Source organism: Streptomyces caniscabiei (genome assembly GCF_014930365.1).
In the GTDB taxonomy this organism is placed as follows: domain Bacteria; phylum Actinomycetota; class Actinomycetes; order Streptomycetales; family Streptomycetaceae; genus Streptomyces; species Streptomyces caniscabiei.
In genome coordinates, this window is the sequence record NZ_JABXWI010000005.1 from 342,232 (window position 1) to 555,290 (window position 213,059).

A 213,059-nucleotide genomic window follows, 5' to 3' on the forward strand; every position below is an offset into this window, starting at 1 on the left:
CGAGTGCGATCTCGTAGCGGTGGACGTCGAGGAGCCGAGCACGGGCATGCGCTTCGTCGCGCGTCAGTACGGACATGAGGGACATGCTGCCTGATGCCCTTGACGCAGGACAGGGGCGGGCCTGGTACGCGACCTATGTCCGGTCGTACGCGCCGTGTGCCCCGGCCGTATGCGGGCCTATGCCCGGTCCTTCGCGCCGTCGGCCTGCGCGGGGACGCGCCCCTTGTCGCGCCGGCCGTCGTCGCCGCGGCGCTTGATCTCGTCGTGGTCCTTGAGGCGGGCGCGCAGGTCGCGGACCTCGCGTTCCAGGGCGTGGGAGCGTTCGTGGGCGTCGTAGAGGTAGCGGACCTTGGTGCGCAGGGCCCAGGGGTCGATGGGTTTCATGACGAGGTCGGCGACGCCGAGGCGGTAGGCGGTGGCGGTGAGTTCGGCGTCGGGGCCGAAGCCGGTGAGGAGGATGACGGGGATGTGCTGGGTCTGTTCGACGCCGCGCATGTAGCGGACGACGTCGAGGCCGCTGACGCCGGGCATGCGGACGTCGAGGAGGAGCAGGCCGACCTGGCCGCGCAGGACTTCCTTGAGTGCCGCGTCGCCGCTGGTGGCGCGCGTCAGCAGGTAGCCCAGCGGGGCCAGGGCGCTCTCCAGGGCGTACAGCGTGTCCTCATGGTCGTCGACGATGAGGATCTTGGCTTCCGACGGCATGGCTACTCACGTTGTGTGGTCGATTCCTGACGAGGAGTGCCCACGCAGGATGCCCTCTGGAGGAGCCGATGTCACTCCCCCGCGTCCGCCGCCGTGCCGTTCTGGGCGTCGTCCGCGATGCGTTCGTGGTGCCGGATGACCTCGGCGATGATGAAGTTCAGCAGCTTCTCCGCGAACGCCGGGTCGAGTTTGGCGCTTTCGGCCAGTGTGCGCAGGCGGTCGATCTGCTGGGCCTCGCGGCCCGGGTCGGCGGCGGGCAGTTGGTGCGCGGCCTTGAGGTGGCCGACCCGCTGGGTGCACTTGAAGCGTTCGGCGAGCATGTGGACGACGGCGGCGTCGATGTTGTCGATGCTGTCGCGCAGTCGGGTGAGTTCGGCCCGTACGTCCGCGTCGACGTCGCCGGCCGGGGCGCTGCCGCTGTTCGCCTGGTTGGTGTTGCTGGTGGTCATGGTCGTCACCCTACGACGCCGTGGTTGGCGGCCCGCACCGGCTTAGAGTGGAACGTATCGGGGCGTCTTCTGGGGGTGCGGACGTGGCGAACGGCGGACCTGTCGAACACGGCTACCCGCACCTGGACCTGGTGCGGGCGTCGATCACCGCCCTGTACAAGCGGCTCTCGTACGACACGATCCAGACCTTCGCCACCAGTGTGGCCCCGGTCGACGTGGCGTTCTGCGACACCGACGATCTGCATCTGGGGGCGCAGCGGGTGGCGCGGGAGCTGGTGCGGCACTACCGGCTGCCGGACGCCCGGATGATCGTCGGGTTCCGGGAGATGACGCACGCGGCGCATGTCGAGCTGGCGGCGGGGCCGGAGTACTTCGTCGAGCTGAACGACCGGTTCCGCAGGCATCGGCGGGACATCGGGGCGGCGCTCGCGCACGAGGTGATGCATGTCTATCTGCACCGGCTCGGGCTGTCCTTCCCCGGCGTCCGCGAGAACGAGATCCTGACGGACACGGCGACGACGTATCTGGGGGCGGGGTGGCTGCTGCTGGACGCGTACCGGGAGGACGCCGCGTCGTCGCAGAAGCTGGGGTATCTGACGCCGGAGGAGTTCGGGTACGTGCTGGCCAAGCGGGCGCAGTTGTTCGACGAGGATCCGTCGGTGTGGTTCACCAGCGCGCAGGCGTATTCCGCGTACGCGCAGGGCCGGGAGCGGGCGCGGAGCGACGAGCGGCAGCCGCCGCTGACTGCGGCGGGGTGGGCGGGGCGGCGGCGGTATGCGCGGGACCGGCGTCATGCGCGGGACGACCTGCGGTCGGCTCGGCCGGGGGGTGCGGGGGTCTCGTACGCGTTCACGCCGGAGGAGCGGGGGGTGTTGCGGGTGTCGTTTCCCTGTCCGACGTGTCATCAGCGGATTCGGGTGCCGGTGCGGGGGCGGGTGCGGGCCCGGTGTGGGTTGTGTCGGACGGTGTTGGAGTGTGACACGTAGGTTTTTGGGCGGGGGGAGCGGGAGGGGTGGGGTGGTTCGGTGCGTCGGCGGGTGCGGGTTCGTCGTGGCTTCTCGCGCGGTTCCCCGCGCCCCTTGAAGGGTCCGGCCCCGGTCATGAGGCGCCGTAGGCCGGGCGTGGCCTTTCGGCTTCCGCCAGGAGCTTTCGTACGGTCTCCCCGGCGCCCTCCGGGGTCCAGCGGGCTCCGTTGTCCCTGGTCGGGCCGGGACGCCAGCCTTCCATGACGGTGATGCGGCCGCCCTCCGTCTCGAAGACGCGGCCGGTGACGCCGTCGCTCGCGGCGGAACCCAGCCAGACCACCAGGGGCGAGACGTTCTCGGGGGCCATGGCGTCGAAGCCGGTGCCGGGGGCGGTCATCGTCTCGGCGAAGACCGTCTCGGTCATCCTGGTGCGGGCCGCGGGGGCGATGGCGTTGACCTGGACGCCGTAGCGGGCGAGTTCGGCGGCGGCGACGAGGGTGAGGCCGACGATGCCGGCCTTGGCGGCGCTGTAGTTGCCCTGGCCGAGTGAGCCCAGCAGGCCCGCACCGCTGCTGGTGTTGACGATGCGCGCGGTCGGTGTCCGGCCCGCCTTGGTCTCCGCGCGCCAGTGGACGGCCGCGTGCCTCAGGGGCAGGAAGTGGCCCTTGAGGTGGACGCGGAGGACGGCGTCCCAGTCGTCCTCGTCCAGGTTGACGAGCATGCGGTCGCGCAGGAAGCCGGCGTTGTTGACGAGGGTGTCGAGCCGGCCGTAGGTGTCCAGGGCGGTCCGCACGAGGGAGGCGGCGCCGTCGGTCGTGGCGACGTCCCCGCCGTGCGCGACCGCGTCCCCTCCCCCGGCGCGGATCTCCTCGACGACCCGGGCGGCGGGGCTGTCGGGGTCCGGTGAGCCGTCGAGTCCCACGCCGAGGTCGTTGACGACCACGCGGGCGCCCTCGGCGGCGTACGCCAGCGCGTGCGCGCGCCCGAGGCCGCGGCCCGCGCCGGTCACGACGACCACGCGCCCTTCGCAGAGCCGCCCCGCGCGGTACCGGTCCGTGCCGCTCATCGTGGTTCTCCTTCGTCGGTGTGGGCCGTCGCCGCGTCCAGGAAGGCGGGGCGTTCGCCGCCGCCGTGGACGAGGAGGGAGGCGCCGGTGATGTAGGCCGCCGCGTCGGAGGCGAGGAAGACCGCCGCGTCGCCGATGTCGGAGGGGGTCGCGAGGCGGCCCAGCGGGACGGTGCGGGCGACGGCGGCGACGCCGGCCTCGTCGCCGTAGTGGAGGTGGGACAGCTCGGTGCGGACCATGCCGAGGACGAGGGTGTTGACCCGGATCTCGGGGGCCCACTCCACGGCCATGGAGCGCGCGAGGTGTTCCAGACCGGCCTTGGCGGCGCCGTAGGCCGCCGAGCCGGGTGAGGGGCGGCTGCCGCTGACGCTGCCGATCATCACGATCGCGCCCCGGGTCCGCCGCAGCTGTGCGTGGGCGGCGAGGGAGACGGTCAGCGGGGCGGTGAGGTTGAGTTCGATCACGCGCGCGTGGCGGCGGGCGTCGGCCTCGGTGAGGGGGCGGTGGGGGGTGCCGCCGGCGTTGTTCACGAGGACGTCCACGCGGGGCAGGCCCGCGAAGAAGCCGTGCACGGCGTCGGGGTCCCGGACGTCCAGCGGTACGAACTCGGTTCCCTCGATGGGCACTTCGGGCGGTCTGCGCGCACAGGTCACCACCTCGGCGCCGGCCTCGGCGAAGGCACGGGCGAGGCCTGCGCCGACGCCGCGCGTGCCGCCGGTGACGACGGCGACCTTCCCGTTGAGCCGCATCCGCTGCTACCTTCCGCAGGAGAGACGCACCAAACAAACGTTAGGTGGAAGGTAGCTGATGCTCCGATGAGTGTCTCCACCTCGTCCCCGGAAAAGGGGATTTCCGTCGTCATGATCGATTTCCCGCCGGTGAACGCGCTGCCGGTGCGTGGGTGGTTCGAGCTGGCCGACGCCGTGCGCGACGCGGGGCGCGATCCCGAGGTGCGGTGCGTGGTGCTGGGTGCGGAGGGGCGCGGGTTCAACGCCGGGGTGGACATCAAGGAGATCCAGGCGGCGGGGCACAGCGCGTTGATCGGCGCCAACCAGGGCTGCGCGGAGGCGTTCGCCGCCGTGTACGAGTGCGAGGTGCCGGTGGTCGCCGCCGTGCAGGGGTTCTGTCTGGGCGGCGGGATCGGGCTGGTGGGGAACGCGGACGCGATCGTGGCGAGCCAGGACGCGACCTTCGGGCTGCCGGAGCTGGACCGGGGCGCGTTGGGTGCGGCGACGCATCTGGCCCGGCTGGTGCCGCAGCATCTGATGCGCGCGCTGTACTACACGTCGCGGACGGCGACCGCCGCCGAGCTGCGGACGCACGGTTCGGTGTGGCGGGTCGTACCGCGTGCCGAACTGCGTGCTGCGGCACTGGAGTTGGCGCGGGAGATCGCCGCGAAGGACGGCCGGCTGCTGCGGCTGGCCAAGGCCGCCATCAACGGTATCGACCCGGTGGACGTCCGCCGCAGCTACCGCTTCGAGCAGGGCTTCACCTTCGAGGCGAACCTCAGCGGGCTGGCCGACGAGATCCGCGACCGGTTCGGGGCGGCGGGCGGGGCCGGGACGGCGGGTAAGGCCGGGACGGCGGGTGGGGCTGGGACGGCGGGGAGGGTCGGGACGGCCGTCGCGGGTAAGGCCGGTGCGGGTAAGGCCGGGACGGCCGGTGCGGGTAAGGCCGGGACGGCCGGTGCGGGTAAGGCCGGGACGGCCGGTGCGGGTAAGGCCGGGACGGCCGGTGCGGCCAAGGACCGCCCGCCGGCCGAGCGGCGGGGCGCGGCAGAGGGAAGCGGCGCGGTGGACGGAAGCGGCGCGGTGGAGGGGGACGCGGGTGAGTGACAAGACCATGACCGCCGACGAGGCCGTCTCGCGGCTGGTGAGCGGGATGACGGTCGGGATCGGCGGCTGGGGCTCGCGCCGCAAGCCGATGGCCCTGGTCAGAGCGGTGCTCCGGTCCGGTCTCACCGATCTCACGGTCGTCTCGTACGGCGGCCCGGACGTCGGCATGCTCGCCGCCGCCGGACGGATCCGCACACTGGTCGCCCCGTTCGCCACCCTGGACTCCATCCCCCTCGAACCCCATTTCCGCGCGGCGCGCGAGCGGGGCGCGTTCGAGCTGATGGAGATCGACGAGGCGATGTTCCTGTGCGGTCTGCGGGCGGCCGCGCACCGGCTGCCCTTCCTCCCGGTGCGGGCGGGTATCGGCTCGGACGTGATGCGGGTCAACCCCGGCCTGCGGACGGTCACTTCGCCCTACGACGACGGGGAGACCTTCGTCGCCATGCCCGCCCTGCGCCTCGACGCCGCGTTGGTGCACGTCAACCGGGCCGATCGGCGGGGCAACGGCCAGTATCTGGGCCCGGACCCGTACTTCGACGACCTGTTCTGCGAGGCGGCCGACACCGCGTACGTCTCGTGCGAACGGATCGTGGACACGGCGGAGCTGACGAAGGAGGCGCCGCCGCAGACGCTGCTGGTCGGCCGCCATGTGGTGACGGGGGTGATCGAGGCCCCGAACGGCGCGCACTTCACCTCCTGCGCCCCTGATCACGACCGGGACGAGGCCTTCCAGAAGATGTACGCGGCCACGCCCTGGGAGGACTTCGCCGAGCGCTTCCTCTCGGGCGACGAGCCCGCCTACCAGTCGGCCGTACGGGCCTGGCAGAAGGAGGGCACGTGAACGGGACACCGACGACGGGCGGGACGACGGGCACGGCGACGAGCACAGCCACGGGCGCGGCCACGAGCGCGGCGGCGGGCGCGGCGGCGGGCGCGGCGACCCGTGCCGAGTACTGCGTGATCGCCTGTGCCGAGGCCTGGCGCGGGGCCGGGGAGATCCTCGCCAGTCCGATGGGGCTGATCCCGTCCCTGGGCGCGCGTCTGGCCAGGCGGACCTTCTCGCCGGACCTGCTGCTGACCGACGGCGAGGCGCTGCTCGTCGACCTCGACGGCACCGTGGAGGGGTGGCTGCCCTACCGCCGGCATCTGGACCTGGTCACCGGCGGCCGACGGCACGTGATGATGGGCGCGAGCCAGATCGACCGGTACGGCAACCAGAACATCTCCTGCGTCGGCGACTGGGCGAGGCCGAGGCGACAGTTGCTCGGGGTGCGGGGAGCGCCGGTCAACACCCTGAACAATCCGACCAGTTACTGGGTGCCGAAGCACTCCAAGCGGGTCTTCGTCGAGCAGGTCGACATGGTGTGCGGGGTGGGTCACGACCGGGTGGCCGCGCATCCGGCCGCCGCCCGCTTCCACCGTCTGCCGCGGGTCGTGTCCGACCTCGGGGTGTTCGACTTCGCGACGCCCGACCGCACGATGCGGCTGGCCTCGCTGCATCCCGGCGTCACGGTCGAGCAGGTCGCGGAGGCGACCGGCTTCACGCTCGCCGTCGCGGACGAGGTGCCGTACACACGGGACCCCACGGCGGAGGAGCTGCGGTTGATCCGCGAGGTGATCGACCCGGCGGGTGCCCGCGCCCGTGAGGTGCGGGACTGATGGAGACGGCGCTCACCCGGCTCGTCGGCGTCCGCCATCCGGTCGTGCAGACCGGTATGGGCTGGGTGGCCGGTCCGCGGCTGGTCTCCGCCGCGGCGAACGCCGGGGCGCTCGGAGTCCTGGCCTCCGCGACGATGACACCGGCGCGGCTCCGGGAGGCCGTACGGGAGGTGCGGTCCCGTACGGACGCGCCGTTCGGGGTGAATCTGCGGGCCGACGCGGCGGACGCGCGGGAGCGGGTGCGGATCGTCGTGGAGGAGGGCGTCCGGGTGGCCTCGTTCGCGCTCGCGCCGTCCAGGGAGCTGATCGCCGAGCTCAAGGACGCGGGCGTGGTGGTGATCCCGTCCGTGGGTGCCCGGCGGCACGCCGAGAAGGTGGCGGCGTGGGGCGCGGACGCGGTGGTGGTGCAGGGCGGCGAGGGCGGCGGCCACACCGGGGAGGTGGCGACGACCGTGCTGCTGCCGCAGGTCGTGGACGCCGTCGACATCCCCGTCGTCGCCGCCGGCGGCTTCCACGACGGGCGGGGGCTGGTGGCCGCGCTGGCGTTCGGGGCGGCCGGGGTGGCGATGGGCACCCGGTTCCTGCTCACCTCGGACTCGACGGTGCCGGAGGCGGTGAAGGCCCGCTATCTGGCGGCGACCGTCAAGGACGTCACCGTCACGCGGGCCGTGGACGGGTTGCCGCACCGCATGCTCCGCACGGAGTTCGTGAGCGCGCTGGAGGCGTCCGGACGGGCACGCGCCCTGGTGCGCGCCCTCCGGCACGCGGCGGGCTTCCGGCGGCTCTCCGGGCTCACCTGGCGCGCGATGGTCCGCGACGGCGTCGCGCTGCGGCACGGCAAGGACCTCGCCTGGAGCCAGGTCCTGCTCGCCGCGAACACGCCCATGCTGCTCAGGTCCGCGATGGTGGACGGCCGTACGGACCTGGGGGTGATGGCGTCCGGGCAGGTCGCCGGGGTGATCGACGACCTGCCGTCGTGCGCGGAGCTGGTGGAGCGGATCATGCGGGAGGCGGAGGAGACCCGCCGACGCCTCACCGACACCTGACGCCCCACCGGGCACGAGAGGCCGACCGCGACGTGGTGGAGGCCTGCGGGCAGCCGGGTAGTCGGGCAGCCGGGCAGGGGGGCGGGCCAGCGGCTCCCGGGCCCGGCTCCCTGCCCCTGCTCCCGGAGGCCCGTCGACCGATACGGCAGGTCGGCCGAGCGAGCCAGCGACCGGCCGTCGGACGCCAAGCACGCTGGCAGCGGGCCAGGCACACGGCAGCCAGACAGCCGGCAGGCTGTCGGTCGGCCGAGCAAGCGGCCGAGCCAGTGGCTGGCCGGGACAGGCAGCTCGTCCGTCGGCCGCCGGGCGATCGGTTGAGCAGCCGGCCGACCGAGCGGGCGCACAGGCAGCCCAGCACCTTACGGGCATGCAGGCGGGCCTGCGGTCGGCCGGGACAGGCGGCCGTCCGTCGGCCGCCGGGCGATCGGTTGAGCAGCCGACCGACCGAGCAGGCGGACGTTCGGCCACGCAGCCACGCAGCCACGCAGCCACGCAGCCCAGCGCCTCGCGCCCGTCACGCGGAGCCCGAGCCCGCCCCACGCCCGCCCAGCGCGGCGCCCGCGTCCCTCAGATCCTCTCGATGATCGTCACGTTCGCCTGGCCGCCCCCCTCGCACATGGTCTGCAGCCCGTACCGGCCGCCCGTGCGCTCCAGTTCGTGCAGGAGGGTCGTCATCAGCTTCGCGCCGGTCGCGCCGAGGGGGTGTCCGAGGGCGATCGCGCCGCCGTTGACGTTGACCTTCTCCGGGTCGGCGCCCGTCTCCTTCAGCCATGCGAGGACGACCGGCGCGAAGGCCTCGTTGATCTCCACGAGGTCGATCGCGTCGAGGGTGAGGCCGGACTTCTTCAGGGCGTACGCGGTCGCCGGTATCGGCGCGGTGAGCATCCGTATGGGGTCCTCGCCGCGCACGGAGAGGTGGTGCACGCGGGCGCGCGGGGTCAGCCCGTGCTCCCGTACGGCGCGTTCGGAGGCGAGCAGGAGCGCGGCGGCGCCGTCGGAGACCTGGGAGGAGCAGGCGGCGGTGACGGTGCCGCCGTCGATGACCGGCTTCAGCGCGGCCATCTTCTCCAGCGAGGTGTCACGGCGCGGCCCCTCGTCGACGGTCACGTCCCCGTACGGCTCGGTCTCGCGCGCGAAGCGGCCCTCGTCGAGGGCCCGTACCGCCCGCCGGTGCGAGCGCAGCGCGTACTCCTCCTGGTCGCGGCGGCCGATGCCCCACTTCGCGGCGATCATCTCCGCGCCGGCGAACTGGTTCACCGGCCGGTCGCCGTAGCGGGCCCGCCAGCCCTCGCTGCCCGCGAAGGGCCCGTCCGTGAGGCCGAGGGGGACGGCGGCCTGGCGGGAGGCGAAGGCGATGGGGATCATCGTCATGTTCTGGACGCCGCCCGCGACCACCAGGTCCTGGGTGCCGGAGAGCACGGCCTGCGCGGCGAAGTGCACGGCCTGCTGCGAGGAGCCGCACTGCCGGTCGACGGTCGTGCCCGGCACCTCCTCGGGCAGCCCGGCGGCCAGCCAGCTGGTCCGGGCGATGTCACCGGCCTGCGGGCCCACGGTGTCCAGGCAGCCGAAGACGACGTCCTCGACGGCGGCCGGGTCCACGCCGGCGCGTGCGACGAGCGCCCCCAGAACATGGGCGCCGAGGTCGGCCGGATGGACCTGGCCGAGCCCTCCTCCGCGCCGCCCCACGGGCGTGCGGACCGCTTCGACGATATAGGCCTCGGCCATGGCAACTCCCTTGTTGTCAAAGGTTGTTCACCGAATGTGCGTCAGGGCTGGGGCTCGGTGCGTACGGCGATCCCGTCCAGGACCATCGACAGGTACTGCCGGGCGATCTCCTCCGGGCCGAGCGGCCCGCCGGGCCGGTACCAGGAGGCGGCGACCCAGACCGTGTCGCGCACGAACCGGTAGGTGAGCCGGGTGTCCAGGTCGGCACGGAACTCCTCGGCGGCCACCCCGCGTTCCAGCGTGGCGAGCCACGCCTTCTCGAACTTGCGCTGCGACGCGTCGAGGAACCGGAACCGCTCCCGCGCGATGAGCTTCTTGGCCTCGTTCTGGTAGATCGCGACGGCGGCGCGGTGCCGGTCGATGGCGCGGAACGACTCGACGACCAGGGCCTCGAAGGTCTCCCGGGGGCGCAGTTCGGCGTCCAGGACGGCGTCGTAGCCCTCCCAGAGTTCGTCGAGGAAGGTCCGCAGGATCTCCTCCAGCATCGCGTCCTTGGACTCGAAGTAGTAGTAGAGGCTGCCCGCGAGCATGCCGGCGTCGTCCGCGATCCTGCGGACGGTGGTGGCGTTGTAGCCCAGGTCGGCGAAGACCGTCGCGGCCCGGTCGAGGAGTTCCCGACGGCGGGCGGGCGCGGCGGGGGGCTTGGCGCCGGCGGTCGTCGTGGGCTTCTTCTTGGTCGGCACGCTGTTCCTCGTCCTCACGGGTGCTGGTTGCTGACGGAGACGATCTCACCCGTCAGGTATGAGGAGTAGCCGGACGCGAGGAACACGATCACGTTGGCCACCTCCCAGGGTTCGGCGTACCGTCCGAGGGCCTCGCGCGCGGTCAGTTCCTCCAGCAGTTCCGGGGTGGTGACCTTCACCAGGTGCGGGTGCATGGCGAGGCTCGGCGAGACGGCGTTCACCCGGACCCCGTAGGCGGCCGCCTCGATCGCGGCGCATCTGGTCAGGGCCATGACGCCGGCCTTCGCGGCGGCGTAGTGCGCCTGGCCGGCCTGGGCGCGCCAGCCGACGACGGAGGCGTTGTTGACGATCACGCCGCCTCCGGCTGCCCGCATCAGCCGCAGGGCCGCCCGGGTGCAGCGGAAGGTGCCGTTCAGCGTCACGTCCAGCACCCTGGACCACTGTTCGTCGGTCATGTCGACGAGGTCCGAGGTGCCGCCCAGGCCGGCGTTGTTGACGACGATGTCGAGTCGTCCGTGCAGCCGGTCCGCCGCCTCGAACAGCGCCCGTACCTGGTCGTCGTCGGTGACGTCGCACGGCACCGCGCGGACGGAGTCCGCCCCGAACTCGGCGGCCAGTTCGGTCCTGCACTCCTTGAGTCTGCGCGTGTGGGCGTCGCTGATCAGTACCCGCGCGCCCTCCTCCAGGAAGCGCCGCGCGGTGGCCCCGCCGATGCCCGCGCCCGCGGCCGCGGTGATCACGGCGGTGCGTCCGGCGAGCAGACCATGGCCGGGGACGTACGTCGGAGGGTCGACGTTCCTCATGCGGGCACGCTAACCTACCAAACACTTGTTAGGGAAGGAGCCGTGCGCCATGGACCTCGCCCGTTCCCCCGCCGACGAGGCCTTCCGCGCCGAGGCGCGCGCCTGGCTGCGCGCCCATGTCCCCGCGGAGCCGCTGCCGTCCCTGGAGACCGAGGGGGGCTTCGCCGCCCATCGCGCCTGGGAGGCCGAACTGGCCGCCGACCGCTGGTCGGTGGTGAACTGGCCGGCCGAGTACGGCGGCCGCGACGCTGGCCTCTCGCGCTGGCTGGTCTTCGAGGAGGAGTACTACGCGGCGGGCGCCCCGGGCCGGGTCGGCCAGAACGGCGTCAACCTCCTCGCCCCGACCCTCTTCGACCACGGCACGCGGGAGCAACGGGCGCGGGTGCTGCCGCCGATGGCCTGCGGCGAGGTGGTGTGGGCCCAGGCCTGGTCGGAGCCGGAGGCCGGGTCGGACCTGGCCTCGCTGACCTCCCGCGCCGTGCGCACGGAGGGGGGCTGGCTGCTGACCGGGCAGAAGACCTGGTCGTCCCGGGCGGCGTTCGCGGACCGGGCGTTCGGCCTGTTCCGCAGCGAGCCCGGCACCGCCAGGCCACACCAGGGGCTGACGTACCTCATGTTCGACCTGCGCGCCCCCGGTGTGACGGTCCGCCCGATCGGCCGCCTCGACGGCCGGCCCGCGTTCGCCGAACTCTTCCTCGACGACGTGTTCGTGCCGGACGAGGACGTCATCGGCGAGCCCGGCCAGGGCTGGCGCGTCGCGATGTCCACCGCGGGCAACGAACGCGGTCTGACGCTCCGTTCCCCGGGCCGCTTCCTCGCCTCCGCGCACCGGCTGCTCGGCCTCTGGCACGACCGGGGAAGCCCGGCGTCCGCGCGCGACGCGGTGGCCGACGCGCTGATCGGCGCCCGCGCCTACGAGCTGTTCACGCATGCGGCCGCCTCCCGCTTCCTGGAGGGCACGCCGATCGGACCCGAGGCCAGTCTGAACAAGGTCTTCTGGTCCGAGTACGACATCGCCCTGCACGAGACGGCGCTCGACCTGCTCGGCGAGGAGGGCGAGCCGGCGGACACCGACTGGTGCGAGGGGTACGTCTTCTCCCTCGCCGGCCCGATCTACGCCGGCACCAACGAGATCCAGCGCGACATCATCGCCGAGCGCCTCCTCGGCCTGCCGAAGGGCCGCCGCTGACGCGTGGCCTCCGTCCGCACGGCCGCCACCGGACGCGCGGCCACCAGCTCAAAGCCGCCTGCGCGCGGCCGCCGCCTCAAGGGCCGCCGCTCACGTGCGGCCTCCGCCTCAGTCGCCTCAGGGGTCGCCGCTCATGCGTGGCCCCCTCCCGAACCGAAGGGGCCGCCGCCGATGCGCTTCCTCCTGGACACCGAGCAGCGGGCGTTCGCCGAGTCGCTGGACGCCCTGCTGACGGCCGCCGGCACACCCGCCGTCGCACGGGCCTGGGGGCGCGGGGAGCACGATGCAGGGCGTGCGCTGTGGGAGCGTCTCGCGCACGCGGGCGTGTTCGCGCTGGCGGCGCCGGAGGCGTACGAGGGGGTCGGCCCGCTCCCCGTCGAACTGGCCGTCGTCTTCGTGGAGTTGGGGCGGCACGCGGTTCCCGGCCCGTTCGTGGAGACGGTGGTGGCGGCGGGCCTCCTGGCCGGTCTGGACGACCCGGGCCCGGCCGAGCGTCTGCTCCCGGCGCTGGTGTCGGGGAAGGCGATGGCCACGGTGGCGCCGGCTCCGGGGGCGTACGCGCTGGACGGGGACGCGGCGGAGACCCGGCTGACCCTCGACCCGGCGACGGGCGGACTGCGCCTGGCCCCCGGCCACGGTCCCGTGCGCCTCTCGCTGGACCCGGCCCGCCGCCTGACCCGCCTCTCCCCCGGCGGCGAACTCCTCGCCCCTCACGCGCCCCTCGCCCACGCCCTCACCTGGGCCCGTCTCGCGGTGGCCGCCCAAGCGCTGGGCGTCGGGCTGTCCCTCCTGGACAGGACGGTGGCGTACGTCAAGCAGCGCACCCAGTTCGGTGTGCCCGTGGGCTCGTTCCAGGCGGTGAAGCACCGGCTGGCCGACGCCAAGGTGGCCCTGGAGTTCGCGCGCCCGATGGTCTTCGGGGCGGCGGTCACCCTGGACCCGGTGGACGCGGCGGCGGCCAAGGTGGCGGCGTGCGAGGCGGCGTACACGACCGCGCGCACGGCGCTGCAACTGCACGGCGCGATCGGTTACACGGCGGAGTACGACCTGTCGCTCTGGCTGACCAAGGCACGCGCACTGCGGAGCGCGTGGGGCGCCCCGGCCGAGTGCCGCGACGCGGTCCTCAGGGGCGGTGGTCGCCGCCGGTGACCTCCCGTCGCCGCGCGACCGTCGGCCCGGGATCGGCCCTCCCCCCTCACCACCCCTCCCCCTCGTTCGCTATTTTGTTCGCCGCCGTCCTCACCGGCTCGTCATCAGCCCCGCACCCTCAAGGAGCCGGCCGTGGAACCCGAGTCCCCGTCGTCGTCCGACCCCGCCGTCACCACCTGCTACCGCCACCCGAAGGTGGAGTCGTACGTCCGCTGCACCCGCTGCGAGCGGTACATCTGCCCGGACTGCATGCGCGACGCGGCCGTGGGCCACCAGTGCCCGGAGTGCGTCAAGGAGGGCGCGAGAACGGTCCGCCAGGCCCGCACGGCCTTCGGCGGCCGGATCTCGGCGGTCCCGCTGGTGACGTACGTCCTGATCGGCCTGAACGTCGTGGCGTACGTCGCCGAACTGCTCCGCCCGTCGATCGTCGACGACTTCGCGATGCTGGGCCGGGGCCTCGCCGGCCCGGACGGTCTGCACTACGTGTGGCAGAGCGCCTACCCGGCCGACTTCCACCTCGAAGGCGTGATCGACGGCGAGTGGTACCGCCTCCTCACCGGGGCCTTCCTCCACATCCCGCCCACCGAGGGCACGTTCGGCATCCTGCACATCGTGATGAACATGGTCACGCTGTGGAACGTGGGCCGCGTGGTGGAGGCCCAGCTGGGCCGGGCCCGCTATCTCAGCCTGTACCTCCTCTCCGCCCTCGGCGGCTCCGCCCTGGTCCTCCTCCTCGCCCCCGACGCCAGCACGGTCGGCGCGTCCGGCGCGATCTTCGGTGTCTGCACGGCGTACTACGTCCTGGCCCGCCGCCTCGGCGCGGACCCGGCGGGCATCAACCGCTTCATGGCGGGCCTGCTGATCTGGCTCGTCATCTCGGCGGTCGTGACGTCCTGGCAGGGCCACCTCGGCGGCCTCCTCACGGGCGGCCTCGTGGCCCTCGCCTTCGCGTACGCGCCCCGGGACCGACGGCGGGTGCTGGTGCAGGCGGGGGCTTGCGCGGGGGTGCTGGCGCTGCTGGTGGTACTGGCGCTCGCGAAGGCGGCGGCGATGACGGGCTGAGGCCGCTCGGCAGGCCGAGGCCGCCGCCCCGCGGGGCCGAGGCCCCACCCGCCCGCTCGCCCGCACCCCACCGCACATCAACCCACCCGCCCCGCCTGCCACTTCTGGGATGATGTGCTCCGCAGCGTTCGGCGGGAGGGGCGATACGTGGGTGCGGAACGAGCCGTGGCGGTCGCGGGCAGGCGCCGCGCGCTGCTGATCGGGGTCACGGAGACGCCGTCCCTGGCGAAGCACCCCGAACTGGCCGAGGCGTTTCCGCCGCTGGACTTCGCCAAACGGGACGTCGACCTGATCGCCCAGGCTCTGGACCAGTCCGACTACGACGTCGTCAAGGCGTGCGACGACACCTCGTTCACCTCCGTCCTCGCGGCGATCACCAACTTCCTGACGGACTGCGAGCCGGGCGACACCGCCTTCCTCTACTTCTCCTGTCACGGAGCGACGATCGACGGCCGGGACCATCTGGTCCTGCGCGACAGCCAGCCAGGAGCCGCCGACGCCGACGGCAACCGGGGCCTGCTCCAGCCCACCCTGCTGCGGGCCGACCCCGCCCATCTGCTGAGCGTCCTGCCACCGGGCGTCACGGCGATCGTGTGCCTCGACGTCTGCCGGGCCGAGCAGCCGGGCCCGGTCTCCGGCACGACCGACCCCAGCTGGGCCGGGCGGGAGGAGGCCTACTGGCTCTACAGCTGTGGCCCGGGGCAGCGCGCCTACGCCGATCCCGTGGAGGGCAGCTGGTTCGCGCGGGCCCTCGCCGCCGCCCTGTCCCGGGTCAATCCGCCCACCACGTTTCGCCAGGTGGCCGACTTCGCGGAGGACGAGCTGGGGCAGCTCGCGTCCCGCAGCCCGCAGGTGGCGCCGCCCTCGGTCGGGCTGCGGCGACCGGAACCCGCGCAGGGCGGCGAGTACCGTGATCCGGTCGTCTGCGAGGGCACCGAACAGACCCTCGACTGGACCCGGATCATCCATGATTCCGGGCTCTGGCAGCACACCTCCGGCAGACCCGAGATCCACCAGCGGGTCAAGGAGAAACTCGCGGAGCTGGTGCGCTGGGTCGTCGACAGCAGCGAGCAGACCCGCGCGTACCGGGACGACCCGTGGCACGACTCGCTCTACCCCGAGCGGCTGGACGCCCGGCTCACCGACCTGGTGGCCGGGGCCGGCCTGCGGCGGGACGACGAGCGTCTCTCCCCCGCCGAGACGGCGTGCCTGCTGTCGGCGGCCATCGTCCAGGAGGGCGTCGTCGCCATCACCCTGGCCCAGCTGGCCAGGCTGCTGCCCGACCGGTTCGACCCCGGTCCGCGCGGGAGTGAGGAGGAGACCGGCGCGACCGGACAGCGGGACGGGGAGCAGCGGCAGCGGCTCGTCCGGGACGCCGCCCGCGACGTGTGCCGCGCCCACTCCCTCGTCGTACGCACCGCCGAGACCCTGCGCAGCCGCGGACTCGACCAGGCGTTCATCGCCGCGGACCACTGGCTGCGGCACCGTTTCATCAACGAGTGGGACGGGGCGTGGGAGCGCGACGAGAGGCACCGCACCGATGTCGACGACCTGATCGACAAGGTGGTGGAGGCCGTCGAGGCCGCGGCCGACGTCGCGACCCCCACCCGCAGGCCTCCCGAGGAACGGCAGGAGATCGACACCCTCGTGCGGCAGGTGCTGGGGCATCTGACGGTGAAGCCCGGGCTCAGCCCCAGGGTCAACGACGCGCTGCACGACGACCAGTGGAAGAAGGAGGCCAGGCCCGTCCGCGGCAACCACTGGCGCGGGCTCCAGCTGGCCCGTCTGCTGTGGACCGCCGGTCTGCTCGCGGCGAGCCCGCGCAGGCTCTCCAGTGTCCTGGTCGACCACCTCGGGGCGCACGAACCCCTGCGCGCCGAGGAAGTGGCGGGTGCGCTCGCCGGCCTCGACTACGACGACACGGACGGCCGCACCGTCGGTGGCCGGGGCCTCGCCGTACGGCTTCGCTGTCCGCATCCGGCGTTGCACGCGGCCATCGAGGAGCTGACCTCGGCAGCGGACGCGACGGTCCAGGCCCTGAGCGAGGACGCGGCGGCGCAGCCCCTGCTGCGCGGGCTCCCGGACCGGGTGACGACGGACGAACTGCGCGCCCTGCCCGGCCGCTACCAGGAACCGCTGGAGCGCTTCCGTCTCGCCGAGGACGAGATCCGCCCCCTGCTCATGGGCACACAGCTGTACGGCGACCGGATGCTCGCCATACGCGAGCTGTACCAGAACGCGCTGGACGCCTGCCGCTACCGGGAGATGCGCCGCCGCTACGGCAACATCCGTTCTGGTTGGGACGGGGAGATCCTGTTCACCCAGGACTGGGACGGGGTCCGGCCCTACATCGAGTGCCTGGACAACGGGTCCGGGATGAGCCGTTCCCGGCTGACCTCGATGTTCGCGAGGGCGGGCAAACGCTATGAGCAGGATCCCGAGTTCGTACAGGAGCGTCGTAACTGGCGTCGCGCCGGGATCGTGGACAAATCACTCAACTCCCGCTTCGGCATCGGCGTGTTCAGCTACTTCATGCTGGCCGACGAGGTCGTGGTCTGGACGCGCGCCGTCGACGCCACCGGCCTGCGCAGCTCGGAACCGGCGCTGCGGGTCGACATCCGCTCCGGCTCTGGTCTCCTGCAGATCAACACCTCTGACGATCCCGAGGTCCCGGAGGACGGCGGCACCCGCGTACGGCTGTACCTGGCCGAGCCGAGCGAGGGCGAGCAGGTGCCCTCTCTGCTGGAGACGCTGCGGACTCACCTGTGGGTGACCGAGTACGACGTCCATGCGAAGGAGAGAACCACACAGGACAGCACCGTCCACGACCACGACTGGGACGCGGGGCAGCTTGCCGTCCAGGAGGGGTGGCGGGTACCGCCCGTCGCGCTGCACGGCGAGCAGGGCGGAGCGACGAAGGACGGTGCGACGCAGGCATGGATCGTCCAGGGAGATGGCCAGCTTCTGCTGGACGGTGTCCTCATCTCGCAGGCGCCCCAAGCGTACGGATATGTGGTCAATTTGCGGGAACGGCATGCCCCGGTACCCAGCGTCGACCGGAACCAGCTCCTTTCCTACGACGAGGAGTTGGTGATGAAAGACGTGCTGGACGGCATTCCGGCCGCGGCTTCGCAGCTCACGGACCTGTCGGTGTCGTGGCTGTGGGCACTGGCACGCCGCAGTCCGCGGGTGGCGGTCCGAATCTTGGGTTCATTGCCGGCGGAGACACAGGTGATCCTCGATGTGGAGAGCGAGCGGCAGCTGGCCCGGGACAAGGCCCCCCTGGGCACCCTGGGCTGTCTGCCCTCCGACGAGAGGGCTGCCTTCGGACTCCACAGCGAACAGGAGTACCTGCCGGGTAGAAGACATGAGGACGCACTGGTCAGGCAGTGGCGATGCACCGCGCTGGGCGTGAAACAGGCGCGGGAACCCTTCGCACCCGAGGGCTATCCGCGCCCCCGGAAACTCGATGCCCTGCTCTTCCAGGATCTGAAGCTCAGAGGCTGGCAGACCGTCCTGCACTCAGCAGCACTCTCGCGTCGCCCCGTCCGCGAGGTGCTGAGATCCCTGCGCCGCTACGCCGTGACCGGGATCGAGGTACCCGAGGCCGTGGACATCAGGGCCCTCGGCGATCACTTCGTCACCCAGGAGGAGGCGGACCTCTACCTCGGCTACACCGCGATTGAGAGGTACTTCTCCTTCCCGCCGGCCTTTGACGAAACGATCGTACTGTTCGCACGCAGAACCACTCGAAAGCGGCATCAGCCCCCTGCCAGGCACGCCCCCCTGCTCGTCGCCTCGGCATTGCACACCCTCTCGCTCGGGGAGACGGCTGCCCTGCTGCCCCGGCTGCGTGAGGTGGACCCGACGCTTCCCAGCTTGCCCCCGCTGCCCGAGGAAGTCGCCAGACTACGGCTGACCAGGGCCGAGGTACTCCGGCTGACAGGCAGACAGAACGAATTGCCCAGCGCTGCCTGGACACAGAACTTCGACTGGCTGCCCGGCTCTCTCGGGCCGGTGGATCTCCTGTCACGCAGCACTGCCTCGTTCCCAGTGAATGAACTGGCGCAGCAGGTGGAACAATTCAGCTGTCTCGGATACTCCCTGGCTGCGCCCCCGACTCCCGAGGCGATCGAAGCGGGCATCCTGCCCCCCGCACTGGCGCACCTGCTCTCGCAGGATTTCGACCGGCAGAAACCATGGCACGAAGGAGAGATCTCGACCTACCACCTCATCGAGATCGCGTACCGCTCCGGAGCATCACCCGGGGACACCGCGCGCCGCATCAACTCCGCCACCGGGATCACCGGCGTGCACACACCGGCGGTACCCGAGGAAGCCGCCGACTGGAACGTGCCCGAGTGGATCTACGGGCTCCTCCACGAGCGGTCCAGAAACGCCGAGATCGACACCTCTCCCGTCTCCGGATGGGAGTTGGTGGGCGCCCTCCACGCGGCCTCGTCTCCCCTCGACGAACTGCGCACCGCCGTCCGTGCTCTGGACGCCTGCGGCCTACTCGACCTGCGGGGAGCCGACCTGACTGCGCTGGAGCGTCAGGCGACCGCGCCCCAGGCCCGCCTGTTGCGCCCCTACCCCATACCGAACAGCATCGCCAGCTGCCGCTTCGACCAGGATGGCGTCACCGTCGCCTACCTGATGGCTCTCGCCGCCCACTTCGAACTGAAACTGGGCGCCGTGGCCCACGAGTTGCGAGGCCTGGACACCGCGCTGCCGTTGCGCATCCCGGACCTGCCGGCGGAGTTCCACGATCTACGGCTGAACGAGGCGGACTTCGATTTCCTCTCCGATACCGAGCGCACATTCTTCGGTCTTCCCTCCGGTCCCTCCCGACTGAAGGACCACCTGACCGTCGTAGATGTCCTGCGGTTCACCATCGAGCGCCGTCGGGACGGCTTCCGCACCCTGGACAAGGCGTTCCACCATGTGGCCCGGCTGTGTGCCGCGGGAAGCGTCGAACTGCCCGGCGATTTCCAGGGTCCCGGCGCCGACCGCCTCGTCGGCTTCGAGCCGACCGACTTCGACCTCGCCGCCTTCGACATGGGCCTGCTGGGCCCCGGCACCCTCGGCGCCCTCGAACTCGTCCTGGTCGCCGGGCGCTTCGAGTGGACTCTGGCCGAGGCCTACGACCGCTACGCACCCTTCTCCTGCCTCGGTCTCGACGTCACGGTCGACCCGCCCGAGGGTGCCGAGCGGGAGATCGTCCCGGACTGGGCCGACGTCATCATCCTGACCACCCGGCTCACCGGCCGCGCCCCCGCCCTCACCGGCGCCGTCTCAGAGGACCACATCGCGCTGTGTGCCGAGGAGACCGAACTCGACGAGACCGACGTACGCGACCGCCTGGGACGTTTCGCCAGGCTCTTCGCGCTCACGCTGCCCGAGCCCGCCGAAGCGCCCGAGCTTCCTCAGCAGACCGCACCGACCGCCCCGGCCACCGGAAAGGCCTCCGCCTGATGACCGAACCGAAGCCGTACCACCGGCACGCGTACCCCGGTGTCCACACCTTCCAGTGGAGCGCCCGGGCGGGCGATGCCGACCGGGAGTTGACGGTCTCCGGGACCTGCCCGGCGTGCGAGTGCGCCATGACCCATTCCTTCGGCCCCATCCAGCCCCTGATCGCCAAGGGCGCGGGCTTCCTGGGCCGCCGCAGGAAGCCCGACGAGCCGGACGTCTGGAACATGTCCTGCGCCTGTGAGAGCTACCACCAGCCCCGTCCGGCCCAGCGCCGGGGCTGCGGCGCCCTGCTGACGCTCGCTCCGCCGCCGGCCCACCTCACCGCAGAGAACTGAGGCAGCACATGCCGACACCGACGCCGCCACCGGCGCCCCGCTTCACCTTCGAGCAGCTCTGCGACGCCGAGGACCGGGCCCAGCAGATGCGCGACCCGCACCAGCAACTCCGCCTCGCCGTTCAACAGGCGGAGGGCTACCGCACCTACCTGTCCTCGCTCACCGGACTCCTGGCGGCGGTCTTCGTCCTGAAGGGTCAGGAAGATCTGAGCAAGATGTCCGGCTGCCCGCGCTGGGCCGTGATCTCCCTGCTGATCGGCGGCTTCGCCGGACTGATCGTCGCCACCTGGCTCAGCGTCCTGGCGACCGACAGCAGACCGGGGGTCGAGGTCTACAGCGAGCCCAACCGGCTCCTGACGTACGAGAAGAAGCGCACCCGGACGGTGTGGCGGCTGGTCGAGGCGGCCCGCTGGCTCGGCCTGGCGAGCGTCGTCGCGATCGCGGCCGCCGTCGTCATCACCTGGCTGGCCCCCACCAAGTGACCCCCGGCGGGCGCACATGCGACGGCGCCCGCCCAGGCGTCCGGTCGGGGACTGGTGGGCAGGCGCCGTCTGTGTTCCGTACGCCGTTGTACGGGACGTGTGGGGAGGACGGTGACCCGGCGGGGGTCACCGTCCCGTGTCGATCCGGTGGATCAGACCATCAGCGAGCGGTCCGTCGGGCGGATCGGGGCCGGCAGGTCGCTCGCGCCCGTGAGGAAGCGGTCGCAGCCACGGGCCGCCGAGCGGCCCTCCGCGATCGCCCACACGATGAGGGACTGGCCGCGGCCCGCGTCACCGGCCACGAACACACCCGGCACGTTGGTCTGGAAGTCGGCGTCGCGCGCGATGTTGCCGCGCTCGTCGAGGTCCAGGCCGAACTGCTCGACCAGGCCGTTCTCACGGTCGGTGCCGGTGAAGCCCATCGCCAGGGTGACCAGCTGGGCGGGGATCTTCCGCTCCGTGCCGGCCTTCTGCGTCAGCTTGCCGTCGACGAACTCGACCTCGATGAGGTGCAGCCACTGGACGTTGCCGTCCTCGTCGCCCTCGAAGTGGGTGGTGGAGACGGAGTAGACCCGCTCGCCGCCCTCCTCGTGCGCGGAGGTGACCTTGTAGAGCATCGGGAAGGTCGGCCACGGCTGGTTCGGCGCGCGGTCCTCGCCCGGCTTCGGCATGATCTCCAGCTGGGTGACGGAGGCCGCGCCCTGGCGGTGGGCGGTGCCCACGCAGTCCGCGCCGGTGTCGCCGCCGCCGATGACCACGACGTGCTTGCCCTCGGCCGTGATGGGGGGCGCCACGAAGTCGCCCTCCTGCACCTTGTTGGCCAGCGGCAGGTACTCCATCGCCTGGTGGATGCCGGCCAGCTCGCGGCCGGGGACCGGCAGGTCACGCGCGGTGGTGGCACCCGCGGCGATCACGACGGCGTCGTACCGCTTCTTCAGGTCCGTCGCCTTGAGGTCGCGGCCGATCTCGATGCCCGTGCGGAAGCGGGTGCCCTCCGCGCGCATCTGCTCGATACGGCGGTTGATGTGCCGCTTCTCCATCTTGAACTCGGGGATGCCGTAGCGGAGGAGGCCTCCGACACGGTCCGCGCGCTCGTAGACGGCGACGGTGTGACCGGCCCGCGTCAGCTGCTGGGCGGCGGCGAGACCCGCCGGGCCCGAGCCGATGACCGCGACCGTCTTGCCGGAGAGGCGCTCCGGGGCCTGGGGCGCGACGTCGCCGCTGTCCCACGCCTTGTCGATGATCGAGACCTCGACGTTCTTGATGGTGACGGCCGGCTGGTTGATGCCGAGGACACACGCCGACTCACAGGGAGCGGGGCACAGACGGCCCGTGAACTCCGGGAAGTTGTTCGTGGCGTGCAGGCGCTCCGAGGCGGCGCCCCAGTCCTCGCGGTAGGCGTAGTCGTTCCACTCGGGGATGAGGTTCCCGAGGGGACAGCCGTTGTGGCAGAACGGGATGCCGCAGTCCATGCAGCGGGACGCCTGCTTCGAGATGATCGGGAGCAGCGAGCCCGGAACGTAGACCTCGTTCCAGTCCTTCAGCCGTACGTCGACGGGGCGGGACTTGGCGACCTCGCGCCCGTGGTTCAGGAAGCCCTTCGGGTCAGCCATTGATCGCCGCCTCCATCATCTTCTCGGTGATCTCGGTCTCGGAGAGACCGGCCTGCTCGGCGGCGGCCTTGGCGGCGAGCACTGCCTTGTACGTGCTGGGGATGATCTTGCTGAAGCGGCCCACGGACACGTCCCAGTCGGCGAGCAGCTTCTCGGCGACCGTGGAGCCGGTCTCCTCGGCGTGGCGGCGCACCACGTCGTGCAGCCACTGCTTGTCGGTGTCGTCGAGGGCCTCGACGGCGCCCGCGTTGCCGACGTTGACGTTGTCGCGGTTCAGGTCGATGACGTACGCGATGCCGCCGGACATACCGGCCGCGAAGTTGCGGCCCGTCTCGCCGAGGACGACCGCGTGGCCGCCGGTCATGTACTCGCAGCCGTGGTCGCCCACGCCCTCGGACACCACCAGGGCGCCGGAGTTGCGGACACAGAAGCGCTCGCCCGTACGACCGCGGAGGAACAGCTCGCCGCCGGTCGCGCCGTAGGCGATGGTGTTGCCCGCGATGGTCGAGTACTCGGCGAGGTGGTCGGCGCCCCGGTCGGGACGGACGATCACCCGGCCGCCGGAGAGGCCCTTGCCGACGTAGTCGTTGGCGTCGCCCTCCAGGCGCAGCGTGACACCGCGGGGGAGGAAGGCACCGAAGGACTGGCCGGCCGAGCCGGTGAAGGTGATGTCGATGGTGTCGTCGGGCAGACCGGCGCCGCCGAACTTCTTCGTCACCTCGTGGCCGAGCATGGTGCCGACCGTGCGGTTGATGTTGCGGACCTTGACCTGGGCGCGCACCGGCTGGGCGTCGGTGGCGTCCGAGGCGGCGAGCGCGTCGGCGGCGAGCTTGATCAGCTCGTTGTCGAGCGCCTTCTCCAGGCCGTGGTCCTGCTCGATCAGCTGGTGGCGGACGGCGCCCTCGGGCAGCTCGGGCACGTGGAACAGCGGCTCCAGGTCCAGGCCCTGCGCCTTCCAGTGGTCGACCGCGCGGGTCACGTCGAGCGCCTCGGCGTGGCCGACGGCCTCCTCGATGGAGCGGAAGCCCAGCTCGGCGAGGATCTCGCGGACCTCCTCGGCGATGAACTCGAAGAAGTTCACGACGTACTCGGCCTTGCCGGAGAACCGGTCGCGCAGCGTCGGGTTCTGCGTGGCGATGCCGACCGGGCAGGTGTCCAGGTGGCAGACGCGCATCATGACGCAGCCGGAGACGACGAGCGGGGCGGTCGCGAAACCGAACTCCTCGGCGCCGAGCAGCGCGGCGATGACGACGTCACGGCCGGTCTTCAGCTGGCCGTCGGTCTGCACGACGATGCGGTCGCGCAGGCCGTTGAGCAGCAGGGTCTGCTGGGTCTCGGCGAGGCCGAGCTCCCAGGGGCCGCCCGCGTGCTTCAGCGAGGTGAGCGGCGAGGCGCCCGTTCCGCCGTCGTGGCCGGAGATGAGGACGACGTCCGCGTGCGCCTTGGACACACCGGCCGCGACCGTGCCGACGCCGACCTCGGAGACCAGCTTGACGTGAATCCGCGCCTGCGGGTTCGCGTTCTTCAGGTCGTGGATCAGCTGGGCCAGGTCCTCGATGGAGTAGATGTCGTGGTGCGGCGGCGGGGAGATCAGGCCCACGCCCGGCGTCGAGTGACGCGTCTTGGCGACCCACGGGTAGACCTTGTGGCCGGGCAGCTGACCGCCCTCACCGGGCTTGGCGCCCTGGGCCATCTTGATCTGGATGTCGTCCGCGTTGACCAGGTACTCGGAGGTCACGCCGAAGCGGCCGGAGGCGACCTGCTTGATCGACGAGCGCCGCGCCGGGTCGTAGAGACGGTCCGGGTCCTCGCCGCCCTCACCGGTGTTGGACTTGCCGCCCAGCTGGTTCATGGCGATGGCGAGCGTCTCGTGCGCCTCGCGCGAGATCGAGCCGTACGACATGGCGCCGGTCGAGAAGCGCTTGACGATCTCGGAGACCGGCTCGACCTCGTCGATCGAGATCGGCGCACGGCCCTCGCCGGCCTTGAAGCCGAACAGGCCGCGCAGCGTCATCAGCCGCTCGGACTGCTCGTTCACGCGGTCCGTGTACTGCTTGAAGATGTCGTAGCGACGCGTCCGGGTGGAGTGCTGGAGGCGGAAGACCGTGTCCGGGTCGAACAGGTGCGGCTCGCCCTCGCGGCGCCACTGGTACTCGCCGCCTATCTCCAGGGCGCGGTGGGCCGGCGCGATGCCGCTGGCCGGGTACGCCTTGGCGTGGCGGGCGGCGACCTCCTTGGCGATGACGTCGATGCCGACGCCGCCGATCTTGGTGGCCGTGCCGTTGAAGTACTTCTCGACGAACTCGTCCGCGAGACCGACGGCCTCGAAGACCTGGGCGCCGCGGTAGGAGGCGACCGTGGAGATGCCCATCTTGGACATGACCTTCAGGACGCCCTTGCCGAGGGCGTAGATCAGGTTGCGGATGGCCTGCTCGGCCTCGATACCGGAGAGGAACGTTCCGGCGCGGACGAGGTCCTCGACGGACTCCATCGCCAGGTACGGGTTGACTGCCGCGGCGCCGAAGCCGACGAGCAGGGCGACGTGGTGGACCTCGCGGACGTCACCGGCCTCGACCAGCAGGCCCACCTGGGTGCGCTGCTTGGTGCGGATGAGGTGGTGGTGGACGGCCGCGGTGAGCAGCAGCGACGGGATCGGCGCGTGCTCGGCGTCCGAGTGGCGGTCGCTGAGGACGATCAGCCGGGCGCCGTTGTCGATGGCGGCGTCGGCCTCGGCGCAGATCTCCTCGATGCGCGCGGCGAGGGCGTCACCGCCGCCGGAGACCCGGTAGAGACCGGAGAGCGTGGCGGCCTTCATGCCGGGCATGTCGCCGTCGGCGTTGATGTGGATGAGCTTGGCCAGCTCGTCGTTGTCGATCACCGGGAAGGGCAGGGTGACGCTGCGGCACGACGCGGCGGTCGGCTCCAGGAGGTTGCCCTGCGGGCCCAGCGAGGAGCGCAGCGAGGTGACGAGCTCCTCGCGGATGGCGTCCAGCGGCGGGTTGGTGACCTGCGCGAAGAGCTGGGTGAAGTAGTCGAACAGCAGACGCGGCCGGGAGGACAGCGCGGCGATCGGCGAGTCGGTGCCCATGGAACCGATGGGCTCGGCGCCGGCCTTGGCCATCGGCGCGAGGATGACGCGCAGCTCCTCCTCGGTGTAACCGAAGGTCTGCTGGCGGCGGGTGACCGAGGCGTGGGTGTGCACGATGTGCTCACGCTCGGGCAGGTCGGAGAGCTCGATCTCCCCGGCCTCCAGCCACTCGGCGTACGGCTGCTCGGCGGCGAGACCGGCCTTGATCTCGTCGTCCTCGATGATGCGGTGCTCGACGGTGTCGACGAGGAACATACGGCCCGGTTGCAGACGGCCCTTGCGGACGACCTTGGCGGGGTCGATGTCGAGGACGCCGACCTCGGAGCCGAGGACGACGAGGCCGTCGTCGGTGACCCAGTAGCGGCCGGGGCGAAGGCCGTTGCGGTCGAGGACCGCGCCGACCTGACGGCCGTCGGTGAAGGTGACACAGGCCGGGCCGTCCCAGGGCTCCATCATCGTGGAGTGGAACTGGTAGAAGGCGCGGCGGGCCGGCTCCATGGAGTCGTGGTTCTCCCACGCCTCCGGGATCATCATCAGCACGGAGTGCGGCAGGGAGCGGCCACCGAGGTGGAGGAGCTCCAGCACCTCGTCGAAGGACGCCGAGTCGGAGGCGTCGGGCGTACAGATGGGGAAGATCCGGTCCAGCGTCTCCTGCGAGCCGAAGAGGTTCGAGGCGAGCTGGGACTCGCGGGCGACCATCCAGTTGCGGTTGCCCTTGACCGTGTTGATCTCGCCGTTGTGCGCGACGAAGCGGTACGGGTGGGCGAGCGGCCACGACGGGAACGTGTTGGTGGAGAACCGGGAGTGCACGAGCGCGATCGCGGAGGCGAAGCGGCGGTCGGACAGGTCCGGGAAGAAGGGCTCCAGCTGGCCGGTGGTCAGCATGCCCTTGTAGACGATGGTCCGCGCGGAGAGCGAGGGGAAGTAGACGTCGACCTCGCGCTCGGCGCGCTTGCGCAGCACGAACGTCCTGCGGTCGAGGTCGATGTCCTTCGAGGTGCCGTCGGAGACGAAGATCTGACGGAAGGCGGGCATCGTCGAGCGGGCCGTGGCGCCGAGCAGCTCGGGGGCGACGGGCACCTCGCGCCAGCCGAGGACGGTCAGGCCCTCCTCGGCGGCGATGGCCTCGATGCGGGCGACGGCGTCCTCGGTGCCCTCCTCGGGCAGGAAGCCGATACCGACGGCGTACGAGCCGGCCTCGGGCAGCTCGAATCCGGCCACCTCACGGAAGAACGCGTCGGGCACCTGCGACAGGATGCCGGCGCCGTCACCCGAGTCGGGCTCCGAACCGGTCGCCCCGCGGTGCTCCAGGTTGCGCAGAACCGTGAGCGCCTGCTCGACCAGCGCATGGCTCGCCTCGCCGGTGAGGGTGGCCACGAAGCCGACGCCACAGGCGTCGCGCTCGTTGCGGGGGTCGTACATACCCTGCGCAGCAGGGCGAGCATCCATGAACGACCACTTCTGGCCATTCGTGGAGTGCTGGGACGGCTGGCGCGGCGTACGCATCGGCTCTCCCGTCGTCGTCATCTGGCATATGCGATTGCCGAGGGACGACGCTGGCCCTCTGCGTAAGGTGCAAAATTTCGTGCAGGTTACATGATGGAACGATTCTCGGGAAGCGGATACTTCGTCCCAACATGCGGACGCCACGGCGCGGAGGGGGTGGCCGCACACGGTGGCGTGATCGAACGCGATCAAGGGGGAGCCGACCGTACAGATCGTTGTCGGTCGACCGGGCGCAGGAGGCGTCGCCGCCCACTGCTTCAGGTGCTTCAGGGTGCTTCAGGTGCTTGACGGGCGTCATTGCCCGCGGCGCTTACGGCTCATGCCCAGCGGTTAAGCATTCGAAACCGCCTGGTAACGACTACTTATGCGGTCCCATGCATACGTAGCCATCCGATCCATCATACGGCCGCTCCGAACAGACTGCCCAGGGCGTACGTCACACCCGCCGCGGCACCCCCGAGGGCCAGCTGCCGCAGCCCGCTGAACCACCAGGTTCTGGCCGTCACACGGGCCACCACCGCACCGCACCCGAAGAGCCCGACGAGCGCCACCAGCACGGCGGGCCACAGCGCGCCGGCGCCGAGCAGATACGGCAGCACGGGCAGCAGGGCGCCCAGCGCGAAGGAGCCGAAGCTCGACACGGCGGCGACCAGGGGCGAGGGCAGGTCGCCGGGGTCGATGCCCAGCTCCTCGCGCGCATGGATCTCCAGGGCCTGTTCGGGGTCGTGCGAGAGCTGCCGCGCGACCTCCCGGGCGAGCTCCGGCTCGACCCCGCGGCTCTCGTAGAGCGCGGCGAGCTCCTTCTCCTCGTCCTTGGGATACTTGCGCAACTCCCGCCGCTCGACGTCGAGTTCGGCCTGCACCAGCTCACGCTGCGAGGCCACGGAGGTGTATTCGCCGGCGGCCATGGAGAAGGCCCCGGCGGCGAGTCCCGCGAGCCCGGCGACGACGACCGCCTCCCGCCCCGCGGTTCCGCCGGCGACACCGGTCATCAGCGCCAGGTTGGACACGAGCCCGTCCATCGCCCCGAACACGGCGGGCCGCAGCCAGCCGCCGTTCACGTCCCGATGGGTGTGGTTGTCCCGGTGCGCCTCGTGCAACGCGGCTTCGGTGTCGATGATCGCCACGATCAAGCCCCTTTCCTCACGTCGAACGTACGCTCGGAAAATCGCTTCTGCCAGCAAGGAAGGCCGTACTTACCTGACTCGACGCCTGTTCGAGAAACGGCTGCCGCTCATTCGTACAGGGCTCTGCACAGATGTCGACCGGGTGATACAGGGGCGTTCCGCGCGCCGCCGAGGCGGCCGATGTGGGAGAGATCTTCCCAGCGATAGCTGACAAATCTTGAGAGCGGATCAACTGCCCACCGGGCCGGACCTGCCCACGGGCCAGAGAGGCGACCGTATGCCTTCCATCGCCTGCATTCCCTCGGTCCCGGCTCCCGGGGACGCCGCCGACCTCCGCGAACGGGCGCGGGGGGCCATGCTCGGGCTCGCCGTCGGGGACGCGCTGGGGGCGCCCGCCGAGAACATGAAACCCTCCGAGATCCGCGCACGCTGGGGGCGCATCACCGGGTATGTGGCCGAGCGCCCCTCGGGCACGGACGACACCGAGTACGCGATCTTCTCCGGGCTGCTGCTGGCCCGGCACGGCTCGGCGCTCACCGTCACCCATGTGGAGACGGCCTGGCACCAGTGGATCGCGGACTTGGACGAGGGCCCGTTCCGGGGCGCCGGCTTCAGCGAGCGCGGCACCCTGGAGAACCTCCGCCGGGGCCTCGCCGCGCCGATCTCCGCCCAGCACCGACACGCCTGGAGCGACGGCCTCGCCATGCGCGCCGCCCCCTTCGGCGTCTTCGCGGCGGGCCGCCCGGCCGAGGCCGCCCGGCTGGTCGCCGTCGACGGCTCGGTCAGCCACGACGGCGAGGGCATCTACGGCGGCCAGGCGGTCGCGGCGGGCGTGGCGGCGGCGATGGCGGGAGCGCCGACGATCTCGGTCGTGGCCTCCGCGCTCGCCGTCATCCCCGACGACTCCTGGACGGCACGCTCCCTGCGCCGGGCCGTCGCCGTCGCCCACCGGGGCGAACGCGCGGTCCGCTCCGCCGTCGTCATCGGCGGCTACCCCTGGACCGACCTCGCCCCCGAAGCCGTCGCCCTCGCCTTCGGCGCCTATGCGGCGGCGGACGGCGACTTCACCGAGTCGGTACTGACCGCGGTGAACATGGGGCGCGACGCCGACACGACCGCCGCGGTCGCCGGCGCGCTGGCCGGCGCGACCCGGGGGGCGTCGTCGATCCCGTCCGAGTGGACCGCCGCGATCGGCCCGGCGCGGGGCAGCTGCCTGCCCTCCATGGCCGGCCATCACGTCCTGGACGTGGCCGAACTCCTGGTCCCGACCGAGGGCGGCAAGTGGACCACGGGCACGGCCCTCTTCCCCCACGGCGCCCCTCCCCCGCCGACCCCGACCACCTTCACCCTCGCCCCGCCCGACCCGACGGAGACCCCCGCATGACCCCACCGACCCCGTGGGACGACACGACCCCCACGTCCCCGTCCTCGCCGTACGAGGAGCCACCGGCCAGGCCGCCGTCCCCGCCGCGCGACGCTCCGGCCGAGCCGACGGACCCACCTGCCCTCGGCGAGCGGCAGCTCCTGACGGAGCCGATCGAGCCCACCCTCCCGAACCCCCCGAAGCCGACCACGACCGAGCCCTATGCGCCCACACCCACCACCGAACCGCTCACCCCCACGCCCACACCCACCACCGAACCGCTCACCCCCACGCCCATGCCCGACACCGACCGTGTCGCCCTCGCGTCCATGCCCCACGCCGAACCTGTCGCCCCCACGCCCACGCCCGGCACCGAACCCGTCCTCCTCGCCCACCCGACCGGGTTGCTCGCCCCCGCGCGCCCGACCGAACCTCTCGCCCCCGCGCGCTGCGCACCCACTCGCCCCGTCCCGGCGAAGCCGCTCACCCACGGAGCCGCGGCCGCCGGCGGTGGGGGCGCCCCACTGGGGCCACCCGCACTCGACGACGAAAGTCGCACGGGCGGTGCGGGTGGGAAAACGAAGGCCGAAGGCGGAGCCGAGGCCACAGCCCGCGCCCCCCGCACCCCCCGCACCCCCCGCCGCATCGAGGGCCTCCTCCTCGGCCTCGCCGCAGGCGACGCCGCCGGCTGGCCCGCCGCCCGCCACCGCGCCGCCCGCATGCCGGAGTGGACCCGCCGCCTCACCCGCGAGCTGGACACCTTCGCCGAGCAGAACGCCACCACCACCCTCCCCGTCCCCATCGCCCTCAACCAACCCCCCGAGCCCCTCCGCCTCGGCCCCTCCGACGACGCGGAGTGGGCGGCCTTCGCCGCCGAGGCCCTCCTCCGCGCGGGCGACGCCGCCGCCCTCGGCGACCTCAGCCTGGAACGCCGTACCCGCGCCTCCATCGACCTCTCCTGGAACGCCGTCGCCAGCGAGATCGCCGCGGCAGCGGAACGCGCCCCCGAGGTCGAGTCCGCCGTGCTCCCTCTGCGCGCCCGTATCTCCGTACGCGCCGGCCTCGGCAACCTCGCCACCGGCCTGCGACCGCCCGCCACCGGCCACGACAACCCGCACTACTTCGACGACGCGGCCTGCGTCCGCGCCTGCGTCCTGGCGGTGGCCCACCCGGGCGACCCCCGCCGCGCCGCCGACCTCGCCGAGTTCGACGCCCGCTACACCCAGGACGGCGACGGCGTGCACGGCGCCCGCGCGATGGCCGCGGCGCTCGCGCTGGCGCTCAGCGGCGCGGATGTCGACGACTGCGCCGCCGCGGCCCTGGCCGAACTCCCGGCCGAGACGGAGATCGGCCGCAACGCACGCCACGCCCTCGACCTCGCCCACCGCCACAAAAAGGAAGGAACATTCGCTCTGGTCCCGCTCCTCGAACACCAGATCGTCGACCACGTGTACAGCTACGGCATCGCCGCCGCCGAGACCGTCCCCGTGGCCCTCGCCCTGGCCACCGCCGCCCGCGGCCGTATCGCCGAGGCCGTCCCCGCCGCCGCCTGCCTCTCCCGGGTCGCCGACTCCGCCCCGGCCCTCGCCGGCGCCCTGACCGGGGCACTCGGCGGCGGCGCCGCCATCCCCGACACCTGGCGGGACGCCTGCCGCACCCTCTCCGGCTGCGCCCTCCCCCGCCTCACCGGCACCGACCTCGTCCACCTCGCCGAACTTCTCGGTACAGCGCAACTCCCCACCACCCCCGGCGTTAGCCGGGCATGACGCCCGCATCCCATCCCGCACCCGTCCCGGCACCCGCCCCCGTGGCCGGGCCGGACGCCACGCTCGACGAACGCATCGCCGGCGCCCTCGTCGGCGCCGCCGTGGGCGACGCCCTCGGCGGCCCGGTGGAGGGCTACACCCCGGAGCAGATCCTCGAACGCCACGGCGGCCGTGTGCACGGTGTCGTCGGCCCGTGGAACGGCGACGAGTGGCGCACCGCCCGCCCCATCGCCCCGTACCACAAGGGCGACGGCCACGTCACCGACGACACCTTGATGACCCATGCGCTCGTCCGGGTGTACGACCGCGTGCGCGACCACCTCGACGCGTACGCCGTCGCCGAGCACCTGGTGCCGGACATGATGACGACACCGCGCTGGATCCCCGAGCTGGAGGCCGAGGCCCTCCCCCTCCAACGGGTCTTCCTCGCCGAGAAGTGGCTGGTGGCCCGGATCCACTACGGCCACATCGACCCCCGCGAGGCCGGTACCGGAAACATCGTCAACTGCGGCGCCGCGATGTACATGGCCCCCGTCGGCCTGGTCAACGCGGCCGACCCGCGCGGCGCGTACGCCGAGGCCCTCGACGTCGCGGGCGCCCACCAGTCGTCGTACGGCAGGGAGGCGGCGGGCGTCTTCGCGGCGGCGGTCGCCGCGGCGTGCGCGCCGGGCGCGACGGCGGAGTCGGTGGTCGAGGCCTGCCTCGCCCTGGCGAAGGACGGCACCCGCGCGGCGATCGAGGCCGTGTGCGAAGTGGCCCGCCGACACTCGGACTTCGAGTCGGCGCTGCGGCCGCTGCGCGAGGCGGTCACCCCGTTCGACACGGTCGGCCCCGACTACCGCGCCCCCTCCCTCGGCGCCCGCCGCCCCTCCCGCCTGCACGCGATCGAGGAACTCCCCGTCGCGCTCGGCATGTTGCTCGTGGCCCGCGGCGACTACCGCCACGCGGTGCTGGGTTCGGTGAACTACGGCCGCGACTGCGACTCCATCGCCACCATGTCCGGTGCCCTCGCCGGCGCGCTGGGCTCCGAGGTCCCGCCGGACTGGGCCAAGACGGTGGCGGAGGCGAGCCGCCTGGACCTGCACGCGCCCGCCAGGACGTTGACCGACGTCGCGCTCCAGATCCACACCCAGGACGTCCGCCGACGCCGCGCCCACGAGTCGGCCTTCACCGCCCTGGTCCCCGTCCGGTGACCCCGCTGCGTCTGACCTGGGTGCAGCCCGAGGACCTCCTCGGCCACGAACTCCACCAGGCCCGCCAGGACGGCCGCGAGCCGTCGGCCGTCGCCGCCCGCTGGCGGACGGCGGGCGGCCCCCCGGCCCCCCTCCGCGCCGGCGCCTCCCCCACCCCGGCCTCCCCCTACCTCCGGCAACTGGCCGAAGACCTCCTGGACGAACTGGCCGACCTGCCCAGTGGCTTGGCTGACGACGAGCCGACGGCCCTGCCCCGAATCAAGGCCCTCTGCCCGAACTGGCCCGCGCGCCCGACACGGCCCGCTGAAGCTGCGGGCAGTCGTGCCGCTGGGGCGATGGGGGTCCCCCCGCTCGAGCGAAGCCGAGAGTGGGGGAGGGTGGGCGCAGGCTGCACCTCGCAACCGCCGAGCGGCGGAACCCTCCCCGCCCCAGCCACCTACGCACCCCGCCTGGAAGCCGCCTGGCTCGGCCGCGCCGCCGGCTGCCTCCTCGGCAAACCCGTCGAGAAGCTCCCCCTCCCCGCCATCCGCCGACTCGCCGCCGTCACCGGCAACTGGCCCCTCACCACCTGGTTCACCGCCCGAGGCGTCCCCGAGGACCTCCTCACCGCCCACCCCTGGAACCGCCGCTCCGCCCCCACCTCCCTCGCCGAGAACATCGACGGCATGCCCGAGGACGACGACCTCAACTACCCCCTCCTCAACCTCCTCCTCCTGGCCCGTCACGGCCGGGAGTTCACCACCGCCGACGTGGCCGCCCTCTGGCTCGACGAACTCCCCGCGGGCCGCACCTTCACCGCCGAGCGCGTCGCCTACCGCAACCTCCTCACCGGCATCGAGCCACCCCGCACCGCCCGCCACCGCAACCCGTTCCGCGAATGGATCGGCGCCCTGATCCGCGCCGACGTCCACGGCTGGACCAACCCCGGCGACCCGGCCGCAGCGGCCGAACAGGCCCACCGGGACGCCACCCTCACCCACACCGCCAACGGGGTCTACGCGGCGATGTTCATCGCGGCCGCCATCGCCGAGGCGGCCACCGGCATCCACGACGTCCACCAGTGCCTGCGCACCGGCCTGACGGTCGTCCCCCCGAACTCCCGCCTCGCGCGAGCGATCACCCACTCCCTCCGACTCACCGCCGAGATCAGGGACTTCGACACGGTCGTCGACGAACTCCACGCCACCTACGCCGACCACCACTGGGTCCACGCCGTCCCCAACACCGCCCTGCTCACCGCCGCCCTCACCCATGCGGACGGCGACTACACGGCCTCCATCTGCCGTGCGGTGTCCGGCGGTTGGGACACCGACTCCAACGGTGCGACAGCCGGCAGCATCGCGGGCCTGCTGGCCGGCTCCCCGGACGCGCTCCCCGACCGCTGGACCGCCCCCCTCAAGAACCGCCTGGCCACCTCGATCGCCGACTTCAACGGCATCGGCTTCGACACCCTGGCCCACCTCACCCTCCGGGAGACCCACCGCCCATGACCCAGGCGCCACCCCCGCCCCAGGCGTACGCCCCTCCGCTCGGCCACCTCCGCGTCCTCGACCTCGCCACCCTCTTCGCGGGCCCCCTCGCCGCCACCATGCTCGGCGACTTCGGCGCGGAGGTCATCAAGGTCGAGCACCCCACGAAACCGGACCCGTCCCGGGGCCACGGCCCCTCGAAGGACGGCGTGGGCCTGTGGTGGAAGCTGCTGGGCCGCAACAAGCGCACCCTGACGCTGAACCTCTCCACCCCCGGCGGCCGGGACACGCTCCTGCGTCTCGCCGCCACCGCCGATGTGATCATCGAGAACTTTCGCCCCGGCACCCTGGAGAAATGGGGTCTGGGCTGGGAGGAGCTGTCGGCGGCGAACCCCGGTCTGGTCCTCGCCCGGGTCACCGGCTTCGGCCAGTTCGGCCCGTACGCACACCGCCCCGGCTTCGGCACGCTCGCCGAGGCCATGAGCGGGTTCGCCGCGATCACCGGCGAGCCGGACGCCCCACCGGTCCTGCCGCCCTTCGGCCTCGCCGACTCGATCGCGGGTCTGGCGACGGCGTACGCGGTGATGACGGCGCTCACCGCGCGTGACCACACCGGGCAGGGGCAGACGGTCGACATGGCGATCATCGAGCCGATCCTCACCGTCCTCGGCCCCCAGCCCCTCTGGTACGACCAGCTGGGCCACGTCCAGCCCCGTACGGGCAACCGGTCCGCGAACAACGCGCCCCGCAACACGTATCGCACGGCGGACGGCTCCTGGGTGGCGGTCTCCACCTCTGCCCAGTCGATCGCCGAACGCGTGATGCGCCTGGTCGGACGGCCCGAGCTGATCGACGAGCCCTGGTTCGGGTCGGGCGCGGAGCGAGCCCGGCACACGGACGTCCTGGACGAGGCGGTCGGCGCGTGGATCGCCCGTCACACCCGGGAGGAGGTGATCGAGGCGTTCGAGAAGGCGGAGGCGGCGGTGGCCCCCATCCAGGACGTACGGGAGGTGATGACCGACCCCCAGTACCGCGCCCTGGACACCATCACCACCGTCGACGACCCCGAACTCGGCCCCCTGCGTATGCAGAACGTCCTCTTCCGGCTCTCCACCACCCCCGGCGCGATCCGCTGGGCGGGCCGTCCGCACGGCGCCGACACGGACGCCGTCCTGACCGAACTGGGCCTGTCGGAGCCGGAGATCGAGACCCTTCGCCGGGAGGGCGCCCTGTGACCCCGCCGTCGCCGAGGCCTTTCCCCCTGACCTGGCTGTACGCCCCCGGCGACCGCCCGGAGGTGGTCACCAAGGCCCTGGCCTCCGGCGCGGAGGTGGTGATCGTGGACCTGGAGGACGCGGTGGCTCCCGACCGCAAGGCCTACGCCCGCGCGGCCACCGCCGAACTCCTCTCGACCGTGCCGCCCGTGCCGGTCCATGTACGCGTCAACGCGCTGAACACCCCGGACGCCGAGAAGGATCTCGAAACCCTCGCCCCGCTCCCCGGCCTCTCCGCCCTCCGCCTCCCCAAGATCACGTCCCCCGACGAGGTGGCGGAGGTCGCCGAACGCACCGCGCCGGCGGACGGAGGAGCGATCCCCCTCTACGCCCTCCTCGAATCGGCCCTGGGCGTGGAACGGGCGTACGACATCGCCACCGCGCACCCCGCCCTGCGGGGCATCACCCTCGGTGAGGCGGACCTCCGCGCCGACCTGGCCGTCAGCGACGACCGGGCCCTCGACTGGCCGCGCTCCCGGGTGATCCTCGCCGCGCGTGCCGCCGGGCTGCCGTCGCCCGCGCAGTCGATCTACCCGAACACGAGGGACCTGGAGGGCCTGGCGGCCACGTCCGCGCACGGCCGCGCGCTCGGGTTTCTGGGGCGTGCCGCCATCCACCCGCGCCAGCTGCCGGTGATCGAACGCGCCTACACCCCGACTCCCCAGGAGGTGGAGTCGGCCGAGCGGACGCTCAGGGCGGCGACCACCACGGCCGGGGCCCAGGCCCTCCCCGACGGCCACTTCATCGATCCGGCCGTCGTCGCCGCGGCCCGCAGAACCCTTGCCCTTGCGGCCCGCCCCAGCAGGCTTTGATCGCCCCCGCCGCGCCCCTTCGACCCCCACACGTCCGCCCGGTGGGGGCTGGTCGCGCAGTTCCCCGCGCCCCTGAAAAAGCAGGGGCTGCGCCCCGTGCTTTTCAGGCCCGCAGGGCCGTGGTCTTTCAGGCCCGCAGGGGCCTGATGCTTTTAGGGGCGCGGGGAACTGCGCGAGAAGCCCCACTCACCCGCACCCGACGACGCACCCCAGTCCCCCCGAACCAAAAACCCACCCGCCCCCGAAGGGACAGGTGGGCAGGCACCACGGCAACCGACCGACAACCGCGGTCAGCTCTTCTCCGCCGACTCGGGCTCCTTCTTCTCCTCGGCATCAGCCATGGCCGAAGACTCCTCCGACTTCGACTTCGACTCCGGCTCCCGCTCCGGCTCCGCGTCCTCGACCGCGGCCGCACCCTCGTCCCAGTCCCCGTCGGAGGCCCCCGGCTCGACGATCTCCTCCCGCCCAGGCCGCTTGCGGGCCGACAGGACGATGTAGATCACGGCGAGGACGAAGACGAACAGCGCGGTCCAGTTGTTGAGGCGCAGCCCGAGGATGTGGTGGGCCTCGTCGACCCGCATGTACTCGATCCAGAACCGCCCCGCGCAGTACGCGGCGACGTACAGCGCGAACGCCCGCCCGTGCCCGAGCTTGAACCGGCGGTCCGCCCAGATGACGAGCAGCGCGACGCCGATGCACCACAGCGACTCGTAGAGGAAGGTCGGGTGGTACGTGCCCGGCAGCCGCCCGTCCGTGGAGGACGTGATCTCCACGGCCCACGGAAGATCCGTCGGCTTGCCGTACAGCTCCTGGTTGAACCAGTTGCCCCAGCGTCCGATCGCCTGGGCGAGGGCGATCCCGGGCGCGACGGCGTCGGCGTACGCGGGCAGCGGGATGCCCCGCCGGCGGCAGCCGATCCACGCCCCCACCGCGCCGAGGGCGATCGCGCCCCAGATGCCGAGCCCGCCTTCCCAGACCTTGAAGGCGTCCACCCAGTCACGGCCCTCGCTGAAGTACAGCTCGTAGTCCGTGATCACGTGGTAGAGCCGTCCGCCGACCAGGCCGAAGGGCACGGCCCAGACGGCGATGTCGGCGACCGTTCCGGCCCGTCCGCCCCGCGCGACCCAGCGTTTGTTGCCGAGCCAGACGGCTACGAAGACACCGATGATGATGCAGAAGGCGTAGCCGCGCAGCGGGACGGGACCGAGGTACAGCACCCCGCGCGACGGGCTGGGAATGTAGGCAAGTTCCATGGCAGGGTCGACGCTACCCTGCCGGGCCCGGCCGACGGCAGGCGGCCCGGCAACGGGTCCATAACGCCGTACCGTCGCCGCCTTGACACCCCACGGCCTCCGCCGGGCACCCCCGGCCTCACCCGGCGGCTCGCGCCTCCACCATCTGCTTCAGCTTGGCTGGGGTCATGGACTGGTCCGCGTAGATGTTGGTGCCGTTGAGGAAGACGCTCGGTGTGCCGGAGAAGCCGCCCTTCTGGAAGGCTTCGTTCGACTTGGCGACCCAGCTGTTGTGCTTGCCGTCCTCGACGCAGGCGCGGAAGGTGGCGGTGTCCAGCCCGTCCACCTTCTTCGCCAGGTCCAGCAGCTTGGTCTCGCTCGCGAAGGCGTCGTCCGTCTCGGGTGGCTGGTTCTGGTAGAGCACGTCGTGGTAGGCGGGGAACTTGCCCTCGTTCTGCGCACACGCTGCTGCGTTGGCGGCCTTGCGGGAGCCGCTGCCGCCCATGTTGCCGTCGATCAGGGTGGCGAGGTGGTACTCGACCTTCAGCTTCCCCGCCGCGGTCAGCTCGTGGATCGTCGAGCGATAGGCGTCCTCGAAGGACTTGCAGGCCGGGCAGCGGAAGTCCTCCCACACGGAGAGGGTCGACTTGGCGCCGGCGTCACCGACGGGGATCGCGAGGCTGTCCTCGCCGTTCGCCCCCGAGGGTGCGACGACCGGGCCCGAGGCGTCGGACTCGTCGTCCTTGCCCGCGTTCGCCGCCACGACGCCGATCACGGCTGCCAGCCCCAGCACGCACACCACGGAGGCGCCCACGATCAGCACCCGACGGCGCTTCTCGGCAGCCTTCTGCTTCTCGCGCTCCTCCGCCAGCCGTTCCCGGGCGGTGCGCTTTCCCTCACGGTTCTTCTCGCTCACATCCCGCAGAACGAACCGGGGAGGCGCTCAGCGCCTCCCCGATCCCACTTCCACCCGTTCGAGTGAGCGGATTGCCCGTTACGTCCAGCGATCCCCGTACGACAAACGGGTGAACGTCACGAGCTGCCTCACGCGCCCCGGCGTACGCCCTTCGCGAGGTCGCCCGCCAGTTCCCGGACGGCGTCCAGGCCGGCCGCCTCGTCGGGCGCGTCCAGCATCCGCTTCACGAACGCGGAGCCGACGATCACACCGTCGGCGAACCCGGCGACCTCGGCGGCCTGCTCGGCGTTGGAGACGCCGAGGCCGACGCAGACCGGCAGGCCCGACCCCGTGGCCCGGGTGCGTTCCACCAGGTCCTGGGCCTGCGCGCCCACCGACTCCCGGGTGCCCGTGACCCCCATCAGCGAGGCCGCGTAGACGAAGCCGCTGCCGGCCGCGGTGATCTCCGCGAGCCGGGCGTCCTTGCTGCTGGGCGCGACCACGAAGACCGTGCCGAGGCCGTGCTTCTCCGCGTGCTCCCTCCACAGCGCCGACTCCTGGACGGGCAGGTCGGGCAGGATGCAGCCCGCGCCGCCCGCCTCCGCCAGCTCGGCCGTGAAGCGCTCGACGCCGTAGCGGTCGATCGGGTTCCAGTAGGTCATGACGAGCACCGGCTTCCCGGTGGCCTCGTACGCCTCCCGCACCGTGCGCATCACGTCCGCGATCTTGACGCCGCCGCGCAGGGCGATGTCGTCGGCGGTCTGGATGACGGGTCCGTCGAGGACCGGGTCGCTGTGCGGCAGCCCGACCTCGACGACGTCGGCGCCGCCCTCGAAGACCGCCTTGATCGCGGCGATACCGCCGTCGACGGTCGGGAACCCGGCCGGCAGATAGGCGATCAGCGCGGACCGGCCCTCCGCCTTGGCCGCGGCGAGGGTGTCACTCAACAGCTGGATGTTGCCGCTCACTTGGCGTCCCCCTCGATCTCCGCGAGATCGGCCGCGTCGGCGGCGACCTCGGCGTCGGCGCCCTCGTCGTACAGGCCGAAGTAGCGCGCGGCCGTGTCCATGTCCTTGTCACCGCGCCCGGACAGGTTGACGACGATCAGCCCGTCCCGGCCGAGTTCCCTGCCGACCTCCAGGGCTCCGGCGAGCGCGTGGGCGCTCTCGATGGCCGGGATGATGCCCTCGGTGCGCGACAGCAGACGCAGTGCCTGCATGGCCGCGTCGTCGGTGACGGCGCGGTACTCGCCGCGGCCGCTGTCCTTGAGGTAGGCGTGCTCGGGGCCGATGCCCGGGTAGTCGAGGCCGGCCGAGATCGAGTAGGGCTCGGTGATCTGGCCCTCCTCGTCCTGGAGGACGTAGGAGCGCGAGCCGTGCAGGATGCCCGGCTCCCCGGCGGTCAGGGTCGCCGCGTGCTCACCGGTCTCGATGCCGTGCCCGGCCGGTTCGCAGCCGACGAGGCGGACGCCGGTGTCCGGGATGAAGGCGTGGAAGAGCCCGATGGCGTTCGATCCGCCGCCCACGCAGGCGACGGCCGCGTCGGGCAGCCGTCCGGCGCGTTCGAGGATCTGCCGTCTCGCCTCGACGCCGATGACGCGGTGGAAGTCGCGGACCATGGCGGGGAAGGGGTGGGGGCCGGCCACGGTCCCGAAGAGGTAGTGGGTGCGGTCGACGTTGGCGACCCAGTCCCGGAACGCCTCGTTGATGGCGTCCTTGAGGGTGCGGGAGCCGGACTTCACGGCGACGACCTCGGCGCCGAGCATGCGCATCCGGGCGACGTTCAGGGCTTGGCGCTGGGTGTCGATCTCGCCCATGTAGATGGTGCAGTCGAGGCCGAAGAGCGCGCAGGCGGTGGCGGTGGCGACGCCGTGCTGGCCCGCTCCCGTCTCGGCGATCACCCGGGTCTTGCCCATGCGCCTGGTGAGCAGGGCCTGCCCGAGCACGTTGTTGATCTTGTGGGACCCGGTGTGGTTCAGGTCCTCGCGCTTGAGGAAGACCCGCGCTCCGCCGGCGTGCTCGGCGAACCGGGGCACCTCGGTGAGCGAGCTGGGCCGCCCGGTGTAGTGGACGAGCAGATCGTCGAGCTCGCGCGCGAACTCGGGGTCGTGCTTCGCCTTGTCGTACTCCACGGCGACCTCGTCCACGGCGGCGACCAGCGCCTCCGGGATGAACTTGCCGCCGAACGCGCCGAAGTACCCCTCGGCGCTGGGGACTTGACCCTCGGGGTCGGGAATGAAGAACTCACTGGACATGCGACTACCTCGCAGGGGCGGAGCCCCGTCGTCGGTCGGACTATGACTCACAGCGATCACGTACGCGCACCACCGGACGGATCCGCCGACCCCGCCCCGACCCACCCGCCGCCGGGGACGGGACACCCGGCGTTCAGGAGGAAAGGCGGCGGCTCAGCTGCCCGCAGGGCATCCGCGCGTACGTGTCCTGGGCCATCGCATGCCGTTCACCTGACCCGGCTCGTCACCGATGACATAGCGGACCCGGCGCCCGTGGACCCGACGGGCGGGCGCCCGGCAGCCACGGGGACGGCACCCGCGCGCGAGGCGGGCGTAGGGGTCCCTGGGGGTCATGGTGATCGAGAACATCGGGGCACAGCCTACCGGTACCGCCTCACCCGTGTGGGCGACACCGAGCGCGGCGGACGGCACTCGATCCGCCGCCCCGCACACCCTCCCGTACCCCATCGCACCGCGCACCGCCACGTCGGCCGGGGCGGACCCCGGCCGGTCGGCGGTGCGGGTGCGGGCGGTCATGTCCGGGTCAGCTCCGGCCGTGCCGCAGCGCGGGGTGCTCGCCCGCGGCCACGAGGTCGGCGACGGCGGTCCTGGGGTCCTTGCCGGTGACGAGGGACTCGCCCACGAGGACCGCGTCGGCGCCGGCGTTGGCGTAGGCGATGAGGTCGTGCGGGCCCCGGACGCCGGATTCGGCGATCTTGACGATGGAGTCGGGGATCTCGGGGGCGACCCGCTCGAACGTGGAGCGGTCGACCTCCAGGGTCTTGAGGTTGCGGGCGTTGACGCCGATCACCCGGGCGCCGGCGTCGACCGCGCGCTCGACCTCGTCCTCGTCGTGGACCTCGACGAGCGGGGTGAGCCCGATGGACTCGGCACGCTCGATCAGCGACTCCAGCGCCGGCTGGTCGAGGGCCGCGACGATCAGCAGCACCACGTCGGCGCCGTACGCCCGCGCCTCCCACAGCTGGTACGAGGTGACGATGAAGTCCTTGCGCAGGACGGGGATGTCCACGCGGGCGCGGACGGCCTCCAGGTCGGCCAGCGAGCCGCCGAAGCGGCGCTGTTCGGTGAGGACGGAGATGACGGCCGCGCCGCCCGCCTCGTAGTCGGCCGCGAGCCCGGCCGGGTCGGCGATCGCGGCGAGCGCGCCCTTGGAGGGGCTGGAGCGCTTGACCTCGCAGATCACCTTGACGCCGTCGCCGCGCAGCGCGGCCGCGCCGTCCTTGGCCGCCGGAGCCTTCGCCGCGCGCTCCTTGAGCTCGTCGAGGCTGACGCGCGCCTGCCGCTCCGCGAGGTCGGCACGGACTCCGTCGATGATCTCGTCGAGCACACTCACGCGAGCGGCCCCCTTTCAGACGGTGAAAATCGGTGACAACGTTTGACGGTCATGTATTGACAGTCGAGCGGTTCTCAGGGTTCAGGCAGTTCACTGCGATGGTATCCGGAGGAGGGCGTAGGCCTCGCATCCGGTTGACGGCGGTCCCACTACCTGGACGTTCGCCGTTCGATCAAGGATGGAGCCAGCCACCGAACGGCAGGTTCCGGACAACCGTGAAGACCAGCGCCAATGCGCCGAGCGACCACATCTGAACGGTCCCGAACCGAAGCCGCAGGGGTCGTCCGCGCACCACCTGGACCACCCAAACGGCCCACAGCACCGCGAACCCCAGGTAGCCCGCGACGGCGAGCGCGTTGTCGGCGAGGGCGGTGGCGAGGTCGCCGTGCGCGAAGGCGTGCGCGCTGCGCAGGCCGCCGCACCCTGGGCAGTAGAGGCCCGTGAAGCGCCACAGCGGGCAGACCGGGTAGTGGCCGGGCTCGTTGGGGTCGACGGCCGCGACGTACGCGAAGGCGCTGCCGACGACGGTGAGCGCCGCGGCGGGCACCCAGAGGCCGCGGAGCGCGCGGCCCCGCTGCGGCGCGGGCGGGGCGGTGGGAGCGGTCTCGGCGTTCACACACCGCATTCTGCCCCGCGCGGGCCGTACACGCGCACGAGGGGCGGCCCGGCGGTTCGATCCCGCCGCCGGGCCGCCCCTCCCGCGGACGTCAGCTCTGGGCGGCGGCCGGCTCGGTGGTCGACGTGGTCGTGCCGCCGGAGCGCACCGCCGCCGTCTCGTACACGGCGTGCGCGTCCTTCGGCTGGCCCATGCCCATGGCGCGCATGGCCATGCCGACGACGCCGCCGAGGACGACGATGACCATGCCGGCCCAGAATCCCAGCGGCTGGGCCATCACCATGTAGGCGCCCGAGACGCAGAAACCGATGAAGGCGATGGTGACGCCGGTCCAGGCGGCCGGGGTGTGACCGTGGCTGCTGCCCGCCATGACTTGCTCCTCGTTGTTCATTGCGTCGTGCTCGATGCGTGACGCTCGATGCCTGTGCTGAGTCGGACGCTCGTCGTCCATTGTTCCGTACGGGTACGGGTGCCATGAGCGGGGGTGTCCACTCTCACGTTCCCGACTCCGTCCGTGGGGGACCCTCAGGCCGGGTCGGGTCCCGTCGGGTCCTCGCCCCGGTCCAGGGCCTTCCACATGTCCTCGGGCCGGTCGGGGTCGACCGGCCGGGTCTTGCGGGGCCGGGGCGTGCCGTCGCGCTCGTAGCGGCCGGACATCGTGGGCCACAGCCGTCCGTAGCGCAGGGCGAGCAGCCCGGCGAGCAGGATGAGCGCGCCGCCGACGGCCGCGACGTACGGCCAGCCGGTGTGGCTGAGCGTGTCGACGGTCGCGCCGCTGTCGCCGGAGGCCTCGGCCGCCTTGTCGTCGAGCGCCGCGCTGTCGTACGCGCCGAGCAGCGCCGCGGCGACGGTGCCCGCGCCGGAGAGGGCGAGCAGGCCGGCGACCAGGACGCGCCCGGACCGGCGTACGGCGAAGACGGCGACGAGCGCGGCGAGGCCCACCACGGCGAGGGACGCCGGGACGCCCGTGACGTCGCTGCCCCTGGCGGTCAGCGGGAAGGGGCCGCCGGCCACCGTGATGGTGCCCTCCGACCAGCGCTGCCGGGTGGCGAGCAGCGCGACGGCCGCGCCGAGCGCACCGCTGAGCAGTGCCAGGGCGAGGCTGCGCCGACCGGAGCGGGCGGAGGCGGGTTCGGAACGGGGGTGAGGTACGGCGGTCACGTACCCCACTATCGCCTGCCCCCCGGGTGGGTTGTCACCCGGGGGCAGGTGAGAAGCGCCCTATTGTCCGAGTCGGTTGGCCGTGTGCACCGCCCTCAGGACCGCCGCCGCCTTGTTGCGGCACTCGGTGTCCTCGGCGACGGGGTCGGAGTCGGCGACGATGCCGGCGCCGGCCTGGACGTAGGCCGTGCCGTCCCGGAGGAGGGCCGTGCGGATGGCGATGGCGGTGTCGGAGTCCCCGGCGAAGTCGAGGTAGCCGACGCAGCCGCCGTACAGGCCGCGGCGGGAGGGCTCCAGTTCGTCGATGATCTGCATGGCCCGCGGCTTGGGGGCGCCGGAGAGGGTGCCGGCGGGGAAGCAGGCGGTGAGGACGTCGAAGGCGGTGCGGCCCGGCGCGACCCGGCCGGTGACGGTGGACACGATGTGCATCACGTGCGAGTACCGCTCGACGGACATGAAGTCGACGACCTCGACCGAGCCCGGTTCGCAGACCCGGCCCAGGTCGTTGCGCCCCAGGTCGACGAGCATCAGGTGCTCGGCGCGCTCCTTGGGGTCGGCGAGCAGTTCGTCGGCGAGGGCCTGGTCCTCCTGCGGGGTGGCGCCCCGGTGCCGGGTGCCGGCGATGGGGTGGACCATGGCCTGTCCGTCCTCGACCTTGACCAGGGCCTCGGGGGAGGAGCCGACGACGTCGAAGCCGTCGAAGCGGAACAGGTACATGTACGGGGAGGGGTTGGTCGCCCTCAGGACGCGGTAGACGTCCAGCGCGCTTGCGGTGCACGGGGTTTCGAAGCGCTGGGAGGGGACGACCTGGAAGGCCTCGCCGGCCCGGATGCGCTCCTTGATGTCCTCGACGGCCTCCCGGAAGTCGGGGCCGCCCCACAGCGCGGTGTACTCGGGCAGCTCGGACGGCGGGAGGGCCGCCGGGGGCTGGGCCACGGGCCGGGCGAGGTCGGCCTCCATGGCGTCGAGGCGGGCGACGGCGTCGGCGTGGGCCTCGTCGACGCCGGTGTCCAGGTCGTTGTGGTTGATGGCGTTGGCGATCAGCAGGACCGAGCCCTCCCAGTGGTCCATGACCGCCAGGTCGCTGGTCAGCAGCATGGTCAGCTCGGGCAGCTTCAGGTCGTCCCGCTCGCCGGGGCCGATCTTCTCCAGACGGCGCACGATGTCGTAGCCGAGGTAGCCGACCATGCCGCCGGTGAAGGGCGGCATGCCCTCCTGGTGCGGGGTGTGGAGGGCCTCGATGGTGGCGCGCAGGGCGGCGAGGGGGTCGCCGTCGACGGGGACGCCGACGGGTGGGGTGCCGAGCCAGTGGGCCTGTCCGTCGCGGGCGGTGAGGGTGGCGTGGCTGCGGACGCCCACGAAGGAGTAGCGGGACCACGAGCGGCCGTTCTCCGCGGACTCCAACAGGAAGGTGCCGGGGCGCTCGGCGGCGAGCTTGCGGTAGAGCCCGACGGGGGTGTCGCCGTCGGCGAGGAGCTTGCGGCTGACGGGGATGACCCGGCGGTCGGTGGCCAGCTTGCGGAACGTCTCGAGGTCCATGGCGGCTGACCTTACTGATCCAGTGACGGCACGTCGGAATCGGCGGCGCCCGGGGCGCCCTCCACTGCTTTGAGGACGTCCTCGTCGAAGCAGGTGCGGTCGCCGGTGTGGCAGGCGGCGCCGATCTGGTCGACCTTGACGAGGAGGGTGTCGGCGTCGCAGTCCAGGGCGACGGACTTCACCCACTGGAAGTGGCCGGAGGTGTCGCCCTTGACCCAGTACTCGCGGCGGCTGCGCGACCAGTAGGTGCAGCGTCCGGTGGTGAGGGTGCGATGCAGGGCCTCGTCGTCCATCCAGCCGAGCATGAGCACCTCACCGGTGTCGTACTGCTGGGCGATGGCGGGCAGGAGTCCGTCGGCGCCGCGCTTGAGGCGGGCGGTGATCTCGGGGTCCAGCGCGCTGGGGGTACCGGGGCCGACGGGGGCTCCGGGACTGTGGGGGCTGCTGGAGGACGACATGCTGGTCATGCGTGCCATTGTGCCGCGCCGCGCCGACCGGCCTCGTGGGTTGTCCACAGGCCGGACCTGCTTGTCGTACGAATGCCGTCTCGGCCGGGTGTCCGTCGCCTCCCCGGCACCAGGGGGCTCGTGCCGCAGTCGTCCCCCGCCGCCGGGAGGCTCGTGCCGCCTCGGCCGGACCTGCGCTGTGCGCCGCGGTGGCGCGGTCGTAGGCTGGCTGGCATGTCGACCCATGCCAAGCGTGAACGGCTTCTCTTCGCCGACCTGTTGGAGACCGCGGGCCCCGATGCCCCCACCCTGTGCGAGGGCTGGACGACCCGTGATCTGGCCGCGCACGTGGTGGTGCGCGAGCGCCGCCCCGACGCCGCCGGGGGCATCCTCATCAAGCAGCTCGCCTCGCGCCTGGACCGGGTGATGGAGGAGTTCGCCGCGAAGCCGTACGAGGAGCTGATCCAGCTCGTGCGGACCGGTCCGCCGCGTTTCTCGCCCTTCTCCCTCAAGCAGATCGACGAGGCCTCGAACACGATCGAGTTCTACGTCCACGCCGAGGACATCCGCCGGGCGCAGCCCGAGTGGTCCCCGCGCGAGCTCGACCATGTCTTCCAGGACGCCCTGTGGTCCCGTCTGGAGCGCACCTCGCGCCTCATGGGCCGTGGCTCCCCCACCGGTCTGGTCCTGCGCCGTCCCGACGGCCGGACGGCGGTGGCCCATCGCGGCACCCCGGTGGTCACCGTCACCGGTGAGCCCTCCGAGCTGCTGCTGTTCCTGTACGGCCGCCAGCAGGTGGCCGATGTGGAGCTGGACGGCGAGAAGGAGGCGATCACCAAGCTGCACGAGACGAAGCAGCTGGGGATCTGAGCAGAGTCGAGGTAAGCCCCGGTCACCAGGTGGCCGGGGCTTACATCGCGGGAGGCGGCGTCACCGGACGGGGTGCCCGGCCCCCCGCAGCGCGTCCTTGACCTCGCCGATGCGCAGGTCGCCGAAGTGGAAGACGGAGGCGGCGAGGACGGCGTCGGCGCCCGCCTCGATGGCCGGGGAGAAGTCGGCGAGCTTGCCGGCGCCGCCGGAGGCGATGACCGGGACGGTCACGTGCTTGCGGACGGCGGTGATCATCTCCAGGTCGTAGCCGTCCTTGGTGCCGTCCGCGTCCATCGAGTTGAGCAGGATCTCGCCAGCACCCAGCTCGGCGGCCCGATGGGCCCACTCGACGGCGTCGATGCCGGTGCCCTTGCGGCCGCCGTGGGTGGTGACCTCGAAGGAGCCCGACTCGGTGCGGCGCGCGTCGACCGACAGGACCAGCACCTGGCGGCCGAACCGCTCGGCGATCTCGCGGATCAGGTCCGGGCGGGCGATCGCCGCCGTGTTGACGCCGACCTTGTCCGCGCCGGCCCGCAGCAGCTTGTCGACGTCCTCGGCGGTGCGGACGCCGCCGCCGACCGTCAGCGGGATGAAGACCTGCTCGGCGGTGCGGCGCACCACGTCGTAGGTGGTCTCGCGGTTGCCCGACGAGGCGGTGATGTCCAGGAACGTCAGCTCGTCGGCGCCCTCGGCGTCGTACACCTTCGCCATCTCGACGGGGTCGCCCGCGTCGCGCAGGTTCTGGAAGTTGACGCCCTTGACGACCCGGCCGTTGTCCACGTCCAGGCAGGGGATGACTCGGACCGCCAGGGTCATGAATCCACGGCTCCTTAGAAAAAACCCAGAAAGGCGGCCAGGCCCGGCAGAGGCCTAGCCCCGGAATGCTTCGATCTCTACTTCGACGAGGATGCGCGGGTCGACGAAACCCTCCACGACCAGCAGGGTCGCGGCCGGACGCACCGGGTCGAAGATCTCCTTGTGGGCCCGCCCCACGGCCTCCACGTCCCGCATGTGCGTCAGGTACATCCGCGTACGGATGACGGACGCGGCGCCGAGCCCGAACTCGCCGAGCGCCTCGACCGCGCCGGTGAAGGCCACCTTGGCCTGCTCGTAGGGGTCGCCCTCCCCGTGGAGCACATCGCCTCTGAAGGCCGTCGTGCCCGCCACCAGCACACGGTCGCCCGCCGCGACGGCGCGCGCGAAACCGAAGGACTCCTCCCAGGGACTCCCGCTCTGCACCCGCCGCACGGCATCGGACGTCATGACGACACAGCCTCCAGGGCCTCTTCCAGGGTGAACGCCTTCGCGTACAGGGCCTTCCCGACGATGGAGCCCTCGACACCGAGGGGCACCAGCTCGGCGATGGCCCGCAGGTCGTCGAGGGAGGAGACGCCGCCGGAGGCGACGACCGGGCGGTCGGTGGCCGCGCAGACGTTCCTGAGCAGCTCCAGGTTCGGGCCCTGGAGGGTGCCGTCCTTGGCGATGTCCGTGACCACGTACCGCGCGCAGCCCTCCTTGTCGAGGCGCTCCAGCGCCTCGTAGAGGTCGCCGCCCTCGCTGGTCCAGCCGCGGCCCTTCAGGGTCGTCCCGCGGACGTCCAGGCCCACGGCGATCCTGTCGCCGTGCTCGGCGATGACCTTGGCGACCCACTCGGGGCTCTCCAGGGCGGCGGTGCCGAGGTTGACCCGGGTGCAGCCGGTGGCCAGGGCCTTCGCCAGGGAGGCGTCGTCCCGGATGCCGCCGGACAGTTCGACCTTGATGTCCATCGCGCGGGTGACCTCGGCGACCAGGTCCCGGTTGTCGCCGGTGCCGAACGCGGCGTCCAGGTCGACCAGGTGCAGCCACTCGGCGCCCGCGCTCTGCCAGGCGAGCGCGGCCTGGAGCGGGGAGCCGTAGGAGGTCTCCGTGCCGGACTCGCCGTGGACGAGCCGGACCGCCTGGCCGTCGCGGACGTCGACGGCGGGGAGGAGTTCGAGCTTTGCCATGGCTACAGGGTTCCGATCCAGTTGTTCAGCAGCTGCGCTCCGGCGTCGCCGGACTTCTCGGGGTGGAACTGCGTGGCCCACAGGGCGCCGTTCTCCACGGCCGCCACGAACGGCTTGCCGTGCGTGGACCAGGTGACCTTGGGGCTGGTCAGGGCCGGGTTGTGCGTCTCCAGGGTCCAGTCGTGGACGGCGTAGGAGTGCACGAAGTAGAAGCGGGCGTCGGCGTCGAGGCCGGCGAACAGCTCGGTGCCGGCCGGGGCGTCGACGGTGTTCCAGCCCATGTGGGGCACGATCTCGGCCTGGAGCGGCTCGACCGCGCCGGGCCACTCGTCGAGGCCCTCGGTCTCCACGCCGTGCTCGATGCCGCGTGCGAAGAGGATCTGCATGCCGACACAGATGCCCATCACCGGGCGGCCGCCGGAGAGGCGCCGGTCGATGATCCAGTCGCCGCGCGCTTCCTTGAGGCCCTTCATGCAGGCGGCGAAGGCGCCGACGCCGGGGACGAGCAGCCCGTCGGCGTTCATGGCCCTGTCGAAGTCACGGGTTATCTCGACCTCGGCGCCGGTGCGGGCGAGGGCGCGCTCGGCGGACCTCACGTTGCCGAAGCCGTAGTCGAAGACGACGACCTTCTTGGGGGCGCTCAATTCCACACCTCCAGCCTCATGACACCGGCGACCAGGCACATCGCGGCGCCGACGGAGAGCAGCACGACGAGCTGCTTCGGCATCCCCTGCTTGACGAAGGAGATGATCCCGCCGACCAGGAAGAGGCCGACGACGATCAGGACGGTGGACAGCCCGTTCACAGCGCGCCCTTCGTGGAGGGCAGGATGCCGGCGGCGCGCGGGTCGCGCTCGGAGGCGTAGCGCAGCGCCCGGGCGAGCGCCTTGAACTGGCATTCGACGATGTGGTGGGCGTTGCGCCCGTACGGCACGTGCACGTGCAGCGCGATCTGGGCCTGGGCGACGAAGGACTCCAGGATGTGCCGGGTCATCGTGGTGTCGTACTCGCCGATCATCGGCGCCATCTTCTCGGGCTCGGTGTGCACGAGGTAGGGGCGGCCGGAGAGGTCGACGGTGACCTGGGCGAGGGACTCGTCCAGCGGGACCGTGCAGTTGCCGAAGCGGTAGATGCCCACCTTGTCGCCGAGGGCCTGCTTGAAGGCGGCGCCCAGCGCGAGGGCGGTGTCCTCGATGGTGTGGTGGGAGTCGATGTGCAGGTCGCCGTCGGTCTTCACGGTCAGGTCGAACAGACCGTGCCGGCCGAGCTGGTCGAGCATGTGGTCGTAGAAGCCGACCCCGGTGGAGATCTCCGTCTTGCCGGTGCCGTCGAGGTTGATCTCGACGAGGACCGACGTCTCCTTCGTCGTGCGCTCTATGCGTCCTACGCGGCTCATGCGTTCTGCTCCTTCTTGAGTTCACGGACCGCGTCGAGGAACGCGTCGTTCTCTTCGGGGGTGCCGGCGGTGACCCGGAGCCAGCCCGGTACTCCGTTGTCCCGGACCAGGACACCCCGGTCGAGGATCTGCTGCCACACGGTGTGGGAGTCGTCGAAGCGGCCGAACTGCACGAAGTTGGCGTCGGACGCGGTCACCTCGTAGCCGATCGCCAGCAGCTCGGCCACCAGCCGGTCGCGCTCCGACTTCAGCTGTTCGACGTACTTCAGCAGCGTGCCGGTGTGCTCCAGGGCGGCCAGGGCGGTCGCCTGGGTGACGGCCGACAGGTGGTACGGCAGCCGGACCAGCTGGACGGCGTCCACGACCGCCGGGTGGGCGGCGAGGTAGCCGAGGCGCAGGCCCGCCGCGCCGAACGCCTTCGACATCGTGCGCGAGACGACGAGGTTCGGCCGGCCTTCGATCAGGGGCAGCAGCGAGTCGCCGTGGCTGAACTCGATGTACGCCTCGTCGACCACGACGAGCGACGGCTTCGCCGCCTGCGCGGCCTCGTACAGCGCGAGGACGGTCTCGCCCGGGACGGCGGTGCCCGTGGGGTTGTTGGGGGTGGTGACGAAGACGACGTCGGGCCGGTGCTCGGCGATCGCCTTCTCGGCGGCGGCGAGGTCGATCGTGAAGTCGTCGTTGCGGGGGCCGGAGATCCATTCGGTGCCGGTCCCTCGGGAGATCAGGCCGTGCATCGAGTACGAGGGCTCGAACCCGATCGCGCTGCGGCCGGGCCCGCCGAAGGTCTGCAGCAGCTGCTGGATGACCTCGTTGGAGCCGTTGGCGGCCCACACGTTGGCGAGGCCGACCTCGTGGCCTGAGGTGTCCGTCAGGTACGCGGCGAGCCGGGTCCGCAGCTCGACGGCGTCCCGGTCGGGGTAGCGGTTGAGGTGCCGGGCCGCCTCCCGCACCCGCTCGGTGATCCGCTCGACCAGCGGCTCGGGCAGCGGGTACGGGTTCTCGTTGGTGTTCAGGCGTACGGGGACGTCGAGCTGGGGCGCGCCGTAGGGGCTCTTGCCGCGCAGTTCGTCCCGTACGGGGAGATCGTCGATTCCGAAGCTCACTTGCCAGGTACCTTCCAGCCGAACCTTGCCTTGATCGCCGCGCCGTGCGCCGGGAGGTCCTCCGCCTCCGCCAGCGTCACCACGTGGTGCGCGACCTCGGCCAGCGCGTCCTCGGTGTAGTCGACGATGTGGATGCCGCGCAGGAAGGACTGGACGGACAGACCGGAGGAGTGGCAGGCGCAGCCGCCGGTCGGGAGCACGTGGTTGGAGCCGGCCGCGTAGTCGCCCAGGGAGACCGGGGCCCAGGGGCCGATGAAGATCGCGCCCGCGTTGACGACGCGCTCGGCGACGGCGGCGGCGTCGGCCGTCTGGATCTCCAGGTGCTCGGCGCCGTACGCGTTGACGACCCGCAGGCCCTCGTCGACGCCGTCGACCAGCACGATCGCGGACTGGCGGCCCGCGAGAGCCGGGCGGATGCGGTCCTCGATGTGCTTGGTGGCCTCGACCTGCGGCTGGAGTTCCTTCTCGACCGCGTCGGCGAGCGCGACGGAGTCGGTGACGAGCACGGCGGCGGCGAGCGGGTCGTGCTCGGCCTGGCTGATCAGGTCGGCGGCGACGTGCACCGGGTCGGCGGTGTCGTCGGCGAGGACCGCGATCTCGGTCGGGCCCGCCTCGGAGTCGATGCCGATGACGCCGGTGAAGTACCGCTTGGCGGCGGCCACCCAGATGTTGCCCGGTCCGGTGACCATGGGGGCGGGCGGGCAGGACTCGGTGCCGTAGGCGAACATCGCGACGGCGGTGGCGCCACCGGCCGCGTAGACCTCGTCGACGCCGAGCAGCGCGCAGGCGGCGAGGATCGTGGGGTGCGGCAGCCCGTCGAACTCGGCCTGCGCCGGGGAGGCCAGGGCGATCGAGGGGACACCGGCCTCCTGCGCCGGGACCACGTTCATGATCACGGAGGAGGGGTACACCGAGCGACCGCCGGGGGCGTAGAGGCCGACGCGCTCGACCGGCACCCACTTCTCGGTGACGGTGCCGCCGGGCACGACCTGGGTGGTGTGGGTGGTGCGGCGCTGCGCGCGGTGGACGGTGCGGGCGCGCCGGATCGACTCCTCCAGGGCCGCGCGGACGGCCGGATCGAGCTGCTCCAGGGCCTCGGTGAGGGCCTCGGCGGGGACCCGTACGGAGGTCAGGCGTACCCCGTCGAACTTCTCCGCGAAGTCGATCAGCGCCGCGTCGCCCCGATGATGCACGGCCTCGCAGATCGGACGCACCTTCTCCAGGGCGGCCGAGACGTCGAAGTCGGCTCGGGGCAGCAGGTCGCGCAGGGCGGGTCCCTCGGGGAGGGCGTCGCCGCGCAGATCGATTCGGGAGATCACAGGCCCAATTCTCTCAGACCCGTGTCGGCGGCCGTCCGCGCGTTCCAATGGCTGATACGGATCGGGCGGGAACCCGGAAGATCCTCTTCACGTCTAGCGTTCAGGCTGTCACTCAGCGGGCATCACCAGCGTAAACAGTTGCGCGATACACGTGAATGCCGAGGACGGGGGATGGAAGAGTCGTGAGCGAGGGGCCCGGCATCCGGGACGACGGGGACCTGCCGGAGGACCTGACCGCCGCCGAGGCGGGCATGTGGCAGGCCTTCCGCAACGGCAGCGTGTACGACCTGCGGGACGGGGACGTCGCCGTGGACGATCCGCACGGCGGTCACCCCTGGGGTCCCGAGCGGTCGGTGCGGGCCAGGATCGTGGCCTGGCTGCTGCTGGACGGCCCGCCCGCGCTGGCCGGCCGGGTGTCCGCGCTGAAGCTGGTCGGCGTCCAGATCAAGGGCGTGCTGGAGCTCGCGGGCGGCCAGGTGGTGCCGTACGTGGAGATGAAGGGCTGCCGGTTCGAGAAGGAGATCCTGCTGCCGGAGGCCCGGTTCACGACCGTACGGCTGGTGGACTGCTCGGTGCCCCGGCTGGAGGCCGCCCGGCTGCACACGGAGGGCGATCTGCATCTGCCGCGCTGCCGCTTCCACAACGGGGTGCGGCTGGCGGACGCCCACATCGGCACCGATCTGCTGCTCAACCAGGCGGTCGTCTACCGCGACCGGCACGGCCGTTCGCTCTCCGCCGACGGGCTGACCGTCGCCCAGGACGTCCAGGCCGAGATGCTGGAGTCGCACGGCGAGCTGAGTCTGCGCGGCGCGACCGTCGGCGCCTCGCTCAGCCTGCGCGGGAGCCGGCTCGCCAACCCCTACGGCCGCCTCGCCCTGAACGCGCCGCAGCTGACCGTCGAGCGCACCCTGTATCTGACCCCGGCCGGCGTCGGCAATCCGCTGCACACCAGCGGCAGCACCCCCGCGCGCGGGACCCGGGTGCAGCGCTTCGAGTGCCAGGGCGGGATCCGGCTGGACGACGGGCGGTTCGGGGACTCCGTCGACCTGGAGCGGGCCCGGTTCACCTTCACGGAGGAACAGGAGCTGTCGCTGCGCCGCGTCCAGGTGCCCGAGCTGCGCTTCCTCGGGGAGAGGCCCGAGCGCGGCAAGGTCGTCCTGTCCGGGGCCCGCGTCGGCGTCCTGATCGACAAGTCGGAGAGCTGGCCCGGCCCCGGCAACCTCCACATGGGCGGCTTCCAGTACGAGAGCCTCGTACCGCGCGGCCAGTTCCCGCTGGCGGAACGGCTGGAGTGGGTGGCGGCGGCGACCGCCGAGTACAGCCCGGAGCCGTACGAGCGGCTGGCGACGGTGCTGCGGGCCGGCGGGGACGACGAGGGTGCCCGCGAGGTGCTCCTCGCCAAGCAGCGCCACCGGCGCGAGAACCTGCCGCTCGCCGCCAAGCTCTGGGGGTACGCGCAGGACTGGACGGTCGCCTACGGATACCGGCCGGGCCGGGCCGCGGTGTGGATGGCGGTGCTGTGGGCGCTCACCTCGTACGCCTTCTCGCACGCCGAGCATCCGCCGATGAAGAGCGGCGAACACCCGGACTGGAACGCGTCCCTGTTCGCCCTGGACCTGCTGCTGCCGGTCATCGACCTCGGCCAGGTCGGCTACTGGCAGCTGGAGAACAGCTGGCAGTGGCTGGCGGCGGTGGTCATCATCCTGGGGTGGATCCTGGCGACGACGGTGGCGGCGGGCGCCACCCGCCTGCTGAGCAGGAACTGACCGATTCCATACCGGAGTCGACCGTTTGCTTTGAACCGATCTCCGATACAGACAACCTGACTCGTCGTCCCTCCGTCTTCACAGCGAACCATCAATCCGCGAAACCACGACGGTGAGCACCCGGTCCGCGCGTGCGGAACCGGGCGAGGCGCAAAAGGGGGCCAGGCGCCATGGATCCGCTGCGTGCGCTCATCCGTACGGCCCGGATGGCACGCCACACCTCACGGCTCGCCGTGGGGCTGCCGGCCGACGACGAGGTGCTGCTCGACGCCCCCGACGAGCGGCTCGGGCCCGCGCTGGTGGCGGCCGGCCGCGGTGACCACGCGCCCGCGGCGAAGCTGCTGGCGACCACCCGCGAGTCGGCCGAGTGGGAGAACCGCGACCGGTACGCGCTGCGGCTCGCCGCCTTCGCCCACGCGCGCGACACATGGCTGCGGAGCTGGCACCGGGCCGCGCCGCACGACCCGGACGTCCTGCTGATCAGGGCCGAACTGGCGGTCGCCCGCGGCTGGCGCTCCCCCGCCCGGGCCGAACTGCTGCGCGAGGCCGGCCCGTTGATCACGGCGGCGGCCGAGGGCGAACCGCGCGACCCGGTGCCCTGGCGGATCGCGCTCGACCACGCCCGGAGCACCGGCCTCGGCCACACCGCCTTCGAGCAGCTGTGGACGGAGGCGGTCCGCCGGTCCCCGCACCACTACGGCTGCCATGTCGCGGCCCTGAAGTACCTGTCCGCCGGGTGGTACGGCTCGCACGGCGAGTGCTTCGACTTCGCCGAGCGCGCCGCCGGGGACGCGCTCCCCGGGTCCCTCGTCCGGGCCCTGCCGGTGCGGGCGGCCTTCGCGTACCTCGCCGACGGCGGCGGGGCGGCGATCCCGCGCGCGCGTCTGGACCGGGCGGCGGACGGCGCGATCGCGCTCTCCGCCGAGTACGGGCCCGGCGACCCGTGGCCGGCCGAGGTCCGCAACCTGCTCACCTACGTCCTGGTCCGGCTGGAGCGCTGGTCGGACGCCCTGGCCCAGCTGCGCATGATCGGCCCGTACGCCACGTCGTTCCCCTGGGACCGGGTGTCGGACGATCCGCTGGGCCAGTTCCTCCAGCTGCGGGACGGCGTACGGCTGGAGGTGGCGTGCTCGATCCCGCTGCGCGGACGGCCGAAGAGGCCCGAGCGGGGCGAAGGGTAGCTCCCGGCGGAGGTCACCAAACGAGTACGGACGAACACGTCCGCCCCGACGACCATTAGGCTCTGGCCTCGTGACCACCGTCCGGCTGCCGCTCTTCCCCCTGAACTCGGTGTTGTACCCGGGGCTCGTGCTTCCTCTGAACATCTTCGAGGAGCGCTATCGCGCCATGATGCGCGAGTTGCTGAAGACCCCCGAGGACCAACCCCGCCGCTTCGCCGTGGTCGCCATCCGCGACGGCCACGAGGTCGCGCCGAGCGCCCCGGGCATGCCGGATCCGACGGCACTGCCCGACCGGGGCCCCACGGCGGGCTTCGGCGAGGAACCCACGAAGGCGTTCCACTCCGTGGGCTGCATCGCGGACGCGGCCACCATCCGGGAGCGCGACAACGGCACGTACGAGGTCCTCGCGACCGGTACCACCCGCGTGCGCCTGCTCTCGGTGGACACCACGGGTCCGTTCCTGGTGGCGGACCTGGAGGAACTGCCGGAGGACGCGGGCGACGAGGCGGGCGCGCTCGCCGAGGGCGTCCTGCGGGCGTTCCGCCAGTACCAGAAGCGGCTCGCGGGCGCCCGGGAGCGCTCGCTGTCGACGGGCGCGGACCTGCCCGACGAGCCGGCCGTCGTCTCGTACCTGGTCGCGGCGGCGATGATGCTCGACACGCCGGCCAAGCAGCGGCTCCTCCAGGCCCCCGACACGGCGTCCCGGCTGCGCGACGAACTGAGACTCCTGCGCGCCGAGTCCGCGATCATCCGTAGTCTGCCGTCGTTGCCCGCGTCGGAGCTGACGCGGAGCCCGACGAGCCTCAACTGACGCACACGGATAGGCCGATGGCGAAGAAGTCGAAGAAGCAGCAGGCGGGCGGCACGCCCGCGACGGTGGCCCTGACGGCGGCGGGCATGGAGTACACCGTGCACGCCTACGAGCACGATCCGGCGCATCCCTCCTACGGTGAGGAGGCGGCCGAGGCGATGGGCGTGTCGCCCGAGCGGGTCTTCAAGACCCTGGTGGCGGACGTCGACGGCGCGCTCGTGGTGGCGGTCGTGCCGGTGGCGGGCTCGCTGGACCTGAAGTCGCTGGCGACGGCGGTCGGCGGCAAGCGGGCGGCGATGGCCGACCCCACGCTCGCGGAGCGCACGACGGGCTATGTGCGGGGCGGGATCTCCCCCCTCGGCCAGCGCAAGCGGCTCCGCACGGTGCTGGACGCGTCGGCGGACGCGCACGCGACGATCTGTGTCTCGGCGGGGAGGCGGGGCCTGGAGGTCGAGCTGTCCCCGGGGGACCTCGCGAAGCTCACGGAGGCGGTGTCGGCGCGGATCGCTCGCGCGTGACCCTCCGGGGGCGGCGCGTTTTCGGCCGCGGCCCGGAGGAGCTTCTCGCGTTTCGGCTGCGGCTCCGGTGGGGCTTCTCGCGCAGTTCCCCGCGCCCCTGAAAAGCAGGGGCTGCGCCCCGTGCTTTCAGCCCCGCAGCACCCGTCACCTTTCAGTCCTGCAGCGCCGTGGTCTTTCAGGCCCGCAGGGGCCTGATGCTTTCAGGGGCGCGGGGAACTGCGCGAGAAGCCCCACTCACCCGCACTCGCCGACGCACCAGAACCCCCGAGCTGTCAGGCGCCCGAGAACTCCCGCTCGGACTCGAACGGTTCGGGATCCCGCGGTCCGAACAGCGCCGTCAATCCGAGGTGCACCAGCAACCCCGCGAACGGCCACGCCAGTAGCGCCCCCTTCGCCCCGAGCTTCAGCGGCGCCGAGAACGTCACGCCCTGCCCGACCTCCTTCGCCCGCGCGGCGACATCCGTCCCGGGTCCGAGCCACACCCCGAGCCGCCACGCGACCACGGCCCCGAGCAGCCCGCCGACCAGGAGCGCCACGACGAGCGGCACCCCGCCACGCCGGCGCAGCAGGAAGACGACCAGCGCGCTCAGCGCACCCGCGCCCAGGGCCAGCAGGGTGAACGTCCCGTCGACACCCACGGCCTGCTCGCCCTCGGTGTCCTTGAAGTAGACCGCCGACCCGTCGGAGACGAGCGGCACATGCGGCGCGAGCCACCACCACAGGACGCCCAGCACCGCGCCGCCGAGCAGCGCCATGACCACGGTGACGACGGCGGCCTCGATCACCTCGGTCCGGAGCCCGGGGCCGGCCGGCGGCTTCTCCGGCCCGTACCAGGGTTCCGCGTCGCCCCCGCCGCTGGTGGGCGGCGGAGCCCAGGGGTCGTTCGGGGACTGGTCGTGCGGCGGCGGAGGAGGAGTCAACGGTGCGGTCACTCTGCCATCGTGCCAGGCCCGGCCGCGCGCCGCGTCACCGGACGGCGGCCCGCCGGTACGCCCAGGTGGCGACGGCGAGCGAGACGCCCCCGACCCCCGCGCACACGGCGAGGTCGCCGAGCACGAACGCCCAGTCGGGGTTCGGCCCGAAGGTCCGGGCGAGGGCCTCCACGCCGTACGTCGACGGCAGCAGGTCCCGGGCGAACTGGACGAAGCCCGGCATCCGGTCGGCCGGCAGCACGCCCAGCAGCAGCGCCGCCGACATGCCGAGCTGCCCGAGCACGGTGGCCAGCTCCGGGCGCGGGGCGAGCAGCCCCAGCGCGGCGCCCAGTCCGGCGAGCGCGGCCCCGGCGAGCGGGATCACGGCGGCGAGCACCCAGAGATGGGTCAGTGGCAGCCCGAAGAGCACACAGCCGAAGACGGCGGTCACGACGGTCCCCGGCACGGTGAAGGAGGCGTACGCCCCGGCCGCGCCCAGCACCACGGCGGCCGGCGGCACCGGCAGCGTCGCGTAGTGGTCGAGTCCGCCGCTGGACCGCAGCTGCCCGAAGTACTGGGCCAGCAGGTTCAGTGCGACGAAGGCGACGACGAGCACCGACGAACCGGCGACCACGGCGTGCGCCTCGGCCCCGCCGTCCACCACACCGCGCATCAGGATCATGATCCCGATCGACTGGAAGGTGGCGACGAACAGCAGCGGGATCCGTGCGACCCGCGCCCGGGACAGCTGCGCCCGGTACACCGCGCAGAGCGACGGCCACAGGCGCGCGCGGGGCCCGAGCTCGGCGGCTCCGCGCTCCACGCGCTCCTCCACCGCCAGGGCCTTGCCCGGCAGGATCTCGGCGGGTACGACACTCACGTCGAGCTGCTCCTCTTCGCTTCGGCTGTCGCCCAGTTTCGTACGGCTGCGGCAGCCACGTCGTTCACCTTCGCACCGACTGTTCTCCGGCCCACGCCCGCGTCCCTCACCCCTTGACCAGTCCCTGGGCGCTGCCCGCGCTGCCGCCGAGCGCCAGGTAGACGTCCTCCAGGCTCGGCGTGGCGAGGGTGAAGTCGTCGAGCGCCACGAAGGCGGCGCCCCCGGTCACGGTGGCCACCACGGCACGCGCCTCCTCGGGGGCGAGCCGGAGCGTCCAGCGGCGCCCGGACTCCACCGCGCGCGGGCGCAGGGCGGCGACCTCGGGCACGTCCAGCGGGGCCTTCTCGCGCCACACCAGGTCGACCCGCACCTCGCCCGCGACCTGCTCCTTCAGCCCGGCCGGCGTGTCGCAGGCGATGACCCGGCCCTGGTCGAGGACGGCGACCCGGTCGAGCACGGTCTCGGCCTCGATGACGTTGTGGGTGACCAGCAGCACGGTGGCGCCGGACTCGGCACGCCGCCGGTCGACGGCGGCCCACACGGCGCGCCGGGCCACCGGGTCCATCCCGCTGGTGGGCTCGTCGAGCACGAGCAGCGGGCGCTCCCCGACGAGCGCGGTGGCGAAGCAGGCGAGCCGTCGCTGTCCGCCGGACAGCTTCTTCAGCGGGCGCGCGGCGAGCCCGGTCAGTCCCAGTTCCTCCAGCACCGCGTCCCGCTCGGCCCGCGCCCGCCGGACGTCCAGCCCGCGCAGCCGTCCGGTGGTCTCGGCGGCGAGCGCCACGGTCAGCTCGTCGAGGGCGGTGGACTCCTGGCCCAGATAGGCGAGGATCCGGGCGGCCCGCTCCGGGTGCCGCACGATGTCGTGGCCCAGGATCTCGACGGTGCCGTCGTCGGGCCGCATCAGCCCGGTCATCTGCCGTACGAGGGTGGTCTTGCCCGCTCCGTTGGGTCCGAGCAGGCCGAAGATCTCGCCGCGCCGGACCTCCAGCGCCACCGCGTCGTTGGCCCGCACCTCGGGGGTCCCCGGCGTCCCGCGCCGTCCCCGGGTCGCCGGATAGGTCTTGGTGAGCCCCCGCACAGCGCACACGACATCCCCACCATGCCGGACCGCCTGTGCCGTACGCGTACTCACGAGGAACGAGCCTAAGGGGTCGGGGGCTCGGTTTTTCCGCCGGGTCACCCCAGCTGCGCCCCTAAGGGGCGCGGGGAACGGCGCGACCAGCCACGATGAACGCGCGCCCGCCCACGAACAGGAGCCCCCGAGCTACCAGGCGCCCTACCGCTCCCCCGCCGGCGCGTGCTCGACCCCGGTCCGCACATCGATCTCCCGCCAGAACCCGGCCCGGATCGCGTACCGGTCGTGCTCGTCGATCTGGTCGTCCTTGTGCGCGAGCAGCCCGAACCGGGCGGCGTAGCGCAGCAGCTCCCCGTCCACCCGGTGCGGCACCCGCGGATACATCCCCGACAGCTTCTGCAGATGCGACTGGTCGGTCAGCCGGGCCATCCACCGCCGGGCGAACACCTGTCCGACCTCGAAGGGGTCGCCGCCCACGGTCGTGATGTCCTCCTCCCGATCGGCCCACCGCTGCTCCGCCGACGTCAGCTGCGCCAGCGTCGGCATCGCCGCGGCCTCCGGCGGCTCCGCGGCGCCCCCGGGCCGGTCCACCCAGCCCTTGTCGGAGGACCACCTGAGGGTGGCGGTGGCCGGATGCTGCACGGCGTGGGCCCCGGGCCCGCGCATCGCCGCCAGGTCCTTCGGCGTCGGTACGCCCTTGGGGGCGGACGCCCGCTCCTCGCTGCCGTTGCGCGCGGCACCGGCCGCCGAGGTGTGCTCGGGCTCTCCGGGTGCCCGCTCGGCGGCCGCCGCGAGCGCCGACTCGGGCAGCGGGGCCGACAGGATCGCGGCGATCTCCGGCCGCGGCACCGGCTGGGGCGCGCAGACCCCGCCGAGGTCCTTGGCCCGCACGGCCTTGGTGATCCACATCCGGTCGAGCACCCGCCGCTCGTCGGCCTCGGCCACCAGGTCCTCGGACTGGTTGTAGTCGCCGTCGGCAGCCTGCACCGCCCACAGGTGGACGGCGACGCCGTGCTCCTTGGCGGCCATCATGCCCGGCAGCAGATCCCCGTCGCCGGTCACGAGGACCACGTCGGAGCAGGCGCGGTTGCGGGCCAGCTCGGTCAGTTCGGCGTGCATGGCGGCGTCCACGCCCTTCTGCGCCCAGCGTCCGTCGCTGCGGGTCAGCGCGCCGAGCCGGACGGTCACCCGGGGCATCACGCGCAGCCTGCGGTGCTCGGGCTGCGGAACGCGGTCGGGGGCGCCGTCGAACCAGTAGATGCGCAGCAACGGCCGTTCGGTGTCGGCCTCGGCGCGCTCGCGCAGCCCCTGGATGAGGGCGGCGTGATCGACGGTGATGCGGGAGCGGGAGGGTTCCCCGGCGAGGAGGCTGGCGGCCGCGCCGAGCAGATACCCGGCGTCCACCAGGACGATGCAGCGGTCCACGCGATCCACCCTCTTTCCGGGAGGTTTGCTTCGGGCTTCCTTCGAGTCTGCCCGACCGCGCGGAGGTTAACGGCCGGAACTCGATCTTCGGCGTGGCGTATCCGGGCGCGCGCCCCCTCTGCCGCGACCCGTGGTGCGACAACTCTCGTCACGGACGGTGATTTTCCGAAATGCGTACCTTGTCATGCTATGTGAGTCTGGTCGCGGCCCTGGCCCCTAGATCCCCCACAGGAGGCAGATCACCATGGCCAAGAACAAGAAGCAGGACCGTAAGCAGCCGCAGTCCGAGCGTGGTCAGCAGCAGGCCCAGCAGTCCTCGCTGGAGTCGCAGGCCGAGCAGCGCGCGACCCAGGTGACGCCCGGCGACATGGCCCGCAAGGGCCGGCAGAAGCGCTTCGGTCACAACTGACATCTGCGTAAAGGCTGTTGCAGCCCAGGTACACGCGAGGGGCGCATCCGGAACACCGGATGCGCCCCTCGCGCGTTCACGCCTGCCGGACCCCGCGGCCCGCGCGGATCCGCTCAGCCGGCCAGGCAGGACGGGCCGAGCAGTACCTTCAGGTCGCCGAACAGGGCCGGGTCGGGCTTGACCCGGTGCCGGTCGAGGCGGAGCACGGTCGTCCTGGTCGGTCCCTGGAGCCTGATCCGGACCTCGCTGTCGCCCTTGTGGTGGGTGAGGATCTCGCCGAGCCGGCTGACCATGGGCGGGGTGACCCGGGTCGCCGGGATGGTGAGGATCACGGGCGCGTTGGTGCCCGCGTTCGACAGGTCGGGGACCTGCATCTCCATCGCGACGAGCCGCGGCACGTCCTCGCGCTTGTCGAGGCGGCCCTTGACGAACACGACGGCGTCCTCGACGAGTTGCGTGGAGACGAGCTGGTAGGTCGCCGGGAAGAACATGCACTCGATGGAGCCGGCGAGGTCCTCGACGGTGGCGATGGCCCAGGCGTTGCCCTGCTTGGTCATCTTGCGCTGGAGGCCCGAGATGATGCCGCCGATGGTGACGACCGCGCCGTCCGCGTGCTCGCCGCCGGTGAGCTGGGCGATGCCCGCGTCGGCCTTGTCGGCGAGCACGTGCTCCAGGCCGAAGAGGGGGTGGTCGGAGACGTAGAGACCGAGCATCTCCCGCTCCTGGGCGAGGAGATAGGTCTTGTCCCACTCGTCGGTGGTGAACTCCACGTCGAGCCCGAAGCCCGGCTCGCTGCTGTCGTCCTCGCCCATGCCGCCGAAGAGGTCGAACTGGCCCTCGGCCTCCTTGCGCTTGACCGCGACCACGTTGTCGATCATCGGGTCGAAGTGCGCGGTGAGGCCCTTGCGGGTGTGCCCCATGGAGTCGAAGGCGCCCGCCTTGATCAGCGACTCCGTGGTCCGCTTGTTGCAGGCGACCGCCTCGACCTTGTCGAGGTAGTCCGGGAAGGAGGCGTACTTCCCCTTGGCCTTGCGGCTGCGGATGATCGACTCCACCACGTTCGTCCCGACGTTGCGGACGGCGGAGAGGCCGAAGAGGATCACGTCGTCGCCCTGGGCGGCGAAGTTCTGCTCGGACTCGTTGACGTTCGGCGGGAGCACCTTGATCTTCATGCGCCGGCACTCGTTGAGGTAGACCGCCGACTTGTCCTTGTCGTCCTTGACCGAGGTGAGCAGCGCGGCCATGTACTCGGCCGGATAGTTGGCCTTGAGGTACGCCGTCCAGTAGGAGACCAGGCCGTACGCGGCGGAGTGGGCCTTGTTGAAGGCGTAGCCGGCGAAGGGGACCAGGACGTCCCACAGGGCCTGGATGGCCTCGTCGCTGTAGCCGTTCTTCTGGGCGCCGGCCTGGAAGATGGTGAAGTTCTTCGCCAGTTCCTCGGGCTTCTTCTTGCCCATCACGCGGCGGAGGATGTCGGCCTCGCCGAGGGAGTACCCGGCGATGATCTGCGCCGCCTTCTGCACCTGCTCCTGGTAGACGATCAGGCCGTAGGTGACCGCGAGGACCTCCTGGAGCGGCTCCTCCAGCTCCTTGTGGATCGGGGTGATCTCCTGGCGGCCGTTCTTGCGCTCGGCGTAGTTGATGTGCGAGTTCATGCCCATCGGGCCGGGCCGGTACAGGGCCGAGACGGCGGAGATGTCCTCGAAGTTGTCGGGCTGCATCTGGCGGAGCAGCGAGCGCATCGGGCCGCCGTCGAACTGGAAGACGCCGAGCGTGTCGCCGCGGCAGAGCAGTTCGAAGGTCTTGGGGTCGTCCAGCGGGAGCGAGAGCATCTCCAGGTCGATGCCCTTGTTGGCCTTCACCATCTTGATGGCGTCGTCCATGATCGTGAGGTTGCGCAGGCCGAGGAAGTCCATCTTCAGCAGGCCGAGCGACTCGCACTGCGGGTAGTCCCACTGCGTGATGGTCACGCCGTCGGTGTGCCGCACCCAGATCGGGGCGTGGTCGACGATGGGCTCGCTGGACATGATCACGCCGGCCGCGTGCACACCCATCTGCCGGACCAGGCCCTCGACGCCCTTGGCGGTGTCGATGACCTTCTTCACGTCCGGTTCGTTCTCGTACATCGCCCGGATCTCGCCCGCCTCGCTGTAGCGCGGGTGGGAGGGGTCGGTGATGCCGTTGAGGTCGATGCCCTTGCCGAGGACGTCGGCGGGCATGGCCTTGGTGAGCCGGTCGCCCATCGCGTACGGGTAGCCCAGCACGCGCGCGGAGTCCTTGATGGCGTTCTTCGCCTTGATCTTGCCGTAGGTGCCGATCATGGCGACCTTGTCGGCGCCGTACTTCTCCGTCACGTACCGGATCACCTCGACGCGCCTGCGCTCGTCGAAGTCGATGTCGACATCGGGCATGGAGATGCGCTCGGGGTTGAGGAACCGCTCGAAGATCAGGCCGTGCGGGATGGGGTCGAGGTCGGTGATGCCCATGGCGTACGCGACGATCGAGCCGGCCGCGGAGCCACGGCCGGGGCCGACCGCGATGCCCTGCTTCTTGGCCCACATGATGAAGTCGGCGACCACGAGGAAGTAGCCCGGGAAGCCCATCGAGATGATGGTGTCCATCTCGTACTCGACCTGCTTCATGCGGTCGTCCGGGATGCCGTCCGGGAAGCGGCGGTGCATGCCGCGCATGGTCTCCTCGCGGAACCAGCTGACCTCGGTGTACCCCTCGGGGATGTCGAACTTCGGCATCAGGTTCCGGGCCTCGAACATGCCCGCGGTGTCGATCTGCTCGGCGACCAGCAGGGTGTTGGCGCAGCCCTCCTGCCAGGCGTCCGAGGAGTCGATGGCGTACATCTCGTCCGTGGACTTCAGGTAGTAGCCGGTGCCGTCGAACTTGAAGCGGTCCGGGTCGGAGAGGTTCTTGCCGGTCTGGATGCACAGCAGCGCGTCGTGCGCGGTCGCCTCGTGCGCGTACGTGTAGTGCGAGTCGTTGGTGACCAGCGGGGGGATGCCGAGCTTCTTGCCGATCTCCAGCAGGCCGTCGCGGACCCGGTGCTCGATCTCGATGCCGTGGTCCATCAGCTCCAGGAAGTACCGGTCCTTGCCGAAGATGTCCTGGTACTCGGCGGCCGATTTCAGGGCCTCGTCGAACTGGCCGAGGCGCAGCCGGGTCTGCAGCTCGCCGGAGGGGCAGCCGGTGGAGGCGATGAGCCCCTCGGACCACTGGGAGATGGTCTCCTTGTCCATCCGGGGCCACTTCTGCAGCCAGCCCTCGGCGTACGCGTCCGAGGAGAGCTTGAAGAGGTTGTGCAGGCCGGTCCTGTTCGCCGCCCAGATCGTCTTGTGCGTGTAACCACCGGAACCGGAGACGTCGTCCCGCTTCTGGTGCGGCTGGCCCCACTGGATCTTGCGCTTGTTGCGGCGGGACTCGGGGGCGACGTACGCCTCAATGCCGATGATCGGCGTGACGCCCGCCTTCTTGGCGGTGTGGAAGAAGTCGTACGCCCCGTGCAGGTTGCCGTGGTCGGACATGGCGATGTGGGTCATGCCCATCTCGTTGCACGCGTCGAACATGTCCTTGAGCCGCGCGGCACCGTCCAGCAGCGAGTACTGGGTGTGGACGTGCAGGTGCGTGAACGGCGGCTTTGACACGGCTTCGGCCTCCAGGGGACACAGGGAAAACAGGCGTGAACGACTTCCCCACGGGCTGCGGACAGTCTGGGGGACAGCGTCGAAGTCTATGCCTCGGCACTGACACGGCGAGGGCTCTCCCCCGTACCTTTCGGGGAGGAGTCGTGGGCACTCCCGTGCGCGCTCGCACGTTGAGAGGTCGACCCACCCGTGATCCACCAGGAGGCACCCAGCGATGTCGGTTCCGCAGCTCAACGACGAGCGACGCGGTGAGGAGATCCTCGCCGTCTTCGACACCGCCTTCGGCCGGCTCCTGGCCGCCGACCCGGCCGCGTTCCGCGTGAAGTTCCGGAAGATGGCGGCCTCGGCCTTCGCGTTCTACCGGGGCACGGCATGCCTGTTCTACAAGGACCTGGACGAGGAGAACGCCGGGCGGGGTGGTGGGAGCGAAGGTGCCGGACCGTACCTGGACGAGCGCACCTCGCGCGTGTGGATCCACGGCGACCTCCACGCGGAGAACTTCGGCACGTACATGGACTCCACGGGCCGTCTGATCTTCAACGTGAACGACTTCGACGAGGCGTACGTCGCCCCCTTCACCTGGGACCTGAAGCGTTTCGCCGCCTCCGTGGCGCTCATCGGATACGCGAAGGCGCTCAGCGACGAGCAGATCACGGAGCTGGTGGAGATCTACGCGGCCGCCTACCGCGAGCGGATCCACGCCATAGCGACCGGCGCCAAGCGGGACGAGGTGCCCCCGTTCACACTGGACACGGCCCAGGGCCCGCTGCTGGACGCGCTGCGTGACGCCCGCTCGCTGACCCGTTTCGGCCTCCTGGACTCGATGACGGAGATCCGCGAATTCGAGCGCCGCTTCGCGCCCGGCGGCGGCTCCATCGAGCTGGACGCGGCCACGCGCTACAAGGTGCTGGCCGCCTTCGACGGCTATCTGGAGACGCTGCCGGAGTCGTCCCTGACCCGCCCCGACTCCTACCGGGTGAAGGACGTCGTCGGCCGCCGGGGCATCGGCATCGGCTCGGCGGGGCTGCCCTCGTACAACATCCTGCTGGAGGGGCAGAGCGACGCCCTGGAGAACGACGTCGTGATCTACATCAAGCAGGCCCAGACCCCGGCGGTCTCCCGGCACATCACCGACGAGCGGATCCGTGACTACTTCGAGCACGAGGGCCACCGCACGGTGATCTCCCAGCGCGCTCTGCAGGCGCACGCGGACCCGTGGCTGGGCTGGACCGAGCTGGACGGCGCCGGACAGCTGGTCGCCGAGGTCTCGCCGTACGCGGTGGACCTGGACTGGAGCGACATCGACGACCCGGAGGAGATCGCGGCGGTCGTCGCCGACCTCGGCCGGGCCACGGCCACGATGCACGCGGCGGCGGACGACCTGACCGGACAGTCCCTGGTGCCGTTCTCCACGGAGCGGGCCATCGACGCGGCGATCGCGGCCGACGAGGAGGGCTTCGCGCCGCTCCTGGTGGACTTCGCCCACGCGTACGGGGCACGCGCGCGTGCGGACCACCAGATCTTCGTCGACCTCTTCCGCAACGGCCGGATCCCCGGCCTGTAACCGTCCGAGCCGTCCGAGCCGTCCGGCATCCTTCCGAATTCGTCACTCACAGGGGCCCTTTAGCGGTCCCTTACGGGTGAACGTGGGAGACTCTCCGACGCCATGGACATATCCGGGACCCACTTCAGAGCCGTACGCGCGGCCCTGTTCACGGCGATCGTCGTGACACTCGGCACCGCGTCGCACGTGCTGCTGTCCGGGGTCCCGCTCCCGCTCACCGCCGTCGCCGCGATCGCCGCCGTCGTCTTCGCCGTCTCGTACGCGCTGGCCGGCCGTGAGCGCGGCTTCGGACGGATCGCCGGCGTACTGATCCCGCTGGAGCTGGCCGCCGACACGGTGTTCACCGCCGGCCAGCACGCCTGTTACGGCGAGGCGGGCGGCCCGGTCACCGGTCCGCTGCGCCAGGTCGGGCTCGACGTGCTGTGCGGCGGCAGCGTCGGCGCGCCGCTGGCGCGGGTCACCGGCGGCTCCGAGCGCACGGCCACGCTGCTGGCGGGCGCCGGTCCGACGGCCGTCTGGCTGCTGCTCGCCGCGCACATCGGCGTGGGGCTGCTGGCCGCCGCCTGGCTGCGGCGGGGCGAGCGGGCGCTGGCCCAGCTGCTGGACGCCGCGGTCGCCGCCGGCTTCCGTCCGCTGCTGATCGCGGTCGCCTCCGTCCTGGTGCGGCCCGCCCCGGCGGAGCACCGGCCGAGGCGCGTCGCGGACCGTACGGCCACCGCCCGCACCCTTCTCTTCGCCCATTCCCTGGGACGGCGTGGACCGCCGTGCTCGGTCACCTTCGCGTGACCGCCTTCCGAGCACGAGCACATCCCCGTCACACCCATCCGCGCACCCGGGTGCGCGTTTCCCAGGGAGTTCACCCTTATGAGCAAGCGGAACAGCAACGCGGCGAAGTCGGCGGCCCGTGAGCGGCTGCGTCTGGAGCGCGAGCGCCAGGCCAAGCGCGCCAAGGTCAGGCGTCAGGCGATCGTGGCGTCCTCGATCGTCGCGGTCCTCGCGATAGCCGGCGGCGTCGGCTACGCCGTGGTCCAGAACAACAAGCCCACGAAGTGGGAGGCGGCCGCGGACGCCACGGTGGTCGCCCCCGCCAACACCTCGGGCAAGAACGGCACCACCGTGCTGATCGGCGACTCCACGTCCGACAACGTGATCCACCTGTACGAGGACCCGCGCTGCCCGGCCTGCGCCAGCTTCGAACAGACCGTCGGCGAGACCGTCGACAAGGGCATGGAGGACGGCGACTACAAGCTCTCCTTCACCCTCGGCACCTTCCTCGACGGCAACCTCACCGGTGAGGGCTCGAAGAACGCGCTGAGCGCGCTCGGCGCCGCCCTGAACGTCAGCCCCGAGGCCTTCCTCGACTACAAGGCGGCGCTGTACTCGGCGAAGTACCACCCGGAGGAGTCGACCGACGAGTTCGCCAAGGACAGCTATCTGATCAAGGTGGCGAACACCGTCGACGCGCTGAAGAACAACAAGAAGTTCCAGGACGCCGTCGAGAAGGGCACCTACGACGCCTGGGCGATGCGGATGAGCAAGTCCTTCGACGACGCCGAGGGGGTCGAGTCGACCCCGACCATCAAGATCAACGACAAGACGATCAAGAACCCGTCGTCGGTCGCGGACTGGGAGAAGTCGCTCAAGGACGCGGGCGTCACGAAGTAGCGACTGGCGGCCGTAGCCGCGTGCTCGACGCGGCTACGGCTACGGCTACGGCTACGGCTACGGCTACGGCGCGATGTACGGCTTGACGCGGCCCCGGTAATCCTCGGACCGGACCTCGTTGTAGTACTTGTCGGCGTCCTCGTCGTCCGAGGTGAAGATGTAGACCGGGCACTCGTCCGACTCGACCTTGCCGCTGTACGTGTACTGCTCCTTGCCGGTGCGCGCCTCGACGACCCGCAGCCGGTAGGAGGTGTTGTACGTCTTGATCTTCAGCGGCTTGCCGTCGGCCTCCATGTCGCAGACCTTGCCGGTCGCGGTGGCCTTGGTGCGCTCGACACAGACGACCAGCTCCGCCTGGGCCGGCTTGTCCTCGTAGCCGAGGAACCAGCCCTTGGGGAAGTCCCCGTCGAGGGGCACGCTGCTGTTCCAGCCGTCGCCGGTGCTGTTCATGAGCTGCGCCGGATGCACGGTCTTCTTCGTACGGTCGTAGGCCGGCAGTCCCGCGAAGCCGAGTCCGTCCGCGCAGACCCGCTCCAGATCCTGGGTGGTCAGCGGAACCTCCGGCTCGTCGGCGGCGGCACCGGCCGACGACGAACCGCCGGCGCTGCCCCCACCGGAACTCCCGGTGCTCCCGGTGTTCCCCGCGGATGACGAACACCCGCTCAGGACCACGCCCAGCACTCCGGCGGCGACCCACACCCGGGCACGCTGCATCGACGACCTCCCTGCCGAAAAGAGAAAGAAGCAGGCAGGGCATGTCCCCCCGGGTCATGCCCTGTCCCCCTGCCCTGCCGGAACAGAAGCGTGCCGGACTCCGGCGCGCCGGGTATCGGGGAAGACCCCCCATGTAGTTGTGCGGCCCCTGTGAAAGTGGGGGCTACTCTGTACGCGCCTCGAAGAGGCGTGCGAGGAGTACGGGGTTGCCACGACCATCCCAACGGGGCGCAGGGGGCCTGGAGTTGTCGTCGTTCTCGGTGGAGCCGTCGTTCTCGTCGCTGTCCTCACCCGCCCTGGTCGGCAGGGAGGCGGAGCGCGAGCTGCTGACGGCCGTCGTCCGGTCGGGCCGGGACGGGCACGGCTCCTCGGTGTTCGTGCTGGGCGAGCCCGGCATCGGCAAGTCCCGGCTCGTCGAGGAGGCCGCGTCCGCCGCCGCGCGCACCGGGGCGCGTGTCCTGCGCGGGCGAGCCGCGTCCGCCGGGCGCGCGGTGCCGCTGCGCCCCCTCGCGGAGGCCGTGTTCTCCGGCCTACGGGGCGAGGGGGCGCCCTCGGACGGCGAACTGGGCCCCTACGAGCCCCTGCTGACCCGGCTCTGCGGGCTGGCACCGCAGGACGGCGCTCCCCTCGTCGGGTACGCCGAGGCGGTGCTGCGGCTGTTGCACGTCCTCGGCCGGGACGGCGGCTGCGTCCTGGTGCTGGAGGACCTGCACGACGCGGACGCCGACACGCTCGCCATCGTCGACTACCTGACGGACAACCTCTCCGGGCAGCGGACCGTCCTGCTGGCCACCCTGCGCGGCGAGTCCGGCCCGGCGCTCGCCCTCGCCGGGGCCGCCACGTCCCGCCGTACGGCCCGGACCATACGACTCGCCCGCCTGGGGGCGGCCGGCACCGCCGAGTTGGCGGCCCGCTGTCTGGGCCACGGCTCCGCCGAGGACGTCCCGGCCGCGGTACTGAACCGGCTGCACACCGTCTCCGAGGGTGTCCCCTTCGTGGTGGAGGAGCTGCTGCGCGCCATGGTCGACGGGGGCGGACTGGTCCGGGAGGGGGGCTCCCGCTGGGCGGTCGCCGGGTCGCTCGACGCCGGTGTCCCCGCCACCGTCGCCGCCGCCGTCCTGCAACGTGTGGACCAGCTGCCGCCCGCGGGTGTCGCCCTCCTGGAGGCGGCGGCGGTCCTCGGTCGACGCTTCCCCGTGGACGTCGCCGCACGCGCCGCCGGCCTGGACCGCGCCACCGCCCTCACCCAGCTCCGCCACGCCTCCCACGCCCACCTCGTCTCCGGCGCCACCACCCCCGCCGACCCCGGCTGGCACACCTTCCGCCACGCCCTCACGGCCGACGCCATCAGCGGCCGCCTGCTCCCCGCCGAAAGGGCGGCACTGTGCCTGGCGGCGGCCGACGCGATCGAGGGGACGTGGGGGGTGAGCGACGAGGAGGCGAGCCCTGCCGCGACGCACGCCGGTGGGGACACCCCGACACGCCCGATCACGCCGAGCACGACGCACCACGACACGCCCAGCAGGGGAGACACGGTGCCCTCCGGGAGACCCGGCGTCCCCGGCCCACCACACCGTGGCTCCGGCCCGGCCGACCTCCCCGACACACCGACGCACGGCCACAACCCCGACCCCGACCCCGACCCCGACCAGAGCAACAACAACAGCAACAGCACAGTCACCCGCCCCGGCGCACCGCGCCCCGCCCCCGAGCCGACCGGTCTCCCCCAAGCACCCTCCCGAGGCCCCGAGTCGGTCGACCCGCACGTCCCGACGCCCCGCGTCCCCGAGACAGCCGGCCCTCCCCACGCCCCGCCCGCCGAACCCGACTTCTCCGCCCTCGCCCTCGCCCAGCTCCCACCCCCCGCGCCCGCCCCGTCCGCCGCCCCGGCCCGCACCCCCCACCGCCCCCTCGGCGAGGAGACCAATGACGATCTGTACCGGCTCGCCGCGGAGTTGTGCGTAGCCGGTGGCCGGCCGGCGCGGGCGGCCGTGCTGCTCGCCCGGGCCGGTCGGCAGGCCGTCGCGCGGGGTGCGCTGCTGACCGCCGTGGAACTCCTCGACCGGGGCCTGGAACTGATCGCCGACACGCCGGACGCTCCCCCCGAGGCCGTGGCCCGGCTGCTGGAGGAGTTGCTCGGCACGCTGGTCCTCACCGGAGACGTACGGCGCGTATCCGAACTCGGTGACCGGCTGGACCGGGTCCTGACGGTCTCCGGCGCGCCGGCCGGCCGACGGGCGGCGGGTTTCCTGACCCGGGCGCGGGCCGCGGCGACCGCGCAGCAGTGGGAGGAGGGCCTGACCGCCGTACGGCGGGCGAGGGAGCTGCTCGGCGACACGCCCGACCCGGCGTCCCGCGCCGCGCTGGACGCGGTCGCCGCCCACCTGGTGCTCAACTCGCAGCGCCCGGACCGGCTGGAGAGCGCCCGCGCGCTCGCCGAGGGCGCCGTCGCGACCGCGGAGGAGGTGGGGCTGCCGGAGGTGGCGTGCAAGGCGCTGAACATGCTCGGCTACTGCCTGCGCCCCCGGGACCTGGGCGAGGCGGAGGACGCGTTCGCCCGGCTGGTCGCCACCGCCGAGGCCCACGCGCTGCCGGTGTGGCGGATCCGTGGCCTGCTGGAGCTGGGCGTTCTCGACCGTGTCCGGTTCACCGGCACGGACCGGCTGCTCGCCGCGCGCGCGGCTGCCGAGGACACCGGCGCGGTGCTCATGACCGCCTGGGCCGACATGCATCTGACCCTCTCCCACATCCTGCGCGACGAACACGACCGGGCCGCGGAGTCCGCGCGTCGCCTGCGGGAGACGGCCCGCCGACTGAGGTTGCGCGAGGTGGAGCTGATCGGCGCGGGCGTGGACGGCATCATCGCCGCGTCGCTCGGGGAGCGGGAGAGGCTCGACGCCACCCTGCGCACGCTGGAGCGCGCGCTCGCCGGGCGCAGCGCCGGGGCGCTCTGGGGTTACGCCGACACCTCGGTGTGGGGCTGGGCCCAGGGCGTCTGCTCCCTGCTGCGGGAGGAACCCGACCGCGCGCTGGCCGAGTTCACCGAGGCGGACGCCGTCATGCGGGCCCTGCCCAGCACCCGTGGCGTCACCGGTTTCCTCGGGCCGTACCTCCTGCTGCGCACCCTGCGCGGCACGGCCGACTGGGGCGAACTCGACGGCCCCGGCACCGAACGACTCGCCCAGGTCCACTGGGACCGCCCCTTCGCCGGCTGGTCCCGGGCCGTCCTGCTGGGCCGCGAGGGCCGCAGCGCGGAGGCCGCCAAGGCGGCGGAGGAGGCTCTGACCGGCACCGCCGCGATCCCGCTGGCCGCCCACCTCTGTCTGCGGCTGGGCGCCCAGGCCGCGCTCGCCGACGGCTGGGGCCGGCCCGTCGAATGGCTGCGCGCCGCCGAGCAGTTCTTCCACGAGCGGGGCACGACCCGCGTGTCCGCCGCGTGCCGGGCGCTGCTGCGCGACGCCGGCGCGCCCGTGCCGCGCCGCCGCCAGGGCCACGACACGATCCCGCGAGAGCTGCGCCGCGTGGGGGTCACGGCCCGGGAGTACGAGGTGCTGCGCCTGCTCGCCGCCCGGCTCGGCAACCAGGAGATCGCCGACCACCTCTTCCTCTCCCCGCGCACCGTGGAGAAGCACCTCGCCAGCCTCCGCCACCGCACCGACAGTCCCGACCGTGCGGCCCTGATCACCCTGGCCAGACGCTACGCCGAGGACAGGTGACCGCCGGGGCACCGGCTCACCGCAGACCACGAAGCCCGGTCCGTCGGCCCGCGTTCGCGTGCCCGGTATGACGAACAATGCACGACCGTCTGAACATTGGGCGGATTTCGGGCTTCTGTCTTACCTTCGGCCCTACTCATCAGTAATCTCATCCGCCGTGACCAGTCGCAGATCTCACTCCAGCCCCGATTCCCCGACCCGGCCCACGAGTTCGCCCGCCCCGAGCCGCCGTACGGTGGTCAAGGCGGCCACGGCCGGCGCCGTCCTCGCGGCACCGCTGGCGGCCGCGATACCGGCGCGCGCGGCGGAGACCCCCGCCTTCCTGCACGGGGTCGCCTCCGGCGACCCGCTGCCCGACGGTGTCCTGCTGTGGACCCGGGTGACGCCCACCGCCGCCGCGCTGCCCGGCTCCGGTGTCGGCCCGGACGTCGAGGTCGGCTGGACCGTCGCCCTGGACAAGGCGTTCACCCGCGTCGTCGCCAGGGGATCGACGACCGCGAGCGCCTCCTCCGACCACACCGTCAAGGCGGACGTACGCGGTCTGGCGCCCGCCACGGACTACTGGTTCCGATTCTCCGCCGGCGGCACCGACTCGCCCGCCGCCCGCACCCGCACCGCCCCGGCCGCCGACGCCGCCGTCACGGGGCTGCGCTTCGGCGTGGTGTCCTGCGCCAACTGGGAGGGCGGGTACTTCGCGGCCTACCGTCATCTCGCCGCGCGCGGCGACCTGGACGCGTGGCTGCACCTCGGCGACTACATCTACGAGTACGGCACCGGCGCGTACGGCACCCGCGACAAGGTCGTACGACCGCACGCACCGAGTCACGAGATCGTCTCCCTCGCCGACTACCGTGTCCGGCACGCCCGTTACAAGACCGACCCCGATCTCCAGGCCCTGCACGCGGCCGCGCCGGTCGTCGCCATCTGGGACGACCACGAGATCGCCAACGACACCTGGTCGGGCGGCGCCGAGAACCACACCGAGGGCGCGGAGGGCACCTGGGCGGCCCGTCAGTCGGCGGCCAAGCGGGCCTACTTCGAGTGGATGCCGGTGCGCCCGGCGGTCGCGGGCACCACCTACCGCCGGCTGCGCTTCGGCAAGCTCGTCGACCTCTCGCTGCTCGACCTGCGCTCCTTCCGGTCGCAGCAGGTGGGCGTGGGCGAAGGCGAGGTCGACGACCCGGACCGTACGCTGACCGGCCGGGCCCAGCTCGACTGGCTGAAGGCCGGGCTGAAGTCCTCCGACACGACCTGGCGTCTGGTCGGCAACTCGGTGATGATCGCCCCGTTCGCGATCGGCAACCTCACGGCCGACCTCTTCGAGCCCCTCGCCGAACTGCTGGGGCTGCCGAAGGAGGGGCTCGCCCTCAATCCGGACCAGTGGGACGGCTACACCGACGACCGCCGCGAACTCCTCGCCCATCTGCGGGCGAACGTCATCCGCAACACCGTCTTCCTCACCGGCGACATCCACATGGCCTGGGCCAACGACGTACCGGTCGACGCCGGTACGTATCCGCTGTCGGCCTCCGCCGCCACCGAGTTCGTGGTCACGTCGGTCACCTCCGACAACCTGGACGACCTCGTCAAGGTCCCCGAGGGCACCGTCTCCGCGCTGGCCTCCCCGCTGATCCGCGCCGCCAACCGGCACGTCCACTGGGTCGACACCGACCGGCACGGCTACGGCGTCCTGGACATCACCGCCGCGCGGGCGCAGATGGACTTCTACGTCCTGTCCGACCGCACGAAGGCCGGCGCGACCTCGTCCTGGGCGCGCTCGTACCGGACGCGGAGCGGGACTCAGAAGGTCGAGCGGACGTACGACCCCGTGTGATCCCGCCCACGGCTCAGAGCGTGCCGAGGAAGCCGAGCGCCACCTGCCAGGTGGCCTCGGCGGCCTCCTCGTCGTAGTCGGGGAGGTCGGGGTCGGTGTAGAGGTGGCCGGCACCGGCGTATCGATAGACCTCGACATCGGCGCCGGCCTTGCGCATCTGGAGATACCAGGCGCTCAGCCAGTCGTCGGGCTCGAAGGGGTCGGGCTCGGCGACGTGCAGTTGAACCGGCAGGTCGTCCACGGACGCGGTGGCGGCGATGTCCGACGTGCCGTGCAGGAGCAGCAGCCCGCGCGCGTTCTTGTCGCCGAGGGCCAGGGTCTGCGCGACGGCGGCACCGAGCGAGAACCCGGCGTAGACGAGCCCTCGTTCCGAGTAGGGCGCGGCGGCCAGGACCGCCCGCTTGAGAATCTCCTCACGGCCCAGCTCCTCGTTGAGGGCCCTGCCGTCCTCGACCGTGTCGAACGTCCGGCCGCCGAAGAGGTCGGGGGTCCACACCTCGTGTCCGGCGGCGCGCAGCCGGTCCGCGGCCTGGCGTACCGCGGGCCGCAGACCGTAGGTCGAGTGGAAGAGCACGATGTTCATGAGGCCATGGTGCCAGCCGGGTCCGACAGCGGGTCCGCCGACCGGTCCCGGCGCCCGTACCCCGAGCGCGGCCGAAGTCACATGTTCATGACCCCGCGAGGCCGGTTACGTTCGAAGGCATGGAGAACCTACTCCGCCCATTGATCGTCATCGGCGGCTCGGTCGTCCTCACGCTGCTCATCGGCTGGACGACCGACCTGCTGCTGCGCAAGGCGGACCAGCGGCACCACGAGACACCTCTGTGGGGCCTGCTGCGCCGCGGCCGCATCCCCTACCAACTGGTCCTGTGCGCGGCCTTCCTCAGAGCTTCGTACGACGAGGCCCAACTGCTGGAGCAGCACCGCACCGCCGTCGGCCGCACCCTGACGCTGGTGCTGATCGGCGCGACGGCCTGGCTGGTGATCCGCATCGCGGCGGCGATAGTGGAGACGACGTACAGCCGCTACGCCCGCACCCACCGCGATCCGGCCCGGGTACGCCGGGTGCGGACCCAGGTGACGCTGATCATGCGGGTCGTCTCGGCGATCGTCGGTGTGGTGGCGGTGGCGTCGATGCTGCTGACCTTCCCGGCGATGCGCGCGGCCGGCGCCTCACTGCTGGCCTCGGCCGGACTGCTGGGCATCGTCGCCGGTATCGCCGCGCAGTCCACGCTGAGCAACCTCTTCGCCGGGCTGCAGATCGCCTTCGGCGACATGGTCCGCCTCGGTGACGTGGTCGTCGTGGAGGGCGAGTGGGGCACGATCGACGAGATCACCCTCACGTTCCTCACGGTCCGCACCTGGGACGAGCGCCGGATCACGATGCCTGTGTCGTACTTCACCTCGAAGCCGTTCGAGAACTGGTCCCGGGGCGGCGCCCAGATGACCGGCACGGTCTTCCTGCACGTCGACCACGCGGCGCCGCTGGCCGCGATGCGCGACCGGCTCCGCGACATCCTGCGTGCCTGCCCCGCCTGGGACGGCCGCCACTACGACCTGACGGTCACCGACTCGACGCCCTCCACCATGGAGGTGCGGGCCCTGGTGACGGCGAAGGACCCGGACGACCTGTGGACCGTCCGCGTCGCCGTCCGCGAACAGCTCATCCACTGGCTCACCGAGACCCACCCGTACGCCCTCCCCCGCGTCAACACGGCCGACGCGGTCCTTCCCCCGACCCACCCCCACTCCCACAACGGCGACGGCACGGCCCTCCGCGCCCACCGGAGCCGCGTCCACGAGCCCCCGAGGGCCCCGGGCCGGGGGTGAGAGCGTCAGTGCCCGCGCTCGGCGCCCCCGTTGACCTGGACGATCTGCGCGGTGACATGTCCGGCGCCGGGTGAGGCGAGCCAGTGCAGCGTGTCGGCGACGTCCGCGGGCGTACCGGCCCGGCCCGTCGAGGTCTCCGCGACGAGCCGGGCCCGCCGCGCCTCCTCCACCGGACCGCCGAAGAACTCGGTGTCCTCCACATAGCCGGGCGCCACGACGTTCACCGTGATGCCGCGCGGCCCGAACTCCCGCGCGAGATCGAAGGCGTACGGATGCAGCGCCGCCTTGGACCCGGCGTACGCCCCACTCCCGGACCCCCGATACGCCGCGATCGACGACAGGAAGAGCACCCGTCCGCCAGGCGAGGCCAGCCGGTCCCGCAGCGCCTCGGTGAGCAGGACGGCGGTCAGCGTGTTCAGCCGGAAGTTGACGCTCCAGGCGTGCGCGACGGCATCGAGCGGATCACCGCCGTCCACTGCGGGCTCCAGCCCGCCGTTCCCCCCGGCACTGTGGATCAGCACATCCACGGTCCCGAACTCCGCCGCGACGAACTCGGCGACCCCCCGCACGCTCTCCGTGTCGGAGAGGTCGGCCGCGTACACGAGCGCGCCGGCCACCCCCGCCTTCTGCAGCACCTCCAGCCGCCGCCCGACCAACAACACCCGGTCCCCACCGGCCGCGAACACCTCCGCCGCCGCGCGCCCGATCCCCGTCCCTCCACCACTGATCACCACATTGCGAGCCATACCCCCGACCCTACAAACCCCCAACTCCCCGCAACCCACGCCTCGGCGCCCCCCATCCCCTAGTCACAAACACGTCACACAACGCCCCCACCGAACCCGCAGCCGCAGCCGCCAATAGTCACCAACCCCCACAAGAAACCCGCACCCCTCCACCAGGGAGCCACGGGCGGCGCGCGGGCGGGCGACTACCCAACCCGCAGCCGCCAACGACGCCCAACCCCCCACAAGAGACCCCTACCTCTCCAGCGAGGAGTCACGGGCGGGCGCGGGTGGGCAAGGCGCCCCGCAACTCACCGCAGGCTGCGCACATCCAAATGCCGCAGCACCCGGTCCACGACCTCAGGATCCGCCCCCGGCTCACTCCGCGCGGCCAGCACCTCGTGCCGCGCCGCACTCAACATCTCGCCCTGGATCCGCCGCATCCGGCGAAGCCTCCGCACCCGCTGCTCGTGCCCCTCCCGGCGCTCGTCCTCCCCCACCTCCGGACTGATCCGCACCCCGATCTCGAAGGCCCGCCGCAGCAGCCGCTCGGACATCTCCTCCGGCAGCTCCTCCACCTCCTCGATCTCCTTCAGCCGCCGCTTCGCCGCCTTCGCCGCCCGCACCGCCAACGCCTTCTCGAACTCCTTCTCGACCCCCTCGTCGGCCCGCACCCCCAGCCACCGCACCAGCCGCGGCAGCGTCAGCCCCTGCAGCACCAGCGTCGCCATGATCACCCCGAACGCGATGAACACGATCTCGTCCCGGTCCGGGAACGGCGCCCCGCTGTCCGTCTCCAGCGGAATCGCCAGCGCCAGCGCCACGGAGGCCACCCCCCGCATCCCCGACCACCACATCACCACGGTCTCGCGCCACGACATCGGGATCTCCTCGTCGTAGTCGCGCTTGGCGTGCAACCGCCGCGCCAGCCAGGTCGCCGGCAGCAGCCACAGCAGCCGTACGAACACGACGACGACCACGACGGCCGCCGCCCAGCCGAGCATCTCGCCCCACCGTCCGGACGCCGTACGGATCGCGTTGTGCAGTTCCAGCCCGATCAGCCCGAAGGCGACACCGGTGACCAGCGTGTCCACGACGTCCCAGACGGTGTGCCCGGCGAGCCGCGTCAGGACGTCGTCCGCGCCGAGCGCGTACTCCGCGAGGAACAGCGCGGTCGTGAGCACCGCGAGCACCCCGGACCCGTGGAGCTCCTCGGCCATGACGTACGACGCGTACGGCACGAGCAGGGTCAGCCCGATCTGCAGCGTCGCGTCCTCGAGGAAGTCCATCAGCTTGTTGGCCGCCCAGCCGAGCCCGATCCCCACGGCGAGCGCGACGACGGCCGACAGCACGAGCTGGAGCGCGGCGTCCGGCCAGGAGAACGATCCGCTGACGGCCGCGGCGATGGCCACGTGGTAGAGCACGATGGCCGTGACGTCGTTGAAGAGACCCTCACCCTCCAGTATCGACACCAGCCGTCGCGGCAGCCCCAGTTGGCCGGCCACGGCGGTCGCCGCCACCGGGTCGGGCGGCGCGACGAGGGCGCCGAGCGCCACGGCCGCCGCGATGGGCAGCCCGGGCACGATCGCGTTCGCCACGACGGCCACCGCGGCCGTGGTCACGAACACCAGCGCCACGGCCAGCAGGAGGATCGGCCGCAGGTTGGCGGTGAACTGCCGCCAGGACGTCCGCCGCACCGCCGCGTACAGCAGCGGTGGCAGCAGCAGCGGCAGGATGAGCTCCGGCGGGATCTCCACATTGGGCACGAACCCGGGCAGGGCCAGGGCGATGCCCAGCAGCGTCATCAGCACCGGCGCGGGCAGCTTCAGCCGCTCCCCCACCGGCACACTGACCACGGCCCCGACCAGCAACACGAAGAACAGGGCCAATTGATCCATGGGGGCGCTCCGCTGGTGCTAGACGATCTCGACAGACCGGATGCCCAGGGTGCCCCACCCGCACCGCGGAAGGCTAAAGCCTGCGCCGCATCGCGCGATGAGGTATCCCCGCGTCCGAGAACTCCGGTCCGTACGCCGCATACCCCAGCCGCTCGTAGAAACCCAGCGCGTGTGTCTGGGCCCCCAGGTCGACCGCGGTCAGCCCGCGCTCCCGCGCCGCCTCCTCGACGGCCCGCACCAGCGCGACCCCGACGCCCAGCCCCCGGGCCTCCGCCACGACGGCGAGCCGCCCCAGGGACCCCACACCCAGCTCCCCACCGGTCTTGCCGGCGGCGGCCTCCCCGTACAGCAGCCGGCCGGCCCCGAGGGGTGTCCCGTCGTCCCGCACGGCGAGCACATGCACGGCCCCGGCGTCGTACGCGTCGTACTCCAGGTCCTCCGGCACGCCCTGCTCGACGACGAAGACCTGCCCCCGCACCGCGAAGCAGGCCTCGCGGTCAGCGGGTCCGTCGGCGACGCGCACCTCGTAGGACACCGGCGCGGGGCTCACGCGTACGTCTCCTCACGGACCTTGTCCAGGGCCGTCTGCAGATCGGCCGGGTAGTCGCTCTCGAACTCGACCCAGCTGCCGTCCCCGGGGTGCTCGAACCCGAGCCGTACGGCCTGCAGCCACTGGCGGGTGATACCGAGCCGCTTGGCGAGCGTCGGGTCGGCGCCGTACGTCAGGTCGCCGACGCAGGGGTGCCGGTGGGCGGACATGTGGACGCGGATCTGGTGGGTGCGCCCGGTCTCCAGCTTGATGTCGAGCAGGGAGGCGGCGCGGAACGCCTCGATCAGGTCGTAGTGCGTGACCGACGGCTTGCCCTCGGCGGTGACGGCCCACTTGTAGTCGTGGTTCGGGTGCCGCCCGATCGGCGCGTCGATGGTGCCGCTCGTGGGGTCGGGGTGGCCCTGGACCAGCGCGTGGTAGCGCTTGTCGACCGTGCGCTCCTTGAACTGGCGCTTCAGGGACGTGTACGCGTACTCCGACTTGGCGACCACCATGAGGCCCGAGGTGCCCACGTCGAGCCGGTGCACGATGCCCTGGCGCTCGGCGGCGCCGGAGGTCGAGATGCGGTACCCGGCGGCGGCGAGCCCGCCGATGACGGTGGGCCCCGACCAGCCGGGGCTGGGGTGCGCGGCCACGCCGACCGGCTTGACGATCACGACCACGTCGTCGTCGTCGTGGACGATCTCCATGCCCTCGACCGGCTCGGCGACGACCTGCACCGGCGCGGGTGCCTGCGGCATCTCGACCTCCAGCCAGGCCCCGCCGTGCACCCGCTCGGACTTGCCGACCACCGACCCGTCGACCGTGACCTTCCCCGCGGCGGCGAGCTCGGCCGCCTTGGTGCGGGAGAAGCCGAACATGCGGGAGATGGCGGCGTCGACACGCTCGCCCTCCAGGCCGTCGGGCACGGGCAGGGTACGGATCTCGGGAATCGTGCTCACCCGACGAGTATGCCGGACCGCCACGACACGCCCGACCGCGCCTGTGGAAAACCCCGTCGCCCCCGGTGCCCGGTGGGCTCAGTCCTTGTGGACGGTCCCGTCCGGGTCGAGCCCCCGGAACGACAGCAGCACGATCAGGATGCCGCCGCACACGATGGCCGAGTCCGCGAGGTTGAAGACCGCGAAGCCCTTCGGCGCGATGAAGTCGACGACCGCGCCCTCGAAGACACCCGGCGACCGGAAGATCCGGTCGGTGAGGTTGCCCAGCGCGCCGCCGAGCAGCAGACCGAGCGCGATCGCCCAGGGCAGGCTGTAGAGCTTGCGGGCCAGGCGGGCGATGACCAGGATCACGATCGCCGCGATCATCGTGAAGATGATCGTGAAGGCCTCGCCGAAGCCGAAGGCCGCGCCCGCGTTGCGGATGGCCTCGAACTTCAGCCAGTCCCCGATGATCTCGATCGGTTCGTGGTGCTCCAGCTTCGCGACCACGATCATCTTGCTGACCAGGTCGAGCGCGTACGCCAGCGCGGCGACCCCGAACAGCACGGCGATCCGGCGCCTGCCGCGCGGCTGCGCGGTGGCCTCGGCCCGCTGGGCCGCGACGTCGACGCCGTCGGACTGCTCCGGGTCGGCCCCCGCCGCGTCTGGAATGTCCGGCGTACCGATGATGCGCTCCGCCTCTGCCACGTGAGTCCCTCAACCTAGGTTCCTGACTGAGGACAAAGGTACGACACACCCGCCGCGGACCAGGGGCTCAGGCGGTGATCGCTAGCGCCGTTCCTGCTTCTGCTTGCACTCCACGCACAGGGTGGCCCGGGGGAAGGCCTGCATTCGCGCCTTTCCGATGGGATTGCCGCAGTTCTCGCAGAGTCCGTAGGTGCCGGAGGCGAGCCGGTCCAGGGCACGCTCGGTCTGGTCGAGCATCTCGCGCGCGTTGTGCGCGAGGGACAGCTCGTGCTCGCGCGTGATGTTCTTGGCGCCGGTGTCGGCCTGGTCGTCGCCCGCGCCGTCCCCGGAGTCCCGCATCAGACCTGTCAGGGCCCGCTCGGAGGCCTCCAGCTCGGTCCTCAGCCGCATCGCCTCGGACTGCAGCTCCGTCCGGGCCTCGGCCACCTCCTCGGGGCTCCAGGGGTCCTCACCGGGGCGTACCGCCAGCTCGCCGGGCTCCACAGCGGCGGGCCGTGCCTTGGGGACGGCGGTGGGCTTCTTCTTCGCCGCCGTAGCCGTACCAGGAGTGTTCTTCGCAACCACCGTCGTGGCTCCCGTCGTCTCGGCGGCCTCGGCCGCGTCCGCCTTCTTGACCGTGCTCTTCGTCGCAGAGGTGCTCTTCTTGGCCGCCGTCGCCTTCTTGGCCGCGGCCTTCCCGGCGGCCGACGCGCCGCCGGCCGAGTCGCCACCGGCGGCTTTCCGGCCGGCCGACTTCCCGGCGTCCGACCTACCGGCCGCGGCCTTCCCGGCCACCGCCTTCGTGGCCACCGCCTTCTTCGCCACCCGCTTCTTGCCGGCCACCTTCACCGCCGCGGCCTTCTGCCCCTCGTCCCCGCCGGAGGCCACCGTGGATCCGCCGGACGCCGACTGCTGTACGGCGGTCTTCTTCGCCACCATGGCCGCGCCCCTTCACATATTGTGATCTTGCACGCGTATCGTGCTGGGACGATAAATCGACCCGAGTCCCGCGGCAACGGGGCAGACCACCTGTTTCACCCGTCCCGCAAACGTCGCGCGACGAGCCTGCAAGCGTTGTGCCCAGCTCCCCGCCGGGTATTCCGCCGCGCCGCACGTCCCAGGATCCGGACGCCCGACCCGCTCCATTCGGGTCACCCCGCAGGTCACCCCGCCCCCGCCCGGCGGACCGGGCCGAAGCCCCGCCGCACCGCCCCCGCGGCCGCCGGAAATCCGGTCGGCCGCTGTCCGTACGGCGCCGTACACTGGGCGGAGCGAGAAGCGTGGATGGGGACGAGTAGCGTCGTACGCAGCCCAGAGCGACCCGGGGACGGTGGAAGCCCGGGGGCGAGCGCGATGTGAAGATCACCCCGGAGCCGCCGGAAGAAAGCCGCAGCCCCTGTCGCACACCGTGGGGCACGGCGAGTAGACCCGGTATCGCGACCTCAACGAGGGGGTTCACCGGTGCGTACGGCGCGCGGGGGAGCCAAGGAGGGTGGTACCGCGGGAGCGCGCCGCACACGGCGTTCGAAGGATCGAAGCTCTCGTCCCTCCGACGGAAGGCAGCAAGTCCGTTGGAGGAAGCCCGCTCATGACAGAGCCGACGTACCGCCAGGTGCCCGCCCAGGTCGATCTGCCCGCGCTCGAGCACGCGGTGCTCGACTTCTGGCGCGAGCAGAAGATCTTCGCCAAGAGCCTGGAGCAGTCCGAGGGCCGCCCCGAGTGGGTGTTCTACGAGGGCCCGCCCACCGCCAACGGCATGCCGGGCGCGCACCACATCGAGGCGCGCGTCTTCAAGGACGTCTTCCCCCGCTTCCGCACCATGCGCGGCTACCACGTGGCCCGCAAGGCCGGCTGGGACTGCCACGGCCTCCCCGTGGAGCTGGCGGTCGAGAAGGAGCTGGGCTTCAACGGCAAGAAGGACATCGAGGCGTACGGCATCGCCGAGTTCAACGCCAAGTGCCGTGACTCCGTGCTCCGCCACACCGACGCGTTCTCCGACCTGACGACCCGCATGGGCTACTGGGTCGACCTCGACGACGCGTACGTGACCATGGAGCCCGAGTACATCGAGTCCGTCTGGTGGTCGCTGAAGGAGATCTTCAACAAGGGCCTGCTGGTCCAGGACCACCGCGTGGCCCCCTGGTGCCCCCGCTGCGGCACCGGCCTGTCGGACCACGAGCTGGCGCAGGGCTACGAGACGGTCGTGGACCCCTCGGTGTACGTCCGTTTCCCGCTCACCTCCGGTCCGCTCGCGGGCGAGGCCGCGCTCCTGGTGTGGACGACCACGCCGTGGACGCTGGTGTCCAACACCGCGGTCGCCGCCCACCCCGAGGTCACCTACGTGGTCGCCACGGACGGCACCGAGAAGCTCGTCGTCGCCGAGCCGCTCGTCGCCAAGGCGCTCGGCGAGGGCTGGGAGACCACCGGCCAGTCGTTCACCGGCGCCGAGATGGAGCGTTGGACCTATCAACGTCCGTTCGAGCTCGTGGAGTTCCCCGAGCCCGCCCATTTCGTGGTGAACGCCGAGTACGTGACCACCGAGGACGGCACGGGTCTGGTCCACCAGTCCCCCGCCTTCGGTGAGGACGACCTCAAGGTGTGCCGGGCGTACGGCCTGCCGGTGATCAACCCGGTCCGCCCGGACGGCACGTTCGAGGAGGACGTCCCGCTGGTCGGCGGCGTCTTCTTCAAGAAGGCGGACGAAAGGCTCACCGAGGACCTCCAGACCCGGGGCCTGCTGTTCAAACACATCCCGTACGAGCACAGCTACCCCCACTGCTGGCGCTGCCACACCGCGCTCCTCTACTACGCGCAGCCGTCCTGGTACATCCGCACCACCGCCGTCAAGGACCGCCTCCTCCAGGAGAACGAGAAGACCAACTGGTTCCCCGACACGGTCAAGCACGGCCGCTTCGGCGACTGGCTGAACAACAACATCGACTGGGCGCTGTCCCGCAACCGCTACTGGGGCACCCCCCTGCCGATCTGGCGCTGCGAGGAGGGCCACCTCACCTGCGTGGGGTCCCGCGAGGAGCTGAGCCGGCTCTCCGGCACCGACCAGTCGGAGCTGGACCCGCACCGCCCCTTCATCGACGCGGTCACCTTCGCGTGCCCCGAGGGCGGCTGCGCCGCCACCGCCACCCGCGTCCCGGAGGTCATCGACGCCTGGTACGACTCGGGCTCGATGCCGTTCGCGCAGTGGGGCTACCCGTACAAGAACAAGGAACTCTTCGAGTCCCGCTACCCGGCCCAGTTCATCAGCGAGGCCATCGACCAGACCCGCGGCTGGTTCTACACGCTGATGGCGGTCGGCACCCTGGTCTTCGACAAGTCGTCCTACGAGAACGTCGTCTGCCTCGGCCACATCCTCGCCGAGGACGGCCGCAAGATGTCCAAGCACCTGGGCAACATCCTCCAGCCGATCCCGCTCATGGACCAGCACGGCGCCGACGCCGTCCGCTGGTTCATGGCGGCCGGCGGCTCCCCCTGGGCGGCCCGCCGCGTCGGCCACGGCACCATCCAGGAGGTCGTCCGAAAGACGCTCCTCACGTACTGGAACACGGTGGCCTTCCAGGCCCTGTACGCCCGTACGTCGAACTGGGCGCCCAGCGCGGCGGACCCGGCCCCGGCCGACCGCCCGGTCCTGGACCGCTGGCTGCTCTCCGAGCTGCACGCCCTCACCGACCAGGTGACCGGGGCCCTGGAGGCCTACGACACCCAGCGCGCCGGGAAGCTCCTCTCGGCGTTCGTCGACGACCTGTCCAACTGGTACGTCCGCCGGTCGCGCCGCCGCTTCTGGCAGGGCGACAAGGCCGCGCTGCGCACCCTGCACGAGGTCGTCGAGACGGTCACGAAGCTGATGGCCCCGCTGACCCCGTTCATCACCGAGCGGGTCTGGCAGGACCTGATCGTGCCGGTCTCCCCGAGCGCCCCCGAGTCGGTGCACCTGGCCTCCTGGCCGGAGGCGGACCTCTCCGCGATCGACCCCGAGCTGTCCCGGCAGATGGTCCTGGTGCGCCGCCTGGTCGAGCTGGGCCGTGCCACGCGCGCGGAGTCGGGCGTCAAGACCCGCCAGCCCCTCTCCCGCGCCCTGGTGGCGGCGACGGGCTTCGGCGCCCTGAACCCCGAGCTGCACGCGCAGATCACGGAGGAGCTGAACGTCAGCTCGCTGGCCTCCCTCTCCGAGGTCGGCGGCTCCCTGGTGGACACCACCGCCAAGGCCAACTTCCGCGCGCTGGGCAAGCGCTTCGGCAAGCGCGTCCAGGACGTGGCCAAGGCCGTGGCGAACGCCGACGCGGCCGCCCTGTCGCTGGCCCTGCGCGAGGGCACGGCGACGGTCGAGGTGGACGGCGAGACCATCAGCCTCGCCCCGGACGAGGTGATCATCACCGAGACCCCGCGCGAGGGCTGGTCGGTCGCCTCGGACTCCGGCGCGACGGTGGCGCTGGACCTGGAGATCACGGAGGAGCTCCGCCGGGCGGGCCTGGCCCGTGACGCGATCCGTCTGATCCAGGAGGCCCGCAAGAACAGCGGCCTGGACGTGGCCGACCGCATCGCCCTGCGCTGGGAGGCGACGGACCCGGCGGTCGCCGCGGCCCTGACCGAGCACTCGGCCCTGATCGCGGACGAGGTCCTGGCGACGGACTTCGCCCAGGACGAGGCCGACGACACGTACGGCGCCCCGTTCACGGACGAGCCCCTGACACTGACGTTCCGCCTGCGCAAGGTCTGACACCTGACCGCGCCCCTGACGGGGCGCGGTCAGCTCCCAGTCCTGCCGCGCGTAGCTGCGCCCACCACCGGGCAACCACGAAGGCCCGGGGCACCGAAGAAATCCGGCGCCCCGGGCCTTCGGCGTTGCACACGTCGAACATCCGCCCACACCTACACGACAAAGGGCGGGGCCCCGGATCGAAAATCCGGGGCCCCGCCCTGAACGCTGCCGACGCCTACGGCGTACCAGTAATCGTCAGTTGTCGTCCTCGTCGATGAGGAACCCACGCATCGGCGAGGGAGCCTGCCCCATCGGAGAGGGGCCCTGCGGCCGGACCGGAGCCATCGGCTGGGTCATGGCCGGAGACATCTGCTGCTGACCGCCGTAGGAGGGCGCGGCCGGAGACGGGGCACCGCCCATGCCTCCACCCATGCCGCCCGGGTTACCACCGTACGACGGGGCGCTCGCGCCGGCCGGAGCCATGGAGGGCGCCGGGGACGGCGGCAGCGACGCGGTCGCCGGGGTGCGCGGCGGGGCCAGCGAGTCGTCCGCCTGGGTCTCCAGCTGACGCAGCTGCGACTCCAGGTACGACTTCAGACGCGTGCGGTACTCGCGCTCGAAGCCGCGCAGGTCCTCGACCTTGCGCTCCAGCGTGGCGCGGGCGGACTCCAGGGAGCCCATCGCGACGCGGTGCTTCTCCTGCGCGTCCCGCTCCAGCGCGTCGGCCTTGGCACGGGCGTCCCGCTCCAGACCCTCGGCGCGGCTGCGGGCCTCACCGACGATCTTGTTGGCCTCGGAACGGGCCTCGGCGATCGCCTGGTCGGCGGTCTGCTGGGCCAGCGAGAGCACGCGCGCGGCGCTGTCGCCGCCGGGGCCCTGACCGGGGCCGCCCATCGGACCACCCATGGGGCCGCCCATCGGGCCGCCCATCTGCTGCTGCATGGGAGGCTGGCCGCCCATGGGACCCTGGCCCATCTGGCCCTGGCCCATCTGCGGCTGCATCTGGCCCTGACCCATGGGGCCCTGGCCCATCGGTCCCTGACCCATCGGGCCGGGACCCTGCTGCCCCTGGCCACCAGGGCCGGCGGGCAGCTGCGGAGCACCGCTCGGCAGCTGGGGCGGGCCACCCATGGGGCCCCCCATCTGCTGCGGCGGGCCCGATATGCCGGCGGGCACGGGTCCACCGGGACCTCGCATACCCTGCTGCTGCATACCGCCCTGTTGCTGCATGCCACCCTGCTGCATGCCACCCTGCTGCATGCCGCCCTGCTGCTGCATGCCACCCTGCTGCATGCCGCCCTGCTGGTCCTGAGGCTCCGGAGGCTTGCGCATGTTCTGCTGGTTCTGCGCGGCGGCGCGCGTGGCCGCGGCCAGTTTGGCGCGCAGGTCCTCGTTCTCGCGGAGCAGACGCGTCAGTTCGGCTTCGACCTCATCGAGGAAGGCATCGACCTCGTCCTCGTCATAGCCTTCTCGGAGGCGGACGGTCGTGAACTGCTTGTTCCGCACGTCCTCGGGGGTCAACGGCATCTCTTCACCTCAACGTAGTCGTCGGCATTCGGCAAGACCGCATCTCTCACACCGCTCCCATCCCGCTGGCTACCACCGCACGCAGAATGAAAACGATGATCATCAGCACGAAGAAGGACAGGTCGAGCGCCACGCCCCCGAGACGCAGCGGCGGAATGAACCGCCGCAGAAGCTTGAGCGGTGGATCGGTGACAGTGTAGGTGGCCTCCAGAACGACCACCATCGCCTTGCCGGGTTGCCATGAGCGGGCGAACTGGAAGACGTAGTCCATGACCAAACGGAAGATCAACACGATGAAGAACACCGTCAGCGCGATGTAGAGGATCGTCAAGACCACGCTCATGTCCGGTGTTTCCCTCTCCCCAATTCCGTGTTGCTCTACCGCTGTTTCCGGTCGTACGTCTCAGCTCTGGTTGAAGAACCCGCCCTCTGCGATGCGGGCCTTGTCCTCCGCCGTGACATCGACGTTAGCAGGCGACAACAGGAACACCTTCTGCGTCACCCGCTCGATGCTGCCGTGAAGACCAAACACCAAACCGGCCGCAAAGTCGACAAGTCGCTTCGCATCTGTGTCGTCCATCTCAGTCAGATTCATGATCACCGGGGTGCCCTCACGGAAGTGTTCCCCGATGGTACGGGCCTCGTTGTAGGTCCGCGGGTGCAACGTGGTGATCCGGTAAGGCTCTCGCTCGGACACGACCTTGGGCATGATCACCGGTGCGTTCTTCTCCAGACTCGAACGTTCTTGTGTGATGGACGCCACGGGCGCGATCCGGGCGGGTCGCACCGATTCCGCGGGGAGCGAAGTGGCGTGCGCCACCGGTTCGCGCTGCACCGGGGGCTGCACCACTCGTACCGATTCATCCCTTTGGGACTGGTGTGACTGGTGTGACTGGTGCACCGGCTCGTGCCGGCGGTGGTCCCGCTCGGGCTCCGGGTCGAGCTCGGGCTCGAAGTCGTCATCGGGGTCGAATCCCCTGCCGTCGTACCCATCGTCCTCCACGAGGCCGAGGTAGACCGCCATCTTGCGCATCGCGCCGGCCATGCTCTGAGTCCTCCGCTCTGTGGTGGATCGACTGACGACTTCCCAAGTGCCCGCGATCCACGAGGTCGTTGCGCCCGCCTCTCGACGGAATGACCATATTTTCTGCTGTGGTCCGACTTCTTGGCGACGTTACCCGAGCCCGGGACGGACTCCGAGTACCGCAGTGCCGACGCGCACATGTGTCGCTCCGGCCGCCACGGCATCCTCGAGGTCCGCACTCATCCCTGCGGAGACCATGTTCGCAGCCGGATGGGCTCGGCGCAGGTCGGTCGACAAAACCATCAACCGCTCGAACGCGGCCCGTTGGCGTCCGGCGTACTCCCCGGTGAGCGGCGCGACGGTCATCAGACCATCGACCCGCACCCCCGGCGACTCCGCCAGGAGGTCGGCCAGCTCTTCGATTCCGCCCGGACCGACACCTCCTCGCTCCCCGCGGCCGCTGTCGTCGGCGTCGAGCGCGACCTGGATGAGACATCCCACCTCACGGCCGGCCCGAACGGCCTCTTTCGACAGAGTCGTGACAAGCCTGGAACGATCGACGGACTGCACGAGATCCGCGTAACGCACCACAGAACGGACCTTGTTGGTCTGCAACTGGCCCACGAAGTGCCACACAAGGGACAGATCCGAGCATTCGGCCGCCTTCGGGGCCGCGTCCTGGTCCTTGTTCTCGGCGACGTGGCGCACACCGAGTTCCGACAGGATCCGCACATCGCTCGCCGGGTAGGTCTTGGTGACCACGATCAGGGTCACCTCGTCCCGCTTGCGGCCCGCGGCCACGCACGCCGCCGCGATGCGGTCCTCCACCTTCGCCAGGTTCGAGGCGAGTTGTGCCTTACGGTCGGTCATGTCCCTCAGTCCAGCCAGACATATCCCGCGAGTCGCCCTGTGGCGCGGTCGCGACGGTACGAGAAGTGATCACTCGACTCCAGCGTGCACACCGGCGACTGCTCCCGGTCGCGCACTCCGAGGCGCTCCAGCTGTGCGTGCACTCCGGCGCACACATCCACGGACGGCGTGCCCCAACTGGTCTCGGCGTACGCCGCCGGCTCGACGGTGGCCACCTCGGCGCGCATCGCCTCGGGCACTTCGTAGCACCGGCCGCAGACGGCGGGTCCGGTGCGGGCGACGATCCGGGCGGGGTCGGCGCCGAGTCCGGCCATGGCCCGCACCGCCGCGGGGACGACCCCGGCGATCATGCCGGGCCGACCCGCGTGTACGGCGGCGACGACCCCGGCGACCGGATCGGCCAGCAGGACGGGCACGCAGTCGGCGGTGAGAACGGCGAGCGCGAGACCGCGCCGGGTGGTGACGATCGCGTCGACGGCCGGGATGCCGCCGGAGACGGAGCAGGAGTCGGATCCGGAGCCGGAGTCGGGAACGGAGCCCCACGGTCCGTCGACCACGGCCACGTCAGCGCCGTGCACCTGGTTCATCCAGACGACCCGGTCGGGCTCCAGGCCCAGCGACTTGGCCGCCAGCTCCCGGTTGGTCGTCACGGCGGTGGCGTCGTCCCCGACCGCACCGCCGAGATTGAGCTCCTCATACGGAGCGGCGCTCACCCCGCCCCACCTGTCGGTGAAGGCGAAGTGCGCGCCGCTCACGTTCTCGCGCCGTCCTATCACTTGAGGAAGTCCGGCACGTCCAGCTCTTCCGCGGCGCTGTCCGAGTAGGACCGGGACGGCGGGACCGGCGGGGCGACCGGAACCTCGTTCACCGGCTCCGGGGCCGGCGCCGCCGGTTCCTCCTTCGGCTTGACGCTGCCGAGCGAGCCGAAGGACGGGCGGCTCTCGGCGGCCCGCGCCGGGGCGGGCTCCTCACGCTTGGCCGCGGCCGAACCCAGGATGTTGTCCCGCTTGGCCGGGGGCTGGCCGCCGTCGAAGCCGGCCGCGATGACCGTGACCCGGACCTCGTCACCGAGGGCGTCGTCGATGACCGCGCCGAAGATGATGTTGGCCTCGGGGTGCGCGGCCTCGCTGACCAGCTGGGCGGCCTCGTTGATCTCGAACAGGCCGAGGTCGGAGCCACCGGAGATGGAGAGCAGGACGCCGCGGGCGCCGTCGATGGAGGCCTCCAGGAGCGGCGAGGAGATCGCCATCTCGGCGGCGGCCACCGCGCGGTCGTCGCCGCGGGCCGAGCCGATGCCCATGAGGGCCGAACCGGCCTCGGACATGACCGACTTGACGTCGGCGAAGTCGAGGTTGATCAGACCGGGGGTGGTGATCAGGTCGGTGATGCCCTGGACACCGGAGAGCAGGACCTGGTCGGCCGACTTGAACGCGTCCAGCACGGAGACCTGGCGGTCCGAGATGGAGAGCAGCCGGTCGTTCGGGATGACGATGAGGGTGTCGACCTCTTCGCGCAGCTCGGCGATGCCGTCCTCGGCCTGGTTGGCGCGGCGGCGGCCCTCGAAGGTGAAGGGGCGGGTGACCACGCCGATGGTGAGGGCGCCGAGGGAGCGGGCGATGTTGGCCACGACGGGCGCGCCGCCGGTACCGGTGCCGCCGCCCTCGCCGGCCGTCACGAAGACCATGTCGGCCCCCTTGAGGACCTCCTCGATCTCCTCGCGGTGGTCCTCGGCGGCCTTCCGGCCGACGGCCGGGTTGGCGCCGGCGCCGAGTCCGCGGGTGAGTTCACGGCCGACGTCGAGCTTGACGTCGGCGTCGCTCATCAACAGAGCTTGCGCGTCGGTGTTGATGGCGATGAACTCGACGCCCTTGAGACCGACCTCGATCATCCGGTTGATGGCATTGACACCACCGCCGCCGACACCGATGACTTTGATGACTGCGAGGTAGTTCTGCGGTGCTGCCACGTCGAAGGCCTCTCGCCTCGAGTTACGTGTCGCCGCTTCGCGGGGTACCCGCGAGCCGACGACTGATGCCGAAGTGGGACGGTCCGAACGCCGACCCGAACCCTAACGCTGAAGTTTAGGGTTACCAGTGTGACTGTTCCTTGGACTCTTCCGAACAGGACACTAAGTCGACAAGTGGCGCACGTTCAACGAACACGCCGAACCTCCCGTTTTTCTTTTCACCCTATGTGATCAGCCATAGCGGTGCCCAACCAGGGTGCTGGCCTGCGCGGATGTGCGTCAACTCCCTGATGACGCGGGCGCGGTGGGAACACTCACGTCGAAGTGCCCCGCGCCCGGGGCCGCTTTCAGCAGGGCGGTGAGCGCACGGGCCTTCGCGCGCCCCTTCTCCGAGCTCCCCCACGCGACCGTACGGTCTCCGCTCAACTCCAGCGAGATGGTGTCGTAGGAGCGGACCTTGACCACCAGCGTCTCGCGCGCGACCGCGGCCGGAATCGCGTCGGCGACCCGCACGGCCTCCCGTACGAGCCGGTCCTCGCCGAATCGGCGCAGACTGGCGGCGGACGAACCGGACCGGGCCACCGTCAATTCCAGTACGGGAACGTCTTCCGGGGCGCGTGAAACCGTGGCGAAACGCACCCCTTTCGCATCCACTTCGACGTACTTGCCCGAATTTCCGGCCGCTTCGACAATCAGAACCGGAGTGCGTTCGTTCACTTTCAGCCCGATTCCATGGGGCCATGAGCGGACGACCTCGACCGAGTCGATTCGGGGCAATTTCTCCAGCAGGCGTGACTCGATCGCGTCGAGGTCGACGGAAATGAGCGGATCGCCGAGCGGCACGGCGGCCGCCTCGCGCACCTGGGTCCCGGTCAGCACCCGGGTGCCCGACACGGTGATCTTCTCCGCCCGCAGCCACGAGGAGCCGTACAGGACCCAGACGGAGGCGCCCCCGATCAGGACCAGGGCGATCGCGGCGGCGATCAGCGCCCGGGGGCCGGGGAGCCGCCGCCGGGGCGGCGGGCCGGGGTCCAGATCCTCGTCCGCGCCGCGCTCGGCGGTGCTGGTCGGTCCGGCCACGCGCACTCCCTCTCCTGGCCCGGTTCGCCTCCGGGCGCCTCAGCCGGCGATCCGCTCTCTAGCGGTGTCCACGCTTGGCGGCGATCGCCTCGTACACCATCCCGACGAGCAGGTCGTCGGCGTCCCGTCGGCCGAACTCGCTGGCGGCGCGGGACATCTCGTACAGCCGGTGCGGGTCGGCGAGGACGGGCAGCACGTTCTGCTGCACCCACTGGGGCGTCAGCTCCGCGTCGTCGACCAGCAGTCCGCCGCCGGCCTTGACCACCGGCTGGGCGTTCAGCCGCTGTTCGCCGTTGCCGATGGGCAGCGGGACGTAGGCGGCCGGGAGCCCGACGGCGGAGAGTTCGGCGACGGTCATCGCGCCCGCGCGGCAGAGCATCATGTCGGCCGCGGCGTACGCGAGGTCCATCCGGTCCACGTACGGTACCGGGATGTACGGGGGCATTCCCGGCATCTGGTGTACCTGCGGCAGTTCGTTCTTCGGGCCGACCGCGTGCAGGATCTGGATCCCGGCCTGCTGGAGGTAGGGGGCGACCTGCTGGACGACCTCGTTGAGACGGCGCGCGCCCTGGGAGCCGCCGGAGACCAGCAGGGTCGGCAGGTTGGGGTCGAGACCGAACAGCGCGCGGGCCTCGGGGCGCATGGCGGCCCGGTCGAGGGTCGCGATGGAGCGGCGCAGCGGGATGCCGATGTACCGGGCGTCGCGGAGTTTGCTGTCCGGGGTGGAGACCGCGACCTGGGCGGCGTACCGGGAGCCGATCTTGTTGGCGAGGCCGGGGCGGGCGTTGGCCTCGTGGACGATGATCGGCACCCCGAGGCGCTTGGCGGCCAGGTAGCCGGGCAGGGCGACATAGCCGCCGAAGCCGACGACCGCGTCCGCCTTGGTGCGCTCCAGGATCTGCTCGGTCGCCTTGATCGTGCCGCGCAGCCGGCCGGGCACGGTGATCAGCTCGGGGGTGGGCTTGCGCGGCAGGGGTACGGCGGGGATCAGCGCGAGTTCGTAGCCGCGCTCGGGGACGAGGCGCGTCTCGAGGCCGCGCTCCGTGCCCAGGGCCGTGATGCCCACGGTCGGGTCCTGCCTGCGCAGGGCGTCCGCGAGGGCGAGCGCGGGCTCGATGTGACCGGCGGTTCCGCCACCGGCGAGTACGACATGCACCGAAATTCACCGCTCTCCGGACGAACGTGCCGAGACACGCCGTCGCATCGTGTTCCATCTCCCGGGCCCCGAAGGGCCGCCGCCACGCTTTCTACCAAAGCGGGGCTGCCGCATGGCAAGCGCCGCCCGCGCAGCGGGCTCGTCGCGCGCGAAGGCGATCAGCAACCCGATGGCGAACATGGTCGGCAGCAGGGCGGATCCTCCGTAGGAGAACAGCGGGAGCGGGACTCCGGCGATCGGCAGCAGACCGAGCACCGCACCGATGTTGATCACTGCCTGAGCGGTGATCCAGGTGGTCACGCCTCCCGCGGCATACCTGACGAAGGGGTCCTCCGTGCGTCCGGCCACGCGGATACCCGCATAGCCTAGAGCCGCGAAGAGGGCGAGCACCGACAGCGTCCCCGCGAGGCCCAGTTCCTCGCCGGTGACGGCGAAGATGAAGTCGGTGTGCGCTTCCGGGAGTTGGCCCCATTTTTCCACACTGGCACCGAGCCCGGAGCCGAAGATTCCACCCGAGGCCAGGGCGTAGATGCCGTGCACGGCCTGCCAGCAGTCGGCGCCGTCCGTGCGGGGTTCGGTGGCTCCGATGCAGGCCAGGCGGGCCATACGGTTCTCGCTGGTCCTGATCAGGACGAATCCGATGAGTCCGGCGATGGACAGCACGCCCACGAACATCCGGGTCGGCGCCCCGGCCAGCCACAGCAGGCCGAACAGGATCGCCGTGAGAATGATCGCGGTGCCCATGTCACCGCCGAGCATGATCAGCCCGAGCAGCAGGAACGCCACCGGAACGAGCGGCACCAGCATGTGCTTCCACTGCGTCAGCAGGCGCTTGTCCTCCTTGCGGGCCAGCAGGTCGGCGCCCCAGAGCACGAGCGCCAGCTTGCCGAACTCGCTGGGCTGGATCTGGAAGGAGCCGCCGACGGCGATCCAGTTCTGGTTGCCGTTGATCGACTGCCCTATCCCGGGCACTTGAACCAGGGCCATCAGGAACACACAGCCGGCCAGGATCGGATACGCCAGCGCCCGGTGCAGCTTGACCGGCATCCGGGAGGCCACGAGCAGCAGCACGGTGCCGATCGCGGCGGCGAGGAACTGCTTGCGGAAGAAGAAGGTGCCGGGCAGCGACTTCTGCAGGGCGGTGATCTGCGAGGCCGAGTAGACCATCACCAGCCCCAGCACGGTGATCAGCAGGCTGCCGCCGAGGATCAGGTAGTACGCGGTCAGCGGCCGGTCCCAGGCCTTGCGCGCCCGTGTGTGCAGCCGCCGCAGGGGGTTCTCGCGCGGCGGCCGGGAGACGGGTGGCCGCCGGGTGACGCGCTGGAGGGGCGCACGGCTCGTACGGCTACTCGGCATCGGGGGCGCCCTCGCCGCCGACCGACCAGTTCCGTGTCACGCGTCCCTCCCAGTGTCACCCGGCGCCGCCAGGCGAGGCCGGGCCGGGTCAGCCGTCCGTGGCGGCCAGTTCGCGCACAGCCTCCGCGAACGCGTCCCCACGCCTGTTGTAGTTGACGAACATGTCCATCGACGCACAGGCCGGCGCCAGGAGCACCGTGTCGCCCGTCCGTGCCAGTGTCCGCGCCTCGCGGACGGCGGCGAGCATCGCCCCAGTGTCGGTCCGGTCGAGGTCGACGACCGGCACTTCCGGCGCGTGTCGCGCGAGCGCTTCCCGGATCAGCGCGCGATCCGCGCCGATCAGCACGACCCCCCGCAGCCGCCCGGCGGCGCCGGCGACGAGCTCGTCGAAGGTGGCCCCCTTGGCGAGCCCGCCCGCGATCCACACGATCGACTCGTACGCGGCCAACGAGGCCTGCGCCGCATGCGTGTTGGTGGCCTTGGAGTCGTCGATGTACGCCACGCCGTCCACGTCGGCGACGTGCGCGATGCGGTGCGCGTCCGGGGTGAAGGCCCGCAGACCGTCGCGTACGGCCGCAGCGGGCACCCCGTAGGCGCGGGCGAGGGCGGCCGCCGCGAGGGCGTTGGCGATGTTGTGCGGGGCCGGCGGGTTCACGTCGGAGATCTCGGCGAGTTCCTGGGCGTTCTTCTGCCGGTTCTCGACGAAGGCGCGGTCGACCAGGATGCCCTCCACCACGCCGAGTTGGGACGGGCCGGGCGTGCCGAGCGTGAATCCGACGGCCCGGCAGCCCTCCTCGACGTCGGCCTCGCGCACCAGGTCCTCGGTGGCCTTGTCGGCGACGTTGTAGACGCAGGCGACCCGATTGCCCTCGTAGACGCGGCCCTTGTCCTTGGCGTACGCCTCCATGGAGCCGTGCCAGTCGAGGTGGTCGGGGGCGAGGTTGAGGACGGCGGCGGAGTGGGCGCGCAGGGAGGGCGCCCAGTGGAGCTGGTAGCTGGACAGCTCGACGGCGAGCACGTCGTAGGGCTCGTCGCCGAGGACCACGTCCAGGAGCGAGACCCCGATGTTGCCGACGGCGGCCGTGCGCAGCCCCGCCGCCTCCAGGATCGAGGCGAGCATCTGGACGGTCGTGGTCTTGCCGTTGGTGCCCGTGACGGCCAGCCAGGGAGCGGCGTCGGGGCCCCGCAGCCGCCAGGCGAGTTCGACGTCGCCCCAGATCTCCAGACCGGCCGAGCGGGCCGCCGCGAACAGCGGCTTGTCCGGCTTCCAGCCCGGGGTGGTGACGACGAGTTCGGTGCCCTCCGGCAGGGTGGCGCCGTCGCCGAGGCGCACGGTGATGCCGAGCGCCTCCAGGTCGGCGGCCTGCGCGCGGGCGCGTTCGTCGTCGCCGTCGTTGACGACCGTGACGGCGGCGCCGAGGCCGTGCAGGACCTTGGCCGCCGGGATGCCGGAGACACCCAGCCCGGCGACGGTGACGTGCTTGCCCTGCCAGTCGGTCACTTGTCCGCTGCCCATCCCGCGTAGAAGAGGCCCAGTCCGACGATCACACAGATGCCCTGGATGATCCAGAAGCGGACCACGACCAGGACCTCGGACCAGCCCTTGAGTTCGAAGTGGTGCTGGAGCGGGGCCATCCTGAAGACCCGCTTGCCGGTCAGCTTGAACGAGCCGACCTGGATGACGACCGACATGGTGATGAGGACGAACAGACCGCCGAGGAGCGCGAGCAGCAGCTCGGTGCGGGAGCAGATCGCGAGGCCGGCGAGCGCGCCGCCGAGGGCCAGCGAACCGGTGTCGCCCATGAAGATCTTGGCCGGCGAGGTGTTCCACCACAGGAAGCCGAGGCAGGCGCCCATCAGCGCGGAGGCCACGATCGCCAGGTCGAGCGGATCTCGTACCTCGTAACAGGCGGACGGGTTGGTCAGGGTCCGCGTGTTGGCGCAGGACTCCTGGAACTGCCACACGCCGATGAAGGTGTACGCGCCGAAGACGAGGACGGAGGCGCCGGTGGCGAGGCCGTCCAGACCGTCGGTGAGGTTCACGCCGTTCGACATGGCGAGGATCATGAACAGCGCCCAGATGACGAAGAGCACCGGGCCGATGGTCCAGCCGAAGTCCTGGACGAAGGAGATCTTGGTGGAGGCCGGGGTCTGGTCGCGGGCATCCGGGAACTGCAACGCGAGGACCGCGAAGGCGATACCGACGATCAGCTGGCCGGCCATCTTCGCCTTGGCCCGCAGACCGAGCGAGCGACGCTTGACGATCTTGATGTAGTCGTCGAGGAAACCGACGAGGCCCATGCCGCCCATCAGGCCGAGCACCAGCAGACCGGAGAAGGTCGGCGGCTGCCCCGAGATCACCTTGGCCAGGAAGTACGCGACGATCGTCGCCAGGATGAAGGCGATACCACCCATGGTCGGCGTACCGCGCTTGCTGGCGTGCTCGCGCGGGCCGTCGTCACGGATGTACTGGCCGTAGCCCTTGCGGGCCAGCAGCTTGATCAGCAGCGGGGTGCCGACCAGGGTCAGGAAGAGACCGATGACTCCTGCGAACAGGATCTGATTCATCATCGCGCGGCAACCTCACCCTCGTTGCCGCCGTCGAGCAGCGCCTGCGCCACACTCTCGAGCCCGACCGACCGGGACGCCTTCACGAGTACGACGTCTCCCGGGCGCAACTGACTGCGCAACAGGTCGACCGCCGCCTGTGCGTCGGACACGTGCACCGACTCCTCACCCCACGAACCCTCGTTGTATGCGCCCAGTTGCAGCCAGGAGGCCTCCCTGCCCCCGACCGCGACGAGCTTGCCGACATTGAGCCGGACGGCGAGCCGTCCGACCGCGTCGTGCTCGGCGAGCGATTCGTCCCCGAGCTCGGCCATCTTGCCGAGCACCGCCCAGGTCCGCCGCCCCTTGCCCATGGCCGCGAGCGCGCGCAGAGCGGCCCGCATGGACTCGGGGTTCGCGTTGTAGGCGTCGTTGACGACCGTCACGCCGTCCGGGCGCTCGGTGACCTCCATGCGCCAGCGGGAGAGGGAGCCCGCCTCGGAGAGCGCGGTGGCGATCTCACTTGCGGACATGCCCAGCTCATGGGCGACGGCGGCCGCGGCGAGCGCGTTCGACACGTGGTGCTCACCGTACAGGCGCATGGTCACATCGCTTGCACCGGAGGGTGTGTGAAGCCTGAACGCGGGCTGTCCGGCCTCGGTGAGCGTCACGTTCTCGGCGCGTACGTCCGCTTCGCCGGACTCGCCGAAGAGGAGCACCCGGGCCTTCGTACGGGACGCCATGGCCCGTACGAGGGGGTCGTCGGCGTTGAGGATCGCCGCGCCGCCCTCCTGCTCGGACGGCAGGGCCTCCACCAGTTCGCCCTTGGCCTGCGCGATCTGCTCGCGGCCGCCGAACTCGCCGATGTGGGCGGTGCCGACGTTCAGCACGAGGCCGACCTTCGGCGGGGTCAGCTCGGTGAGGTACTTGATGTGGCCGATGCCGCGGGCGCCCATCTCCAGGACGAGGAAACGGGTCTCCTCGGTGGCGCTGAGCGCGGTGAGGGGCAGTCCGATCTCGTTGTTGAGGGAGCCGGGCGTGAAGACCGTCGGCGCCTTGCGCCGGAGCACCTGGGCGATCAGGTCCTTGGTGCTGGTCTTGCCCGCGGAGCCGGTGAGGGCCACGAGGGTCGTGCCGAGCTTGCGCACGACGTGCCGGGCGAGGGCGCCGAGCGCCGTCTGCACATCGGCCACGACGATCGCGGGCACGCCGACGGGGCGGGACGCCAGCACCGCTGCCGCGCCCGCCTCGACGACCGCGGCCGCGAAGTCGTGTCCGTCCACGCGCTCGCCCGCGAAGGCGACGAAGAGGCTGCCGGGCTCCACCTCACGGGAGTCCCGGACGACCGGTCCGGTGACCTGGGCCGACGGATCCGGTATGTCGTGCGTCTGCCCGCCGACGACTTCTGCGATCTCGGCGAGAGAGAGGGCGATCACAAGTTCATCCCTGGGTCTGCTGGATAGCTTCGCGGAGCACCTGGCGGTCGTCGAAGGGACGGACCACGCCGGCGATGTCCTGGCCCTGCTCGTGGCCCTTGCCCGCGACCAGCACGGTGTCGCCCGGCTGGGCGCGCGCCACCGCCGCGGAGATCGCGGCGGCCCGGTCCTCGAAGAGGAGGACCTCGCCGCGCTCGTGGGCCGGCACGGACGCCGCGCCTTCGAGCATGGTCGCGAGGATCGCGAGGGGGTCCTCGGAGCGGGGGTTGTCGGAGGTCAGTACGGCCGTGTCGGAGAGGCGGGCCATGGCGGCGCCCATCGGTGCGCGCTTGGTGGTGTCCCGGTCGCCGCCGCAGCCGAGCACGACGTGCAGGCTGCCCTCGGTGACCTTGCGCAGCGCCTTGAGGACCGACTCGACGGCGTCGGTCTTGTGGGCGTAGTCGACGACCGCGAGGTACGGCTGCCCGGCGTCCACCCGCTCCAGCCGGCCAGGCACGCCCGGTACGGCGGAGACGCCGTCGGCGGCGGTCTGCGGGTCGATCCCGGCGACGGCCAGCGCGGCCACGGCCGCCAGGGTGTTGGCGACGTTGAAGCTGCCCGGCAGCGGCGCCCTGGCGGCGATCCGCTCGCCCTTGGGCCCGACCACCGTGAACGTCGAGTCCATCGGCCCGACCCGGACGTCCTCGGCGCGCCAGTCGGCGTCGGGGTGCCCCTCGGCGGAGAAGGTGACGACCGGGACCGTGGCCTCGTCGACGAGCCGGCGGCCGTACTCGTCGTCGAGGTTGACGACGCCGAGCCTGCTGCGCTCGGGGGTGAACAGCTTTGCCTTGGCCTGGAAGTAGTCCTCCATGCCGGAGTGGAACTCCATGTGTTCCGGGCTGAGGTTGTTGAAGACCGCGACGTCGAAGACGCAGCCGTCGACCCGGCCGAGGACCAGGGCGTGGCTGGAGACCTCCATGACGACCGAGTCCACCCCGCGTTCGCGCATGACGGCGAAGAGGGCCTGGAGGTCGGTGGCCTCGGGGGTGGTCCGCTCGGACTTGATGCGCTCGTCGCCGATGCGCATCTCGACGGTGCCGATGAGCCCCGTGGAGCGCACGGCCTGCAGACCGCCTTCGACGAGGTACGCGGTGGTGGTCTTGCCCGAGGTGCCGGTGATGCCGATCTGGAGCAGGTCGCCGCCCGGCCGGCCGTAGATGGTGGCCGCCAGCTCGCCCATCCGCGCGCGCGGGTTCTCCACGACGAGGGCGGGAAGCCCGGCCGCGGCGGCGCGCTCGGCGCCGCTGGGGTCGGTGAGGACGGCGACGGCGCCGAGGCCGACCGCCTGGTCGACGAAGTCGGCTCCGTGCAGACGGGCACCGGGCAGCGCGGCGTAGAGGTCGCCGGGGCGGACGGCTCGCGAGTCGTGGGTGATGCCCGTGACCCGGACGGTGTCCGCGCTCGTCGGCTGCTCGGCACCCAGCTGACCGGCGAGTTCCGCGAGGGGTGTGGCGGAGACATGGGCCGGCCTGGGCGGTCCCGGATATGTCACGGGAACGTCCTTCTGGGTGGTTTGGGACTGATCAGCGTGTGGCACGGCGGTGAGCGTACCGGGCGCACCCCCACGGGAGCCAAAGGGCAGCCCGCGCGAAGCGCGGTCCGGCAAGGGCGGTGGTGGGTGACGGGTGGGCGAGGGTTTGTGCGAGCGGGGCTCGGGGGTGTGGTTCCCGGGGTCGGGAGTGATCATGGTCACGAGTCGGTTCCTGGCTGGTTGCGCTGATCGTCGGGCGGATCAGGGTGGGGGCCGGAGGGCGGGTCAGGGTGCGAAGGCGACGGGCAGGTTCGCGGGCTTCGCGCCGGTGGGCGGCACCTGGAGGGTCTTCAGGGCGAACTCCATGACCTCCTTGTAGATGGGTCCGCAGATCTGGCCGCCGAAGTAGTTGCCCTTGGTGGCGTTCTGGATCGCGCAGTAGACGGTGATCCGGGGCTTGTCGGCGGGCGCGAACCCGGCGAACGACGAGGTGTAGCCCCGGTATCTGCCGGTGGCCGGATCCACACGGTTGGCCGTACCCGTCTTGCCCGCGACCCGGTAGCCGGGGATGCGCGCCTTGGTGCCCGTGCCCTCCTCGTCGTCCACGACGGACTCCAGCATCCGGGCGAGGGTCTTCGCCGTCTTCTCGCTCACCACCCGGGTCTTGCCGGGCTTCGGGGCGGGGGCGAAGCGGCCGTCGGGCCCCTTGGTGCCGCGGACGAGGGTCGGTTCGACGCGTACGCCGCCGTTGGCGATCGTCGAGTAGACGGAGGCGGCCTGCATGGCGTTGACCGACACGCCCTGGCCGAAAGGAATCGTGTACTGCTGCGAGGTCGACCAGTCGCCGGGCGCGGCGAGGATGCCCTTGGTCTCGCCGGGGAAGCCGAGGCCGGTGTAGCTGCCGATGCCGAACTTGCGCAGGTAGGAGTGGAGGATCTTGTTGGACTCGCCCTGGTTGCGGCCGAGTTCGCCGGTGGCGAGGATCGTGCCGATGTTGCTGGACTTGGCGAGGACGCCGTTGAGCGTCAGGTACCAGGTCGGGTGGTCGATGTCGTCCTTGAAGAGCCGGTCGCCGCGGTGCAGCCGGTTGGGCACGGTGACGCGGGTCTCGGGGGTGGCGACGTTCTCCTCCAGCACGGCGGCCATCGACATCACCTTGGCGGTGGAGCCGGGCTCGTAGGCGTCCTGGAGCGCCGCGTTGCCGAGCGCGTCCGGGTTCGCCCGGGTGAGGTCGTTGGGGTCGAAGCCGGGCGAGTTGGCCATGGCGAGGATCTCGCCGGTGCGGGTGTCCTGCACTATCACGTAGCCGCGGTCGGCCTTGGACTTCTTCACCTGCTCGGTGATGGCGTTCTGCGCGGCCCACTGGATGTCGCGGTCGATGGTCAGCTCGACGTCGGAGCCGGCCACGGCGGGGGTCTCGGTGGAGCCCGCGGTGGGTACGAGACGTCCGCCGGACTGGGCGTAGCGGATCTTGCCGTCCTTGCCCGACAGGCGGCTGTTCCACTGCTGCTCGATGCCGCCGCCGCCCTTGCCCTCGGCGTTGACCCAGCCCAGTATCCCGGCGGCGAGGTCACCGTTGGGGTAAACGCGCTTGCTGCTGGGCTCCTGGAAGACGCCGGCCAGGACGTTGACCGTGCCCTTCTCGTCGGCGGCCCGTTTGACGAGCGCGGTCTTCAGGTCGCTGATCTGGTTCCAGACCTGGGGGGTCTGGCGGCGGGCGAGCAGCACATAGCGCGTGTTCCCGGTGCGCAGCTTCTCGGCGATCGTCTCCTGGTCCGCGCCGAGGATCGGCGCGAGGAGCGCGGCCGCCTGCTCGGGGCCGTCGTCGATCTTCAGCTGTTCGCGCGTGAACATCGTCGGGTCGGCGGTGATGTCGTTGGCGTCGGTGCTGATCGCCAGGGCGACGCCGTTGCGGTCGGTGATCCCGCCGCGCTCGGCGGCCAGCACCCGGCCGACGTAACGGTTCTGGTCGGCCTTGGCCGCGTACTCGCTCGCGTCGACGGCCTGCACCTGGAGCAGCCGTACGACGAAGGCGATCATCACCAGGGTCAGTGCGAGGCTCACCATGCGCAGCCGGGGGCGGGGGCGGCCCAGCCGGATGGTGCGCGCGGGCAGCTGCCGGGGCGGGACCGGGCGGCGCTGCGCGGCGGGGCGGGCGCCGGGGCCCGGTCGGCGTTGCCGGTCGCCCGGTCGTACGGGCCGGGCGGGTCCGGGTACGCGGCGGCGCGGGGGCTGCCTGCCTGAATCGGCCACTTCCGTCACCTGCCGGGGGTCGTCGGGAACTGGTTGGGCTGTACGGGCGGGGTGGTGGGGGTCGGGGTGGGGGTGCCCGCGGGCTGCGGGGTGCGGGCGTGCGCCTGCGGCTCGGGCCCGGTCGGCGTCCGCGTCGGAGTGGGGGTCGCGCTCGGGCTCGGCGTCGGGGAGCCGGAGGGCGTGGGGCTGCCGGTGGGCGTCGGGTCGACGGGCGGGCCGGGGTCGAGGATCTCGGGTGCGAGGACGAGCGGCATCCGGGCCACGGTCGGCCGGGCGGCGCTCGGGACGCCCTTGACCGTGCCGTCGGGGTTCAGGAAGGCCGGGTCGCCGCCGGGGACCATGCCCAGCTCCCGGGCGCGGCGCTGGAGGGCGTCGGGCGCCGAGTAGGCGTCCACGTCGCGCTGGAGCGCCTGTTCCTCGTCGGTGTAGCTCTTCACGTCGTCCTGGAGGTCGTCGAGCTTGAACGACCCTTCGCTGAGCGCGGAGTTCAGCACGAGGAGGCCGATGAGACCGCCGCCCAGGAGGAGGACGACCAGGAGGACGAAGGGGGTGCGGGCGGCGCCCTTGGGCCGCGTGGGCAGGAGCCGTGCGAGACGGGCCGCCCGGCCCCTCAGTTCGGGTTTCCTGCTCACGCGCCCTCCCTGGGAGTCCGGGTCCCGGACTCGCTCGCCGTTCCCGCGAGTTCGCTTGTCGGCCTCACTCACCGTCCCCTTCACGCACCGTGTGCGGTCGCCCCGTACGTCTCACGCGCCTCACGCACCTCAGGTACGTCGGGCAGCTCATGCGACGTCCTCCCGCACGCGTTCCGCCCCGCGCAGACGTGCGGGGGCGGCGCGCCGGTTCTCGGCGACCTCTTCCTCGGTGGGAAGTTCGGCACCACGGGTGAGGAGCTTGAGCCTCGGCTGGTAGCGCTCGGGGACGACGGGCAGTCCGGGCGGGGCGGTGGTGGCGGCTCCGGCCGCGAACACCTGTTTCACCAGCCGGTCCTCCAGCGAGTGGTACGACAGCACGGCGATCCGGCCGCCGACCGCGAGGGCCTTCACCGCGGCGGGGATCGCCCGCTCCAGGACGGTGAGTTCGCCGTTGACCTCGATGCGCAGGGCCTGGAAGGTGCGCTTGGCGGGGTTGCCGCCGGTGCGCTTGGCGGCCTGCGGCAGGGAGTCGCGGATCAGTTCGACGAGGCGGGCGCTGTTGCCGAACGGCTCCTTGTCGCGCTCGCGCACGACCGCGGAGACGATCCGCTTGGCCTGCTTCTCCTCGCCGTACGCCCTGAGGATGCGGACGAGTTCGCCCGGCGGGTAGGTGTTGAGGACCTCGGCGGCGCTGATGCCGGTCGTCTGGTCCATCCGCATGTCGAGGGGGGCGTCCTGGGCGTAGGCGAAGCCCCGGTCCGCCTCGTCGAGTTGCATGGAGGAGACGCCCAGGTCGAACAGGACGCCCTGGACGCGCGGGAGGCCCAGGCGGTCGAGCACGTCGGGGAGTTCGTCGTAGACGGCGTGCACGAGGGTGGCGCGCTCGCCGAAGGGGGCGAGGCGTTCGCCGGAGAGGCGCAGGGCCTCCTTGTCCCGGTCGAGGGCGACAAGCCGTGCCTCGGGGAACCGGGTGAGGAGCGCTTCGCTGTGGCCGCCGAGGCCGAGCGTGCAGTCGACCACCACCGCGCCGGGCGCCGTGAGGGCCGGGGCCAGCATGTCCAGACACCGCTGGAGCATGACGGGGACGTGGCGGCTGTTGCTCAAGGGGCCCTCTCAGGTCCGGCGCGAGCCGCACGTACGCGCCGCGCACGCGGGGAGACGCCGGGCTGTCGCCGGTTCTCCTTGGGGTTTCGGTCCAGCGGGGGGCCTCGCCTCCCGCTCGGCGCCACTTTAGTCCACGGCCCTGCGCGGTCAATCAACCGGCCTGCGCGTCGCGCGGCTCCCCCGGACGAAGCCGTGAGGACGGCGAAATCACCCGTACGGCCGTGATCCCGCCCCTCCTGTGGGTTACCTCACAACAAGGTTCAATGACGTTCTTTGTCCCCTCTCACAGAGCGCCCCCAGCTGCCGTGACCAGTACCGTCTTGTCCATGACGACCTCCGCAGCAGTTCCCACCGGCCCCGAAGGCGCCATATCCGACGGCACCGTCACCGACCGCCTCGTCGAGGCGAACCAGCGCTATGCCGCCGCGTTCGCCGACCCCGGGATGGATGCCCGCCCCGTCCTGCGTGTCGCGGTCGTGGCCTGCATGGACGCCCGCCTCGACCTGCACGACGCGCTCGGCCTGGAGCTGGGCGACTGTCACACCATCCGCAACGCGGGCGGCGTGGTCACCGACGACGTGATCCGCTCCCTCACCATCAGCCAGCGCAAGCTCGGCACCCGCAGCATCGTCCTGATCCACCACACCGGCTGCGGTCTGGAGTCCCTCACCGAGGACTTCCGCACCGAGCTGGAGGCCGAGGTCGGCCAGCGTCCGGCGTGGGCGGTGGAGTCCTTCCGGGACGTGGACCAGGACGTACGGCAGTCGATGCAGCGCATCCGCACCAATCCGTTCCTGCTCCACTCCGACGACGTACGCGGCTTCGTCTTCGATGTGAAGACCGGTCTGCTCCGGGAGATCGACGCGGCCTGAGCCCTGTCGAACCGCGCGGCCGGAACCGCCCTCCTACCGCCCGAGGGCGGTTCCGCGCAGCCCGGGTTTCCTGTCAATCTGCTGGCATCTCACCCCGCAGAACACCGCAAACCTGACATATCGCGGCCAGTTATCCACAGGCGAGTGACACGGATTGGTAACGGCAGCAAGAATGCGGATGTGGCGTCACGCTGAGCAGTTCACGCGTGGTGTCCGTGTTTCGGGGTGGGCCGGTCCGCATCGCAGAGCGACGGCCCGGAGAAAGAACGGGCCGAGGAGGGCCGGGTGACGACCTATGACGATCGAGCGAGCCTCACTGATCTGACCAGCACTGTGGAGCGAGTCCGCAGTTCGGTCGAAGGAGTGATCGAGGGCAAGCCTGAGGTCGTACGGCTTTCGCTGACAGTGCTGCTCGCCGAGGGACATCTTCTGATCGAAGACGTTCCCGGCGTCGGCAAGACCATGCTGGCCAAGGCACTGGCGCGGTCCATCGACTGCTCGGTGCGGCGTATCCAGTTCACGCCGGACCTGCTGCCGTCGGACATCACGGGTGTGTCCATCTGGGATCAGCAGCGCAAGGAGTTCGAGTTCAAGCCGGGCGCGATCTTCTCTCAGATCGTGATCGGCGACGAGATCAACCGCGCGTCGCCGAAGACGCAGTCCGCGCTCCTGGAGTCCCTGGAGGAGCGCCAGGTCACGATCGACGGCACGACGTACGAGCTGCCGAGCCCCTTCATGGTGGTGGCCACGCAGAACCCGGTGGAGATGGAGGGCACCTACCCGCTGCCGGAGGCCCAGCGCGACCGCTTCATGGCCCGGGTCTCCGTCGGCTACCCCAGCCCGGAGGCCGAGCTGCAGATGCTCGACGTCCACGGCGGGGTCTCACCGCTGGAGGACATGCAGCCGGTGGCGCACGCGCACGAGATCGTGAAGCTGATCGAGGCCGTCCGGGGCGTGCACGTCGCCGAAACGGTCCGGCGGTACGCGGTGGACCTGGTCGGCGCCACCCGCACCCATCCGGACCTCAGACTCGGCGCCTCGCCGCGCGCCACACTGCATCTGCTGCGTGCGGCGAGGGCGACCGCCGCCCTGAACGGCCGGGAGTACGCCCTGCCTGACGACATCCAGTCGCTGGCCGTGTCCATCCTCGCCCACCGGCTGCTGCCCACCGCCCAGGCCCAGCTCAACCGGCGTACGCCGGAGCAGGTGGTCCAGGAGATCCTCCAGCGCACACCCGTACCGCAGGCCCCCCAGGCGCAGAGCGGGTACGGCTCGGTCCACACCGCGCCCGCGTACCCGCAGCAGCCGCCGCGGAGGCTTGGATGACCACCGCCGGGCCGGCGCCCACCCCGGAACAGGACAAGGGCGGGCTGCGCACGGCCCTCGCCGGCCTCACCACGCGCGGGCGCTCCTTCCTGGCCGCCGGCGTGGCCGCCGCCGTCTGCGCGTACGTCCTCGGGCAGAGCGATCTGCTCCGGGTCGGCCTGCTGCTCGCCGTGCTGCCGCTGGTCTGCGCGACCGTGCTGTACCGCACCCGCTACCGGGTCGCGGGCAGCCGCCGCCTCTCCCCCGCGCGCGTGCCCGCCGGCAGCGAGGCCCGCGTCCATCTGCGGATGGACAACGTCTCGCGGCTGCCCACCGGGCTGCTGATGCTCCAGGACCGGGTGCCCTACGTGCTCGGTCCGCGCCCGCGCTTCGTGCTGGACCGGGTGGAGGCGGGCGGCCGCCGCGAGGTGTCCTACCGCGTCCGCTCCGATCTGCGCGGCCGCTACCCGCTGGGCCCGCTCCAGCTGCGCCTGACCGACCCGTTCGGCATGTGCGAGCTGACCCGGTCCTTCTCGACGTACGACACGCTGACCGTCGTCCCGCGCGTGGAGGCGCTGCCGCCGGTCCGGCTGAACGGCGAGGCCAAGGGCTACGGCGACGGACGGCAGCGCTCGCTGGCGCTGGCCGGCGAGGACGACGTGATCCCCCGCGGCTACCGGCACGGCGACGACCTGCGCCGGGTCCACTGGCGTTCGACCGCGCGCTACGGCGAGCTGATGGTGCGCCGCGAGGAACAGCCGCAGCGCGCCCGCTGCACGGTGCTGCTGGACACCCGGGCCGAGGCGTTCCTCGGCGCGGGCCCCGACTCCGCCTTCGAGTGGGCCGTCTCCGGCGCCGCCTCCATGCTGGTCCACATGCTCGAACGGGGCTTCTCCGTCCGGTTGTTGACGGACACCGGCAGCTCGATGCCCGGCGAGGGCGCCGACGGCTTCGCGGGCGCCAGCCAGGAGTCGGCCGACGCGGCCGGACTGATGATGGACACCCTCGCGGTGATCGACCACTCCGGCGGCACGAGCCTGTCGCCCGCGTACGACGTGCTGCGCGGCGGCAACGAGGGGCTGCTGGTCGCCTTCCTCGGCGACCTCGACGAGGAGCAGGCGACGGTGATCGGCAAGATGCGCCAGCGTGGCGGTGGGGCGGTCGCCTTCCTGCTGGACAGCGAGGCGTGGACGACCGAACCGGGTGAGGTGCCCGGTGCCGGGAGCGCGAGCGAGGAGTCGCTGCGGCTGCTGCACGAGGCGGGGTGGACGGCGCTGACCGTGCCGCGCGGCGCCTCGCTGACGGACCTGTGGCGGCAGGCGGACCGACAGCGCACCGGAGCGATGTCCGGGAGCATGACGGAGGGACGTTCATGAGCGGGCGGGCGAGACTGGCGCTGTGCGCCTGGGCCGCCACGATCGCGGCGGCGTGCGCGCTGCTGCCGCTGGTCGACCCGGCGACATGGATCCTCCAGGCGGCGCTGATGCTGGGCGTGCAGAGCGGCGTGGGAGCGCTCACCCGGCGCGTCCCGCTGGCCAGGCCGCTGACCGTGGCCGCCCAGGCGCTGGTCACCCTGATGATGCTGACGCTGGTCTTCGCCCGGGAGCGGGCGGTGGCCGGGATCGTCCCCGGCCCCGAGGCCTTCCAGTACTTCGCGACGCTCCTGCAGAACGGCGCCGAGGACGTCGGGCGGTACGCCATCCCGGCGCCGCTGACCGACGGCATCCGGCTGATGATCATCGGCGGTGTGCTGGTGATAGGCCTGCTGGTGGACGCGCTCGCGGTCACCTTCCGCAGCGCCGCACCGGCCGGTCTGCCGCTGCTCGCGCTGTACTCGGTCGCCGCGGGCCTCTCCGACGGCGCCGCGTGGCTGTGGTTCGTGCTGGCCTCGGCCGGCTATCTGCTGCTGCTCCTGACCGAGAGCCGCGACCGGCTCTCGCAGTGGGGCCGGGTCTTCGGAGGCGCGCCCCAGGGGCCGCGCGCGGAGTCCGCGAACGGCGCGGTGGCACCGGTGCGCACCGGGCGGCGCATCGGCGCCGTCGCGCTGGGCATCGCCCTGGTGGTGCCGCTCGGTCTGCCCTCCCTCGACGGCGGGCTGCTGGACGGCACGGGCGCCGGCCTCGGCGGGGGTTCCGGCGGCGGCGGCACGATCGCCGCGGTGAACCCGGTGGTGCAGCTGCGCGGCAGCCTGAACGTGGACGAGGACCGCCAGGTCCTGTCCTACCGCACCAACACCGACGACGTGCAGCAGATGTATCTGCGGATCGTCTCCCTCGACAACTTCAACGGCACCTCCTGGACCCCGACCGAGCGCTCCATCACGGGGGTCCCGGACGACTTCGGCACCCCCGTCGGGCTCGCCTCCGACGTCAAGCGGACGTCGATCGAGACCCGGATCGTCGCGTCGGAGGACTACGAGCAGAACTGGCTGCCGATGCCGTACCCGGTCACCAGCGTGGACATCGGCGGCGACTGGCGGTACGAGCCCGTGGGGCGCACCCTCGTCGGTGACCACGGCCAGAACACCAAGGGCGCCCAGTACAAGGTCGAGAGCCTGATCGTGGAGCCCACGGCGGAGCAGCTGGCCTCGGCGCCGGAGCCGCCGCCGTCCCTGCGGCGGGAGTACACCAAGGTGCCGGCCTCGCTGCCGCCGGTGGTGGCACGGACCGCGCTGGAGGTCACCGAGGGCGCGAAGAACGACTACGAGCGGGCGGTGAAGCTCCAGGACTGGTTCGCGTTCAGCGGCCAGTTCACGTACGACACCGAGGTGCGGTCGGGCACGGGCGCCCGCGCGATAGCCCGGTTCCTCCAGGACAAGGAGGGCTTCTGCGTCCACTTCTCGTTCGCGATGGCGTCCATGGCCCGCACGCTGGGCATACCGGCCCGGGTCGCGGTGGGCTTCACCCCCGGCACCCCGCAGACGAACGGCACGATGTCGGTGGGCCTGCGCGACGCGCACGCCTGGCCCGAGCTGTACTTCGAGGGCGTGGGCTGGACCCGCTTCGAGCCGACCCCCAACCGGGGTTCGACCCCCGAGTACACGGTGCCGGAGGACACCGGCACCGGCGGGCTGCCCGAGGTGCCGCGTCCCTCGTCGTCGGCGTCCTCGGCGCCGTCGGCCGAGCCGACGGAGAGCGAGAGCTGCACGCCTCAGGAGGCCAAGCTGGGGGCCTGCGGGACCGAGTCCGCGGCGGCCCTGCCGGGTTCCGACGACGAGGAGCGCTCGGTGTGGGGTCTGGTGTTCTTCTCACCCTGGACCCTGTTGATCGTCCCGGGAGCGCTTCTGGTGCTGGCGATCCCGCTGCTGCCGATGCTGTGGCGGCTGCGGGTCCGGTCCGTGCGGCTCGGCGCGCACCAGGGTGCGGTGCCGAAGGGGACCCAGGAGCCCGGCGTCGCGCGGGAGGTGACCCCTGAGGGCACCGGGGCCCCGGGCTCGCTCGAACAGCCGGACAGAGCCACCTCGTACGGGCGCACGGAGGCCGCAGCGGCTCATGCCCTGGCCGCCTGGCAGGAGGTGGCCGACACGGCGTGGGACTACGGGATCGCGCCGGACGAGTCCCAGACGCCCCGCAAGGCGGCCGCGCGGATCGTGCGGCTCGGGGAGCTGGAACCGGCGGCCGCCGACGCGGTGCACCGGGTGGCGGCGGCGGTGGAGCAGGTCCTCTTCGCTCCGCGTCCGCAGATCCCGGCGGGTCTCGCCCGGGACGCGCAGCAGGTCGGGGTCGGCCTCAGGGCCCACGCCGGCCGTCGCACCCGGCTGCGGGCACTGCTGCTGCCGCGTTCGACCGTCCGGGTGGCGTGGGCCCTCGCCGCGCGCTGGGCGGACGCCAGGGACGAGCTGCTGTCCCGTCTGCCGAGGCCCCGCCTGCCCTGGCGACGGCCCACGCCGAGCCAGAACGGCTAGCGCCGGCACGTCACGGCATCACGGTCCTGTCCCCTCGGGTTCGCCCGGCGGGGACAGGACCGTTCGAATTTCCGAGGGCGGGAGCGACTGACAGCACGCAGCCACAGCCACCAACGGCACGGCGTGGTGCCTACGGCGATGAACGGTGGCCCGCCGGACCGTGCGGGACCGTGCGGCGATGCGCCCCAGCCCGCACGGGGGCATGCTCGAAGGGTGACCGCCGCTGGGGTGGTCACCCTTCGTCCGTGTTCAGCTGTGGCTGTCGGGTCGGCTGTTCGGCGGGCTCAGTGGCCGCCCTGCTCGTCACGACGGCGCTGCCAGCGCTGTTCGATTCGGTCCATCATGGAGCGGCGCTGTCGTGACTGCCGACGCTCACCGGCGGAGCCTGCGGCACCGGTGGGCTGCTCACCCGGCTTGGGGGCCTTGCGCCAACCGGTGACGGCGAGCACGGCGCAGCCCAGCATGACGAGGAATCCCACCACGCTGACCCAGATCTGCTGTGCGACCATTCCGGCCATGAGGAGCGCGATTCCCACCAGAAAGCCCGCGACCGCCTGGTAGACCCGCCGCCGGGTGTACGTACGCAGCCCGCTTCCCTCAAGCGCTGACGCGAACTTGGGATCTTCGGCGTACAGCGCTCGCTCCATCTGCTCGAGCATGCGCTGCTCGTGCTCTGAGAGCGGCACGGAGTCCTCCTCATCGTGCGGTCGCCGGAGCGACCCGGGGGGTCCTCTTCAGGATAGGCAGGGAATCGCCCCCTTGAAACCCGCCCCTCTACGCCAATTCGCCAACCGGAACCCGCCATGGCACCCCGACTCGCTGAGGTGTGAATTCCCCAGCGAACGGCCCGTCATGCCGGAACGGTCTCCCTCGATCATACGGCTCCGCGCGCCCGATCGGGGGGCCTGTGGCGTACTCCATCCGCCGCCGAGCCGCTGATCAGCGGGGCGTCCTCGTCCGCAGCGGGAGCCGGCTCAGGACTCGGCGTCCCCTCGCGTCTCACCCAGCACATGAAGTTGGGTGGCCACGGAGTGGAAGGCGGGCAGCTCGGCGGCCACCGCCTCCAGCTTGAGCAGGGCGTCCAGGGCACCGGGCTCGGTGTCCACGAGGACACCGGGGACGAGGTCGGCGAAGACCCGGACGCCGTGCACGGCGGCGACCTGGAGGCCCGCGCCCTCGACGAGGCCGGTGAGCTGTTCGGCCGTGAAGCGGTGGGGAACCGGATCACCCTCGCCCCAGCGTCCGTTCGGGTCGTCGAGCGCCTGCCGGGCCTCCTTGAAGTGCCCGGCGAGGGCGCGGGCGAGGACGGCACCGCCGAGACCGGCGGCGAGCAGGCTGAGGACACCCTCGGGGCGCAGCGCGGCGACCGCGTTGCCGATGCCCTCGGCGGGGTCGTCCACGTACTCCAGGACGCCGTGGCAGAGCACCGCGTCGTACCCGCCGCGCTCGACGACGTCGAAGAGGCCGTGGGCGTCGCCCTGGACGCCGCGGACGCGGTCGGCGACACCGGCCTCGGCGGCCCTGCGCTCCAGCGCGAACAGCGCGTTCGGGCTGGGGTCGACGACGGTGACGCGGTGGCCGAGGCGGGCCGCGGGCACCGCGAACCTGCCGCTGCCGCCCCCGGTGTCCAGTACGTCCAGCGACTCGCGCCCCGTCGCCTTCACCCGGCGGTCGAGGGCGTCCTGGAGGACCTCCCAGACCACGGCGGTACGGAGAGAGGCGCGGGGTCGCATCGGGTCCGACACGGCAGTTGACTCCTCGGCGCGGCACCGCCCGGTGTGCGGCGGAGCGATGGGCTTGCGTCTCCGCCGGGCCGGTGGCCGTGACGGAGGGTGCTGGTGCCCCCAACCCTAATGGGCGGCGCCGGGACGGTCGGTCAGCCCGCGTCCGGGACCTCCGGGCCGCTGTCCTGCCGGGGTTGCGGCAGCACCGGCTGGAGCACCAGCATCCGTTCGACCAGGCGCAGGAACATCGCCACGTCACGGATGAGGTCGTCGGCGTCGCGCGCGCTCGCCGCGCCCTGTATCCCCGCCTCGGCCCGTGCGCGGCGGGCGGCGCCGGAGGCGAACAGCGCGCTCCACTCGGCGAGTTCGGGCGCTATCTCGGGGAGCACTTCCCAGGCGCTGCGGATCTTGGCCCGGCGCTTCGGGGTGGGCTCGGGGCGGCCCCGGGCGGCGAGCACGGCGGCGGCGGTGCGCAGGGCGGCGAGGTGTGCGGTGGCGTAGCGCTCGTTGGGCGCATGGAGGCCGGACGCCTCGTCGAGGCCGGAGCGGGCCTGGGCGAGCAGGTCGAGGGCGGCGGGCGGTGCCGTCGCCCGGCGGAGCACGGGGTGCACGTCGCTCGCCGGGCCGGTCAGTGAGGGGGCAGGGCCGGTGGCGCGGCGCCGGCCTGCGGCTGCTGCGTGGTAGGTGGCCATGACGAACCTCCTGTCGTCTTCGGACGGCACGCTCTGACACGAGGTGCCGTATGTGCCCATCGTGAGGTATGCCACTGACAATCCGTTCTGACCTGCGCTTTTGCTTCGATCAAAGGTTCGGAGTAGTTTTTGCACTGACCAGTCAGTTCAAAGATGGGCCGAGGGCGGAGGGGTTCCGGGGACATGGCGGAGACAGGGGAGACGGACACCGGGCGGGGGACGGCCCGGGGTGTCGCCGTCGGCGCGGAGGGGTTCGGGCTCGCGGGTCCGCGTGGCTGGGTCTTCCGGGGCGTCGGGTTCGACGCGGAGGCCGGCTCGCTGGTCGCGATCGCGGGGCCGTCCGGGTCGGGCCGGACCTCGTTGCTGCTCGCGCTCACCGGCCGGATGAAGCCGACCGAGGGCCGTGCCACGGTCGGTTCCCTGCCGCTGCCGAAACGGATGGCGGCCGTGCGCCGGATCAGCGCCCTCGCCCATGTCCCCGGGGTGACGGACCTCGACCCGGCCCTGACCGTCGGGGAGCACCTGCGTGAACGGGCGCTGCTCCAGCGGCGGTTCGACGGCACCCTGCGCGGGCTACTGCGTCCCCGGGCCGAGCGTGCCGCCGAGACGCAGGAGCGGATCGAGGCCGCCACGACCGCCGCCGGGCTCGACCGCGAGGCGCTCCCCAAGGGCTCCCGGACGGCCGTGCGCGACCTCGACCGGATGGAGGCCCTGCGGCTGTCGGTCGCCCTCGCCCTCGTCGGCCGGCCCCGGCTGCTCGGCGTGGACGACGCCGACCTGAAGCTCTCCGACGCCGAACGGGCGGAGATGTGGGCCCTGTTGACGTCCCTCACCGAGTCCGGGACCACGGTCGTGGCGGTGTGCAGCGAGGCCCCGGAGGGAGCGGTCACGGTGTCGACGGCACCGGACGAAGCCGCACGCGCGCGTGACGACGTACACGAACCCCCGAAGCCCGCCACCGACACGGCCGACCCCACCGCCACCACGGCGACCACGGCGACCACGGCGACCACGGACACGGACGTAGACGCCGACACGGACGTAGACGCCGAGACCGGCACCGACACCGACACCGACACCGACACCGACGACAAGGAGACGGCCGATGCGCTCGCCGAAGCTCGCCGCGCTTGAGCTCAGGCGGTTCGGCAGGGGGAAGCTGCCGCGCGCCGCACTGGTCTCGCTCCTGCTGCTGCCGCTGCTGTACGGCGCCCTGTACCTGTGGTCCTTCTGGGACCCGTACGGCCGGCTGGACCGTATCCCCGTGGCGCTGGTGAACGACGACAAGGGGGTGTCGGTCGGCAAGGAGCGGCTGACGGCCGGCGACGACATCGCGAAGGGGCTGCGGGAGAGCGACACCTTCGAGTGGCACCGGGTGAGCGCCGCCCAGGCCCGCGCGGGCGTCGAGAACGGCACGTACTACCTGTCGCTGACCATGCCGAAGGACTTCAGCGAGCGCATCGCGTCCAGTTCGGGGGACGTGCCGGAGACGGGCGCCCTCCAGGTGCGGACGAACGACGCCAACAACTACATCGTCGGGCAGATCTCGCGGACGGTGTTCTCGGAGGTGCGGACGGCGGCGTCGACGAAGGCCTCGCGGTCGTTCCTGGACCGGATCTTCATCTCGTTCTCCGACATCCACGGGAAGACCGAGGAGGCGGCGGACGGCGCCGACGACCTCAAGGGCGGTATCGACAAGGCCGAGCAGGGCTCCAGGAACCTCGCGGACGGGCTGCGGAAGGCCAAGGAGGGCAGCGGGGACCTGTCCGGCGGGCTGAAGGACCTGGACGAGGGGGCGGGCGATCTGGAGGACGGCGCCCGGCAGGTCGCGGACGGCACCGGGAAGCTCGCCGACAAGGTCGGCGCCACGGCCGACCAGGTGCGGCCGTTCCTGGACGAGAACAGCGACACCATCGCCGACACCGCCACCCTGGTCGCCGACTCCGCGGCCACCGTCCGGGGCCACCTCGACGCGTTCGTGAAGACGGCACCGGCCGCCGCCACGGGTACCCGTACCGCCTCCGACACCCTGGACGACGTGTACGAGCGCCGCTGCGAGAAGGCCGTACTGCCCGACACGGCCTGCGCGGACCTCAAGAAGGCGAAGGACGCGGCGGCGGAGGCGGCCACGCTCGCCGAGGACGTCGACACCGTGGTGAAGAACTACGACGGTGACATGAAGGCCTTCGACAAGGATCTCCGGACCCTGGAGAAGCAGGCCCGCGCCCTCGCGAAGGCGGCGCCCACCCTCTCCACCGACCTCGACAACGCCGTCGCCAAGATCGACGCACTCGACAAGGGCGCCACCGAGGTCGCCAAGGGGGCCAGGACGCTGCACACGGGCCTCGGCACCGCGAAGACCGGCGCGGAGGACCTCGACACCGGTGTCGGCGCCCTGAAGACGGGCGCGGTCGACCTCAAGGGCGGCATGTACAAGCTGGCCGACGGCTCCGGCAAGCTCGCAGGCGGTCTGCACGACGGGGCAGAGCGCATCCCCGACTACGACGAGCAGGACCGCGACCGGCGCACCGAAGTGATGGCCGATCCGGTGCAGTTGGCCTCCAGGGACCTGCACAAGGCGCCCAACTACGGCACCGGGTTCGCCCCGTACTTCATCCCGCTGTCCCTGTGGGTGGGCGCGATGGTGGCGTACATGCTGATCCAGCCGCTCAACCGGAGGGCCCTCGCGGCGGGTGCCTCGGCGTGGCGGATCACGCTGGCGGGCTGGCTGCCGGTGGCCGCGCTCGGCGTGCTCCAGACGGTCGCGCTGATGGCGGTGCTGCACTGGGCGGTCGGTCTGCAGATGGCGCGGGCGGCCGGGACGGTGGGCTTCCTGTTCCTGGTGACGGCGTGCTTCGCGGCGATCGTGCAGTGGCTCAACGCGCGCTTCGGGGCGGCCGGCCGGATCCTCGTGCTCGCCTTCCTGATGCTCCAGTTGACGTCCGCGGGCGGCACGTATCCCGTGCAGACCAGCCCGGACTTCTTCAACGCGGTCCACCCCTTCCTGCCGATGAGCCATGTCGTCGACGCGCTCCGGCGGCTGATCACGGGCGGCGGCCTGGGCCCGGTGTGGCAGGCGTGCGCGGTACTGGTGGCGTTCACGGCCGGCGCCCTCGCGCTGACCGCCCTGTCGGCCCGCCGCAAGCAGGTGTGGACCCTGGACCGGCTGCACCCGGAGCTGAGCCTGTGACCGCGCGGGGAGCGGTTCCCGCGCACGGCACGGTTCCTGTGACAATCAGGGCCATGGAAAGCAGCAACGCCCCCGGCGGCGCAGGCGGGGGCCGCCGCGAGGCGACCCGGCAGAAACTCTACGAAGCGGCCGTCACCCTCATCGCGGAGCAGGGGTTCTCCGCGACCACGGTGGACGAGATCGCCGAGCGCGCCGGAGTCGCCAAGGGCACGGTCTACTACAACTTCGCGAGCAAGTCGGTCCTCTTCGAGGAGCTGCTGCGGCACGGCGTGGGACTGCTCACCGCCTCCCTCCGCGAGGCGGCCGAGCGGACGGCGCGGGAGGGCGGCAGCAGGGTCGACTCCCTGGACGCGATGATCCGGGCCGGGCTCGTCTTCATCGACCGCTACCCGTCCTTCACCCAGCTGTACGTGGCCGAGCTGTGGCGCACCAACCGGGCCTGGCAGTCCACGCTGATGGTCGTCCGGCAGGAGGCGGTCGCCGTCGTCGAGGGGGTGCTCCGCGAGGGCGTCGAGGGCGGCGAGCTGAGCGACGAGATCGATGTCGGCCTCACGGCGGCGGCCCTGGTCGGCATGGTCCTGGTGGCCGCGCTGGACTGGAAGGCCTTCCAGCCGGAGCGCTCCCTGGACGACGTCCACGCGGCGCTCTCCCGGCTCCTTCAGGGCCGGGTGAGCGGAATCGGCTGACCGGTCCCGACGGAAACGAGAGCGCCGGTCCGAACTGGCCGCGTCCCCCGCGGGCCACCTCGAACCGGCGCTTCCCCGTTCCCCCGTACTCCCCCGTACTCCCCCGTGCCTCGCTCCCGTCGACTCGCGTCGACGGAAGGAGCGGTAAAAGCGCGAGAGCCGTTCCGCCGCCCCGTGTCGGCGGTGCCGGAGCCGCGCCCCTTCCCGTGCCTCCACTCTCCCGTTTTCGCAGGTGGGAACCCATCCGTACGGGTACTCAACTCACCGCATAGGTACGCGTACTCAGCCCTGCGCACTCAGCCCCACCCCGCGCTGTCGCCGACTGGTGACGATCGCGCCCGCGCAAGTACTCCCCGGCCCGGATCGGCGGCGCAGCCGCCATCCAGGGGCGCGGGGAACTGCGCGACAAGCCACGACGAGCCCGTACCCGCCGACCGACCGCTCCCCCCGAGCTCTCCCGCGAACCACCGGCGACACGGCGCCCGATAAGGTCACCGGCATGGCAAGAATCGCGGTGATCGGCGCCGGAATGGGCGCCCTGGCAGCCGCCGCCCGGCTGGCCGTCGCGGGCCACCGCGTGGTGGTGCACGAGAGCACGACGACCTACGGCGGAGCCGTGGGCCGCTTCGAGCGCGACGGCTTCGCGTTCGACACGGGACCGGGGCTGCTGCCGCTCCCGGCCGTCCACCGCGATCTGTTCCTCAAGACCGGCAAGGAGCCGCTGGAGAAGTGCGTCGACCTGGTCCAGGTGGACCCGGCGGCCCGGCACGTCTTCGCGGACGGCACCGACCTCCTGCTCCCCAACGCCTCCCGTGCTGGCGTCGTGGCCGCCCTGGACTCGGCGCTCGGCCCGGGCGCCGGCGACCGCTGGGGCGACTTCCTGGTGCGGGCCCGCGAGGCCTGGGACCGCACCCGGCGGCCCCTCCTGGAGGAACCGCTGTGGTCCGACTGGAAGGTCCTCGCCGAGCGTGAGCCGTACCCCTCGGTCCCCCACAGGAAGCTGCTGCGCACCCGCCGGGCCGCCACCCTCGCCGAGGTCGGGGCGTGGGAGCTGCGGGATCCGCGGCTGACGGCCCTGCTGGAGAGCCACGCCCTCGCGTACGGCCTGGACCCGAGGAGCGTCCCGGCGAGCGCGGCGGTCCTGCCCTACCTGGATCACGCCTTCGGGACCTGGTACGTCCGGGGCGGCGTACGGGAGTTGGCGCGGGCGCTGTACGAGCGGTGTCTGGCCCGCAGGGTCGAGTTCGTCTTCGGTGCCGAGGTCACCGGGATCGTCGAGAAGGACGGCCGGGCGGCCGGGGTGGAACTGGCCGACGGCACGGTGACCGAGGCCGACCATGTGGTCGCCGGGGTCGCGCCCGAGGTGCTGGCCCGCCTGGCGCGCCGGTCGGTCGTACGCGGCGCCGGCGAGGTACCGGCCCAGCGCGGGACGACGAGTCGGCTGACCGTGCTGCTGGCGCTGCGCGGCGGACGTCCGGCGGACGCGGCGCACCGGACGGTGGTGCACGCGGACGACCGTGACGCCGAGCTGGACCTGCTCTTCGGTCCGTCACACGGGTTGGTCGCGCGACCCACGGCGACGGTGCTGCGGCCGGACGATCCGGGACTGGTCCCGGACTCCGACCACGAGGCGGTCACGATCACCTGCGCGGTCCCCTCCGAACCCGACTGGAGTCGGGCGGAGTCGGAGGTCTACGAGCAGCAGGCCGAGCGGCTCATCGACGCCGCCGAGCGGGCCGTACCCGACCTACGCGAGCGTCTGCTGTGGAGCCAGGTGCGCACCCCGGTCGACATCGCGCGGTCGACCGGTGCGGAGGGCGGCGTGGTCCCGGCACCGGCCCTCGCCGCGGGGGACGGGCGATGGCTGCGCCCCTCCAACACCACCGCTCTGCCGGGCCTGTTCACCGTCGGCGGCTGGTCGCACCCGGGCGGCGGTCTTCCGCACGCCGGGATGTCGGGCGCGCTGGTGGCCGGACTGATCGTGGAGGGGCCGGACTTCCGCGGCTCACAGTGAGGCTCACCGGGCCCGGGCGAGGGGCCCCGCGCGTTCTTCAGAAACGGTACTGCTGCTCGTCGTAGCCGTTCTGGCCATTGCCGTTGCCCTGGTACGGGTACTGCTGGTCCGACGGGAGGTCCGAGGCGAACGGGTCGTCGGTGTTGCGCTGCTGCGGGACCCAGACACCGCCGGGCGGGGTCTCGCCGCCGTAGCCGCCGTTGCCGTACTGGTCCTGGCCGTAGCCCTGTTGCCCGTATCCCTGCTGCCCGTAGGACTGGTCGTACGAGGCCGTGGCGTCGTACGTCTGGGTGCCGATGTACGGGTCGGAGTAGGCGGCGTACTGCTGCTGCGACGGGTCGTAGCCGTACTGCTGCTGGTCGTAGCCGTAGTAGGCGAAGGCCTCGTCCTGCGCGGCCTGGTCGGCGGTCGCGTGCTGCTGGCCGGGGGCGCCCGCGTAGGCGTTGTCGTCGTTGTAGACGCCGTAGGTGCTGGTGTCGTCCGGCATGGGTTCCGGGGAGTAGACCGGGGCCGGCCCGGCCGCCGAGGGCGTGGACTGCGGGCGGACGAACACGTCGTCGTCGCGGTCGTCGAGCAGGTCGTCGCCCTGGGGGTACCGTCCGCCGGCGGTGGACTCCAGGTCCGTGACCTCCAGGCTCGGGTCCTGGCGGTCCGGTTCGCCGCGCCGCCGCTTCTTGGCCGCCTTGGGCAAGCGGCCGCCCTCCTCGCCCTCGCCGGAGCGCGGGCGGACGGCCCAGCCGGCCTCGAAGCCGCGACGGAACGACAGCGTCACATAGGTCTGCCCGATGGCGAAGCCGATCGCGCCCAGCGCGATGACGATCACGTTGGGGATCAGGACACCGAGGACGACGCCGAGGAAACCGGCGAAGGCGAGCAGACGCCAGCGCAGGCGTGCCTTGTACTGCAGCAGCACCTCGCCCAGCAGCCACAACGCGACGACGCCGAACGCGATGTAGAGGACCGCCCAGCCCATGTACGCCCCTCTCCCTGTAGCCGCTACGCAGTGTGTCGTACGCGAGTGCGACCGGTCTAGGCCCGTGGTGGATGGTGCAGGCCCAGGTTCTCGTAGATTTCCAGAGTCGCGGTGGAGTTGTTCAGGGTGATGAAGTGAAGTCCGGGGACTCCCTCGTCCAGCAGCCTCGCGCAGAACTCCGTGGCGAACTCGATGCCAATGGAGCGTACAGCGGTCGGATCGTCTTTGGCTGTGACGATCCGCTCTTTCAGGGCGTTCGGGATGGCCGCGTTGCTGAGTTGCGGCAACCGTTCCAGCATCTTCACGCTGGTGACGGGCATGACCTCGGGGATGACGGGGGTCTCGCAGCCGGCGCTCGCGACCGCGTCCCTCAGACGCAGGTACGAGTCGGGGTGGAAGAACATCTGCGTGATCGCGTAGTCGGCGCCGGCCCGGCACTTGTCGACGAAGCGCGCGACGTCGCTGTCCCAGTCCGGGGAGCGCGGGTGCATCTCCGGGAAGGCGGCGACGCCCACGCAGAAGTCGCCCGACTCCTTGATGAGCTGGACGAGTTCGGCGGCGTAGGTCAGGCCCTGCGGGTGCGCGACCCACTCGGCCATGGGGTCGCCGGGCGGGTCGCCGCGGACGGCGAGGATGTTGCGGATCCCGGCGTCCGCGTACTGGCCGATGATGTTGCGCAGCTCGGCGATGGAGTGGCTGACCGCGGTGAGGTGGGCGACCGGCGTGAGAGTGGTGTCGGCGGCGATCTGCTCGGTCGCCTTCACCGTGCCGGACCGGGTGGAGCCGCCCGCGCCGTACGTCACGGAGACGAAGCTGGGGGCGACCGCCTCGATCCTGCGGAGGGCGTTCCACAGGTTCCGCTCGCCCTTCTCCGTCTTGGGCGCCCAGAACTCGAAGGAGTAGGTGGTCTTGCCCGTGGCGAGCATGTCACGCACGGTGCGTGCGCGGTCCGTCCTGGTCGAAGCGGTTCCTAGGGCCATACGGGCAGGTTAGTCAGGTCGGGGCCGTCCCCCAACCAGAGCAGGTGCTTTTGTCCCCTTTGCCGAGCTGCTGTCCACGCCTTGGACAGCCTTGGACAGCCATGGACGCCTGGGACAGCCGTCGACCGCCGGAGATCGGGGGACGACCGCGGGCGCGACCGGCTAGAGGGCGCGCAGCCGCTCGGTGAACTCCGCCGCGGCGGCTCCGGGGTCGTCGGCCTCGGTGATCGCCCGGACGACGACCACCCGCCGGGCTCCCGCCTCGACGACCTCGTCGAGGTTGCCGAGGCCGATGCCGCCGATGGCGAACCAGGGGCGGTCGGTGGCGAGGGCGGCGGTGCGGCGGACGAGGTCCAGGCCGGGGGCGTGGCGGCCGGGCTTGGTGGGGGTGGGCCAGCAGGGGCCCGTGCAGAAGTAGTCCACGCCCTCCTGGACGGCCGCCGCTGCGGCCTCCTCGTCGGCGTGGGTGGAACGGCCGATGAGCACGTCCGGGCCGAGGATCGCACGGGCGGCGGGGACCGGCAGGTCGCCCTGGCCGAGGTGCAGCACGTCCGCGCCGACGGCGTGGGCGACGTCCGCGCGGTCGTTGACGGCGAGCAGCTTGCCGTGGCGGCGGCAGGCGTCCGCGAAGACCTGGAGGTGCTCCAGCTCCTCGGCGGCCTCCATGCCCTTGTCGCGGAGCTGCACGATGTCCACGCCGCCGCCGAGGACCGCGTCCAGGAACCGCGGGAGGTCGCCCTGGCGCCTGCGGGCGTCCGTGCAGAGGTAGAGCCGGGCGTCGGCGAGCTGGGCGGCGGCGTCGGACATGGGTGGGTCCCCCGTTGGCATACGTGATCGGTACGGCGCGCGGGGGACGCGGCCCTCGCGGGCCCCGGCTCCCGCGCGCCGGACGGGCGGCTCTTCCGCGGAACCTCCGCGGATCTTTCGGGTGTCTCGGCTGTCTCGGATGTCTCGGCTGGTTCCGGTCAGACGGCGAGCGCCTGCGCGCGGCGCTTCACCTCCGTGCCGCGATTCTCGCTCAGGGCCTGGGCCGGGGTACCGGGCAGGCTGGCGTCCGGAGTGAAGAGCCACTCCAGCATCTCTTCGTCGGTGAAGCCGTCGTCCCTCAGCAGGGTCAGGGTGCCCGTCAGGCCCTTGACCACCTTGTCTCCGTCGATGAAGGCGGCGGGGACGTGCAGCGCGCGGTTCTCACCACGGCGTACGGCGATGAGCTGGCCTTCCTTCACCAGCTGCCGCACGCGGGTCACCTCGACGTCCAGCATCTCTGCGATGTCGGGGAGGGTCAGCCACGCGGGGACGAGAGCATCGATCTTTGCGTCAATCTCGGTCACGTCTCCAAGACTGCCATCTGGGACTGACAGTGGGTAGCCGAGGCGCCTCGGGCGGAGCCGGCCGAGGGGTGCGCGGAGCGCGTCGGCCGGCCGGCGGGCGCGTCCGGCTACGCCGTCGCCGCCTTCAGGGGCCTCGCCGGGTCCTGGAGCAGCAGCGGGTCCATCGGTGTGCCCGCCTGGATCAGACGGCGGCCCTGGGCCAGGTCCCGGGGGCGGCCCACCGCCAGCAGGGCGACCAGCCGGGACTCGCGCAGCCAGCACACCGACCAGGCGGCGCCGGCCGGGTCGCCGCGCCGGACCGTCGTGTCGGCCGAGGCGTGGTCCCCGGCGTACTGGACGAACCGGCCGAACTGCTCGGACCAGAAGTAGGGCACGGGGTCGTAGGGCTCGGGGGTCTCGCCGACGATGTTCGCGGCGACCGTGCGGGGGCCCTGGAGGGCGTTGTCCCAGTGGTGGACGAGGAGGCGGCGGCCGTACCTGCCGGAGGGGAAGGAGGCGCAGTCGCCGACGGCGTAGACGTCCGGCGCGGAGGTGCGCAGATGGTCGTCGGCCACCACCTCGCCGTGGGCGCCCAGCTCGATGCCGGAGCCCTTCAGCCAGGCCGTGGCGGGGCGCGCGCCGATGCCGACGACGACCGCGCCGGCCGGGATGCGGGTGCCGTCGTCCAGGACCACCGTCCCGGGCTCGACACGCTCCACGCGCGCGTGGGTGCGCAGGGTGGTGCCGCTGTCGGCGTACCAGGCGGTCATCGGGGCGGCCACCTCCGCCGGGAGGGCGCCCGCGAGCGGGCGGTCGGCGGCCTCGACGACCGTCACCGCGCAGCCCGCCTCCCGGGCGGCGGTGGCGAACTCGGCGCCGATCCAGCCCGCCCCCACGACCACGATGTCGTGCTGCCGCGCCAGCACGGGCCGCAGCCGCTCGGCGTCGTCCAGGGTCCGCAGCAGATGCACCCCGGGCACGCCCTCGGCGCCCGGCAGCCGGATCGGTTCCGCGCCGGTCGCGACGACGAGGACGTCGTACGGGACGGGCCCGGCGGGCGTGTCCAGTTCGTGGTCGGCGGGGCGCAGGCCGGTCACCTCGCGGCCCAGCCGGAGGTCGATGCCGAGCGCCTCGAAGTCGACGTCGAAGGCGGAGCCCTCGGCGTTGCCGAGCAGGACGGCCTTGGAGAGCGGAGGGCGGTCGTACGGCTGGTGCGGCTCGGCGCCGAGCAGGATCACGTCGCCGGTGAAGCCCTGTTCCCGCAGGGCGACCGCCGTCTGCACGCCCGCCATGCCCGCGCCCACGACGACCACGCGCCGCGCCGGTGATCCGTCCCGCTGCTGCGTCTGCTCGCTCACTCGATCACCATAGACAACTGATATTCGGTCAGTCAGGGGGTGGGGGGCCCGGTCGTCCTGCGGTGGGTCCGGTGGCCGCCCTCAGCGGGCGCGGTCCGCCGTCCCCTCGACCTGCTCGACCACGCTCGTCCCGCTGCCGGGCCCGGACTCCCACTCCCAGGTCTCCTCCAGCCGGACGCGCCCGTCGGGGAGTTCGACCACACGGGACACGCAGTGCCCGGAGGCGGTGGTCCCGTCGGTCTTCGCCTGTACGTAGCGGAAGTCGAGCCGGTCCCCCGCGCGCGTGCCCACGAGCCGTCCCCGCACGACGTCCCCGCCCGCGTACTCGGCCCAGATCTCGCCGTTCTCCTCGTGGTACGTGAACCGGGTGCGGGTGCCCACCTGACCTGGGGCTTGGTCGGCGACGGGGGCGAGGACGAGACCGTCGAGCGAGCGGGCCATGGGCACGGGCTCCCTTACTGAGGCGATCGGCGGGGGCTAGGGTGGGCCACCGTAGAGCACTCGCGGGAGCCCGGACGCACCGGGCTGAGAGGGAGGCTGGCGGCCTCCGACCGTACGAACCTGATCCGGGTCATGCCGGCGAAGGGAGGGGCTGGACGCCCATGTCGCGTACGCACACGTCAGACGTCCTCGTCGTGGGGGGCGGCATCATCGGCCTCGTCACGGCGTGGCGGTCCGCGCGGCGCGGGTTCGCCACGGCCGTGGTCGATCCCGAACCCGGCGGCGGGGCCGCGCGGGTGGCGGCCGGGATGCTCGCCGCCGTGACCGAACTGCACTACGGCGAGGAGACGCTGCTGGGGCTCAACCTGGAGTCCGCGCGCCGCTACCCGGACTTCGCGGCCGAGTTGACGGAGGCCACCGGTCTCGACCTCGGCTACCGCCGCTGCGGCACGCTCGCCGTCGCGCTCGACGCCGACGACCGCGCCCACCTGCGTGAACTGCACGCCCTGCAACAGCGGTCGGGCCTCGACTCGGAGTGGCTGAGCGGACGGGAGTGCCGTCGCCTGGAGCCGATGCTCGCGCCCGGCGTGCGCGGCGGACTGCGGGTCGACGGGGACCACCAGATCGACCCGAGGCGGCTCTCCGCGGCCCTGGTCGCGGCCTGCGAACGCGCCGGGGTGGTGTTCCACCGGGCCTGGGCGGAGGAGCTGACGCTGGCCCGGGAGCGCGCGACCGGCGTCCGGACGAGCGACGGCGAGCGGCTGGAGGCCGGGAGCACCGTCCTCGCCGGGGGCAGCCTCAGCGGCCGGCTCGCGGGAGTCCCGGCCGAGGTGCGGCCGCCGGTGCGGCCGGTGAAGGGGCAGGTGGTGCGGCTGACCGTGCCGAAGCTCTACGCGCCCTTCCTGAGCCGTACCGTGCGGGCCGTGGTGCGCGGCAGCCAGGTCTATCTGGTGCCGCGCGAGAACGGCGAACTCGTCGTCGGCGCGACCAGCGAGGAACAGGGCTGGGACACGACGGTCACCGCGGGCGGGGTGTACGAACTGCTGCGGGACGCCCACGAACTCGTCCCCGGCATCACCGAACTGCCGCTCACCGAGACCCGCGCGGGTCTGCGCCCCGCCTCCCCCGACAACGCCCCGCTGCTCGGCCCCAGCGGGCTGGACGGCCTGCTCCTCGCGACCGGCCACTACCGCAACGGGGTGCTCCTCACGCCGGTCACCGGCGACGTCCTGGCCGAGGTGCTGGCCACCGGTGAACTGCCGGCGGAGGCACGCGACTTCACCCCCCTGCGGTTCCGCGCCGGCGCGGCCCGCGCACTACTGGAGCAGCCCGTATGACCACCACCGGGACGCTGACCGTGTCCGTCAACGGGGAGCCGCGGCAGATCGCTCCCGGCACCGCGCTCGACGCGCTCGTGCGGACGCTCACGCCGTCCGTCTCGGGCGTCGCCGCCGCCCTCAACGAAACCGTCGTCCCGCGCGCGCGGTGGACGACCACCGCCCTCGCCGAGGGGGACCGTGTCGAGGTCCTCACCGCCGTCCAAGGAGGCTGATCCCATGGCAGACGACCCCTTCGTCCTCGGCGGCACGACCTACGCGTCCCGTCTGATCATGGGCACCGGCGGCGCGAGTGGCCTGGACGTCCTGGAGCGCGCGCTGGTGGCCTCCGGCACGGAGCTGACCACGGTCGCGATGCGCCGGGTCGACGCGGCCACGCACGGCTCGGTCCTGTCCGTGCTCGAACGGCTCGGCATCCGGGTGCTGCCCAACACGGCCGGCTGTTTCACGGCGGGCGAGGCGGTGCTGACGGCCCGTCTCGCGCGCGAGGCGCTCGGCACGTCGCTGGTCAAGCTGGAGGTCATCGCCGACGAGCGCACCCTGCTGCCCGATCCCATCGAACTGCTCGACGCCGCCGAGACGCTCGTCGACGACGGTTTCACGGTGCTGCCGTACACGAACGACGATCCCGTGCTGGCGCGCAAGCTCCAGGACGTCGGCTGTGCCGCGATCATGCCGCTGGGGTCCCCCATCGGCTCCGGGCTCGGTATCCGCAACCCGCACAACTTCCAGCTGATCGTGGAGCACGCGCGCGTGCCGGTGATCCTGGACGCGGGTGCCGGGACGGCGTCGGACGTGGCGCTGGCGATGGAGCTGGGGTGCGCCGGAGTCATGCTCGCCTCCGCCGTGACCCGGGCGCAGGAGCCGGTCCTGATGGCCGAGGGGATGCGGCACGCGGTGGAGGCGGGACGGCTGGCGTTCCGGGCGGGCCGCATCCCCCGCCGGCACTTCGCCGAGGCCTCCTCGCCCGGCGAGGGGCTGGCACGGCTGGATCCGGAGCGCCCGGCGTTCTGAGGCGGAGCTCACGCCTACCCACCCCTCACTCGAACAGCCGAACGAGTACGGACGGAGACCCGCTCGTCACAGCCCTCCGGACTCGGTCACAGGTCTGCTGCAGTACGTCTCGCGGGCCACGGGGCCCCTGGGCCTGTCGGCGGCGGCTCGTACACTCACCTGCGTGGACACGACCCTTCAGGACCCGCTTGTCGGCCAGGTGCTCGACGGCCGGTATCGAGTCGAGGCGCGGATCGCGGTCGGCGGGATGGCCACGGTCTACCGGACCGTGGACACCCGCCTGGACCGCGTGCTCGCGCTCAAGGTGATGCATCCGACGCTGGCCGCGGACCGGACGTTCGTCGAGCGGTTCATCCGGGAGGCGAAGTCGGTGGCCCGGCTCTCCCACCCGAACGTGGTGGGGGTCTACGACCAGGGCACCGACGGCTCGTACGTCTATCTCGCGATGGAGTACGTCGCCGGCTGCACCCTGCGTGACGTGCTGCGCGAGCGGGGGGCGCTCCAGCCCCGCGCCGCGCTGGACATCCTGGAGCCGGTGCTCGCCGCGCTGGGCGCCGCGCACCGCGCCGGGTTCGTGCACCGGGACATGAAGCCGGAGAACGTCCTGATAGGGGACGACGGCCGGGTGAAGGTCGCCGACTTCGGGCTCGTCCGCGCCGTGGACACCGTCACCAGCACCACCGGCAGCGTCCTCGGCACCGTCTCCTACCTCGCCCCCGAGCAGCTGGAGCACGGCACCACCGACACCCGCGTCGACGTGTACGCCTGCGGCGTGATGCTCTACGAGATGCTCACCGGCGGCAAGCCGCACGCCGGCGACTCCCCCGCGCAGGTGCTCTACCACGCGCTCCACGACGACGTGCCGCCGCCGTCGGCCGCGGTGCCGGGGCTGCCCTACGAGCTGGACGCGCTGGTCGCCTCGGCGACCGCCCGCGATCCGGAGCTGCGGCCCTACGACGCCGTGGCCCTGCTCGCGCGGACCCGTCAGGCGCGGGCGGGGCTGAGCGACGCGCAGTTGGACGTGATGCCGCCGCAGGCGATAGCCGACGGCCACGACGGCGCGGAGGACCGGACGAGCGTGATCCCGCGCTCCCTGTCCGTGTCGCGGTCGGTGGGACTCGATCCGGACGACCGGTTGCACCGCACGAGCCGGTTCGAGTCGCCTCCGCCGCCGCCCCGGGGCGCCCGCACATCCCCCGCGCCCCGGCGCGGGCTGTGGGCGATCGTCGTCGCCATGGTGCTCGTGCTGGGCGTGGGCGGGGCTGTCTGGTACATCAACTCGGGCCAGTTCACGCAGGTCCCGGCCGTGTTGCAGCAGAGCGAGGCGGACGCCACGAAGCGGCTGGAGGGTGCCGGCCTGGGCGTCGACGTCAAGCAGGCGTTCAGTGACACCGTCGAGCGCGGCAGGGTGATCGGCACCGACCCGGCACCCGGCGAGCGGATCCGCGACAACGACACCGTGACGGTGACGGTCTCCAAGGGCCCGGAGACCGTGAAGGTGCCGGATCTGAAGGGCACCCCGCTGGGCGAGGCCAAGAACCGACTGAAGGACGACGGGCTCGAACCGGGCGTGGTGACACGGGAGTTCAGCGACGAGGTCGTCCGGGGCCAGGTGATCGGCACCCGGCCGGGAGCGGGCACCGAGATCTCGTCCGGCGCGGCCGTCAGGATCGTGGTCAGCCGGGGTGCCCCGGTGGAGGTGCCCGAGGTGTCGGGCGCGTCGGTCGCGGACGCCCGAGCCCAGCTGGAGGAGGCGGGGCTGAAGGTGAAGATCGCCCCCGGCCGGGTCAACTCCGAGTTCGACAAGGGGCTCGTGGCCGAGCAGTCTCCGGGCGTCGGCAAGCAGGTCGGCCAGGGCGACACCGTCACCCTGACGCTCTCCAAGGGGCCCGTGATGGTCGAGGTCCCCGACGTCGTGGGCGACAGCGTCGACGACGCGACCCGAAGGCTGAGGGACGCCGGTTTCGAGGTCGAGGAGGACCGGGGCATCCTCGGGCTCTTCGGCGACGAGGTCAGGAGCCAGTCGGTGGACGGCGGGGACACGGCGCCCAAGGGCTCGACCATCACCATCGAGATCCGCTGACGGACGGCCCGGCCGTCGCCTCGAACCGGCGGCCGGGCACCGCGGGCCGCATGACACCCTGGTCCGGTGAGCACTCAGCAGTCCCCCGCCCTCCCGGGCCCCGTCCCCACCCCCGCCGGCCCGTCCCGCAACCCCGTCGGCGGTCATGTCCCCGTCGCCGGGGGCCTGAACTCCGTCGGGCTGACGTACGCCCGTGAGCTGAGGGCCGAGACCGTCCAGGTCTTCGTCGCCAATCCGCGCGGCTGGGCCACCCCGGTCGGCAATCCCCGGCAGGACGAGGAGTTCCGCGCGGCCTGCGCCGAGGAGTCGATCCCCGCGTACGTCCACGCGCCGTACCTGATCAACTTCGGTTCGCACACCGAGGCGACGGCCGAGAAGTCCGTGGAGTCGATGCGGCACTCGCTGCGCCGGGGCCGGGAGATCGGCGCGCTCGGGGTCGTCGTGCACACGGGGAGCGCGACCGGCGGGCGGGACCGGTCGGTGGCGCTCAAGCAGGTGCGGGAGTATCTGCTGCCGCTGCTGGACGAGTTGACCCACGACGACGACCCGTTTCTGCTGCTGGAGTCGACGGCGGGGCAGGGAGCCTCGCTCTGCTCCCGCACCTGGGACTTCGGGCCGTACTTCGAGGCGCTGGACGCCCATCCGAAGCTGGGTGTCTGTCTGGACACCTGCCACATCTTCGCGGCCGGCCACGATCTGACCGGCCCGGACGGGATGCACCGGACCCTCGACCTGCTGGTGGACACCGTCGGCGAGGGCCGACTGAAGCTGATCCACGCCAACGACTCCAAGGACGTGGTCGGCGCCCACAAGGACCGCCACGAGAACATCGGCTCCGGGCACATCGGCGAGGACCCGTTCCGCGCCCTGATGACCCACCCCGCCACGGCCGGCGTCCCGCTGATCATCGAGACCCCGGGCGGCAAGGAGGGCCACGCGGCGGACGTGGAACGCCTGAAGAAGCTCAGGGACGGCTGACGCGCCGCCGCCATGAGCAGGCCCGTCAGAGCTCGGGCCCGTCCCCCGGTTCCTCCTGGTAGGAGTAGCGCTGCTCGCGCCAGGGGTCGCCGATGTTGTGGTAGCCGCGTTCCTCCCAGAAGCCGCGACGGTCGGCGGTCATGTACTCGATGCCACGGACCCATTTGGGGCCCTTCCAGGCGTAGAGCTGCGGGACGACGAGGCGGACCGGGAAGCCGTGCTCGGCGGTGAGGAGTTCGCCGTCCTTGTGGGTGGCGAAGATCGTGCGCTCGTCGGCGAAGTCGGCGAGGCGGAGGTTGGAGCTGAAGCCGTACTCCGCCCACACCATCACATGGGTGACCTCGGCGGCGGGCGGCGCGATGTCCAGGATCGTACGGGCCGGGATGCCGCCCCATTCGGCGCCGACCATGCTGAACTTCGTCACGCAGTGCAGGTCGGCCACGACCGAGGCGTACGGCAGGGCGGTGAACTCCTCGTGGGTCCAGGCGTGCTTCTCGCCGTCGGCGGTGGCACCGAAGACCCGGAAGTCCCAGCGCTCCGGTCGGAACTTGGGGACGGGCCCGTAGTGGGTGACCGGCCAGCCGCGCTGGAGCCGCTGTCCCGGCGGAAGCTGCGACGACGTCGCGTTCTCAGATGCGCGATCTCCTGATTCGCGTTCCACCGGCTGACCCATGACTCCATCCTGACAGACCTCGGGTGGTGCACATGACCAGGGCCCACCCGACCCGGACATTTAGAACTAAGGCTGCACTTACTTACTAAGCTTGCACTTACTGGACGATCTTCGACGGCGGTGCAATCATCGCGGCGCAACCTCCCAGTTCCCCGCTTGGAAGGAGCCTCTGCGATGCAGGGCGACCCCGAGGTCATCGAATTCCTCAACGAGCAGCTGACCGCGGAGCTCACCGCGATCAACCAGTACTTCCTGCACGCGAAGATGCAGGAGAACTTCGGCTGGACCAAGCTCGCGAAGTACACACGTCACGAGTCGTTCGACGAGATGAAGCACGCGGAGGTACTCACCGACCGGATCCTGTTCCTGGACGGGCTGCCGAACTACCAGCGACTGTTCCACGTCCGGGTGGGCCAGACGGTCAAGGAGATGTTCGAGGCCGACCGGATGATCGAGGTCGAGGCGATCGACCGGCTCAAGCGCGGCATCGAGGTGATGCGCAACAAGGGCGACGTCACCTCGGCGAACATCTTCGAGTCGATCCTCGCGGACGAGGAGCACCACATCGACTACCTCGACACCCAGCTGGAACTGCTGGAGAAGCTCGGCGAGGCGCTCTACATCGCGCAGCTGATCGAACAGCCCGAGAGCTGAGTCAGGCCGCTTCCCGGGTCAGGCCGCTTCCTCGAGCTCGGTGAAGACCGACTCGCCCTGGTCGGCCGACTCTCGGCGCGGGCACGCGCCCCGGCCGAGGATCGCCTGGATCCGCCGGACGCACGAACCGCAGTCGGTGCCCGCCTTGCAGGCCGACGCGATCTGGCGCGGGGTGCAGGCGCCGTCCGCCGCATGCTTCTTGACCTGCTGCTCGGTGACGCCGAAGCAACTGCAGACGAACACGCGGTTCACCTCCCGCCGGGATCGATTGGGGGCGCCGTCCCGATGATCGGTGAGGCTAACCTAACCTTACCCGGCAGGCAGGAACCGCAAAAGTGGAGTGGGGCGCGGATCGTATGTGATCCGCGCCCCACGTCATGCGCCGGTGACAGGCGCACCCACTGTTGATCTCCTACTAGTCCCGGTACAGCTCCGCGACCAGGAACGCCAGGTCCAGCGACTGGCTGCGGTTGAGCCGGGGGTCGCACGCGGTCTCGTAGCGCTGGTGCAGGTCGTCGACGAAGATCTCGTCGCCGCCGCCCACGCACTCGGTGACGTCGTCACCGGTGAGCTCGACGTGGATGCCGCCCGGATGGGTGCCGAGGCCCTTGTGGACCTCGAAGAAGCCCTTGACCTCGTCGAGCACGTCGTCGAAGCGGCGGGTCTTGTGGCCGGAGGCCGCCTCGAAGGTGTTGCCGTGCATCGGGTCGGTCACCCAGGCCACGGTCGCGCCGGAGGCGGTGACCTTCTCGACCAGCTCGGGCAGCTTGTCGCGGACCTTGTCCGCGCCCATGCGCACGATGAAGGTGAGACGGCCGGGCTCGCGGTCCGGGTCGAGGCGCTCGATGTACTGCAACGCCTCCTCCGCCGTGGTCGTCGGGCCGAGCTTGATCCCGATCGGGTTGCGGATCCTCGAGGCGAACTCGATGTGCGCGTGGTCCAGCTGCCGGGTGCGCTCGCCGATCCACACCATGTGCGCGGAGACGTCGTAGAGCCGGCCCGTGCGCGAGTCCACGCGGGTGAGCGCCGACTCGTAGTCGAGCAGCAGCGCCTCGTGCGAGGAGAAGAACTCGACGGTGCGGAACTCCTCCGGGTCGGCCCCGCAGGCGTGCATGAAGTTCAGCGCGTTGTCGATCTCGCGGGCGAGCTGCTCGTAGCGCTGGCCGGACGGGGACGACTTCACGAAGTCCTGGTTCCAGGCGTGCACCTGGCGCAGGTCGGCGTAGCCGCCGGTGGTGAAGGCGCGCACCAGGTTGAGCGTGGAGGCGGAGGCGTTGTACATCCGCTTCAGGCGCTCGGGGTCCGGGATGCGGGCGGCCTCGTTGAAGTCGAAGCCGTTGACCGAGTCGCCTCGGTACGTCGGCAGGGTCACGCCGTCGCGGGTCTCGGTGCCCTTGGAGCGGGGCTTGGAGTACTGCCCGGCGATCCGGCCGACCTTCACGACCGGCACGGAGGCCGCGTACGTGAGGACGGCGCCCATCTGGAGCAGCGTCTTCAGCTTGTTGCGGATGTGGTCGGCCGACACGGCGTCGAAGGCCTCGGCGCAGTCGCCGCCCTGGAGGAGGAACGCCTCTCCCTTGGCGACGGACGCCATCCGGGCGCGCAGCTGGTCGCACTCGCCCGCGAAGACGAGCGGCGGATACGACTCGAGCTCCGCAACGACTGCGCGCAGAGCCTCGGTGTCGGGGTACTCGGGCTGCTGCGCCGCGGGCAGGTCTCGCCAGGTGTTGCCAGCGCTCGCGCTGGACTTAGCGTTCACGGTCACGACGTCCACATTACGGGGTCATGTCGGGCGTCCATCCCCTTGCTCATCAAGTGAGACGGACCCCGCTCGATCTGAGCGGGGTCCGCGGGGCGCCCCGGGGTGCCTCAGTGGAGGTCCATGACCGCTGGGTCGTCGAAGCCGACGGCGAAGACCGTGCGCAGGGAGAGGTTGGCCTCGCCCTGGTAGCCGTCGCAGGCGTTGCGCCGCTCGTCGGCCTCCTCGACGGCCGTGAACTCGTCGGGGAAGCTCGCCCGCAGGGCGGTGCCGGCGCAGATGTGCTCCGTGAGCCCCCACAGCTCGTCCACGCGTGCCGTGCCGAGCCTCGGCCAGTGGCTCAGCGCCTGCGGGGTGCCGACCGCCCAGTTGCCTCTCGCGTGGGGCCGGCCGCCGACCGTGACGTTGCAGGCCGTCGGGGCGCGGGTGTCGCCGGCCCAGGTGCGGGAGAACACGGCGGGCTGGAGGGCGCAGCCCTTGTGGAAGGCGAAGTTCAGCAGCCCGCTGTCGTCGGTCCAGGTCATGCCGCCCTGCAGCCCGACGTAGCGGGTCGCCGCGTACGCGTCCTGGATCACCGTTCTGCCGCCGGACATGTTCAGCAGGCCCGGATAGGTGGAGGCGCTGGTCGGATTGAGCTGGTAACGCACGATCCGGGCGCCCGCGGCGCCGCCGTACCACTCGCCGGCGACGAGCTTGTACGGGCTGCCACCGGTCTTGTCGAGGGAGAGCCAGGAGTAGCAGAGCGAGTCGGGGTCCGGGGTCCCGTCGACGGCGTCGTTGTCGCAGCCGCCGGAGGGCGGCGGGGAGGCCTGCCGGTAGTAGTGGGTCTGCGGCAGGACGTACGGGAGGCCGCAGGCGCTCGACCGGCCGGTGACGCCGTCGACGCCGTACGTGTCGAGCCCGGAACCGTAGGTGTCGACCTTGCTCAGCTTGTTGACGTCGAAGACGCGGATGCCGCCGGTGGTGTCGGTGACGTAGAGGTGGTTGGCGTACCAGACGACGCCGCCGCCGTGGCCGGTGACGTACTTGAAGTTCTGCCCGCCGGAGGTCGGCTCGACGAGCAGGACGTGCCGGTACTTGAGCGTGTCGCGGTCGATGAAGGAGAGCCTGAGCAGGTTGTTGGTGCGGCACCTGTCGTTCGCCTCGACCGTGCCCTCCGGGTCGGTCCGAAAGGTCTTGTAGTGCCAGGCGACCGCTGTGACGCTCCTGCCCTGGATCGCGCCGTCGGCGCCGTCGGCGGTGCCGGTGGTGCTCATGCCCTGGGGCCACCAGCGGGGGGTGGTGTCGTCGCCGAGCGCCGAGGACCAGCACCAGGCGATCCTCCGGTCCACCGGCGGCAGCGCCTTGGTCTCGTCGCCGGCGCAGGCGCGCATCGAGCCCAGGTTCATGCCGGGGTCGGGTGTCCCCGCCGAGTCGGTCGTGTACTCGGTGGTGACGACGTCGTCGAGGTCGGCGTCGGCCAGCCGGCCCGCGAGGGTGGTGGCGGCGGTCGCGGTGCTCGTGTCGGTCATCCTGAACAGGTCACCGGCGAGCGCCAGTCGGGTCGTGGTCGGCTCCTCCGCGGCCGTCGCGGGTTGTCCGGTCAGCCCGGCGAGCAGGGCGGCCGTCGCCGCCACGAGGGCCAGGGGTCGCGTTCTCCGTATGAGTGGCACGCGTGATCCTAAGCCGACCGCCAGGTGTCGATCATGTGAGTTTCCGGGGGTTGTCCGGTAGGGTGCGGCGCATGTTCGCGCACTCGACCCGTAACTGGTGGTGGACCGCTCATCCGGCGGCCCACTGACTGCGCGTACGCAAGACTTCGCGAAGGCCGCCCGAGGGGCGGCCTTCGGTGTTTCCAGGGCCGGGCCGTTCCTCTCGATCACCACGACTCACCACGACGACCGTGATCCCCAGGAAAGAGGAACCCATGGACCTGACCCGGCTCCTGTCCGACGACCGCCCGTTCGCCCTGCTGCGACGGCGCACCCCCGGCCTGTACGACCACGACACGGTGGAACTGCTGATCGGCCCGGTGACGACGTACGAGCGGCTCGCCGACCTCCCCGACGAGGGGCTGGCGCTCGTCCCGTTCCGGCAGATCCGTGAACGCGGCTTCGACGTCCGCGACGACGGGACGCCCCTGTCGGTGCTGGTGCCCGAGGAGTCGTTCGCGCTGCCGCTGGAGCGGGCCCTCGCGGAGCTGCCCGCGCACGACGTCCGGGTCGAGGGCGGCGGCTTCGACGTGGGCGACGAGGAGTACGCCGAGATCGTCGGCCGGGTGCTGCGCGAGGAGATCGGGCGCGGCGAGGGCGCCAACTTCGTGATCCGGCGTACCTACGAGGGCACGGTCCCCGGCTTCGGCCGCGCGGACGCGCTCGCGCTGTTCCGGCGGCTGCTGGAGGGCGAGCGGGGGGCGTACTGGACGTTCGTGGTGTGCACCGGGGAGCGCACGCTGGTCGGTGCCAGCCCCGAGGTGCATGTGCGGATGTCCGGCGGGACGGTCGTGATGAACCCGATCAGCGGGACGTACCGCTATCCGACCGGGGGCCCGACCCCGGAGGATCTGCTGGCCTTCCTCGGCGACGGCAAGGAGATCGAGGAGCTGTCGATGGTCGTCGACGAGGAACTCAAGATGATGTGCACCGTCGGCGACATGGGCGGGGTCGTGGTCGGGCCCCGGCTGAAGGAGATGGCGCACCTGGCGCACACCGAGTACGAGCTGCGCGGGCGGTCCTCGCTGGACGTGCGGGAGGTGCTGAAGGAGACGATGTTCGCCGCGACGGTCACCGGGTCGCCGGTGCAGAACGCGTGCCGGGTGATCGAGCGGTACGAGCCGCTCGGGCGGGACGGTGTCGCGCGCGGGTACTACGCCGGGGCGCTGGCGCTGCTGGGGCGGGACGCGGGCGGTGCGCAGACCCTGGACTCGCCGATCCTGATCCGTACGGCCGACATCGCGGCGGACGGGCGGCTGAAGGTGCCGGTGGGGGCCACCCTCGTCCGGGGGTCGGACCCCGCGGGCGAGGTCGCCGAGACCCATGCGAAGGCGGCGGGGGTGCTGGCGGCGCTGGGGGTGCGGCCCGGGCGGCCGGAGCGGGAGCGGGTCCGGCCGGGGCTGGCCGAGGACCCGCGGGTGCGGGCCGCGCTGGACGGGCGGCGGGCCTCGCTGGCGCCGTTCTGGCTGCGGATGCGGGAGCGGACGGGCGAGCTGACCGGGCACGCGCTCGTGGTCGACGCCGAGGACACCTTCACGGCGATGCTGGCGCATCTGCTGCGGTCGTCGGGGCTGGAGGTGACGGTACGGCGGTACGACGAGCCGGGGCTGCGGGAGGGCGTGCTCGCGCACGAGGGCGTGGTGGTGCTGGGGCCCGGGCCGGGGGATCCGTCGGACGAGGACGATTCCCGGATGGGGTTCCTGCGGTCGCTGACCGCCGAGGTGCTGCGGGGGCACCGGTACGGGGTGCTCGGGGTGTGTCTCGGGCACGAGCTGATCGCGGCGGAGCTGGGGCTGCCGATCGTGCGGAAGGTGGTGCCGTACCAGGGAGCGCAGACGGAGATCGATCTGTTCGGGCGGCCCGAGACCGTGGGGTTCTACAACAGCTTCGTGGCCCGGTGCGACGACGCGACGGCCGGGGAGCTGGCGGAGCGGGGGGTGGAAGTCAGCCGCAGCGCGAGCGGTGAGGTGCACGCGCTGCGGGGTCCCGGGTTCGCGGGGGTGCAGTTCCATCCGGAGTCGGTGCTGACGCTGGACGGGGTGAGTGTGGTGGGTGAGCTGGTGGCGGGGGTTCAGTCTCTGCGGGCGGTTTAGGGGCCGGGGGGTGGGTGGGGCTCGGGGTGCGTCGGCGGGTGCGGGTCCGGTGGGGCTTCTCGCGCAGTTCCCCGCGCCCCTTAAGGGCCTACGGCCCTTTCGGGCCGAAAAAGCAGGGGCGCGGCCCCGCTTTTTCAGGGGCGCGGGGAACTGCGCGAACAACCCCCACCCATCCGCACCCGCCGACGCAACCGCACCCCCGCCCCCTCAGGCGCCCCCTCAGCCGAAGAAGACCCCGACCTCCTCGTACAGGCTCGGATCCACCGTCTTCAGACGGGCCGTCGCGTCGGCGATCGGGACGCGGACGATGTCCGTGCCGCGCAGCGCGACCATCTTGCCGAAGTCCCGGTCGCGCACGGCCTCGATCGCGTGGAGGCCGAAGCGCGTGGCGAGCCAGCGGTCGAACGCCGAGGGCGTACCGCCGCGCTGGACGTGGCCGAGGACGGTCGTCCGGGCCTCCTTGCCCGTCCGCCTCTCGATCTCCTTGGCCAGCCATTCGCCGACGCCGGAGAGGCGGACATGGCCGAAGGAGTCGAGCGAGCCGTCCTTGAGGACCATCTCGCCGTCCTTCGGCATGGCCCCCTCGGCGACGACCACGATGGGCGCGTACGAGGCCTTGAAGCGGGACGTCACCCAGGCGCACACCTTGTCGACGTCGAAGCGCTGCTCGGGGATGAGGATGGCGTTGGCGCCGCCGGCGAGACCGGAGTGGATGGCGATCCAGCCGGCGTGACGGCCCATCACCTCCACGACCAGGACGCGCATATGGGACTCGGCGGTGGTGTGGAGGCGGTCGATCGCCTCGGTGGCGATGCCGACCGCGGTGTCGAAGCCGAAGGTGTAGTCCGTGGCGGAGAGGTCGTTGTCGATCGTCTTGGGGACGCCCACGCACGGCACCCCGTACTCGTCCGAGAGGCGGGCGGCCACCCCGAGCGTGTCCTCGCCGCCGATGGCGATGAGCGCCTCGACCTCCTGCTTGGCGAGGTTGTCCTTGATCCGCCGGATGCCGTTCTCCTCCTTGAGCGGGTTGGTGCGGGAGGAGCCGAGGATCGTGCCGCCGCGGGGCAGGATGCCGCGCACGGCGGGGATGTCGAGACGGACGGTGTCGTTCTCCAGTGGTCCCCGCCAGCCGTCCCGGAAGCCGACGAAGTCGTAGCCGTACTCCTGTACGCCCTTGCGGACGACGCCCCGGATGACGGCGTTGAGCCCGGGGCAGTCGCCGCCTCCGGTCAGTACTCCGACGCGCATGGAAATGTCCCTTCGCCGCGGTTGCCTGGTGAGGGTCACGCTAATAGTGATCCAGGTCACTTCGGCATGCACGGGAGGCCAATTCCGGCGAATTACGGCCGATTGAGGGGGAGTTGATCGAAGATGATCAAATCCCCTTCACTCTATGGGGTGATTCGAGGCGTTTACTCGTCGTCGAGACCGCGCTCTATGGCATAGCGGACCAGCTCCACCCGGTTGTGGAGCTGAAGCTTGCCGAGGGTGTTCTGGACGTGGTTCTGGACCGTGCGGTGCGAGATCACGAGGCGCTCGGCGATCTGCTTGTAGCTCAGGCCCTTGGCGACGAGCCGCAGCACCTCGGTCTCACGGTCGGTGAGTTGCGGGGCCTTCGGCTCGTCGGCGCCCGGGGCGGGCGCGGGCTCGGAGGCGAGGCGGCGGTACTCGCCGAGGACCAGGCCCGCGAGGCCCGGCGTGAAGACGGGGTCGCCGACGGCGGTGCGCCGCACGGCGTCGATCAGCTCCTCGGTCGACGCCGACTTCAGCAGATAGCCGGTCGCGCCGGACTTCACCGCCTCCAGGACGTCCGCGTGCTCCCCGCTCGCCGACAGCACCAGGACGCGCAGGGCGGGATTGGCTCCCACCAGTTCCTTGCAGACCTGCACGCCCGGCTTCGCGGGCAGGTTCAGGTCCAGGACGAGCACGTCCGGCCCGGTGGCGCGGGCGCGCCGCACCGCCTGCTCGCCGTCGCCCGCCGTGGCGACCACGTCGAAGCCGGCCTCGGCCAGGTCGCGGGCGACGGCGTCGCGCCACATGGGGTGGTCGTCGACCACCATGACCCTGATCGGGCCGCCGCCCCCGCCGGGCCGCGCCACCGCGTCCGCCGACCCGCCGTCGCCCACGCTCTCCACGCTGTTCGTCACCGCTTCTCCGCCTTCCCCCGTACACCCGTCGGCCCCTGTGCGGCCTTGGGTACCTTCAGTTCGACTTCCGTGCCCTGGCCCGGCACCGAGATCAGCTCGGCCGTGCCGCCGATGTCGCGCAGCCGCCCCCGGATGGAGAGGGCCACCCCGAGCCGGCCCTCGCCCTCCGCCTGGGCGAGCCGCCCCTCGGGGATGCCGGGGCCGTCGTCCCGTACCGTCACGACGATCTCGTCCGGCCAGTCCTCGACCAGGATCCAGGCCCTCGCCCCGTCGCCCGCGTGCGCCCGCACATTGTCCAGGGCCGCCCCGACCGCCGCCGCCAGTTCCCGCGCGGCCCCCGGGGCGAGCGGCACCGGGCCACCGGGCTCGGAGAACGTGACCTTCGCGCCGGCGTACGGGGCGAGCAGCGCGCGCAGGTCCACGGGCTCCCCGTCGGCGCCGTCGCCGGAGACGTCCGGTTCGTCCACCACGCGGACGAGGGCGCCCTGGGCCGCGTCCTCCGAGATCCGGGAGACGGGGACCAGGCCGCCGGAGACCAGGGTGCGCAGCGCGACCTCCTGCTCGCCCGCCATCCGGCCCAGTTCTGCGGCCTCGCCACCCAGGGCGGTGCCGCGCCGCTGCACCATGGCGAGGACCTGGAGGACGCTGTCGTGGATGTCCCGGGCCAGGCGTTCCCGTTCGCGGGTGGCGGCCTCGATCTCCAGGGCACGCGCGAGGGTGCGCTCGGAGGCGCGGGCCACCTCTACGACGTAGCCGATGGCGATGGAGGCGACCCAGACCAGCAGCACGTTGTGGATGGTGTCGCGGGTGGGGGCGCCCCGGTGGACCAGGTTGGCGACGGCGACGAGCGTGGAGGCGAAGGCCGCCCAGCGCCAGCCGCCCTTGATGGCGAAGGCCAGGACGGCGCCGGCGGTCCATATCGACGGCAGCGTGGGGCCCCCTGCCTCGACCCGCGCGGCCGAGTCGGCGAGCCGGGTGAGCAGGATGCCGACGATCGCGATGGTGAGGTCGGCCGCGAGGAACCGCTTGGTGCAGCTGGCGGCGCCCGCGACCTTGGGCAGGGTCACCAGCGTCCAGCCGGCCAGCACCGCGAAGTAGGCGACGGCCAGCCAGGGGCGCTCGAACTTGTCGTACGCGCTGATGAACAGGCCGACGGCGTAGATCATCGTCAGCACCCGGTAGCCGGTCAGCGCACGCCACAGCGGCTGCTCCACCGACATCGTCATGACCCGCTCGAGCTTCGGCACGTCCCCCACCCCCTGCTGACTCGCCACCGGGCTCCCCGGCGTACGCGTCCGGAACGCGACCGTACCCGGGAAGCGGGCGGTCACGAAGCCGGTCGGTCCCTGTCCGCGCCGTCCTTCTCCGCACGGGCCCTCTCGGCCAGTTCCCTCAGCTCCTTGGCGGCCTGCTCCTTCTCGGCCTTGGCGAGGGCGGCCCTGGCGGCCTTGTCGGCCTCCTTCTCGGCCTTGGCCGCGTCCGCGATCTGCCGCTTGGCGGCGGTCGCGTACATGTCGACGTACTCCTGGCCGGAGAGCTTCATGATCTCGTACATGACCTCGTCGGTCAGCGCCCGCAGGACGAAGCGGTCGTGCTCCATGCCCTGGTAGCGGCTGAAGTCGAGGGGCTTGCCGATGCGGATGCCGGGGCGCATGACCTTGGGCAGGACCTTGCCCGGGGGCTGGATCTTCTCCGTGTCGATCATGGCGACGGGGATGACGGGCGCGCCGGTGGCGAGGGCCACCCGGGCCAGGCCGCCGGGCTTGCCCCGGTAGAGGCGGCCGTCGGGCGAGCGGGTGCCCTCGGGGTAGATCCCGAACAGTTCCCCGCTCTCGATGACCTGTATGCCGCTGTTGATGGCGGCCTCGCCCGCGCCGCGCGCGCCGGACCGGTCCACCGGGAGCTGGCCGACGCCCTTGAAGAAGGCGGCCGTCAGCTTGCCCTTGATGCCGGGGGTGGTGAAGTACTCGGCCTTCGCGATGAACGTGACCTTGCGGTCCAGGACAGCGGGGAGGAAGAACGAGTCCGAGAAGGAGAGGTGGTTGCTCGCGAGGATCGCGGCGCCCTCGGCCGGAATGTTCTCCAGGCCCTCCACCCAGGGCCTGAAGGTGACCTTGAGCGGTCCCCCGATTGCGACCTTCATCGCGCCGTACAACAACCGATTGCCTCTCTGTGATCCGTGGAGGAGACCTTAACCCGGACGCCCGAGGAAGAGTCCGACAGGTCCGACCGGTGTCGAGCGAAGCCCCTGGTCGGTGTCAGTGCGGTCGCGTACGGTGAACCACATCCGGACTCATTCACACCCTTCTCATGAACAGGAGACCGAACCGTGCCGGTCCTTCCTGGAGCCGAGCCGTACCACCACGAGGGCGGGGAGGTGGGAGTCCTCCTCTGCCACGGATTCACCGGGTCACCGCAGTCCATGCGCCCCTGGGCGGAGTTTCTCGCCGAGCGCGGGCTGACCGTCGCGCTGCCCCTGCTGCCGGGCCACGGCACCCGCTGGGAGGACCTCCGCCCGACCGGCTGGCAGGACTGGTACGCGGAGGTGGACCGCGAGCTGCGGACCCTGCGCGAGCGCTGTACGCGGGTCTTCGTCGCGGGGCTTTCCATGGGCGGCGCCCTGGCGCTGCGACTGGCCGCGAAGCACGGGGACGCGGTGGCCGGCGTGATGGTCGTCAACCCGGCGAACAAGGTGCACGGCCCGGCCGCGCACGCCCTCCCCCTGCTCCGGCACTTCGTGCCCATCACCAAGGGCATCACCAGCGACATCGCCAAGGAGGGCGTCGAGGAGCTGGGGTACAGCCATGTGCCGCTGCACGCGGCGCACTCGCTGCGCAATTTCCTGCGCCTGGTCGACGGGGAACTGCCCCAGGTCACCCAGCCGTTGCTGCTGCTGCACAGCCCACGGGACCATGTGGTGCCGCCCGTCGACTCCGAGCGGGTCCTCGGCCGGGTGTCGTCGACGGACGTCACGGAGATCCTGCTGGAACAGAGCCACCATGTGGCGACGTTGGACCATGACGCGGGCCTGATCTTCGAGGAGAGCCACGCGTTCGTCACCCGGCTGGTGGCGGGGTCCGATGCGCCGCGCGCGACGGATCCCGCGGAGGCGGGTGTGAAGAAGTCCGACGCGGAATCCGTACAGCAGTCTGATTCGGGATCCGCGGAGCGGAACGGTCCGGGATCCTTGGAGCAGAGGGAAGGGACGGCCACTGGTGGCTGAGCACGACTCCGAGCGTGAGCCGGAGGAGCAGGGAGCGCCCCTCGGAGCCTCACCCGGCGACCCACGGGGCGACTCCTCGGGCAACTCCGCGGGCGGCCCCGCCAAGGGCGCCGGGGGCGCCTCGTCGGGCGAGGCGGCGGGCGAGGAGCAGCACGTGCCGTTCGACGAGGACGCCGCCTGGCGGGCCATCGTCGCCGGGTTCGGCGACGAGCCGCCGGACCCACCGGGTGCCAAGCCGTTCAGGTCCGTGGAGGACCTGGCCCTCCTGGAGCCCGAGCCGGAGGAGTCCACGGACAAGGCCCCGGACGGCGCCGCCGGCCCCGCGGCCCCCAAGCCGCTCGGCAGCTCGGTCGCGTTCGCGCCCGGTGTCGGGGCGGGCCCGCGCGACTACAGCGTGCCCGACCCGGTCGGCGAGGACACCGGTGACGAGGACGAGGACGGCGACGACGGCGAGGGTCACTTCGTGCCGCCCGAGCCGCCCCCGCTGCCGGAGGCCGACGCGACCGCCAAGTTCGCCTGGCTGGGCGTGGCCGGCGGCCCGGTGCTGCTGCTGCTCGCCGTACTGCTCGGCTGGGAGATGACCTGGTGGCTCACCACCCTGGGCATCGGCGGCTTCCTCGGCGGCTTCGCCACGCTGGTAATGCGGATGAGGGAGGACGACGAGGACGACGACGATCCGGGGCGGGGCGCGGTCGTCTGACCCCACCGCCACCCCACCGACGTCACCACCGCCACCGACGTCGCGTCGCGCACGAGGGCCCGCCCGGGATCGTTCCGGGCGGGCCCTCGCCGTCGCCCGGCGCCACGACACGCTTTCTCTGCGGCGGAACGGAACTCGATTCCGGTGAACGGCGAAGTACGGGTGCACGACCCGAACGAGCCCAAGCCTTCGAGGCGTTCGGACGAACGAGAGGAGCCCCGATGCCCGTCGGACCACCGGGACTCGGCACCCGCGAGCGAGAGCGCGAGGAGAGTGACGCCCGTGTGATCGAGCGGTCCCGGGACGAACCCGAGCTGTTCGCCGTCCTCTACGACCGCCATGCCGACGCCGTCCACCGTTACGCGGCCCGGCGGCTCGGTCCCGAGGCGGCGGAGGACCTGATGGCGGAGACCTTCGCCATCGCCTTCCAGCGGCGGCACACCTACGACCTGGAGCGGCTCGACGCCCGCCCCTGGCTGTTCGGTGTCGCCACCAACCTGCTCGGCAGGCACCGGCGGGCCGAGGCGCGCCGCTTCCGGGCGCTGGCCCGGCTGCCGGAGCCGGTGGAGCACGAGGAGCCGGTCGCGGACCGGGCGGTCGCCAGGGCCGGTGCCACGGGGGTGCGCCGGGAGCTGGCGGCGGCGCTCGCCGGGCTGTCCGCCCGGCACCGCGACGTGGTGCTGCTGGTGGCCTGGGCCGGCCTCGACTACGAGGAGGCGGCCCAGGCCCTCGGCGTGCCCGTCGGCACGGTCAGATCCCGGCTGAACCGGGCTCGCGGCAGACTGCGCGAGGCACTGGGCGGATCCGATCCGACCGCTTTCCGAGAGGCAGACGCCCATGCGTGACATCGACGACCCGAGGACCCTGGGGGAGCTGCGGGACCTCGCCGACTACGACGCGGGGGCGCCCCCGCTGGACGAGGAGACCCGGCGGCGGGGGCGGGCCCGGCTGCTGGCCACGATCACCGCGCCGGACGCGGACCGGACACGGAAGCCGGCCTTCCGGCTCGCCCCGCCGGTCCGTCGCCGTCCGGTCCTGCGGATCGCGCTGAGCGGGCTGGTCGCCGCCGCCGTCACCGCCGGTGTCCTGGTCGCCGTGCAGGAGGACGGCGACGACGGCCGGGGCGGGACCGCGAAGCCGCCGGTGACCGACCTGCCGCCGATGCGGAACGTGAGCGCGCGGACGGTGCTCAACGGGGCGGCCGCGTACGCGCGACAGCACGAGAAGCAGGTCAGCCCGCGGGACGACCAGTTCATGTACACCAAGGAGATCATCAAGGAGACCGACCAGAAGACCGGGAGGACGAAGACCCACGTCGCCGAGAACTGGCGCTCGGTGGACGGCTCCAAGCGTTCGTGGGTCATGGAGCTGGGCAAGGGGTGGTGGGCCCCGCCGCTGGCCGCGAACGAGAGCGTGTGGCCGCCGCAGGACTGGAGCAGGCTGCGGAAGCTGCCGACCGACCCGGAGCAGCTGATCCTGGCGGTCCAGAGGGAGTCCTTCGGACGCCAGGGGAAGAACGCCTCCCTGGACGACATCACCGACGAGGAGTGGATGCACATCCACTTCAGCCTCGCCGGGCTGCTCAAGCTGGTCCCGGTGATGCCCGAGGGGCTGCGGCCGGCGGCGTACGAGGCGCTCGGGATGGTGCCGGGGGTCAAGGCGGTGCCGAACCAGAAGGACGCCAAGGGACGGGTCGGCGTGGCCATCACCTACCAGGCCCCGGACCTGCCCGGGGGGAGCTTCGTCTACGGCGGCTACTTCATCTTCGACCCGGTGACGTACGCCTTCCTCGGCTTCCGCGACGTGCGCACCTCGGGCGACGGCAAGGACATGAAGACGTACACCCAGCTCTCGTACCTGGACAGTTGGGCGATCGTCGACCGGGCCAAGGAGTACCCGTCGGCCGCCGGGTAGCGGCCGTACGACTGCTCTAGGTCTCGGCGGGGACCCTGAGGGCGGCCAGGACCGGGAGGTGGTCCGTGGCCGCCCTCAGGTCGTCGTCGGTGAGGCCGGGGACGTCGAGGGGGACGCCGCAGCCGAGGACCTCGATGCCGGGGGTGGCCAGGATCGCGTCGATGCGCTGGTGGGGGTCGGTGGGGGTGGAGGTGTACTCGCCGCCCCACGGGGTGGTGGTCCAGCAGTCCTGGAGTTCACCGGCGAGGCGACGGAAGGTCGGGCCGTGCGGGCGCTCGTTGAGGTCGCCGCCCGCCACCGCGTGCGGCACACCCAGGCCGGCGAGGTGGTCCAGGAGCATGCCCCCCTGCTCGTACCGCTCGTCCTTCTGGAGGGAGAGGTGGCAGGACAGCACACCGAGGCGGGCGCGGCCGAAGCGGACCACCGCCGTGGCGAAGCCGCGCCGGTGCAGGCCGGGGGTGAGGGGCAGGAGGACGTCCTCGGCGTGCTCGACCGTGGCGCGGAGGTTGCACAGCAGCGCGGGCCCGGAGGCGGTGGCCCCGCCGGAGAGGGTGACCAGGCCGGAGGCGGCGGCGAGCCGCGCGAGCTTCTTGCGCCAGCGGAAGAAGCGGGGGGCCTCCTGGACGAGGACCAGGTCGGGGGCGCAGGCGGTGATCACTCGGGCGAGGGCGTCCGTGTCGTCGCGCATGGAGCGGATGTTGTAGCTGAGGACGCGGATGGTTGCCGAACCGTCGGGGTTCGTGCGGGAGTTGGGCAGCGGGGTGGTCGCCATGCGGATCAAGATACGCGGCGGAGCTCCGCTGGGAGAGCCGGGAAAAAGCGGGTCGTTCGTTCGACTGACGGCCGGTGGGGGCTGGTCGCGCAGTTCCCCGCGCCCCCAAATGCGGGGCGCGGGGCTGTCGCGAGCCGGTGGCTACATGATCGGGTCGGGTTCTCTCGCCAGGTCCGCCGCGCCCACCAGGCCCGCCTCGTTGCCCAGCCGGGCGGCGATGACGTCGGCGACCGGGCGCCAGTTGCCGCCCACCAGCCAGCGCTTGTAGGACTTGCGGATGGGGTCGAGGACCAGCTCGCCCTCGTCCGACAGGCCGCCGCCGACGATGAAGGCGGAGGGGTCGAAGAGCGAGGCGAGGTCCGCGAGGCCGGCGCCGGCCCAGCGCGCGAGTTCGCGGTAGGAGTCGACGGCGACGGGGTCGCCCTGGCGGGCGGCCATGGAGATGTGCTTGCCCTCGATGCCGTCGGGGGTGCCGTCGCCGAGGCCGAGGAGGAGCTCCGCGTTCTCCGGGGTGGCGTTGGCGCGCTGCTTGGCGTACCGGACGAGGGCGCGGCCGGAGGCGTACTGCTCCCAGCAGCCCTGGCTGCCGCAACCGCACAGCAGGCCGTCGGGGACCATCCGGATGTGGCCGAACTCGGCGGCCACGCCGTAGTGCCCGCGGCGCAGCTTGTTGCCGATGATGATCCCGCCGCCGAGACCGGTGCCGAGGGTGATGCAGATGACGTTGCGGTGGCCCTTGCCCGCGCCGAACTTGTACTCGCCCCAGGCGGCGGCGTTGGCGTCGTTCTCCACGACGACCGGCAGGCCCACGCGGGCCTCGACCTTCTCCTTGAGCGGCTCGTTGCGCCAGTCGATGTTGGGGGCGAAGTAGACCATCGACCGCTCGCGGTTGACGTAACCGGCCGCGCCGATCCCGACACCGACGATCTCGTGTCCGGCTCGCGCGCCCTCGACGGCGGCGGCGATGGCGTCCACGATCCCCTCGGGCGTGCCCGGGGTCGGCACCTTGTGGGTCGAGAGGATGTTGCCTTCCTCGTCGACCACACCGGCCGCGATCTTGGTACCGCCGATGTCGACGCCGATGGTGAGTCCCATGAATCCCTCAGTTCGGTCGAGCCCCGCTACGGCCAACCGTACCCGAGGCCCTGCCCCTGGACTCCCGGCGTCCGCCCGCCGGACGGGCCCGCCGTCAGTCCAGGTCGATGCGCTCGCCGGGCCCCTGATCGTCCCCCTGGTCGCGACCCTGCTGGTGGCCGGTGTCCCGGTTCGTCCAGCGGCGCTCCTGGGCCTCGACGGCGGAGCGGTACGCGGCGAGGAGTTCACCGCCGGCGGCGGCGAGATGGTCGAAGACATCCGGGTTGCGTTCGATGACCGGTTCGACGGCGGCCTTGGCCTGGCGGACGACCTGGTCGACCATCTGCTGGGCCGCGCCGCCGGCGACCGCGCCGAGCAGCGGCGACTGGAGCCCGGACAGCTTGTCCGCGACGGTGTCGACCAGCTTGCGCAGTTCCTCTGCGGCCGAGCCGGGGGGCGGCCCGTACCGGGCGCGGCGGCGGGCCTTCTCCGCGATCAGGTCCTCCTCGCACGCCGTGGCCCAGGCGTCGGCGTCGGTGGCGCGCACACGGTCGCTCTCACGTCCCTGCTCGGCCGTCCGCACCTCTTCGGCCGCGTCCCTGCGAGCGGCCGCGTCCTCGCGAGCGGCGTCGGACGGGGGGCGCTCTTCGCTCATGGCGGGCTCCTGCCTACGGTTCGTACCTTCGACGTTACCCGAACGGACGTATGCGGTTCACCGGGTCCGGGGCCACAACTGCGGGTCCGGCGCGAATCGGATCCTCAGGGAGCCCTCGCGCAGGGCCGCGCCGTCGACGGTGCAGCGGCGCAGTGCCGACGGCAGCGGAACGATACGGCGGAACTGGCCGGCCGTGACGACCAACTCGTCGCCGCGCCGGATGAGATCCAGCTCGTCCCGTATCGCGCCGGGCAGCGGGATGTGCCACACGAGCACGCCCTCGTCCGCGAGGTTGTCGGTGACGGGCCAGGCGGCCCGTGCGGGAGCGTCACCCGTACCGGGTACGCCGAGGGCGGTGAGGTCGTCGAGGCCGCGGGGGTCGTGTCCGAGGTGGCCGACACCCCGTACGGGCCGGCCCTCGCCCTGCTCCTGCCACTCCTCCAGCGCCTTGCGCTGCTGGGCGACGAGGCCGGCGAGCCAGGTGTCGTGGGTGCCCTGGGGCAGGACGCGGTTGGCGATCAGCAGGTCGACGGGGAGGGCCCGCAGGGCGAGTCCGACGCTCGCCAGGCGCGTGTGGTCGGCGCCGGCCGGGCCGGGCTCGGCGATCAGGCGCACGCTGGTGCCGGGGTCCTCGACGATCGCGGCGACGGCGGCCAGCTCGACGTCCCAGCGGGCGGCCGTCTCGTAGAGCCACTCGGCGGGCATCGGCACCCCGGCGAGCCGTCCGAGGACCGGCCGCAGCGCGCGGGCCGCCTGCCGTTCCGGCGGGAGCAGCCGGCGCAGGTACCGCCGCAGTTCCTCCGGGAGGCCGAGCAGGGCGAGGGCCTGCGGCGCGGGCGGCAGGTCGACGACCAGCAGGTCGTACGCCTCCGACAGCGCGGCGTCGCGCAGTGCCCGCAGCAGGGCGAGTTCCTCGGCGCCCGGCAGGGGCGTGAGCTCCTCGGCGTCCAGCCGTCCGGCGCCCAGCAGGTCGAGGACGGACGCGGCGCGCTCCTGGAACGCGACGAGGTCCTCGCGGAAGCCGGCGGCGGCGTCGGGGCGCCAGGCGGTGAGGCCCGGCGCCACCCGCACGGGCTCGGGTCCCGTGGCCGTGCCGAGGGCCGCGCCCAGCCCGTCCGTGCGGTCGGCGCTCAGCACGAGCGTCCGCGTGCCCGCACGGGCCGCGTCCAGCGCCGTGGCCGCAGCGACCGTCGTACGGCCACTGCCGCCTTGCCCGGTGATCAGGATGGTGCGCATGGGGGTGAACGGTAACTCAGCGCGGCCGACCTCGGTGCCCGGCACCGGGGCGCGGCCGGGGCAGGAGGCGCTTACCGGCGCCGGCAGGGCGCCACGTACGCCCGCCCTCCCCCGTCACCCCAGCGGCACGACTGCCCGCAGCCGGGGCGGGGGCGGGCGGGGGAAGAGGGCGAAGCCCGATTCCCAGGGGCGCGGGGAACTGCGCGATCAGCCACGACGGACCCGCGGCCGCCCTCCATCCCGGCCCCCCGAGCCGTCACGCGCCCGACGGCACCCTCCACCACCAAGGCGTCGGGCGGGCGGGTGGGCAAGAACCTACGCCCCCGACTCCACCCGCTTCTTCAGCCCCGCCAGCGCCCGGTCGATGATGACCTTCTCCGCCTTGCGCTTGATCATCCCGAGCATGGGGATCTTGACGTCGACGGTCAGCTGGTAGGTCACCTCGGTCACCGAGTCACCCACCGGCTTGAGGAGGTAGGAGCCGTCGAGGGAGCGGAGCATCTGGGACTTGACCAGCGTCCAGGACACCTCGTTCGCCCCGGTCCAGGTGTACCCCAGCGTCTGGTCGTCCTTGATCGCGCCCGCGTCCATGACCAGCCGGACCTGCTCGGCCCGCCCCTGCTCGTCCGTCCGGAGGACTTCCGCCTCCTTCACCTCACCCGTCCAGTCCGGGTAGCGGGCGAAGTCGGCGATCACTGCCATGACGTCGGCCGCCGCAGCCTCGATCGTGATGCTCGAACTGGTGAATTCCGCCATCGCCGTGGCTCCTCCAGAGACTGTCCGGTGAGGGACGTGGGTGCGCACGTATGTGCAGCGTGAAGGCTACCGCGCGCCCGCCGAACCCTCGCCACCCCACCCGGCGTTCACCACTCCAGCGCCCACGGTTTCCCCCTGCCCGCGAAGTGCCCGACGTTGACGCACTCCGTCGCGCCGATCCGCATCCGCCGGGCCAGCGGCTGGTGGACGTGCCCGAACAGCGCGTACCGGGGTCGGGTCCTGCGGATCGCCTCCAGCAACGCCCGGCTGCCGCGCTCGAATCGGCGCGCCACCGTGTCGTAGACCAGTTCGGGCACCTCCGGCGGGATGTGCGTGCAGAGCACGTCGACCTCGCCGACCGCCTCGATCTTGGCCGCGTACTCCTCGTCGCTGATCTCGTAGGGGGTCCGCATGGGGGTGCGCAGGCCGCCGCCCACGAAGCCGAAGACCCGGCCGCCGATCTCCACCCGCTCGCCGTCGAGCACGGTGGTCCCCGGCCCCGCGTACTCCGGCCACAGCTTCGGCATATCGACATTGCCGTAGGTGGCGTACGTCGGTGTGGGGAAGGCCGCGAACAGCTCGGCGTATTGCTTGCGGACGGCCTTCTCGATCACGGCGGAGCGGTCCTCGCCCACGCCCGCCCAGAGTCGGGCGCCGAGTTCGCGGGCCTCCTCGAACCGCCGGGCGGTGCGCAGTTCGACGAGCCGGGTGGCGTTCTCGGCGCCGAAGAGGTCGGGGAAGATGCCGCGGGAGTGATCGGCGTAGTCGAGGAAGAGGACGAGGTCGCCCAGGCACACCAGGGCGTCGGCACCCTCACCCGCTCTGGCCAGGTCGCGCGCGTTGCCGTGCACGTCGCTGACCACATGAATGCGCGTTCTGCCGTTACCGTCCGGTGTGCGTGCCATGACGATCAAGCGTAGGCGTGTGCGGCATACGTGAACAGAGCCGGTCGGACGTGCGGTTACTGGCCAGTCAGCAAGTGAGGGGATTATTCTTCCCGGGAAGAGCCCCCATGTGTGACGCGGAGAACATCTCACCGGACCCCCCTCGCGGAGAGGCCATACCGACGGGTAACGTCCGGGCAGTCCAGTTGTGCTCAGGTTTTCAACGAGTAAGGCCCAAGGAACTACGCGGGACCTGAGCGCTCGCCCAGCCTTGGACCGCACCGTCGCAGCAACACAGAGTCGTGGCGCCGGCGCCCTATGAGGAGCAGCAGTCTTGCGCGAGTTCAGCCTTCCGGCTTTGTACGAGGTCCCGACGGACGGCAATCTGACCGACATCGTCCGCAGAAACGCCGCGCAGCATCCCGATGTCGCCGTCATCGCCCGCAAGGTGGGCGGCGCCTGGCAGGACGTGAACGCGGTCCAGTTCCTGGCCGAGGTGCGCACGGCGGCCAAGGGGCTCATCGCCGCCGGGGTCCAGCCGGGCGACCGCGTCGGTCTGATGTCCCGTACCCGCTACGAGTGGACCCTGCTGGACTTCGCGATCTGGACCGCCGGCGCGATCACCGTGCCGGTGTACGAGACCAGCTCGCCGGAGCAGGTGCAGTGGATCCTCGCCGACTCGGGCGCGACCGCCATGATCGTGGAGCTGGACGGGCACACGGCCGCCGTCGAGTCGGTCCGCGACCGGCTGCCGGCGCTCAAGCACGTCTGGCAGATCGAGGACGGCGGGGTGGAGGAGCTGGGCCGCCTCGGCCAGGACGTCACCGACGCGGCCGTCGACGAGCGCAGTTCGCTGGCCAAGGCCGACGACCCGGCGACCATCGTCTACACCTCGGGCACCACGGGCCGCCCGAAGGGGTGCGTGCTCACCCACCGCAGCTTCTTCGCCGAGTGCGGCAACGTGGTGGAGCGGCTGCGGCCCCTGTTCCGTACGGGCGAGTGCTCGGTGCTGCTCTTCCTCCCGCTCGCGCACGTCTTCGGTCGGCTCGTGCAGGTCGCGCCGATGATGGCGCCGATCAAGCTGGGCACCGTGCCGGACATCAAGAACCTCACCGACGAGCTGGCCTCCTTCCGGCCGACGCTGATCCTCGGTGTGCCGCGGGTGTTCGAGAAGGTCTACAACTCGGCCCGCGCCAAGGCCCAGGCGGACGGCAAGGGCAAGATCTTCGACAAGGCCGCGGACACGGCGATCGCCTACAGCAAGGCGCTGGACGCCCCGTCGGGCCCGGCCCTCGGTCTGAAGATCAAGCACAGGGTGTTCGACAAGCTCGTCTACAGCAAGCTGCGCGCGGTGCTCGGCGGCAAGGGCGAGTTCGCGATCTCGGGCGGTGCCCCGCTGGGCGAGCGCCTCGGCCACTTCTTCCGCGGCATCGGCTTCACCGTCCTGGAGGGCTACGGCCTCACCGAGTCCTGCGCGGCGACCGCGTTCAACCCCTGGGACCGGCAGAAGATCGGCACGGTCGGGCAGCCGCTGCCGGGTTCCGTCATCCGGATCGCGGACGACGGGGAGGTACTGCTGCACGGCGAGCACCTGTTCAAGGAGTACTGGAACAACCCGGGCGCGACCGAGGAGGCGCTGGCCGACGGCTGGTTCCACACCGGCGACATCGGCACCCTCGACGAGGACGGCTATCTCAGCATCACGGGCCGCAAGAAGGAGATCATCGTCACCGCGGGCGGCAAGAACGTCGCCCCGGCCGTGATCGAGGACCGCATCCGCGCCCACGCCCTGGTCGCGGAGTGCATGGTGGTGGGTGACGGGCGGCCGTTCGTCGGCGCGCTGGTCACCATCGACGAGGAGTTCCTGGGCCGTTGGGCCGCCGAGCACGGCAAGCCGGCGGGCGCCACCGCGGCGTCGCTGAGCGCGGACGCCGATCTGAACGCGGCCGTCCAGGCCGCGATCGACGACGGCAACGCCGCGGTGTCGAAGGCGGAATCGGTGCGGAAGTTCCGCATTCTGTCCTCCCAGTTCACGGAGGAGTCGGGCCACCTGACGCCGTCCCTGAAGCTCAAGCGCAACGTGGTGGCGAAGGACTACGCGGACGAGATCGAGGCGATCTACCAGAAGTAGTCCGCTCCACCAGTAGTAGTCCGCTCTACCAGCAGTAGTCAGACATGTACGACGATCATGGCGCGGTGTCCTCCACGAGGACCCGCGCCATCGTGCGTTCGGCGAGCGCGGTGATCGTGACGAACGGGTTCACCCCGATCGAGCCGGGCACCAGCGAACCGTCGGTGACGTACAGCTTCGAGTAGCCCTTCACCCTTCCGTAGCCGTCGGTCGCCCTGCCCAGCACGCAGCCGCCCAGCGGGTGGTAGGTGAAGTCGTCGGCGAACACCTTGTTGGACGAGCCGAACAGGTCGTACCGGTACATCGTGGAGTTGGCGGAGTTGATCCGGTCGAAGAGCTTCTTGGCCATGGACGAGGAGACCGCGCTCTGGGCGGCGCTCCAGCCGAGCTTCGCCGAGTCGCCGGCGGCGTCGTAGGTGAAGGAGGCGCGCTCGGTGTTCTTGGTGATCGCCAGATAGAGGCTGACCCAGTGTTCGAGGCCGGTGGGCAGGGGGGCGATCTCGGCGAAGACCGGGTTGGCGGTGTTGGCCCAGTCGTCGATGCCCATGACCGGCATGGTCGACTGGTTCTCCCCGACCGTGTCCCAGAGGTGGTTGGCCCGGCCGAGCATCACATTGCCGTTGGGGCCCCAGCCGGCGCCGACACTGGCGTCCAGGGCGGGGAGGGTGCCCTTCGCCCGCGCGCGGACGAGCAGTTCGGTGGTGCCGACGCTTCCGGCGCCGAGGAACAGGTAGGTGCAGCCGTACTCCTTGGTCTCGACGACCGTGCCCGTGCCGTCGAGACGGTCGACGGTGACGACGTACGTCCCGTCGCTCAGCCGGCGGATGCCCCTGGCCCGTTCCAGGGTGTGGACGGTGACGTTGCCGGTGCCGAGGGCGGCGGCCAGATACGTCTTGTCGAGGCTCTTCTTGCCGTGGTTGTTGCCGTAGATGACCTCACCGGCGAGGGCCGACTTCGTCGCGGTGCCGGCGGCCTCGCGCTGCATGTGGCCGAAGTCGTAGACGCTGGGCACGAAGGTGGTCCGCAGGCCGGTCTTCTCGGCGTGGGCCCGGGAGATCCGGCTGAAGCGGTACCACTCGGTGGACTCGAACCACGCGGGGTCGACGGTGTTGACGCCGAGCATGGCGCGGGCGCGCGGGAAGTACGTGGAGTACATCTCGGCGGTGTCGACGGTCGGGAACTGCTCGGCGAAGTACGAGCGGAGCGGGGTGACGGCCATGCTGCCGTTGACCAGGGAGCCGCCGCCGACGCCCCGGCCGAGGAAGACCGACATGTTGGCGTAGCGGACCCGGTCCAGGACGCCGGGGTAGGGGCTGATGTCCTTGTTGACGACGTCCAGCCAGAGGAAGGTGGCGAGCGGCGCCTCGGTCCGGGTCTTGAACCACATGGACCGCTCGTCCGGCTCCCGGGTCGAACAGAAGATCTTGCCGTCGGCGCCGGGGGTGGTCCACGCCTTGCCCATCTCCAGGACGAGGGTGCGGATGCCGGCCTGACCTAGGCGGAGGGCGGCGACGGCGGCGCCGTAGCCGGAGCCGATGACGATCGCCGGGGCGTTGTCGACGGCGTCGGGCTCAGCCGCGTGGGCGGACTGGAGGCCGATGCGGGTGAGGCCGAGGCCGGCCGCCGTCTGAAGGGCGGCCATACCAAGGATGTGACGTCTCGTCAGCTGACGCTGCATCAGTTTTGCTGTCATGTGCGCAGCATGTGCGGATTTTCCGGCTCCGGCTAGGGGCTCCGCCGTGCCGGGTGGCGCCTACCGGGGTGCCGGGTGCTCTTGAAAGGCGAGTTCCGGTCGTCTTGTGGCTGGTCGCGCGGTTCCCCGCGCCCCTCCCGGGGCTACAGCAACGTTTTCAAAGTTTCTGCCAACAGGTCCCAGCGCCATTTCTCCTCCACCCACTCCCGGCCCCGCTGCCCCATGCGTTCCCGCAGCTCCGGGTCGCCGAGGAGCGTGACGACGCGCTCCGCGGCCTCCGTCGGGGAGCCGCCGCGTACGACCCAGCCGGTCTCGCCGTCGAGCACGGCGTCGGGGGCGCCGCCGGAGTCGCCCGCGACGACGGGCAGGCCGGTGGCGGAGGCCTCCAGGTAGACGATCCCCAGCCCCTCGACGTCCAGGCCGCCCCGGCGGGTGCGGCACGGCATGGCGAAGACGTCGCCGGCGCCGTAGTGGGCGGGCAGCTCGGACCAGGGGACGGCGCCGGTGAAGCGGACGGACCCGGCGACCCCCGTCTCGTGGGCGAGCCGGCGCAGCTCCTTCTCGTACGGTCCGCCGCCGACGATCAGCAGCACCGCCTCGGGCTCCGCCGCGAGGATGCCGGGCATCGCCCGGATCAGCGTGTCCTGCCCCTTGCGCGGCACGAGCCGCGAGACGCAGACGACGACCGGGCGGTCGGTGAGGCCGAGCCGGGCGCGGACCTCGGCGCCGCCGGAGCCCGGGTGGAAGGTCTTCTCGTCGACGCCGGGCGGCAGTTGGACCATCCGCCCGGCCGCCTCCGGGGTGAGGGCCGTGGCGATCCGGGAGCGGGTGTACTCGCCCAGATAGGTGATCGTGTCCGTGCCCTCGCCGATCCGCCGCAGCAACTGCCGGGCGGCGGGCAGCTGGGCCCAGCCCGCCTCGTGGCCGTGCGTGGTGGCCACCAGCCGCGTCGCGCCCGCCCGGCGCAGCGCGGGGGCCATCAGGCCGAGGGGGGCCGCCGCGCCGAACCACACCGACGTACAGCCGTGCTCGCGCAGCAGCGAGACCGCGCGGCGGGTGACGGCGGGCGTCGGCAGCAGCATGGTCGTCCGGTCGCGGACGACGGTGAAGGGCTGCTCGGCGTCGAAGGCGGCCGTCGCCTCGACGCCCTCGCGGCTCCGCTTCCACGTCGACGCGTAGACGACGATGCGCTCGGGGTCCAGCCGCAGCGCCATGTTGTGCAGGAACGCCTGGATGCCGCCGGGCCGGGGCGGGAAGTCGTTGGTCACGATCAGGGTCTTGTGCATCGCCGCCGACCCTACCGGCCGCCCCCGGGCACACCCCGCCGACCCCGGCCATGCCGCACGGCCGCCGCACAGCCGGACGGGGGATCATGTCCCTCACCAACACGAACCGGTGCGCGGACGGACAGGGACTCACGTGGCTCAGACGGACATGACGGTCTCTCGTCGACGGCTCCCGTTCGGGCTGCTCGCGCTCTGGGGCTCGACCCGGGTGCTCCTGCTGCTGTTCGTCTTCAAGGTGTTCGTGTTCCCGGGACCGGACGTCACCGGCGACGTCTCGGTGATCTACCACGGCTGGTACGGGACCCTGCGCGCGGGAACGTATCCCCTGGACGACGTCACCTGGCAGTACCCGCCCGCCGCCGCCCTCGCGATCCTCTCCCCCGCGCTGCTGCCCTTCCTGGACTACGCCTCGGCCTTCTTCGTCCTCGCTCTCCTCGCGGACCTGGCGGTCCTCGCGCTCCTCCTGTACGCGGGCACGCGGCCCGGGAGGACCTGGCGCGGCGCCCGGGTGTGGGTGGTGGGCCTGCCCCTGCTGGGTCCGACCGTGTACGCCCGGTACGACGTGATGGTGACGGCGGTGGCGGTCGCCGCGCTCCTCGCCGGCAGCCGCCATCCGCGCGCCATGGGGGCGCTGACGGCCTTCGCGGCCCTGCTGAAGGTGTGGCCGGCGCTGCTGCTCCTGGGCGCCCGCCGGCCCGCCGCCTGGGCCTGGGCGGCGGCCACCGGCCTGGTGCTGGCGGTGGGCTTCGCCCTGGCCATGCCGGGTGCCTTCGCCTTCCTGACCTTCCAGCGCGACCGGGGCACCGAGGTGGAGTCGCTGGGCGCGCTCGTCTTCCATGTGGCCCGGCAGTTCGGCTGGGACGGGGAGGTCCTGCTCAACTACGGCTCGGTGGAGTTCCTCGGCCCGTACGTCGGCATCGTCAGCGACGCGGCCCTGGCGCTCAGCGGGGTGGCCTTCGCCTGGCTGCTGCTGTGGCGGGTGCGGGCGCGGCGGTTCGCGCCGCACACGCTCGCGGACGCGGCGTTCGTGGGGGTGCTGCTGTTCACGGCGACGAGCCGGGTGATCAGTCCGCAGTACATGGTGTGGCTGGTGGGGCTGGCCGCCGTCTGTCTCTGCTTCCGGGCGAGCCGTATGGGGCTGCCGGTGGTCATGGTGCTGGTGGCGTGCTTCGTGACCGTCCTGGAGTTCCCGGTCTGGTTCGGCCATGTCGTGGCCAGCGACTGGCTGGGCGTCACGCTGCTCTTCGTCCGCAACGGCCTGCTGGTTCTGGCGGCGCTTCTCGCGGGGGTGGAGTTGTGGAGGGGGGCGGTGGGGCCGGGGGTGCGTTGTCGGGTGCGGCCCGGTGGGGCTTCTCGCGCAGTTCCCCGCGCCCCTGAAAAGCAGGGGCTGCGCCCCGTGCTTTTCACCCCGCAGCCCGGTGAACTCTCAGACCCACAGGACCGTCGGCTCTGAGACCCGCAGGACCGTGGTCTTCCCGACCCGCAGGACCGTGGTCTTCCAGGCGCGCAGGGCGGGGCTTCCAGGCCCGCAGGGCCTGGGTTCTTCAGGCCGGCGGAGCCTGGGTCTTCAGGCCCGCAGGGCCTGGGCTTTCAGGGGCGCGGGGAACTGCGCGAGAAGCCCCACCGGGCCGCACGCGACAACGCACCCGACAACGCACCCCACGGCACACCCCCCTCCCCTCACCCCAGCTGTGCCCGCGCGTACTCCCTCCACCGCTGCGTGAACTCCCCCACCGTCGTCCCCAGAACCTCCTCCAACGCCCCCTCCACCGCCCCCTCCCGCTCCCCGTGCGCCCCCACCGCCCGGTAGAACTCGTCCAGCCGCACCTCGCCCCAGCGGTCCGCGATCAGCCGGCAGGCCAGCCACCCGCTCTCGTAGGCCTGCGCGAGCGTGCCGGAGTCGTCGGCGAAGCCGAAGTCCGCGTCGGCGGGCAGCGCGTCCGGCAGCCGCCCCTCCGCCAGCGCCCGTTGCAGCTCGGGGGCCACCTCGCGGGCCGCGCGACCCGTGCCCCGGTAGCCGACCCAGTCCGCGTAGCCCTCGGAGAGCCACAGCGGGGTCGCCGCGTTCGTGTGGGCGCGGGTGGCGACGTGGGTCGTCTCGTGGGTCAGGACCACCTGCTTGCCGAAGTCGCCGAGGACGGCGTACGCGTCGGGGTTGACGACGATCCGGTCCGCCGGCGCCTTCGCCTCGCCCCCCGCCTCCCCGGTGGTGACCGCAGCTATCCCCCGGTACCCGGAGGCCGGTGACCCCAGCAGCCCCGCCATCTCGTCCAGCGACTCCGGTACGACGACCACGACGCGACGCGCCCAGTCCTCGCCCCACGCCTCCGTCACGGCGGGCACGGCCCGGTCCGCCAGCGTCGTGTAGGCGCGCAGGGCGTCCGCCGACCGCCCGACCCCCAGCACCAGGCTCCGTTCTCCCCGTACCGCGACGATCCGCCCCTGCTCCCAGAGCTGTTCGGTGCCCTTCTTCGAGGGCTCGTCGGCGGCGACCCGCCACGTCCCGTCGTCGTCCCGGACGAGGGTCAGGGTGCGTACGGCGGTGACGGGCGCCTGGTCGTAGCCACGGATCCGGTAGCGCAGGGCGGCCTCGGCGGTGGCCCGGTCGCCGGTGCGCCGGAAGGAGTTCAGGTCGTACGACCAGGAGGACAGCGGCAGACCGCGGAGGTTGGCGAACTCGGCCGCGCCGGTGGCCAGTTGACCGGCGACGGAGGAGTCCGGCGCCTCGGTGGCGCGGTAGGCCGCCCCGTCCCGCTCCAGGACCGCCTCGGCCCGCCGGTCGAGCATCCGCTCGACGTCGGCGCGGGCGCCGTCCGACGCCGCGTTGCCGCCGCAGCCGACGAGGACGGCGAGCGCGAGAGCGACCGCCGAGGGGACCCTGGCGCGTCCCGGGAGCCCGCGCCGGACCCCCGGCCCGGACCGGGAACGCGTCGTGCGCCTTCGACCAGCCACGTTCCCGATCGTACGGGGCTCCGGCCGCCTCGCGACGGCCGGAGTCGGCGGCGGTCAGGGGCGGGTGACCGAGGCGATCGGCATCATGCCGACGGGGTCGTAACGGACCGGGGCGCCCGGGTAGGGGGCGTGGATGACCTGTCCGTTGCCGACGTACATGCCGACATGGCTGGCGTCGGGCCGGTAGGTGACCAGGTCGCCGGGCTGGGCCTCGGAGAGCGGGACCTGGGTGCCGGCGTACCGCTGGGCCTGCGAGGTGCGGGGGAGGCCGACGCCGGCCTGCCCGTACGACCAGACCATGAGCCCGGAGCAGTCGAAGCCGTCAGGGCCGGTGGAGCCCCAGACGTACGGCTTGCCCAGGGCGGAGCGGGCCGCGGCGACGGCGGCGGCCGCCCGGCCGTTGGGGGCGACCGCGCCGGCGGGCTCGGGCATGTCGGTGCGGCCCGAGGTGGTGGAGCGGGAGGCGCGGTCGTACGCGGCGCGCTCCTCGTCCGGGAGGGAGTTGAGCAGCTGCCGGGCGGCCGCGAGCTTGCCTTCGACGGTCCGCTTGTGCCGGGCGACGGCCTTGCGGCTCTTCTCCAGCTCGGTCAGCTTGCCGCCGGCCTCCGCGCGGTTCTGGTGGAGGTCGCGCAGGGCCTGCTGGAGGTCGTGGAGTTCGCCCGCCTGGTGGGCGCTGATGCGGTCCAGGGCGGAGGCCCGGTCCAGATAGTCGTCGGGGTTCTCGGAGAACAGCAGGGCGATCGACGGGTCGAGGGCGCCGGAGCGGTACTGGGCGCCGGCGAGCGAACCCAGCGACTCCCGCATGGTGTTGACGCGGTCCTGCTGCCGGGCGATCGCGTCCTGTGCGGTGCCGACCTGCTCGCGCAGCGCGTCGGCGCGCTCGTCGGCCTTGTTGTACGCCTCGGTGGCCCTCTCGGCCTCCTCGTACAACCGGTCCACCTCGGCGCGGGTGTTGTCGTGCGGCGCGGCGGCGGCCGGCTGGACGGGGATGGCGCCGAGGGCGGCGGCAGCGGCGGACAGCACACCGAGGGCGGCGGCCGCGCCCCGGTCGAACCCGGACGGTACAAGGCGACTGTGGGACACCACGGGAAGCCGCACTCCCTTCGACGGTGGACAGGGCCCTCCCCGGCCCGGAGGGCGCCCCCGGCAGGGGTGCGCTCACGGCGGGTGAGGGAGGCGCGGCCGACAGTAGCCGCGCGACGGTCTCCCAGCCAAAGACCTCCGCGGCAACAGAGCGTGACGTCCGGCCTGGGACCCAGGTCACCAGCGGGTGAAGGGGTCAGCACGAGGTGCGGGAATTCGCCCGTTCGGGCGGCACCGTGTCCTGATCTTGAAGAAAAACAGGGCCGATCGTCACACTGTGTGACGATCGGCCCTGTTCGAGGCGGAACGGGTGTCAGCCGCCGATGCGGACACCGAACTGGAAGCTGCCGATCGTGCTCATCGACTCGTAGCGGACGACCTTGCCCGGATACGGGGCGTGCAGGACCATGCCGTTGCCCGCGTAGAGGCCGACGTGGCCGAGGTCGTTGAAGAACACCAGGTCGCCCGGCTTGAGCTGGTCGCGCCCGATCTTCGTGCCGTCGTTCTGCTGCGTGTACGTGGTCCGGGTGATCGAGACACCGGCCTGGGCGTAGGCCCACTGGGTCAGCCCGGAGCAGTCGTAGGAGTTGGGGCCGCTGCCGCCGGAGACGTACGGCTTGCCGACCTGGGTGTCGGCGGCCGCGAGGGCGGCGGCGCCGTAGCTGGACGCGGGCGCCTCGTCACCGAGTTCGACGCGTTCCCCGGCGTCGCGGCTGGCGCGGGTCTCCTGCTCGTCCAGGGCGGCCTTCTCCTCGGCCGTCAGGGTGTTGAGGAGCTTCTGCGCGGCGGCCAGCTTGCCCTGGACTTCCTTCTTCTTGTCGGCCAGGGTCTCGCGGGTCTCCGCGAGGTCCTCCAGCTTCTCCGTGGCCTCCTGGCGCTGCTGCGCGAGCGCGCGCTGCTTCTCCTGGATCTTCTTGAGCGCCTCGACCTGCTGGCTGGTCAGCTGGTCGAGGGTGGCGGCCTTGTCCAGGTAGTCGTCCGGGTCGGCGGAGAGGAAGAGCTGGATCGAGGAGTCGATGCCACCCGAGCGGTACTGGGCGCTGGCCGCCAGGCCTATGCCCTCACGGAGCTCGTTGAGCTCCTCCTGGCCCTTGGCGACGTTGTCCTGGATCGTGGAGATCTCTTTTTCGAGCTTCTCCTGCTTCTCCTCGGCCCCGTTGAGCTTGTCGGTGGCCCGCCCGGCGTCCTCGTAGAGCTTGTGCACCTTGGCCTGGACGTCGTCCTTGCTCGGCTTCTCGGCGGGCGCGGCGTTGGCGGCCTGCGAGGTCAGGGCCACGGCAGCGGCGGCGGCAGAGGTGAGCACGGTCACACGCGCACGGCTCGGCTGCTTGGGTCGACGGTGGGACGCCACGGTAGGTGAACTCCTTCTTGTGAGCGACCGGCCGGCGGGGACTCCGGCGACGATCACCCGTTCAGAGGTTTGAGCCCAGACCCTAGTGACCCAATGGTGATCACTTCAAATCCCCCACAGGAAAAATCCCGTCCCAGGGCGCACAATTTACACTCAACACACATGCGGTAGCGCTCGGTTGACGCTACGTTGCGCAACATTTCGATCAATTCGGGCATAGCGCCTGTTCGTTACCCTTGGTGTGAACGTGACCGAAGGGTCAGGAAAGCCGCTTGAGGAGCACCGCGGAGGCGACCGGCCGGGCTCCCGCCTTGGCGATCCCGTCTGCCACCTCACGGTCGGTGGAGACGACGATGACCGGCCGGCCGGGCGGTTCGGCCCGCACCAGCTGGCGGATCAACTCGTCGGCGGTGACACCCGGTTTGGAGAACAGCACCCGCACCCCGCGCGGCGGCGCGAGCAGCACCGGCGCGGCCAGCTCCGCCCCGTCGAAGACACAGGTCACCTCGGCGCCGGTCTGGGCGGCGAGCTGGGAGAGCTGCCCGAGGAGCCGGAGCCGCTGCTTCTCCAGCGGCATCTGCGGATAGCCGGTCTTGGTGACGTTGTAACCGTCGACGACGAGATGCGCCTGCGGCAGCGCCAGCAACTGGTCCAGGATCGCCGGGTCGTTCTCCGACAGCGCGCGGGCGGCGATGTCCTTCGGCGTCATCCGCCCCGGCTCGACCGCGTCGACGGTCTCGGCGGGCCGTACGGAGACCGGCGGCAGCGCCAGCTCCCGCCGCAGGCCCTGGGCCGCGTCCAGCACGGTGTCCAGCAGCAGCCGTACGCGCATGTCCTCGACGCTGCGGCCCTCACGTGCGGCCCGCCGGGCGGCCTCCAGGGCGGCCTCCGCCTCGCCGAGCCGGGCCTTGAGCCGCCGGGTCTCGCTCTCGGCGGCGGACACCTGGGCGTGGCTCTCGGCGCGCAGGGTCTCCATCTCGGCGTGCAGCTTGCGCAGAGCCGCCTCGCCGCGCTTGACGTCGCTGAGGGCGGCCCGGAGCTTGCGGTGCAGCGAGTCGGCGTCCTTCTTGGCCGCCTCCAGCTCCGCCCGCAGCCGTTCCGTCTCGGTCTTCGTGTGGCCGCGGGCCTCGGCGAGCTGCTCGCGCAGCCGCTCCAGCTCGGCCCGGCTCTCCTCGTCGGCGCGCTCGGCGTCCGCCCGCAGGGCCTCCTCGCCGGCGGCGGCGACCAGCTTCACCCAGCCCGTGGGGCGCAGCACATAGGCCGCGGCCGCCACGTCCAGCGGATCCGCGGCCGGGGGCGGCGCGCCCGTGTCGAGGGCACCGGCCAGCTCCGGGTGGGCCTCCCTGAACCGTTCCCCGATCCGCTGTCTGAAGAGCGTGTCGCTCTCCACCGCGGCCGCCATCGCGTTCCCGGCGAACTTCACCCGGCGGTTCGGGGCGAACCGGGCGTACTGCCTGAGCTGGGCGGGCAGTTCGGCGACGGTCAGTCCGCCGAAGCCGTCGGAGACGATCTGCACGACGCGCTTGCGGACGCCCTCGGGCAGCGGACGGTCGAGCACCTCAGCGGCGCCGTCGCCCGGCCCCCCGCCTGAGCTCTCCACCATCCGTCACCCCAATATCTGTGCGGGGCCCGCTCCCTCAGGAGCCGGCGCCCGGCCTGTCCACGAGTTCCACCTGGTCCACGGCGTTGCACCAGCGGCAGCGGACCGACTCGATGGTCTCACTGACCACGTTGCGCTCCTCGACCTCGGGCTTCCCGGCGAGGTCGAGGTGAACGTACTCGACGACCTTCGACGAGCGGGTCACGTCGAACCGCGTGAGGTTGCCACAGAGCGTGCAGCGCCAGCGGGTGGTGTCCGTCGGCAGGGGAACCGTCATCGTGGCTGCTCTTCCTTCTTCCAGTCTCCGCGAAGCACCGGCCTCCCGGTGCGTGTGGCTCGTAACCCTACGGCCTGACCGGTCCTGGACGCCTGTTCGCCTGCGGTGGCGGCGCGGATTGCCCGCGAGGGCCGGGCCGGCCGCCGTCGGCGGCGAGGCGGTCTGTGCGGGTGGGTCCCGTTACGTCATGCTCTGCTCATGATCGGCAAGTGGAGCACCTCGGCCGCCCGGGCCGTACGAAACGAGTCGGCGCCGGTGACGTACGGGCTGATCGCGGTCTGCTGTGCGCTCTTCCTGATCGGACCGGCGGCGGGCCTCAACCCCGTGTACGGCACCGGCGACGAACTGCTCGCCGCGCAGCGGGCGTACTTCCGGCGCTGGGGCGTCGTCCCGGCCGAGCTGTTCCACGGCACCCCGCGCGCCGCGCTCACCCCTCTCACCGCGCTCTTCGTCCACGGCAGCTGGCTGCATCTGCTCGGCAACATGCTCTTCCTCTTCGTCTTCGGGGCGATGGCCGAGGAACGCATGGGCCATGTGGAGTTCGCCCTGTTCTACGTGGGCTGCGGTTATCTCGCGCTGGTGGCGTACGCGGCGGCGCACGCCGGGTCGCCGCAGTCGCTGGTCGGCGCGTCGGGGGCGATCTCCGCGATCCTCGGCGCGTTTCTCTTCCTGTTCCCCAGGGCGCGGGTGACGAGCCTGCTGCCCTTCCTCTTCTTTCTGCCGCTGCGGTTCCCCGCGTGGGTGACCCTGCCGTTCTGGGTGAGCCTGCAGTGGCTGGCCGCGGGGCGGCAGACCGCGGGGCCGGGGGTCGCCTATCTGGCACACCTGGTGGGGTTCGGACTGGGGTTCGTCCACGCGTGGGGGCGCTACGGGCGTGGGGCTAGAGTGAAAGCGCCCGTGGATGATCCGGTGGATGATCCGTCGGACGTCCCCGCTCCGGCCCCCGAGGGAGAGAAACAGCCGTGATCACCGCGATCGTGCTCATCAAGACCAGCGTGGACCGGATCCCGGAGATCGCGGAGTCGATCGCCGCGCTCGACTCCGTGAGCGAGGTGTTCTCGGTGACCGGCACCTACGACCTGGTCGCCATGGTCCGGGTGAAGGCCCACGACGACCTGGCCGACGTGATCCCCGGGTCGATCAGCAAGATCCCCGGCGTGCTGGGCACCGACACGCACGTGGCGTTCCGGACGTACTCGCAGCACGACCTGGAGGCCGCGTTCGCCATCGGCCTGGACGGCTGAGGGTCGAGCCCGCCGCCCCCGCCGCCGGAGCGCTCACCGCCAGGGCCTGTCCGCCGACCCTCAGGAACCGAGTTCGACGGCCGCGATGCCGGCGGAGGTGACGGTGTAGAGCCGTCCGGCACCGACGACCGGGCTGCTGCCGTTGCCGTCCTGGGAACCGACGGTGAGCCTCCACAGCCGCAGGCCCTCGCCGTCGATCGCGTGGAGTTCGCTGCCCGACCGCAGATACAGGACGCCGGCGCGTTCCACCGGGGTGGGGAGGGGCCCGATGGCCGGGTACGTCCACCGGGAGGAGCCGTCGGCGCCGGTCGCCACCAGCATGTCCGCCTGCGCCGCGACGAAGACGTCTCCCACGGAGACCGTGGTCGAGGCGTAGCCGCCGCCCCGGCCGTGGGCGGTCCACACGCGCCGGCCGTCGCCGTCCACGCCGTACAGGATGTTCCCGTCGTCATTGGTGCTCACGGCGAGTATCTCGAACAGGTAGGCGGGCCGGGCGACTTCGCTCTTCAGGTCGGCCTTCCACGTCACGCTGCCGTCCGCGACCGAGAGGGCGTGCAGACGGTCGTCGTACCCGCCCACGTACGCCGTGTCCCCGACGACCAGCGGGGCCACGTCGGGTCCGCCGGGCACGGGCGCCGTCCACACGACGTCGCCGTCGGTGCCGTAGGCCCGCACGCCGCCGGCGCCGACGCCGTCCCCGTACGTGACGAGGACGAGCTCACCCGCGATCACGGGGACCTCGGTGTGCAGCCGGTCCCCCTCACGGGACCATCTCACGTCCCCGTCCGGGCCGAGCGCCCACAGCGTGCCGGGGCTGCTCCCGCCCGGTGAGGTGACGACGAGGACGGTCCCGTCGGGGGCCACGGCCGGCGGGGACATCGGCAGGAACTCGAGCTCCTCGCTCGCGAACGGGGCCGTCCATCGCACCACGCCGTCGTCCGCGGCGAGCGCGTACACGCCCTTGCCCTCGACCGACACGTACAGCGTCTTCCCGTCCGGTGACAGCGCCCCGCAGGGCCCGGACGTATCGACCACCTGCCCGATCCGCGCCCGCCAGGCGAGCGACGCCGGCACCGCCCCACCCGTCCGGGAAGCGGAGGCGGAGGCGGAGGCACCCCCGCTCTCCTTCCCACCGGCCGGGTCGCTCCCCGACCCCGGCTCCCGCAGCCACCACCACCCACCGACGGCGCCGCCCACGGCCGCCACCGTGGCGCCCCCGGCGAGGGCCCGCAGCACGGCCCGCCGCGAGGCCGGAGGTCGAACGGCCACGTCCGCGGCCGGCCGGGGTTCCCCCGCCGGCTCCGGCACCGGTACGTCCGTCACCGTCAGGGGAGCCACGTACTCGACGCCGCTCTCCCGCTCCCCCGAGTCCCGCCCCGGGAGCCACCGGTGGCCGGACCCGGGACCGTCGGCGCGCCCGGCCGGCTCGGCGTCGGACCCCTCGGTGAGGGGACGCCCGGTGGCGGCGGTGAACCAGCCCGCACGCATGTCCTGCCGCAGCGAGGCCGTCGTGTGACCGGCGGCCGCGAGGATCTCGCCCGGCGTCGGGCGGTCCGCCGGTTCGGCGCGGAGGCAGGACTCGACCAGGGGTCGCACACCGTTCGGCACGCCGGACAGGTCGAAGTCGCCGGTGAGGATGCGCATCAGGACGACCGCGTCCTTGCCCTCGCCGAAGGGTTCGCGACCCGCGGCGGCGTACGCGAGGACGGTGCCGAGGGAGAAGACGTCGCTCGGCGGCCCCACCTCGGCACCGTTGCGGATCTGCTCCGGGGAGACATGCCCGACCGAGCCGACGACGGCGCCGGTGCGGGTCAGGGCCGTCCCCTCCAGCGCCCGTACGATCCCGAAGTCGATGACCCGCGGACCGTCGGCCGCCAGCAGGATGTTGGACGGCTTGAGGTCCCGGTGGACCATGCCCCTGGCGTGGATCGCGACGAGGGCCTCACCGAGCGCCGCGGCCAGCACCCGGACCGCCCGCTCGGGCAGCGCCCCCCGGTCGAGGACGGCGTCCCGCAGATTGGGTCCGTCGACGAACTCCGTGGCCATCCACGGCCGTTCGGTCTCGGTGTCCGCGTCCACCACCCGGGCGGTGTAGGTCCCGGCCCCGCCGACGGTCTGCGCGGCACGCACCTCGTGCCGGAAGCGGGCCCGGAAGGTCCGGTCCTCGGCGTGCTCGCCCCGGACCACCTTCACCGCCAGCAGCACCCCGGGGCGCGCCTCGGCCAGATACACCTCGCCCATGCCGCCCGCGCCGAGTCTGCCCCGCACCTCGTAAGGACCGATCCGCCGAGGATCCGTCTCGCGCAGCGCCCGCACCCCGTGCACCCACCGCTCCCCTGTCCACCGTTCGGCTGCCGAGGGGAGCGTATACGCCGGGTACGCGCCGGGGTCACCCGGAACGGATCACACGGCCGGGACGCAACGGCCTTCCTCCGTACGGTAGTTCCACTTCGCGCCGTCCCGTACGAGTTCCTTCACCGCGCCCACGAACCGCTCCACGTGCTCGTCGGGGGTGCCCGCTCCGAAGCTCACCCGGATCGCGTTGAGGGAGCGCTCGCCGGGCGCGGCCTCGGGGGAGCCGCACTCGCCCTGGGTCTGCGGGTCGCTGCCGAGGAGGGTGCGGACGAGGGGGTGGGCGCAGAAGAGACCGTCGCGCACGCCGATGCCGTACTCGGCGGAGAGGGCCGCGGCGAAGTGGGAGCTGTTCCAGCCCTCGACGACGAAGGAGATCACACCGACCCGCGGGGCGTCGTCCCCGAAGAGCGAGAGGATCCGGACCTCGGGCACCTCGGCGAGCCCGGCGCGCACGGTGTCGATGAGGTGCCGCTCACGGGCGACCAGGGTGTCGAACCCGGCCTCGGTGAGGGCCTTGCAGGCGGAGGCGATGGAGTAGGCGCCGATGACGTTGGGCGAGCCGGCCTCGTGCCGGGCGGCGGTCTCGTGCCATTCGACGTCCACGCCGCCGTCGGTGCGCCGGGTCACCTTGCGGGAGGCGCCGCCCCCGGCGAGGTACGGCTCGGCCGTGGCGAGCCAGTCGGCGCGGCCGGCCAGGACGCCCGAACCGAAGGGCGCGTACAGCTTGTGACCGGAGAAGGCGACCCAGTCCACGTCCAACTCCTGTACGGACAGCGGGTGGTGGGGTGCCAGCTGGGCCGCGTCGAGGACGATCCGCGCGCCGTGCGCGTGCGCGGCGGCGGCCAGCTCACGCACCGGCCAGATCTCGCCGGTGACGTTGGAGGCTCCGGTGACGCACACCAGCGCCGGCCCGTGCGGGTCGCGCTCGGCGAGCGCGGTCTCCAGGGCGGCCACGGCCTCCTGCGGCGTACGCGGCGCGTCCAGGTACGTCACCCGCGCGTCGCGCCAGGGCAGCAGCGAGGCGTGGTGCTCGGTCTCGAAGACGAAGACCTGGCAGTCGGCGGGGAGGGCGGCGGCCAGCAGGTTCAGCGAGTCGGTGGTCGACCGGGTGAACACGACCTGGTCGTCGGCCCGGCAGTCGAGGAACTCCGCGACGGTCCTGCGGGCGTTCTCGAAGAGGTCGGTCGACAGCTGGGAGAGATAGCCGGCGCCGCGGTGGACGCTGCCGTAGTAGGGGGCGTAGGCCGCCACGTCGTCCCAGACGCGCTGGAGGGCGGGGGCGCTGGCCGCGTAGTCGAGTGCGGCGTAGGTGACCTCGCCGCCGGTGACGAGCGGGACGGTGACATCCCGGCCCAGAACGGGCAGCGGGGTGCAAATGGACTGGGCGGCGGCAAGGGTGGAGACAGACATGGGGGACTCCCGCGAGGAGGCATGCCAAAAGAGGGCATGCGGAGGAAGGGAAAGCAGAGACAGGGGTGCGCGGAGGCGGGGCTCGGCGGCCCTATCGCATTCGCTTGCTCACGGAAGACTCCCTCGAAGCCGCGCTTGCCGTAGACCTCGCTGCCTACGGCCCGGTCTTCACCCGGGGCACCCCGCCACGGAAGGAGGGTTGCCGGACAGCCAGCCGGGGCTATGGGCTGTCACTCATGACCTGAACCAGAACGTACGTGAAGTGATCGCCACGCCGCAACTTGTGTCCGGATTGCGGGATGGGTCGCGTGATGGGTCGGGGGTGCGGGATTCGTCAGCGGGTGCCGGTCCGGTGGGGCTTCTCGCGCAGTTCCCCGCGCCCCTGAAAGACCAGGCCCCTGCGGGCCTGAAACGCGAGGGGGCCGCGGGATGAAAAGCACGGGGCGCAGCCCCGGCTTTTCAGGGGCGCGGGGAACTGCGCGACCAGCCCCCACCGGAGCCGCACCCGACAACGCACCCGCGCCCACCCGACGAACTACCGGTTCGTCGCGGCGACCCACCGCTCGAGAACCCCCCGCGCCGCCCCGGAGTCGATCGACTCGGCGGCGCGCTCCATCCCGCCCCGCAACTGCTCCGCCAGCGACGCGGACGTCGGCTCCAACGCCACCAACGCAGCCGCCGAGTTGAGCAGCACCGCGTCCCGCACGGGACCGGTCTCCCCGCCCAGCAACCGTCGCGCGACATCCGCGTTGAAGGACGCGTCGGCCCCCCGCAGCGCCTCCACCGGCACCATCTCCAACCCCACGTCACGCGGGTCGAAGCTCTCCTCGGTCACCTTGCCGTCCCGTACGACCCACACGCGCGAGGTCGCCGTGGTGGTCAGCTCGTCCAGCCCGTCGTCGCCGCGGAAGACCAGCGAGGAGTTGCCGCGCTCGGCGAAGACGCCGGCCATGATCGGTGCCATACGGGGGTCCGCGACGCCGACCGCCTGGGCCCGTACCTTCGCGGGGTTGGCCAGCGGCCCGAGCGCGTTGAATACGGTCCTGATGCCCAACTGCCCGCGCGCGGCGGCCACATGACGCAGCGCCGGATGGAACTTCACCGCGAAGCAGAAGGTGATCCCGGCCTCCTCGGCGACCTCGGCGACCCGCTGCGGGGTCAGCTCCAGATTGACGCCGAGCTTCTCCAGCACATCGGACGCCCCGGACGCCGACGACGCGGCCCGGTTGCCGTGCTTGACGACCTTCGCGCCCGTACCGGCGACGACGATCGACGACATCGTGGAGATGTTGACCGTCTTGGCGCCGTCCCCGCCCGTACCGACGATGTCGACGGTCCTCCCGGACACCTCGATCACCTTGGCGTGCTCGTACAGCGCCTCGACGAGACCGGTGATCTCCTCGACGGTCTCCCCCTTGGCCCGCAGGGCCACCACGAATCCGGCGATCTGCGCGTCGGTCGCCTCCCCGCGCATGATCTGGTCCATCGCCCAGAAGGTGGCACCGGAGTCCTGGTCCTGCCCGGAGAGCAGCGCGTTCAGCACGGCGGGCCAGGAACGGCCCGCCGCGGTGTCGCCTCCAGCGGGGGTCACAGCGCTCATAGCCGCTCCTGGGTGTCCTGGCGCGCGAGATACCGCGCGATCCGCGAGATCAAACGATGTTCTCCCACCCTATCCAGGTCGGGGCACGGCGAAGGGCCCCCGTCCGAAGATCGGACGGAGGCCCTTCGACCGTGGTGTGGCGAAGCGAAGCGATCAGTGGTGGCCGTGGCCGCTCGTGATCTCCTTGTACTCCTCGACGGTGGGCTTGGCGATCTGGCTGTCCTCGCCGTAGTAGCCCTTGCTCAGCTTGACGCGGGCCTTCTCCAGACGCGAGACCTTGCGGGCGACACCGTTCTCGTCGACCGCGGGGCCGATCTCGGCCGGCTCGTACTGCTCGTGCGCCGTGAGCGTGTGCAGCTGCTCCTGGCTGAGCGGCTCGTGGACCTCGATGAACTCACCGTGCGGCAGGCGCTTGATGATGCCGGTCTCGCGACCGTGCAGGATCTTGTCCTTGTCCCGGCGCTGGAGGCCGAGGCAGATGCGCTTGGTGACGACGAACGCGATGACCGGGGCCACGAAGAACGCGATCCGGACGAACCAGGTGATCGAGTTGATCGACAGGTGGAAGTGGGTCGCCCAGAGGTCGTTTCCACCACCGATCAGCAGGACCATGTACCAGGTGATCCACGCGACACCGAATGCCGTACGGGTCGGGGCGTTGCGCGGGCGGTCCAGGATGTGGTGCTCGCGCTTGTCGCCGGTGACCCAGGACTCGATGAACGGATAGACCGCGATCGCGACCAGGACCAGCGGGAAGATCACCAGCGGGATGAAGACGCCCAGGACGAGCGTGTGACCCCAGAAGTTGATCTCCCAGCCCGGCATGACACGGATCAGACCCTCGGAGAAGCCCATGTACCAGTCGGGCTGGGCTCCGGTGGAGACCTGGTCGGGCCGGTAGGGGCCCATGGTCCAGATCGGGTTGATCGTGGCGATCGCCGAGATGACCGCGATGACGCCGAAGACCAGGAAGAAGAAGCCGCCGGCCTTCGCCATGTACACAGGGAGCAGCGGCATGCCGACGACGTTGTTGTTCGTCTTGCCGGGGCCCGCGTACTGCGTGTGCTTGTGGTAGAAGACCAGGATCAGGTGGGCCACCACGAGGCCGAGCATGATGCCCGGCAGCAGCAGGATGTGGACCGAGTAGAACCGGGCCACGAAGTCGCCGCCCGGGAACTCCCCGCCGAAGAGGAAGAACGACAGGTACGTGCCGACGATCGGCACGGACAGGACCGCGCCCTCCATGAAGCGGACACCGGTGCCGGAGAGCAGGTCGTCCGGGAGCGAGTAACCGGTGAAGCCGGTGAACATGCCGAGGACGAACAGCAGGAAGCCGAACAGCCAGTTGACCTCACGCGGCTTGCGGAACGCGCCCGTGAAGAACACGCGCATCATGTGCACGAACATGCCGGCGAGGAAGACCAACGCGGCCCAGTGGTGGATCTGCCGGATCAGCAGACCACCGCGCACCTCGAAGGAGATGTGCATGGTCGAGTTGAACGCCTCGGACATCAGCTGGCCCTGCAGCGGGACGTAGCTGCCGTGGTACTCCACCTCGTTCATCGACGGGTGGAAGAACAGCGTCAGGTACACACCCGTGAGGATGATGATGATGAAGCTGTACAGGCAGATCTCGCCCAACATGAACGACCAGTGGTCGGGGAAGATCTTGCGCATGTTGGCCTTGGCCAGGGAGTAGATCCCGAGCCGGCCGTCGGCCCAGTCGGCGACGCGCTCGCCGGCCGGTGCCTTCTCGCGCTTGTCGCGCGAACCGGTGGTGGTCGTAGTGCTCATCCGCGCTCCCAGAAGGCAGGACCGACGGGCTCTTCGAAGTCGCTGACCGCTTCGAGGTAGCCGTCTTCACCGACGGTGATCCTCAGCTGCGGAAGGGCGTGACCCGCGGGGCCGAAGATGACCCGGCCGCCGTCGGCGAGGTCGAAGGTGGACTGGTGGCAGGGGCAGAGCACGTGGTGCGTCTGCTGCTCGTACAGGGAGATCGGGCAACCGACGTGGGTGCAGATCTTCGAGAACGCCACGATGCCCTCGTGGGACCACTCCAGCTCGCGCTTGTCCTTGATGTCGTCCGGCTGGATCCGGACGATCATCAGGGCGTCCTTGGCGATGTTCTTCTGGAAGTCGTGGTCGTGCTCGCTCAGGCCGTCCGGCATGGCGAAGGTCAGCGACCCCACCGCGACGTCCGACGGGCGCAGCGGCTCGTTGGTGTTCATGTTGACGAGCTTCTTGCCCTTGGCCCAGGTGGTGTGCCGCAGCTTGGTGCCGGGCGCGGGGCCGAGGCCGCCGAGCAGGAACACACCGGAGAGCGGGAACAGGGTCAGCGCGCCGAACATCGTGTTGCGGATCAGCTTGCGGCGACCGAGCGCGGACTCCTTGGCACCCTGCTTGAAGTCGGCCAGGACCTTGGCCTTGACCTCGGGCGCGGCCTCGATCGGGTGACGCTCGTCGGCGATCTCCTCGTCCGACATCAGCGTGCGGGCCCAGTGGACCGCGCCGGCGCCGATGCAGAACAGCGACAGGCCCAGCGTCATGCCCAGCGCGAAGTTCAGCGCGCTGATGTGACCGATCGGCCAGACGTAGATCGACTTGTCGACGTCGATCACCAGGTACGAGGCGATGAAGGCGACGGTGGCCAGCATCGACACCGTGAACAGCAGGGCGACCGTGCGCTCGGACCGCTTGGCGGCCCGCTCGTCGATGTCCTGGACCCGGTGCTGGTGGGGCGGCAGGCCGGGGTCCGCGAAGGGGTTCTCCTCGTCCGCGACCTTCACCGCGCCGTGCGCGTCCTGCTCGGTGGGCAGGTTCTCTTCTGGAATCTCTTGGCTACTCATGACTTCTTGGCCTTTGCGGTCCGAGCGGCGACCCAGACGGCGACGGCGATCAGCGCGCCGAGCCCGAACACCCAGCCGAAGAGGCCTTCGCTGACCGGGCCGAGCCCGCCGAGGCTGAGGCCACCGGGCTCAACGGTGTCGTCGCTGTTGACCGCGTCGAGGTACGCGATGATGTCCTTCTTGTTCTCCTCCGACAGCGTGGTGTCGGGGAAGGACGGCATGTTCTGCGGGCCCGTCTGCATGGCCTCGTAGATGTGCTTCGGGTCGACACCCTCAAGGGACGGCGCGTACTTGCCCTCGGACAGCGCACCACCCTTGCCGGTGAAGTTGTGGCACTGAGCGCAGTTGGTCCGGAAGAGTTCGCCGCCCTCGGCGATGTCCGCGCCCTCGGGGTTGTACTCGTTCTCGGTCGGGATCTCCGGGCCGGCGCCCAGGGAGGAGATGTACGCCGCGAGCTGGTCGATCTCGGCCTGCGAGTAGACGACCGGCTTCTTCGGGATCTGCGCGCCCGGCTGCTGGGCCGGCATACGGCCGGTGCCGACCTGGAAGTCGACCGCCGCCGCGCCCACACCCACCAGGCTGGGACCGTCGGAGGTGCCCTGACCGCCGGTGCCGTGGCAACTCGCGCAGCCGACGGCGTAGAGCTTCTTGCCCTCCTCGATGGTGAGGGTCTGCGCGGTTTCTTCGGCCACCGCCTTGTCCGCGGGCGCGAAGGCGGTGTACAGCCCCGCGCAGGCCGCCAGCGCGATGGTTAGGACGACGAGCGCCGCCAGCGGATGGCGTCGTCGTGCGGAGAGCTTTTTCACGGATTACCCCGGTGTCAGGATCTTCTGCGTCGGTGCTTCTGGAAGGGTCGTTCTCGGGCGAGTCGGGCGCATCGGTCCGCCCGGCTCGGCCGCCGATCTACTTGATCATGTAGATCGTGGCGAAGAGGCCGATCCAGACGACATCGACGAAGTGCCAGTAGTAGGACACGACGATGGCCGCGGTCGCCTGCTCGTGGGTGAACCTCTTGGCCGCGTAGGTGCGTCCGAGGACCAGCAGGAAGGCGATGAGACCGCCCGTCACGTGCAGGCCGTGGAAGCCGGTGGTCAGGTAGAAGACCGAGCCGTAGGGGTCGGACGAGAGCGACAGGCCCTCGTGCTTGACCAGCTCGGTGTATTCGAAGACCTGACCGCCGATGAAGATCGCACCCATCACGAACGTGACGATGAACCACATCCGGAGCTTCTTCACGTCCCCGCGCTCGGCGGCGAACACGCCGAGCTGGCAGGTGAGGGAGGAGAGCACCAGGATCGTGGTGTTCGTCGCCGAGAACGGGAAGTTCAGGGTGTCGGCCTTCTCCGACCAGAACTCCGGACCGGTCACCGATCGCAGGGTGAAGTACATCGCGAAGAGGGCCGCGAAGAACATCAGCTCGGAACTCAACCAGATGATGGTTCCGACGCTGGTGAGGTTCGGCCGGTTGACCGACGGGTGCGCGTGCCCGGTTTCTACTGTCGTTGCTGTCGCCACGACCGACATTATGTCGGTCGCTTATCCCGCCCTCACTCCGGGGGGTGCCGTTCGGAGTGTTGCTGCCTTCCGTACCGGTGCTGACGTGGTCTTCGAGGGAGTAGCATCCGCGCATCGGGCCTGTCCTTAAGACGCTGACGTCACGGAGGAACAATGCAGCCGACCGCCACGGTGCTGGTCTACAGCGACGACTCCAACACCCGGGAGCAGGTGCGGCTCGCGACCGGGCGCCGCCCCGCTCCGGACGTGCCGACCGTGGAGTTCATCGAGTGCGCGACCCCCGCCGCCGTCGTCAAGGAGCTGGACAAGGGCGGGATCGACGTCTGCGTCCTCGACGGCGAGGCCGTGCCCATGGGGGGCATGGGGGTGTGCCGGCAGATCAAGGACGAGATCTTCGAGTGCCCGCCCGCGCTGGTGCTGATCGGGCGGCCGCAGGACGCGTGGCTCGCCACGTGGAGCCGGGCGGACGCGGCGGTGACCCTGCCGGTGGAGCCGGTGGAGTTCGCGGCGGCCCTGGCCGCCCTGCTCCGCAGCAGGCGGGCGCTGAACGCCTAGACGGACTCCGGCCTCAGGCGCGCCTGCACCTGGGGCCCGGGGACCTCCTTGGTGCCGCCCACCAGGGCGCTGCCCTCGCGCCAGTTCTTCCAGTCGAGGTTCCAGTCGCCGTAGCCGTTGCCGAAGGGGGCCATGGTGTCACCGGCCGAGTTGACGACCTCGACGATGTCGCCCTCGTTGATGGTGTCGTAGAACCACTGGGCGTTGCCCATGCTCATGCCGGTGCAGCCGTGGCTGACGTTGGCGTAACCCTGGGAGCCGGTGGACCAGGGGGCGGCGTGGACGTACTCGCCGCTGTTGGTGACCCTGACGGAGTGGTGCACGGTCAGGTCGTAGAAGTCCGACGCGCCTATGCTGGCGCTGGTCATGCGAACGGTGCCTTCCTTGGCCAGCACCACTTTGACCCCGTTGCGGGTGTCGTAGCCGGGCATGCCGGTGGTCACCGGTATCTGCTTGATGACCTCGTCGTTCTTGTAGACGGTCATCCGGTGCGCGGCGGCGTCCGTGACGGCGACTATCTTGGCGCCGGTCGTCAGCTCGATGGGCTCGGCCTTCCCGCCCCAGAGCCGGTCGCCTATCTTGAGGCCCTCCAGGTTGCTGTGCACCCGGATGGTGGCCTCGGCGGGCCAGTACTCCTTGGGCCGGTAGTGCAGCTTCTTGTCGTCCACCCAGTGCCAGGCGCCCTCCGCGGCGGGGGTGGAGTCCACCTTGAGCGCCCGTTCGACGACGGCGCGAGCGGCCTTGTCCTTGACCGGCCGGCTGAGCTCGGCGGTGACGGGCTGGCCGACGCCGTACCTGCCCTCCTTCGGGCCGAAGGTGACGTTCAGCCGCTTCTTCGTGAGGGGGCGGCCGGTGTCGAAGGCGACGGTCTCGCGGCCGGGGGCGCCGTCCTCGTCCTCGGTGCTCACGTGGACCGTGTAGCGGGCGTTGGCGGCGAGCGGTGAGGTGGAGTGCCAGCGACCCCCGTCGGCGGAGAGTTCGCCCGCCACATAGCGTCCTGCGGCGTCCACGGCGGTGACGTCGGTGATGCGTCCGTCGTCCTCCGCGGTGACTTCCAGCGGCTTGTCCGGGTCGGCCTTCTCGCCGTCGCCGGTGGGGGTGTTGAAGGAGACGTGGTCGGCCGCGTCGTAGGGGGTGCCCGAGAGGGGGTGGCCGCCGGACCCGCAGGCGGCGACGCCCGCTCCCAGGGAGACCACCAGCAGGGTGCAGCCGACGACTATGCGGTTACGGTGCGGGCGCGCCGGTGTCGAGAGGCTGAGCGCGCGGAGGCCCGAAGGGTCGAGCACGGTCGGGCTCTCGACACCGGCTTTGGCGCCCTTGCAAAGTTCTGGAGTGCTCATGGGTTCAACGTAGAAACGCCCGCCGGGCGCGGCGCGCCGGGTGACCCGTGTGGGCTACGTACGCCGCGCCGAAAGGGGGAAGCCCGGACCTCCTGTCGGAGTGTCCGGGCTTCCGTGCGCGCGGTGCGTGCTAGGCGCGTGCTACTGGTTCTGGTTCTCGCCGCGGTAGTACTCGAAGACCCAGCCCCACAGGCCGATCATGATGATCGGGGCGGAGAAGTAGAGCAGCCACCAGCCGAAGACGACGCCCATGAAGGCGAGCGCGCCGCCCACGCCGAGGGCGAGGGGCTGCCAGCTGTGCGGGCTGAAGAAGCCCAGCTCACCGGCGTCGTCCGCGACGTCGGCCTCCTTGTTGTCCTGCGCGCCCACGTCGACCCGCCGGGCCGTGAAGGCCAGGTAGTAGCCGACCATGATGCACAGGCCGAAGGCCAGGAAGAGCGCCGTGGTACCGGCGGGCTCCTTCGACCACACGCCGTAGACGATCGCCATGGCCAGCACGAAGACTGCCAGCCAGATGAACATCTTGCCTTGGACCTTCACTTGCCGGCCTCCTTGCCGCTGGCGGCGAGCTCGCCTGCCGCCGGGCCGCCGTGCGCGAGCTGCTCGAGCGCGGCGATCTCCGGGTGGTGCAGGTCGAACGCCGGGGATTCACTGCGGATCCGCGGCAGGGTGAGGAAGTTGTGCCGCGGCGGCGGGCAGGAGGTCGCCCACTCCAGCGAACGACCGTAGCCCCACGGGTCGTCGACCTCGACCTTCTTGCCGTACTTGGCCGTCTTCCACACGTTGTAGAGGAACGGCAGGATCGACAGACCGAGGACGAACGAGGCGATCGTGGAGATCGTGTTCAGCGCGGTGAAACCGTCGGCCGCCAGATAGTCGGCGTAACGACGCGGCATGCCCTCCGCGCCCAGCCAGTGCTGGACGAGGAACGTGCCGTGGAAGCCGATGAACAGCGTCCAGAAGGTGATCTTGCCCAGGCGCTCGTCGAGCATCTTGCCCGTCATCTTCGGCCACCAGAAGTGGAAGCCGGAGAACATCGCGAACACCACGGTGCCGAAGACGACGTAGTGGAAGTGCGCCACCACGAAGTACGAGTCGGAGACGTGGAAGTCCATCGGCGGCGAGGCCAGGATGACACCGGTCAGACCACCGAAGGTGAAGGTGATCAGGAAGCCGGTGGCCCAGAGCATCGGTGTCTCGAAGGACAGCGAGCCCTTCCACATCGTGCCGATCCAGTTGAAGAACTTCACACCGGTCGGTACGGCGATGAGGAACGTCATGAAGGAGAAGAACGGTAGGAGCACACCGCCGGTGACGTACATGTGGTGCGCCCACACCGTCACCGAGAGGCCGGCGATCGCGATGGTCGCGCCGATCAGGCCCATGTAGCCGAACATCGGCTTGCGGGAGAAGACCGGGATGACCTCGGAGATGATGCCGAAGAACGGCAGCGCGATGATGTACACCTCTGGATGGCCGAAGAACCAGAAGAGGTGTTGCCAGAGCAGGGCGCCGCCGTTGGCGGCGTCGAAGACGTGCGCACCGAACTTGCGGTCCGCCTCCAGGGCGAACAGCGCGGCCGCGAGGACCGGGAAGGCGAGCAGGACCAGGACGGCGGTCAGCAGCACGTTCCACACGAAGATCGGCATGCGGAACATGGTCATGCCGGGCGCGCGCATGCAGATGATCGTGGTGATGAAGTTGACCGCGCCGAGGATGGTGCCGAAGCCGGAGAAGGCCAGACCCATGATCCACATGTCGGCGCCGATGCCCGGGCTGCGGACCGCGTCCGACAGCGGGCTGTAGGCGAACCAGCCGAAGTCGGCCGCGCCCTGCGGGGTGAGGAAGCCACCGACCGCGATGAGCGAGCCGAAGAGGTACAGCCAGTACGCGAACATGTTCAGCCGCGGGAACGCCACGTCGGGCGCGCCGATCTGCAGCGGCATGATCCAGTTCGTGAAGCCGGCGAACAGCGGCGTCGCGAACATCAGCAGCATGATCGTGCCGTGCATCGTGAACGCCTGGTTGAACTGCTCGTTCGACATGATCTGCGTACCCGGGCGGGCGAGCTCGGCGCGCATGAGGAGCGCCATGACGCCGCCGATGCAGAAGAACGCGAACGACGTGACCAGGTAGAGCGTGCCGATCGTCTTGTGGTCGGTGGTCGTCAGCCACTTCACCACGACGTTGCCGGGCTGCTTGCGCCGTACCGGCAGCTCGTCTTCGTACGAGCCCTCCGCGGCGGCAGCACCCTGAGGTTCGTTGATGATGCTCACAGCTGGTTCACCTCCCGGTCCTTCTCGTGCTGCGTCTGCTCGATGCCCGCCGGGACGTACCCCGTCTGGCCCTTCTCGGCCAGCTCCTTGAGGTGCTGCTCGTACCGCTCCTGGGAGACGACCTTCACGTTGAAGAGCATCCGGGAGTGGTCGACGCCGCACAGCTCGGCGCACTTGCCGAGGAAGGTGCCCTCCTGGTTGGGCGTCACCTGGAACACGTTGGTGTGGCCCGGGATGACGTCCTGCTTCATCAGGAACGGCACCACCCAGAAGGAGTGGATGACGTCACGCGAGGTGAGGACGAAGCGGACCGTCTTGCCTTCCGGCAGCCAGAGGGTCGGGCCGGGGTTGCCGGTCTGCGGGTTCTTGTCACCGGGGGTGCCGCAGGTGTACACGCCGCCCGCGTTGTCCGGGAACTGCTTCTTCCACTTGGTCGGAATCGCGGCCAGGTTCTCGTCGGTCTTCGCGTCACCCGTGGAGCCGTCGACGTTCTCGATGTAGTTGAAGCACCAGCTCCACTGGAAGCCGACCACGTTGACCGTGAGGTCGGGCTTCTTCGACGTGTCGAGCAGCTTCGACTCGTCGCGGGCGGTGAAGTAGAAGAGCACCGAGACGATGATCAGCGGGACGACCGTGTACAGCGCCTCGATGGGCATGTTGTACCGGGTCTGTGGGGGAACTTCGACCTTGGTGCGGCTGCGCCGGTGGAAGAAAGCACTCCACAGGATCAGGCCCCACACCAGCACGCCCGTGGCGAGCGCGGCCGCCCACGACCCCTGCCACAGGGAGAGGATCCGCGGAGCCTCTTCCGTGGTCGGGGTGGGCATACCCAGGCGGGGGAAGTCCTCCCATGTGCAACCGGTGGCGGTCGCCAGGACCAGGCCTGCGGTCATTGCCTGCAGCAGCTTCCGCCGCATCGGGCGCCGCGGCGAGCGGTCGGAGCCGTTGGGACTCACGTAGCGCCTTCCCGAGAGTCTCGCCCGCGCGGTATGGCTGCGGCCTTCTCGCTGGTCGGTCGCCGCCCTGCGACGGGCAGGGGTTTGGATGTTTATGCGGACCAAACCCTACTGGACGCGTTTTGGGGTCGCGCGGGGAGGGGGGCCCAACTCGCCGGGGGTCACGCCGGGCGCCTAATAGCTCGGGGGTTCGGGTGATTTGGCGGGTGCGCGCACGTTGTGGCCGTTCGCGCAGTTCCCCGCGCCCCTTTGTTGTCGGCCCGAGGCTTTAGCGTTGCCCTGTGGCCTACTTCGACTCCGCTTCCTCCGCTCCCCTTCATCCCGTCGCGCGGCAGGCGCTGACGGCTTCGCTGGACGAAGGGTGGGCCGATCCCGCGCGGTTGTACCGGGAGGGGCGGCGGGCGCGGCTGCTGCTGGACGCGGCCCGGGAGGCCGCCGCCGAGGCGGTCGGGTGCCGGGTGGACGAGTTGGTCTTCACCTCGTCGGGGACACGGGCCGTGCACGCCGGGGTCGCGGGGGTGCTGGCCGGCCGGCGGCGGGTGGGGCGCCACCTGATCGTGTCGTCCGTCGAACACTCTTCGGTACTGCACGCGGCGGAGGTGCACGAGACCGCGGGCGGGACGGTCACCCAGGTGGGGGTGGACCGCACCGGGTCGGTCGCGCCGTCCGGCTACGCCGAGGCCCTGCGCCCCGACACCGCGCTCGCCTGTCTCCAGTCAGCCAACCACGAGGTGGGGACCGAGCAGCCGGTGGCCGAGGTGGCGGCCGTCTGCCGGGAGGCCGGGGTGCCGCTGCTGGTGGACGCGGCGCAGTCGCTCGGCTGGGGGCGGGTGAACGGGGACTGGTCGGTGTTGACCGCCAGCGCCCACAAATGGGGCGGGCCGTCCGGCGTCGGACTGCTCGTGGTCCGCAAGGGAGTGCGGTTCGCCGCGCAAGGGCCCACGGACGAGCGGGAGTCGGGGCGGGCCGCCGGCTTCGAGAACATCCCGGCGATCGTGGCGGCCGCCGCCTCGCTGCGGGCCGTACGGGCGGAGGCCGCCGAGGAGGCCGTACGGCTGCGGGAGTTGACCGAGCGGATCCGGGCGCGGGTGCCGGCGCTGGTGCCGGACGTGGAGGTGGTGGGCGACCCGGAGCGCCGGCTGCCCGGAGTGGTCACCTTCTCCTGTCTCTATGTCGACGGGGAGACATTGCTGCACGAGCTGGACCGCGAGGGCTTCTCCGTCTCCTCCGGGTCCTCCTGCACGAGCAGCACGCTGACGCCGAGCCATGTGCTCCGGGCCATGGGGGTGCTGAGCGAGGGGAACGTCCGGGTGTCGCTGCCGGCGGGAGCGGCGGCCGAGGACGTCGAGCGGTTCCTGTCCGTGCTGCCGGGGGCGGTCGCGGCGGTCCGGGAGAAGCTGGGGGCGCCGGTGGGCACCACCGTGTCGGCGGTACGGGAGGACGCCCTCGTCGTGGACGCGCTCGGCAGGCGGTGCCCGATCCCCGTCATCGAGCTGGCCAAGGTGATCGGGGACGTCCCGGTCGGCGGCACCGTCCGCGTCCTCTCCGACGACGAGGCGGCCCGCCTGGACATCCCGGCGTGGTGCGAGATGCGCGGCCAGGAGTATGTGGGGGAAGAGCCGGCGGAGCGGGGTTCGGCGTATGTGGTGCGCCGGGTGAGCTGACGGGGGCCCCGCGCCCCTGGCTTTCCAGGTGCGCGGGGAACTGCGCGACCAGCCACATCGAACCCGCGTCCGACAACGCACCGAACCCGGCAGACGAGTGGTCGCGGCCCGTCAACCGCCGAGGTGCTTCTTCACTTCCGCCGCCGCCTCGCCGCCGTACGCCTTCTCGAACCGGTCCATGAAGTGCGCCCGCCGCAGCTGGTACTCCTGCGTCCCCACCGTCTCGATCACGAGGGTGGCGAGCATGCAGCCGACCTGCGCCGCCCGCTCCAGCGAGACACCCCACGCCAGCCCGGAGAGGAAGCCCGCGCGGAGCGCGTCGCCGACGCCCGTGGGCTCGGCCTTGCGCTCCTCCTCGGGGCAGCCGACCTCGATGGGGTCCTCGCCGGCCCGCTCGACGCGGACGCCGCGCGAGCCGAGCGTGGTCACCCGGTGGCCCACCTTCGCGAGGATCTCCTCGTCCGACCAGCCGGTCTTGGACTCGATGAGGCCCTTCTCGTACTCGTTGGAGAAGAGGTACGTGGCGCCGTCCAGCAGTATCCGGATCTCGTCGCCGTCCATGCGGGCGATCTGCTGGGAGAAGTCCGCCGCGAACGGGATGTTCCGGGAGCGGCACTCCTCGGTGTGGCGGAGCATCGCCTCCGGGTCGTCCGCGCCGATGAGGACGAGGTCGAGGCCGCCGACCCGGTCGGCGACCGTCTTCAGCTCGATGAGGCGGGCCTCGCTCATCGCGCCGGTGTAGAAGGAGCCGATCTGGTTGTGGTCGGCGTCCGTGGTGCAGACGAAGCGGGCCGTGTGCAGCGTCTCGGAGATGCGCACGGAGGCGGTGTCCACCCCGTGCCGGTCGAGCCACGCGCGGTACTCGTCGAAGTCGGCACCGGCGGCGCCCACCAGGATCGGCCGCGTGCCGAGCTGCCCCATGCCGAACGCGATGTTGGCGCCGACACCGCCTCGGCGTACGTCGAGCTGGTCGACGAGGAAGGAGAGGGAGACCGTGTGCAGCTGGTCCGCGACGAGTTGGTCGGCGAAGCGGCCCGGGAAGGTCATCAGATGGTCGGTGGCGATGGAGCCGGAGACTGCGATACGCACGGCGAGGACACACTCCTGCGAAGGGAGGGGGATTGACAGTTCACGCTACCGGGTCGCCCGCGCGCACTGAAGCAGGCGAAACTACCTGATAGTAGGTCTTTCTTCGTGGGGTTTCCGGTGCGTACGGTGCCGTTATGACGAACCCCAAGATCCACGGCACCGTCCCGTTCGACCCGGACGGCGGCCTCGCGGCGCTGCGTGGCGACTGCGCCCGCATGGTTCCGCACTGGGCGGCCCCCGCGAAGGTCATTACGGCTCCGGTGTCTCCTTCGCTCATTCACGGGGTGACCGTGCCGGCGACGTCCGCGCGGCTGGTGGACGCGATGCCGGAGTACGGCGACTGAGGGAACCGTCGGCTCCTCCGCCGCGTCCCATCGCTGTCCCCCGTATAGGGGAGGCGGCGTACGACCTGCCGAAGGAGCGATGCGGTGAACCCCGAGCGACCCGACAACCCCGAGAACCCGGACGAGGGCCCCGAGCCCGAGGCCGCCGAGGAGCTCGGGGCTGCCGGGGCTGACGTCACCGAGACGGACGGGGCCGATGCGGCCGACGGCGTCGACGGGGTCGATGAGGCTGAGGGAACGGCTGACTCCGAGGCTGCGACTGCGCCGACGGCCCCGCCTGCGACCGAGGCTGCGGCTGCGACCGGGGCGAGTGACGGGGGCGACCGTGGTGAAGCCGTCGGCGGCGACGGCGGTGACCACGACGGCGACCACGGCGGTGGTGCCGAGGTCGTCGCCGGTGAGGGTGCCGCGCGGCCCGGCCGGCGGCGCTCCCGGGTGGTCGTCGCGTCCGTGGCCGCCGCCGTGCTGGTGGTCGGGGGTGGCGGGGCGCTCCTCGCCTCGACCTCGTCCGGTGGGTCCGGCGGGGCCGCCGGGGCCGGCGGCGGTTCCGGCTCGCCCGGCGGTGACGGCACTCCCCCGCCGCTCGCGCTCGACGGGTACATCGGCGGTGGTTCGAACGGCATCGCGCCCGGTGAACCCGACCCCCACGGGGTGACCTACCGCGCGGACGGCGAGCTGCCCGACGGCCCCGGCTCCGCCGCGGTCCACACGGTCCGGGGCGACGTCACGGCCACGGAGGTCGCCCGGCTGGCGAAGGCGCTCGGCATCGAGGGCGCGCCGACCGCTGAGGGCGAGACCTGGCAGGTCGGGGCGACCGGCGACGGTTCGGGTCCGGTGCTGCGGGTGAACAAGCAGGCGCCCGGAAGCTGGACGTTCAACCGGTACACGCCCGGCACCGACAACTGCCAGAAGGTCGACGTCTGCACCTCGGGCACCGCCGAGGGCGGGGACCCGGTGAGCGAGGCGGTCGCCAGGAAGGCTGCGGCACCCGTCCTCAAGGCCGTCGGCCAGGACGACGCCAAGCTCGACGCCGGTCAGCTCATGGGCGCCGTACGCGTCGTGAACGCCGATCCCGAGGTGGGCGGACTGCCCACGTACGGCTGGTCGACCGGCATCCAGGTCGGCGCCGACGGCCAGGTGGTCGGCGGCAGCGGCAACCTGAAGTCGCCGGTGAAGAGCGACACGTACCCCGTCGTCGACGCGGAACGGGCGCTGGAGCTGATGAACGGCTCGGGCCAGGGTGTCGGCACCGAGCGCGGCGGCATCGGCGGCTGCACCGGTCCCGTACCGCTGGCAGGCGAGAACGGCACGGCCGGGACGGCCGGGGAGAACGGGACGGCCGGGGAGAACGGGACGGTCGTGGACAGCGGGACGGTCGTGGCGGACGAGACGCCGTGCGAGCGGATGACCGGGTCGCCCGAGCGGGAGACGATCACCGTCGAGGACGCGGTGTTCGGGCTCGCCTCGCATCCGGTGGCCGGCCGCCCGGCGCTGGTGCCGTCGTGGATGTTCGAGGTGCGGCCCACGGGCGGCGGCGACAGCTACACGGTGACGCATCCGGCGGTCGACCCGGCCTTCCTGGCGACCCCCGAGCCCCGCTCAGAGCCGACCGAGCGGCCCGGCGGGCCCGGTGACACCCCGCCGACCGGTCCGTCCTCGCACGAGGTGGAGGTGCAGGGCTACACGGTCGACGGGGACGAGCTGACCGTGTCCTTCTGGGGCGGCGTGTGCAGTGACTACTCGGCCTCGGTGAGCGAGAAGTCGGGCGAGGTGAAGGTGACCGTGACCGACACCCCGTGGGAGGGCAAGGTCTGCATCATGATCGCCAAGGTGGTGGAGCGGACGGTGACGCTGGACGAGCCGCTGGACGACCGGAAGGTGGTCGGGTCGGACGGCAAGGCGATCCCGGAGGGCGGCATCGCGGAGCTGAAGCCCCGGTAGGGCAGGTGGTACGACGAAGGCGGCGACCCCCTCGGAGGGGGTCGCCGCCTTCGTCGTACCACTGGCGCGCGGAGCGCCGCGCGGGCGGGGCTCAGCTGAAGGAGTCGCCGCAGGCGCAGGAACCCGTCGCGTTCGGGTTGTCGATCGTGAAGCCCTGCTTCTCGATGGTGTCGACGAAGTCGATGGTGGCGCCGCCCAGGTACGGGGCGCTCATGCGGTCGGTGACGACCTTCACACCGTCGAAGTCCTTCTTCACGTCACCGTCGAGCGAGCGCTCGTCGAAGAAGAGCTGGTAGCGCAGGCCGGAGCAGCCGCCGGGCTGAACGGCGACGCGCAGCGCCAGGTCGTCACGGCCTTCCTGGTCGAGCAGGGCCTTGACCTTGGCCGCGGCGGCGTCGGTCACGATGATGCCGTCGGTGACGGTGCCGGTCTCGTCCGATACGGACATCTACATCTCTCCCGGGTTGTACGGAGACTGCTTGCCGACGATTGCAACCGCCGGGGCCCCGGATTCATTCCGGGCCGCGAGGTTTTCGTTCGCGTCTCTCTTCATGCTCGCACATGGCCGGCTCGGAGGGCACCGAGCCGCTCAGCGCTGTGGACAACCCCACTCCGGGATTCATGTCACATAGACGCTATGGGCATCGTCAACGTGACGTGAAGCGGTTATGATAGATAACGTCAATTCGACGAAAAGGATAGCCCGGATGTCCCGCCGACCCTCCCCCGGGCGGCGAGCCGCAGAACAGAAAGGGTGCGTGTCGTGACCACCGCCCAGACCCAGGAGCTCGACGTACAGCCGACGCCCCTCGCCCTGCTGCTGCTCGGCCGCGAGGCCGACCCGAGGAGCGAGCGCGGTGTCGAGTGCCCGGGTGACCTGCCCTCCCCGTCCGACCCCGACCTCGTCGAGCGCGCCCGCGCGGCCAAGGAGAAGCTCGGGGACAAGGTCTTCGTGCTCGGCCACCACTACCAGCGCGACGAGGTCATCCAGTTCGCGGACGTCACGGGCGACTCCTTCAAGCTGGCCCGCGACGCCGCGGCCCGCCCCGAGGCCGAGTACATCGTGTTCTGCGGTGTGCACTTCATGGCCGAGTCGGCGGACATCCTCACCGGCGACGAGCAGAAGGTCGTCCTGCCGGACCTGGCCGCCGGGTGCTCCATGGCCGACATGGCCACCGCCGAGCAGGTCGCCGAGTGCTGGGACGCGCTGACCGAGGCCGGCATAGCCGAGCAGGTCGTGCCCGTCTCGTACATGAACTCCTCCGCCGACATCAAGGCCTTCACGGGCAAGCACGGCGGCACGATCTGCACCTCCTCGAACGCGAAGCGGGCCCTGGACTGGGCCTTCGAGCAGGGCGAGAAGGTGCTGTTCCTGCCGGACCAGCACCTCGGGCGCAACACCGCCGTGCGGGACATGGGCATGTCGCTCGACGACTGTGTCCTCTACAACCCGCACAAGCCGAACGGCGGCCTGACCGTCGAACAGCTGCGGGCGGCGAAGATGATCCTGTGGCGGGGCCACTGCTCGGTGCACGGCCGCTTCAGCCTGCAGTCCGTGAACGACGTGCGGGAGCGGATCCCGGGCGTCAACGTGCTGGTCCACCCCGAGTGCAAGCACGAGGTCGTGGCGGCGGCTGACTACGTCGGGTCGACCGAGTACATCATCAAGGCCCTGGAGGCCGCGCCCGCCGGTTCCAAGTGGGCGATCGGCACCGAGCTGAACCTCGTGCGGCGGCTGGCGAACCGTTTCGCGCCCGAGGGCAAGGAGATCGTGTTCCTCGACCGCACGGTCTGCTTCTGCTCCACGATGAACCGCATCGACCTGCCCCACCTGGTGTGGACCCTGGAGTCCCTCGCGGAGGGCACCCTCGTCAACCGCATCGAGGTGGACAAGGAGACCGAGGCGTTCGCCAAGCTGGCGCTGGAGCGGATGCTGGCGCTGCCGTAGCCCTCTCGTGGCCGTGCCCCTCCCCCGGCAGTCCCTCGTGGGGCCGGCCGTCCCGACGGAGCAGGCGCTCACCCCGACTCGGCGGGTTCCCGGTCGGGGTGGGCGGGGTCGAGGGAGAAGAGTGTGCCGTCGGCGACGGCCACCGCCAGCGCTCCCGCCTGGGGGCTCGCCCAGGGAGTGCCCTGGATGGACCAGGTCGGCGTGGTCCGGGGCAGCGTCTCCCACAGCAGGGTGCCCTTGACCCTGTCGAGCGCCGCGACCCTGCCGGTGTCGCTGACCAGGTAGAGGGTGCTCGTCGCGGCGTCGTACGCGGGCGCGCCCGGCCGTTCCAGACTGGTCCTGGTCCGCCACAGCAGTTCGCCCGTGTGCGGTGACACGGCGGTCACCTGGCCGCCGGACCGGGTGAACACCAGCACGCCGCCCGCCAGGGCCACCCGGCCCCGCCCGTTCTCGCCCGTCTTCGTCACCACGCGGGTCCCGTTCTCCAGGTCCACGAGCAGGGTCCTGTCGTACACCAGGTCGCTGCCGGGGCCCGCGTCGGTGCGCTCGGTGTCCTCCGCGGCCAGGACCAGGTCTCCCTGCCGCACGCCCAGGAGGACGCTCTCCAGCGGCACCTTCACGGTTCTGGCCGAGCCGTCGGCGCGGTCCACGACGAGGACCCGGGACTCCGCGTTCGCCGCCTTGGCGTCCCGGGTCACGGGGCGGCAGTGCGCGTACGTGCCCGCTCCGGCCGTGGTGAACACGCAGTGGTGGCCGGCCGGCGTCGGCAGGGACCAGCGCTCGGCGCCCGTGCGCGCCGAACGGGCCGTGACCGTCCGGCCGTCGGGTTCCGCGGTGACGACGAGGTCGCCGATCACGGCCGGCTCGATGTCCGTGCTGCCCACCCGGCGCGTCCACAGCCGCTCACCGGTGTCCGCGTCGAGGGCGACCAGATCGACCGGGTCCACCACGGGTTCACCGCTGAAGACGGTCTGCTGCACGAGGACGGTGCCGTCCCGGACACCGAGGATCCCGGCGTAGTACCGGTCCCGCACGGTGGTCGCCGGCGCGATGCCCGCGCGCCAGACCGTCCTGCCGGTCCGGCCGTCGACGCGGACCGGGAGGACGCCCGAGCCCCCGCAGTAGACGTCCTTCCCGTGCACCTGACAGGAGGGGGCGCCGCCGTTGTTGCCGTCCTCCGCGGGCAGCGCCCGGCGCGGGCCCGCCGCCGCCGTCGCGAACAGCGTCGTCTGCCAGGGCTTCCAGCCGCTGGGCGGGGGCGTCCAGCGGGAGGTCGGGGACGGCACGGGCGCCGCCGCGTCGCCGCCGCGGGCCTGACCGGGGCCCAGCAGGTAGGCGGTCAGCCCGAGGACCAGCGCGCCGGCGGTGCCGGTCGCGGCCAGCAGGGGGCGGAGACGGCGGCGGCGGGTGGGAGGCGGGGTCGGAGCCGGGTCCGCGCCGGTGTCCAGGTGGATCTCCGTGGCGGCGGCAGCGGCGTCCTCGCGCCGGGTCACCATCGGCAGGTAACCCGGCTCCGGCTCCGGCAGGACGGCCTCGAACTCCCGCGCCAGTTCGTCGAGTCCGGGCCGGTCGGCGGCTTCCTTCGCGAGACAGCGCGCCAGTACGGTGCCCAGCCGCGGGTCCACCCCGTCCAGCAGGGGTTCGTCGTTCATCACCCGGTAGGCCGTCAGATACGGGCTGTCCGCGTCGAAGGGGCCCCGCCCGGTGAGGGCGAACACCAGCAGCGTGCCCAGCGAGAACACGTCCGAGGCGGGGCCCGCCGTACGGGCGTCGGTGAGCTGTTCCGGGGACATGAACGGCGGGGTGCCGATCATCTGGCCGGTCTCGGTCAGGGAGAGGTTCTCCGCGGCGCGCGAGATGCCGAAGTCGATGACCCGGGGGCCGTCGTCCGCCATCAGCACATTGGCCGGCTTCAGGTCCCGGTGCACCACACCGGCCCGGTGGATCTCCCGCAACGCCTCCACCAACCCCAGGGCCAGCGGGCGCAGTTCGGTGTCACGGAGCGGACCGTGGTCGCGGATCCGCTGGGCGAGCGAGCGGCCGGGCACGTACTGGGTCGCCATCCAGGGGCGATCCGCCTCCGGATCGGCGTCCACGACCGCCGCGGTGAAGGCGCCGCTGACCTTGCGGACAGCCTCGATCTCCTGGCGGAACCGGCTGCGGAAGACGGAGTCCTGCGCGTACTGGGCGTGCACCACCTTCACGGCGACCTCGCGCCCGGAGCGGGAGCGTGCCCGGTAGACGACGCCCATGCCGCCGGTGCCGAGCCGGTCGACCACCCTGTACCCGCCGACCGATCTGGGGTCGTCACTGCGCAGCGGCACGCCCTGGTCCCTCCCCCCGACAAGCAGCCCGACTAACGGTGAGAGGCACAGGATACGTAAGGCGACGCGCGGCGGCCGGGCCGCGGACCCCATGGTTCCGCGACCCGGCCGCCCTGGACCTCACGGGGTGTCAGACCCCGGCGGGCTCCGGCTTCTCGGCCTCCGAGCCGGACTCCGGCTTCGTCGGCCCGGACTCCTTGCGCGCCCGCTTCAGGGCCTTCTTCTTAGCCCGGCGCTCCTTGCGGATCTCGATCATCGTGTAGAGGGTCGGGACCAGCAGGAGCGTCAGCAGCGTCGACGTGATCAGACCGCCGATGACGACCACGGCCAGCGGCTGGGCGATGAAGCCGCCCTCGCCGGTGATGCCGAGCGCCATGGGCAGCAGCGCGAAGATCGTCGCCAGTGCCGTCATCAGGATGGGACGCAGGCGGTGGCGACCGCCCTCGATGACCGCCTCGACGGTGCCGTAGCCCTGGCGGCGGTACTGGTTGATCAGGTCGATCAGCACGATCGCGTTGGTCACCACGATGCCGATCAGCATCAGCATGCCGATCATCGCGGGGACACCCATCGGCGTGCCGGTGAGGATCAGCAGGCCGATCGCGCCGGTGGCGGCGAACGGGATGGAGACCAGCAGGATCAGCGGCTGGACCAGGGACCGGAAGGTCGCCACCAGCAGCATGAAGACGATCGCGATGGCCGCGAGCATCGCGAGGCCGAGGGAGGCGAAGGCCTCGTCCTGGTCCTCGGAGACACCGCCGATGGACGCGGTGGCGCCCTCGGGCAGCTTCAGCGCGTTCAGCTTGGCCGTGAGGTCGGTGCTGACCGCGCCGGTGTTGTCGCCCTTGGGCTTCGCCGTGATCGTCGCGGCCCGCTGGCCGTCGATCCGGGTCATGGAGACCGGGCCGTCCACCAGCTCGACGTCGGCGATGTCGGCGAGCTTCACCGGGCCCAGCGGCAGCTCCCGCAGTTCCTCGATGGTCTCGGCGGGCTTCGCCGACCTGATGACGATGTCCCGCTCGGTGTCGTCGAGGATGGCCCGGCCGCTGGTCGTGCCGCGGACGGCCTGGGCGACGGCGGCGCCGAGGGTCTGGTCGTCGAACCCGGCCGCGGCCGCCTTGTCGGTGGCCCGCACCGAGATACGGGGCACGCTCTGCGCGAGGTCGCTGGTGACGTCCGAGACGTTGTCCATCGTCGAGACCGCGTCACGGACCTGCTCGGCGGCCTTGCGCAGGACGTCGCCGTCGGCGGCCTTGACGACCACGCTGAGGTCCTGGCTGCCGAAGGCGTCGCCGACCGCGACGGTCGTCGTACCGATCCCGGAGAGCCCGGCGAGGCCCTTCTCGATCGTGTCCTGGACGCCGGCGGCGTCGGCCGAGTCGTCCAGCATCACGCTGTACGAGGCCTGGTTGGTGTCGGTGCCCCCGCCGAACGCGGCCATGAAGCCGGAGGAACCGACGGTGACCTGGTAGTCCTTGACGCCCTTCGTGCCGGCGAGCAGCTTCTCGACCTTCTTCGTCTGCTCGTCGGTCGCCGCGAGGCTCGTGCCAGGCTTCAACTCCTGCTTGAGGCTGAGGACTTCCTGGTCGCCGGGGTCGAAGAAGTTCGTCTTCAGCAGCGGGGCCATGCCGAACGTGCCGACCAGGACGACGGCCGCGATGACGAGGCTGGTCACCCGGCGGCGGGTGGCGAAGCGCAGGACGGGGACGTAGAAGCGCTGGAGACGGCTCCTCGCTTCCTTCTCCTCGGCCTTGCGGCGCGCCTCGTCGGCGTCCTCGGGCGTGCCCTTCGGGGCGCGCAGGAACCAGTACGACAGCACCGGGACCACGGTCAGCGAGACCACGAGGGAGGCCAGCAGGGCGGCCGTCACGGTCAGCGAGAAGCTGCCGAACAGCTCGCCGACCATGCCGCCGGTGAGGCCGATCGGGAGGAAGACCGCGACGGTCGTCAGGGTGGAGGAGGTGACCGCGCCGGCGACCTCGCGGACCGCCTTGAGGATGGCCTCCTCGCGCTCCTCGCCGTAGCCGAGGTGCCGCTTGATGTTCTCCAGCACCACGATCGAGTCGTCGACGACCCGGCCGATGGCGATGGTCAGCGCGCCGAGGGTGAGCATGTTGAGGGAGAGGTCCCGGGTCCACAGCACGATCAGCGCCAGGACCACCGACAGCGGGATGGAGACCGCGGTGACGAGGGTCGAGCGGATCGACGCGAGGAAGACCAGGATGACCAGGACCGCGAAGACCAGACCGAGGGCGCCCTCGGTGGTCAGTCCGTCGATGGACTTGGAGACCGCCGGGCCCTGGTCGCTGACCACGGTCACGGTGGCGCCGGAGCCCAGGTCGCGGCGCATGTCGCCCAGCTTGTCCTCGACCGCCTCGGAGATGGCGACCGCGCTGCCGTTGCGGTCCATGGTGACCATGACTGCGAGGCTCGGCTCGCCGTTGGTGCGGGTGATGGAGTCGGCCTTGGCCTGCTCCTCCTTGACCTCCGCCACATCGGCGAGACGTACGGGCTTCTTGGCGCCCTCGCCGCGCACCATCAGGTTCCGGATCTGCTCCAGCGAGGTGTAGCCGCCGCCGACCTGGACGGTGCGGTTGGCGCCGTCCTCGTCGAAGGAGCCCGCGGGGACGGTGACGCCGCCGGCCTGGAGCGCCTGCGAGAGGGCCATCGTGGTCAGGCCGGCCTTCGCCAGCTTGGCGTCGTCGGGGGTGACGGTGACCTGGAGGTCCCGTACGCCGTCGACGGTGACCTGGCCGACGCCGTCGATGCCCTCCAGCGTGGGCACCACGGTCCGGTCGAGCTGGTCGGCGAGGGCCTGCTGGTCCTGGCCGGAGGAGACGGCGAGGACGACGGTCGGCATGTCGTCCGTCGAGCCCGCGATCACCTGCGGGTCCACGTCGTCCGGCAGCTGCGCCCGGACCCGGTTGACGGCCTGCTGGACGTCGGCGACGAGCTGGTCGGTGCCGGGGCCGTAGTCGAAGGACGCCATGATCAGGGCGTTGCCCTCGCTGGCGGTGGAGGTGACGCCCGTGATGCCGTCGACGCCTTCGAGGCTGTCCTCGATGGGCTCGACGACCTGCTTCTCGACCACGTCCGGGGACGCGCCCTGGTAGGGGGCGAGCACGGACACCATGGGCAGTTCGATGGTGGGCAGCAGCTGCTGCTTGAGCTGGGGTATCGCGATCGCCCCGAAGACGAGCGCGATGATCGACATCAGACCGACGAGGGCCCGTTGTGCGAGGCTGAACCGGGACAGCCAGGACATGGGTCAGGGTCTCTCTTCTGTGGCGTGAGCGGGTGACGAACGCCCATGCCACATGCGGCCGCCACTGTCGGCGTGGATCCCCCATGTCGCCCGTGTGAAGCGGATGTGAGCGCTCACCTCATACCCTGGGCCATCAGGGGCCCCTGTTCCCTCGCTCCCCAGGGCCATTTCCTTATGCCGCGCATACTCCGAGTGGAGTAGTCCCCGGTGGCTGTCAGTCCACCCTCGGTCGTACCAGGCCCGACTCGTACGCGAAGACCACCAGCTGGGCCCGGTCCCGGGCGCCGAGCTTCGCCATGGCCCGGTTGACATGGGTCTTCACGGTCAGCGGGCTCACCTCCAGCCGCTCGGCGATCTCGTCGTTGGAGAGCCCGCCGGCGACCTGGACGAGCACCTCGCGCTCGCGGCCGGTCAGGGTGGCGAGCCGCTCCGAGCGGGCGGCGGCTCCGCCCTCGCCGTCGGCCGAGTCGTCCGGCTGGGCGAGGAACCGGGCGATCAGGCCCTTGGTAGCGGTGGGCGACAGCAGCGCGTCGCCGCCGGCGGCCACCCGGATCGCGTTCAGCAGTTCGTCCGGCTCGGAGCCCTTCCCGAGGAAGCCGGAGGCCCCGGCGCGCAGCGACTGCACGACGTAGTCGTCGACCTCGAAGGTGGTGAGGATGACGACACGGACCTGGGCGAGCGTCGGATCGGCGCTGATCATGCGGGTGGCGGCGAGGCCGTCCGTACCGGGCATCCGGATGTCCATCAGCACGACGTCGGCCCGCTCCTCCTTCGCGAGCCGCACCGCCTCCGCCCCGTCGGAGGCCTCCCCGACCACCTCCATGTCCGCCTCCGAGTCGACGAGCACCCGGAACGCGCTGCGCAGCAGCGCCTGGTCGTCGGCGAGCAGGACACGGATCGTCATACGGGGTCCCCCGGTGCGCTGGTCACGGTCGTACGGCCGCCGCCCCGACCGCGCGGCTCACGGTCGTACGGCTTCCGCGGTGGTCGTTCGGGTCGTGAGCGGCAGGATCGCATGGACCCGGAAGCCGCCGCCGTAGCGGGGGCCGGTGGTGAGGGTGCCGCCGAGCGCGGCGACGCGTTCGCGCATGCCGAGCAGCCCGTGCCCGCCGCCCTCGGGGTTATCGGGGTCCTCGTCGTCCGTCGCCGTCTTTCCGGTGCCGTTGTCGAGGACGGTGATCTCCACGTTCGGGCCGACGCGTACGACGCTGACCTCGGCCTTGGCCGCCTCGCCGGCGTGCTTGTGCACATTGGTGAGGGCTTCCTGGATGACGCGGTACGCGACGAGGTCGACGGCGGCCGGGAGGCTCACGCACTCGTCGGCGCGGACCACCTCGACCGCGAGGCCCGCGCTGTGGAAGGTGCCCACGAGTTCGTCGAGCCGGACCAGGCCGGGGGCGGGTTCGGTGGGCGCCTCGGGGTCGCCGGACTGGCGCAGCAGACCGACCGTGGCGCGCAGTTCGCCGAGCGCGGAGCGGCTGGCCTCGCGGACGTGGGCGAGTGCCTCCTTGGCCTGGTCGGGCCGCTTGTCCATGACGTGGGCGGCGACCCCGGCCTGCACATTGACGAGGGCGATGTGGTGGGCGACGACATCGTGCAGGTCACGGGCGATGCGCAGGCGTTCCTCTGCGACCCGGCGGCGGGCCTCCTCCTCGTGTGTCCGCTCCGCGCGTTCGGCGCGCTCCCTGATGGCGTGCACGAAGGCGCGGCGGCTGCGGACCGCGTCCCCGGCGGTGGCGGCCATGCCGGTCCAGGCGAAGATGCCGATGTTCTCCTGGGCGTACCAGGGGAGCGGTCCGGCGAGCATGGCCGTGCCCGTCAGCACGGTCATCGTGAGCAGGCCGACGCGCCAGGTGGTGGGGCGGTCGGTGGCGGAGGCGACCGTGTAGAGGGCGATGACGGCGGACATCGCGACGGGGGCGCGCGGGTCACCGGTCACCAGTTCGGCGACGGTGAGGGCGCAGGTCGCCGCCAGGACGGCCATGGGGGCGCGGCGGCGGGCGACGAGGAGGGCGGCGGCCGGCACCATCAGGGCGATGCTGAGGGCGTCGGGGGTGCGGGCGCCCCACTTCTCGCCGTGGGCGGCGTGGGGGTCGACGAAGGCGCCGGCGACCATCGCGACGAGGACGCCGAGGGCGAGGGCGGCGTCCAGCGCGAGGGGGTGCGCGGTCAGCCAGGTCCTGGCCCGGTGGAGGGTGCTCACGACTGTTTACGGTACGGGGCGGTTGGTGGGGGCGGAACCGGTGGTGGGGGTGCCTTCGGGGGTGGGCAGGGCTTTTGTCGCCCCCGCCGCCCCTACCCGTCCCATCCACCAGGGGCTGCGCCCCTTCGACCCTCAGGCGTCCGTCCGGCGGGGGCTGATCGCGCAGTTCCCCGCGCCCCTGAAAGGCCTACGGCCATTTCGTCAGCCCGGGATCAGGCCGTCGTCGCTCAGCATCTGTTTGACCTCCTCCAGCGTCGCGTCCGGCGACGGGAGGATGAGTTCGGACGGTTCCAGGGAGTCGTCGGGGAGGGGGGTGCCCAGTTCGCGGACCTTGTCCAGGAGGGCGTGGAGGGTGTGGCGGAAGCCCGGGCCGTCGCCGACCTCCATTTCCGCCAGGAGTACGTCGTCCAGCTTGTTCAGCTCGGCGAAGTGGACGTCGTCCAGCCTCACCTGCCCCTCCCCCATGATCCGTACGATCATGTCGCCCTCCTCGGGACGAGAGACGCCTGCTCGGCTACTTGTCGAAACGCGGGGTGTCCTGGCGCTGGGACTGCTGCTGCGGCGCCGACTGGCCGGTGCCGCCCTCGATGGCCTGCTGCTGCGCGGACGGGCCGCCCGCCAGCTCCGCCTTCATGCGCTGGAGCTCCAGCTCGACGTCCGTACCGCCGGAGAGACGGTCCAGCTCGGCCTGGATGTCGTCCTTGTGCATCCCGGACGGGTCGTCGAGGGCGCCGGAGGCGAGCAGTTCGTCGATGGCGCCGGCCCGGGCCTGGAGCTGGGCCGTCTTGTCCTCGGCGCGCTGTATGGCGAGACCGACGTCGCCCATCTCCTCGGAGATGCCGGAGAACGCCTCGCCGATCCGGGTCTGGGCCTGGGCGGCGGTGTACGTGGCCTTGATCGTCTCCTTCTTCGTACGGAAGGCGTCGACCTTGGCCTGCAGGCGCTGGGCGGCGAGGGTGAGCTTCTCCTCCTCGCCCTGGAGGGTGGAGTGCTGCGTCTCCAGGTCCGTCACCTGCTGCTGGAGCGCGGCACGGCGCGAGAGGGCCTCGCGGGCCAGGTCCTCGCGGCCGAGCGCGAGCGCCTTGCGGCCCTGGTCCTCCAGCTTCGAGGACTGGGACTGGAGCTGGTTGAGCTGAAGCTCCAGGCGCTTGCGGGAGGTGGCGACATCGGCCACACCCCGTCGCACCTTCTGGAGCAGCTCCAGCTGCTTCTGATACGAGTAATCGAGGGTTTCGCGCGGGTCCTCGGCCCGGTCAAGGGCCTTGTTCGCCTTCGCGCGGAAGATCATCCCCATACGCTTCATGACACCGCTCATGGGCTTCGCGCGCCCCCTTCTGACGGACTCCAGCTCACAGGTCTGCGACAGAACCCACAGTACGGGCCCTGCATCCATTACCGCACTGTTCGGGGACGGATGCGGTCATCCCCAAGGACGACTGTGTACGGCGCCGCTCCGGCGTAGGGAGTAGGTGTCCCCCGGGGTCATGTACGGGCCGACCCCCGGTACCGCCTCAGCCCCACCACGGACGAATCGTCGCCTCGCTCCCCCTTTTCCGATTTTCTCCGGCTTTACGGGTCTCCCCGTCCACTGTCGCCCCAGCTCTGTCTCCAGTACGGACGCCGGGTGTTGCCGGATCGTTCCCCACTCGGCTGGGGTCCATGCCCCGGCACCCCGTACCCTTGGGTTTTGTGTTCCGTAGCCGCGCCAAGAACGAGAAGGAATCGGCCGCCGACAAGGCGCCGGTGACCAACTCCCAGCAGACCCGTGATCCGCAGGCCCCCAAGGGGCGCCCCACTCCGAAACGGAGTGTGGCCCAGGGGCAGCGCCGTAGCGTCGCCAATACGCCGACGACCCGCAAGGAGGCCGCCAAGCGCTCCCGCGACGAGCGCCGTAGCGCGATGGAGAAGCAGCGCCAGGCGCTGGCGACCGGTGACGAGCGATATCTGCCGGCGCGGGACAAGGGCCCGGTCCGCAGGTTCGCCCGTGACTACGTGGACTCGCGATTCCACATCGCGGAGTTCTTCCTGCCGCTGGCCGTCATCATCCTCGTGCTGAGCATGGTGCAGGTGCCCTCGCTGCAGAACATCGCGCTCCTGCTGTGGCTGTTCGTGATCGTGCTGATCGTGGTCGACTCGATCAGCCTGGGCTTCCGTCTGAAGAAGCAGCTGAACGAGCGCTTCCCCGACGCGACCAAGAAGGGCGCCGTGGCCTACGCCCTCATGCGCACGCTCCAGATGCGTCGCCTCCGGCTGCCCAAGCCGCAGGTCAAGCGCGGAGAGCGGCCCTGAGCACGACCCCTTTCTCCGAAGGTGCCGCGCAGGCCTGGCTGAACCGACTGGGCACCCTGCGTGAGGTCGTACGACAGGAGCTGGTCTCCCGCCAGGTCGACGAGCAGATAGCCGGACGCTTCCCCGTGGGGCAGCGGCTCCGGGTGCTCGACGTGGGCATGGGCCAGGGCACACAGGCACTGCGGCTGGCCCGGGCCGGGCACGCGGTGACCGGGATCGAGCGGGAGCCGAAGCTGATCGCCGTGGCCCGGGAGGCGGTCGCCGCCGAGCCCGAGGGCATTCGCGGGCGGATGCGGATCGTCGAGGGCGACGGCCGGGACACCGGGGTGCACTTCCTGCCGGGCAGCTTCGACGTGGTGCTCTGTCACGGGGTCCTGATGTACGTCGAGGAGCCCGACGCGCTGCTGGCCGGGCTGGCGCGGATGCTGGCGCCGGGCGGGCTGCTGTCGCTGCTCGTGCGCAACGGCGACGCGCTCGCGATGCGGGCGGGGCTCGCCGGGGACTGGGCCGGGGCGCTGGCCGCGTTCGACACCACCGCGTACCGGAACCGGCTCGGGCTGGAGGTGCGGGCGGATCGGCTGGACGTGCTGACGGACGCGCTCGCGGGGATCGGGGCGCCGTTGCACGCGTGGTACGGGGTGCGGGTGTTCACGGACCTCGCGGCGGACGATGCGGCGCTGCCCGAGGGGTCGGGGGATCTTGAGGTGCTGCTCGCGGCGGAGGAGCGGGCCGGGCGGACGGATCCCTATCGGCAGGTGGCGGCGTTGTTGCACCTGTGCGGTGTGCGCGGCTGATCGTTTCTCGCCCCCGCCGCCCCTACCCGTCCCTCCCCCACCAAGGGGCTGCGCCCCTTTGACCCCCAGGCGTCCGTCCGGTGGGGGCTGGTCGCGCAGTTCCCCGCGCCCCTGAAAAAAGCGGGGCTGCGCCCCGGCTTTTTTCGGGCCGAAAGGCCGGAGGCCTTTCAGGGGCGCGGGGAACTGCGCGAGAAGCCCCACTCACCCGCACCCGCCGACGAAACCCGCACCCCCGAGTTCTTCCGCGGGGATCGGGGCGGAGCCCCGGACAGAGGCCCCGCCCGCCGCGGAGCGCTACGCGTGCAGGCTCATCGGGCCGTAGATCTCCGTCGTGTCCTCGAAGAGGCGGACCTGGTCGGCGCCGCCCTCCAGGAGCGCTTTCCAGTGTTCTCCGATCCACGACTCGGCATCCCCCTGGGTCGTGAACTCCTCGGGCTGGACCGCGGGCTGGACCTCCGCCCCGTCGGCCTTCTCGAAACGCCACGTCCATGCCGCCATGTGAGCCTCCGTAAGTACCGGCCCGGCACCGCACACGGCGCCGAGCAAGATCCGGTTCCCCCCTGAGCCTAGTCGGACGCGCAAGACCTGCGGGTGTTCATCGGGACGCGGGAAAATCGTCGGTGTGGAACTGACATTGCTCGGCACCGGCGCCCCCGCGGGACTCCCCCGCCCCGACTGTCCGTGCGCGGTGTGCGCGACCGCGCTCGGTGAGGCCGCGCGCGGGGCGACCGCGCTGCTCATGGACGGCACACTGCTGCTCGACCTCACGCCCGGCGCAGCCCTCGCGGCCGCGCGCGCCGGGCGCACGCTCACCGGAGTGCGGCAGGTACTGCTGTCGCACCCGCACGACGGGCCCGCCGTGGAGGTGCCGGTGGGCCTGCCGCAGCCGGTGCGGGTGCCGGACGGGCGGGAGTTGGCGCTGCTGACCGGGCACCGGGTGCGGGCCCGGGCCCTGGACGCGCCCGGCACCGGGTACGCGGTGACCGGTCCCGGCGGCCAACGGCTGCTGTATCTGCCGCCGGGGGGCGCGCCCGCCGGCCTGGAGGGGCCGTCGGAGCCGTACGACATGGTCGTCCTCGATGTGCTGGGACGGCCGGACGCGCTGGCGCGGCTGCGCGCGGCGGGGGCGGTGGGCCCGACGACCGATGTCGTGGCCGTGCACATCGACCACGACGTGCCGGCGGACGGCGAGTTGCCGCGCCGGCTCGCGGCGGCGGGCGCGCGCGCCGTGCCGGACGGGACGACGCTGGCGGTGGGCGCCTACGAGGACGTGCCCGACGTGCCGCGCCGCACGCTGGTGCTCGGCGGGGCGCGCTCGGGGAAGTCGGTGGAGGCGGAGCGGCGGCTGGAGGCGTTCCCGGACGTGCTGTACGTGGCGACCGGTGGGACGCGCGGCGGCGACGGGGAGTGGGCCGAGCGGGTCGCCGCCCACCGTGAGCGGCGGCCCGGTTCCTGGCGCACGGTCGAGACCTGCGACCTCGTCCCGCTGCTGAAGGACGACGACGGGGCACCGCTGCTCATCGACTGTCTCTCGCTGTGGCTGACGGACGCCATGGACGCGGTGGGGGCGTGGGACGACGCGGAGTGGGCCGGGGGCGGGGAACGCGCGCTCCGGGCGCGTGTCACCGAACTCACCGACGCCGTACGGCACACGCGCCGCACGCTGGTCGCCGTCTCCAACGAGGTCGGCTCCGGCATCGTCCCCGCCACCGCCTCCGGCCGCCGCTACCGCGATGAACTCGGCCGTCTGAACTCGGCCTTCGCGAACGAGTGCGAGCACGTGCTGCTGGTGGTGGCGGGGCAGGCCCTGGCGCTACGGGGTTGAGGGGTCCGCCGGTTCGGCCTCCGGCGCTCGGGGAGTTGCGGGGGCGGCCTGGGGTGCGGCGCGGCGCGCGAGGATGCGGTGCGCGCGGGGCGGGAGAGGGGTGCACGGGCGGGCCGTGAGGATCTCGAAGCCCAGGGAGCGCAGTTCGGCGAGCAGGTTGCGCAGGGGCACGAGGTGCAGGGGGCGGGGGCGGTCGTGCGGCCTCCACAGGCGGCGGTTCCTGCCGGGCAGCGCGCCGAACGGGCGGGCCGGGTCCGGGACTTCGAGGAGGAGATGGCCGCCGGGGCGCAGCACCGCGCGGGCGGCGCGCAGTTCCTCGCGGGGGTCGGCGGTGTGTTCGAGGTGGTGGAACATGCTCACCACGTCGTAGCGGGCGCGCAGCCGCGCGGTGATCTCGGGGTCGGTGAGCAGGCCCCGGTACGCCTCCTCCACGCGCCCTGCCTCCCACGCCCGGTCGACGCGCGGGGTCGGGTCGAGGCCGTCGAAGGAGGTGTACGGGTGGATCTCGCGCGCGACCTCCGGGAAGTGGCCGTGGCCGGTGCCGACGTCGAGCCAGCCCTCCGGTTCGGAGTACGGCGGCAGCGCGCGGGCGGCGCCCCGCAGGTGCCGGCGGCGCCGTCGTCCGACGGGGTCGGCGCCGAGGCCGTCCTCGCCGGTGTGCCGGTGGTATCTGAGCAGCAGTCCGTCCGCCGTGGGCCGGGGGTTCTGGAAGGAGTGCGCGCAGTCCCGGCACTCGTCCACCACGAACGTGCCCGGCGTGCGCCGCCGCCCCTCCGGCGCGCGCACCCGCGTACGCAACTGCCGCGAGCCGCACCACGGACAGTCGTCCCTGCGCGGTTCGTGGAAGGGGTCGACTCCCTCGGGTGGGCCGGGCTCCGGCCGCGGGGTGGGGGACATGGCGGCTCCTGGGGACGAGGTGGGAACATTCGCCCCAAAAAGGTACGTACGTGAGCCTGGTCCCCGGTGCAATGACGTGCCGGTGGCGCGGTGGGACGTTCGTGCGTCGCGGGGTCACGGTGTGGCGCCGTCGTGTTCGATCCCTGCCGGTACTGTTCGGCGAATGAGCTCGCTTAATCTCGACGACTTCACCGATCTGATCGAGCGCCCCGACGGTGGGGTGCGCCGCGACGCCGAGGCGCGGCGGGAGAGGCAGATCGTGCCGCCCGGGGCGCTGGGCCGCCTCGACGAACTGGGTGAGTGGCTGGCGGCGGCGCAGTCGGCCGTTCCGGTGCGGCCGATCGAACGGCCCCGGGTGCTGCTGTTCGCGGGTGACCACGGGATCGCCGAACTCGGCGTCTCCGCGCGGGCCGCGGGTACCGCGGACCAGTTGGTGCGGGGCGTCCTGGACGGCGGCAGCCCGGTGGCGGTGCTGGCCCGGCAGCTCGGCGTACCCGTGCGCGTGGTGGACCTCGCGCTCGACTGCGACCCGGAGGCGTTGCCCGCCGAGGTCGTACGGCACCGGGTGCGGCGCGGGTCGGGCCGTATCGACGTCGAGGACGCGCTCACGGCGGAGGAGGCGGAGGCCGCGTTCCGGGTGGGCGTCGCCCTCGCGGACGAGGAGGCGGACTCCGGGACCGACCTCGTCGTCCTCGGTGATGTGAGTGTCGGGGGGACCACGGCGGCGGCGGTCCTGGTCGCGGCGCTGTGCGGGACCGACGCGTCCGTCGTGACCGGGCGGGGCGGGCGGGCGATCGACGACCTGGCGTGGATGCGCAAGTGCGCGGCCGTACGGGACGCCCTGCGGCGGGCCCGGCCGGTGCTCGGGGACCAGTTGCAGTTGCTGGCGGCCGTGGGCGGGGCGGATCTGGCCGCCATGACCGGGTTCCTGTTGCAGAGCGCGGTGCGGAAGACGCCGGTGATCCTGGACGGTGTGGTGTCGGCGGCGTGTGCGCTGGTCGCCCAGCGGGTGGCGTTCCGGGCGCCGGACTGGTGGCTGGCCGGACAGAACAGCGGGGAGCCGGCGCAGGCGAAGGCGCTGGACCGGATGGCGATCGAACCGCTGCTCGACCATGGGGTGAAGGTCGGGGAGGGGGCGGGGGCGCTGCTGGCGCTGCCGTTGGTGCGGGCCGCGGCGGGGTGGGCGGCGGAGCTTCCTGAGCGGGAGGACGTGGGGGAACCGGTGAAGCCGGGCCCCGAGGAGAAGAACCTCGGGGAGGAGTACGACGCGACCTAGGGTCGGGGTCGGGGGTGCGTTGTCGGGTGCGGATGAGTGGGGCTTCTCGCGCAGTTCCCCGCGCCCCTGAAAAAGCGGGGAACTGCGCGAGCAACCTCCACCCACCCGCACCCGACAACGCAACCGGAGTAACCGGGATCACTCGGGCGGCACTCAACTTCCTCCCCCCTCGGTCGGTCTTCGGACATGGCGGTGGCCTCACCGCACGTACCGGAGTCGCACGGAGCACGGCGTGGGGATGAACCAGACGCAGACGGGCCGAGCCCTTCGATGGGCCCGCGCCGAGTGGGGGCTGCTGTACGCCACCGTGCGCCCGCCCCTCCTCCGCCGTCGGCTGCGCGCGATCCCGCTGACCGTCGCCGCCGTCTGCCTCGCGGCCGTCGTCCACCTCACGCACCGGCAGTCCTGGGGCTACCGGCTCGTCGAGAACGCCGGGGCCGTACGGGCGGAGGACCCGCTCTGGACGGCGTTGGCGCGGACGCCGCTCTCCCTCTTCGTACCGGCGCTGGACCTGCCGGTGTGGGGCGCGCTGGCGCAGATACTGATCGTCTTCGGCATCGCGGAGATCTCCCTGGGGCGGCGGCGGACCCTGGCGATCGCGTACCTGGCCACCCTGGCCGGCACGCTGTACGCGCGGGTGGGCGTCGCGCTCGGCCCGGACGTCCCCCTGCTGGGCCTGCCCGCGTCGGACGCGCGGGTCGTGGACACCGGACCGTCGGCGGCCGTGGTCGGGCTCGCGGTGTACGTCGGATGGCGGTACCGGGCGTACGTCACGGCGGGCGCGGTGGTCGTGACGATGGCCGTCGAGGTGCTGGTGAAGGAGAACCTCGCGGGCAAGGAGCATCTGGCGGCCATCGCGGCGGTGCTGGCGGTGTGCGCGGCGGCCGCCGCCCGTCAGCGGCGCTCCGCGCTCGCGTCCGGGGTCGCGTCCGGTGTGCCGCCGATCCAGTCCTGGAGGCGGCGGCTGGGGGTCGCCCAGCGGCGGTCGTGGCGGTAGGAACGCTTCCAGGCCCGGGCGCGGGTGCGCGGTCTGCGGCGGTAGAAGCGGCGGGCCCAGGCGGAGGTGGGGCGGGCCAGACGGACGGCGCCGACGACGGCGATGAAGGGGATGATCACACCGAAGAGCGCGGTGCGGGCCTTGCCCTTGGCGAGGGCGACCAGGGCGACGAGGAAGTTCGTCCCCATGGTGAGCATGACGGCTCCCCGGTCCTGGAGTTCCTCCTCGTCGAGGTCGTTGACGCCGAAGGGCAGGAAGCCGACCAGCATCAGCCCCACCAGGGCGGCCGTCAGCACGACCATCTCGACGCTCTTGCGGCCGGCCTCGCTCCAGTACACGTCGTCCAGGTGCAGGATCAGCGCGAACTCGTCCAGCACCAGGCCCGCGCCCATGCCGAACAGCACGGCGGAGATCAGCGCGCCGGAACCGTGCCCGTCACTGGCCACCGCGCCGAAGCCCCCGGCGACGGTGAGCAGGACACCGGGGACGACATGGTGGATGTGGACGCCACCGCTGCCGCTGATGTTGCGGAACGGCCCCTTGCCCGCGCGGATGAGACGGGTGACGACCCGGGTGATCAGGAACGTCAGGACGAACGCGGCGAGTGCGAGCAGCAGGGGCAGTTTGCCCGGCTCGATGATGTTCCGCTCCCACCAGTGACCCATATGCGAACTTTATCCAGGACTGCCCTCGGGCGCCGCCGAGCCCGTCCGCCGAGCGCATCGGCCGCGCCGGGTAGCCTGCGCCGGTGTCCACGCCACCCGAGCCCTCCGTCCCGCCCGGTCCGACGCTCGCCGACGGCCTGCGTTTCGCCTTCGGCACCCTGACCGTGCTGCCGGTGACCGTGCGCCGCTGGGACCGAGAGGCGGCGCGCGCCGGAATGCTGTGCGCGCCCGTCGCCGGGCTGGTCGTCGGCCTGGGCGCGGCCCTGCTCGGCGGTCTCCTGCTGCTCCTGGGTGCCGGGCCGCTGCTCGCCGCCGTGGCCTCCGTCGCCGTACCGGCCGCCCTCACCCGGGGCCTCCACCTGGACGGGCTCGCCGACACCGCCGACGGGCTCGGCAGCGGCAGGCCCGCCGAGGACGCCCTGCGGATCATGAAGCAGTCGGACATCGGGCCGTTCGGGGTCGTCACCCTCGTCCTCGTCCTGCTGGCCCAGGTCGCCGCGCTCACCGAGGCGTACGGGGAGTCCTGGGCGCTGGGCGCGCTCGCGACGGCCGTCGGCGCGACCGCCGCCCGGCTGGCCCTGACCCTGGCCGCGCGGACCGGTGTGCCCGCCGCCCGGCCGGAGGGGCTGGGTGCGGCCGTGGCCGGGGTCGTTCCGGTGCGCGGCGCGCTGCTCGTGGCCGCCCTGACCGGATGCGCGGCGGCGGGCGCGGGGTCGCTGCTCGGGCCGTACGGCATCGGGCGTACGGTCCTCGCGGTCGTTCTCGCCTGCGGGGCCGCCGAGCTGCTGCTCCGCCACTGCGTACGGCGGTTCGGGGGCGTCACCGGGGATGTGTTCGGCGGTCTCGCGGAGACGGCGGCCACGGCGGCGCTGGTGGCGTTCACCTTCGGTTGAGCCCCTGCCCCCAGGGTCAGCAGGCCTTCCGCCAGACCCCCAGCTCCCACTTCTTCAGCAGCGAGCTGAGCTCCAGACGGCGGGCCTCGGGGCAGAAGTCGCCCGTCTCCATCTCGTACTCGACATGGAAGACGGCCTTGCCGGCCTCGATGAACGGGGTGAGGTCCTCGCACTCGTCGTACTGGGCGCACTGCTCGTTGACCGCGAAGTCGAAGTCGTCGACGAGTTCGGGTATCTGGTCGAGGTCGTTCTTCAGGCCTACCGCCAGGCCGCGTTCGTGGGCGAGGCGGGCGACGAGGCGGTTGTAGCGGAGCTGGTCGGCGGCCGTGAGGGGGAAGCCGGTCCGGTTGCGGTAGCCGTCCATGTTGTCGGGCTCGACCGCGTCGAAGCCCTTCTCCGCGCACATGTCGATACGGGCGGCCATCAGGGGTTCGAGGACGTCGGTCGCGCGGATGTCGAGCCAGTACTCGCCCTCCCAGCCGTTGCTCTTGCCTATCACCGCCTTCGGGAAGTCGTCGGCGTCCGGGCGCCAGTCCTCCCAGGCGCCGGTGGAGAGGTAGCAGATGACCTTGCGGCCGTCGTCGTGCAGGTCGGCGACCGTGTCGGCCGACTGGTCGAAGCCGTCGATGTCGTAGACGGGGACGTCGACGGAGGTGTCCAGGCGCCCGCTGAGCTGCCACTGCCACTCCGTGCCCGGCTCCGGTCGCCAGCGGGCGGCCCCGCCCGTCGCGCGTCCGGTGCCCGGCCCGTCGTCGGGGGCGCTCGTGCACCCCGCCGTCAGCAGGAGGAGGGGCAGCAGGGCGCTGCGGGCGAGGGCGCGGCTCATCGGCGGGGCTCCAAGGCGTGCGGCAACGTACCCCAGGGATGATCCCCCACTCCGGGCACCGCGCAGTGCACGGTGGCGCCCCGGGCGTGGGCGACGCCCGCGACGTCGGTGCCCGGCGGCACCCCGTGCACCAGATGGCACACCCGCGCCCCGAGGCCGGCGCTGCCGCCGGGCCAGGGCTCGGGCGGCTGGTCCCGGTACGTCTCCCAGCAGCCCTCGAAGGTGACGACGAGGTCGGCGATCCGCGCGTACGCGGGGTGCGGCGGGGTGCCGGGGTTGAGCGCGAGGGTGGCGGGGCCGGCGCCCCAGACGGCCGCGGCGAGCCGTCGGTAGTGGTCGAACGCGCCGAGTTCCGCGGCCACTTGGTCGAGGAAGGCCCCGTCGGTGCCGTACCAGGCGTGGTAGCGGGTCAGCTCCCGTACGACGTCGGTGACGGGTCTGCGGCCGTAGGCGGTGTCGGCGTACCCGAGGAGGCGTACGCCGGCCGCCCGCAGTCGGCCCGCGACCCGGATGAACGCCGGGTCGGGGCCGTCGCCGGGCCCGTTCGCCGGGTTGAGGACGACGCCGTAGAGGAGGGGCGCGGCGTCGACGAGGGCGTCCCATGCGGCGGGGCGGTCGCGGGGGTGCTCGTAATAGGGGACGAGGAAGGAGGGGCGGGAGGGGCGGGTCGCCGGGGCCGGCGCGGGGCGCGGTGTCGCGGGTGCGGTCATCGGTGCGCCGTCGCCCTTCCCAGCAGGCCGCAGACCAGGCCCCCTTGGAGGGCGGCGGCGACGCCGTACACGAGCAGGCCGATCCCGTGGGGGTCGCCCGGGTGCGTCGCCAGGGCCAGGGTCTGGGCGGCGGCCGTGGCGCAGCAGACGGCGGCGGCGCCCGGGACCGCGCCGAAGGACTGGAGCAGCAGGCCGGTCCAGAGCACCGCGCCCAGCAGGAGCAGACCGGCGAGATGGACACCGTCGAGGTCCGGGGCCCGCGGCCACAGGTGGGCGGTGGCGTGGGCCAGGACCAGCAGGGTGGCGAGGTAGCCGGCCAGGCACTGGACCAGGGTGACGGAGGCGGCCCGCCAGAAGGCGCCCGGGGTGCTGGTGGAGCGCAGTCCGGCGAGGCCTCCGCTGCGGAAGCGGTACAGCAGCCATTCGGCGGGGCCCATGCTGAGGGTGAGCGCCACGGCGGCGGGCGCGGCGGCGGTGCCGCCCCCGTGGGCGAGGACCTCGCCGAGCGTCGCGTACAGCACGAGCACACCGGTGGCGAGTCCGAAGACGGCGTACGGGAGGGAGGCGGCGAGCCGGGGCGTGGCCGGGCCCCGCGCCGGGGCCCCGGCGGGCGCGCCCGGGAGGGCGGCGCCGGGTCCGGGCTCCCGCAGGGCGGGCGCCACTTCGTGGACGGCGAGGAGCGCGACCCCCACCAGGGAGGCGGTCAGCAGGGTGAGCCCGGCCCAGTCGGGCACCGGCCGGACCAGGGCGAACAGCGCTCCCGCGGTCATGGGCGACAGACAGTGCAGCAGGGCCCGTTCGCGGCCGAGGACGAGCAGGACGGTCGCGGCGCCCAGGTAGCAGGCCTCGCCGGCGGCGAAGGCCACCGCGCCCGGGTCGCCCCCGCCGGCCGCCAGGCAGGCGACCGTCGTGCAGAGCAGGGCGCCCACCGGGGCCCCGCGGGCCAGGCAGCGGCGGCAGGCGTCACGGTCGCCCCACGCGAGCCAGGAGTACGCCCGGTGGGCGAGCCCCTGGTTCCACATCCAGCCGCACAGGGCCCCGGCCAGCAGCGGGACCGTGCCGGCGGGCAGCCCGAAGTCGTCGCGGGGGCCGTTCAGGAGGGGCGCGCCGAGGACGTAGGCGAGGCCGGGGAGGGCGAAGACGACGCCTCTGAGGAGGCAGCCGAGCAGGCCGATGCGCCAGGGGTCGGGCGCAGGTCCGGCCGGTTCGGGGTGGGCGCGCTCGACGCGTTCGTACAACTCCTCGGCGAGGGCGAAGGAGTTGCGGCAGCCGTAGCGTGCGCGGGTCCGGTCGTCGGAGATGCCGTCGGACTCCAGCAGGGCGGCGATCTCGTCCGGATGGACGGCGGCGGCGATGAACTCCCGGTGCTGTTCGGCCAGTCGGTCGATGGGATCCGGCTCGGCCCGGCGCGGGCGGGGGACGGCGGGCAGCCGGGCCGGGCGGGCGTCCGGGGGCGGGGTCGGGTGGCCGCTCACCGGTCGGTTCCGTCCGTCGTGGCGCCGGTCCGGTACCAGGGGTCGCGCAGTTCGGCGGTCCAGTCGGCGACCGTCGCCGGCGCGGGCGCGTAGACGATGTCGTCCCGGCCCGCGAGTTCCTGGTAGATCAGGCGGAAGGCGTCCACGGAGCGGCGCAGGGTGAACCGGTCGATCACCCGTCGGCGTGCCGACTCCCCCAGCGCGCGGCGGCGTGCGTGGTCGAGCAGGAGACCGAGCGCGGCGTCGGCCATCGTCTCCGGGTCACGGGGCGGCACGACGATCCCGGTGTCGCCGACCGCCTCGCGGACCCCTCCGACATCGGTCGACACGGTCGTACGGCCGCAGGACATGGCCTCGATCAGGGAGTACGGGAAGCCCTCCGAGATCGAGGACAGCATCACGACGTGCCCGGCGGCGTAGGCCCGCCACACCTCGCCGACGCGGCCCTCGAAGGTGAGCCCGTCGGTGACGCCCAGTTCGGCGGCGAGCTTGTCCAGCTCGGTGCGGTACGCCTCGCCGCCCGGTGGCACGGGCCCGAACAACCGGAGTCTGGTCCCGGGGAGTTCGGCGCGGACCAGGGCGTAGGCGTGCAGCAGCGTCTCCAGGTCCTTGATGGGGTCGACGCGTCCGCACCAGGTGAGGGTGGGCACCTCGGGTTCGGGGCCGGCGTGCGGGAAGGCGGCCGGGTCGACGCCGTTGTAGACCGTGCGGATCCGGGCGGTGTCGGCGCCGCCGCGCTCCTCCCAGCGGCGGTTGTAGCGGTTGCAGGGGGTGATGAGGTCGGCGGCGCGGTAGCCGAGCCTGGTCAGCTCGCGGTGGAAGCCGAGCATGAAGGCCTTCACGGGCCAGCGCTGGTCGGCGGCGCGGTGGCCGAGGTAGCGCTCGCGCAGATAGATGCCGTGCTCGGTGAGGAGGAACGGTACGCCGTCCAGCTCCCGGGCGGCGAGCGCGGGCAGGGTGGCGAGGCCGCCGCTGACCGCGTGGGCCACACAGTCCTCGGGGATCCGGGCGCAGAGCGGCCGCAGGGAGTGTTCCAGCAGATCGGTCGCGGTGAGCGCGTCGTGGACCGTGGGGTGCGCGGCGGCCGTCGGGAGGTGGGGCATGGTCCAGATCCACATCAGCGAGCGGAGCGCGGACTCGGTGCGCAGGGCCGCCGACAGGCGTCCGTCGCGGGCGAGTCGGGCCAGCTCGTACAGGGCCTCCTCGAAGCCCCGGGGTGCGCCGGGGTCGAGGACGGAGAGCAGCAGCCGCTCGTAGGAGTCGGTGAAGCGGCGGCGGGCCGCGCCGTACGGGGCGCGGGCCCGGCCGGGGCGCGGGCCCCAGGTCGGTACGCAGGTGTGCCGGTACACGTTCGGCGGCAGCTCCCAGGTCACGGGTTCGCGGCCGGTTCCGGTGAGCGACACGAGGTGGAACTCGACGTCGGGCATGCCCCGGACGAGCTGGTCGCACCAGGTGCTGACCCCGCCGTGGACATGCGGATAGGTGCCTTCGGTGAGCATGGTGACGTGACTGCCGTTGCGCATGGCTGCGCCGCTCCCCCCTGTTGCTGTGACGCGGATGATGTGCGGGGAACTGCGGCCCGGCCCCCGGCTGCGGGTCGGTGGGGGCCGGTCGCGCCCCGCGGCGGAGCCGCATGTCCGATACGGCCCCGCGCCCCTTCGGGGCGCTCTACGGCAGCTTCAGCTTCACGGCTGACTGGAGTGGTGCCGGCGTGGTCCAGGCCGAGCGGGCTCCCGCGTACGGGGTGCCGAACGTGGTGGTACCGAGCGGGAGTTGCGTGACGGTCCCCTTCGGTGCCGTCACCGGGATCTCGGTCCCGGACGGCGCCTTCACCGTCACCGCCGTACCGATCCGGTACGCCGTGACCGTGCCGTTCGCCACCGCCGTCTGCCAGGCGGCCCGGCGTTGCAGCTCGGTGCCGATCGCGGCCTGCCGGGGGTTCTCCAGCGGGGTGTCGGAGGAGAAGAGGGACCGGTAGTCGGCGAGCAGCCGGTCCAGGACCGGGTAGAGCAGCCGCTCCTCGGCCAGGTTGGACTGGTGCGCGTAGTGCGGTCGCGGGTCGTTGCCGACGGCGTGCAGCAGGGCCGTGCGGACCTCCTGCGGGACGATGTGCGTCGTGTACCCCGTGGCCGGGTCCAGCGGGGCGGCCAGACAGGTGGAGGACGCGTTGTTCTCGCACAGCCCGCTGCCGCCGTCGGCGGCCGAGGTGTAGACCCAGTTGTACTCGTCGACCATCTCCGCGGCCGTGCCCACGTTGTAGTAGACGTTCATCGGGTGGCGCGGCACGGTCAGCGCGGCGCCGACCGGACGCTGGGCCGGTTCGCGGGAGTTGTCGGAGGCGATCCACTTGACAGCGTTGTCGGCGAGGGCGCCCGCGAGGTTCGGATTGTCGTTCGGCTGCTGCGGCAGTGTCCGCAGGCCCGAGTGTTCGCCCGTCACCAGTTCGTCGCGCCGCACGGGCAGTCCGCGTGCGACCGCCCAGGCGTGGTTGTCGCGGATCTGCGCGGCGACGGCGGCGCGGCTCAGATAGCGGGTGGTGCCGTCGGGGTTCTTGGCGCAGCTCCACGGGACGGTCGAGGTGTCCTGGACGCAGCCGAGGTACTGGTGGGTGTAGGTGTGGTTGATCCAGCGATACGCGTTCCGGTCGGCGACCAGCCGGTCGGCGAGGGCGTCGGTGCCGCCGTTCGCCTCCTTCCACTCCTCGCCGCTGCCGCCGTTGTAGACCATGTCGAGGGTGAGGCCGCTGGACCGCTGCCACTGCTCGGCGTACTCGGCGTCGGCGGCGGTCATCCGGATGGGCACGCTCCGTGTGCCGTCCCCGCCGCCGCAGTCGAAGCTGCCGGGCGTGCAGTCGTGCTCGGTGTCCCAGCGGCTGTCGGGTGCGAAGACGTCGTCGATGTGGAGGCCGAAGTAGTTCCGGCTCCGCCCGAGATGCACACCGTCCGTCAGCCACTCGACGATGCCCCGGGCCAGCACCCGGAACTGCCGCTGGTGCTGGTTGTAGGCGAAGGTGACGACCAGTTCGCGGCGCCCGTCGTGGGCGTACTCCCCGACCAGGCTGCCCCGGCCCGCGCCGCCGGGTACCGGGAGGTCGACATAGCTGGTGTAGCCGGGGCGGGGCCGTGCGACGAAGCCGTAACTCTCCTGCGCGGAGGCGGAGTTGTCCTCGAAGGCGAACTGCCCGTCGAGATAGCCGAAGCGGCTCGCCCGGCCGGCGTCGGTGACCGTGACCTCGCGGCCGTCGAGCGAGCCGGCCCAGCCGCCCTCGCTGGTGTGGTCGAGGCCGACCCCGGGGTGCGCCCAGGTGTAGGCGTCGACCTGCGGGATCCCGTACGTCCGCTCGTACGTCTCCAGCGCGGTCTGCTCGGCCGAACCCGGGCCGAACGGGGCCTCGTTGGGCAGGACCACGCCCTGGAACCTGGCGCGCGGGGTGCCGCCGGCCGTGTCGCTCAGGAAGGCCGCGTCGATGGTCGGGCGGTTCGCGTCGCCCAGGTTCACCCGGGTGTACGGGACGCCGGTGCTCCTCAGCTCCGCGGTGATCGCCTGGACGGGGCTGTCGCCGTTGTCCACCACCAGCACCCGCAGATCGACGCGGGCCGCCGCGGCCGCCGACGCTCCCGGTGTGCCGAGGCCCGCCACCAGCAGACCGGTCGTCGCCGCGACGGCGGCGGCGCTCCTCCAACCGGTCCGTCCGGGCACGTTGTGCGTCATGTTCGCCCTTTCCCCCGAAGAGATCCCCCGGGGCCGGACTGAACGGCCGCACCGCGGGGAATCTGTGGAAATGATGCAGGCCGATGAGCTGATCACTCATCGGGCGGGACGAGTGTCACCCAGGTCAGGGCACATGAGGGCATGAAAATGACCATGAAGCCACATAGGGGTGAACGTCCGCAGGGGTGATCGAAATCGACGGCGGACGCTACGCGCGCAGACCGCCGGGGCCACGCGCGAGGACCATGGACGTACGCGCCGGGAGCCGCGACAAGGGATCCCCCTATGCCTCAGTCATGGGGATCTCCCTGCACGTCGGCGACGGAAAGTCGGGGAGGCTGGTCGCAGCGGACGCCATGCGGACGGCGCGGCGCAACCGGCCGACGCCCCAGGTCCGATGGGCCGAACAAGGGCCTAGGCTCGTTCCCGGCACGTCGACCCATCCGTTCGGCCACCGAAACTCAACCGGAAGCGAGATTTCACCACCGTGACTGCTCTCACTCTCAGCACCGCCGCCGCGTCGGGCCTCCGGGCCGACGCGATCGTGGTCGGTGTCGCGAAGGGCCCTGCATCCCGGTCCGGGGACCTGGTCGTAGCGCCGGGTGCCGAGACCGTGGACAAGGCGTACGACGGCAAGCTGGCCGGCCTCCTGGAGACCCTCGGCGCCGCGGGCGCCGAGGGCGAGGTGACGAAGCTGCCCGCGCCGTCCGGCTTCAAGGCGCCGCTCGTGGTGGCGGTGGGCCTGGGCTCGGTGCCCGAGAAGGACGGCGCGTTCGGCGCGGAGACGCTGCGCCGCGCGGCCGGTGCGGCGGCCCGCGCCCTGACCGGCACCAAGAAGGCCGCGTTCGCGCTGCCCGTCGCCGACGCCGACGCCGTGGGCGCCGTCGCCGAGGGTGCGCTGCTCGGCGCGTACTCCTTCGACGCCTACAAGGGGCAAGCGCCTTCGGGTGGCGCCGCCAAGGCGAAGAACGGCAAGGGGCCGCTCGCCGATGTCGTCCTGCTCGGCGCCAAGCCCCGCGACAAGGCGCACAAGGCGGCCGTCGAGCGCGCGATCGCGGTGACCGAGGAGCTGAACCGCGCCCGCGACCTCATCAACACCCCGCCGAACGACCTCGACCCGGAGGCCTTCGCCGCCGTCGCGCAGACCGCGGCCAAGGAGCACGGCATCAAGGTGACCGTCCTCGACGAGAAGGCACTCGCCAAGGGCGGCTACGGCGGCATCCTCGGCGTCGGCGCGGGCTCCGCCGCCACGCCCCGGCTGGTGCAGCTGTCGTACACCAGCTCCAAGGCGAAGAAGCACCTGGCGTTCGTCGGCAAGGGCATCACCTACGACTCCGGCGGCATCTCGCTCAAGCCGGCCGGGCACAACGAGACGATGAAGTGCGACATGAGCGGTGCCGCCGCCGTGTTCGCCGCGGTCGTCGCCGCCGCCCGGCTCAAGCTTGAGGTCAATGTCACGGGCTGGCTCGCCCTCGCCGAGAACATGCCGTCCGGCTCCGCCACCCGCCCGGGTGATGTGCTGCGCATGTACAGCGGCAAAACGGTGGAGGTGCTCAACACCGACGCCGAGGGCCGGCTGGTGCTGGCCGACGCGCTCGCCAAGGCGTCCGAGGACAAGCCGGACGCGATCGTCGACGTGGCGACGCTGACCGGCGCGATGATGCTGGCGCTGGGCAACCGGACGTTCGGGATCATGGCCAACGACGACGCGTTCCGCTCCGCGGTGCACGAGGCGGCCGAGGAGTCCGGGGAGCCGGCGTGGCCGATGCCGCTGCCGGACCACCTGCGCAAGGGCATGGACTCGCCGACCGCCGACATCGCGAACATGGGCGAGCGGTACGGCGGTGGCCTGGTCGCCGGTCTGTTCCTGAAGGAGTTCGTGGGCGAGGGGATCACCTGGGCGCACCTGGACATCGCGGGGCCGGCGTTCAACGAGGGCGGGCCCTTCGGGTACACGCCGAAGGGTGGGACGGGGACGGCCGTGCGGACGCTGGTGCGGCTGGCCGAGCGGGCCGCTTCGGGTGACCTGGGCTGATGTTCGCCTAGGAGCTGGATACCCGAGGGGCGTGGGCGACTGCGGGCCGTCTGTGGCTGGTCGCGCAGTTCCCCGCGCCCCTGGGTCCGCCGCCGTCGGCCCGCGTAACGAAGCACTCCTTCACATCTGAGCGTGTGGTGTCTCACACCCCGGCCCGGCGTCTCGTTCGCCCGCGACAAGTGCGAAGATGGGGCTCGGCAGGACAGGGCCCCCACCACAGGGCCGAAGAAGAGCGGCCGGACACCAGCCGCCGCGCGGGTCTCGGACGACCGGCGTACGGCGCACATGCATGGAGGACGTGACGTGGCGAACGACGCCAGCACCGTTTTCGACCTAGTGATCCTCGGCGGTGGTAGCGGTGGTTACGCCGCGGCCCTGCGCGGGGCTCAGCTGGGCCTGGACGTCGCCCTGATCGAGAAGGACAAGGTCGGCGGCACCTGCCTGCACCGGGGATGCATTCCCACGAAGGCCCTGCTCCACGCGGGCGAGATCGCCGACCAGGCTCGCGAGAGCGAGCAGTTCGGTGTGAAGGCCACCTTCGAGGGCATCGACATCGCCGGGGTGCACAAGTACAAGGACGGCGTGATCTCCGGCCTCTACAAGGGTCTGCAGGGTCTCGTCGCCTCCCGCAAGGTCACCTACATCGAGGGTGAGGGCCGTCTGTCCTCCCCGACCTCCGTCGATGTGAACGGCCAGCGCGTCCAGGGCCGTCATGTCCTGCTGGCGACCGGCTCCGTGCCGAAGTCGCTGCCGGGCCTGGAGATCGACGGCAACCGCATCATCTCCTCGGACCACGCCCTCGTGCTGGACCGGGTCCCGAAGTCGGCGATCGTCCTCGGCGGCGGTGTCATCGGCGTCGAGTTCGCCTCCGCCTGGAAGTCCTTCGGCACCGACATCACGATCATCGAGGGCCTGAAGCACCTGGCGCCCCTCGAGGACGAGAACTCCTCCAAGCTTCTTGAGCGCGCGTTCCGCAAGCGCGGCATCAAGTTCAACCTGGGCACCTTCTTCTCGAAGGCCGAGTACACCCAGGACGGCGTCAAGGTCACCCTCGCCGACGGCAAGGAGTTCGAGGCCGAGGTGCTGCTGGTGGCCGTCGGCCGCGGCCCCGTCTCCGCCGGTCTCGGCTACGAGGAGCAGGGCGTCGCGATGGACCGCGGCTACGTCCTGGTCGACGAGTACATGCGCACCAACGTCCCGACCGTCTCCGCCGTCGGTGACCTGGTCCCGACGCTCCAGCTCGCGCACGTCGGCTTCGCCGAGGGCATCCTGGTGGCGGAGCGTCTGGCCGGCCTGAAGACCGTTCCGATCGACTACGACGGTGTCCCGCGGGTGACGTACTGCCACCCCGAGGTCGCCTCCGTGGGCATCACCGAGGCCAAGGCCAAGGAGATCTACGGCGCGGACAAGGTCGTCGCTCTGAAGTACAACCTCGCGGGCAACGGCAAGAGCAAGATCCTGAACACCTCGGGCGAGATCAAGCTCGTCCAGGTCAAGGACGGTGCCGTGGTCGGCGTCCACATGGTCGGCGACCGCATGGGCGAGCAGGTGGGCGAGGCCCAGCTGATCTACAACTGGGAAGCCCTCCCCGCCGAGGTCGCCCAGCTCATCCACGCCCACCCGACGCAGAGCGAGGCGCTCGGCGAGGCCCACCTGGCCCTCGCGGGCAAGCCGCTGCACTCGCACGACTGACCCCCTCGGTCGACGAAGCGACGATCCAGACTTCCGCAATCGTTAAGGAGCAACAGAAACCATGGCGGTTTCCGTAACCCTTCCGGCGCTCGGCGAGAGCGTCACCGAGGGCACTGTCACCCGCTGGCTGAAGGCCGAGGGTGAGCGCGTAGAGGCCGACGAGCCGCTGCTCGAGGTCTCGACCGACAAGGTCGACACCGAGATCCCCTCCCCCGCCGCGGGCATCCTGGCCTCCATCAAGGTCGCCGAGGACGAGACCGTCGAGGTCGGCGCCGAGCTGGCGCTGATCGACGACGGCACGGGCGCGCCCGCCGCCGCCCCCGCCCCGGCCGCCGAGGAGGCTCCGGCCCCGGCCCCCGAGCCCGCCGCGGCCGCGCCGTCCACCGAGCAGGAGGCCCCCGCGCCGGCCCCGACCGCCGAGGCGGCCACCGGCGGCGGTTCCGCCGAGGGCACCGACGTGGTCCTCCCGGCGCTCGGCGAGTCCGTCACCGAGGGCACCGTCACCCGCTGGCTGAAGGAGGTCGGCGACTCCGTCGAGGCCGACGAGCCGCTGCTCGAGGTCTCCACGGACAAGGTCGACACCGAGATCCCCGCGCCCACCTCCGGTGTGCTGCTGGAGATCACGGTCGCCGAGGACGAGACGGCCGAGGTCGGCGCCAAGCTGGCCGTCATCGGTGCCCCGGGTGCCGCTCCGGCGGCCGCCCCGGCCGCTCCGGCTCCGGCGCCCGCCGCCGCTGCCC

Annotated in this window: 183 protein-coding genes, 1 pseudogene and 2 riboswitches (1 of these 186 running past the window's edge); of the genes and pseudogenes, 68 read left to right on the forward strand and 116 right to left on the reverse strand. The window is 71.9% G+C overall.

Annotated elements, in window-relative coordinates; all coding sequences use genetic code 11:
• The 3 genes from pepN to HW837_RS16605 all read right to left on the reverse strand — a co-directional run.
• On the reverse strand, positions 1–85 hold the start of the coding sequence (gene pepN, locus HW837_RS16595) for an aminopeptidase N (RefSeq protein WP_193380800.1). The gene continues 2,420 nt to the left of window position 1, outside the view; 85 of the gene's 2,505 nt are visible here — the first part of the coding sequence; it begins with the start codon at positions 83–85; its stop codon lies off the left edge, out of view.
• A gap of 92 nt (positions 86–177) precedes the next feature.
• Positions 178–702, reverse strand: coding sequence for a response regulator (locus HW837_RS16600; RefSeq protein WP_045555244.1), 525 nt, complete (start codon positions 700–702; stop codon positions 178–180).
• A 71-nt stretch (positions 703–773) separates the two neighbouring features.
• Positions 774–1,151 carry a chorismate mutase gene (locus HW837_RS16605; protein WP_060885076.1) on the reverse strand — a complete coding sequence of 126 codons (378 nt, stop codon included), beginning with the start codon at positions 1,149–1,151 and terminating at the stop codon, positions 774–776.
• A gap of 83 nt (positions 1,152–1,234) precedes the next feature.
• On the opposite strand from HW837_RS16605, the gene HW837_RS16610 reads away from it, so the two are divergent.
• Entirely contained in the window at positions 1,235–2,137 is a 903-nt protein-coding gene (locus tag HW837_RS16610; protein ID WP_045555246.1) for a hypothetical protein, read from the forward strand.
• A 112-nt stretch (positions 2,138–2,249) separates the two neighbouring features.
• Here HW837_RS16610 and HW837_RS16615 read toward each other — a convergent pair whose 3' ends face one another.
• On the reverse strand, positions 2,250–3,182 hold the full coding sequence (locus HW837_RS16615) for an SDR family oxidoreductase (protein WP_193380799.1): 933 nt from the start codon (positions 3,180–3,182) through the stop codon (positions 2,250–2,252).
• Positions 3,179–3,931: an SDR family oxidoreductase gene (locus HW837_RS16620; protein ID WP_192362346.1), complete on the reverse strand. Its 753-nt coding sequence runs from the start codon at positions 3,929–3,931 to the stop codon at positions 3,179–3,181. Before HW837_RS16620 ends, HW837_RS16615 begins: the two co-directional genes overlap by 4 nt.
• Before the next feature lie 66 nt (positions 3,932–3,997).
• Between HW837_RS16620 and HW837_RS16625 the strand changes: the two are divergent.
• The 4 genes and pseudogenes from HW837_RS16625 to HW837_RS16640 form a co-directional block, all read left to right on the forward strand.
• Positions 3,998–4,735: pseudogene (locus HW837_RS16625) on the forward strand (enoyl-CoA hydratase family protein); the annotation flags it as partial.
• Between the two features lie 274 nt (positions 4,736–5,009).
• Positions 5,010–5,858: a CoA transferase subunit A gene (locus tag HW837_RS16630; protein WP_045555249.1), complete on the forward strand. Its 849-nt coding sequence runs from the start codon at positions 5,010–5,012 to the stop codon at positions 5,856–5,858.
• 116 nt (positions 5,859–5,974) lie between these two features.
• Complete coding sequence (locus HW837_RS16635) at positions 5,975–6,676, forward strand: CoA-transferase subunit beta (RefSeq protein WP_045555789.1); 702 nt, start codon at positions 5,975–5,977, stop codon at positions 6,674–6,676.
• Positions 6,676–7,722: an NAD(P)H-dependent flavin oxidoreductase gene (locus tag HW837_RS16640; RefSeq protein WP_045555250.1), complete on the forward strand. Its 1,047-nt coding sequence runs from the start codon at positions 6,676–6,678 to the stop codon at positions 7,720–7,722. Before HW837_RS16635 ends, HW837_RS16640 begins: the two co-directional genes overlap by 1 nt.
• Before the next feature lie 567 nt (positions 7,723–8,289).
• Here HW837_RS16640 and HW837_RS16645 read toward each other — a convergent pair.
• From HW837_RS16645 to HW837_RS16655, 3 genes are read right to left on the reverse strand one after another with little or no spacing between them, the layout of a single operon-like run.
• Positions 8,290–9,447: an acetyl-CoA C-acetyltransferase gene (locus tag HW837_RS16645; protein ID WP_045555251.1), complete on the reverse strand. Its 1,158-nt coding sequence runs from the start codon at positions 9,445–9,447 to the stop codon at positions 8,290–8,292.
• Positions 9,448–9,488: 41 nt separating this feature from the next.
• Entirely contained in the window at positions 9,489–10,130 is a 642-nt protein-coding gene (locus HW837_RS16650) for a TetR/AcrR family transcriptional regulator (RefSeq protein WP_045555252.1), read from the reverse strand.
• Positions 10,131–10,144: 14 nt separating this feature from the next.
• Entirely contained in the window at positions 10,145–10,933 is a 789-nt protein-coding gene (locus HW837_RS16655; RefSeq protein ID WP_045555253.1) for an SDR family oxidoreductase, read from the reverse strand.
• A 49-nt stretch (positions 10,934–10,982) separates the two neighbouring features.
• On the opposite strand from HW837_RS16655, the gene HW837_RS16660 reads away from it, so the two are divergent.
• The 6 genes from HW837_RS16660 (at position 10,983) to HW837_RS16685 (ending at position 20,625) form a co-directional block, all read left to right on the forward strand.
• The gene (locus HW837_RS16660; RefSeq protein ID WP_193380798.1) at positions 10,983–12,122 is read left to right on the forward strand and encodes an acyl-CoA dehydrogenase family protein; all 1,140 of its coding nucleotides are present in this window, start codon (positions 10,983–10,985) and stop codon (positions 12,120–12,122) included.
• A gap of 171 nt (positions 12,123–12,293) precedes the next feature.
• Positions 12,294–13,271, forward strand: a complete 978-nt coding sequence (locus HW837_RS16665) for an acyl-CoA dehydrogenase family protein (RefSeq protein ID WP_193380797.1) — start codon at positions 12,294–12,296, stop codon at positions 13,269–13,271.
• Positions 13,272–13,403: 132 nt separating this feature from the next.
• Positions 13,404–14,333 (forward strand): rhomboid family intramembrane serine protease, encoded by a 930-nt coding sequence (locus tag HW837_RS16670; protein ID WP_045555256.1) that lies wholly within the window; start codon positions 13,404–13,406, stop codon positions 14,331–14,333.
• Positions 14,334–14,480: 147 nt separating this feature from the next.
• A complete protein-coding gene (locus HW837_RS16675) occupies positions 14,481–19,808 on the forward strand; it encodes an HD domain-containing protein (protein ID WP_193380796.1) in 5,328 nt (1,775 codons plus the stop codon).
• Positions 19,808–20,143: a hypothetical protein gene (locus HW837_RS16680; protein WP_045555258.1), complete on the forward strand. Its 336-nt coding sequence runs from the start codon at positions 19,808–19,810 to the stop codon at positions 20,141–20,143. The genes HW837_RS16675 and HW837_RS16680 overlap by 1 nt, the downstream gene beginning before the upstream one ends.
• Positions 20,144–20,151: 8 nt before the next feature.
• On the forward strand, positions 20,152–20,625 hold the full coding sequence (locus HW837_RS16685) for a hypothetical protein (RefSeq protein ID WP_045555259.1): 474 nt from the start codon (positions 20,152–20,154) through the stop codon (positions 20,623–20,625).
• A 152-nt stretch (positions 20,626–20,777) separates the two neighbouring features.
• Here the strand turns inward: HW837_RS16685 and HW837_RS16690 are convergent, their stop codons facing one another.
• The 3 genes from HW837_RS16690 to HW837_RS16700 all read right to left on the reverse strand — a co-directional run bounded on the left by HW837_RS16690 (position 20,778) and on the right by HW837_RS16700 (position 27,959).
• On the reverse strand, positions 20,778–22,238 hold the full coding sequence (locus HW837_RS16690; RefSeq protein ID WP_193380795.1) for a glutamate synthase subunit beta: 1,461 nt from the start codon (positions 22,236–22,238) through the stop codon (positions 20,778–20,780).
• A complete protein-coding gene (gene gltB, locus HW837_RS16695; protein ID WP_193380841.1) occupies positions 22,231–26,832 on the reverse strand; it encodes a glutamate synthase large subunit in 4,602 nt (1,533 codons plus the stop codon). The genes HW837_RS16690 and gltB overlap by 8 nt, the downstream gene beginning before the upstream one ends.
• Before the next feature lie 398 nt (positions 26,833–27,230).
• Complete coding sequence (locus tag HW837_RS16700) at positions 27,231–27,959, reverse strand: VIT1/CCC1 transporter family protein (protein WP_045555790.1); 729 nt, start codon at positions 27,957–27,959, stop codon at positions 27,231–27,233.
• A 277-nt stretch (positions 27,960–28,236) separates the two neighbouring features.
• Here HW837_RS16700 and HW837_RS16705 point away from each other — a divergent pair, with 277 nt between their 5' ends.
• From HW837_RS16705 to HW837_RS16730, 6 genes are all read left to right on the forward strand, one after another.
• Entirely contained in the window at positions 28,237–29,343 is a 1,107-nt protein-coding gene (locus HW837_RS16705) for an ADP-ribosylglycohydrolase family protein (RefSeq protein ID WP_045555262.1), read from the forward strand.
• 275 nt (positions 29,344–29,618) lie between these two features.
• A complete protein-coding gene (locus HW837_RS16710) occupies positions 29,619–31,088 on the forward strand; it encodes an ADP-ribosylglycohydrolase family protein (RefSeq protein WP_234442424.1) in 1,470 nt (489 codons plus the stop codon).
• Positions 31,085–32,281 (forward strand): ADP-ribosylglycohydrolase family protein, encoded by a 1,197-nt coding sequence (locus HW837_RS16715; protein WP_196789063.1) that lies wholly within the window; start codon positions 31,085–31,087, stop codon positions 32,279–32,281. The genes HW837_RS16710 and HW837_RS16715 overlap by 4 nt, the downstream gene beginning before the upstream one ends.
• Positions 32,278–33,771 carry an ADP-ribosylglycohydrolase family protein gene (locus tag HW837_RS16720; RefSeq protein WP_193380794.1) on the forward strand — a complete coding sequence of 498 codons (1,494 nt, stop codon included), beginning with the start codon at positions 32,278–32,280 and terminating at the stop codon, positions 33,769–33,771. The genes HW837_RS16715 and HW837_RS16720 overlap by 4 nt, the downstream gene beginning before the upstream one ends.
• Positions 33,768–34,985, forward strand: a complete 1,218-nt coding sequence (locus HW837_RS16725) for a CaiB/BaiF CoA transferase family protein (RefSeq protein WP_045555266.1) — start codon at positions 33,768–33,770, stop codon at positions 34,983–34,985. Before HW837_RS16720 ends, HW837_RS16725 begins: the two co-directional genes overlap by 4 nt.
• Positions 34,982–35,836, forward strand: coding sequence for an HpcH/HpaI aldolase/citrate lyase family protein (locus tag HW837_RS16730; protein ID WP_193380793.1), 855 nt, complete (start codon positions 34,982–34,984; stop codon positions 35,834–35,836). The genes HW837_RS16725 and HW837_RS16730 overlap by 4 nt, the downstream gene beginning before the upstream one ends.
• A gap of 290 nt (positions 35,837–36,126) precedes the next feature.
• On the opposite strand, the gene lgt is transcribed toward HW837_RS16730, so the two are convergent.
• From lgt to hisI, 11 genes are all read right to left on the reverse strand, one after another.
• On the reverse strand, positions 36,127–37,089 hold the full coding sequence (lgt, locus tag HW837_RS16735) for a prolipoprotein diacylglyceryl transferase (RefSeq protein WP_193380792.1): 963 nt from the start codon (positions 37,087–37,089) through the stop codon (positions 36,127–36,129).
• 118 nt (positions 37,090–37,207) lie between these two features.
• Positions 37,208–37,984 carry a thioredoxin domain-containing protein gene (locus HW837_RS16740; RefSeq protein WP_045555269.1) on the reverse strand — a complete coding sequence of 259 codons (777 nt, stop codon included), beginning with the start codon at positions 37,982–37,984 and terminating at the stop codon, positions 37,208–37,210.
• Positions 37,985–38,112: 128 nt separating this feature from the next.
• Positions 38,113–38,931, reverse strand: a complete 819-nt coding sequence (trpA, locus tag HW837_RS16745) for a tryptophan synthase subunit alpha (protein ID WP_045555270.1) — start codon at positions 38,929–38,931, stop codon at positions 38,113–38,115.
• Positions 38,928–40,217 (reverse strand): tryptophan synthase subunit beta, encoded by a 1,290-nt coding sequence (gene trpB / locus HW837_RS16750; RefSeq protein ID WP_045555271.1) that lies wholly within the window; start codon positions 40,215–40,217, stop codon positions 38,928–38,930. The genes trpA and trpB overlap by 4 nt, the downstream gene beginning before the upstream one ends.
• A 153-nt stretch (positions 40,218–40,370) precedes the next feature.
• Positions 40,371–40,565 carry a tryptophan biosynthesis modulator TrpM gene (trpM, locus tag HW837_RS50045; RefSeq protein ID WP_078853292.1) on the reverse strand — a complete coding sequence of 65 codons (195 nt, stop codon included), beginning with the start codon at positions 40,563–40,565 and terminating at the stop codon, positions 40,371–40,373.
• Between the two features lie 175 nt (positions 40,566–40,740).
• Positions 40,741–41,550: an indole-3-glycerol phosphate synthase TrpC gene (trpC, locus tag HW837_RS16755; protein WP_045555272.1), complete on the reverse strand. Its 810-nt coding sequence runs from the start codon at positions 41,548–41,550 to the stop codon at positions 40,741–40,743.
• A 172-nt stretch (positions 41,551–41,722) separates the two neighbouring features.
• Complete coding sequence (locus HW837_RS16760) at positions 41,723–42,175, reverse strand: DUF2752 domain-containing protein (RefSeq protein ID WP_193380791.1); 453 nt, start codon at positions 42,173–42,175, stop codon at positions 41,723–41,725.
• Between the two features lie 82 nt (positions 42,176–42,257).
• Positions 42,258–42,536, reverse strand: a complete 279-nt coding sequence (locus HW837_RS16765) for an HGxxPAAW family protein (RefSeq protein WP_045555791.1) — start codon at positions 42,534–42,536, stop codon at positions 42,258–42,260.
• 155 nt (positions 42,537–42,691) lie between these two features.
• Complete coding sequence (locus HW837_RS16770; RefSeq protein ID WP_045555274.1) at positions 42,692–43,336, reverse strand: TIGR02234 family membrane protein; 645 nt, start codon at positions 43,334–43,336, stop codon at positions 42,692–42,694.
• Positions 43,337–43,387: 51 nt separating this feature from the next.
• Entirely contained in the window at positions 43,388–44,866 is a 1,479-nt protein-coding gene (locus HW837_RS16775) for an anthranilate synthase component I (RefSeq protein ID WP_045555275.1), read from the reverse strand.
• Between the two features lie 11 nt (positions 44,867–44,877).
• A complete protein-coding gene (gene hisI / locus HW837_RS16780) occupies positions 44,878–45,333 on the reverse strand; it encodes a phosphoribosyl-AMP cyclohydrolase (RefSeq protein ID WP_390623564.1) in 456 nt (151 codons plus the stop codon).
• A gap of 213 nt (positions 45,334–45,546) precedes the next feature.
• Between hisI and HW837_RS16785 the strand changes: the two genes are divergently transcribed.
• Positions 45,547–46,182, forward strand: a complete 636-nt coding sequence (locus tag HW837_RS16785; protein ID WP_093788287.1) for a TIGR03085 family metal-binding protein — start codon at positions 45,547–45,549, stop codon at positions 46,180–46,182.
• Positions 46,183–46,242: 60 nt separating this feature from the next.
• On the opposite strand, the gene hisF is transcribed toward HW837_RS16785, so the two are convergent.
• The 8 genes from hisF to hisD are packed head-to-tail and all read right to left on the reverse strand — an operon-like array spanning position 46,243 to position 51,987.
• Entirely contained in the window at positions 46,243–46,998 is a 756-nt protein-coding gene (gene hisF, locus HW837_RS16790; RefSeq protein WP_045555277.1) for an imidazole glycerol phosphate synthase subunit HisF, read from the reverse strand.
• Between the two features lie 54 nt (positions 46,999–47,052).
• A complete protein-coding gene (locus HW837_RS16795) occupies positions 47,053–47,445 on the reverse strand; it encodes a RidA family protein (RefSeq protein WP_045555278.1) in 393 nt (130 codons plus the stop codon).
• On the reverse strand, positions 47,442–48,167 hold the full coding sequence (gene priA / locus HW837_RS16800; RefSeq protein ID WP_045555279.1) for a bifunctional 1-(5-phosphoribosyl)-5-((5-phosphoribosylamino)methylideneamino)imidazole-4-carboxamide isomerase/phosphoribosylanthranilate isomerase PriA: 726 nt from the start codon (positions 48,165–48,167) through the stop codon (positions 47,442–47,444). The genes HW837_RS16795 and priA overlap by 4 nt, the downstream gene beginning before the upstream one ends.
• 2 nt (positions 48,168–48,169) lie before the next feature.
• Positions 48,170–48,817 (reverse strand): imidazole glycerol phosphate synthase subunit HisH, encoded by a 648-nt coding sequence (hisH, locus tag HW837_RS16805; protein ID WP_078853241.1) that lies wholly within the window; start codon positions 48,815–48,817, stop codon positions 48,170–48,172.
• On the reverse strand, positions 48,808–48,972 hold the full coding sequence (locus HW837_RS16810) for a hypothetical protein (RefSeq protein ID WP_005478154.1): 165 nt from the start codon (positions 48,970–48,972) through the stop codon (positions 48,808–48,810). The genes hisH and HW837_RS16810 overlap by 10 nt, the downstream gene beginning before the upstream one ends.
• Positions 48,969–49,562 (reverse strand): imidazoleglycerol-phosphate dehydratase HisB, encoded by a 594-nt coding sequence (gene hisB, locus HW837_RS16815; RefSeq protein ID WP_045555281.1) that lies wholly within the window; start codon positions 49,560–49,562, stop codon positions 48,969–48,971. Before hisB ends, HW837_RS16810 begins: the two co-directional genes overlap by 4 nt.
• A complete protein-coding gene (locus HW837_RS16820; protein ID WP_045555282.1) occupies positions 49,559–50,668 on the reverse strand; it encodes a histidinol-phosphate transaminase in 1,110 nt (369 codons plus the stop codon). Before HW837_RS16820 ends, hisB begins: the two co-directional genes overlap by 4 nt.
• A complete protein-coding gene (gene hisD / locus HW837_RS16825; RefSeq protein ID WP_045555283.1) occupies positions 50,665–51,987 on the reverse strand; it encodes a histidinol dehydrogenase in 1,323 nt (440 codons plus the stop codon). Before hisD ends, HW837_RS16820 begins: the two co-directional genes overlap by 4 nt.
• A 182-nt stretch (positions 51,988–52,169) precedes the next feature.
• Here hisD and HW837_RS16830 point away from each other — a divergent pair, with 182 nt between their 5' ends.
• The 4 genes from HW837_RS16830 to ybaK all read left to right on the forward strand — a co-directional run bounded on the left by HW837_RS16830 (position 52,170) and on the right by ybaK (position 56,263).
• Entirely contained in the window at positions 52,170–53,753 is a 1,584-nt protein-coding gene (locus tag HW837_RS16830) for a hypothetical protein (RefSeq protein ID WP_045555284.1), read from the forward strand.
• A gap of 170 nt (positions 53,754–53,923) precedes the next feature.
• The gene (locus tag HW837_RS16835) at positions 53,924–54,934 is read left to right on the forward strand and encodes a hypothetical protein (RefSeq protein ID WP_193380790.1); all 1,011 of its coding nucleotides are present in this window, start codon (positions 53,924–53,926) and stop codon (positions 54,932–54,934) included.
• Between the two features lie 70 nt (positions 54,935–55,004).
• Positions 55,005–55,745 (forward strand): LON peptidase substrate-binding domain-containing protein, encoded by a 741-nt coding sequence (locus HW837_RS16840; protein ID WP_045555286.1) that lies wholly within the window; start codon positions 55,005–55,007, stop codon positions 55,743–55,745.
• A gap of 17 nt (positions 55,746–55,762) precedes the next feature.
• Positions 55,763–56,263, forward strand: a complete 501-nt coding sequence (gene ybaK / locus HW837_RS16845) for a Cys-tRNA(Pro) deacylase (RefSeq protein WP_193380789.1) — start codon at positions 55,763–55,765, stop codon at positions 56,261–56,263.
• 272 nt (positions 56,264–56,535) lie between these two features.
• Here ybaK and HW837_RS16850 read toward each other — a convergent pair whose 3' ends face one another.
• From HW837_RS16850 to HW837_RS16865, 4 genes are all read right to left on the reverse strand, one after another.
• Positions 56,536–57,195, reverse strand: coding sequence for a hypothetical protein (locus HW837_RS16850; RefSeq protein ID WP_045555288.1), 660 nt, complete (start codon positions 57,193–57,195; stop codon positions 56,536–56,538).
• 34 nt (positions 57,196–57,229) lie between these two features.
• Positions 57,230–58,054, reverse strand: a complete 825-nt coding sequence (locus HW837_RS16855; protein WP_045555289.1) for an ABC transporter permease — start codon at positions 58,052–58,054, stop codon at positions 57,230–57,232.
• Between the two features lie 106 nt (positions 58,055–58,160).
• Positions 58,161–59,186, reverse strand: coding sequence for an ABC transporter ATP-binding protein (locus HW837_RS16860; protein ID WP_177261670.1), 1,026 nt, complete (start codon positions 59,184–59,186; stop codon positions 58,161–58,163).
• Positions 59,187–59,330: 144 nt separating this feature from the next.
• Positions 59,331–60,554 carry an NYN domain-containing protein gene (locus HW837_RS16865; protein WP_093788521.1) on the reverse strand — a complete coding sequence of 408 codons (1,224 nt, stop codon included), beginning with the start codon at positions 60,552–60,554 and terminating at the stop codon, positions 59,331–59,333.
• Between the two features lie 244 nt (positions 60,555–60,798).
• Here HW837_RS16865 and HW837_RS16870 point away from each other — a divergent pair, with 244 nt between their 5' ends.
• Complete coding sequence (locus HW837_RS16870; RefSeq protein ID WP_086785843.1) at positions 60,799–60,963, forward strand: hypothetical protein; 165 nt, start codon at positions 60,799–60,801, stop codon at positions 60,961–60,963.
• A 113-nt stretch (positions 60,964–61,076) separates the two neighbouring features.
• On the opposite strand, the gene dnaE is transcribed toward HW837_RS16870, so the two are convergent.
• Positions 61,077–64,616: a DNA polymerase III subunit alpha gene (dnaE, locus tag HW837_RS16875; RefSeq protein WP_045555291.1), complete on the reverse strand. Its 3,540-nt coding sequence runs from the start codon at positions 64,614–64,616 to the stop codon at positions 61,077–61,079.
• A gap of 214 nt (positions 64,617–64,830) precedes the next feature.
• On the opposite strand from dnaE, the gene HW837_RS16880 reads away from it, so the two are divergent.
• The 3 genes from HW837_RS16880 (at position 64,831) to HW837_RS16890 (ending at position 67,845) form a co-directional block, all read left to right on the forward strand.
• Positions 64,831–66,180 (forward strand): DUF2252 domain-containing protein, encoded by a 1,350-nt coding sequence (locus HW837_RS16880; RefSeq protein WP_193380788.1) that lies wholly within the window; start codon positions 64,831–64,833, stop codon positions 66,178–66,180.
• A 102-nt stretch (positions 66,181–66,282) separates the two neighbouring features.
• Positions 66,283–66,966 (forward strand): hypothetical protein, encoded by a 684-nt coding sequence (locus HW837_RS16885; RefSeq protein WP_045555293.1) that lies wholly within the window; start codon positions 66,283–66,285, stop codon positions 66,964–66,966.
• Between the two features lie 78 nt (positions 66,967–67,044).
• Positions 67,045–67,845: a DsbA family protein gene (locus HW837_RS16890; protein ID WP_045555294.1), complete on the forward strand. Its 801-nt coding sequence runs from the start codon at positions 67,045–67,047 to the stop codon at positions 67,843–67,845.
• A 63-nt stretch (positions 67,846–67,908) separates the two neighbouring features.
• Here the strand turns inward: HW837_RS16890 and HW837_RS16895 are convergent, their stop codons facing one another.
• Positions 67,909–68,559 carry a hypothetical protein gene (locus tag HW837_RS16895; RefSeq protein WP_045555295.1) on the reverse strand — a complete coding sequence of 217 codons (651 nt, stop codon included), beginning with the start codon at positions 68,557–68,559 and terminating at the stop codon, positions 67,909–67,911.
• A 206-nt stretch (positions 68,560–68,765) separates the two neighbouring features.
• On the opposite strand from HW837_RS16895, the gene HW837_RS16900 reads away from it, so the two are divergent.
• Positions 68,766–72,275: a helix-turn-helix transcriptional regulator gene (locus tag HW837_RS16900; RefSeq protein WP_193382474.1), complete on the forward strand. Its 3,510-nt coding sequence runs from the start codon at positions 68,766–68,768 to the stop codon at positions 72,273–72,275.
• A gap of 157 nt (positions 72,276–72,432) precedes the next feature.
• Positions 72,433–74,109 (forward strand): alkaline phosphatase D family protein, encoded by a 1,677-nt coding sequence (locus HW837_RS16905; protein ID WP_193380786.1) that lies wholly within the window; start codon positions 72,433–72,435, stop codon positions 74,107–74,109.
• Between the two features lie 13 nt (positions 74,110–74,122).
• On the opposite strand, the gene HW837_RS16910 is transcribed toward HW837_RS16905, so the two are convergent.
• Complete coding sequence (locus tag HW837_RS16910; RefSeq protein ID WP_045555297.1) at positions 74,123–74,692, reverse strand: dienelactone hydrolase family protein; 570 nt, start codon at positions 74,690–74,692, stop codon at positions 74,123–74,125.
• Between the two features lie 119 nt (positions 74,693–74,811).
• Between HW837_RS16910 and HW837_RS16915 the strand changes: the two genes are divergently transcribed.
• A complete protein-coding gene (locus HW837_RS16915) occupies positions 74,812–75,939 on the forward strand; it encodes a mechanosensitive ion channel family protein (protein ID WP_045555298.1) in 1,128 nt (375 codons plus the stop codon).
• A 5-nt stretch (positions 75,940–75,944) separates the two neighbouring features.
• Here the strand turns inward: HW837_RS16915 and HW837_RS16920 are convergent, their stop codons facing one another.
• The 6 genes from HW837_RS16920 to HW837_RS16945 all read right to left on the reverse strand — a co-directional run bounded on the left by HW837_RS16920 (position 75,945) and on the right by HW837_RS16945 (position 81,658).
• Positions 75,945–76,685: an SDR family NAD(P)-dependent oxidoreductase gene (locus HW837_RS16920; protein WP_193380785.1), complete on the reverse strand. Its 741-nt coding sequence runs from the start codon at positions 76,683–76,685 to the stop codon at positions 75,945–75,947.
• A gap of 290 nt (positions 76,686–76,975) precedes the next feature.
• The gene (locus HW837_RS16925; protein ID WP_093788273.1) at positions 76,976–78,562 is read right to left on the reverse strand and encodes a Na+/H+ antiporter; all 1,587 of its coding nucleotides are present in this window, start codon (positions 78,560–78,562) and stop codon (positions 76,976–76,978) included.
• A gap of 73 nt (positions 78,563–78,635) precedes the next feature.
• A complete protein-coding gene (locus HW837_RS16930; protein ID WP_045555301.1) occupies positions 78,636–79,112 on the reverse strand; it encodes a GNAT family N-acetyltransferase in 477 nt (158 codons plus the stop codon).
• Complete coding sequence (locus HW837_RS16935) at positions 79,109–80,053, reverse strand: RluA family pseudouridine synthase (RefSeq protein ID WP_045555302.1); 945 nt, start codon at positions 80,051–80,053, stop codon at positions 79,109–79,111. The genes HW837_RS16930 and HW837_RS16935 overlap by 4 nt, the downstream gene beginning before the upstream one ends.
• A gap of 78 nt (positions 80,054–80,131) precedes the next feature.
• A complete protein-coding gene (gene lspA, locus HW837_RS16940; protein WP_045555303.1) occupies positions 80,132–80,740 on the reverse strand; it encodes a signal peptidase II in 609 nt (202 codons plus the stop codon).
• A gap of 81 nt (positions 80,741–80,821) precedes the next feature.
• Complete coding sequence (locus tag HW837_RS16945) at positions 80,822–81,658, reverse strand: TraR/DksA family transcriptional regulator (RefSeq protein ID WP_193380784.1); 837 nt, start codon at positions 81,656–81,658, stop codon at positions 80,822–80,824.
• Positions 81,659–82,307: 649 nt separating this feature from the next.
• On the opposite strand from HW837_RS16945, the gene ileS reads away from it, so the two are divergent.
• A complete protein-coding gene (gene ileS / locus HW837_RS16950) occupies positions 82,308–85,451 on the forward strand; it encodes an isoleucine--tRNA ligase (protein WP_193380783.1) in 3,144 nt (1,047 codons plus the stop codon).
• A 237-nt stretch (positions 85,452–85,688) separates the two neighbouring features.
• On the opposite strand, the gene HW837_RS16955 is transcribed toward ileS, so the two are convergent.
• The 16 genes from HW837_RS16955 to rsmH form a co-directional block, all read right to left on the reverse strand.
• Entirely contained in the window at positions 85,689–86,960 is a 1,272-nt protein-coding gene (locus HW837_RS16955; protein ID WP_060885028.1) for a DivIVA domain-containing protein, read from the reverse strand.
• A gap of 46 nt (positions 86,961–87,006) precedes the next feature.
• On the reverse strand, positions 87,007–87,303 hold the full coding sequence (locus HW837_RS16960; protein WP_033528111.1) for a YggT family protein: 297 nt from the start codon (positions 87,301–87,303) through the stop codon (positions 87,007–87,009).
• Positions 87,304–87,363: 60 nt separating this feature from the next.
• Positions 87,364–88,005, reverse strand: a complete 642-nt coding sequence (locus HW837_RS16965; protein ID WP_045555307.1) for a cell division protein SepF — start codon at positions 88,003–88,005, stop codon at positions 87,364–87,366.
• Positions 88,006–88,134: 129 nt separating this feature from the next.
• Positions 88,135–88,854: a YggS family pyridoxal phosphate-dependent enzyme gene (locus tag HW837_RS16970; protein ID WP_045555308.1), complete on the reverse strand. Its 720-nt coding sequence runs from the start codon at positions 88,852–88,854 to the stop codon at positions 88,135–88,137.
• A gap of 5 nt (positions 88,855–88,859) precedes the next feature.
• Positions 88,860–89,630, reverse strand: a complete 771-nt coding sequence (pgeF, locus tag HW837_RS16975) for a peptidoglycan editing factor PgeF (RefSeq protein WP_093788267.1) — start codon at positions 89,628–89,630, stop codon at positions 88,860–88,862.
• Positions 89,627–90,820: a cell division protein FtsZ gene (gene ftsZ / locus HW837_RS16980; RefSeq protein WP_045555310.1), complete on the reverse strand. Its 1,194-nt coding sequence runs from the start codon at positions 90,818–90,820 to the stop codon at positions 89,627–89,629. The genes pgeF and ftsZ overlap by 4 nt, the downstream gene beginning before the upstream one ends.
• A gap of 279 nt (positions 90,821–91,099) precedes the next feature.
• The gene (locus HW837_RS16985) at positions 91,100–91,900 is read right to left on the reverse strand and encodes a cell division protein FtsQ/DivIB (protein WP_045555795.1); all 801 of its coding nucleotides are present in this window, start codon (positions 91,898–91,900) and stop codon (positions 91,100–91,102) included.
• A 58-nt stretch (positions 91,901–91,958) separates the two neighbouring features.
• The gene (murG, locus tag HW837_RS16990) at positions 91,959–93,056 is read right to left on the reverse strand and encodes an undecaprenyldiphospho-muramoylpentapeptide beta-N-acetylglucosaminyltransferase (protein WP_045555311.1); all 1,098 of its coding nucleotides are present in this window, start codon (positions 93,054–93,056) and stop codon (positions 91,959–91,961) included.
• A 6-nt stretch (positions 93,057–93,062) separates the two neighbouring features.
• A complete protein-coding gene (gene ftsW, locus HW837_RS16995; RefSeq protein ID WP_045555312.1) occupies positions 93,063–94,412 on the reverse strand; it encodes a putative lipid II flippase FtsW in 1,350 nt (449 codons plus the stop codon).
• 88 nt (positions 94,413–94,500) lie between these two features.
• Positions 94,501–95,928 (reverse strand): UDP-N-acetylmuramoyl-L-alanine--D-glutamate ligase, encoded by a 1,428-nt coding sequence (gene murD / locus HW837_RS17000; RefSeq protein ID WP_045555313.1) that lies wholly within the window; start codon positions 95,926–95,928, stop codon positions 94,501–94,503.
• A complete protein-coding gene (gene mraY / locus HW837_RS17005; protein WP_045555314.1) occupies positions 95,910–96,983 on the reverse strand; it encodes a phospho-N-acetylmuramoyl-pentapeptide-transferase in 1,074 nt (357 codons plus the stop codon). Before mraY ends, murD begins: the two co-directional genes overlap by 19 nt.
• Positions 96,980–98,395: a UDP-N-acetylmuramoyl-tripeptide--D-alanyl-D-alanine ligase gene (locus HW837_RS17010; RefSeq protein ID WP_045555315.1), complete on the reverse strand. Its 1,416-nt coding sequence runs from the start codon at positions 98,393–98,395 to the stop codon at positions 96,980–96,982. The genes mraY and HW837_RS17010 overlap by 4 nt, the downstream gene beginning before the upstream one ends.
• 4 nt (positions 98,396–98,399) lie before the next feature.
• The gene (locus tag HW837_RS17015; protein ID WP_078853244.1) at positions 98,400–100,127 is read right to left on the reverse strand and encodes a UDP-N-acetylmuramoyl-L-alanyl-D-glutamate--2,6-diaminopimelate ligase; all 1,728 of its coding nucleotides are present in this window, start codon (positions 100,125–100,127) and stop codon (positions 98,400–98,402) included.
• A gap of 63 nt (positions 100,128–100,190) precedes the next feature.
• On the reverse strand, positions 100,191–102,167 hold the full coding sequence (locus HW837_RS17020; RefSeq protein WP_107073671.1) for a peptidoglycan D,D-transpeptidase FtsI family protein: 1,977 nt from the start codon (positions 102,165–102,167) through the stop codon (positions 100,191–100,193).
• Positions 102,164–102,790, reverse strand: coding sequence for a cell division protein FtsL (gene ftsL / locus HW837_RS17025; protein WP_193380782.1), 627 nt, complete (start codon positions 102,788–102,790; stop codon positions 102,164–102,166). The genes HW837_RS17020 and ftsL overlap by 4 nt, the downstream gene beginning before the upstream one ends.
• Before the next feature lie 147 nt (positions 102,791–102,937).
• Positions 102,938–103,894, reverse strand: coding sequence for a 16S rRNA (cytosine(1402)-N(4))-methyltransferase RsmH (gene rsmH, locus HW837_RS17030; RefSeq protein ID WP_045555319.1), 957 nt, complete (start codon positions 103,892–103,894; stop codon positions 102,938–102,940).
• Between the two features lie 263 nt (positions 103,895–104,157).
• On the opposite strand from rsmH, the gene HW837_RS17035 reads away from it, so the two are divergent.
• From HW837_RS17035 to HW837_RS17050, 4 genes are all read left to right on the forward strand, one after another.
• Positions 104,158–104,766 carry a beta-class carbonic anhydrase gene (locus HW837_RS17035; protein ID WP_179201981.1) on the forward strand — a complete coding sequence of 203 codons (609 nt, stop codon included), beginning with the start codon at positions 104,158–104,160 and terminating at the stop codon, positions 104,764–104,766.
• A gap of 285 nt (positions 104,767–105,051) precedes the next feature.
• Positions 105,052–106,092, forward strand: a complete 1,041-nt coding sequence (locus tag HW837_RS17040; RefSeq protein WP_045555320.1) for an AAA family ATPase — start codon at positions 105,052–105,054, stop codon at positions 106,090–106,092.
• Positions 106,089–107,447, forward strand: coding sequence for a DUF58 domain-containing protein (locus HW837_RS17045; protein ID WP_045555321.1), 1,359 nt, complete (start codon positions 106,089–106,091; stop codon positions 107,445–107,447). The genes HW837_RS17040 and HW837_RS17045 overlap by 4 nt, the downstream gene beginning before the upstream one ends.
• On the forward strand, positions 107,444–109,975 hold the full coding sequence (locus HW837_RS17050; protein ID WP_193380781.1) for a transglutaminase TgpA family protein: 2,532 nt from the start codon (positions 107,444–107,446) through the stop codon (positions 109,973–109,975). The genes HW837_RS17045 and HW837_RS17050 overlap by 4 nt, the downstream gene beginning before the upstream one ends.
• 284 nt (positions 109,976–110,259) lie before the next feature.
• Here the strand turns inward: HW837_RS17050 and HW837_RS17055 are convergent, their stop codons facing one another.
• From HW837_RS17055 to HW837_RS17065, 3 genes are all read right to left on the reverse strand, one after another.
• A complete protein-coding gene (locus HW837_RS17055) occupies positions 110,260–110,661 on the reverse strand; it encodes a DUF3040 domain-containing protein (protein ID WP_045555323.1) in 402 nt (133 codons plus the stop codon).
• 288 nt (positions 110,662–110,949) lie between these two features.
• The gene (locus tag HW837_RS17060) at positions 110,950–111,720 is read right to left on the reverse strand and encodes a methyltransferase (RefSeq protein WP_193380780.1); all 771 of its coding nucleotides are present in this window, start codon (positions 111,718–111,720) and stop codon (positions 110,950–110,952) included.
• 131 nt (positions 111,721–111,851) lie between these two features.
• On the reverse strand, positions 111,852–112,391 hold the full coding sequence (locus HW837_RS17065; protein ID WP_045555325.1) for an SAV_6107 family HEPN domain-containing protein: 540 nt from the start codon (positions 112,389–112,391) through the stop codon (positions 111,852–111,854).
• A gap of 183 nt (positions 112,392–112,574) precedes the next feature.
• Between HW837_RS17065 and HW837_RS17070 the strand changes: the two genes are divergently transcribed.
• The 4 genes from HW837_RS17070 (at position 112,575) to HW837_RS17085 (ending at position 118,281) form a co-directional block, all read left to right on the forward strand.
• Complete coding sequence (locus HW837_RS17070) at positions 112,575–113,525, forward strand: ATP-binding cassette domain-containing protein (RefSeq protein WP_193380779.1); 951 nt, start codon at positions 112,575–112,577, stop codon at positions 113,523–113,525.
• Positions 113,497–115,581 carry a YhgE/Pip family protein gene (locus HW837_RS17075; protein WP_193380778.1) on the forward strand — a complete coding sequence of 695 codons (2,085 nt, stop codon included), beginning with the start codon at positions 113,497–113,499 and terminating at the stop codon, positions 115,579–115,581. Before HW837_RS17070 ends, HW837_RS17075 begins: the two co-directional genes overlap by 29 nt.
• A gap of 53 nt (positions 115,582–115,634) precedes the next feature.
• A complete protein-coding gene (locus tag HW837_RS17080; protein WP_045555328.1) occupies positions 115,635–116,267 on the forward strand; it encodes a TetR/AcrR family transcriptional regulator in 633 nt (210 codons plus the stop codon).
• Positions 116,268–116,766: 499 nt separating this feature from the next.
• Entirely contained in the window at positions 116,767–118,281 is a 1,515-nt protein-coding gene (locus HW837_RS17085; RefSeq protein WP_093788257.1) for a phytoene desaturase family protein, read from the forward strand.
• Between the two features lie 37 nt (positions 118,282–118,318).
• Here HW837_RS17085 and HW837_RS17090 read toward each other — a convergent pair whose 3' ends face one another.
• The 6 genes from HW837_RS17090 to HW837_RS17115 form a co-directional block, all read right to left on the reverse strand.
• Positions 118,319–119,254 (reverse strand): SCO2102 family sporulation regulator, encoded by a 936-nt coding sequence (locus tag HW837_RS17090; RefSeq protein ID WP_045555330.1) that lies wholly within the window; start codon positions 119,252–119,254, stop codon positions 118,319–118,321.
• Positions 119,255–119,310: 56 nt separating this feature from the next.
• On the reverse strand, positions 119,311–120,234 hold the full coding sequence (gene metF / locus HW837_RS17095) for a methylenetetrahydrofolate reductase [NAD(P)H] (protein WP_045555331.1): 924 nt from the start codon (positions 120,232–120,234) through the stop codon (positions 119,311–119,313).
• Between the two features lie 162 nt (positions 120,235–120,396).
• Positions 120,397–121,041 (reverse strand): thiamine phosphate synthase, encoded by a 645-nt coding sequence (thiE, locus tag HW837_RS17100; RefSeq protein ID WP_045555332.1) that lies wholly within the window; start codon positions 121,039–121,041, stop codon positions 120,397–120,399.
• A 158-nt stretch (positions 121,042–121,199) separates the two neighbouring features.
• Complete coding sequence (locus HW837_RS17105) at positions 121,200–121,565, reverse strand: Rv2175c family DNA-binding protein (RefSeq protein WP_045555333.1); 366 nt, start codon at positions 121,563–121,565, stop codon at positions 121,200–121,202.
• Positions 121,566–121,672: 107 nt separating this feature from the next.
• The gene (locus HW837_RS17110) at positions 121,673–122,902 is read right to left on the reverse strand and encodes an NAD(P)/FAD-dependent oxidoreductase (RefSeq protein ID WP_078853245.1); all 1,230 of its coding nucleotides are present in this window, start codon (positions 122,900–122,902) and stop codon (positions 121,673–121,675) included.
• 81 nt (positions 122,903–122,983) lie between these two features.
• On the reverse strand, positions 122,984–123,343 hold the full coding sequence (locus HW837_RS17115) for an avidin-fold protein (RefSeq protein ID WP_193380777.1): 360 nt from the start codon (positions 123,341–123,343) through the stop codon (positions 122,984–122,986).
• 52 nt (positions 123,344–123,395) lie between these two features.
• Positions 123,396–123,507, forward strand: a riboswitch (TPP riboswitch).
• Between HW837_RS17115 and thiO the strand changes: the two genes are divergently transcribed.
• The 5 genes from thiO to HW837_RS17140 all read left to right on the forward strand — a co-directional run bounded on the left by thiO (position 123,505) and on the right by HW837_RS17140 (position 128,755).
• Entirely contained in the window at positions 123,505–124,680 is a 1,176-nt protein-coding gene (gene thiO, locus HW837_RS17120; protein ID WP_045555336.1) for a glycine oxidase ThiO, read from the forward strand. (Overlaps the previous riboswitch by 3 nt.)
• 14 nt (positions 124,681–124,694) lie before the next feature.
• Positions 124,695–124,895 (forward strand): sulfur carrier protein ThiS, encoded by a 201-nt coding sequence (gene thiS, locus HW837_RS17125; RefSeq protein WP_045555797.1) that lies wholly within the window; start codon positions 124,695–124,697, stop codon positions 124,893–124,895.
• 4 nt (positions 124,896–124,899) lie between these two features.
• Positions 124,900–125,694, forward strand: coding sequence for a thiazole synthase (locus tag HW837_RS17130; RefSeq protein ID WP_045555337.1), 795 nt, complete (start codon positions 124,900–124,902; stop codon positions 125,692–125,694).
• A gap of 163 nt (positions 125,695–125,857) precedes the next feature.
• Positions 125,858–127,777, forward strand: coding sequence for a Stk1 family PASTA domain-containing Ser/Thr kinase (gene pknB / locus HW837_RS17135; RefSeq protein WP_045555338.1), 1,920 nt, complete (start codon positions 125,858–125,860; stop codon positions 127,775–127,777).
• A gap of 66 nt (positions 127,778–127,843) precedes the next feature.
• Positions 127,844–128,755 (forward strand): deoxyribonuclease IV, encoded by a 912-nt coding sequence (locus HW837_RS17140; protein WP_045555339.1) that lies wholly within the window; start codon positions 127,844–127,846, stop codon positions 128,753–128,755.
• Between the two features lie 25 nt (positions 128,756–128,780).
• Here HW837_RS17140 and HW837_RS17145 read toward each other — a convergent pair whose 3' ends face one another.
• Positions 128,781–129,428 (reverse strand): sulfite oxidase-like oxidoreductase, encoded by a 648-nt coding sequence (locus HW837_RS17145; protein ID WP_093788255.1) that lies wholly within the window; start codon positions 129,426–129,428, stop codon positions 128,781–128,783.
• Between the two features lie 174 nt (positions 129,429–129,602).
• On the opposite strand from HW837_RS17145, the gene bfr reads away from it, so the two are divergent.
• Positions 129,603–130,082, forward strand: a complete 480-nt coding sequence (gene bfr, locus HW837_RS17150) for a bacterioferritin (RefSeq protein ID WP_045555341.1) — start codon at positions 129,603–129,605, stop codon at positions 130,080–130,082.
• 18 nt (positions 130,083–130,100) lie between these two features.
• Here the strand turns inward: bfr and HW837_RS17155 are convergent, their stop codons facing one another.
• From HW837_RS17155 to HW837_RS48660, 3 genes are all read right to left on the reverse strand, one after another.
• Positions 130,101–130,334 carry a (2Fe-2S)-binding protein gene (locus HW837_RS17155; protein ID WP_045555342.1) on the reverse strand — a complete coding sequence of 78 codons (234 nt, stop codon included), beginning with the start codon at positions 130,332–130,334 and terminating at the stop codon, positions 130,101–130,103.
• 163 nt (positions 130,335–130,497) lie between these two features.
• The gene (locus HW837_RS17160) at positions 130,498–131,847 is read right to left on the reverse strand and encodes a class II 3-deoxy-7-phosphoheptulonate synthase (protein WP_045555798.1); all 1,350 of its coding nucleotides are present in this window, start codon (positions 131,845–131,847) and stop codon (positions 130,498–130,500) included.
• A gap of 104 nt (positions 131,848–131,951) precedes the next feature.
• The gene (locus tag HW837_RS48660; protein WP_313895549.1) at positions 131,952–133,493 is read right to left on the reverse strand and encodes a hypothetical protein; all 1,542 of its coding nucleotides are present in this window, start codon (positions 133,491–133,493) and stop codon (positions 131,952–131,954) included.
• 71 nt (positions 133,494–133,564) lie between these two features.
• Here HW837_RS48660 and HW837_RS50360 point away from each other — a divergent pair, with 71 nt between their 5' ends.
• Together HW837_RS50360 and HW837_RS17175 are read left to right on the forward strand one after the other, a co-directional pair.
• Positions 133,565–133,621: a trp operon leader peptide gene (locus tag HW837_RS50360; protein ID WP_073735655.1), complete on the forward strand. Its 57-nt coding sequence runs from the start codon at positions 133,565–133,567 to the stop codon at positions 133,619–133,621.
• A 126-nt stretch (positions 133,622–133,747) separates the two neighbouring features.
• On the forward strand, positions 133,748–135,625 hold the full coding sequence (locus HW837_RS17175; protein WP_093788253.1) for an anthranilate synthase family protein: 1,878 nt from the start codon (positions 133,748–133,750) through the stop codon (positions 135,623–135,625).
• Positions 135,626–135,844: 219 nt separating this feature from the next.
• Here HW837_RS17175 and HW837_RS17180 read toward each other — a convergent pair whose 3' ends face one another.
• The 4 genes from HW837_RS17180 to HW837_RS17195 form a co-directional block, all read right to left on the reverse strand.
• On the reverse strand, positions 135,845–136,873 hold the full coding sequence (locus HW837_RS17180; protein ID WP_045555344.1) for a 6-phosphofructokinase: 1,029 nt from the start codon (positions 136,871–136,873) through the stop codon (positions 135,845–135,847).
• A 164-nt stretch (positions 136,874–137,037) separates the two neighbouring features.
• The gene (locus tag HW837_RS17185; protein ID WP_045555800.1) at positions 137,038–137,685 is read right to left on the reverse strand and encodes a response regulator; all 648 of its coding nucleotides are present in this window, start codon (positions 137,683–137,685) and stop codon (positions 137,038–137,040) included.
• Positions 137,686–137,768: 83 nt separating this feature from the next.
• Entirely contained in the window at positions 137,769–139,019 is a 1,251-nt protein-coding gene (macS, locus tag HW837_RS17190) for a MacS family sensor histidine kinase (protein WP_313895548.1), read from the reverse strand.
• Positions 139,020–139,099: 80 nt separating this feature from the next.
• The gene (locus tag HW837_RS17195) at positions 139,100–139,915 is read right to left on the reverse strand and encodes a lysophospholipid acyltransferase family protein (RefSeq protein WP_045555345.1); all 816 of its coding nucleotides are present in this window, start codon (positions 139,913–139,915) and stop codon (positions 139,100–139,102) included.
• Between the two features lie 186 nt (positions 139,916–140,101).
• Here HW837_RS17195 and HW837_RS17200 point away from each other — a divergent pair, with 186 nt between their 5' ends.
• The 4 genes from HW837_RS17200 to HW837_RS17215 all read left to right on the forward strand — a co-directional run bounded on the left by HW837_RS17200 (position 140,102) and on the right by HW837_RS17215 (position 143,609).
• The gene (locus HW837_RS17200) at positions 140,102–140,995 is read left to right on the forward strand and encodes an alpha/beta hydrolase (RefSeq protein WP_193380776.1); all 894 of its coding nucleotides are present in this window, start codon (positions 140,102–140,104) and stop codon (positions 140,993–140,995) included.
• Complete coding sequence (locus HW837_RS17205; RefSeq protein ID WP_045555347.1) at positions 140,988–141,695, forward strand: hypothetical protein; 708 nt, start codon at positions 140,988–140,990, stop codon at positions 141,693–141,695. The genes HW837_RS17200 and HW837_RS17205 overlap by 8 nt, the downstream gene beginning before the upstream one ends.
• Positions 141,696–141,916: 221 nt before the next feature.
• Complete coding sequence (locus tag HW837_RS17210; protein WP_045555348.1) at positions 141,917–142,540, forward strand: RNA polymerase sigma factor; 624 nt, start codon at positions 141,917–141,919, stop codon at positions 142,538–142,540.
• Positions 142,533–143,609, forward strand: a complete 1,077-nt coding sequence (locus HW837_RS17215; RefSeq protein WP_045555349.1) for a CU044_5270 family protein — start codon at positions 142,533–142,535, stop codon at positions 143,607–143,609. The genes HW837_RS17210 and HW837_RS17215 overlap by 8 nt, the downstream gene beginning before the upstream one ends.
• A gap of 16 nt (positions 143,610–143,625) precedes the next feature.
• On the opposite strand, the gene HW837_RS17220 is transcribed toward HW837_RS17215, so the two are convergent.
• The 6 genes from HW837_RS17220 to HW837_RS17245 all read right to left on the reverse strand — a co-directional run bounded on the left by HW837_RS17220 (position 143,626) and on the right by HW837_RS17245 (position 148,965).
• The gene (locus HW837_RS17220) at positions 143,626–144,381 is read right to left on the reverse strand and encodes an endonuclease/exonuclease/phosphatase family protein (RefSeq protein ID WP_193380775.1); all 756 of its coding nucleotides are present in this window, start codon (positions 144,379–144,381) and stop codon (positions 143,626–143,628) included.
• 141 nt (positions 144,382–144,522) lie between these two features.
• Positions 144,523–145,476: an ROK family glucokinase gene (locus HW837_RS17225; RefSeq protein ID WP_045555351.1), complete on the reverse strand. Its 954-nt coding sequence runs from the start codon at positions 145,474–145,476 to the stop codon at positions 144,523–144,525.
• Between the two features lie 94 nt (positions 145,477–145,570).
• Complete coding sequence (locus HW837_RS17230) at positions 145,571–146,110, reverse strand: DUF5304 domain-containing protein (protein ID WP_045555352.1); 540 nt, start codon at positions 146,108–146,110, stop codon at positions 145,571–145,573.
• Between the two features lie 57 nt (positions 146,111–146,167).
• Positions 146,168–147,346: an ArsA family ATPase gene (locus HW837_RS17235; RefSeq protein WP_193380774.1), complete on the reverse strand. Its 1,179-nt coding sequence runs from the start codon at positions 147,344–147,346 to the stop codon at positions 146,168–146,170.
• 315 nt (positions 147,347–147,661) lie between these two features.
• Complete coding sequence (locus tag HW837_RS17240) at positions 147,662–148,102, reverse strand: SRPBCC family protein (RefSeq protein ID WP_045555354.1); 441 nt, start codon at positions 148,100–148,102, stop codon at positions 147,662–147,664.
• A gap of 107 nt (positions 148,103–148,209) precedes the next feature.
• A complete protein-coding gene (locus HW837_RS17245; protein ID WP_045555355.1) occupies positions 148,210–148,965 on the reverse strand; it encodes a metallophosphoesterase family protein in 756 nt (251 codons plus the stop codon).
• Between the two features lie 355 nt (positions 148,966–149,320).
• On the opposite strand from HW837_RS17245, the gene HW837_RS17250 reads away from it, so the two are divergent.
• Entirely contained in the window at positions 149,321–151,117 is a 1,797-nt protein-coding gene (locus tag HW837_RS17250; RefSeq protein ID WP_045555356.1) for an AMP-dependent synthetase/ligase, read from the forward strand.
• Positions 151,118–151,172: 55 nt separating this feature from the next.
• Here HW837_RS17250 and HW837_RS17255 read toward each other — a convergent pair whose 3' ends face one another.
• Together HW837_RS17255 and HW837_RS17260 are read right to left on the reverse strand one after the other, a co-directional pair.
• On the reverse strand, positions 151,173–152,795 hold the full coding sequence (locus HW837_RS17255) for a GMC oxidoreductase (protein ID WP_455567255.1): 1,623 nt from the start codon (positions 152,793–152,795) through the stop codon (positions 151,173–151,175).
• 158 nt (positions 152,796–152,953) lie between these two features.
• Positions 152,954–154,096 carry a glycosyltransferase family 4 protein gene (locus HW837_RS17260; protein ID WP_093788245.1) on the reverse strand — a complete coding sequence of 381 codons (1,143 nt, stop codon included), beginning with the start codon at positions 154,094–154,096 and terminating at the stop codon, positions 152,954–152,956.
• 148 nt (positions 154,097–154,244) lie between these two features.
• On the opposite strand from HW837_RS17260, the gene HW837_RS17265 reads away from it, so the two are divergent.
• Positions 154,245–155,549, forward strand: coding sequence for a glycosyltransferase 87 family protein (locus tag HW837_RS17265; RefSeq protein WP_193380836.1), 1,305 nt, complete (start codon positions 154,245–154,247; stop codon positions 155,547–155,549).
• Between the two features lie 227 nt (positions 155,550–155,776).
• On the opposite strand, the gene HW837_RS17270 is transcribed toward HW837_RS17265, so the two are convergent.
• From HW837_RS17270 to HW837_RS17290, 5 genes are all read right to left on the reverse strand, one after another.
• A complete protein-coding gene (locus HW837_RS17270) occupies positions 155,777–157,048 on the reverse strand; it encodes a Cif family virulence factor (protein WP_193380772.1) in 1,272 nt (423 codons plus the stop codon).
• Between the two features lie 54 nt (positions 157,049–157,102).
• Positions 157,103–158,134 carry a C40 family peptidase gene (locus HW837_RS17275; RefSeq protein WP_045555360.1) on the reverse strand — a complete coding sequence of 344 codons (1,032 nt, stop codon included), beginning with the start codon at positions 158,132–158,134 and terminating at the stop codon, positions 157,103–157,105.
• A gap of 310 nt (positions 158,135–158,444) precedes the next feature.
• Positions 158,445–159,482, reverse strand: coding sequence for a C40 family peptidase (locus HW837_RS17280; RefSeq protein WP_045555361.1), 1,038 nt, complete (start codon positions 159,480–159,482; stop codon positions 158,445–158,447).
• A 259-nt stretch (positions 159,483–159,741) separates the two neighbouring features.
• Positions 159,742–161,085 (reverse strand): NYN domain-containing protein, encoded by a 1,344-nt coding sequence (locus tag HW837_RS17285; RefSeq protein WP_045555362.1) that lies wholly within the window; start codon positions 161,083–161,085, stop codon positions 159,742–159,744.
• A 34-nt stretch (positions 161,086–161,119) separates the two neighbouring features.
• Positions 161,120–161,359: a hypothetical protein gene (locus tag HW837_RS17290; protein WP_033528168.1), complete on the reverse strand. Its 240-nt coding sequence runs from the start codon at positions 161,357–161,359 to the stop codon at positions 161,120–161,122.
• Between the two features lie 198 nt (positions 161,360–161,557).
• Here HW837_RS17290 and HW837_RS17295 point away from each other — a divergent pair, with 198 nt between their 5' ends.
• Positions 161,558–162,325: a rhomboid family intramembrane serine protease gene (locus HW837_RS17295; RefSeq protein ID WP_193380771.1), complete on the forward strand. Its 768-nt coding sequence runs from the start codon at positions 161,558–161,560 to the stop codon at positions 162,323–162,325.
• Positions 162,322–162,603 (forward strand): Lrp/AsnC family transcriptional regulator, encoded by a 282-nt coding sequence (locus HW837_RS17300; protein WP_045555364.1) that lies wholly within the window; start codon positions 162,322–162,324, stop codon positions 162,601–162,603. The genes HW837_RS17295 and HW837_RS17300 overlap by 4 nt, the downstream gene beginning before the upstream one ends.
• Before the next feature lie 60 nt (positions 162,604–162,663).
• Here HW837_RS17300 and HW837_RS17305 read toward each other — a convergent pair whose 3' ends face one another.
• The 7 genes from HW837_RS17305 to ctaE form a co-directional block, all read right to left on the reverse strand.
• Positions 162,664–164,928, reverse strand: a complete 2,265-nt coding sequence (locus tag HW837_RS17305) for a serine/threonine-protein kinase (protein WP_237310607.1) — start codon at positions 164,926–164,928, stop codon at positions 162,664–162,666.
• A gap of 78 nt (positions 164,929–165,006) precedes the next feature.
• A complete protein-coding gene (locus HW837_RS17310; RefSeq protein ID WP_045555365.1) occupies positions 165,007–166,368 on the reverse strand; it encodes an aminotransferase class V-fold PLP-dependent enzyme in 1,362 nt (453 codons plus the stop codon).
• 126 nt (positions 166,369–166,494) lie between these two features.
• A riboswitch (SAM riboswitch) is annotated at positions 166,495–166,610 on the reverse strand.
• A gap of 293 nt (positions 166,611–166,903) precedes the next feature.
• Complete coding sequence (gene trpD / locus HW837_RS17315; RefSeq protein ID WP_045555366.1) at positions 166,904–167,968, reverse strand: anthranilate phosphoribosyltransferase; 1,065 nt, start codon at positions 167,966–167,968, stop codon at positions 166,904–166,906.
• Positions 167,969–168,121: 153 nt separating this feature from the next.
• Positions 168,122–169,762, reverse strand: coding sequence for a cytochrome bc1 complex cytochrome b subunit (gene qcrB / locus HW837_RS17320; RefSeq protein ID WP_045555367.1), 1,641 nt, complete (start codon positions 169,760–169,762; stop codon positions 168,122–168,124).
• Positions 169,759–170,814 (reverse strand): cytochrome bc1 complex Rieske iron-sulfur subunit, encoded by a 1,056-nt coding sequence (gene qcrA, locus HW837_RS17325; RefSeq protein WP_045555368.1) that lies wholly within the window; start codon positions 170,812–170,814, stop codon positions 169,759–169,761. Before qcrA ends, qcrB begins: the two co-directional genes overlap by 4 nt.
• Positions 170,811–171,620, reverse strand: a complete 810-nt coding sequence (gene qcrC / locus HW837_RS17330) for a cytochrome bc1 complex diheme cytochrome c subunit (protein WP_060884990.1) — start codon at positions 171,618–171,620, stop codon at positions 170,811–170,813. The genes qcrA and qcrC overlap by 4 nt, the downstream gene beginning before the upstream one ends.
• Positions 171,621–171,717: 97 nt before the next feature.
• Entirely contained in the window at positions 171,718–172,338 is a 621-nt protein-coding gene (gene ctaE, locus HW837_RS17335) for an aa3-type cytochrome oxidase subunit III (protein WP_033528179.1), read from the reverse strand.
• Between the two features lie 144 nt (positions 172,339–172,482).
• Here ctaE and HW837_RS17340 point away from each other — a divergent pair, with 144 nt between their 5' ends.
• On the forward strand, positions 172,483–172,884 hold the full coding sequence (locus tag HW837_RS17340) for a response regulator (protein WP_093788235.1): 402 nt from the start codon (positions 172,483–172,485) through the stop codon (positions 172,882–172,884).
• On the opposite strand, the gene HW837_RS17345 is transcribed toward HW837_RS17340, so the two are convergent.
• From HW837_RS17345 to ctaC, 4 genes are all read right to left on the reverse strand, one after another.
• Positions 172,881–174,224, reverse strand: coding sequence for a L,D-transpeptidase (locus HW837_RS17345; protein WP_234442401.1), 1,344 nt, complete (start codon positions 174,222–174,224; stop codon positions 172,881–172,883). The two genes, HW837_RS17340 and HW837_RS17345, sit on opposite strands and share 4 nt — an antisense overlap.
• Before the next feature lie 141 nt (positions 174,225–174,365).
• Positions 174,366–174,764 (reverse strand): cytochrome c oxidase subunit 4, encoded by a 399-nt coding sequence (locus HW837_RS17350; RefSeq protein WP_045555372.1) that lies wholly within the window; start codon positions 174,762–174,764, stop codon positions 174,366–174,368.
• A complete protein-coding gene (gene ctaD, locus HW837_RS17355) occupies positions 174,761–176,500 on the reverse strand; it encodes an aa3-type cytochrome oxidase subunit I (protein WP_045555373.1) in 1,740 nt (579 codons plus the stop codon). Before ctaD ends, HW837_RS17350 begins: the two co-directional genes overlap by 4 nt.
• Positions 176,497–177,456, reverse strand: a complete 960-nt coding sequence (gene ctaC, locus HW837_RS17360; RefSeq protein WP_045555374.1) for an aa3-type cytochrome oxidase subunit II — start codon at positions 177,454–177,456, stop codon at positions 176,497–176,499. The genes ctaD and ctaC overlap by 4 nt, the downstream gene beginning before the upstream one ends.
• A 281-nt stretch (positions 177,457–177,737) precedes the next feature.
• Here ctaC and HW837_RS17365 point away from each other — a divergent pair, with 281 nt between their 5' ends.
• Positions 177,738–179,120, forward strand: coding sequence for a cysteine desulfurase/sulfurtransferase TusA family protein (locus HW837_RS17365; RefSeq protein WP_045555375.1), 1,383 nt, complete (start codon positions 177,738–177,740; stop codon positions 179,118–179,120).
• A gap of 111 nt (positions 179,121–179,231) precedes the next feature.
• On the opposite strand, the gene HW837_RS17370 is transcribed toward HW837_RS17365, so the two are convergent.
• Entirely contained in the window at positions 179,232–180,209 is a 978-nt protein-coding gene (locus tag HW837_RS17370) for a carbohydrate kinase family protein (protein WP_045555376.1), read from the reverse strand.
• A gap of 134 nt (positions 180,210–180,343) precedes the next feature.
• Here HW837_RS17370 and HW837_RS17375 point away from each other — a divergent pair, with 134 nt between their 5' ends.
• Together HW837_RS17375 and HW837_RS17380 are read left to right on the forward strand one after the other, a co-directional pair.
• On the forward strand, positions 180,344–180,553 hold the full coding sequence (locus HW837_RS17375; protein WP_033528187.1) for a hypothetical protein: 210 nt from the start codon (positions 180,344–180,346) through the stop codon (positions 180,551–180,553).
• Positions 180,554–180,637: 84 nt separating this feature from the next.
• Entirely contained in the window at positions 180,638–182,494 is a 1,857-nt protein-coding gene (locus tag HW837_RS17380; RefSeq protein ID WP_193380770.1) for a hypothetical protein, read from the forward strand.
• Positions 182,495–182,585: 91 nt separating this feature from the next.
• On the opposite strand, the gene HW837_RS17385 is transcribed toward HW837_RS17380, so the two are convergent.
• Positions 182,586–182,942: a HesB/IscA family protein gene (locus tag HW837_RS17385; RefSeq protein WP_033528189.1), complete on the reverse strand. Its 357-nt coding sequence runs from the start codon at positions 182,940–182,942 to the stop codon at positions 182,586–182,588.
• Between the two features lie 315 nt (positions 182,943–183,257).
• Here HW837_RS17385 and nadA point away from each other — a divergent pair, with 315 nt between their 5' ends.
• Positions 183,258–184,442 carry a quinolinate synthase NadA gene (gene nadA, locus HW837_RS17390; protein WP_045555804.1) on the forward strand — a complete coding sequence of 395 codons (1,185 nt, stop codon included), beginning with the start codon at positions 183,258–183,260 and terminating at the stop codon, positions 184,440–184,442.
• A 68-nt stretch (positions 184,443–184,510) separates the two neighbouring features.
• Here nadA and HW837_RS17395 read toward each other — a convergent pair whose 3' ends face one another.
• From HW837_RS17395 to HW837_RS17420, 6 genes are all read right to left on the reverse strand, one after another.
• The gene (locus HW837_RS17395) at positions 184,511–186,766 is read right to left on the reverse strand and encodes a protein kinase domain-containing protein (protein WP_193380769.1); all 2,256 of its coding nucleotides are present in this window, start codon (positions 186,764–186,766) and stop codon (positions 184,511–184,513) included.
• A 130-nt stretch (positions 186,767–186,896) separates the two neighbouring features.
• On the reverse strand, positions 186,897–190,031 hold the full coding sequence (locus tag HW837_RS17400) for an efflux RND transporter permease subunit (RefSeq protein WP_193380768.1): 3,135 nt from the start codon (positions 190,029–190,031) through the stop codon (positions 186,897–186,899).
• Between the two features lie 214 nt (positions 190,032–190,245).
• Positions 190,246–190,935: a response regulator gene (locus HW837_RS17405; RefSeq protein WP_045555380.1), complete on the reverse strand. Its 690-nt coding sequence runs from the start codon at positions 190,933–190,935 to the stop codon at positions 190,246–190,248.
• Between the two features lie 57 nt (positions 190,936–190,992).
• On the reverse strand, positions 190,993–192,234 hold the full coding sequence (locus tag HW837_RS17410) for a sensor histidine kinase (protein WP_193380767.1): 1,242 nt from the start codon (positions 192,232–192,234) through the stop codon (positions 190,993–190,995).
• 201 nt (positions 192,235–192,435) lie between these two features.
• Entirely contained in the window at positions 192,436–192,714 is a 279-nt protein-coding gene (gene pspAA, locus HW837_RS17415) for a PspA-associated protein PspAA (RefSeq protein ID WP_045555382.1), read from the reverse strand.
• A gap of 34 nt (positions 192,715–192,748) precedes the next feature.
• Positions 192,749–193,549, reverse strand: a complete 801-nt coding sequence (locus tag HW837_RS17420; RefSeq protein ID WP_060884980.1) for a PspA/IM30 family protein — start codon at positions 193,547–193,549, stop codon at positions 192,749–192,751.
• A 344-nt stretch (positions 193,550–193,893) separates the two neighbouring features.
• Between HW837_RS17420 and HW837_RS17425 the strand changes: the two genes are divergently transcribed.
• Positions 193,894–194,523, forward strand: a complete 630-nt coding sequence (locus HW837_RS17425) for a DUF3043 domain-containing protein (RefSeq protein WP_177261668.1) — start codon at positions 193,894–193,896, stop codon at positions 194,521–194,523.
• Positions 194,524–194,681: 158 nt separating this feature from the next.
• Positions 194,682–195,317, forward strand: a complete 636-nt coding sequence (locus tag HW837_RS17430) for a class I SAM-dependent methyltransferase (RefSeq protein ID WP_371271391.1) — start codon at positions 194,682–194,684, stop codon at positions 195,315–195,317.
• 294 nt (positions 195,318–195,611) lie between these two features.
• Here the strand turns inward: HW837_RS17430 and HW837_RS17435 are convergent, their stop codons facing one another.
• Positions 195,612–195,815: a hypothetical protein gene (locus tag HW837_RS17435; RefSeq protein ID WP_045555384.1), complete on the reverse strand. Its 204-nt coding sequence runs from the start codon at positions 195,813–195,815 to the stop codon at positions 195,612–195,614.
• Between the two features lie 124 nt (positions 195,816–195,939).
• Here HW837_RS17435 and HW837_RS17440 point away from each other — a divergent pair, with 124 nt between their 5' ends.
• Positions 195,940–197,142, forward strand: coding sequence for a bifunctional adenosylcobinamide kinase/adenosylcobinamide-phosphate guanylyltransferase (locus HW837_RS17440; RefSeq protein WP_093788225.1), 1,203 nt, complete (start codon positions 195,940–195,942; stop codon positions 197,140–197,142).
• Here HW837_RS17440 and HW837_RS17445 read toward each other — a convergent pair.
• The gene (locus HW837_RS17445; protein ID WP_045555386.1) at positions 197,131–198,039 is read right to left on the reverse strand and encodes a class I SAM-dependent methyltransferase; all 909 of its coding nucleotides are present in this window, start codon (positions 198,037–198,039) and stop codon (positions 197,131–197,133) included. The two genes, HW837_RS17440 and HW837_RS17445, sit on opposite strands and share 12 nt — an antisense overlap.
• Before the next feature lie 163 nt (positions 198,040–198,202).
• On the opposite strand from HW837_RS17445, the gene cobT reads away from it, so the two are divergent.
• Both cobT and HW837_RS17455 read left to right on the forward strand, forming a co-directional pair.
• Complete coding sequence (gene cobT / locus HW837_RS17450) at positions 198,203–199,315, forward strand: nicotinate-nucleotide--dimethylbenzimidazole phosphoribosyltransferase (RefSeq protein ID WP_045555387.1); 1,113 nt, start codon at positions 198,203–198,205, stop codon at positions 199,313–199,315.
• Positions 199,316–199,553: 238 nt separating this feature from the next.
• Complete coding sequence (locus HW837_RS17455; protein ID WP_045555388.1) at positions 199,554–200,312, forward strand: hypothetical protein; 759 nt, start codon at positions 199,554–199,556, stop codon at positions 200,310–200,312.
• Here HW837_RS17455 and HW837_RS17460 read toward each other — a convergent pair.
• A complete protein-coding gene (locus HW837_RS17460) occupies positions 200,210–200,977 on the reverse strand; it encodes a hypothetical protein (protein WP_045555389.1) in 768 nt (255 codons plus the stop codon). The two genes, HW837_RS17455 and HW837_RS17460, sit on opposite strands and share 103 nt — an antisense overlap.
• 83 nt (positions 200,978–201,060) lie before the next feature.
• Between HW837_RS17460 and HW837_RS17465 the strand changes: the two genes are divergently transcribed.
• Entirely contained in the window at positions 201,061–201,870 is an 810-nt protein-coding gene (locus HW837_RS17465; RefSeq protein WP_093788223.1) for an adenosylcobinamide-GDP ribazoletransferase, read from the forward strand.
• A gap of 16 nt (positions 201,871–201,886) precedes the next feature.
• Here the strand turns inward: HW837_RS17465 and HW837_RS17470 are convergent, their stop codons facing one another.
• The 5 genes from HW837_RS17470 to HW837_RS17490 form a co-directional block, all read right to left on the reverse strand.
• A complete protein-coding gene (locus HW837_RS17470) occupies positions 201,887–202,696 on the reverse strand; it encodes an endo alpha-1,4 polygalactosaminidase (protein WP_045555391.1) in 810 nt (269 codons plus the stop codon).
• On the reverse strand, positions 202,693–203,406 hold the full coding sequence (locus HW837_RS17475) for a spherulation-specific family 4 protein (RefSeq protein ID WP_045555392.1): 714 nt from the start codon (positions 203,404–203,406) through the stop codon (positions 202,693–202,695). The genes HW837_RS17470 and HW837_RS17475 overlap by 4 nt, the downstream gene beginning before the upstream one ends.
• Entirely contained in the window at positions 203,403–204,881 is a 1,479-nt protein-coding gene (locus tag HW837_RS17480) for a hypothetical protein (protein WP_193380766.1), read from the reverse strand. Before HW837_RS17480 ends, HW837_RS17475 begins: the two co-directional genes overlap by 4 nt.
• Positions 204,878–206,404 carry a GT4 family glycosyltransferase PelF gene (gene pelF / locus HW837_RS17485; protein ID WP_045555393.1) on the reverse strand — a complete coding sequence of 509 codons (1,527 nt, stop codon included), beginning with the start codon at positions 206,402–206,404 and terminating at the stop codon, positions 204,878–204,880. Before pelF ends, HW837_RS17480 begins: the two co-directional genes overlap by 4 nt.
• 145 nt (positions 206,405–206,549) lie before the next feature.
• The gene (locus HW837_RS17490) at positions 206,550–208,592 is read right to left on the reverse strand and encodes a hypothetical protein (protein ID WP_193380765.1); all 2,043 of its coding nucleotides are present in this window, start codon (positions 208,590–208,592) and stop codon (positions 206,550–206,552) included.
• Between the two features lie 487 nt (positions 208,593–209,079).
• On the opposite strand from HW837_RS17490, the gene HW837_RS17495 reads away from it, so the two are divergent.
• From HW837_RS17495 to HW837_RS17505, 3 genes are all read left to right on the forward strand, one after another.
• On the forward strand, positions 209,080–210,627 hold the full coding sequence (locus tag HW837_RS17495) for a leucyl aminopeptidase (protein ID WP_045555395.1): 1,548 nt from the start codon (positions 209,080–209,082) through the stop codon (positions 210,625–210,627).
• A 303-nt stretch (positions 210,628–210,930) separates the two neighbouring features.
• Entirely contained in the window at positions 210,931–212,319 is a 1,389-nt protein-coding gene (lpdA, locus tag HW837_RS17500; RefSeq protein WP_060884973.1) for a dihydrolipoyl dehydrogenase, read from the forward strand.
• A 61-nt stretch (positions 212,320–212,380) separates the two neighbouring features.
• The coding region (locus tag HW837_RS17505) for a biotin/lipoyl-containing protein (protein WP_336512504.1) at positions 212,381–213,059 on the forward strand (679 nt) is incomplete at its 3' end.

Excerpts from the sequence above, each read along its gene's own strand:
- HW837_RS16600 (WP_045555244.1), bottom strand. The coding sequence starts at position 702 with ATGCCGTCGGAAGCCAAGATCCTCATCGTCGACGACCATGAGGACACG.
- HW837_RS16605 (WP_060885076.1), bottom strand. The coding sequence starts at position 1,151 with ATGACCACCAGCAACACCAACCAGGCGAACAGCGGCAGCGCCCCGGCC.
- HW837_RS16615 (WP_193380799.1), bottom strand. The coding sequence starts at position 3,182 with ATGAGCGGCACGGACCGGTACCGCGCGGGGCGGCTCTGCGAAGGGCGC.
- HW837_RS16620 (WP_192362346.1), bottom strand. The coding sequence starts at position 3,931 with ATGCGGCTCAACGGGAAGGTCGCCGTCGTCACCGGCGGCACGCGCGGC.
- HW837_RS16640 (WP_045555250.1), top strand. The coding sequence starts at position 6,676 with ATGGAGACGGCGCTCACCCGGCTCGTCGGCGTCCGCCATCCGGTCGTG.
- HW837_RS16645 (WP_045555251.1), bottom strand. The coding sequence starts at position 9,447 with ATGGCCGAGGCCTATATCGTCGAAGCGGTCCGCACGCCCGTGGGGCGG.
- HW837_RS16655 (WP_045555253.1), bottom strand. The coding sequence starts at position 10,933 with ATGAGGAACGTCGACCCTCCGACGTACGTCCCCGGCCATGGTCTGCTC.
- HW837_RS16660 (WP_193380798.1), top strand. The coding sequence starts at position 10,983 with ATGGACCTCGCCCGTTCCCCCGCCGACGAGGCCTTCCGCGCCGAGGCG.
- HW837_RS16665 (WP_193380797.1), top strand. The coding sequence starts at position 12,294 with ATGCGCTTCCTCCTGGACACCGAGCAGCGGGCGTTCGCCGAGTCGCTG.
- HW837_RS16680 (WP_045555258.1), top strand. The coding sequence starts at position 19,808 with ATGACCGAACCGAAGCCGTACCACCGGCACGCGTACCCCGGTGTCCAC.
- HW837_RS16685 (WP_045555259.1), top strand. The coding sequence starts at position 20,152 with ATGCCGACACCGACGCCGCCACCGGCGCCCCGCTTCACCTTCGAGCAG.
- HW837_RS16690 (WP_193380795.1), bottom strand. The coding sequence starts at position 22,238 with ATGGCTGACCCGAAGGGCTTCCTGAACCACGGGCGCGAGGTCGCCAAG.
- gltB (WP_193380841.1), bottom strand. The coding sequence starts at position 26,832 with ATGCGTACGCCGCGCCAGCCGTCCCAGCACTCCACGAATGGCCAGAAG.
- HW837_RS16705 (WP_045555262.1), top strand. The coding sequence starts at position 28,237 with ATGCCTTCCATCGCCTGCATTCCCTCGGTCCCGGCTCCCGGGGACGCC.
- HW837_RS16710 (WP_234442424.1), top strand. The coding sequence starts at position 29,619 with ATGCCCGACACCGACCGTGTCGCCCTCGCGTCCATGCCCCACGCCGAA.
- HW837_RS16715 (WP_196789063.1), top strand. The coding sequence starts at position 31,085 with ATGACGCCCGCATCCCATCCCGCACCCGTCCCGGCACCCGCCCCCGTG.
- HW837_RS16725 (WP_045555266.1), top strand. The coding sequence starts at position 33,768 with ATGACCCAGGCGCCACCCCCGCCCCAGGCGTACGCCCCTCCGCTCGGC.
- lgt (WP_193380792.1), bottom strand. The coding sequence starts at position 37,089 with ATGGAACTTGCCTACATTCCCAGCCCGTCGCGCGGGGTGCTGTACCTC.
- trpB (WP_045555271.1), bottom strand. The coding sequence starts at position 40,217 with ATGTCCAGTGAGTTCTTCATTCCCGACCCCGAGGGTCAAGTCCCCAGC.
- trpM (WP_078853292.1), bottom strand. The coding sequence starts at position 40,565 with ATGTTCTCGATCACCATGACCCCCAGGGACCCCTACGCCCGCCTCGCG.
- HW837_RS16760 (WP_193380791.1), bottom strand. The coding sequence starts at position 42,175 with ATGCGGTGTGTGAACGCCGAGACCGCTCCCACCGCCCCGCCCGCGCCG.
- HW837_RS16765 (WP_045555791.1), bottom strand. The coding sequence starts at position 42,536 with ATGGCGGGCAGCAGCCACGGTCACACCCCGGCCGCCTGGACCGGCGTC.
- HW837_RS16775 (WP_045555275.1), bottom strand. The coding sequence starts at position 44,866 with ATGGACCTCGAGACGTTCCGCAAGCTGGCCACCGACCGCCGGGTCATC.
- hisI (WP_390623564.1), bottom strand. The coding sequence starts at position 45,333 with ATGACCAGCATGTCGTCCTCCAGCAGCCCCCACAGTCCCGGAGCCCCC.
- HW837_RS16785 (WP_093788287.1), top strand. The coding sequence starts at position 45,547 with ATGTCGACCCATGCCAAGCGTGAACGGCTTCTCTTCGCCGACCTGTTG.
- hisF (WP_045555277.1), bottom strand. The coding sequence starts at position 46,998 with ATGACCCTGGCGGTCCGAGTCATCCCCTGCCTGGACGTGGACAACGGC.
- HW837_RS16795 (WP_045555278.1), bottom strand. The coding sequence starts at position 47,445 with ATGACGTCCGATGCCGTGCGGCGGGTGCAGAGCGGGAGTCCCTGGGAG.
- priA (WP_045555279.1), bottom strand. The coding sequence starts at position 48,167 with ATGGCAAAGCTCGAACTCCTCCCCGCCGTCGACGTCCGCGACGGCCAG.
- hisB (WP_045555281.1), bottom strand. The coding sequence starts at position 49,562 with ATGAGCCGCGTAGGACGCATAGAGCGCACGACGAAGGAGACGTCGGTC.
- HW837_RS16835 (WP_193380790.1), top strand. The coding sequence starts at position 53,924 with ATGGATCCGCTGCGTGCGCTCATCCGTACGGCCCGGATGGCACGCCAC.
- ybaK (WP_193380789.1), top strand. The coding sequence starts at position 55,763 with ATGGCGAAGAAGTCGAAGAAGCAGCAGGCGGGCGGCACGCCCGCGACG.
- HW837_RS16870 (WP_086785843.1), top strand. The coding sequence starts at position 60,799 with ATGGCCAAGAACAAGAAGCAGGACCGTAAGCAGCCGCAGTCCGAGCGT.
- HW837_RS16880 (WP_193380788.1), top strand. The coding sequence starts at position 64,831 with ATGTCGGTTCCGCAGCTCAACGACGAGCGACGCGGTGAGGAGATCCTC.
- HW837_RS16885 (WP_045555293.1), top strand. The coding sequence starts at position 66,283 with ATGGACATATCCGGGACCCACTTCAGAGCCGTACGCGCGGCCCTGTTC.
- HW837_RS16890 (WP_045555294.1), top strand. The coding sequence starts at position 67,045 with ATGAGCAAGCGGAACAGCAACGCGGCGAAGTCGGCGGCCCGTGAGCGG.
- HW837_RS16895 (WP_045555295.1), bottom strand. The coding sequence starts at position 68,559 with ATGCAGCGTGCCCGGGTGTGGGTCGCCGCCGGAGTGCTGGGCGTGGTC.
- HW837_RS16910 (WP_045555297.1), bottom strand. The coding sequence starts at position 74,692 with ATGAACATCGTGCTCTTCCACTCGACCTACGGTCTGCGGCCCGCGGTA.
- HW837_RS16915 (WP_045555298.1), top strand. The coding sequence starts at position 74,812 with ATGGAGAACCTACTCCGCCCATTGATCGTCATCGGCGGCTCGGTCGTC.
- HW837_RS16920 (WP_193380785.1), bottom strand. The coding sequence starts at position 76,685 with ATGGCTCGCAATGTGGTGATCAGTGGTGGAGGGACGGGGATCGGGCGC.
- HW837_RS16925 (WP_093788273.1), bottom strand. The coding sequence starts at position 78,562 with ATGGATCAATTGGCCCTGTTCTTCGTGTTGCTGGTCGGGGCCGTGGTC.
- HW837_RS16945 (WP_193380784.1), bottom strand. The coding sequence starts at position 81,658 with ATGGTGGCGAAGAAGACCGCCGTACAGCAGTCGGCGTCCGGCGGATCC.
- ileS (WP_193380783.1), top strand. The coding sequence starts at position 82,308 with ATGACAGAGCCGACGTACCGCCAGGTGCCCGCCCAGGTCGATCTGCCC.
- HW837_RS16955 (WP_060885028.1), bottom strand. The coding sequence starts at position 86,960 with ATGCCGTTGACCCCCGAGGACGTGCGGAACAAGCAGTTCACGACCGTC.
- HW837_RS16960 (WP_033528111.1), bottom strand. The coding sequence starts at position 87,303 with ATGAGCGTGGTCTTGACGATCCTCTACATCGCGCTGACGGTGTTCTTC.
- HW837_RS16965 (WP_045555307.1), bottom strand. The coding sequence starts at position 88,005 with ATGGCCGGCGCGATGCGCAAGATGGCGGTCTACCTCGGCCTCGTGGAG.
- HW837_RS16970 (WP_045555308.1), bottom strand. The coding sequence starts at position 88,854 with ATGACCGACCGTAAGGCACAACTCGCCTCGAACCTGGCGAAGGTGGAG.
- ftsW (WP_045555312.1), bottom strand. The coding sequence starts at position 94,412 with ATGCCGAGTAGCCGTACGAGCCGTGCGCCCCTCCAGCGCGTCACCCGG.
- murD (WP_045555313.1), bottom strand. The coding sequence starts at position 95,928 with ATGGGCAGCGGACAAGTGACCGACTGGCAGGGCAAGCACGTCACCGTC.
- mraY (WP_045555314.1), bottom strand. The coding sequence starts at position 96,983 with ATGATGAATCAGATCCTGTTCGCAGGAGTCATCGGTCTCTTCCTGACC.
- HW837_RS17035 (WP_179201981.1), top strand. The coding sequence starts at position 104,158 with ATGACGTTCTTTGTCCCCTCTCACAGAGCGCCCCCAGCTGCCGTGACC.
- HW837_RS17045 (WP_045555321.1), top strand. The coding sequence starts at position 106,089 with ATGACCACCGCCGGGCCGGCGCCCACCCCGGAACAGGACAAGGGCGGG.
- HW837_RS17050 (WP_193380781.1), top strand. The coding sequence starts at position 107,444 with ATGAGCGGGCGGGCGAGACTGGCGCTGTGCGCCTGGGCCGCCACGATC.
- HW837_RS17065 (WP_045555325.1), bottom strand. The coding sequence starts at position 112,391 with ATGGCCACCTACCACGCAGCAGCCGCAGGCCGGCGCCGCGCCACCGGC.
- HW837_RS17070 (WP_193380779.1), top strand. The coding sequence starts at position 112,575 with ATGGCGGAGACAGGGGAGACGGACACCGGGCGGGGGACGGCCCGGGGT.
- HW837_RS17075 (WP_193380778.1), top strand. The coding sequence starts at position 113,497 with ATGCGCTCGCCGAAGCTCGCCGCGCTTGAGCTCAGGCGGTTCGGCAGG.
- HW837_RS17080 (WP_045555328.1), top strand. The coding sequence starts at position 115,635 with ATGGAAAGCAGCAACGCCCCCGGCGGCGCAGGCGGGGGCCGCCGCGAG.
- HW837_RS17085 (WP_093788257.1), top strand. The coding sequence starts at position 116,767 with ATGGCAAGAATCGCGGTGATCGGCGCCGGAATGGGCGCCCTGGCAGCC.
- HW837_RS17090 (WP_045555330.1), bottom strand. The coding sequence starts at position 119,254 with ATGGGCTGGGCGGTCCTCTACATCGCGTTCGGCGTCGTCGCGTTGTGG.
- metF (WP_045555331.1), bottom strand. The coding sequence starts at position 120,234 with ATGGCCCTAGGAACCGCTTCGACCAGGACGGACCGCGCACGCACCGTG.
- thiE (WP_045555332.1), bottom strand. The coding sequence starts at position 121,041 with ATGTCCGACGCCGCCGCCCAGCTCGCCGACGCCCGGCTCTACCTCTGC.
- HW837_RS17115 (WP_193380777.1), bottom strand. The coding sequence starts at position 123,343 with ATGGCCCGCTCGCTCGACGGTCTCGTCCTCGCCCCCGTCGCCGACCAA.
- thiO (WP_045555336.1), top strand. The coding sequence starts at position 123,505 with ATGTCGCGTACGCACACGTCAGACGTCCTCGTCGTGGGGGGCGGCATC.
- HW837_RS17130 (WP_045555337.1), top strand. The coding sequence starts at position 124,900 with ATGGCAGACGACCCCTTCGTCCTCGGCGGCACGACCTACGCGTCCCGT.
- HW837_RS17145 (WP_093788255.1), bottom strand. The coding sequence starts at position 129,428 with ATGGGTCAGCCGGTGGAACGCGAATCAGGAGATCGCGCATCTGAGAAC.
- bfr (WP_045555341.1), top strand. The coding sequence starts at position 129,603 with ATGCAGGGCGACCCCGAGGTCATCGAATTCCTCAACGAGCAGCTGACC.
- HW837_RS17175 (WP_093788253.1), top strand. The coding sequence starts at position 133,748 with ATGGACCTGACCCGGCTCCTGTCCGACGACCGCCCGTTCGCCCTGCTG.
- HW837_RS17180 (WP_045555344.1), bottom strand. The coding sequence starts at position 136,873 with ATGCGCGTCGGAGTACTGACCGGAGGCGGCGACTGCCCCGGGCTCAAC.
- HW837_RS17185 (WP_045555800.1), bottom strand. The coding sequence starts at position 137,685 with ATGGTGGTCGACGACCACCCCATGTGGCGCGACGCCGTCGCCCGCGAC.
- HW837_RS17195 (WP_045555345.1), bottom strand. The coding sequence starts at position 139,915 with ATGAAGGTCGCAATCGGGGGACCGCTCAAGGTCACCTTCAGGCCCTGG.
- HW837_RS17210 (WP_045555348.1), top strand. The coding sequence starts at position 141,917 with ATGCCCGTCGGACCACCGGGACTCGGCACCCGCGAGCGAGAGCGCGAG.
- HW837_RS17215 (WP_045555349.1), top strand. The coding sequence starts at position 142,533 with ATGCGTGACATCGACGACCCGAGGACCCTGGGGGAGCTGCGGGACCTC.
- HW837_RS17220 (WP_193380775.1), bottom strand. The coding sequence starts at position 144,381 with ATGGCGACCACCCCGCTGCCCAACTCCCGCACGAACCCCGACGGTTCG.
- HW837_RS17225 (WP_045555351.1), bottom strand. The coding sequence starts at position 145,476 with ATGGGACTCACCATCGGCGTCGACATCGGCGGTACCAAGATCGCGGCC.
- HW837_RS17230 (WP_045555352.1), bottom strand. The coding sequence starts at position 146,110 with ATGAGCGAAGAGCGCCCCCCGTCCGACGCCGCTCGCGAGGACGCGGCC.
- HW837_RS17235 (WP_193380774.1), bottom strand. The coding sequence starts at position 147,346 with ATGCGCACCATCCTGATCACCGGGCAAGGCGGCAGTGGCCGTACGACG.
- HW837_RS17240 (WP_045555354.1), bottom strand. The coding sequence starts at position 148,102 with ATGGCGGAATTCACCAGTTCGAGCATCACGATCGAGGCTGCGGCGGCC.
- HW837_RS17255 (WP_455567255.1), bottom strand. The coding sequence starts at position 152,795 with ATGCAGCGTCAGCTGACGAGACGTCACATCCTTGGTATGGCCGCCCTT.
- HW837_RS17260 (WP_093788245.1), bottom strand. The coding sequence starts at position 154,096 with ATGCACAAGACCCTGATCGTGACCAACGACTTCCCGCCCCGGCCCGGC.
- HW837_RS17265 (WP_193380836.1), top strand. The coding sequence starts at position 154,245 with ATGACGGTCTCTCGTCGACGGCTCCCGTTCGGGCTGCTCGCGCTCTGG.
- HW837_RS17285 (WP_045555362.1), bottom strand. The coding sequence starts at position 161,085 with ATGGTGGAGAGCTCAGGCGGGGGGCCGGGCGACGGCGCCGCTGAGGTG.
- HW837_RS17290 (WP_033528168.1), bottom strand. The coding sequence starts at position 161,359 with ATGACGGTTCCCCTGCCGACGGACACCACCCGCTGGCGCTGCACGCTC.
- HW837_RS17295 (WP_193380771.1), top strand. The coding sequence starts at position 161,558 with ATGATCGGCAAGTGGAGCACCTCGGCCGCCCGGGCCGTACGAAACGAG.
- HW837_RS17310 (WP_045555365.1), bottom strand. The coding sequence starts at position 166,368 with ATGTCTGTCTCCACCCTTGCCGCCGCCCAGTCCATTTGCACCCCGCTG.
- trpD (WP_045555366.1), bottom strand. The coding sequence starts at position 167,968 with ATGAGCGCTGTGACCCCCGCTGGAGGCGACACCGCGGCGGGCCGTTCC.
- qcrB (WP_045555367.1), bottom strand. The coding sequence starts at position 169,762 with ATGAGCACTACGACCACCACCGGTTCGCGCGACAAGCGCGAGAAGGCA.
- qcrA (WP_045555368.1), bottom strand. The coding sequence starts at position 170,814 with ATGAGTAGCCAAGAGATTCCAGAAGAGAACCTGCCCACCGAGCAGGAC.
- ctaE (WP_033528179.1), bottom strand. The coding sequence starts at position 172,338 with ATGTCGGTCGTGGCGACAGCAACGACAGTAGAAACCGGGCACGCGCAC.
- HW837_RS17340 (WP_093788235.1), top strand. The coding sequence starts at position 172,483 with ATGCAGCCGACCGCCACGGTGCTGGTCTACAGCGACGACTCCAACACC.
- HW837_RS17345 (WP_234442401.1), bottom strand. The coding sequence starts at position 174,224 with ATGAGCACTCCAGAACTTTGCAAGGGCGCCAAAGCCGGTGTCGAGAGC.
- HW837_RS17375 (WP_033528187.1), top strand. The coding sequence starts at position 180,344 with ATGACGAACCCCAAGATCCACGGCACCGTCCCGTTCGACCCGGACGGC.
- HW837_RS17385 (WP_033528189.1), bottom strand. The coding sequence starts at position 182,942 with ATGTCCGTATCGGACGAGACCGGCACCGTCACCGACGGCATCATCGTG.
- HW837_RS17400 (WP_193380768.1), bottom strand. The coding sequence starts at position 190,031 with ATGTCCTGGCTGTCCCGGTTCAGCCTCGCACAACGGGCCCTCGTCGGT.
- HW837_RS17405 (WP_045555380.1), bottom strand. The coding sequence starts at position 190,935 with ATGACGATCCGTGTCCTGCTCGCCGACGACCAGGCGCTGCTGCGCAGC.
- pspAA (WP_045555382.1), bottom strand. The coding sequence starts at position 192,714 with ATGATCGTACGGATCATGGGGGAGGGGCAGGTGAGGCTGGACGACGTC.
- HW837_RS17420 (WP_060884980.1), bottom strand. The coding sequence starts at position 193,549 with ATGAGCGGTGTCATGAAGCGTATGGGGATGATCTTCCGCGCGAAGGCG.
- HW837_RS17425 (WP_177261668.1), top strand. The coding sequence starts at position 193,894 with ATGCCCCGGCACCCCGTACCCTTGGGTTTTGTGTTCCGTAGCCGCGCC.
- HW837_RS17430 (WP_371271391.1), top strand. The coding sequence starts at position 194,682 with ATGGGCCAGGGCACACAGGCACTGCGGCTGGCCCGGGCCGGGCACGCG.
- HW837_RS17435 (WP_045555384.1), bottom strand. The coding sequence starts at position 195,815 with ATGGCGGCATGGACGTGGCGTTTCGAGAAGGCCGACGGGGCGGAGGTC.
- HW837_RS17445 (WP_045555386.1), bottom strand. The coding sequence starts at position 198,039 with ATGTCCCCCACCCCGCGGCCGGAGCCCGGCCCACCCGAGGGAGTCGAC.
- cobT (WP_045555387.1), top strand. The coding sequence starts at position 198,203 with ATGAGCTCGCTTAATCTCGACGACTTCACCGATCTGATCGAGCGCCCC.
- HW837_RS17455 (WP_045555388.1), top strand. The coding sequence starts at position 199,554 with ATGAACCAGACGCAGACGGGCCGAGCCCTTCGATGGGCCCGCGCCGAG.
- HW837_RS17460 (WP_045555389.1), bottom strand. The coding sequence starts at position 200,977 with ATGGGTCACTGGTGGGAGCGGAACATCATCGAGCCGGGCAAACTGCCC.
- HW837_RS17470 (WP_045555391.1), bottom strand. The coding sequence starts at position 202,696 with ATGAGCCGCGCCCTCGCCCGCAGCGCCCTGCTGCCCCTCCTCCTGCTG.
- HW837_RS17475 (WP_045555392.1), bottom strand. The coding sequence starts at position 203,406 with ATGACCGCACCCGCGACACCGCGCCCCGCGCCGGCCCCGGCGACCCGC.
- pelF (WP_045555393.1), bottom strand. The coding sequence starts at position 206,404 with ATGCGCAACGGCAGTCACGTCACCATGCTCACCGAAGGCACCTATCCG.
- HW837_RS17490 (WP_193380765.1), bottom strand. The coding sequence starts at position 208,592 with ATGACGCACAACGTGCCCGGACGGACCGGTTGGAGGAGCGCCGCCGCC.